Raw genomic sequence first — 230,686 nt, forward strand, 5'->3', positions numbered from 1 at the left:
TGTTTAATGAACACGTTTTTGAACGGACTCGACGCAGAAATCGTACATGGCGATGCGTTAACCGACGACGGACTCAAATTGACCGCGGCTAACCTTGTTCTTGCCAATCCACCTTTCGGCAGCAAAGCTGGCAGCCGCCGCGCGCTGCGCGCTGACATCTCCTATCGCAATACCAACAAGCAGCTGGGGTTCCTTCAGCACATCTTTCTAACGCTGCGCGACGGCGGGCGCGCGGCGGTCGTGCTCCCCGACAATGTGCTGTTCGAAGACGGAGTTGGCCGGTCCGTGCGCCAAGAATTGATGGCGACGTGTCGGCTGCACACCATCCTACGGCTTCCGAAGGGGATTTTCCCCGGTGCTGGCGTCAAGACCAATGTGCTGTTCTTCGCTAAGGATGCGGGTCTCGCGACCGACGATGTTTGGTTCTACGATCTTCGCAGTAACATGCCCACGTTCGGTAAGACCAACGCTTTGCTCGATACGCACTTCGATGACTTCGAACGCGTCTACGGCAACGATCCCACGGGCAAATCTAAGCGCGAAGAGGACGGCGAGGACAGCCGGTGGCGTAAGCTCTCGCGCGCGCAGATTGCCGGGCGAAGCGACAATTTGAATTGGTTGTGGCTGCGCGATGAAAGCGGCGATCGGGACGACGCAATGGAGGATCCAGGTGAAATCCTCGTCGCGATAATCGGCCATCTGCGCGCGGCTTTGGGCGAACTAAATGCGCTCAACGCCGAGGTCGAAGGTGAGGACTTTCAGCTGAAGCTCGCCCAATGAGCGTTGTCCACGCACCGAAACTTGATAGCCCAGCTCGCGGCTGTTCCGGATACGGCGTTACCCACACCGGAGTGGTGCGGAGGCGAAGCGCGTCCGTGCCGGCAGAACGCGCGGCCCTATGAACGCGCTTCCGCCCGGCTGGGTTTATGTGAAGCTCGGCGACATCGGCACTCTTTATGCCGGGCAGTCTCCGAGCGCAGATACCGTCAACGAGGAGGGACGCGGCACTCCGTATGTTACCGGACCCGAACAGTGGGATGGGCGGGCGTTCCATAAACCGAAATGGACGACCGATCCGCGCAAGGTCGTGCCAGGGGGCTGCATCTTTATTACCGTTAAGGGCGGCGGCGTCGGCAAAACCTTTCCAGGCATAGAGGCGGCAATTGGGCGTGACATCCAGGCCTATCGGCCCAGCGCAGCGCTCGACTTCCAGTTCATGCTGCGGACGATCGCTTACCGCGCGAGCGAGATCATCGAGCACGCGCAGGGCGATATTCCGGGCCTCTCGAAACACCATATCGAAGACCATCTCGCAGCGATCCCGCCCGTGGCCGAGCAGCGTCGGATCGTTGCCCGGCTTGAGGATATGAGCGCGCGCATCGATATGTCGCGCGATGAACTGCGGAGCGTTGCCCCGCTGGTTGATCAATACCGCTTAAACCTCATACGCTCCGCATTTCGCGGCGAACTCACAGCCGATTTTCGCGCCGAGCGTACGCTCGAGCCAGTCGCGGACCTGCTGGCACGTGTCATGGCACCTGAACAGGCTCGCGGCGGGCGGCCGCCGACGAACGAGATCATTGCCGGGACGGGCGGAATATCCGTTAACAGCCCCGGCACCCCGCTCACTCCGGGCTGGGACTGGGTGCCGCTGCTGCGGGTGGCGCGCCAGGAAACCGGACATACGCCGAGCCGATCGCACCCGGAATGGTGGAACGGGGACGTGCCGTGGGTGGGGATCCCCGACGCCAATCGCCACCATGGCGCCGTGATCAACAAGACGGTTCAGACCATCAATGAGGCGGGCCTCGCCAATTCGGCCGCGCGTCTGCTTCCGGCGGGAACGGTCGTGTTGTCGCGTACAGCGTCGGTTGGTTATGTCGCGATAATGGGGCGCGAGATGGCGACCAGCCAGGATTTCGTCACTTGGTCGTGCAGCGAGGCGCTAGACCCGCGGTACCTCATGTATGCCCTGCTGTCGGAGGGCGACGATATTCGCGAGTTTGGACGCGGCACGACGCATACGACGATCTATTTTCCCGAGATCAGGGCGTTCAACATTAAGCTCGCGCCGCTGGAGGAGCAGCGGGAGATCGTCCGGCGGATCGAGGAGGCGCTTGCCAAGGTTGATCGCGTTGCCGAAAATGTGGAGCGGTCATTGCGTTTGGTCAACAGGGCGGAGCAGCGCATCCTGGCAAAGGCCTTTTCTGGACAACTGGTTGAACACGATCCCACTGATGAGCCCGCCGGCGAACTACTCGAGCGTATCCGGAAAATGCCGATTGTCCCCCTCGCGGTCGTGCCCAAGCGTCAGAAAGCAAAGACAGTGAAGACAGATCCAAAGCATGCGCTGTTGGCCGACAGCGCTGAATGGCCCGAAAAGGGTTTACCGTTTGAAGCGATCGCCAAACGTGTGGTGCTGCCCTACAACGCCGTGCGCGATGCACTCTTCGAGCTGCTGGGTGGCGCGTCTCCAAGCCTTGAGCAGGTTTTCGACAAGCAGGAAGGCCGCATGTTGCTTAGGAGGGCTGCACCATGAGATTGCGGCTGCTCAAGATCGAGCGATCCGGTACGGGCGGCGGCCTTTATGACGGCACCCAGATCTGGTTCGGCCGCGATAGCGACGGCAGGGCGAGCGAGGCCCTCGCACCCCTGTGCATGATCGGCCCCAATGGGTCGGGCAAGTCCCAATTCCTCCAGCTCATAGCGGAGATTTTTCAGGCGGCATGGCACGCGCATGCGCCTGACGAAGAGCGGCGCAGCGCGAACGACGCTGTCCTCTTCGACCTGGAATATATGGTGCGGCCGGATGGGGCGGACAGCTATGAAACCGTGCGACTGGTCCGCGAGGCCAAGGGCAAGAAGTCCGGACCGATCGAGCTCGTCCGCGCCGACGGTCAAAGCATTAAGCCGGGAGACCCTGTCTTCGGACAGTTTCTGCCGACATTGGTCATTGGTTACACTTCTGGAGACAATGAGACGCTAAGCCTACCGTTTCTCGCTAGCAGGAGCGGTTATGCGCGGGATGTCGCCGAGGCGGCGCGTGAAACAGATGCCAAGACGGTGCCTGATAACCGTTTGATGCTCATTGATTATGGCACCAATCTGGAGGTGCTTTTCTCCAATCTCATGCTTGGTTCTGACTTTGTCCAAGCAGAGCTGTTACGTCACGCGAACCTCGGCGACCTTGCGTCTTGCCGCTGCATTGTGCGACTCGCTCACTCCGTTGTCCGTAACGGTACGAAGAAGAAACGAACCTCATCGCGCAAGGGTATTCAGCTTACTGACGAGCTCGAGACAGTCATCGTCAATCTCAAGGGTGCCGCAACATGCTGGCACGTCGATGAGAAGACCGAGACTTACACCTTCGACTTCTTGATCTCCGAGTCGACACGAGACGCGTTCGGACATTTCTGGACCGACGCCTTTTCGCTCTACCGTTCGCTGCATAAGCTTGCGCTTCTCAATGACCTCGCCATCCCGCGCCCGGCGCGCAAACGGTTCGACAAAGCGGTTAAGGAGCGGCGCTTCGCCTCGCGGCTGCCTGAGCCGCAGCAGGAAGACATGGTCTTCAGCTTTGAGGAGGTCCGCTTCTGGCCCGCAGGCAAGTCATCGGATCCGGTCGACTATGTCTCGCTGTCAGACGGCGAGCATCAGCAGGCGTTGATTCTCGGTATCTACGCAATGATCGCCGATACCAATGCGATCTTCCTTCTCGATGAGCCTGAATCTCATTTCAACCCGAGGTGGCGTGTCGAGTTCGTCCAGCAACTTATGAAAATGGTGGGCGAGCGGGGGAACCAGGAATTCCTGCTGACTACGCACGCCCCGTTCGTGCCATCGGACATGCCGAGAGATCAGGTGATGATCTTCTCGAGGGACGCCGAAACTGGCAAGTTCGCTGTCCACGATCCGAAGATCGAGACGTTCGGCACCACTTTCGACCGCATCCTCGAAAGCTGCTTCGGCATCCGTCCCCCCAACTCGCATATCGCCGAAAAAGAGATCGAAAAGCTGCTCAAGTCGAAGGATTTGGCGGAGGTCGAAGAGGGGTTTAAAGACCTCGGTCCCTCGATCGGGAAAGCGCTTCTGGCCGATCACCTGCGAAAGTTGAAGAATCAGGCCTAGCAATGCTGTTTTCGTACCCGATCGAAGCTCTCGGCCAAAACTGGCTGAACGAGGTTGCAGTCGACATGATGCTCGCTGGCATGGACGCGATAGATGCGGGGCGTCGGCCGTCGGCGTGGCCCGCGTGCCTGCCGCCAGCTCGGCGCGCGCTGCTTGAGCAGCGTACCGGCCTGCGCTCCAAGCTTTCGAGCCTGTTGCGCGAATATCGCAGGCTGTCCGTGGCCGAGCGACCGGACGTGCGTGCGGCCATCCTTCGGCAGACCGAATTGCCGAACGTGTTCAGCGACAATGCCCCGTGCCCGACTCTCGCTTCGCTCCCGCCCTCAGTGCGCGCGCCGGCGAGCGCGCTCGCGACCTATCTCTTCGGGCAGTTGTCGAGCCTAAAGGAGGGCGACGGCTTCTTGCGCGACAATCAATATGGGGTCATCTACGCGAGCAAGATTAGATTTTGTCCGTTCTGCGGGCTTAATTATTTCCGTGCGCCCGGAGCGCCGCGGCATGCGCTCGACCATCTGCTGCCGATTTCCGTTTATCCGTTCGCTGCCGCCGACCTGCGCAATCTACCGCCGGCCTGCGACGAGTGTAATTCAACGTACAAGCGTGGCATCGACATATTGACCGGCCTAGGCGGGCTGCGCCGCCGCTGCTCAGATCCCTATGTCGGACCGACCTATCGCATCAGCTTGGCAGGCAGCGAATTCTTCAAGGGCAACACGGTTGGCGGTTTTGTCCTGCCGCGGTGGGATATTGCAATGATCGGCGACGAACAGGACCGGGCCGAGACATGGAATACAGTCTATCAGATCAAGGTGCGCTATGCGCGTGATATCCTCGATGCCGACTTCCTCAGTTGGATTACGCATTACAGTGGCTGGTTTCTGGTCGAGAAGGGACGCGGCCATGATTCCGATGCGGTCGCAGCTGAGATTCCCCGCTATATTGAGGGCGTAGTTCAGGATGGCTATGCGGATCGCGCATTTCTCAAGGCCGAAGCCTTCGGGCTGCTCAACCGCGCCTGCAGGGACCCAGGGATCGGTGAAGATGTTCGCCACTGGCTATGGTGCTTCGTCGAATACGCGCAGTGATGTTGCGCATAGTCGGCGTGTGCCGATCACGGACGCCACGATCTGTGCGCAAAGCGGATGGAGCCCGTGATTCTGTTCCGTGTCGTTAGGCCGCGACCTTGCTCGCTGTCGCGCAACGTCAGCCCGCAGTTGATCAGGAGCTTGATTGCCGCCTAAGCAACTTTCACCTCGGCCTAGCTAACAATGCGGTCTAGGCAAAGGAGTGGTGAATTTCGGCAAAATACACAGAGCCCGTAAAGCTGATCGCGCGACAGGAGGTTACCGGCTGCGATGGGCAGGGCCTTCGACAAACCCGCCATTAACGATCGTACGGGGAGCGGCAGCTCTCGCGAGGTATGGACATTCAGTGGTTGCGAGCCCCCATCCGCTGCAGGTCGTGCAGTCCGACGGCCCTATTTCACCGGGTTTCTGATTCTGCTTGGCGGGCGGCATCGCCCGCTCGCCGAACAATCGGGGCATGCCGAGATCATATCATCCATTGCCATCACACTTCTCTTGCTGCCTCTCAAGTCGATAGCGCGCTTTGCTATGTCGCCGTCGCTAGTCTCATATTTGCTTTTCCACGCCTTAGTCATGCGAGATCGACCGATCGAGCCACATTTTCTAAATACAATGCTATATTCTACAATGGGAATTTCTATTATATCTTACAAAATCTATATCTATATTAATAAATAATCAGATTTTATTTTATTATAATAACTCGCAGACGATAATCGACTTTCACAATAAATTCTGTCAGTCATCTTCATAAGATGCTATGATAGGCGATAGCGAAGGAGACAGGCGATGGACAGTAAGGTATTGACGACCCCGGCGGCGCTCGATCTCCCCATCGACAGCGCGGCGCTGCGCCGACTGATCGACGAAGTGGCAGGCGGCCAGTGTTCCGCGATGCGGGGATATAACCGTACCCACAACCGACATAATCGGTGACTTTGGCCGATAGCGGCAACGACCTGCGGAAGCTTGACACCGTTCTTCTCAAAGTCGCGAGCCGGTGCAATCTTGATTGCGGCTATTGCTACGTTTACCATATGGGTGACGAGGCTTGGCGCGATCAGCCCAAGCTGATGTCGCAGCGTGTCGTCTACAAGGTCGCCGAGGCGCTCGGCGCCCAATATCGGCACCAGCAAACGCCATTCAGCGTGGTCCTGCATGGCGGCGAACCGCTGATGCTCGGAGCCGCTCGGCTTGATGCACTGTGCAAGGCATTGCGATCGGCGTTGCCGCACCCCTGCGGCCTGCACGTGCAGACCAACGGCCTGCTCCTTACCGACGAGATCATTGACGTCCTTGTTGCGTATGATGTCGGCATTTCCGTCAGCATCGATGGTCCGGCTGACGTCCATGATCGCTTCCGCGTTGATCATCGCGATCGCGGGTCGCACGCACGCGTTGCGCAAGGCATTGCCCGGGTCACCGCCCGCACCGATGCCCGACCGCTCTTCGCCGGCGTGCTCGCGGTCATCGATCCGACCAGCGATCCTGCCGACGTCTATGCGGAGCTCAAGGCGACCGGTTCTCCAAGCATCGACGTACTTGTGCGCGACGGCAACTGGCATCGGCTGCCGTTCGGCAAGGCATCGCCCGGCTCCACGGAATATGGTGACTGGCTGTCGCGCATGCTTGGCGTCTATCTAACCGACCCCACCCCTCCGCGCGTGCGTCTTTTGGACGACATGATGCGGCTGCTGCTCGGCGGCTCAGCCCAGAAGGAGGGTGTCGGCACCACCGATTATGGCATCCTCGTGATCGAGCCCGACGGCCGGATCGACAAGAATGACACGCTTAAGGTCGCCCATGCCGCCGCTGACCAGTTCGACCGCCCTTGGTCGATCCTGCGCGATGCACTCGAGACATTTCTCGATAGTCCGGCCTATAACCGATATTATAGCCAGCAGAACGATTTGAGCCCGACGTGCCTCAGCTGCCCCGACCTGACGGTGTGCGGCGGCGGCATGGTCGCCCATCGCTGGAGCGAAACAAGCGGCTTCGACAATCCGACCATCTTCTGCGCCGACCAGCGCCGCCTCATAGCAAATATGCGTGGCGTGCTCGCGCAAATTTCGGCAAAGGCCGCTTGACTAAGGACATCTTGATGCTTGAACGCCCCCTGGACACGAACCGCACCGAGGCAGATTGCCCGCACCTGGAACTCGACCTGATCGACAGCGTCGCGCTGCAGCGTCTTATCGACGAGGTTCGCAGCGATCCGACCCATATTGTCGACGCGACCGCCTATAACCGGACCTATCATCGCCATAATCGATAGGCCGGTAGAACCGATCGCACACACCATGCAGATCACCGAACGGGCGACGGCGCCCTTTTCCTATTTCCTCGCCCGGAATTGTGTTTCGGCGGACGTTGGCGAAGCACTTCTCGACTGGTTCGAGAGCGATGCGCCGTGGCGGCTCGTCTCGCAGGATTTCTACGATCAATATGAGTTCAGCCTGTTCGACGCTCGGCTGCCCGCCGCCGCCGCCATACTGGTCGCTCCCGACACACTGGCATATCTGCGGCGTCGGATCGAGGCCGAGTTTGGCGAGGCGCTGAGCGAGACCATGGAGATCGTCGCGCACAAGCTCGTCGCTGGCCAACGCATCGGAATCCACAACGACTTTCTGCCGGGACACGAGACGCACCGGTTGACGGTGCAGCTCAACCGCGGCCTTGCCGACGCCGATGGCGGTCACATGATGCTGTTCAACAGCGACGATGCCACCGATGTCCACCGGATCTTGCGGCCAGTTAGCCGCACCGGGCTCGGCTTTGCGATTGGCCCCACGTCGCATCACGCGGTTTCGAAAATGCATGGCGGCGAGCGCTTCACCCTCGTTTATTCCTTCCATGCCAATGGGCGTGGCTGACGCGCCAATCTGGTCGCCCGGACTTGCCGCCCGGCTCGCGCGGGGGTTTCGCCGCGCCCCCACCGCCAGCACCGAGTTACTGGCCCATGAAGGTCGCTATGGGAGCTGGGCATGGCTGACCGAGGGCGCCGCCGAAGGGCGCTACACGTCCCCCGCGAGCCACCTTAAGCGTGCACGTTTTGAACTGCTCCCGCAAGAAGGCCGACGGCGCTATGAGGCGATCGGTCTCGCTATCTCCCCGCACCTGCCCCGCGCCGACGAGATCGCACTCGTTGACGAAGCGATCGAGCAGCTTCTTCCGGCGCCCGGCTTGATCGACGCGGTCGACGCACTAGTTCGCAGCATTCACAAGCTCGATAGCGAGGGACCTGGCTATGATGTAAGCCATTCGGATCCCGAGCTGCCGTTCTCGATCTTCCTGACCCTGCCGGTCGGCGAGACCGATGCGGCACTGCGCGTCGCAGAAGCGCTCCTGCACGAGACGATGCATCTCCAACTGACTCTGATGGAGCGGCTCCGTCCACTGGTCGCCGATCCGGCGGCGACCACCCATTCGCCTTGGCAGGGCAAGGCCCGACCGCTACAGGGCCTGATCCACGGCCTGTTCGTCTTTCGGGCGATCGACGAGTGGCTCGCAACATTGCAGACTGCAGACCCTGCCCTCGACGACCATCCTTACGCCGACCGGCGGCGGCTGGAGATTGCGGACGAGATTGCGAGCATCGAGAACTTCACCGCCTCGTCCGCGCTGACGCCGCGCGGGCAGCGCTTCGCAAGGATGCTGCTCGCCCGCTAACTCATTCGTCTGCCTGATAGGTCAGGCCGCCAGCGCATCCTGCGCCATCGCGCTGAACTTCGCGGTCGGGAGGACCGCAGCGGCAAGATAGGTCTGTGCCTCGAGAATGACCGCTTCGACATCAGGCGACGTTGCTTGTAGCGCCGCAACGTGCCGCAACGTCTCGAGCCGCTTAAAATGTTCGAGCCGGGCTTCGATCAGCGGGAGCCGGTTGAGGCCGCAAAAGTCGACCGTGGCGACGCCTTCATCGGTGTCGCCCACCGCAATTTCGTTGTTGAAAAAAATATGGTCGCGCGGATCGGCGGGCCCGGCAGGGTTGAGGATCAGCGGCGCTTCGCCCGTGAGATCGCCACTGTGATGGCGCACCCTTGTGATCGGATTACGTAGCGGGAAGAAGTTCTTCTTGTGGCTGCGGTTACACACTTGACAGCAATAAAATAGATTGTCCCATGCATAGCCGCGCCAATAATAGCCCGGATAAACCTTGGGCTTCTTACGGCCCTGCTGCGAATATTTCTTCGGGCGATAATGTTCGACGTCGGCGGCGGCATTGGCTTCGAACATGCCCTCGCAGAAACAGCATTTGCTGTGTTGGGCATCGCGCAGCACATCCTTAACGTCGGCATGCCCGTAATTAGCGGAGAGGATGTCGAAGGTTACGTCGCCCTGGTCATAGCGCGCCCGGTCGGCATCGTGCGCGGCGCAATGCCCGGAAGTAAGACCGGCGAATTCGGCGAGCCTGGCGGGAGCGTCCGGCTTGGCGACGAGGATCATGACGCTTTGCCGGACTCCACGAGCGCGGCGGCGCGACGGATGATGTCCATCGCCTTTTCGTCCTCGGCGCGCTCGGCGGTGGGCAGTCCATGGACCTCGGCATTGAGCCGGGCGAGTTCGACACGTTCCGCGTCAGTCGGCTTCTTTTTGCGCGCAAGTTCGGTGCGGCGCAAGAGCATGGTCTCGACCGGTTGCGGGCGAGCCGACGACAGCCCGAACAATTCGCTAGTGAGAATTTGGTCGAGCCGCCAGCTTTTGACGACCGACGGGTCGCTGACGATCCGCGCCTCGCCGTCATCATCGTGGAGTACCGCGAGATTGGTCTCGAGCGCATCCTGCGCCATGAGCGGGCTGTGCGCGGTGGCGATGAATTGCACCGCCGGAAAATGCTGGGTGAGATGCGCGCGCATCGCGCGCTGCCATTGCGGGTGGAGATGGAGGTCAATCTCGTCGACAATCACGATCGCCGGCTCGACCAGCGGATTGGTGCAGTCGGGATAGTGGTTGAGCAGCCGCCAGGCGATATCGGCAGTCCATGCAAGCACGGTCTGGTAGCCGAGGCTGAGGTTTCCCATCGGCACGGTGCCGAACGGGGTCTTGATCCAGATGCCGCCATCCTCATCCGCCGATCCGGGCAGGCGCGGCCCTCTTATGTCGATCGCGTCGGGTCCGTCGATATAGGGCAGAATCTCGGAAAGCATCGCCTTCAAGCTCGCCAGTTGCTCTTTGGCATTGGGCCGCTTCTTGAGCCGAAGATAATCGAGCCGCGACAGGCTTTCCTCAGGATCGAACAGTTCGGCGGCGGCATCGAATAGCGAATCGGTCGCACCGTCCGAGACCCGTTCGAGGTTGCCGGCACCGCGATGCCGCCCCGCGCCATAAGCAAGTACGAGCGGTTCGACGGCCTTGCCTTCGAAACTGGCTTCCGGATTGACGCCGCGGATGCGCCCTTTAGAGCGCGTGATCTCGACTGAGGTGCTGATCGCGCGCCGTTTGCGCCGGCTAGCACCGTCGAAGGTGACGCCTGCAACGAGTTCGGCGCTCAGACGCGCCGTACCGTCGGTGCCCGAGCGGGTCAGGGCTTGGAGGATCGCATTGTCCTCCTCGCGCACTAGTTCGGGTTCGACTGGCTGGGCAAGGCTATCCCCCTCGTCGGGCATCTCGTTGAGAACCGGGCGCATGCGCGCGAGGCACTGAAGCAGGGTGGTCTTGCCGACGCCATTGTCGCCGAGGATCAGGGTCCATTGCGCGGGACGGCCGTGCTCGTCGAGCAGGTCGAGGCACTGGGGCGCGCCGAACGACCGGATATTCTCCAGCACGAGGCGCGTGAAATAGACGGGCTGGCTCGAACGACGCATCTCATGTCTCAGCGATAAAACGGCACGCGGGCGATGCCCGGACGGACCATGAGATTATGGCCAGGCCTTTCCGGGCGCAACCGCTCATGTGGTTCGCCGGCACCCAATCCTCATCAAACTTTGATCCGATCAGCTGGCGCCAGGTCGAAGCGCATGCCCGCGAGCACCCGCAAGGCTTTACCCTCGCCCGCGTCGGCACGATCCTTTCGGGCGGGCTTCGCGCTGGGCGATTGGCGAGTTGTATCACAAACTGCCGTTCTAAGCGCGATCGGCGAATGACGCATCTTGGTCGCCTGCTGCCAGGGGCGGCGCACCGCTGGCCTTATTGAAATCGATCGCCGCTTTTTGGGACAGACCTGCCGTTATTAATGCATCTGATGAACAGCAGGCTTGGGGCAAAGCGTGATCGCTGCCAAGGAGCATCCTCCGACAATCCCTGACACCCGCCAAATGATGCTGCGTCTGTGACTGGAACCCAAAAAACTTTGAGTGATGCACATGGTCAGCTTGGCCGAACAAACTGCTGCGTCCTGCGATCTCGTGCAATCGGCGGCATGGTGGCTGTGCAACTTGGCACAGCCGCGCTAGCGTCGCCGTTTGAGCAATCGGGAACAGGTATGAACGGATATGTGCGTTTGGAAACGGCGGACGGTGATTTCGTGGTCGTCAATGTCGATCGGGTAAGTTTCGTGCGGCGCTTCCGCGGTGAAACGACACCAGTGCGGTCAATTTCGAGAAGGGCAATTATATCGTTGTCAAAGGCAGTCTCGACAGCGTCATGACCATCCTGGCCGAAGGCTGAAGCGAGGCTCATGCTTGCCGTCCTATCCGCAGTCGTTCTGGCATCCGGGCAGGCCTTTGCCTGTACGCCGACCCATGTCTGGGACGGGGACGGCCCTATCTGGTGTGCCGAAGGTCCGAAGATACGGTTGGCCGGTATCGCCGCACGCGAGATGGACAGCACATGCAAACAGGGGCACCCCTGTCCCAAGGCATCGGCTATTGCAGCACGGGACCGGCTGGTGCGCCTGCTGGGCGGCGCGAAAGGCAAGGCGCGGAGCGGCCATATTCTTGTATCGGCGCCCACCTTGCGCTGCGTGTCGAGTGGATCGGCGCGGGGCGGTCGCACAGGGGCATGGTGCAATCTGCCGGGCATGGGCGACATAAGCTGCGCCATGATCAGGTCAGGTACCGTCTTGCGCTGGGACCGTTATGCGCGGGGACATTGCCGCTGATGCCGAGAGGAACGCGCCACGAACTGACCGGCATTCTTCTGGAAGGCGACTTCTATCCGGTGTTGCGTGTTGCTGATGGAGGAGAGTGGCGACTGGACATCACCAAGACATGGCGACCTCTCCTTGGCAAACGCGTCACAATCATCGGCGTGCGTGACGGTTTCGATCTGATTTCGGTCGAACGGCTCACCCTGGCATGACGCGCGATCAGATTTTGTGGGGGGCGGTGTCCATGCTGATGGAGCAGCATGGTGAGTACGCACCGCGCAAGGTGGCCGAACGGATCGGTTCCCTCGCTTTTGAGGGAGACATGGCTGGCGTGGCGCTATGGAAAGACATTGCACGCCGGATGGACATGATGATGCGATCACGCGCTCAATAGCCGGTCCATTACACTCAAGGCACTGGGGGCAATGTTCGCAGCAAGCGTATATAGGTGGCGAGCCGACCTTTTCGCCGGGCATGAAACTGACGGACATGCTTTGCAAATGCTGAGGCAGTCGCAGCCTCGGCCGCCGATTCTAGCTCGGCCAATTCTTCACGCGTGTTTCCAATCACGCGTTCATCCAGCTGGCGCATGGCGTGGAGCCGGTCATTGGCGCTTTCGACAGCGCGTGTGAACTCGCTATTGCCGTGCCTCAAGGCCAGACGGCAAAAGAGACGCGCGGTCCGTTCAGGCACATCCGATGCATCATGATCCAAAACCGCGACACTGCTGATAGATAATCGTGGCTTGCGGATGGCCAGAAGGGCAAGTGCAGCGTTCCAGTCGAGCAGGTCACGCAACATACTCTCGTCGAGCGACGGCACGTAGAAGCCGCCTCCTGCGATGGCTTCGACCAGTCCTTCCCCTGTCAGCCGATTGAGAACGTCCCGGACAGGCGTGATGCTGACATGCATGTCATCGGCAAGCCGGGCAGCCTCCAGACGCTGCCCGGGACGAAATCCGCCATCGATCAGGCGCTGCTTGAGCGTCTGGTAGCTGCGCTCGAGAATCTGCGCGGGACTCACCCGCTCTTGCCCGCACCATTGTCTTCCAGCCAGGGCCTGTCGTTCCCTGGCACCTGTCGGCTAAGGTAATGATCGACCAGATCCATCTGGTCGGGCCGGAGCGCATCGATCGCGGCAATATGCGCCGGTATCTCGTCCCTGAGCAGGATCGAGGGACATTGCCCCTCATAATTGCCCAGATTGGGGCGATGCTGGGCATATCCCACCAATGCGGCCAGCGTTGGCGAGAAGGTTCGCGCAACCGGGGGCGGATAGGCAAGCCAGGGATTCTCATAGGGCTTGAGCCAGCCCAGCGAATAGCCGGTGACGATCGCGCGGCGAACGTCACCCGTTACGTTTCCACCCGCGCCGTGCAGCGTGGAACCCAGGAACAGGATCGCGGACCCAGGCAGACAGGTCGCCGCGATCGGCTCGTCATAATCCTGCCGGGCCATGCCGGCCGCACCATGGCTTGCAGGATAGAGTTGGGTCGCGCCATTGTCCGCCGTGAACGGGGTGATCGGCCACATGACATTGAGCAGATATTCATGCGCGCCCTTGGCACCTTGCCACATGTCGTGATCGCGATGCGGCAGCTGCGTCAGGGCACCAGGATGGATTTCGATGGCCTGGGCGACATTGAGCTGGATCCGGTCGCACGCGCTGCCCAATATCTCCTGCGCGATGGCGACGATGAGCGGATCTTCCACCAGGAGTGCCATATGGCGGCTGCGACGCAGCAGACCGCCAAAACGCTTGGTCCGTTCGCCATAAAAGCCGCCCTGGCAAAACGGCGTCGCCTCGAAGATGGGTGACAGGTCCTGCTCCAGTGCCTCGATCGTCGAAGGCGAATAGAGGTTCGGTATGATGCAGAAGCCGTCGCGCAGGAGGCGACCGGTCCAATATTGCACCGCGGCGAGATGATCGATCGTTTCGAGCGGATTCATGACAGCATGTCTCCCGCGCGCGCCAATGGTTCCAAGTCGCTACCGATCAGGGCGAAGCGGATCGGCTCGTACACGCCGCCCGCGCGCAGCTTGTCGATGGTGGTATGATCGATACGAATATGGAGGCCCACCAACAGGTCACGGCCATGACGCACCGATGGTCCGAGCGCCCGGCAATCCCAGCCGAACCGCGAAATCTGGTCAAACCAGGCCTGCTCGGCGACGCCAGTATAGTCGGTAATGCCATGTCGGATGGCGTGGTCGGCCAGCGTGCTCACCAACTGATTGCGAGCGCTGCGCCGCTCGACCGATCGCTGATGCCGGTCGAGACAGAAGCGCGTAATTTCCCGGACGGTTGGCCCGGTCGGGACAATGCCAGCACAAAGATAGGGATAGAGATGCCCCAATATATGTTCGCCCTGCGTACACAGGAGGCGCGCGGAGGCGCGATGGACATGATCGGGGCCAAGCAGGATCAAATATTGCGCGTCCGGCGTATCGAACTGGTCCACCTCGAAACGGTCGGCAAGAACAGGCAGATCCCAGCCCAGAAGGTCGATGAAGACCTCCTTGCGGGCAGCAAACATCGCACGCATGGCGGCGCTTTCGCGCGCGCCATGACCGGCATCGGTCATTTCCATCATGGCAGGCTCCCTTGAGTAAGGCCCGGCAAGGACAGCAGATGCGCCTTGGCGCTCCCATACCAAGAAATGGGGGTGCGCCCTGGTCGGGCGCTACGCCAGCGCCGCCGACTGCCCGATTTTGCTCGACGATGGCACGCGAAATTGGCAACCGTTTCCGCCCAAGACACTTAGGAAAGGCTGCACCCATGAACTCTTCCGAACTCATCGACGCGGTGGCGAGCGCGACCGGCACTACCAAGGCGGACGCCAAGAAAATCATCGACGCCACCTTCGGCGCGATCGGCGATGCCGTCGGCAAGGGCGAGGAAGTCGCCGTCAACGGTTTCGGCAAGTTCAAGCTCAAGCTCAATGCTGCGCGCGAGGGCAAGAATCCGCGGACCGGCGAACCCCTATCGATCCCGGCCTCCAAGGGGCTTGGCTTCTCCGCTGCCAAAGCGGTCAAGGATAAGCTGAACGGCTGATACAACCGCCGACGGCCCCATCGGCCGTCGGCTTCTACCCTAGGTTCGATCGGGTTCGTCACCGCCTAAGTCCTGCCCGATCTCGTCGATCAGGCGCGGACCTGCCTCCATGCGGTTGGCCAGCGCCTCCACATAGCCTGTCCAACGGATATTGGCGTCCGCGAGCGCGGCGCGCCGCGCTTCCTGCGGCAATGCCGGGTTCTGTAGCATCCACGCATGCACGAACAGGGCGAGCGCTTCGCCATTCAGCGCATTTTGCCATCCCTGCCGCTGCATCTCCCGATTCAGGCGATCGAGACGCCGTCCGATCGCTGCTTCAAGCCGATCGGAGCCGTCGGCCGACAGGAAGGAAGCAAGCGCCGCCTCGACGACAAGCGCCTGGGGCTTGCGCTTTCGCCGCGCATAGTCCGCCATCTGCATCGAAATCTCTGGCGATAGGCGGATCGTGTGCTTGATCTTGAGCCCGCTCATAGTTCCACTCCATCGTCAGGATCGAGCGAGGCCTGCCGCGCGGCACGGTGCATGCGTTTCATCGCCCGCGCGCGGGCCGCATCATTGTCATCGTCGCTTTCGTGGAATTCGAACTCGGCCCTTGCGGACGGACGCGGGGGTATGATCTCCTCTTGCTCGGGAAGATCGGGTTCCCGGCGGATTCCGGCATTGGCAGTGTCCGCCTGCGACGACCCGTCTGCAGGATTTTGGTCCATCGTCCCACCGGCACCGGAGATTTGCATGCCATTTGCCGACGGTGCTAATGACGGGGGGACGGACGAGGGCGGTACTGGCGAGAGAGGCTTGGCAACAGGCGCCTCGATGGGGACGCATTCGCTCCAGTCATCGGACGGCGGCTTGCCTTTGTCGGGTGTCCTGGCCTCGGGTGGCGGCAACAAGCGCACCGTAAAGCGCTTGTCCTCGAAATAGCGGGCCTTGGTAGCGCGCAGCGGCGGCATGCCCGACACCATCACGATTTCTTCGCTGGGCGGCAGCTGCATGACCTCGCCAGGGGTCAGCAGCGGCCGCGGCGTTTCGGTGCGCGAGACCATCAGATGCCCCAACCAGGGCGAGAGGCGATGACCGGCATAGTTTTTCATCGCGCGCATTTCGGTCGCCGTCCCCAGGCTATCGGAAATGCGCTTGGCCGTCCGTTCGTCATTGGTGGCGAAGGCGACGCGGACATGGCAATTGTCGAGGATCGCGTTGTTGGGGCCATAGGCCTTTTCGATCTGGTTGAGGCTCTGGGCGATCAGGAAGGCCTTGAGGCCATAGCCCGCCATGAAGGCGAGCGCGCTTTCGAAGAAATCGAGCCGCCCGAGCGCCGGAAATTCGTCAAGCATCAGCAGGACCCGGTGGCGCTTGGCGTCGGGCTTCAGTTCCTCGGTCAGCCGACGGCCGATCTGGTTGAGGATCAGGCGGATGAGCGGCTTGGTCCGGCTGATGTCCGAAGGCGGCACCACCAGATAGAGGCTCGTTGCGCGCGCGCCTTCGACCAGATCGGCGATACGCCAGTCGCATTGCCGGGTGACATGGGCGACCACGGGGTCGCGATAGAGGCCCAGGAACGACATGGCGGTCGAAAGCACACCGGACCGTTCATTCTCGCTCTTGTTCAGCAGTTCGCGCGCCGCGCTGGCGACGACCGGATGCACGCCAGCTTCGCCCAGATGCCGCGTCGTCATCATCGCGCGCAACGTGTTATCGATCGTGCGTCTGGGGTCGGACAGGAAGGCGGCGACCCCGCCCAGCGTCTTGTCACTCTCGGCGTAGAGGACGTGGAGGATCGCACCAACCAACAGCGCATGGCTCGTCTTCTCCCAATGGTTGCGGCGTTCGAGCGAGCCTTCGGGATCGACCAGCACGTCGGCGACATTCTGGACGTCGCGCACTTCCCACTGCCCGCGCCGCACTTCGAGCAGCGGATTATAGGCGGCCGACGCGCTGCTGGTCGGATCGAACAGCAGCACACGGCCATGGCGTGCGCGAAAGCCCGATGATATTTGCCAGTTCTCGCCCTTGATGTCGTGAATGACGCAGCTGCCCGGCCAGGTCAGCAATGTGGGCACGACAAGGCCAACGCCCTTGCCACTGCGGGTCGGCGCGAAGCACAGAACATGCTCCGGGCCGTCATGGCGCAGATAGTCCGGACCAAACCTGCCGAGCACGACCCCCTCATCCTTGAGCAGGCCGGCTTGCGCGATATCGGCAGGCAGAGCCCAGCGCGCCGATCCATAGGTTTCTGCGGTGCGCGCTTCACGCGCACGCCAGACCGACATGCCAACCGCGACCGCTATCGCCGCGAACCCACCCGAGGCGGCGACATAGGCCCCGCGCTCGAAGATATGGGGCGCATAGGCGTCATAGCTGAACCACCACCAGAAGAAGGCGGGCGGCAGATAGATGGGATGGTCGCCGATACTGAACCAGGGTGGCCCGAGCGCGGGTTGATAGCCAAGGCTGGCCGCGGTCCATTGGGTCGCGCCCCAGATGGCCATCAGCACGACCAGGCCGACGAGCAACAACTGGCCCCAGAGTATGCGTGTGCCCGACATCGTCGTCACTCCTTTTACGTGGTGAATCTCACAGGCCAAGCCCGCGACTGCGACCCGGCGACCAGTCGATCCGCCCGCCGGGGTTCATGGTGCCCAGCACCTGGCTCCCAAGCTGGCGGTCAAGCGCCGGACGCCAGGGCACGAGCTGGAACCCAAGGCCGTCGTCGATCATCGCGAAGCGGCCCGACGCCAGGGTGACGCGCTCGCGATATTGGCCGCTCACGATCTCGCCGGGTGAGGAAGGCTGGTGGGCAAGCCCGGTCGCCTGCGCAATCCGCGTGGCGGCATCCTGCAACTCGGACGCGCGAAGGCTGGCGATCATGCCCAAAGGCAGGATCACCTGTCCGCCGCGGTGGGTCGCCACGCCAAGCGCGACCAGCTTCTCGCGCCGGGCGTCGAGGGCATCGCGGACCTCACGACCAAAGCCATTAGCCATGGACAGGGGTTCGTCGCCCACAAGCTGCCGGTCGATCCAGGTCGCACCCAGCGCATCAACCTGGGCGTGGAGCGGCATGTCGGAGCGGGTGGCGAGCGACATGCGGGCGCGCCCGTCGCGACCCGTCCAGCTGCGCAGCTCGACGATGGCGCCGATCGGCGTATCGCCGGTCATTTCGAGATCCTCGAACCGCAGATGATGGGTGCGCCCGTCTACCCCTTCGACGATCGCAAAGGCCGTGCCGGTCAGTTCGTCGTCAAGGCCGCGTGCGGAGAGTCTGCCGATGACGGGCTCTATAGGCGCGCCATCGTGCAGGGTGAAGGTCGCAAGGTCGGGGCGGCGTCCGCTTGTCTGCATTGCCCGGTGCATCGTCTTTATAATGTCCGTGCGCATGCCGAGTTCGCGCAGGCTCTCCTCAAGATCGGGTCGTAACGTCCACATCGCTGGCGCAACGGGTTCGGCCAGAGCCATCCGTTCGAGCCTGGCCGCGCGTCCCAAAAGGAGCTGGCTGTCGGGGGCACCATATCCCCACGCCCGACCCGGCACCGGAACCAGGCCCGGATGATGGCCCTGGCTCGGTTCGTAACCGGCGTGCCCAGGCCGCAGATCGACGATCCCCATATTGCGGGCAGCCAGCCGCTGTAGATGCTGGTCGAGCGACGTCCAGCGCTCGGCATCGACCTCGCGGGCAAGCGTCCGGGCAATCTCCTGGCTGGTGCGCGGCCCCAGTTCCAGCGTCGCCCGCGCCTCGGCACGAGCGCGCATGCCTTCGCTGATATAGTCGCGATCGATGACGAGGTCGTTGCCGTCATCGGCCCGCCCGCGCAGCAGGATATGGACATGGGGATTGTCGGTGTTCCAGTGATCGACGCCGATCCAGTCGAGCGCGGTGTCGAGATCACGCGCCATGTCGGCCATGAGGTCGCGGGCGAAGCCGCGCAGGTCCTCCATGTCGGCACCATCCCCGGGTGAGACGATGAAGCGGAAATGATGGCGATCGTCCTCGCAGCGTCGCGCGAAATGCGTCGCGTCCACGCCATCGGTACGCTGGTCGAACAGCCGGGCATCCTGACCGTCGCGCGTCACGCCGTCGCGGCTCAGATAGTCGATATGCCGAGCGAGCGGCGCAGCGCGAAAACGTGTGCCCTTGTGGCGCACGATCCGGGCCTTGATGACGACCTTGCGCCCGTCGGCACGGAATCGAGCCGATGCCGCCGCGAGCCTGCCCCGACCGATCGTGCCGGTGCCGCCGGAACGGCGGGCTCTGGACAAACGCATATGCCCGGCCTTGGCAGCCGCGCGCCGCACCTGGGTGGTCAGCGATACGGCGCGTCGCCCCTGGCCGGCGCCGCGATCGCGTGTCCGGCCGGGGCGGACGTCGAAGTCCTGCTCGTCCCGGCTCATGGCGCAGGATTCCCGCCCCAAATGGTGGCTGCCAGCGCCCGATACATTGAAAACAGGGCAGAAATCGCCCCAAGCGCCGTCGCAACAGGCTCAGTGACGTCGGTTAAAACGCTCCAAAACCAACCACATACGCCCAAGCCGACGGCGGGCCTTTTATCTCGCCCTCCTATTTGGGCCAGTGTTTTTCGTAGGTCTCGCCATCGTCGTTCCTCCTTCATCAAAGTAAAATGCAAGGTCTGCCGCACCTGTGTGTGAACTCCTGCAAAGCATTCGAGGTCAGGTACGCCGCGCACTCCTCCGGGCTCATCGACGGTGTGTGGGAACTGCTCGCAAGCAGCGTTCGAACCGTCGCGGCACATGTCGCTATCGGATTTACGGGGCAGCATCACAGGCATTCGAGCGTGGTCCAGCAATGCTGGCCACAGGCGAGATATCGTGCTTCCCGTTTTCCTGGTCTGTACCATTCCTCTGCCGCTTACGCGGACCTCCTTAAGCGCTGTGGGCCGTCACCATGACGATGCCCGTGGGTTCCCCGTCATGATCTGGCAGCGGCGAGGCGCTGCACCTTGGCTGCATTGCGGGCGGCGATCTCCTGTTCGGCCGTATCGGGATCGCCGACGTAGAAAGTGCCGTCGCGCCACATGGCATGCATGGTGACGGCGAGCTTGCGGGCGACCGCGACGCGCGCCTTGGCATGGCATTTGGTCTTCGCCAGATGCAGGCCCCAGCTCTTGATCGTGTCGCGTCCCTTGAACCGGGTGAGCATGGCCGATGCCGCTTCGTAGAGTGTCCGGCGGACATCGGGATCGCCTGCCTTGCTGATCCGCCCTTTCACGTCGATCGACGTGCCCGACTGCCATCGCTTTGATGTGAGGCCGAAGTAGGCGGCAACATCGCGTGAGCGGCGGAAGCGTGACGGATCGTCGATTGCGCTGCTGAAGCTGAGCGCGGTGACAGGTCCGACGCCGGGGATCGCCATGAAGCGTCGGCACAGCTCGTCACGCATCGCCAGCTGGACTGCGAGCTTGTTGAGTACGAGATACTCGGCCCACAGTGCCGCACGGGCACGCAGCATGCAGTCCATCAGTCCGGCGGTCATTGCGTCGCCAGCGACCGCCTCACGCACCGCCTTCTCCATGCCGCCCCGGCTGACCTTGCCCAGCCGTATGCCGAACACTTTGAGGGAATGTCGGATCGCATTTTCCAGATCGAGGAACTTGCGTTTGAGATTGCGGCGCTGAACCAGGAGCAGCCGGATCCGGTAGCAGCTCTCTGTCTTGATAAGTGCCTGGCGGAACCAGCCGGTACGCATGATGTGCGCGATGCCGAGGGCATCGGCGGCGTCGGTCTTGTTGCGCTGGGCGGAGAGGGCCGCGCGGACATGACGGGTTTCGAGGCACACAGCGGGGACGCCGATCTCCAGCAGTCCAGCGTGCAGCCAGGGCGAGAGCGATCCCGCTTCATGGCCAACCCTGCGTAGGCGACCGACATAGCGTTCAAGCGCCTTGCCGATCAGCGCTGGCTCCGTCGCCACCGCCGTTTCCAGCACCACTTTTCCATCGTCGCCAACCACGCAGATCGCGGTCTCCTCGATCGACACATCCAACCCGGCAAAGTACTCCATGGCGCGACTCCTTCGCTTCCGTTTCACCAACGGAAGGGTCGCGCCGATGTCACCTGCATCGCAAGGTTCACGTAGCTCAAGGACATGCATCTGGGTCATCCCGGCACCTGCCAAGTCTCGCCCAAATACAGCGGCAATCCCCAAAAACCCCTCATGGCCTTACTCCGGTTCGCGCAATGAAAAGCGAAGAGGCTGTGGTGGCGTCGCGCCGATGCCCTGCATCGTCGGTCCGATCCTGTGGCCCGGACGGCGCTGGGTGTGCACCCATCTCCGCCGGCACCGACCGTTGGGGAAAGAGCGCGGCTTGCGTCCAGCGAGGGCTCGGCGTTAGAAAAAGGGAGCCCGCTTCCCTCGGCGCACCAATGCCGATGCGCGGCAGCAGTCGCGCGAGATAGGCGCGCGTTTCAGCCGGTAGCGGCCTGCCCGAACGCAGATAGTCTTCGTAACGACCCGGCCCTGCATTATAGGCCGCGAGCATTCCTGCCATGCCGTAGCGATCATGCATCTCGCGCAGATAGGCTGCGCCCGCCATGATATTGTCGCGCGGGTCATAGGGATCAGAGCCCAAGCGATGGCGCGCGGCCAGCATGTCCCATGTCGCGGGCATGATCTGCATGAGGCCCATGGCGCCGGCGCGCGAGAGCGCGCGCGGATTGCCGCCACTCTCCTGGTCCATCACCGCCCGAATCCAGTGCGCCGGGATAGCAAATTGCTGCGCCGCTTCTGCAACGGGCACGGCATAGGGCTGGGCCGTCGAAGCCGCGTCATCTGATGCCGCGGTCTGCGCGATCGCTGCCGATCCGATGCACGTCTGTGGCACGATCATGATCGCGAGGATGACAGCCATACTGCCCTGAAGCCTCCCCTTCATGGCCTCCACCCATGCCAGACAAAGGGCGCGCCGCTGTCCGCGCGCGTCAGCATCGGCCGCACGGTGCCGATCAAGCCTTCCGCCGACAGCGGTCCGAAATAGCGTCCGTCGAAACTGTCCTCGACTGCCGCGTTGAGGAGCATGATCTCGCCCGACCCAAGCCTGCGACATCCCGCCCAGACGGGTAACGGACGGCCTGCCGTATCGTGGGCCCGCGCCCTGGCGACAGGCCTGCCATCGATTAAGATGGTCACACCCGAGCGGCAGACCGTCTGCCCTGCGGTGGCCGCGACATGTTTGATGAGCGGGACGCCGAGCGGAAGGGCGTGACGACGCGCCAGCCAATGGGCCAGACGCGCGTCGGGCATCACCAGCGCCAGATCGCCGACGATGGGCGAGGCACCTGGCGACACCGCATAGAGGCCGATCGGGGCGCTGGCCGTCGCGTTCCAGACCAGACGCGGCGCCGGGTCGATGCAGGCCAGCAATGCCGTCACCTGCGCCGCCACGATAGTGACGAAGACATAGCCCCGCCGGGTCATTGTTCGATATCCCGGCGCAGTTCGAACGCATGATGGCGCGCTGCTGTATAGCTGCGCGGATCCATGCCCGCAGCGACACGGCTATGCACATGACGCCAGTGGTCGGGCGCGGCCCGGGTGGGATCCACCCCTGCCGCTTCGACCATATCGATCGCGCCCAGCACCTTCTCGACCCGCGGCCAGCCTTCGATGCTGAGCAGGATTTCACCGCCGGGGCGGACGAACGGCAACGTCGTATAGGCTTCACCCGGCCATATCGTGCGCACGATGTCGATGCGCGATTTGACAGTACCATGATCGTTGGCGGCCCAGCGGATGAGCGCGAACAGCGCGTCGGGTGGAAAGTGCAGGACGCGCGTGCGGCGACTGACGATGCGTTCGCCGACAGGCAGGCCGAAGCGCAGCCAATGTTCGAGCCGGCCTTCGATCCAGATCAGTTCGATATGGGTGTGGCTGTCGGCGCTATGGCGCCCGTCGCGCTCGTCGCGGCAGGCATGGCGCGTCATGTCGGCTCCTTAACTGTGTCAGGAAAATGCGCGTCGATGAGCGCACGCATGAGGTCGGCGACGGTGGTGCCGCGCGTGACCGCAGCGAGTTTGAGGCGCTGGCGCATCGCAGGCGTCACATCGATCGTGAGCCGGGCGCTGAACGGGACGGCGGCGGCGGGTGCGTTGGGCGCCGGTCGGCGAATCCAGCGCTCGGCGGCACCTGGCCGGGTTGCGAAGCCCGCCTCTGTCGGCATCTTCTTCATCGGGCCAAAGTCCCGATTGCAGAAGTGAGGGCAGCAATCTCGCGCGCAGCGGGGCCGTCGGGGTCGCTTTCGAACACCAGACGCCCTTGCGCCATCACCTCGGCAAAAAGGATGCGCTGGGCAATGCCGGGTCCGAGCAAAGATGGCTGCTGGTCGACAAGCCCGGCTCGCGTGCTGCGAGCAATCCGCGTGCGAGGGTCGCAGCGGTTGAGAACGAAGCGGGCTTCGAGCGTGGGATGGAAGCTGCGGGCCTCGCGCACCAGCGCCACGATCTCGGCCGATGCCCATCCGTCGAGCGCCGATGGTTGCACCGGGATGAGCGCCAGGTCGGCGGCGATCAGCGCCGAGCGCATCAGCCCGGCAACGCGCGGGGGGCCATCGATGACGACATGATCCACGCTGGCAGCCTGCACCCGTGCCTCCAGGTGCAGCGTCTCGCGGGAAAGGCCGATGACGCCGAACAGACGGGGCAGCCCCGACTGGGCGCGCTGCTCCGACCAGTCCAGGGCCGAGCCTTGCGGATCGGCATCGATCAGGCAGACGCGTGCGCCCTCATGCGACCAATGTCCGGCAAGATGGAGGGCAAGCGTCGTTTTGCCGACGCCGCCCTTCTGGTTGAGCAGGGCGACGATCATGGCCTTCGCCTCGCTGCGCCTGTGGCGCGTGGCCTCGTCGCCGTCCTGCGCTGCGTCGCACGTAGCGATTTGCGCGTCGCATCCGCGCTCGCGGGCGCAGCCCAGGTTAGAAAGAATCCGTAGGATTTTCTATTAGCATTGTTAAGGAGCCAAAAAACCGCGCATTTCTGCGGGTTTTCGGGCAGAATGCGTTCCCGATAGGCCGAACTTTGCGTTCCCGATAGGCCGAGTTTCGGTGTTCCCGATAGGCCGAGTTTTTTCATCGCTTTTGCCCCCGGCCATGGCGCACCCGGCGCAGGGCCAGGTTGAAGGGATCGTCCGGCAGTGGACGAAAGTTCAGCATCTCCTTGTCGGCAATCGTCTGGAGCGCGAGCACATAGCCGGGCAGGGATTGCGCATGCACGATGCCGCGCAACTTGAAGAGGAAGCGCCGTCTTGGGATCAGCATGCCGGACTTGAGGTGGAGATGGCCCACCTCGAAACTCCAGCCATTGACCTGTCGGCCGCCATGCTTGCGGACCAGCCGATAGAGCCAGCGTTCCATGCCGCCGGTCAGCGCGAAATAGGCGCGGTCAATGGTGAGGATGAGCCCGGAATCGAGGACGCCCGCATAGAACCAATCGGGCAGGATCATCTCGATGCCGAGCGGGCGGCCGGTTTCGTCGAGCCGCTCCTTCCATTCGTTGATCCAGGAGAAGCGATGGTGGCGGCGCTGATGGGCTTGCCGGATCGAGGTCGCGACCGTGGTCGACTGTAACCGATCGAGCGCGGCCTTCAGCCGGTCATAATGGTCGCCGCCGGTGCCCCGACCGATGAAATGGAGCAGTTCATGCGGCTTGGTCGTCATCAGCCGGGAGGTCGGGCGTCCCCTATCGCGGGCCTCGACGATCTGGCTGGCGGCCCAGATGAGGATATCGGCGTCCCAGATCGTCGCCATGCCATGCTCATGGGTGGCTTCCACCGCGATCGCGACATCGCCCATTTTGAAATGGATGGGCGCGATGCGCTTGGACTTGGCGAGACTGAAAAAGGGCCAGGACATGAGGTCCTGCGCGTCGCGCGGCGCGATGTCGCCGCGGACCGCGCGAAACAGATCGAGTTGCCGGTCCTGAGTCCGGTCGGGCGAAGCGGACATCATGCTAGCGCCGCACCGGCGCGCCGGGGTCGATCCGCTTGGCGGGATGCACGGTGCCGCGTCCCGGATCGGAGGTCGAGCGGCGCGTGCCGATTTCGGCCCAGGCTTCGAGATCGACCAGCGCATAGACGATGCGTCCGCCGAGCTTCCGAAAGACGGGGCCGGTGCCAAAGCAGCGATGCTTTTCCAGCGTGCGGGGCGAAAGGCCCAGATGCAGCGCGGCGTCGGGGGTCCGCAAATAGCGCGGCGTGACGACTGCAAAGTCGCGTTCCATATCGGTCTCCAGCGTCGGGGCTGGCATGGCTGGCCAGCCCTGGGGTGTCGCTGGCGAGAATGGCGAACAGTGGAGGCCCGCGCGGAGTGGCAAAAGCGCGGGCGAAAATTGTCACCCCTTTGCTTGTGGTCCGGGCCTGTTTGTTGGGAACTCTCGCTGGGGCTGTCCGGGGGGCATGTCTTCGCGTGCCAGGTGGCGCAGCAGGCTTTGGGCGCGGGATGGGCAGGTTCAGCCCGCCTGGAGCAGGTCGCGATAGCCGCCATCGCGCAGGCGCAGGGCTTGGGTGAGCAGGCGATGGGTGCCGCGGCGCTCGCTCGAAGCCTTCCATAGCGCGGCCGACAGGTCCGGCATTGCCGGATAGGCCAGATAGGCCAACGCCCGCAGCGTGGCGCCCGCGTCATGCGCATCGAGCAGGCGGAGCATCAGGTCGAAGCGCGCGGCCTGGAAGGGTGACAGATCGCTTTGCGGCGTGCCCGATCCGCCTGTTCCCCCAAGCCAGAGGCGGGCATGCGCTGTGGCGCGCAGCCGACCGTCGAACAGGGGATCGTCCGGCAGATGGAAGGCCGTGCGGGGTTCACGCTGCAGACCGCGCCGGGGGCCGCGCAGCCACAGGCGGATCGTGCGTCCGCCTGCAAACAGGACGGCATGGGTGCCGTCGTCGGCTTGCCCAAGCTGCCGGAGGCCAGGCAGCGCATGCGGAGCCGGGAAATCAGGCCCCGGGTCGATGATCACGACGCAAGCGGCTACCGCCGGATCCCACAGCGCGGGATCATCGCGCGGTGAACGGTCAGGATCGATGGGGAAAGCGAAGGCCCCATGACCGGGCAAAGTCCTCCTTTGCTTGGGAAGGGGTGGTCGCATTGAGGGCGGCATGGCCGAGGCGATAGGCGGGCGCTCGTGACAGGAAGCGTTGCGCATAGTCGTTCCGGTCCTGCCCGCTTCTCGCTTCGACCTTGGCCATCCGCCCGGCTCCCTTCGCCAGGAAAGGCTGGCGGCTGGCGGGCCGGGCGGAAGACCTTGCTTGCGGACAAGCCTGTCCGCCAAGGGGGACAGGCTTGTCCGCAGGTGCCGATCGATCGGCACCCCGCGCGAGCGGGGTGCCGGGTCGTCAGCGCGACCAGATGAGCGTGTAGCTCTCGCCGTCATCGGCGGCGACCAGGCTTGCGTAGATCGGCGCCGGGAAGCTGGGATCGTCGAGCTTGCAGCTCATATAGTCTGTGCCTGCAGCCGAGGTCTTCGCCCAGGCGGCGCCGAATTCGACTGCGCCGGCGAAAAGGCGGAAGTCGGGTGCTTTGTCATTGTCCTTGGCGCTTGGGCGGATGCTGGTCTTGACGTTGAGGGTCAGCGACTTGATCGTGCCGGTGAAGCCGTCCGAGCTCTTGGTGAAGGTGCCGATGATTGCCATGATGTTCACTCCTGTCTTCGAGCCCGCGCCTATCGCGGCCTCGATGGGCATCACGGGACCGGGGCGACCGGCGGCGCACCTGCAAGGCCGCAGCGTAAGCGAAGGACCGGGCGGGCGCGGCTATTTTGCTTCGCGATGCAAAGTCGGCATGGCCGACGGCGGACAATAGCCGTGCCCGCCCGGTTGCGACCCAGCCGGTCGAGGCGCAGCTGTCCCCGGTCATATAGGGCCATCGAACGCAGGCCGTGTGGGTGGGGCGTTGACGGGAAAGGGCAGTGCGTGGCGATCTGCTCGCTGTTGCCGGATTGAAGGCGCTTCATCCGATGCCGTGAAAATCTGCGGTTCATTACCTGAAAATCACGCATGAGGGGGGATCGCCATGGCCAAGGCTAGCCTTGCAATTGAGCCCGGCCTCAACTGTCGTTATAAGAATATAATGGCCCGCCTGGATCAGACCGACGTCCGCATGCGGATCGTCATCGACCGGCCCGTGATCGGCGTGATGCACAGCCTGCAGGCCGGTAACGAGGCTGTCCTTGATCCCCGATATTCGCAAACCGGCGAACCGTTGGCTTTCGATTTTTCCGTTCGCATAGCCCCCGGGCCTAAATTCTTCGGCGAACAGGTCCGTCGCGAAGGCCCGGCCCGCCGCTTCGTTTATATTCGCATCGGGCAGTCGGCGGGTGACGCCGCATCGCCCTGGTCGCGGCGGATGAAGATCGACATCCACGACATAGACCCAGATTTGCTCGACCGGGCCGCGCGCGAGGGGCGCATTCTCGAAACAAGCGTGAACGGCACCGGCGCGGATGGCACACCTGCCTGCGCGACGTTGCGGCCGGTCGCACGGCGGCTGATCTGATCCTTTGGCAGGGCGCAGACCGCGCCAGTGCCGATCGTCGGACGGCTCGGCCAGGTTGATTTTGGGCATTACAGCTTTGGGCGGATGCGACTTTGCGTACATATGTATATCCGCACATGTGCCTTTCCGTATTGGCACAAAGGCAGAGCCGGGACGCCTGGCGCGCGTCCCGGCGAAAATGACCCCTCATCGCATCTGCGCGAAGGCCTGGGATGCCGCCTCGCCGCAAGCGAAGGTCCGGCAGCACAGCATGCCATGGGCATTGCCGTCGCCATCGACGATGAAGGTCCCTACGAACCAGTACCCATCCAGAAAGCCGGTGGCGACGATCTGGTCGAGTTCCAGATCCTCCTGCTGGGCGAGATAGGCGCCGACCCAGCGTTCGCTCGCCCGTGCATCCCAGCGAATATCTGTTTCTTCGGCCTCCAGGAACCTTGCGGCCAAAGCCTCGCCTGCTCCGCGCCCGAATTCCAGTTCGAGGCCGGACTTTAAGGCTGCCATCACGCGATCCGATGCCAGGGCAATGGGCTGAACCATGGTCATGAGAAAGTCTCCTTATGCTGTGCATCCCCAAAATCGAGGACCGGCAGGTGATCTGCCCCCCGCTGAGTGGCCCAGAGACTATGATAGTCTGGACCACGAAAGGGACGACAGATGCCAAGCAAGAAGCACAAGCCGGAAGAGATCATCGGCAAGTTGCGTGAAGTTGAGATTGTGCTGGCGCAGGGGGCCTCGACGGCCGAGGCATGCCGGCGGATCGCGGTCAGCGAGCAGACATATTATCGTTGGCGCAAGGAGTATGGCGGTTTGAAGACCGACCAAGCGCGGCGGCTGAAAGATCTGGAGAAGGAGAACCAGCGGCTTCGCCGTGCGATCTCGGACCTGACGCTGGATAAGCTGATCTTGCAGGAGGCTGCGAAGGGAAACTTCTGAGCCCCGCGCGGCGGCGGCGCTGCATCGATCAGGTACGACGAGATCTGCCCGTCCAGGTGTCCGAGCGACGGATATGCCGGGTGCTGGGGCAGCATCGATCGACACAGCGCAAGGTGCCGCGCGGGGCGGATGACGAACAGGCGTTGACCGAGGACATCATCGCCTTGGCGAAGCAATATGGTCGTTATGGCTACCGCCGGGTGACGGCACTGCTGTGCCATGCGGGATGGAAAGTGAACCATAAACGAGTTGAGCGTATCTGGCGGCTTGAGGGACTGAAGGTTCCGCCGCGCCAGCCCAAGCGGGGACGCCTGTGGCTCAACGATGGATCATGTATCCGCCTGCGGCCCGAGTATCCGGGGCATGTCTGGGCCTACGACTTCGTCGAGGGGCGTACGCATGACGGCCGCAAGTTCCGCATCCTGACCATCATCGACGAGGCCAGCAGGGAATGCCTGGCGCTCATCGTCGCACGGCAGCTCCGCCACGAAGACGTGCTGGCCGCCTTGGCCGACCTGTTCGTCACGCGTGGCCCGCCAGCGAATATCCGATCCGACAATGGCAGCGAATTTATCGCTAGCGCCGTCCAGAAATGGCTGGGGCAAGTCGGCGTGAAGACGCTCTACATCGCACCGGGATCACCATGGGAGAATGGCTATAACGAAAGCTTCAACGGCTCGCTTCGCGATGAACTGCTCAATGGCGAGATCTTCTACAGCCTCGCCGAGGCTAAGGTGCTGATCGAAGCTTGGCGGCGGCATTACAACACCGTCCGCCCTCATAGCAGCCTGGGCTACCGACCACCGGCACCGGAAACGGCGACACCGCCATATCCGGCCTCCGGTTCCGCTACGCTCCACCTCCACCCGGATATGGCGGCAGCGGCTTTAATCCACTAACAAACCAACCGGTCCACTCGGTGGGGGCAGATCACATCCCAGCGTGCCTGAATTGCTCGTCGCCACGGAAGACGGCCGAGCCCTCTATTCGACGCTGGGATGGGAAACGGTCTCGCCGTATTCCACAGCATCCATCGTCACGACGTGACAACGGCTTTGGGCTTGCCGTATTGCCGTTTTGGTGGCGCAAGCATTAAGCCACATCACCGGCAGCAAAGTGAGTCATCTGGTCGTCGTACGCCTTCAGGAAGGCCGGTCGCACCGTCATGCGCGCGAGATAAGCGTGGCAGGCCGGGTACGTCGCAAGGCCATCAAACTTATCCACCTGCCGCAACACGTCCGCCATCAGCAAGTCGGCAACGGTAAATCGATCGGCCACCAGCCACTCGCGGCCGGCCAACACCGCCTCCATCCGCTCGAGCCTGGCCTTCAGGAAGTCCTCTACGAACTTGGCCTCGGGCGATTCGCCAGGATAGCCCATGAAACGGAACAGCGCCCATGGCTGGCTCGGCAAGTCGACTGAGTTGAGTGCTGCGATGACCCACTCGATCACTTCGGCCCGGCCACGTGGATCGGTAGGCATCAGCGCCGGGCTCTTCTCAGCAAGATGCAGCAAGATCGCGCCGCTTTCGAAGATGGTGAGGTCTCCATCGGTCAGCCACGGAACCTGGCCGAAAGGCTGCGCGGCGAAATGCTCGGCGCGTCGGTCGCGAAACGGCGTGCTCTCCACCCGGTAAGGCAGCCCCGCCTCTTCCAGCGCCCAGCGCACGCGCAGGTCACGAACAAGGCCGCGCGGCGGCTCGGGAACCCAGTCATATGTGGTGAGGATCAGCTCGTTCATTGGGCAACTCCAAGGAAGACGGGAAGCTTATCGAGAAGTCCGTTCCAGCCGTGCTCATGGCTGGCGCGGGCCGCCTCGTCAGGCAGGCGCTCATGGGTGAGGGTGAGCTCGGTTCCGCCGTCGAACGGTTCCAGGCGGAAGGTCACCAGCGATTCCGGTTCTGGCGCTCCGGGCACGTCCCATGTGAAGACCAGCTTCTTCTCGGGCGCCACCTCGCGATAGACGCCGGTCGGATTGTGCTCGTCACCGTTCAGCAATCGGAACACCACACTGAACCGGCCGCCCGGACAAACGTCCGCCTCCACGCTGAGGGTTGGCCCTGCGTCGGGACCCCACCATTGCAGCATCAGGTCTGGCTGGGTGATCGCCGCCCAGACCTTGGCGGGCGGGGCCTTGATCCGGCGGACTAAGGTAAGGCTCGGCAAGCGGTCGGTCATGGCTCGCCATCCTGCTCAACGAGCGCAGTCAGCCGATCGAGGCTAACCGACCAGAAGCGTTCGTAGCGGTTGAGCCAAGCCATCGCCTCTTGCATCGGCGCCGGCGAGAGGGTCACCGCCACGGTCCGGCCGGTCTTGATCCGGGTAATCAGCCCTGCGTCTGACAGGACATCGAGGTGCTTGGTCATGCCGGGCAATTTCAGAGAAAACGACTCGGCGAGGGCGCTGACAGACAGGCCGGGTTCGTCGATCAGACGCTGCAGGACGCCGCGCCGAGTCGAGTCGGCCAGGGCCCAGAAGGTGCGATCCATGCTTGCGGAATAATGCTTCGCCATATAGCGAAGTATTATTCCGCGAGCTCACAATGTCAATCAGCGGTTACCTCTCTAGGGGTTGCGTACAGCTTGCCTCTGGCTGAGTTACTGGCGGGATGTGGAAATCACTCAGCTCCGCGGCCGGCACTGCCCAAGGTGTCCAAGTTCGGACTGAGGCGCTGGAGTGGAGGGATGCCTCTGGCGCATCGACTTTCCAGACAATTGAGTCCAATATTAAATGGCCGACACGGATCGGCGGCGCCTTGGAATAGCCGGTCAGGGATGGTGTGAGCAATCAGCAGGGCACCGACCTCTTCGCCAGCCAATATGTGGGAAAACATTTGATCGGCGATGAGCTCAACGAACGGGAGATCTTGGACGCCCTGGCAGCGGCCATTTACGTCACCGACGCCGCCGGCCGTATTACCTACTATAACGATGCTGCTGCTGCCTTATGGGGACATCGGCCGCAACTGGGAGAGGCTCAATGGTGTGGATCCTGGAGGCTCTTCTGGCCCGATGGCAGCCCGCTCCCCCACGATGAATGTCCCATGGCTGTGACCCTTAGAGAGGGCCGCCCTGTTCGAGGCATTGAGGCCATCGCCGAGCGCCCCGACGGAACCCGGGTCCCCTTCATGCCCTACCCGACGCCCCTGCGTGACGCGTCCGGCCGCGTTGTCGGCGCCGTCAACATGCTGGTCGACACAACCGATCGCCGGGATACCGAACGAGCGGCCCAACAGCTGAGTGCGATCGTCGAATCCGCCGAGGACGCCATCGTCGCTAAAGATCTTGATGGCGTCATCACCAGCTGGAACGCTGGCGCCCAACGACTGTTCGGCTATACGGCCGACGAGGCTATCGGCAAGCCCGTCACCCTGCTCATCCCCGCCGATCGGCTCGACGAGGAGCCTGAAATCCTGCGTCGCATCCGCGCCGGCGAGCGCGTTGAGCATTTCGACACTATTCGCCGCCGAAAGGATGGAAGCCTCGTCGAGATCAGCCTCACCATCTCACCGATCCGCAACGTCGTCGGCCAGATCGTGGGCGCATCGAAGGTGGCGCGCGACATTACCGAGCGCCGACAGGCTCAGGAGCAGCAACAATTGCTGCTCAGAGAGATGGATCACCGGGTCAAGAATCTTTTCTCCGTCGCCAGCAGCGTCGTGGCGCTAAGCGCCCGTTCCACTGGCACGGCCCGCGAATTGGCTTCTGCGGTGCAGGAGCGGTTGTCCGCTCTGGCGCGCGCGCACGCTCTGACCCTATCGACGATCTCAGATGCCGACAAGACGGCCGACCGCGCGACCACTCTTCACGCATTGATCGGCGCTATCTCTGCACCTTACGCGGATCCCGCAGGTGAAGGGGCCGCCCGGATTACTATCACCGGTCCTGACCTGCCAATCTCGGGTCGCGCGATGACCGGCCTTGCACTGCTGCTGCATGAGTTTGCGACCAATGCCGCGAAATATGGCGCGCTCTCCACAGCTGCGGGTCAGATCGAAGTGGACTGCTCCGAGGACGAGGACCTGTTCCACATTCGATGGTCAGAAAGCGGCGGTCCTCTCATTCGCCACGAACCGACGAACGAAGGTTTCGGTAGCCAACTCGCGCGGCTGACGGTGACCAGCCAACTGGGCGGCGAACTCTCTAAGGAGTGGTTGCCAGAGGGCTTGGTTATAGAGCTGTCGCTGTGTCGGGAACGGATGAACCGCTAAGTAGGCAACTCGTGGCGATCCGTGGTGGCCAGGCCGCCAACCATCCTCCACGCCGTGGACGCCTTCGGGACGCACCAGGTAATTCGGGCGAGAATATCCTGCGGCGCGCACCCGCTGACGCTGTGCCCACTATATCCGCGCCCATATCCTGACAAGTTTTGGCACAGCCTGCCCCGCAACGCCCCGCTCGACGTGTCACGTTGTGTCGTAAATCCGCGCCCGCGGATTTGCGTTTTCCCTTAACTGCGGAGATCGGGCCAGGGCGTTTGCCGGCCCGATCGCGTCGCTTGTAGCTCTCCCTGTCGTGGGGGTGGGCGACGCTTCCCTTTAGGCCCGCCGCGCCGGGCCGCAACGCGCGCAGGCGCGCTTACCTCCTCTGCGTTCCGGCCCTGCGGGTGCTGCCCGGCTCGGCCGGCGGGCCTGCCGGTCCGCTCCGTCGCCGCCCACCCCATTCCGGGGTGAGTGCGGTTTGAAGGAGAAGTGTGATGAACGCTGTTACCGAAACCGTAGCCGCCGACGCTGTCTCGGGCGTCGAGATTTTCGTGCCGCTCGCCAAGCTCAAGAAGTCCCCGCGCAACGCCCGCAAGGTGTCGCATGGGGAAGCCGCTATCGAGGCGCTGGCCGCTTCGATCCAGCATAAGGGGCTGATCCAGAACCTTGTCGTGGAGCCGGAGGTCAAGGAGGACGGGACGCCGACCGGCTATTACCTCGTCACCGCTGGCGAGGGCCGCAGGCTGGCGATGCTGCTGCGCGCCAAGCGCAAGCAGATCAGAAAGTCCGAGCCCGTGCGCTGCTGGCTGGATACGCAGAACGATCCGGCCGAGATCAGCCTTGACGAGAATGTCACCCGGACCCCGATGCACCCCGCCGACCAGTTCGAGCGGTTCCGCGAGCTTGCGGACGGCAAGGGCTGGGGCGCGGAGGAGATCGGCGCGCGGTTCGGCGTGTCGGCTGGCGTGGTGAAGCAGCGGCTTCGCTTGGGCGCCGTCAGTCCGAAGCTGTTGCAGGTCTATCGCGAGGATGGCCTGACCTTGGACCAGCTTATGGCCTTCGCCATCACCGAGGACCACGCCCGGCAGGAGCAGGTGTTCGAGAACCTGCATCATAATCGCGAGCCGTGGATCATCCGGCGCGACATGACCGCCGCCAACGTGCCTGCCGCCGACCGGCGCGCGGTGTTCGTCGGGGCCGACTCCTATATCGAGGCGGGCGGCACCATCATCCGTGACCTGTTCAGCGAGGACCGGGGCGGGTTCTTCGAGGATGCGGGTTTGCTCGACATGCTCGCCATCGAGAAGCTGCGCGAGATCGCCGGGACCGTGCAGGCCGAGGGTTGGAAATGGGCCGAGGCTCATATCGACTACCCCCACGCCCACGGGATGCGGCGCTTCTATCCGCAGACCATCGCCCTGTCAGACGAGGACGAGACCCGGTTGGAAGCGCTGTCCACCGAGCATGACGAGCTGACCGAGGGCTATTCGTCCTATGACGAGATGCCCGAGGACGTGGCGGTGAAGCTAGAGGTGGTATCCGACGAGATCGACGCCATTTCGGCCAAGCGTTACGCCTACGATGCCAATGTGATCGCGCATGGCGGCGCGTTCGTCGTGCTTCACCATGACGGCACAGTCAGGATAGAGCGCGGTTTCGTCCGGGCCGAGGACGAGGCGCTGGCCGATCCGCAGCCCGAGGATGAGGGCGAAACCATCTACCCGGAGGCCGTGGAGGGCGAGCAGGCCGAGGGCGGCGACGAGGACGTGCAGGAGATCGAGGAAGAGGACGAGGAACCGGGCAAGCCGATTTCCGACAGCCTCACCCGCGACCTGTCCGCTTATCGGACGTTGGCCTTGCGCGTGGCGCTTGGCGAGCGGCCCGATCTGGCGCTGATCACCTTGACCCACACGCTCACGGCGCAGTTGTTCTACAGCTACACCGAGGCCGGTTGCCTTGAGGTTCGTCCGACCGTGACGCAGCTAGGCAGCCATGCGGACGGGATCGAGGACACCCCGCTGACCGCTAAGGCGAACGAGGCATGTGAGGCGTGGGCCGAGCAGATGCCGCGCGACGTGGCGGACCTGTGGGGCTTCATCGTCGGGCTGGACGATGAGCAGCGGCTGGCGCTGCTGGCGCATTGCACGTCCCGCACCGTCAACGCCCTGCGTCTGCCGTGGGACCGCAAGCCCCGCTCGCTGCAAACGGCGGACAGGCTGGCGACTGCGCTGGCGCTGGACGTGGCGAAGGACTGGACGCCCACCGTGGACAGCTACCTTGGCCGCGTCACCAAGGCGCATATCGTCGAGGCCGTGACCGAAGGCGTGTCGGAGGACGCCGCCCGCCGTATCGCGGACATGAAGAAGCCGGATATGGCGCAAGCCGCCGAGCAGCTTCTCGCCGGGACCGGCTGGTTGCCCGCGATCCTGCGGACGCCGGAACCGGAGGCGGATCAGCCCGCCACCGTCGAGGCCGATGATGTTGGGACCGTGGAGCAGCCGTCCGATGCGGAGGCCCCCGATACCCGAGCGGAGGACGGCGAAGCGTCTTACGCCGTCGCAGCCGAATAGCGGCATTGGGCCGGGGCCGCGTGAGCGGTCCCGGCCATTCTTGCAGCCTCAAAATCGCGGCCGCGCCCCAATCGGGCGCGGCCGCTGGCTGTAGTGGACTTGTAACGGTTTTGTGCCGGTCACTTGAGAGTTTAAGGCTCATTCAAGGAGACCGACGATATGATCAAGCATAGTGAAGAGTTCAAACAGGAGGCGGTACGCATTGCGCTGACCAGCGGGTTGCCGCGCGAACGGGTCGCGTCGGATTTGGGGGTCGGCAAGTCGACGCTGAACAAATGGGTGTCGCATTATCGTCCGTCTGACCTGGTGGCAGCGCCGCAGGCAGATCTGGCGCGAGAGAATGAACGGCTTCGCCTTGAGAACCGTGTGCTCCGGGAGGAGAGGGAAATCCTAAAAAAGGCCACGCAGTTCTTCGCGAGCCAAAGGCCGTGAGGTTCGCCTTTGTGCACAGCTGGCGGCATCGCTGGCCGGTGGAGTTGATGTGCCGTGTCCTGCAGGTGAGCGAGCGCGGCTATCGTTCCTGGCGTTCGCGTCCCATCAGCCATCGGGAGCGGACGGACATGAGGGTGCTGGCCCATATCCGGGAACAATATAGCCTGAGCCTTGGCAGCTACGGCCGTCCGAGAATGACGATGGAGTTGAAGGAAGCCGGGCTCGACGTTGGTGAGCGCCGGGTCGGCCGCCTCATGCGGATCAACGGGATCAAGCCGGTCCGCACGCGCAAGCACAAGGTTACGACGGACAGCCACCATCGCCTGGGCGTAGCGGCGAACTGGTTGGATGGAGATTTCGCCGCCGATGCCCCCAACCGCAAGTGGGCGGGCGACATCACCTATGTCTGGACACAGGAGGGCTGGCTCTATCTTGCCGTCATCCTCGATCTGCACAGTCGTCGTGTCGTTGGCTGGGCGGTCAGCGACAGGATGAAAAAGGACCTGGCGATCCGGGCGCTGGATATGGCGGTGCGGTTGCGTCAGCCGCCCGAGGGCTGCATTTTCCACTCCGATCGCGGCAGTCAATATTGCTCCTACGCCTATCAAAAGAAGCTGCAGGCCTATGGCCTGCGTCCATCGATGAGTGGCAAGGGCAATTGTTACGACAACTCTGCGGTCGAGACCTTCTTCAAATCACTGAAGGCGGAACTCATCTGGCGGCAGCGCTGGCCAAACCGGCGGCAAGCTGAAGCTGCCATATTCCAGTACATCAACGGCTTCTACAATTCCCGGCGGCGCCATTCATATCTGGGTGGCATCAGTCCGCTCGCCTTTGAGGCCAAGGTGGCGTAATGAGATAGGTGACCGGCGCAAAACCGTTACAAGTCCAAATCGCTGTTAAGCTCATCAAGAATGTCCGCAATCCGGCAGAGCTGATTTATGCCTTGGGGGACTACATGACCATATTCGTAGAGCGCCGCCCTTAAAGCATTGACCAGTTCCGTGCGTTGATGAACCAGCCGTTCTCTTCCGCGAAACAGAATCGCCCTGCCTTGCTGCTCTTCCGACTTCGGGTCAACAAAACGCATCTCCGGTCGTTGAGCCGCAATCACGATGGCTTCAGCGTCAGCGGCATCATTTTTCTGGCGCTTCACGAACGGCTTAACATAGTGCGGTGCGATAAGTTTGACCTCGTGGCCAAGCCGGATCATTTCCCGGGCCCAATAATGCGCACTGCCACATGCTTCCATCACGATCACCGCCGTCGGTTGCGCTGCCATAAATGCGGCGAAGGCTGAACGCGGAATCTTTTTCCGAAACTTGGGCTGGCCTGTCATTGACGCTGCATGAAGCTGAAACACGGACTTTGCCAAGTCCACGCCGATCATTGTATCCTTTGACACGATTGCCGTCCTTTCCGCTCAGTGGTCCTAATTCCACTATCCTGGCACATCTCAATGCCGTCTGGGGAGGGCGGCAACCACCCCATCTCATTTGACTGCTCGATGTCCATGCTCACGCCTCCTCAAAGGCCGCGAGCTTTCCTATTCCGGTGCCGGCAACAAGGCCGCCTTCCGTCGGCGCTTACGGTCGTTCGGGCGCGGCCGGGGGTTGGGACTTTAAGTCGGCGGTTGGGGACACTGGGGACTGTCCGGAATCGGGGATGAAGTGGGAAAAGCGGGCATCGAACTGGTGAGAGGCTGATCGGCGGCTTCGCGCCGTCGAGACAGATATATGCACCGTACCTCTTAGCTCCCGAAAGCAGAGATTTGACTCAAACTTGTCAAGCTTGGGGTCGGCTGTTCGAATCGCCTGGTCGGCGCCAGTCTTTACTTTTTTGTCAGAGCCTTACGGCCCTGTCGGCATGACTGTTGGCGGGCCTACCATGGGCCTTGGCCAAAGAGTGAAGTTGTGACACGCTGCGGAAAGCCCGTCCGACGATCCAACGTTTGAGATCTTAGCCTTGCTCCTGAGACGGCAGCTTCGCACCGAAGGGGAGGTCGATGCGGATCTCCACGCGATTGTCATTGTCATCTGAAATTGCCTTCACAATGACAGCTTTCGTTTTCGCCGGCACCGGTCCCTTGACCGTCATGCGTCTGGCCGCCGCCACGACCACCAGTTGCGACGAGAGTGCCAGGCCATATCGCCGCCCTTGAGCCCCGGCCCCCTTGCCGACCTTGTCGGGATTTGCCGCCGTGCCATGATACTTGTTTTCGATTAGGACCTGCCGTTCAACGAGCAAATCGAGCTCGCCCCCGGCGACTTCGGTCCCTTCATCGACCTGCAAAGTAACCCGCAGATGTTCTGCGAGCAATTTTTGCAGTTCGGCCTCATTGGCCAATTCCGATGTTGTGCGTGGGCCAGCATACCATCCATCGACAAAACGCCAGAGGGACTCCAGCGTCTTGGTAAGCGCGTCACGGCCGGCGGCCATGAGGCCACCTTTGAGATGGCGGTTCAGTTGGCCAGCCATTCGAGATGCGAAATCCGGGTCTTCAGCCAGCCACGTATCAGGCACGGCGAGATCCTCCGCTCGGACGCGCAGGAGCGAATGTCGATCCGAAGTCAGCAGCGCGGATGTATCGGCGTCGATGAGACCGGCGGCAATCAGCCCGTTCAGCCAGGCAGCATCGATCGTTTGTCCTGCCTTGATATAGGCATCTGCATCCTTGGCCATGACGATGCCAAAGTGCCTCAAAAAGGCGATGCGGCTCGCAAGCGCGACGATTGGGAGCACCGCTCTGGCGCAGAATACATACCCCGTCCGCTTTTGCAGATCGTAGGCGTCGGCCCATTTCTGAGGATTGAAGGAAAATTCCGGCAGCTTGAGCGAACCATCAGGATAGCGCGCGAGGATCCGGATTGCCCCCGCTTTGCGCCCGGGCAGATCCACGATGATCTGCTCCGGTCCGGTCTCTTCCAAAGCCCGCGCCATCACCTCCATCTCGGCACGGTCGATGTCGGCGGATGACAAGACTTCCGTGATATCGCGGGCGAGCGCGTAGATTTCCGCGCCGAGTTCATAGCGTGCGTGCAGGCCGTCGAGCCGCTTTACTACTTCTTTCCACTGCGCGTGCCGGTTGGCGTCGGCATTCTCCGCTCCCAAACCTGGCGGTGCGGCGATAAATCGACCGCGGAATGCGAACGCACGATGCAGCAAGTCGCGCTCGAGGATGCCTTTCGCAAGAGCCGAAGCCGGTGCTGAGGAAAGATTTAGCTTGGGATGGGTGACCTCGCCGGCAACGAGCCGAAGGAATGTATCATCTCCGACCGACAGAAATATCTCGGCGAGATCGAACCGCCGACCGCGGTCGCGTTCCGCGACCAGCAGCATGCGCTGCGCCATCGCTTCGGCGGCCCTGACTTTGTGATGATGATACAGACGATCATAGAGGAATGTTCGCCCGATCAGCATTTGCTCGAACGAACCATAGCCGGATGCCGCGATCCCCACCTGATGGACGACATTGTTTTTCGCCGCCGCAATACGCTTCCGCATGGAATCGTCGGCGCTCTCCAGGTTGCTGTCCCGAATCTGTAGGATCTCGAGCTTCGACAAGAGGCGCTCGGTATCGAAGCCAATTTCTAGGCCCGAATGGTGCGCGTCACGCTGCAGAAAATCGAGCCGGTCGGCGTCCACTTGGCCCGAAATAACAGTCGAGAGATGAGTGACGCCCGGTCCGGCAACACCTCCGATGATGCAGGCGATAATGCGTTCCTGCACCTGGACTGCATCCAGGTTCCCGAGCCGAAAGGCGCCAGAACGCAGTAGCTCCGTAACCGGCTCGGACGTTACGATCATGACCGCGATCACTTCCGACGTCGCCGGGCGACTATTAAGGCTGTAGCGGCCCGACAGGAGAAGGCTTGCACCCTGCAGTTCTCGCCGCCATTCGCCTCCGTCCTGCACGACACCATCGAGAGGGGAGGTCAACTCCAGCACAGGTTCGAGTGCGTGGCTGAACGGGCCGTGGCCAAGGTCGTGGAACATCGCGGCGAGGCGCAGCGTCGCCCGCTCATCCTCATCCACTCCGGGAATCATTTCGCCATTCTGGCTTCGCTTGAACTCGCCATTGCGACGCGCGACCTGGCGTTCCAACGCATCCGCCATCCTGTCGACAGCGCCGACCACACCCATGATGTGCTCCAGCCTGTCATGCGACGCGCCGGGAAAGACAAGCTGTGCCAGTCCGAGCTGGCGCACGCCGCGCATGCGCTGCAGCATACGAGAATCGAGAAGCGCCACCTCGCGCGGATGTAGCTCGATCGTGCCCCAGATCGGATCGTTGAGCTGCTTCGGTCGGAACCGCTGTGGGGCCTCGTCGAGACTCGCGCGCAAGGTTCCCAGCCACTCCTCGCAAAGGCTGTCGATCTGTTCGGCAAGGGAAGGCGATGCGTCACGTAGTGCGCTTCGAATAGGCACATCTGCCAAAAATCAGGCCTCCGCCAGAACCTCCTCGGCCGGCTCGTGCGCCCGAAATACAGCGTCGCGCAATCGACCCCCAATCTCCGCCGCCTCGGCTGTCGACAGGTCGTAGGAAAGCACAGTTTGGCGCGCTTCCTCATTGTCGAGCGTAACGATCGTGGACAGATAGGTCGGGTTCGGCTCGCTCGTCAGCATCGCTTCCTGGGCGGCGAGCAAGATATCCGGCAGCTCCAGACAGCGCAGACCGACGCCGGTAACCGAAAAGGTCAGCCCGTCGGTAAGCGCCGACGGCAGATTGTCCAGTTCGTCGCTGAGCGCCCGGTCGAGAATGCCATGAGAAGTGGGCATGCGCTCATCCTGGGCGCCCAGCTTCCAGATAGCCGCCAGAAGTTCGGCACGTTCGTAACGGTTGGCCATAGCTCCCTCCATCTGGCATATCTCGCAACTTGGGGTTAACACCAAGTTTAAACGGGCTCAACCCCAACTGAGTTCCGTCTACCGCATTTCCATGGGCCGCCAATGAACTTCACCCACGCCCAAATCCTCGAACTGACAGGGATGACGCAGGAACGCCTGCGCCATTGGCGCCGCGAAATTCCTGGCTTGAAAACGCGAGCATCGCGTCGAGGCATCGTGACCTTCGAGGAGGTAGCCCTACTCGCGGTTTTAAGCCGCGCGACCGACGAAATTGGCTTACCCGTCTCACTCATTGCGGCTCATTATGAAGACCTCTTAGATATTTTCCGGGAAAACCAATCTGTCGGTGAGCCTGACTTCGTGCTCTGGCTCAGCATCGACTCGGCAACCGTATCACCGATCACCGCGCCGCCCGAGTTCGAAATCGCCGCCGTGGTTCGGCTCGCGCCCGTCATCGAACAGCTCTACAGCAGTGTCCATCACACGGGCACAAGGCAACTGGCTTTGTCGCTTGGAACCAGCGCTTAGCCGGCGACCACGCTCTAACGCGTTGATTGAGGACGCTGACTGAAAGAGGGTGATGCCCCAGTCGTTGGCGCTCTGAAGTACCTGTGCGTGCTCAGATTGGCGCCAGGCCATGTGCGACCTATCAATCCTCCTCTCTAGCGTTTCCTGGGCGCTGCGTTTAGACTTGAACGATGTTCCTCCGCCATCTCGCCGTCACCAATTTGCGCTCGATTCGCGAACTCGACATGAGTTTTGTCAGTGGTGACCAGAAGGCTCGTAAATGGACCTACCTCCTCGGCGAGAATGGCACCGGGAAAAGCTCGATTCTGCGCTGTCTGGCGCTCGCCCTGGCGGGAAGCGATGCCGCCTCCGAGCTCGTGGGGGAACCCGATAGTTGGATAAAACTTGGCCGGGACGAAGCGCAGATCCGGGTCGAATTTGCCAACATCGAAGGCCAGATGCGCCAATCGGCGTTGATCCTCCGCCGCGGCATGAGCGCGCTCGACTTCGTCGATCACAATCGCTCTCACCTCCAGCAAATCGATGCTGCCGTGGCCAAAGCCGACCGCAACTATTTTGTTGTCGGGTATGGCGTGACCCGCCGCCCACAGGGCTCGCGGCACTCTTTCGGTGAGGCGACCTCGCTCTTTCGATCACCGCGCGCACGATCGGTCGCCACGCTGTTCAGTTCCGAAGTCACCCTGATCTCGCTTGAGCAATGGGCGATGGATCTCGAATATCGGCGCGGGCGTTCAGGCCTTTCCGCCGTACGCAAGGCGCTTGACACCTTGCTGCCTGACGTGAAGTTCGAAGGCATCGACCGCGAGCGACGTCGACTCATGTTCAAAACGCAGGATGGAAGTCTGCCGCTCAACGCGTTGTCAGACGGCTATCAGGCCATGGCCGCGTGGTGCGGTGATTTGCTGTGGCAAATCACCGAGACGTTCGGCGACTACAAGGAACCGCTCAATGCGCGAGGGCTCCTGTTGATCGACGAGGTCGATATTCACCTCCATCCCTTGTGGCAGCGTCGGCTGATGTCTTTCCTTCAGGAAACATTGCCCAACGTCCAGATTGTCGCAACGACGCATTCGCCTCTAACCGTTCACCAAGCCGGGGAAGGAGAGCTCTTCGTCCTCAAGCGCGGTGACGAAGGCGCGACGATTCAGCCCTATGAAGGCGCTCCAAACCGTCTCCTGTTGCCCGAGCTTATTCAAAGTCCGCTATTCGGGTTGAGGTCGCTCGATTCTCCTCAGGTGCAAGACATGCGCGAAGAGCTTCGGCAACTCCAGGCGGGGTCCGCAAGCCGGCGACCCGCGCAGAAGGCCGCGCGAATGCGAGAGATTGAGCGCGAGCTGAAGGTCGCCTCAAACTGGAGTGACGTCCCGCCCTATCTACAGCGGACCAATCGTCTGCTCGAGAAGCTTGCCGACAAGATGATCCCGGAAGTGGAAGGCCGCGAAGCCCTAGAGGCAATCACCCAAGCCTCGAATCCAGAAAACGGTTAGAGTCCTCCCGTGATCCGCCTGAAGCGTCGCCGAACTGCGGCCCATGTGCCGAAAAGCTTCCAGCCGCCGAAGCTCACGGTTACAGCGGGCAAGCTTGCTGAAATCTATTACGCTGGCCTTCTGTCCGGCAAAATGGAGTTTTCGGGCAGTGCCTGGAAGCCAGCAAAGGGCAGGCTCAAGGAAGACGCGGGTGGCAAATGCGCATATTGTGAAGCTTCGACTGCCATCGTCGCCCATGGCGATGTGGAGCATTTTCGACCCAAATCAGTCTATTGGTGGCTCGCCTTCGCTTTCGACAACTATCTGTTTAGCTGCCAGATTTGCAATCAAAGCTACAAGGGAGATCGCTTTCCCATCAGCGGACCACTCGCCGGCGCCCCGGCGATGCCGCCCGCACCTCCTGTCGGCCAGGATCTTGATGATCTCCTCGAAGCGCTCATCCTTGATGCGACGGCGGTGGATGATGATCATCTGAAAGCAATCTGGGACGATGAGCTTGCCGACTTGCCCCATCCCTATCTGGAGGACCCCGAGCCATTGTTCCGATACGAAGCGGATGACGGCAATCAGGAAATCTGGCTGAGATCGGCCGGCGGCGAGCGCGCCGATCGCGCGCTGAGCGCCGTCGAGACAGTGCTTGGGCTCAACCGTGAGGAATTGCGTCGGCAGCGATACAACGACTACCGCACCTTCGCTCTGCTCCGCACGATGACGCTCACGCCCCTTGATCCTGCCACACGTCAGCAGGTCGTCAACGAGTTGCGAATCCAACAGGGACGATCCCAGCCTTTTGCGGGGATGAAGCGGTTTTTTGCAAAGAGCTGGACGCTGCCCGGGCCGTATTCGGCCTGAGGCTAGGCGGCGTCGCTACGACATTTTCTCGCCCAAGACTTGGGTGTCGACCACGCGCAACTTGCCATGTGGCGGCAAATTCATCGGCGTGTAGTCGCCCGCATCGCACCGGACCTGCACCGATCGATGGATGACCGCGTCATCGGGCACCGGACGCGGCTCTCCCGCAGGTAGATAATAGCCCAGCAAGTCGCGGCGTTCAGGCCATTCCTTCATTCGGGCGCGCTTGGGGATCCATTCAGGAATCCACCAGCCACCTGCCGGCTGCTGGTGGATCGGTCCCATGGCGTCGGCCGGGCAGTGAACGAGTTCCCCGTTCGTACGCCTCTGGCCGTGACAAATGCGGTTCAGAGTCGCGGTGTCAAAGCGCAGTGCTGCGGAATGCGCTTCGCCAGCCATCCATAAGAGGGAATGCTTGGCAAGGCCGCTTTCCGGCTCCGGATGACCTCCGCCAACATCCCCATGCCCACCGGCAAACCAGACCTCCAGCGCATCCTGCGCCACAGTCGACGAAGCAAATGGGTCCGGTTCATAAGGGCCAGCCCTCCACCCGCTCAAACGAAACATCCGTCGTCGTTCATCAATTGCCATCGCGTGGCGTACGATTGCGACGGAAGGGTTGGCGCGGGTGTACGGAAGGTGAGTAAGTCCGAGACCGATGCGATCCTTGAGCGGCGCGATCATCGACCCCACCGTATCCCATAGACCGAGAAAATGAATTGGCGCGCGCCGAGTTTCCAGCGATCGGGCAAAACGCCAACCTACCGCTAGGTCGTCTTCATCTGCCGACTGCTTGTAGGCCTTTAGCGCGAACTCCGCGATGTTGGTTTGCTCGGCGCGCAGCAAACCAACGAGATGGATCAGCCCGGCTACCACGCGCGCTGTATATGCGCCTCGGCTGAACCCGAAGATGCTGATGCGGTCGCCAGGTAGATAGCGCTCGCAGAGGAAGCGATAAGCGTCGGTCACATGGGCGTCGAGGCCATGCCCTGTCGCTTGAGCCAAAAGCGCTTTGGCCCTGTCGGAGCGCCGCTTCCATAAATTGAGGATACCAGTGGTGCCGATTCCTGGGTCATAATAAACGAGTTGCGTGTCGTCTTTGTCGAGGGCACGGAACAACCGCACGACATTGGTGGCGGCAGGCCCGGGCTCGTTGCTGGTGCCGTCGCAGCAAAGCACGAGATTACGTGGCCCGCGAAAAGCTGCTGGCCGTGGACTTTTCGTCATTCTCCACTCCTCATGCGATCTTTGTCAAAGCCAGCCTGCTGGCACGCAATAAGCGCGCAAGATCAGATTCAATCAATGCGTATCCAGCGAAGATCGCCACCGGCGCTCCGTTCAGCTCATGTGTTCGTAGCCAGTCGATTGTTCAGTTCGGCAAAGAGATAGTGGTGATCGCGCGTACTTCGGCGAGCAAGAGAGGGGAAAGCCCCAGCGCCTCCAGCGGTCGGGTACGCAGCCACTGAAGTGCACCGGCGGTGTCGAGGTCCTTACGCGCGGACATTTCGTTCAGCTTCATGGCGGTGACTCGCGACAAACCGAGCGAGATAAAGCTGATCATCGTTTTGTCGGACGCGCCAATCTCCAGGTAGAGCGGCAACGACGGAATGCTTGAGACCATGTCGACCAGTCCGGCGCTGTCGAGGGCGTAAACAAGAAGAGCGCTATAGCAACCAAACAAGCGGACGGCTTGGAATCGGATATCGCCCTCGATCAAATCCAGGGTGTTTCTGATCGTTGTCCGAACAGGCTTCGTCGTATTTCGCGAAATTTGTTCGTCGATGATCTGAGGAAGCGGCAGGCCGAGCATCCAGCGTCGCGCGATCAGCGCGTGGAACCGATGCAGATTCTTAGAGGTGTCGATGCCGAGAATGATCTCATGGCAAAGCTCCAGGACATCCGCATAGGACTGAAAAGCTTCACTTTCCCGAGGGTGCAGAGGGATGAGGGTGCGAGCGACGTCGGGCCCCTGAGCCACTTTGGCTCTTATCCGGTCGTAGAGCCGCTGTTGTTTGTGCGCTGATATGTTGGGAGTCCGGCGGATAACCGCTGCCGGGAGGGTGAGTTTTTCACTAGCGGCGGCGAGGGCGGCCTCCAGCAGACCCGACTGAGCGTCACCTGCAGCGACACCTGCTCGTTCGAACGTTTGGCTGAGGTCACCGCCTTTGAAATCGGTGTACAGGCGGACGAAGGTCGTCTCGAGATCGGTTTCATCACTGCGACCAGCGCTCGGCGTGCCGGCAATGACAGTCATGAGCTGATCGTGATGTTCATTCAGGCTCGTTTCGATCGCCGGGATGATGATCGCATTGTTGATTGCTGCTGAGAAGTGACCCGGGGTTTTCATCGAGAAGTGGCTCTGACTCACATTTGCTGATGGGCCGGCTCATGGCGCGCCCACCAGTCGGGCCTGAAGAAGATCGAGTTTTGCGCGGCCATACATCTGTCGCTTGATGAGTTTGAGGCGTGTAATCTGCCCTTCGGTCTGACCGTTCGACCATGGCGAGACGATTGCGTTTCGTACGGCCGGAAGGTCCTTTTCGACGCCATTGACGAATGACCCGATAAGGCTGCCCTTTGCCGTCTCGATCCACTCATCGAGCTTTGCCGCCGACTTTGATCGGATCATGGATTGAAAGTCGCCGATCGCCTTGCGCGCTACTACCAATTCAGGGACGTTTTCCTCGATTACCGCCACCAGGATCGCTTCGGATTTGGCAAGCCCATCCCACGCCGAAGTCATTAGGCGCGCAAGAACGCGCGCCGAGGGTGTGCGGGCGAGGCCACTTTGATTGGCCTTTTCGGCGAGACGCCGGCGTTGAGCCCATTGTGAGACGACACCGCTTTGACCCACAAAACCTTCCGCGCGCATCTCGCGCCAGAGCGCCAGGGCATTGCGGGTGCCGTTATCCCATCGGTCATTCAGCCATGGCAGCCAACTGTCCAGGAAGCTGGGGCGGGAGCGGAATACGTCCATTCGCTGCCCGCGCAGAACATCGCGAACGAGCTTTCGGCTATGGCCGGTCTGCCGAACAATCTGCCGGATGGACGTACCATTTTTTGCCAGTTCCCGGACCGCGTCGTTGGTCTCCTGCCGGCGTAGATAGCCTTCATATTGCAGCTTTTCGGCATAAGTGAGCAGCTTGGGATCGACGACAGTGCTTCCGACCGCCTGCCTTATCTGCCGCATGGACTTGTTGACGGCATCCAGAAACGCTCGGCTCGAGTTCTCCATGAGATGCCAACGATCGGCAACTTGCTCGGCATCAGGCAGCCCTCTGGCGATCGCTTCACCATAGCCACCGCCCCGGTCGCGGGCGACAATCGATATCGATGGGCGCTTGGCAAGCCAGGCACGGGACGTCTCCAGAGCGCGGTCCGGCAATAGTGTGACCGGCGTCCGGCGCTCCAGATCGCAGACGATCGTCCCGTAGGTTTGGCCCCGCCGGAAGGCAAAATCATCAATGCCGATGACATGCAGTTCATCATTCTGTTCACTGACGCGCCGACGGACCACTCGCAACAAGGTGTCCTTGCTTACCGGCATCATGAGGCGGTGGGCAAAAGCGGCCCCAGGCCTGCCACCGAGCGCCAGCCCAAGGTGGTGGACTATTGTTTCAAGCCGCTGAGTGCGCCGAGCATAGCGAGCCAAAACGCCGTCATCAAACTGTTCACAAAAAATGCGTCGCCCGCAAACGACAGTGTCGCACCAAAAGCGACGCGTCAGGATCTTCAGAACGACGCGGCGGCCACCAAGGGGAAGATCCGACGGTCGACGCACATATCGGCTTTGAACCCTTCGACCTGGTCGCCCACAGTCAGGGCAAACCCCAAAAATACATCGTGAGCGTAGCAGGATTTGGACATCTTCCCCGACACTCTGCACTGAGACAACTACAAAGCCTTCGGGTGCAAGGCTCGCGCGCTGAAATCGACCGTGCATGGCAGATACTCCCGATAGAAGCAGCGGGAGCATACTCTCAACAGCAGCAAAAGTGAGTCAGAGCCACTTCTCAGTGGAAATTACTGGCTTCCCCGGGTCACTTCTCAGCGGCAATCAACAGCGAACAGTTCGGACGACCGATTGGCAGCTTCCAGGCGGTAAAACATCATTGCGCCAACATGGCGGTGGCGGCTCGGAATGCTATCGACCTCGTCACTTACGCCGCAGTTGCAGCGGATCAAGCCCGCCCGGATGCGGCATTCTTGGCCAACAGCGCGTTCATCATTGCTGCACAAGGCGCAATCGACAATGCTGGCCGAAACATTCAGATACATGGAGGCATTGGCTTTAGTGATGAAGCCGATGCGCATCTTTTCCTGAAGCGGGGGCAACTTCTGGCAACGATCGGCGGCGGTGTCGAGGCTGCGCTGGAACGGATTGCGATCGTGGCGGCAGCCTGATGGAAGGAGTGGATATGACCACGCGCGTTGCGATCATAACGGGGGCGGGTAGCGGCATCGGACTTGGCACTGCGCGAAAGCTTTCCGGGATGGGCTATGCCATCGTCGGCACGGGCCGCGATATGGGCAAACTGGCCGAACTCGAAGCTGCCGTCGGCCATCCCGAGCGGGTCGCGACCATCGCTGCCGACCTGACCGACAACGAAGCTCCGCAACGAATAGTCGCGACGGCGCTCGACCGTTTTGGGCGGATTGATTTCCTGATAAACAATGCCGGAATCGGTAGTCCCAAGCCGGTGCACGAGGCGGACGACGAAACGCTCGACCATGTACTCGGGCTGATGCTGCGCGCGCCGTTTCGAATGATCCGAGAGACCCTGCCGCATCTCGCTTCCGGCTCGGGGATCGTCAACGTGACTTCCACTTATGCCGCGATTGGTGGCTGGCGGGGCGGAGCCTATTCGGCGGCAAAGGCCGGGATGACCGGGCTGACCCTACACTTGGCCTGCCAATATGGGGCGCAAGGCATCCGCTCGAACGCGGTGGCACCGGGCGTAATCCCGACCCCGATGACCGAAGGTCGGTTCGACAACGAGGCGTTCTGCCGGATGAACAACGACCTTACACCCTATCCTCGCTTAGGTACGGTCGAGGACATCGCCAGCACGATCGCCTTCCTATGTTCGCCGGGAGCCGAATTCATCAACGGGCAGACGATCGTTGTCGATGGTGGCTGGAGCTCTACCAAATTTATGTCGGAATATGCGTTGACGTCGGAATGGTCGCCGAAGCGAGCCTGATAGTTCATTCGGCCCCCGGCCCGTTGCGCTCTTGTATAGATAGGGGTCAAATAGCCGTCCTAGATTAGAGACGACCAAGTCCGAATTTGTGAGCCGGATGGCGCAATAGCTTCGTTCTACCGTGCTCGTCCAGCGCGGTAAGGGCAAGCGCCATGTCTGAAATGGACAAGGGTACGGCGCCATAAGGCAAGTCCTTTGGCTAGACTGTGCGAAGACAGAGCTCCCCGGGAAAGCACGAGAATCCTATGTCCGACATCAGCGACCCCATCGTTAGTGATGCACTGACCGTCATCAGCCCTGAAGCCGAACGCATCCTGGGCGACGCACTTGTCTGGGACGGTCATGGCGGCTTCACGAGCAAGCCCGACCAGGACCTGAACGAGCTGGACCGCTGGGAACGCTCCAAAGTCGACTTTTTGTCGATCAACGTCGGCTTCGATATCCACCCTTGGGAATTCGCAGTGCGGACCATTGCAACGTATCGCCGGTGGATCGCAGATCGGCCGGAGCGCTTCGTGTTAGTGGAAACGGCGGCGTGCGTTCGCCGGGCCAAGGCTGAGGGCAAGATGGCGATCGCGTTCGATCTCGAGGGCGCGGTGCCGCTTGGCGACCAGCTGTCGATGCTAACACTGTATCGCCGGCTAGGCGTTCGGCAGATGCATTTCGTCTACAATGTGAACAACAGCGCCGGGGGCGGTTGCCAGGACGACGATACAGGACTGACCCCCTATGGTCATGACCTCGTCCGCGAATGCAATCGGCTCGGCGTGATCGTCGATCTCTCACACACTGGCTATCGAACGACGATGGACATGATCGCCGCCTCGAGCCAACCGGTCATCTTCTCACATTCGAACCCCAAGGCGCATACAGATCACCCCCGAAACATCACCCTGGACCAGATGCGCGCCTGTGCGGCGGCCGGTGGGCTGGTAGGCGTGACTGGCGTTGGAAGGTTTCTCGGGGATCCGCTCGCTACTTCCGAGAGCTTCGTCCGCGCCATAGATATCGCGGTAGAGAGTATCGGCATCGCGGCCGTCGGCATGGGCATCGATTACACGTGGGCCCCGGGCAGTTATGCGAGATCCCCCGCCTCGTGGCCGGCAGAACATTACACTGGGAAGTTCGCCTACATGTCCCCGGAGCAGCTTCCCGAAATCACCGAGCTGCTCCTTCGCCGTGGTTACACCGAGTCAGACATTCAGGCGGTTTATGGCGAGAACTATCTCCGTGTAGCCACTCAGGTCTGGGGTGCCGAACAGGCGGCTTCGTGACGCGGCGTCCTGCGACCGTCAGCATCCTCCAGTCGGTTAGGGTTTGCGTTGAACGATAAATTGCAACAGGCGGCGCTCGATTACCACCGTCATCCGCGACCTGGAAAGCTCAGCGTCGAGCCATCGAAGCCAATGCGCAACGAAGCCGACCTCACGCTCGCTTATTCTCCGGGTGTTGCGGTAGCGTGTGAGGCGATCGTTGCGGACCCCGCGCTAGCCGGTCAACTGACGGGGCGCGCCAATCTCGTAGCAGTGATCACGAATGGCGTGGCAGTGCTGGGGCTCGGGCCCATCGGGGCGCTGGCGAGCAAGCCGGTGATGGAAGGCAAGGCCGCGCTTTTCAAGTTGTTCGCGGATGTCGACGTGTTCGACCTCGAGCTCGATACGATCGACGTCGATCGCTTTGGCGACGCCGTGTCGTTGATGGAGCTGACCTTCGCCGGCATTAATCTTGAAGACATTCGGGCTCCCGAATGCTTCGAAATCGAGCGTCGTCTGCGGGAGCGCATGAGCATTCCCGTCTTTCACGACGATCAGCATGGAACGGCTACGGTGGTTGCCGCCGCCGTCGTGGCGGATTTGGCTTGCCAGGGGAAGACGCTCGAACAGATCCTGCTCGTCACTTCGGGGGCCGGGGCGGCCGCCATGGCTTGCGTGAATTTGTCGGTCGCGATGGGACTTCCGGCAGTCAGGTGACGCTCACGGACATTTTTGGCGTGGTCCGGCATGATCGTCAGGATTTTCCGATGTTCTCATCCCCTATGCGCATGTCACGGAATATCGGTCGCTAGCTGAGGCACTCGCTGGCGCCGATGTGTTCCTCGGCCTCTCCGCGCCGCGCGTGCGTGAGCCAGAATGGCTGGATTCACTCGCCGACAAGCCACTGATCTTCGCGCTCGCCAACCCCGAGCCAGAAATCTTACCCGAACTGGTTTTGCAGAGCCGCCCGGATGCCATCGTTGCGACCGGCTGGTCGGACTATCCGAATCAGATCAATAATGTGCTATGCTTCCCTTATATCTTCCGGGGTGCACTCGACGTCGGCGCAACGACAATCAACGAGGCCATGAAGATGGCGACCGTTGAAGCGATTGTTTCGATCGTCAAAAGCGACGAGCGGTCCACCCTGATCGCCGCCGAGCAAACCATCATCCCGTCACCTTTCGACAAGCGTCTCCTCGTCGAGATTGCTCCAACTGTCGCGCGAGCAGCAATGCTGAGCCGTGTCGCCAAGTATCCAATCGAGGATTTTGCTGTCTATCGGCGGAGCTTGGCCGAACGCGTCTGCCGAAGCGATAACATGTCCGATTCACCGGCTAGCAATACACGATTGCTCGCCGCCCGATAGATGGCACAATCTGGCTTCATAGTGTCCGCCAACGACAAGCGTGATGTCTGAAACCAGCTAGTTCGCGTTCCAACGATAAAATCGAAGGACGCAGGTAATGACACTCTATCGCACCGATCATGATGGCCTTGGCGACATCAACGTACCCGCCGACGCGCTTTATGGGCCGAACGCGCGTCGCGCCGTCGACAATTTCGCCATCTCTTCGCGAACGCTTGGCGATTTCCCGCAGTTCGTGGAAGGATTCGGTCAGGTCAAGGCTGCCGCGGCGCTCGCGAACACGCAGCTGGGACTTATTTCCGAAAACGCCGGCGGGGCGATAGTCGCCGCTGCGGACGAACTCATCGACCAGAGGCACAATGCACATCTGGTGGTCGACATGCTCGAGGGTTCCGGCGGTACGTCGCTGAACATGAACGTGAACGAGGTCCTCGCAAATCGTGCCGCCCAGCTTCTTGGCGGGATGGTGGGCGCCTATGATCTCGTCCATCCCAACGATCACGTAAACAGGTGCCAGTCGACCAACGACGTCGTCCCGAGCGCTATCAAGGTGGGCTGCCGGATCGCGCTCGGCGGTCTGATCCGCGAAGTCGACCTCCTTGTCGGGGCCTTCGAAGAGCGTGCTGAACGCTTCAGCAATGTGTACCGCCTCGGTCGCACCTGTTTGCAGGATGCTCAACCCATGACGCTCGGACAGGCCTTCGGAGCATATTGCGCGCTCGCTCGCCGCCTGGCCGCAATGCTGCGCGAGCGCGAGGAGGAATTGCTCGTCCTGCCGATCGGCGCCACGGCTATCGGGACAGGCTTTGGCGCGGCGCCAGGTTATCGCGAAGCGTTCTTCCAACATCTCCAGGGTCGGACCGGCACAGGCTATGATGCTGCAGAGGACATGTTCGACGCGCTATCGAACGCAGACGTATTTACTCGTTTGTCGGGTGAATTGCGGGCCGTTGCCACGTCGATCGCTAAGATCGCCAACGACTTCCAGCTGCTTTCGTCCGGTCCGACGGCAGGCTTCGGCGAGCTGCTACTGCCCACGCTCCAGGCGGGATCCTCGATCATGCCGGGCAAGATCAATCCGGTGGTACCGATGGCGATCTGCCAGCTGGGTTTCACGCTGACTGGCTACGACGTGATCGTCGCGACCGCCGCTCAGCAGGGTCAGCTCGAGATCAACCCGTACGAACCGGTGATCGCATTCCACCTCTTCGAAGGCATGCGCCTCCTGACCAACGGCTTGCGGATTTTCCGAGAGAAATGCGTTGCTGGGGTCGAGGCCAATATCGAGCGGATGGAGTATAATCTGTTGCACTCCAGCGCGATTGCAACGGCGATGCTTCCCACCATCGGCTACGAGCGCGCATCGACGCTCGTGCGTCGGTCGCTGAAGGAAGCGATCCCGTTTGCGGAACTGGTCGTGTCCGAGGGGCTGATGCAACCGCAGGAGCTTCATGATCTCATCGGCGCAGCCACCGGAGCTGCGGTCGCGCGATAGAGGAGAGGGCGCCTCGCATCGAGCGGGGCGCCATCGGCTCACGATTGCAAGAACATGTCTGCTATGGGCAAGTCGGCGGTCTAGCTTGGCGTACCTTCGACATGAAGGTTCGAATAAATCGGCCAGAGGGAGGCAGGCATGAACAGACGGGAACTCATCCTCGGCGGGACGGCGGCGGTGGCCGTCCTGTCCCAGTCGGCTTCGGGCCAGAAGGCTGCGGCGCGGGCCGCCAAATCTGGCGGTGCTCTGATCGTCGACGGTCTCGATACGTCGGAAATCACACGTGACTACATCCTGACCGCTAGGTCGGTCGGCATCAACTGCATTCACAAAAGCATGGGCAGCCTGCGTACGTTCTCGCTGATGTACGAGTTCGTCGACAAGAATTCCGACATCCTGGCGATTTGCCGTTCTGTGGAAGAAATCCGCAGTACCAGCGCCGAAGGCAAGGTCGCGCTCATCTTCGGATGGCAAGGTGCCGACGTCGTCGCCAACAACCGCAGCGGCACGAACGATTGGTGGGGGACGCCGCCAAAGACCGAGCTGCGCGCCTATTACGAGCTGGGTCTGCGCTTCGTTGGCATCGCTTACCAGATCGCCAATATTTTTGGTGGCGGCGGCACCGACACCCAAATGGGCCTCAGTCGCGCCGGTCGCGCCTTGGTGGAGCAGGTTCACAGCCTCAAGATGGTGCTCGATGTCGCCGGACACACGGGCGACCAAGCGAGCCTCGATGCGATCGAGATGTCGAAGGGTATTCCCGTAGTCTGTACGCACGGCAATGCCCGTCACTTGGCGAATTCGTCGCGCAACCTTCCTGATATCCTGATCGACAAGATCGCGCAGTCGGGTGGCGTGATCGGCATGAATGCGATCAACGACTTCGTGATGCGCGGGAAGGAGATGGCGACCGTGGAACCGACGCCGCAGGGCACCGTCCGTGACCTCGTCAGACATGCGACCTATATCCGGAACCGGGTTGGTGCCGAGCATGTCGGCCTGGGCCCCGACTTTACGTCGGGTGCGTCGGAGAACCCCAATCGGGCACCTGGCATTCGAGACTATCCGATGTTCGGCCCAGAGGTGATCGACAAGAGCCCGCGACGCTTCGTTTCCGGCTTCGAGGATATTTCGAAATTTCGGAATATTGAAGCGGCGCTGCGCGACGACGGCTGGTCGGCCCCGGAAATTTGTGGCTTCATGGGTGAGAACTGGCTGCGTGTCTATAAGCAGATCTGGGGCAAATAACCGGCTCAAGCTGGCCTGTTGACGATCTTGCGGATGGAAAGAGCACGTGGCGACGCCCTTTGAAGATGTACCTCTCAGCCGTTTTCATGCCCGGGTGGTGCTGAGCGGAACCGGTGGCCAGTTTGCCGATGGGTTCTCCTTGGGCATTATCGGTATCGCGCTCAGCCTAGCGGCGACACCGCTGGGTTTGTCGAGCGGGTGGATGGGGGCGCTGGGTGCCGCCTCTCTGGCGGGCCTGTTCCTGGGCAGTCTCGTTGCCGGACCGATCAGCGATCGGATTGGTCGCCGGCCGATCTTTGCGTGGGACATGCTCGTCTTCACTGGCATCGCCGTCGCCCAATTCTATGTCTCGTCGCCCGAGCAGCTGCTGTTTCTTCGATTGTTGCTCGGTGTCGCGCTCGGCGCAGATTATGTCGTCAGCAAATCCCTGGTCACCGAATTCGCACCGATCAGAACGCGCGGTCGACTGCTCAGCGTCCTCGCCGTTGCCTGGGCGGCCGGCTATGTCTGTTCTTACTGCGCCGGATATCTGATCCGTGATATGGGGCCATCGGCTTGGCGCTGGGCGCTGCTGTCCAGTGGCGTTCCATCGCTGGTGATCTTTGCGCTCCGCGTGCAGATCCCTGAATCTCCCCACTATCTTGTCGCCAAAGGTAAGGTTGCAGAAGCGAGGGCGATCATCGACCGCGCCCTGGGCCGGGACGTCGAGCTCCCGCATATTTGGAAGCCAGTCGCCACCGACGAGCCAGTGACGGGCCTTTTCTCGCGTAAGCTGTGGAAGAACCTCGTAACAGGGTGCGTCTTCTACACCTGCCAGGTGATCCCATTCTTCGCGATCGGCACCTATCTACCGACGATTCTCGGAAAACTGGGGGTGACCGACAGCTATTCCGCCGGGCTGATCTTCAATCTGTTGCTGATGTTGGGCGCCGTACTGGGATTGATCGTGGTGGATCGGATTCCCCGTCGCACATTCCTGACAGGTTCATTCGCTCTTATGGCCGGTCTGCTCGCGATCCTTCTCAATGTGCCAGTCGGCATGACTGCGGTGACGATCGGATTATTTGCGGCATTCGCCTTCATCCTCGCGGCAAGCGTCAATCTCGAGTTCGTCTACCCACCCGAGCTGTTTCCGACGGCGGTTCGCGCCACGGGTATCGGGGTCGTCGTCGCCTGCAGCCGGTTGGGTAGCGCCTTCAGCACTTTCGTCCTGCCGGTCGTCGTCGAGGACCACGGGATCGCCTATGCGCTCACCGCCTGCGTCGGTGTGCTGATCTTTGGCGCCGTGGTGTGCCAGCTCTGGGCGCCAGAGACCCGAAACGCGGAGCTCTGATCACGGATTTCCGGTAATCGCCGCATCATTGTTGCTCAAAGCCACATCGCCGCGCGGCCACGGTGCGCGCGCATGGTGTCGAGATCCGCGAAGGCAAATACGGAATGTCCCGAAATAGACAATAAACTGTCTCTCCCGGGCAACTCGACTCCGCCGCTCCATCTAGCCTTGAAATTGAAACATTTGGCTTCGACCGTCACAGCGGCGAAGCCCCTTAGGAGAAAAAGGGGCAGTCATGACTATTGGTAGATATCGTTTCCAACTCGCGGTCTCCGCGACGGCGCTGATCATGAGCGCTTCGGCGATGGCACAGACTGCCGGGCCGCAGGCGCCGGCCGGAGCCGAAGCGGATGGATCGGAAATCGTTGTCACCGGTTCGCGCATCAAGCGGCCCAATGAGACCCAGGCTACGCCGATCACCACGGTCTCGACCGCCGCGATTGAAGGTCGTGGTGTCGTCAACGTGGTCGAAGTTCTGGCAACTGTGCCTGCTGCCGGGGCAAGCCGCCAGTCGCCGTCGGGCAACCCGCGCGATCAGGGATCGACCGGCACGTACACCGCCGATCTGCGCGCACTGGGCAACACCCGCACGCTGGTTCTCGTCGATGGTCAGCGTTATGTCGGCACCCAGCAGGGCACCAATGCCGTTGATATCAGCACCATCCCGACTGACCTGATCGAGCGCGTCGACGTCACCACTGGCGGCGCATCGGCCGTTTATGGCTCCGACGCCATCTCGGGCGTCGTGAACTTCATTCTCAAGAAGAATTACCAGGGCATCAAGCTGAACGCGCAAAGCGGCATCAGCACGCGTGGCGACGGCCGCCAGTCGAAGCTGAGCGGCTTGTTCGGCACCAATTTCGCTGACGACCGGGGTAATGTGACCTTCGCCGCGAGCTGGGACCAGACCAAGGGCGTCCTCGCCGTGGATCGTGAAATCTCGGCCGACGGCGTGACGATTGCTGATCCGACCCGCCCTGATCTGGCCGTGTTCGGCCCGGCGGGCTACACTGTCGCCCAGACGCGCCAGGGCGTGTTCGGTCTGAACGGCTCGACGATTGCCGGATCGACGATCCGTCGCACGATCCTCGCCGATGGCACGGTCACGACCCCACTCGCCTCGCGTGACGGCATCAATCCGAACCAGTTCGTCATCATGTCGGTGCCGATGGAGCGCGTCGTCACCAACTTGCGCGGCCGCTATGCCTTCACCGATGACATCACCGGCTATATCGACGGTACGTTCGCGCGCACCGACGTGACCGCACAACTCGACCAAACTTATGTAACCAGCGGCCGAATGAACATTGGTGGTCCGACCGGCCTGCCAATCACCATCCCCACCACGAGCCCGTTCATCCCGGCCGCCCTGCGCGCACTCATTCCGGCTGGACGCACTGAGATCAGCGTGGGCCGTGACCTTCCTGAGTTCGGAGGGCGTCTGATCAAGTATCGTCGCGAACTGTACCGCGCGGTGGCTGGCGTCGACGTGAAGCTGCCATTCTTGGGCGATAGCTGGAACGCGAACGCCTATTACGAATATGGCCGCTCGACCCTCGATCAGACCATGTTCAACGGCTATAATTCGCAGCGCATGTACGAGGCGCTGCGAGTGGAGTCGAACGGTGCCGGCGGTTTCCAGTGCGCCAGCGCATCGGCTCGCGCGCAGGGATGTATCCCGGTCAATCTCTTCACTGGCCGCGCGCTCACGTCGGCCGAGATGAACTATCTCCGTCAGAACGCCGACATCAACTCGTTTAACGAACAGCAGGTCGTTGCGGGTTCGATCTCCGGTACGCTCATCGAGCTGCCCGCCGGCCCGCTCGGTTTCGCCGCCGGTGCTGAGTATCGCAACGAGCGTTCTAACTATCTTCCGGATGACAATCTGCAGAACGGCCTGACCTCGCTGCAATATTACAAGCAGACCAAGGGGCAGTTCAACGTCAAGGAAGCCTATGCCGAGTTGAGCGTGCCGCTTCTCAAGGACGTGCCGCTTGTCCACAGCCTCGAAGTCGAAGGCGCTTATCGCTACGCCGATTACTCGAGCTCTGGTGGAATCAGCGCGTGGAAGGTCGGCGGCAACTATTCGCCGATTTCCGACATTCGCTTCCGCGGCATCTATTCGCGAGATATCCGCGCGCCCAACATCAACGATCTGTTCCGTGGCCAGACCAGCAACCGCGTCAACCTGATCGATCCTTGCACCGCAGGCGGCAACGCTGCACGTCGGGCCTATTGTTTGGCGCAGCCGGGCATCACCACTGCTTTCAATCCGCCGGCGCCCTCGCCGATCAACCAGTTCCAGGTTGGCAACCGTGCCCTGAAGCCGGAAATCGCGAACACGCTGACGGCAGGCGCGGTCCTTACGCCGACCTTCATTCGCGGCCTTTCACTCAGCGTCGACTATTTTGACATCAAGATCAAAAATGCGATCACGACGCTGGATCCTCAGGTCGGCGTCAATCTCTGCGCCGACACGAGCGATCCCCGGTTCTGCTCGACGGTTACCCGCGATCCGACCACGGGTATTCTGATTTTCAACAACACGATCCCGATCAACGCCGCCAATGAGCGGATGAAGGGCGTCGATGTGGAGCTCGCCTATCGGACTGGTCTTGGCAACTATGGTGGCCTCGATATGGTGCTGAACTATACCAATCTCATCAAATATAAGACGGCGCCTTTTGCTGGTGCCACGATCATCAATTTGAAGGGCCAGCCCTTCTATCCCGAGCACAAGGCGAACCTGAACCTCACCTATTCCCTGGGTGGTTTCAGCGTAAACCTCAACGAGCGCTACATCGGGAAGATCTATCGCGTCGTCGGCGGCACCTTTGCCGGTAACGCCGTGCCGGCCTTCTGGTACACCGATCTCCAGGTCCGGTACTCGATCGACAAGAAGTATGACTTGTACATCGGTGGCAAGAACATCTTCGACAAGAAGCCGCCGCTGTTCCCGACGCCCTATGTTGGCACGACCACCGGCACGAATACTGCCGGCGCGGTGTACGACGTCATCGGCGCGTACGTCTATGCGGGCGTCAGCCTGAAGTTCTGATGAAATCGGCCGCCGCCTGCGGGCGGTGGCCACCAAATTCTGACGTGCGGCAATTTTTGCCGCACGTCTCCCATTGACGCGCGAATGTCGCTACAGAACAAGTTCGGCTTCGAGCGACTGTCATGGTTTTGACCAGATACCATCGAGAGGGGCTTTGAAGCTTGATATGACGCGCTATTCGATTGCCTCGCTCGTGAGGAACGCGTTCAGCGGCCACCGCAATTGGCAGCCAACATGGCGAAGCCCAGAGCCCCGCGAGGCCTATGACATCATCGTCGTTGGCGGAGGCGGCCACGGGCTGGCCACGGCGCACTATCTTGCGAAGGTCCACGGAATCACGAATGTCGCCGTGATCGAGAAGGGCTGGATCGGTGGCGGCAATGTCGGCCGAAACACGACGATCATCCGGTCCAACTACATGCTGGATGGCAATGAGCCATTCTACGAATGGTCGCTCAAGCTTTGGGAAGGTCTTGAGCAGGACGTCAATTATAACGCGATGGTCAGCCAGCGCGGTGTTCTCAATCTCTTCCATTCCGACGCCCAGCGCGACGCGGCGGCACGCCGGGGCAATACGATGCGCCTGTATGGCGCTGATGCTGAACTGCTCGACCGGGATGCGGTCCGTAAACTCTGCCCCTTTCTCGATTTCGACAATGGCCGCTTTCCAATCCAGGGCGGCCTGCTCCAAGCACGCGGAGGCTCGGCCCGACACGATGCCGTCGCCTGGGGTTACGCGCACGCCGCCTCGGCTCGCGGCGTCGACATCATTCAGAACTGCGAGGTCAAAGGCTTCCTGCGTGACGCGAGCGGGTCTGTGGTCGGCGTCGAGACGACACGCGGCGCAATCCGCGCCGGCAAAGTCGGAATCGCGGTTGCGGGGCATTCCGGCCATGTCGCGGCGATGGCGGACGTCCGGTTGCCGATCGAAAGCCATGTCCTCCAAGCATTCGTGTCGGAAGCCGTGAAGCCAATCATTCCTGGCGTGGTCACGTTCGGAGCGGCGCACTTCTACATCAGCCAGTCCGATAAAGGCGGATTGGTGTTTGGCGGCGATGTCGACGGCTACAACAGCTACGCGCAGCGTGGCAATCTGCCGATCGTCGAGGACACCTGCGAAAGCGCCATGGCGATGGTGCCGATGGTCGGCCGCTCGCGGCTGCTGCGCAGCTGGGGCGGCGTGATGGATATGTCGATGGACGGCTCGCCGATCATCGATCACTCGCCGGTCGAGGGCCTCTACCTCAACGCCGGTTGGTGTTACGGCGGCTTCAAGGCGACTCCCGCATCGGGCTGGTGCTTCGCCCATCTGCTCGCGACCGACCGCTCCCATGACGTTGCCAAGGCCTATCGCCTGGATCGCTTCATCACGGGCGAGATCATCGACGAGAAGGGCCAAGGCCCGCAGCCCAATCTGCATTGAGGACGGTCACGATGCGTATTCCCTGCCCTTATTGCGGCGAGCGAGATTCTCTCGAATTCTCTTACAAAAGCGACGCGGCACCTAAACGGCCGATTGATAGCGCGTCGGTCGAGACCTTCGTCGACTACGTCTATTTTCGAAATAATCCTGCCGGAGTGATCAGGGAGCACTGGTATCACGCCAACGGGTGCCGGAACTGGATCATTCTCGAGCGCGACACCATTTCGCATCAGATTTTCGGCGCATCGATCGCAAAAGGGGCATCGCAATGAGCAGATTGGCTCAGGGGGGGCTGATCGACCGCACGCGGCCACTCAACTTCACGTTCGACGGCAAGGGTTACACGGGCTTCGAGGGTGACACGCTTGCCTCCGCGCTGTTGGCCAATGACGTGCGCCTCGTCGGCCGATCCTTCAAATATCATCGGCCGAGAGGCATCCTTACCGCTGGCGGAGAAGAACCGAATGCACTGGTGACGGTGCGCGAAGGTGCGCACGCGGATCCGAACACCAAGGCGACAACCATCAGCCTCTACGATGGTCTCGTCGCGACCAGCCAGAACCGCTGGCCGAGCCTCGCTTTCGACTTTCTGTCGATCAACCAGCTGTTCTCGCCGATCTTCGTCGCCGGCTTTTACTATAAAACATTCATGTGGCCGGCGGCCTTCTGGGAGAAGCTCTACGAGCCGCTCATTCGGCGGGCTGCGGGCTTGGGCAAGCTCAGCGGAGCCGAGGATCCCGACGTCTACGACAGGATGCACGGCTTCTGTGATCTCCTGGTGATCGGAGCCGGGCCGAGCGGTCTCACGGCAGCGTTGACCGCGGCAAGAGCCGGACTACGCGTGATCGTCGCAAACGATGATGCGCTCGCCGGTGGTCGCCTGCTTGGTGAGCGCTACGACATCGGCAGGCAGTCCGGTAGCGATTGGGCTATTGGGGTGATCGCCGAACTCCGCTCCCTGCCAAATGTGGTGGTGCTCGACCGGACGATCGTATTCGGTATGTATGACGGCCAGGAGTTCGGAGCCGTCGAGCGGCTTACCGATCATGTCGCGAAACCGGTGCCGGGCGCGCCGCGGCAGCGTTTCTGGAAAATCGTCGCCAAGAATGCGGTTCTCGCCTCCGGTGCCATCGAACGGCCGCTTGTGTTTGGCGGTAATGATCGTCCCGGCGTGATGATGGCCTCGGCGCTGTCGACCTATGTGAACCGCTTCGGCGTTTCGCCGGGCCGGCGCGTGGCGATCTTCACCACTACCGACAGCGGCTGGCAGACTGCAGCAGACCTCGTGAAAGCCGGCATTCGGGTAGTTGCTGTCGTCGACCCACGTGCCAAGACGGCAGACCTCGCGGGCCGCCTGCGCGGGCAAGGCGTCGACTGTCTTACAGGTGCGGTGGTGGAGGACGTTATCGGCTCGTCCGTACGCGGTATCCGCGTCAGGCTGTCGGACGGGCGAACGAAGAAATATGCCGTCGATACGCTTGGTATGTCGGGGGGCTGGAACCCCTCCATTGGTATCGCGAGTAATCTCGGCCATCGTCCAGATTGGTCCGATGACATCAACAGCTTTCTCATGCGGTCAGCTCCGAAGGGGCTGATTCCGGTTGGCGCGGCGGCCGGGCGGTTCAGCCTGACGGATGCGCTGGAGGACGGGTTCGCCGCCGCCAGCCAGGCGATTGAGGCCGTCGGTAGGAACGTCACGAAGGTCGGATGGCAGGCCACCGCAGAGGCGACGGGTGCCGAGCCACTGTGGCACGTGCCGACGCGGCGTACGAAGGCTTTCGTCGATTTCCAGCATGACGTGACGGACAGTGACATCGGTCTCGCCGCTCGCGAGGGCTTTGTGTCGATTGAGCATCTCAAGCGCTACACCACGCTCGGCATGGCGACTGATCAAGGAAAAACGAGCCAGCTAAACGGCCACGCCCTGCTCGCTGCTGCTACCGGCAAGTCGATAGCCGAGGCAGGAACTGTTCGGTCGCGTCCTCCTTATATGCCAGTCGCGATCGGAGCCTTGGCTGGCCATCACCGCGGCATGGAATATCGGCCGCAGCGCCGCACCGCGACGCACGATTGGGCCGTCGCCCGCGACGCCGAATTCGTCGAGGCCGGGCTTTGGCTGCGTGCGCGCTGGTTCAATAAATCGTCGAGCCGGGATTGGCGGGCCATCGTTAATGACGAGGTCCGGGCGGTGCGCGGTGGCGTGGGCGTTTGCGACGTCTCGACGCTCGGAAAGATCGACATTCAGGGCAGCGATGCAGGACTGCTTCTCGATCGGCTCTATATCAACATGATGTCCACGATCCCAATCGGCAAGGCGCGTTATGGAGTGATGCTGCGCGAGGACGGGGTTGTTCTCGACGATGGTACCGTAACTCGCCTCGCCGAAAACCGCTTCTATATGACGACCACCACCGCGAACGCCGCGAAGGTGATGCAGCACATCGATTTTGCCAGGCAGGTGATCTGGCCCGACCTCGATATCCAGGCGAGTTCGGTGAGCGAGCAGTGGTCGACGTACGCGGTCGCTGGTCCGAAGGCTCGCGATCTTCTGCAGGCGCTTTTACCCGACACGGATCTGTCGGACGCAGGTCTCCCCTATATGGGCGTTCGCGACCTCACTTGGCGCAGGCACATCATTCGCCTGTTCCGGGTCTCTTTCTCGGGCGAGCTGGCCTATGAAGTTGCAGTGCCGGTCACCATGGGCCGGGAGCTGATCGAAGCGCTGTTCGAGGCAGGGGCGCCATTCGGCGTTGTTCCCTACGGAACGGAGGCGCAAACGGTCATGCGCATCGAGAAGGGGCACGCTGCTGGTCCCGAGCTCGATGGCCGGACGACTGCCGCTGATCTGGGTCTCAAGCGGATGATGTCGACGAAAAAGGACTTTATCGGTCGCGTTATGTCCACGCGGCCGGCTCTGGCGTCGGTGGACCGCCCGACCCTGGTGGGCATCAAACCGGTGGGCGGAGATCGACCGATTGGAGGCGGTGCGCATCTCATGACCGCCGGTATGGCGCCGGCACCAGAGCATGATCAGGGCTGGGTAAGCTCACCCACTTTCTCCCCGAGCCTTGGGCACTGGATTGCCGTAGCCTTCGTACGCAACGGTCCCAATCGGATCGGCGAGACCCTGACCCTCTATGATCCGGTGCGGGGCGATCAATTCGCGGTCGAAATCTGCAATCCCGTCTTTGTCGATCCCGAAGGAGTGCGCGTTCGTGGTTGAAGCAGTGCACTATGAGGAGCGCGGTAATATCGCGTTGGCGATGCTGCAGTCGCGCAGGGGCGTGAAGCCGGCCGAACTGTGCGACGCGCTTGGCGTGCCGGTCGTAGAGGGGGCATATCTGTCCCGCAATGGGCAGCTCAAGCTGATCGGCACTGGCCCCGATGCCTGGTTTCTTGTGCTGGAAAAGCCCGCAGAGGGGTGGCTCGAAGCCATTGAGGCCTGTGTCGCGGGCTTGGCTGCCGTCGTCGATCAGTCTGCAGGCTACGCCGTGCAGCGTATCAGCGGTCCCAAAGCGCGCACGCTTCTGCAGGCCGGCATCCCTCTGGACCTGCATCCTAGCGCATTCGAGACCGATCGGGCGTTCTCGACCGTCCTGGCGCACATCGGCGTCCTTCTCTGGCAGGAAGGCGACGGCGTTTTCGACCTCGCTTATTATCGTAGCTACTCCGCCAGTCTCGAGCACTGGCTTGGGGTCACGGTCAGGACGGTCTGATCGCCCTCGGGCGATAGCTGTCTCGGGTAGGCCGTTTTTGATCGCGGAACCCGGCGGACGGAGATTCTTCGGTAATGCGAGATCTGCAGCCTCGTTGCCTCTGGGCGACGAGGCTGTCGCGTTTCCGGGGGCGTGAGAAGCAAGCGTACCATGCGCAGCTTGGCGCATTCAGGAAAGTTCGTGGCCGACTGGGAAAAGTGGATTCCGGTCGCTGACGGTATCTTTCTCCCATACCGCACCGATGGCGGACGTCCAGATGAGCGTTTGCGAACATGCCGAGCGCAACGCTGTCGATGTCGATGTTCATCGCTGCGCAAGTCGCGTCCGGCCGCCTTGGCGGGAGGAATGCGGGAAACCGGTTTCAAAGGAGAAGATTCGTGACGGCCCCTATCAACACCACCACTGATCGCTGGCGCATTGGTTTTGATATCGGAGGCACGTTCACAGACTTTGTCCTGCTTGATAATGAGCGCGGCAGCGTGCGCCTGCACAAGCGGTTGACCACGCCGAAGGATCCGTCGATCGCCGCACTCGCAGGCCTGCAGGAGTTGGTCGAGCAGGCCGGCATCACTCTCAGCGATATCAGCGAAATCGTCCATGGCACGACGCTGGTGACGAACGCTGTGATCGAGCGCAAGGGCGCGAAACTCGGGCTTCTGACGACAAAAGGATTCCGCGACGCGCTCGAGATCGGCCGCGAGCAACGCTACGATATCTACGATCTTTTCCTTGAATTTCCGGACCCCATGGTCTCGCGCGATTTGCGGCGCGAGATCGATGAGCGGATCAACCGCGATGGTTATGTCGTGCAAGGCCTCGATACCGAGGCGGTGCGCAAGCAGTTGCGCGAGCTCATCAACGAGGGCGTCGAGGCTGTCGCGGTCTGTTTCCTCAACTCCTACCGCAACCCTGCGCATGAACAGGCTGTCGGTCAGATTGTTCAGGCGGAGTTCCCGGAACTGGCTGTTTCGCTTTCATCGGAAGTGGTGGCCGAAATCTCCGAATATGAGCGCAGCGTAACCACCTGCGCGAACGCCTATGTTCAGCCGCTCATGGACCGCTATCTGCAAAAGCTCGAACGCGAGCTTTCCGCTCGGAACTTCCGCGGTATCCTCTATCTGATGCACTCTGCAGGTGGTCTGGTGTCATTGACCACCGCCCGCGCCTTTCCGATCCGTTTGCTCGAATCCGGTCCCGCCGGCGGGGCGCTTGCAACGGCGCTATTCGGCCGCCTTGCAGGCAAGACCGAGGTCATCGCGTTCGATATGGGCGGTACGACCGCCAAGGCCTGCCTTATCGAGAATGGCGAAGTCGAAATCGCTCCTATGCTGGAAGCCGGGCGCGCGCATCGCTTCGCCAAGGGCTCCGGCCTGCCGATCAAGACCCCGACCGTGGACCTGATTGAAATCGGTGCCGGCGGCGGCTCCATCGCGGCGATCGACGACGTCGGCTTGCTGAAGGTGGGGCCGCACTCGGCGGCATCGGATCCGGGCCCGGCCTGTTATGGTCTTGGCGGAACGAAGCCGACGGTTACCGACGCTAACCTCGTGTTGGGCTATTATGATCCGGGCTTTTTCCTCGGCGGCCGCATGGCCCTCGACAAGGACGCCGCCGCTCGGGCGGTTGGGACCTTGGCCAAGCCGCTCAGTCTCTCGGTCGAGGAAGCGGCCTGGGGCATTCACAAGGTTGTGGTCGAGAGCATGGCGGCGGCCGCGCGCGTCCATCTGATCGAGAAGGGCCTTGATCCGCGCCATTATGCCATGGTCGGTTTCGGCGGGGCGGGCCCGGCGCATGCATGCGACGTCGCGCGTGTCCTCGGCATCAAGCAGGTGATCATTCCTCCGGGGTCCGGTGCCGCTTCAGCCCTCGGTTTCCTGACTGCGCCGCTGTCCTATCAAATGGTCCGCTCGCGCCCGATCGAGTTCTCGGAAGGCTTCGATGCTGCAGCGGTCAACCCCGTTCTGCGCGAGATGGCCGAAGAAGGTCGTCAGCGCCTGGTCGAGGCGGGTGTCGTCGCGAGCGATATCAGCGTTGCCGCCAGTGCGGACATGCGCCTTGTCGGTCAGCTGCATGATATTTCGGTGCCACTGCCAGCAGGTGATCTCGAGGGGCGTCATCTCGACGAGATCCGCGAGAACTTCGCCCGAATTTACTCACAGCGCTACACGTCGGTACCGGACGGCGCGCGCGTCGAGGCGATCAACTTCCGTGTTCGCGTCGCGGGCCGCGCACCGACTGTATCGCTCAAGGGGGCAGCCGACGGCGGCGATCAGGCGGCAAAGAGCAAAGGCACCCGCAAGGCATGGTTCGACCGCGACTATCACGACACGAATGTCTATGACCGCTATGCGCTGACCCCTGGAGACAGCTTTGCCGGGCCTGCGATCATTGAGGAGCGTGAGGCGACGACGGTTATCGCGCCTGGCGACTCTTTCGTGGTCGATGAAGCCTTGAACCTACGCATTTCGATCGCGGCAACGGTGGCGCTCCCCGAGATTGTGACAGCTCAGACCCGGCTCGAAGATGCTATCGATCGTATCCATGCCGATCCTATCGCGCTCGAGATCATGTGGAGCCGCCTTGTCACCGTAACTGAAGAGATGTGGTCGACAGTTTGCCGGACGGCCTTCTCGCTGGTTATCTCGGATGCTCAGGATTTCGCATGCGAGCTCCTCGATCCGCAGGGTGAACCGATCGTTCATTCGCCGCGTGCTATGCCAATTTTCAACCTCTCGCTGCCGAATGGCGTGAAGAAGATGCTGGAGATCTACCCGTCCGAAACCCTTCGTCCGGGTGACGTGCTGATCTGCAATGACCCTTGGTTGCTGGCAGGTCATCTTTTCGACATCGCGGTCGTGACCCCGATTTTCCGCGATGACACGCTGGTCGGGCTCACTGCGACCGTCGCGCATGTCTCGGATATCGGCGGGACGCGTAATCCGAGCACGACACGCGAGATCTTCGAGGAAGGGGTGCAAATCCCGCCGATGAAGCTGTTTGAGGCCGGCAAGCCCAATGAAACCCTATTCCGCATTCTCGCGGAGAACGTACGCGGCAGTGACCAAGTCATCGGCGACATCCAGGCGATGGTCGCTGCCAATGAGATCGGTGGTAAGCGTCTGCTGGCATTCATGCGCGATTACGGGATGGGCGATCTTCGTGCGCTGACCGCCGTTGTGCAGGGTCTGTCGGAAAAGGCCATGCGTGACGCCATCCGTGCGATCCCTGATGGCGAATATACGTCGGATTGCTGGTGTAACCCGGTCGACGAGCGTCTTCGGATTCCGCTGAAGATGACGGTCAAGGGCGACGAGATCGAACTGGATTTCGAGGGCGCACCGCCGCAGCTGAAGGTGGGGGCGTTCAACGCCACACTCAGCTATTCAACCGCTGCGGCGACCTATCCCCTCAAGTGCATCCTTACCCCGCATGTTCGAGGCAACGCCGGTTGCTATCGTCCGTTCACGGTGAAGATTCCGGAGGGGACGTTGTTCAACTGCAGCCGTACCGCACCGGTCAGCCAGCGGACCCGATCGGGCTGGTATCTCAATCCGACGGTCTTCCGGGCTCTTGCAACGGCACTGCCCGACAGGGTGCAGGCGTTCACCGGCATTCCGGTCAATCCCAAGATTTCGGGCGTCGATGCCAGGGGGACGCCGTATTCCGAACTCTTCTTCAATGGCGGCGGGCAGGGTGCGTCGTCGAGCCGAGACGGCCGATCGAGCCTGCTGTTCCCTACCTCGGCGGGCAACACTTCGATCGAAATGTTTGAATCGCGGGTCCCCGTCATGGTGATCGAGAAGAGCTTCATTCAAGATTCAGGCGGGGCGGGCCGGTTCCGCGGCGGCCTCGGTCAGCGCGTTCGCTTCCAAAAGCTGGCCAATGATGGCGTCGATACGATGATAGGCTTCTTCCCGGATTCGCTCGATCAGCCCGGCCTGTTCGGCGGCGGCGCCGGCGGCGTTGGTGGTGGCGCCCTTCTCGACGCCGAAGGCATGCGGATCACCGTACTCGACAAGGGCGGTGTCCGCCCCGTGTCCGATCGGGGCGAGATCGTCGAAATCCTGCTCGCGGGAGGTGGAGGGTTCGGCAATCCCCTGGAACGCGATCGTGCGGCGGTCGAACGTGACGTCCGGCTCGGACTGGTAAGTGCCGAGGCTGCGGCTGATGTCTATGGTTATGGTCCGGCGGCGGCCAGCCAGGCCGCAGATAGCGCGGAATTGGTCGGCTAGGATTAATGATGACGGGAGCAGGTTCGTTGGCACCGACCTGCTCCTTACCGGCGGCGACCTCGACGCCACGGGATGCGGGTCGTCGCAGCATATTCGGTATAGATGTCCGGCCGGGGTACCGGCGCGAAAATTGCAGAGGATATAGGTTCGAAGGACAGGGCTGTGCGCGACCGTGAGTTAGATGAGCCACCGGGACCACGACAGCGTGTGGTGTCAGCGTCGACCAAACTTGCGGCGCCGCGGCCCTATGTCGTCGGATTCCTTCTTCCCCCCGAGTTCATCCTGCTTTCTTATGCCGCAGCGGTCGAACCAATGCGCGCCGCCAATACACGTTCAGGACGCAAGCTGTTCGACTGGAAGGTGATCACGGCGGACGGTCAGCCGGTCAGTTCCTTGTGTGGCGGCTCCTTCAAGGCGGATTTCAGCATTAACGACGATATCGTCGTCGACATGCTGCTCGTCTCTTCACCAAGCAATTCCGCGAAGTATCGTGACGAGACCGTGTTCAAGTGGCTGCGACACATGGCCCGCAAGGATATCATCGTCGGCGGATTTTCCGGGGGGGTTTGGCTGCTTGCTCGCGCCGGTCTGCTGGAAAATCATAAATGCGCTGTCCACTGGGAGAAGCAGTCGGCTTTCCTTGAAGAATTCCCCACCTACCAGGTAACGCGGTCGATCTATGAAATCGATCGGAACCGCATCACCTGTGGCGGAGGGCTGTCTACGATCGACATGATGCACGAGGTGATCAAGGCGCGATATGGAAATGAGATCGCCGCCGACGTGAGCGAGTGGCTAGTTCATACCGAATATGGCCAGCGGCCTCAGCGTCCCTCGCTACAGACGCGCATGGGGGTCAGCCATCCTGGACTGATTCGAGCCCTCGAGGCGATGGAAGGCAATCTCGAGGAGCCACTGTCCCGCGCCGAGCTCGCCAAGATTGCGGGTGTCTCGGAACGGCAACTCAACAGGCTGTTCGATGCCCAGGTTGGCAAGCCTTTGAGTCCCTATTATCTGCAGCTTCGACTGCGCCGTGCCTATGAGCTGATCATCCAGAGCAACATGACGCTACTGGAAATTGCGATGGCCTGCGGCTTCAACCGAGCAAGCACCTTCTCGAAATGCTACCGCCGGGTGTTTGGCGTCTCGCCGCGCGAGGAGCGGGCTGACGAGATGCGTCGCCGTCGTCCCAAGGACTGACATTCAGCCCGAATTTCCTGTCGTCCTGATCGCGCCGTTCGGCGCAGACAATGGCAAGATAGCCACACATGAAGCTCAGCTCAAAATGCCGCTGCAAAATGCGTTTGATGAGCAAATATGCGTCCCTCTCGGGAAACTCACCGTCGCCAATAGCCCATATAAATACTCCTGTAACAATAAAGGGAAGGGGGCTGTTATGAGCCATTATCTAAAATTTTGTTTAGGGTCTTCGGTCGTGATCGGCGTTGTACTCGCCGGCACGCCGGCGCTTGCGCAGGAACAAATGACCGCTCCGCAACAAGCAGAACAGAATAGCGGTATTGGCGACATCGTGGTCACGGCGCGTCAGCGCTCCGAAAGCCTGCAGCGCGTTCCTGACGCGATCTCTGCATTCAGCCAGTCGACGCTTGTTAACGCCAACATCAAGAATGTCACCGACCTTTCGCGGCTCACCCCCAACCTGAACTTCCGCGACGGCCGCGCCTTCTCGGCCAATTTCTTCGATATACGCATGCGCGGTATCGGCTCCGCCCAGGGCGGCTGGCCTTCGGTATCGCTGATCGTCGATGGCGTCCCCACGAGCTCAAGCGACGCTCTGACGGCCGGTTCGTTGGCTGGCGTGGAGCGGATCGAGGTTCTGCGCGGTCCGCAGTCGGCACTTTACGGCTTCAACGCGATCGCCGGCGCCATCAACATCGTGACCAAGCGTCCGACCAACGATTTCACGGGAGAAGCCCGGGTCTATTACGGCAATGGTGACGATCTTCAGGCATCCGCCGCCGTCTCCGGCGCGCTCATCGCCGACAAGGTCTTGCTGCGCATCTCGGGTCAGTATCGGGACGATGACGGTCGAATCAACAGCCAGACCAACGGCGTCCATCTCGACTTCCACAACCGCAAATCATTCGAGAGCCGTCTCATCCTGGTACCGACCGAGCGGTTCGAGGCCGATATCCGCACGACCTATGACCGCGAGCATGGCGGCTACAGCTTCCAGGGCCGCGGTTCGGTGGCGGGAAATATCTCGGACGTGATCAACACCAAAAACCCGGTGTTCGCCCGTCGCGAGCCCGGCACCCAGACCCGCACCTTCGGACGGGTTGCGGCGCGTCTCAAATATGATGCCGATATCGTGGAGCTCAGCTCGGTCACTAGCTACGACAAGGGGCGCCAGCACGGTGTCGGCAGCGCTTGCTATGACGACGTGAACGCGCCCAGCTTCCCGGCCCCCGATGGCCTCGGCGGAACGCTGTGTCTCGCCAATACCCGCGCATTCGGCAACCGCGCCGCCGCCGGTCAGGTCATCGAGCGCTTCCAGGCAGGTTCGGACGACATCGATGCGTTCTTCCAGGATGTCCGCATCGCTTCGAAGGACAGCGAAACCATCGAGTGGCTCGTCGGCGGCTCCGGTCTGTGGCGTCGTGTTGACTCCGTCACCCGCAACTTCAACGAAGTGGCTGGCACGCTCAACCGGCCGCAGGTTTCGTTCACCCACAATCGCAAATATGACAAGTGGTGGGGTGTCTACGGTCAGATCAGCGCGCATCTGGGCAATTTCGAGCTGACCGCGAACGGTCGATACGATCGGCAGAAGTATAAGAACACCAGCTACGCCGATTTCGGCTACACCAACATCATCCGCGTCCCTGACCAAACGGGTGTGCTTCAGAACAGCCAGCACGAGCGCGCTCACTCCTTCCAGCCCAAGGGCCAGATCAGCTACAAGATCGACGAAACCAAAATGGTCTATGTCACGGCGTCGAGGGGCTTTCGGGCTGGCTATTTCAACGTCGGATCCTTCGCCATCCCGGAGAAGACGACGAACTACGAAGCAGGCTTCAAGACGTCCTGGTTCGATCGTAAGCTGGTGGCGAACGCATCGGTGTTCCACATCGACTATTCCAACCAGCAGCTGTTCGCGACCACCAACGTGGCACCTTTCCGCATCCCGGTGACCGTGCCCAAGACCAGGATCAAGGGCGCCGAGCTAGAGACATCTGTTCGCATTGCCGAGCCGATCACGCTGAGTGCGACGCTGGCATATCTGGATGCCGACGTGACGAACGGCACGACGTCGCCGCGTGCTCCGAAGTGGAGCGGCTCATTCTCGGGCCAGGTCGATCAGCCCCTCAATGACGTCTGGACGTTGAACGCCCGTGCCGACATGTCGTGGCACAGCGCGCAGTTCCTGGCGGTAGGCAACACGCAGCGCGTCCCAAAGAAGCAGTATCTCAACGCTCGTATCGGCGTCGAGCGTGAAGGTTATGGCGTCTACTTCGTCGGTCAGAACCTGACGAATACACAGGAGCCGCAGATCCAGGCATCAGCCACGACGCCTTACCGGATCATCTATCCGGTCGATCCGCGGAGCTACGGCGTCGAGCTGCGCGTCCAATTCTAATCGCAACTCTCCGCGATTCCACTGCGCTTCCGGGTTCGTCCCGGAAGCGCTTTTTTGCGAAACACGGACGGGACATAGAAGTTGGCCGTTGATCGAGAGTGGTTAATCACCCTCTCTCGGCAAAGCGTTATCGACCCGGAGGTGCGGCTACATGGAACGCAGACCGCGTAAAAACTCGACGAGCGTCTGCTATGGAGCGTGGGAAGGGCGCGATGTCACGCCACAGCGTCGCCCGATATTTTTTCATGTCGACGCAAGCGCAGCGCTTCCTGTCGCTCGGCGCTGGGCGGCAGCCCGAACATGGCGCGATAGGCCTTGGAAAAGCGCGAGGCGCTCTTGAAACCGGACGCGACCGCAATCTCCATCTGCGAAAGGCCGGTTTGCCGCACGAGCTGCCGGGATCGATCCAATCTCAAGCGCAGATAATAGGCGGTCAGCGCGGAGTTGAGCTGGGCGACGAACAGACGATCGAGTTGTCGCTCCGACAGACCGGCGATGCCGGCCAGCTCGGCACGGCTGAGTGGATCTTCGATTCGATTTTCCATCGCCTCGAGCGCACGGATCAATCCAGGGTGGCTGACTCCAAGACGCGCTTCCAGCGATCGCCGCTGAGAGTCCCAGCTCTCGCGGATGTCGGTGTGCAGGAACCAATCGCTGACGCCATCCGCCAATTCCATACCGTGACGGCGGACGAACAGCGCGTGCATCATATCGAGCGGTGACATGCCGCCGCCGCAGGTCAGCCTCTTGCCATCGATCTCATATAGCGACTTACGCAAGTCGGCATTGGGAAACTCTTCGGCGAAAGCGGGCGCATAAGCCCAGTGCAGCGTCATGCGATGGTTTGTGAGCACCCCGGCGCGGGCCAGGATGAACGCTCCGCCGCCGATGCCGCCGATCATCGCGCCACGTGCTGCCTGCGACCGGAGCCAGGCCAAAGCGTGACCCTGGTCGAAGCTCACCGCTTCGTCACTCGCGCAAACGAAAATGAGATCGAACTGCTCAGTGCCCCCGGCAAGACAATCGCACGCGACGGCGACATCATTGGATGCCACGGCCGGATCGTCGTCGGGACGGAGATGGTGCCAGGTGTAAAGCGTCTGCTTCGCGATCTGATTGGCCGCGCGCAATGACTCGATTGCGGCGACATAGGCGAGCATCGCAAAGCCCGAGATCAGGAGGAAGCCGACGCGTGCGGGCCGATCGCTTGTCGCCACGATGGTTTCGGTCGCTGTCGTCATGGCATGCTATCCGCTCGCGTCATCCCGCCAGCCCTTTGCCGTTGATCGCCGCGTACCGGACCAGAAAGCCGGTGTCGCTCAATGTCATCCTAAAGTCATGTCGTTAACCAGCGTGTCCGTTCCAGACATTCTGATAACCAAAATGTCCGCTGGCGACAATCCGGAACGGGATGATCGTGCGACCTTCATCGCATGATGGATCACCGAATCCATTGGAATCGAGGCGCGATTGGTGGGTGCCAGCGGCGTCGGGGCGGGGAGATTGACGTTGCTGACTCAAGCGGGATCAGCCGGTTCGGACGAGGTTTCCGTCGCGCGCCGGTATATCGCCATCGTTCTTGTCGGCATTGCGGGCATGGCGATCGCGTCGACCAAGGCGATCTACATCGGGACGTTCATCAAGGACTTCGGTCTTTCGCAGTCGATGGCCGGATATCTCCTCAGCGTCGAGATGGTCGCCGCTACGGTGGGTACGATCGTCTCCACGATGTTGCGCCAACGCCCGATTTTGATCTTTGCCTTGATCGCGATCCTTATTGGCAACGTCGGCACCGCGCTGGTCGACGATAATAGCCTGTTTTTCTGGCAAACCGTTGCAGGCTTGGGCCATGGCTATGCGGTCGGCCTGATGGCAGCGGCGATCGCAACAGTGGCGCACCCGCAGCGCCTGTCGGGTTTCTACACGACAAGCTATCTGATCCTGTCGTCGCTCTGCGCGATGTCGTTGCCGGCGATGAAGACAATCATCGGGCCTCACGCGCTGTTCTTCATACTGGCGGTCACTGGCCCACTCGCCATGCTGGCCGTCCGATGGTTTCCGGACCTGCGAACAGCCGTCAAGAAGAAGACCGCAGATCTTCCGCCGATCCCTCGACCGCTCTATCTCTACGTCTTTCTCACCCTGTTCATCTGGTATGTCAGCATCGGCGGCTTCTGGCCGTATATGGGCCAGTTCGGAATAGAACATGGGGTTTCCTTCGACGATCGAGCCCGCATCCTGGGAAGCGCCAACCTGTTCGGATTGGCCGGAGCGATGCTGTCGATCGTGGTCGGTGATCGCTTCGGATCTGTGAAGCCGCTGGTCTTCTTCATCGGCCTGCAGACGCTCGCGGTCATCATCTTGCTTTTGGCGCCGGCCGGCCGGCCCTGCTTCATGGTCGCGACCTGGCTTTACGTGTTCGCCTGGCTCGGTGGTTTCCCCAATCTGCTCGGTCTGCTCTCGAAAATCGACGGGACGGGTCGTCTGAACGCGACACTGTATGTCGCTGGCAACACAGCCTACGCAGTGGGCCCGGCTTCGGCTGCGCTTCTCATCAAGAGCGGACCCACCGAGACGATCGGACTCCATTATGTCCAATATGCAGGTTTCGCCACGCTCGTTCTGAGCGGCGGCATGATTCTGATCCTCGCTTTCCGGAACGCCCGAGCGAAAGCCGGGCTTCAGCCAAGCTAGAAAGCTAGCTCCGCCCGTTCGACGACGAAGGTTCCCTCGGGCGGAGGCGCGAGCAGTTCCTCGTTCGACTGCGTAGCGTCCAGCCACTGCATGAACTGGCGCCGAAAGATGATTGCACCGCTGCGATCCTGAAAGGGTGCAACATCGAGGTTCGTTGGTAGCATCACGACCCGGTAGCTGAGCCAGCAATCCGCCATAGACGGCTTCCATATACCAGCAACGTAGAAGAAGTTGCCGTCTGCCTGGCGGACATGCTGGCGCTGCTGGCCATAGCCCATCACGAATTCCGAGGCCGCTATGAGACACCGATTCCGGGAGAAAAGCTGGCCCTCGCAGCGTATGAAAGGGATCGAGCTTCCGCTTGAGAAGCTGAGAAGCGGGGATCGGAACCCCAGATCGCTTCCACCATTTCGATCTCTTGCCTATCGTCCGGGTTTCGCCGGATGATCGCGCGGCGGCTGCCGAGTGGTGCGTGCATATCGAAACGGGTTGCTTCGGCCTGCATGGCGTGAACATATATAGAACATGCGCAATCGGCAAGGGCATCGGAATGAGGAGCCGCGATGTGCAATGATTATCGTCTTGAGGTCGATATCGCGTCGATTGCGGAGGATTTCGATAATCTCACGATCAAGCTCGGCATGCCCGAGGGTCTGCCCAATGTGCCCTCGCGCGAAGACATCAAGATCACCGATGTCGCGCCGATCGTGCGCAGCGGCGAGCGGCGTGGCACCGGGGAGTTCGTCAATCGGCGCTGGAGTTGGCCTAGCCAGAACGACCGTCCCGTCTATAATTTTCGCTCCGAAGGCCGCGAGTTCGGGTCGCACCACTGCCTGATCCTCATGGATGGCTTCTACGAGTTCACCAAGGCCAAGCAGAAGCGGCAGGACAAATGGCTGTTTACACTATCCGCCGGAAGACGATGCTCGATCGAGCGGATGCCTGCTTTTCTCGTCTGCGCGATCTTGTGCCCGACATAGACTTGGCTCGCCGGATCATTGCTAACGAGCACCACGGCAAGGCCCGGGGTGTCTCCGAAATGAGCGAGTAGATCCGCCGATCTGGCCGACACCTCCAGTTCGATCTGGGCCGCAATCGACTTGCCGTTGATGATCTGCGCCATAACGATCAGTCCGTGAAGACGACAGTCTTGGACCCGTTCATCAGTACGCGATCGTCAAGATGATAGCGGACCGCGCGTGCGAGAACACGGCGTTCGATGTCGCGGCCCTTCCGCACCAGCGTAGTGGGAGAGTCCGCGTGTGAAATCTGCTCGACATCCTGGGCGATGATCGGGCCCTCGTCGAGGTCGGCGGTTACATAGTGCGCCGTCGCACCGATCATCTTCACGCCGCGGGCATGCGCCTGATGATACGGCTTTGCGCCCTTGAAGCCTGGCAGGAAGCTGTGATGGATATTAATGCAGCGGCCCGACAGAAAGCTGGCGAGGTCGCCGGAGAGAATCTGCATATATCGCGCGAGCACGACGAGCTCTGCCTCGCTGTCGTCGACGATCGCTTTGATCTCCGCCTCCTGCTGAGGCTTGGTATCCGTGGTGATTGGCAGATGGTGAAACGGGATTTCATCAATGTCCGTCGAACCGTAGGTTTCTTGCGGATGATTCGACACGATGCCGACGACGTCCATATTCAGCTCACCGATCCGCCACCGATACAGGAGATCGTTGAGGCAATGATCGAACTTCGATGCCAGAAGCAGGACCTTGCGACGGCGTGACTGCTGCCGGATTGACCAGGCCATGCTGTGGCGCAGTGCGATCGGCCCGAACTGCTCGATCAAATCCGCAGCCAGAGTTTCGTTAGGGACGTCGAACAGAACGCGCATGAAGAAGCGACCGGTCTCGACATCGTCGAACTGGTTGGCCTCCCGAATATTGCCCTGATGCTTGAATATTTCAGCGGTAACGCGGGCGACGATCCCGGGCTGGTCCGGACAGGACAGAGTGAGGACATAGGACGAGAGAGTCATTCCGAAACCTCGTTTGCGCAGATCGCGCGAAGCGCCCAGCAGCGCAGCAGCTCAGATATCGTGTTGATCACCCCGTGGCCCTCTCCGACTGCCGCTGGCAGCCTTTCTCGAAGAATGGTGGAAACGATAGGCGAGGCTCTGGTGCAAACTTGTCCCTGCGCGACCTTTCCTTTCGCCAGCCAGACAAATGCCGCGCTTGTCCAAGGCAGACATCCAGGCCTGATGTCGAATGCGCCAAGCATTTGTCGCTCCTCAACAAGTCGAGCGAAGGGGCGCCCCTTGAATTCCCAGATAGTCGCGATGGCTGCGGTTTACCCGATGCCGGGTGTCGCCGTGGTGCGCTGATTGGTTCGGAAAGGGACAAAACAGAAATGATGGTCGAAACGCAGGACAACGCGCTCTTGATCGATCGCATCCTGACAGCGCCCGTAGCAGGCGGACTGCCGGGCGAGACCAACGGTCTGGACCAGGAGGAGGGACGAGCGGCAGCTACCTTCGTCGCAGAGGTTTTGAAAAGCGGCCGAGTCCTCAACCGATCGTCTTCATCGAGGCCATGCTTGTCCGGCAACGCACGCAAACTATCAACGCGATTCGGGGGCACATGGCCGAGTATGGCTGGGTTGCGCCTAAAGGCCCCAGTTGGGTAACACAGCTTGGCGAACTGATCGATGATGAGGCCACTACGTCGCTACCACAGGCTGCGCGCGAGATGTTGCGCGTCATGCTAGGGATACTTGAAGAATTTGATCGCCGGGTAGCGGAACTCGACAAGGAAATTGCGCGGCGAGCCCGTGAAGATAAAGTGGCTTGCCGTCTGATGACCATTCCCGGCATTGGGCCGATAGCGGCGACAGCGATCGCCGCACTGGCCCCTGCCGCAGCAACATTCAAACGCGGGCGTGACTTTGCCGCCTGGCTTGGCCTTACGCCCCTGCAAAAATCTACAGGCGGCAAGACAAAGTTGGGCCGGACATCCAAGATGGGTGAACGCACGCTGCGCCGATTGCTGATTATAGGCAGCAGTGCTGTTGTGCGTCACGCCAGCAAGCGCGGTGCGGCCGAAGGTTCGTGGCTTGCCGCAATGCTCGCCCGCAAGCCGCGCATGCTGGTAACAGTGGCCCAGGCAAACAAGACAGCGCGGATCGTCTGGGCACTGCTTACGAAGCAAGAGGATTACAGAGCTCCGGTGGCAATGGTGGCATAGGCGGCCAAAGTCATCAGAGGTCGTCGGAAGACGCAGTCGGTCGAAGGAGGTATGGCACAACAGTCGGCGAGACGGGGTCAAAAAACCAGACCGTTACAAGGTGCACAAAGCACGCGGACTTGATTTGGATTTGACCCGCGAACTCCCATACAGGCCCGCAGCACATCCTGCAAAATGAGGCCGGACAGATGGCAGCATCCGACTACGCGCCAAACCCAAATTTGTACTTGCGTCTGACGGGGCGTCTGGACTTGTAACGGTTTTGTGCCGGTCACTTGAGAGTTTAAGGCTCATTCAAGGAGACCGACGATATGATCAAGCATAGTGAAGAGTTCAAACAGGAGGCGGTACGCATTGCGCTGACCAGCGGGTTGCCGCGCGAACGGGTCGCGTCGGATTTGGGGGTCGGCAAGTCGACGCTGAACAAATGGGTGTCGCATTATCGTCCGTCTGACCTGGTGGCAGCGCCGCAGGCAGATCTGGCGCGAGAGAATGAACGGCTTCGCCTTGAGAACCGTGTGCTCCGGGAGGAGAGGGAAATCCTAAAAAAGGCCACGCAGTTCTTCGCGAGCCAAAGGCCGTGAGGTTCGCCTTTGTGCACAGCTGGCGGCATCGCTGGCCGGTGGAGTTGATGTGCCGTGTCCTGCAGGTGAGCGAGCGCGGCTATCGTTCCTGGCGTTCGCGTCCCATCAGCCATCGGGAGCGGACGGACATGAGGGTGCTGGCCCATATCCGGGAACAATATAGCCTGAGCCTTGGCAGCTACGGCCGTCCGAGAATGACGATGGAGTTGAAGGAAGCCGGGCTCGACGTTGGTGAGCGCCGGGTCGGCCGCCTCATGCGGATCAACGGGATCAAGCCGGTCCGCACGCGCAAGCACAAGGTTACGACGGACAGCCACCATCGCCTGGGCGTAGCGGCGAACTGGTTGGATGGAGATTTCGCCGCCGATGCCCCCAACCGCAAGTGGGCGGGCGACATCACCTATGTCTGGACACAGGAGGGCTGGCTCTATCTTGCCGTCATCCTCGATCTGCACAGTCGTCGTGTCGTTGGCTGGGCGGTCAGCGACAGGATGAAAAAGGACCTGGCGATCCGGGCGCTGGATATGGCGGTGCGGTTGCGTCAGCCGCCCGAGGGCTGCATTTTCCACTCCGATCGCGGCAGTCAATATTGCTCCTACGCCTATCAAAAGAAGCTGCAGGCCTATGGCCTGCGTCCATCGATGAGTGGCAAGGGCAATTGTTACGACAACTCTGCGGTCGAGACCTTCTTCAAATCACTGAAGGCGGAACTCATCTGGCGGCAGCGCTGGCCAAACCGGCGGCAAGCTGAAGCTGCCATATTCCAGTACATCAACGGCTTCTACAATTCCCGGCGGCGCCATTCATATCTGGGTGGCATCAGTCCGCTCGCCTTTGAGGCCAAGGTGGCGTAATGAGATAGGTGACCGGCGCAAAACCGTTACAAGTCCAGTCGCCGATGAGGCGCTGCGGCGGATCGCCGGGCTCTACAAGATCGAGGCTCGTATCCGAGGCTCCAGCCCCGAACACAGACTGGCGGTACGCCAGGCTGAATCCGCTCCGATCATCGCGGACATGCTGCCATGGCTCAAGGAAATGCTGCCCAAACTACCCCGCGGCTCCCATACAGCCGAGGCCATCGGTTACACCCTCAACCACTGGAAGGGCCTCGTCCGCTTCCTTGAGGATGGACGGATCGAGCTGGATAACAACACCGTTGAGCGCTCAATCAGGCCAATTACCCTCCAGCGGAAAAATGCCCTGTTCACAGGCCATGACCTGGGGGCTGAAAACTGGGCAACCTTCGCCAGCCTTATCGAAACGTGCAAACTGGGCGGTATCAACCCGCAGGCCTACCTCGCCGATGTCCTCGCACGCATCGTCCTGCGCGGCGACACAGATCCCATCGATGACCTGCTCCCCTACAACTGGGTAGATAGTCGCGCCACCGCCAGCCCCGTCATCGATCAAGCCGCCTAAGCGCTCCCCTGTGGGGGTATTTTAGCGCTTACGATTGCGCTGACCAGCGGGTTGTCACGCGAACGGGTCGCGTCGGATTTGTGGGTGGGCAAGTCGACGCTAGGCAAGTGGCGTCGCAGTATCGGCCCAGTGATCTGGTTTCAGCGTCGCAGGCAGATCTGGCACGTGAGAATGAACGGCTTCGCCTTGAGAACCGCGTGCTCCGGGGGGAGAGGGAAATCTTGACCTTCTTCAAATCCCTGAAGGCGGAAATGATCTGGCGGCACAGTTGGCCAACCCGGCGGCAAGCAGAGACAGCCATCTTCCAGTACATCAATGGCTTCTACAATTCCGGTCGCCGCCATTCATAGCTGGGCGGCATCAGCCCGCTCGCCTTCGAAGCCAAGATGGCATAATGAGATAGGTGACCGGCGCAAAATCGTTAAAAGTCCAGTTGGTCGAGAATCTCATTCGGTATCGAAGGTTCTTTGCGTCGTGACATATTGGGTCTCCTTGTTGCCCGTTATGCCTCGCCGCACAGAAATTCCTGACAGTCCCCGCGCCGATGTCATCGAATTGATGATGCTGAAGTCCAGGATATCGCCAACGCCGGTCCAGCGAATGCCAAGCGGTCCAAACCTCAGGCGCAACGAAATGCTCTTCTAGGCCAACGATCATCATGTCTCACCTCGATCCCATCAATCAGCAATCGAAGACGCCGACGAGCCTCACCAAGGAACGGTTTTACCGTTGCGATCGAGATAGCGCAGGCCAGGCGTCCCCATCTGGGCAAGCAGCACATCGACTACCTTGGGAATGCTCTCCTCGACGCTAAGCGGCGCGTCGGGGCCACCAAGGTCGGTGCGCACCCAGCCCGGCGCGATCAGCACCAGCGCGCGCGGATCATCGGCATGGCGAGCCGCGAAGCTGCGCATATACTGATTGAGCGCGGACTTGGTGCCCCGATAGACCTCGTGTCCGCCTCTGTTGTTGTCGCTAACGCTCCCCTGACCCGATGACATGATGCCGATCAGCCCTGTCGGAGGGACAAGCTGCTGCAGCGTTTCGATTACGCGCATTGGGCTGAGTGCATTGGTGACCATCACATGGATGAATTCCTCCGTCGATACATCGGCGATGGTCTCGTCCTGATTCTTGTTGGCTGTGCCGGCATTGTTGAAAAGGATGTCGAAGCTACGTCCCGCAAGACGATCACGCAGGGCAGCGATATCGACTGGCTCGGTAATATCGAGTTGTAGGATCTCGACGCGGTCGGGGTGCTGCTCGGCAAGATAGTGCAGGTCTGTGCGATCGGTACCCTGTACAGTGCCGACCACGTTCCACCCCTTCTTCACGAACTCGCGGGCCATGGCAAGGCCCAGACCACGCGATGCGCCGACGAGGAGGATGGCGCCTTGTACGCCGTCTGACATATCCTTGATCATATCGAAAACTTTCGATCGTTCATTGAAGCATTGCATATGGTTCACGCCTAATATGCGCGCCAGACGCACCATATGCACTATATAGTTGCGCCCGGCGCTATCTATTGAGCCGCTCATTGGGTAATCTGTCTGCATGAAAGATGTTGATCTGAACCTCCTCAGCGCACTCGACGCGCTGCTCGCCGATGGGAGCGTTGTAGGAGCAGCGCGAAGGCTTGGCTTGAGCTCTTCCGCAATGAGCCGGACGCTCGCTAGGCTTAGGGAAGCTACCGGCGACCCGCTGCTGGTGCGCGCTGGACGACGGCTCGTCCCGACGCCCCATGCCATCAATCTGCGCGAGCAGGTTCATGCGCTCGCGCGCGACGTAAGGACGGTACTCAGCCCGCGCGTCGGCGAACTGGACGTCGCGACACTTGAGCGTACCTTTACCATCCGCTCGAATGAGGGGTTCGTTGAACTCTATTCCGCGCCCTTGGTCGCGCGCGTCGCCGAAGTCGCGCCGCACGTCAGGCTGCGCTTTGCGCCTAAGCCCGATAAAGACGCGGGCCTGCTGCGCGAAGCGCAAATCGATCTCGAAATCGGGGTTCTCGGGTTGTCGGCACCGGAGATACGCACGCAACTACTGTTCCGAGCCGAATTTGTCGGTGCAGTTCGCGCCGGGCATCAACTCCTCACAGCGCCTGTAACGCCCGAGCGATATGCGGCCTGCAAGCATGTAGTGGCGTCCCGAAGAGGCTCCTTCATGGGACCGGTCGACGCTGCGTTAAAAAGGCTCGGATTGAACCGGAATGTGGTAGTGGTCGTGCCCGCCTTTGCCGATGCGATGCGCATCGCTGGCCAGTCTGACTTGGTCGCGCTCGTGCCGCGTTCGTGTCTTACGGTTAGCGATACGGGTTCGGCACAGATGTTTGTGAATCTTACTAGCTTTGAACTTCCCGTGCCTACCCCTGAAATCGCGATATCGGCGATGTGGCATCCCCGACTGGACGCAGATGAAGGCCATCGCTGGTTACGCGGGGTCGTTGTTGAAATTTGTGGAAACAGCGGTCGAGACAAGGCGGCTGCGTGACCGAATCGCTGCAACGAGCCGTTGCCAACGGCCGATAGCTTCCCTCACCCCGCCCTCACGGACCAATCTTACCGCTTCGAGCTTGAACTCGCGGCTGAACTTCCTCTGTTGGATTGATGCTCTCGGGTTGATGAAAGCACCTTATCTCGGTGTCCATCAGACCGGCAGCAGGCCACATGCAGATCGTAGGCCGGAGGGCATCTCGAAGCGCGCTACCACCGCAAATTGGCTGCAGGCTCGCAATAGTTATTTTACGTATCACAAGCGCAAATCGCAGTTCAAACACGACTGGAATGCACTCCAATCGCAGGATACGACAGTTTTGCCTAACATCGCGCAACGATCTGTGCAAAATGGTCAAACTTGTGGCTTCGAACCAAAGGGTGAATATGAGTACAGCCGACAAACTTCTCAATGCGCTCGCGCTCTTCAGTTTCGAAGCCCCCGAATGGACCGTTGACGACGCGGCCGATGCTCTCGACGTGTCGGGGAGCACAGCGTACAGATATTTCAGCAGCCTGACCAAGGCCGGATTGCTGGATCCGACGTCTGGTGGCCGCTATGTCTTGGGTCCTGCAATTATAGCCTATGACCGGCAACTCAGGCACCGCGATCCCCTTATCAATGTGGCGAGCCCCGTCTTGAAACGACTGGTGAGCCGGAATGGAGGCGACGGAATTGGCCTTCTGTGCCGGAGGTTTCGCCAGCAGGTCATGTGCGTTTATCAACATCATGAGCATCAGCCCGACCAAGCGGTTAGCTATGAACGGGGGCGGCCCATGGGCCTGTACAGGGGCGCAGCCTCATTAGTGATCCTGGCGCATCTTCCGGGCCGGACCCTGCGATCGCTCTATGCGGCGGACCAGGAGACGATAGAGGCTGCAGGGCTGGGCAAATCATGGGACGAGTTCAAAAACAAGCTACGCAAGATCAAGACCGATCGTGTGTGCGTCACGCATGGGCAACTTGATCCGGGAATGATCGGGATCTCAGCGCCGATCTTCCACGACGAGCGCCAGATCGCGGGCAGCGTCAGCATCGTCCTCGGGGAGGAGGACACGAAGGAAGCTCAAATCGCAGGCGCAGCCGCCCTCGTGCAGGCTGCCGCCAACGAGATCGACGTCGGACTCTCGCAATATGAGCATGTCCCGTTGCCAACGGGCTGACTGCGCGAAACGGAGGGGGAGAGCGCTGTTGTCCATCCCGGCTGCCATGTTACCAATGGATCATCGGAAGACCCGGTACGGGCGAACGGAAGGTGGGAATGCGCGATGCGCGCAGGCCGCCCAGCATCACTGTCTGTAGGTCAGCGCCACCGAAGGTGATGCTCGCCAGCCACGGGCAAATCGTTCCTCCCGTGGCGTACAGGGTTTCGAAGGACACGGCTTTTCCGGAAGCGAACTCAGCCTCAAATGCGTCCGTTGCCGCCGCATCACCGTCGTTGAGCAATTCGATCGCATCGCCGTCGGGGGTTATGGCCACCAACCTATCGGCGAATACCATTGCCGCCCAGAGATTCCCTGCGGCATCGAAAGCGATTCCATCGATCAGGCCGCGTCCTAGGTCGGATGGGCCATACGTCTCTCGAGGACCCAAACCATCGGCCGTCACTTTGAACCGCGATACTCGCTTGGCTGTCGTCTCGGCGACGTAGAGCCATTCTTCCCCTGCGTCGAGCCGCAGCTCGTTCGTGAAATACAGGCCCTCTGCGACGACCCTCGGCCCCTTTTCGTCCATAAGGACGATGGCGCCATCGCATACCGATTTGCAGATCGCATCGCTCCAAGGATTGATCTTGGTCGATATGGTGATCCAAAGGCGGTTCTTGCTGTCACGCAGCACGAAATTGACTTTCCCCAGCCACTTTCCGTCGATGTCCTCAAACAGCACCGAGGTCTGTCCGCTCCGATCCATTAGCTCGAGCCGATCGGTACCGAAATTCGCGATCAGAAAATCACCATTTGGCGCGAAAGCCAGACCGTTCGGAAGGGTGCCGGTTAAGAGACTTGCTGCAGGATCGGCATTTAGATCGAACGCCCCAGCCTGCTTCTGGCTGATGAGCTGTTGCTGACCGTCAGCGGCGATGCGCATCACACCGCCGCGTGCGTCGGCGGACCAGATCGTTCCGTCGCGCTCGGCCAAGATACACTCGGGCCGTTGGAGATCCTCGCCGACCATGACGATTTGGGCGGGATCGACCGACCATCCCTTGAGTGGGTTTGTGCTCATAATATGCTGTCCTCTCGAACATCGTGCTGAACTCTTGCGACGACGGTCGCCCGTCAATTTGAAAAATTGCATTTTAAGACGATTATGTCTATATATATTGACAATATAATCGCAATACGGGAATATTGTCGCAATTTACGAACGTGTTGTCGTCATGGTTGGCATGCGCCCTTGTTTGCGCCACGTTCGTTTGCGGTGGGTCAAGGAGGAAACGGAGCATGAGTAATGGGCATTCGCAGGGAGACGGCAAGACGCCCCCGGGACTTCTCCTCACAGCCGGCGGCGACGCTCCGCGGCCGGGTATTGTACTTCTGCAAGAGATCTTCGGGCTAAATTCCAGCATGCGGATCATCGCGGAGAACTTCACCTCCCTAGGCTACGACGTTTTCGCTATTGATCTCTTCTGGCGCCAGCAAGCGGATGTGCAGCTCGATCCGACGGATGCGGGGGACCGGGAGCGCGCACAGGCCCTTATGGCCGGTCTGAGCGAAAAGGAGGCCCTTGCCGACATATCTGGCGCCGCCCGAAGCCTGAGGCGCCGCAGTACGGCGACTGGCAAGGTTGCTGCCGTCGGCTATTGCCTCGGAGGCCGTTTGGCCTATCTCGCGGCAGCGGACGATTTGATCGATGCGACCGTTTCCTATTACGGCGTCGCCATCCACCGTTCGCTCGATCTCGCCGACAAAATCTCGGTCCCCGTCCTTCTCCATATTGCAGGCGAGGATCATCTCTGCGACGAACAAGCACAGAAGGATCTATACGCCGCGTTCGAGCACAGGCATAACTTCTTGCTCCACACCTATCAATCTGCGGGGCATGGGTTCGCTCGACCGAACAGCCCACTATGGAAAGAAGGCGCTGCCAACCTGGCAAATGGAGTGACCTCCCAATTCCTTGCTGACGTTTTGAAAGATGGCGATGACCGTTGAGCGCGCCAAGGAGGATCTATCCCTATCCAGTCGGATTCTCGCGCATCTCGGAATTCTCGACGCGTTCGGTCATGTGAGTTGCCGCACTCCGGGCGATGCCGCCAGCTTCCTCATGTCGCGCTCATTGGCCCCCAAACGGGTCCGCCCGCCGGACGTCGTCCAGCTTGGCCTTGACGGCGAACTCAAGCAAAGCGGCAGCGAAAGACTGTTTATCGAGCGGTTCATCCACTCGGAGATTTACCGGGCGCGGCCTGACGTCTCGGCGATCGTTCACAGCCATGCGCCATCGATCCTTCCGTTCACCGCAGTAAAATCGGCAAAGGTTCAGCCGCTATGCCACCTCTGCGGTTTCCTGAGCAGCCTGCCGGACACCTACGACCTAGCCGATCATTTTGGATCCGCAACGGATCTGCTGATCCGTGATCGTGACAAAGGAATATCGCTCGCTGGTCATCTCGGCGACGCGAACGTGGTGCTGATGCGCGGCCACGGATTTACCGTGACAGGCCAAGACATTCCCCAGGCAACCTTTCGAGCCTTCTATACTGCCAAGAATTGCGAGCTTCAGCTCTCAGCGCTCCAGCTGGGCGAACCAAAGGCGCTGTCGGACGAGGAGGCCAGAGCGTGCGAAGAGGTTGTCAACGGGCAGATCGGTCGCGCCTGGGATCTCTGGGTCGAAGACATCACTGGCAGCAAATAGCGCGTGGAGTCTCGGCCCGATTGCGGACCACAGGTCTGAGCGACGAGCAGAAGCCGCTAAATCCGTAAGCGGGTCGTCAGCCGACGGACACGAAAAACAGGAAATATCGTTCATGGCAAAAGTCATCATCAGCTGCGCTATAACTGGCGCCGTCCACACGCCCACGATGTCGGATGCACTTCCGATCACGCCAGAGCAAATCGTGGAACAGTCGATTGAAGCGGCCGAGGCGGGTGCCTCGATCCTTCATCTCCACGCGCGCGTCCCGGAGACCGGTGAGCCGACGGGCGACCCGGACATTTTCGCACGCTTCCTTCCTGTCATCCGCCAGCGCAGCGATGCCGTCATCAACATCACCACTGGCGGAAGCCCTGCGATGACGGTTGAGGAACGGCTCCGCGCGGGAACACGCTTCTCGCCCGAAATGTGCTCGCTCAACATGGGCAGCATGAATTTTGCATTCTTCCCCGCCGCGACGCGGTATCCGACTTGGAAGCACAGCTGGGAAAGAGACTATATCAGCGGGTCAGAGGACTTGATTTTTAAAAATACGTTCAAAGATATCGCCTATATTCTTCAGACGTTGGGCGACCAAGGTGTCAAGTTCGAGCATGAATGCTACGATGTTAGTCATTTGTACAATCTGGCGCACTTCCTAGATCGTGGATTGGTGAAGCCGCCATTTTTCATCCAGATGATTTTTGGTGTCCTTGGCGGGATAGGACCGGATCTCGACAATTTGATATTCATGAAACAGACGGCCGATCGGCTCTTCGGCAAAACCTTCCAATGGTCGGTGTTGGCGGCAGGTCGCCATCAGATGACGTTCGCTACCCAAGCGGCGCTGCTTGGCGGCAATGTCAGGGTCGGCCTTGAGGACAGCTTGTTTATCGAGCGCGGGAAGCTGGCGGCGTCGAACGCCGAGCAGGTCACCAAACTTGTCCGCATAATCGGCGAAATGGGCCATGAGCCGGCAACACCAACCGAGGCGCGCGAAATGCTAGGTCTCAAGGGTGACGATCGAGTCGCCTTCTAGGCTAATTACCAAATCATCGTCGCATAATTTGGTTGCAGCAGGGCGATAGTCGAACACTACGAATAAAGCTTCGGTTGCTGAGATACTAGACAGGATCAGAAATATTGGTAGTAATTGAAAGACTCTGCCGTTTAAACCATCAGATCTCGAACATCGGTCAGCCGTCCCGTGACAGCTGCAGCGGCTGCCATGGCTGGCGAAAGAAGGTGGGTGCGCGACCCTGGACCTTGCCTGCCTATGAAATTTCGGTTCGAAGTGGATGCGCAGCGCTCCCTTGGGGGCACTTTGTCAGGGTTCATCGCCAAACACATGGAACAGCCCGGTTCTCGCCAATCGAAGCCGGCTTCGATGAAGATGCAGTCGAGCCCTTCAGCTTCCGCTTGGCGCTTGACGAGACCCGAGCCGGGCACAATTAACGCCTGCCGGATGTTATCAGCGACCTTCCGGCCTCTCAGGACAGCCGCTGCCGCCCGCAGATCTTCGATCCGGCTGTTTGTACAGCTGCCGATAAAAACATGGTCGATGCTGATGTTCTGCATGGGCGTTCCTGGCACCAGACCCATATAAGCAAGACTCTTGCGTGCCGCCTCTTGTCGCGACGGATCGACAAAGGAGGCCGGATCAGGCACCCGCCCGGTAATAGGTATGACATCATCGGGGCTCGTTCCCCATGTCACGCTGGGAGCAATCGCTGAACCATCGATTTCCACGACCCGGTCAAACCGAGCATCAGGATCGGTCCGCAATGTGCGCCACCACGATATCGCTTTCTGCCAGTTTGCATTGGTGGGGGCGAGCGGTCGACCCTTGAGATATTCGAATGTCTTTTCGTCTGGCGCAATCAGTCCAGAACGGGCACCGTGTTCGATCGCCATATTGGCCACGGTGAGGCGCCCCTCCACGGACATTTCGCGGATAACCTCGCCAGTATATTCGACGACGAAGCCTGCTGCCCCGGCGACGCCGATCCGGCCGATGATCGACAGTATGAGATCCTTGGGTGTCACTCCAAATCCCAAGCGCCCGTCGATGCGAATCTCCATCGATCTTGATTGCTTTAAGATCAATGTCTGCGTCGCTAGCACATGTTCGACCTCGCTGGTGCCTATGCCAAAGGCAAGCGCTCCCAGGCCGCCATGTGCTGCTGTATGACTGTCGCCGCACACGATGGTGGTACCGGGCAAAGAGAAGCCCTGCTCCGGGCCCACGACATGCACAATGCCTTGTTCAGGGGCGGTTTCGGTGAAGAGCAGAATGCCGAACTCGGAGGTGTTCCGCCGCAGCGCCGCGAGCTGGTTTGCACTTTCAGCGTCGGCAATCGGTACAGGATTGCCGGTCGCGTCCGTTCGCGGCGTCGTGGGAACATTATGGTCGGCCACGGCTAGCGTGAGTTCCGGGCGTCGTACGCTGCGCCCGGCAGTGCGGAGGCCTTCAAAGGCCTGCGGACTTGTCACTTCATGGACTAGATGCCGGTCGATGTAGATCAGGCAACTACCATCGTGGCGGCGATCTACGACATGCGCGTTCCAAATCTTCTCATAGAGCGTGGCTGGCATGTCCGACCTATTGCGAATTCATCTCATGGTAGGATGGATTTGGTAGGTTCTTCAAAGCAAACGGGGGCTGAGCGGTCTCCCAGATCGGCCTGGCATGCTGTTAAGCCGTGGTTCAGACAGCTTTCGCTGTCTGACCGACCCACTCCGAGACATCCTCCCCGTTAGTCGGCACGGGACCGGCGCCGATCTGCCCTGGATCGAAATCGTAGAGCCAAGCAAGACTCTCGACTCCGGCTTCGGGGCCGCGACTGCCGAGGAACTGCGCGGCAAGTTCCTGTGTCACGCCTTCGGCGTGATAAAATGCGCCATAAACCCGGGCCATAATCTGGCATTTTCCGGTGCGAAGGTAGCGCTGCGTTTGATAGGTCTGAAATGCGGCGCTGATGTTGTCGCCAGCGGTGAGGACATTTTGCGCGAGAACGACAGCATCCTCCAATGCCATGCACGCGCCCTGGGCCAGGTATTGGAGCATGGGATGTGCAGCGTCGCCCAGAAGGGTGACCCGAGCGGTGCTCCAGTTCCTAACCGGCTCACGATCGCAGAGTACCCACATCCGCCAGGTTTCGACCTTGGACAGCAAGGTGCGCACGACCTCGCAATTTCCGGCAAAGCGGCGGTAGAGCTCTTCAGGATCGCCCTCTCGATTCCAACCCTCGACATATTGGTCGGAGTGAAACACCGCGACGAGGTTGAATAATTTACCGCCGCGTAAAGGATATTGGACCAAATGGTTGCGCGGACCGGCCCACAAGATCATCGCGTTCTGGCGGAAGCGCTCCTCGATATCCTCGATTGGGAGGACCGCGCGATAGGCGATGTGACCCGATACGCGGGGCGGCCCGTCCCCCACGATCTTCGCGCGGATCGGGGACCAGAGCCCATCGGCTCCAACAAGCGCGCAACCGCGTAGGCTGGCGCTGTCCTTGATCGAAATCGTGACGCCGGCACCGTCTTCAACAAAATCCTCGACGATCTTCCCCGCGAGGAGCTCGATCGATGGGGAGCTGAGACAGGCGTCGAGTAGAGCACGGTGTAAATCGGCCCGATGAACCAGCGCATAGGGATAGCCAAACCGCTCTCGAACACCGCGGGCGACCGGGATCCGCGTGATCTCCTTCGCCGTCACACCGTTCATTCCGATCAGGTCGTCCGGATAGACCGCCGCCTCATCGATAGCGTTGCGCAACCCTAGAGCCTCCAGCATCCTGAAGCCATTTGGGCCCATCTGAATGCCTGCGCCAATTTCCGCGAATTCCTCGGCCTGCTCCACTACGATGACGCGGCGTCCGGCGATCGAGAGGGCGAGGGCGGCGGCGAGGCCACCGATGCCGCCGCCTGCGACGAGAAAGGGAAGTTGCCCGGTCATGCTGCGATCACCCCCACTTGAATCGAGCCAATGCCTGAAATCGACGCGTCGATGGTCTGGCCGGGCGCGATCGGTCCAACGCCCTCCGGTGTCCCGGTGTAGAGAATGTCGCCCGGATGAAGCGTATAGTAGTCTGAAGCGAACTCGATGAGCGCCGGCACATCCATGATAAGATCGCGCGTGTTTGCGATCTGTCTTGGCTCGTTGTCGACCGACAGCCGCAGGTCACGCCCGCTCGGATTGCCAAACTCGTCGGCGGTGACTAGCCAGGGACCCAGCACTGAATAGGTATCGAGTGACTTGCGCAGCGAGCGCTCTTCCGGACCACGAATGGTGATATCGAGACCGACCGAATAGCCGGCCACGTAGGATAGCGCATTCTCGCGCGAGACTCCCCGGCAGGTGCGCCCGATGATCACGGCGAGTTCGATCTCGTGATCGGTCCGCCGTTCGCCGTGCCGGATCTGGATCGGATCGCTAACGCCAATCAGCGAACTCGTAGCCTTCAGGAACAAGCCTGCTTCCTGGATCTTGCGCACATGCGCCCGGCTGAAAGTGGCCTCGTCAGCGATAGCCTCCTCGAGATGCGCCTGATAGTTGACCGGCGCGGCTACGAGCTTGCCAGGGTTCGCAACCGGGCTGAGCAGTTGAACATCATCGATCGGAATCCCCCCCTCTGTTGATCCGGGAAGTGACTTGAAGAGGTCAAGATTGGCTATCAGCACATCATAGGTCGGGAACGGGTAGCGGCTGGAAGCGAAAACATCCAATATATGCGTCACGTCCTGGACAAGGTTGTTGCGGACGACGCCGATACGGTCGTCATTGAAGCGACAGATGCGCATGTTACTTAAGCCTTTGGATGGGGACGGCGCTCGTCGCGCCAGAAGCCGAGGTGTCGCTGAAGCACCTCATCGGAAAAACTGAAGATGACCAGGTCATCGCTCGCCTGGAAACGGTGCCATTTCCAGCTCGGAAGAATGAAAACGTCCTTGGGCCCGACCCGCCATGTACGGTCATCGACGGTCACCTCACCCGTCCCCTCCACTACCGAGCATACGTGTCCCGAGATTGACCGGTAGAAGTCGCCCTCGAAACCGGAGGGGAAAAGACTCATCGATGCGGTCATGGTCTTGATCGGAGACTGCCCCGTAGTGGGATCGATGAAGTTCATTCTGAAGCCAAGCACTGGGTCCGCGCCGCCCGCGGCCCGCACTGCATCGAGTGACGATTTGGTTCGCTCATAGGGCCACCAGAACATGGGAGACCGCGCTCCGCTACGCGCATAAGCATGAGGCAGGAGCCCGCTCCCATATCTGGAAAGTGAGTCGCCAGTCGGACGCGCTATGGCTTGCCGATCTGTTGGATAATCCTCTCCGAAAGGCGCGTTCAGAAGATTGACCACGAAAACGTCCAGGCCGTCCAGCCACAGGACCGGCTCTTCGCTGGGATTTCCATGGTCGTGGAACGTCCCCGTCGGCGTGACGATGAAATCGCCCGGGGACATGATTACCTGCTCTCCATCGACAGCCGTGTATCCGCCTTCTCCCTCCAGGATCAGGCGAAGGGCAGATGCCGTATGACGGTGGCTGGCCGCGACCTCTCCGGGGAGAAGCAACTGAATGCCGGCATACAGCGAATTGGTAGCACGCCCTTCGCCTGCAAAGGCCGGATTGTCGAGGACAAGCACCCGGCGTTCTGCCTCCGCCGCAGTGATCAACTCGCCGGCGTCCATGGAATAGCGGCGCAGGTTAGCCCAAGACCAAAAGATTGGATCTCCGCCGTTGCGAGGCTCGCTGGCCGCCAAGCGGCGCATGATCTCCCAGAGTGGCAAGAGGCTGTCTGCCTGTAAATTCTCATGGAAGGTCGCGAGATCAGGCGGGGTCCGCTGAGCCTCCGCCGGTGTGGGTGCGTCCGGCGAAGTCCCGCCTGTCTTTTCGCGGGTTTCTAACGAGATCTGATCGGCCATTACTTGCCTTTCCATCGAAGAAATCATGCGTTATCCGGTAGCGTGTTATGAAGCACATGGCGTAAAATGGCAATAATGTATAACCAATGCAAGCAAAATTCTCGATTTATGACATTTAGGACTGTATGTTGCGAATTGTCGCTTTTGCAACGATCGATCGCCGGGTTGGGGAAGCGACCTTGTTTCGGCGCCGCTAGACCGCAACGCCTTATTTAAGAATGCTGTCATCCAGCGATACGGTTAAGCACCCAAATATGGGCTCCTTGCTACGCTGAATGGATGAGACCGCCGGAGGTTCGGAGCACGTGGAGACCGGCGTGAACAAGACATAAAAATGAACATTTTTCGCATAATATGAAATATATGATTGACTAAATGCGGCGGCATTGACATAAAGTGGGAAAGAAGACGACAAGGGTGCGCGGTCGGCAGACGTGCCTGAAAGCGCCACGCAACGGGTGTAAGGCTGCCCTCGGCTGCATCGCTAATCTCTCGGTCGCGGCGTAGCTATATGGCTTGCCGGCGCGCCCTGGCCGGAATTTCGCACAGGAAATTTAAGGTAACCAGCTTATGGAGCATGTTAAGTCCGATCTTTCCGAATATCGTCGCGAAAAGGAGCTGACGCTCGGCGAGCGTGATGCGCGATGGGCGCGGGTGAGGCTTGCCATGGCGCAGGCTGGAATCGACGTCCTCGTCACCCCTCCCAATCCCGGATTTTGGGATCAGCTCCAGGCCAACGCGACCTTTCTCTCGACCGTTGGCGGCAACAACGCCCCCGTTTCCGTCGTCTTCCCCAAGGTAGGTAAAATCACCGCTGTCGTAGGACCCGTGCCTTCGGCCGAGTTTTGGCTCGCTTGGCAGAGCTGGGTCACCGACGTCCGGGAGACGCCATGGTCGGTCGGAGAAGGGGTGATAGGGCGCCTCCGCGAACTGGGGTTTGCCGGCGCGCGTATCGGCATTCCCGGCTTAAAGGGTACGGTGCGCTTTCCCGAGGGCCTTGCAACAACCGGGTTCATCGATCGAATCTCCCAGGCGTTTCCTGACGCCGCGATCGTCGATGCAACGGACCTTCTCGATCAACTCCGGGCTGATAAGACCGCCGAGGAGCGCGCGGCCGTCGCGGACGCCGTGGCGCTGACCGAAGAAGCGTTTGAACTCCTCCTGCGCGAGGCCAAGGCGGGCGTGCCCGAGCGGGTGCTTTACGGCAAGATGGTCGGCCATCTGATCGCAAGGGGTGCGCTGCCTACCAATTTCCTGATGTGGTCGGCGGGGGGGGGCTTCCGTTTCAGCCTGGCACCGTTTCCGACGGCACGGCCGCTGCGTCAGGGTGATATCATCCACTGCGAAATCGAGGCGCGGGGAACGTCGGGCTATCTTGGCCAGATTTCCAGAACCGTGAGCCTTGGCGCTCCCGGCGACGCCATGAAAGCCATGTTCGATCTGGCTGTTGAAACTTTCGCAAGCGTGATGGCATCGATGAAACCCGGGGCGACGATAGGGGACATCCTCGCAGTCTATAAAGAGCGCAACGCGCAGACCAGCTTCCGCGTCGTACCTGTCATTCATACCCGGGCACTCGGCGAAGACCGCCCCATGATCGTCTTTGGCACGCAGGATCCAGCGATCCTGCAGTTCGAGATCCAGCAGCATCATATCTATGCACTCAAGGTGCAGGTTCGCGATGAGAGCACCGGTGAGATGGGCTTCTGGGGCGAATCCGTGGCGATCGGATCCGAGGGCGCGGCGCGATTGGGTGCCGGTCCACTCGAACTATCAATTATCAAGTGAGGACTGATATGGACTTCTTTGTCGAAATGGAGATTGGCTTTCCGCCGGACTACGATCCCGAAAAGCTTGCGGAGATTACCCGCAAAGAGCGTGAGCGCGCCTCTGAAATCACTGCGGCCGGTACCTTTTTCAAGGAGGTCTGGATAGTGCCATGCCAGCGGTCGCGCATCCTGATCTGTACAGCGGACGATGCGACGCAGTTGCATGAGACCTTCGCTAGTCTGCCGGCGTGGCGCTGGAGCAAGCTTCAGGCGACGCCACTGGTGGAGTGCGCCGTGGGCGCCTCAATTTGTATTCCGGATTGAAGGATAAAAAAATGCAGTTTTTGGTGAGAATGACGAATCAATTGCCGCCCGATTTTCCGGAAGAATGTCGGAAACAGCTTGTTGCCGCCGAGCAGAAGCGTTCGCGTGAACTGTCCGAAGGTGGCAAGCTGGTTGCGCATTGGAAGGTGCCTCTGAAGCACGAGACGATCACGCTTTGGGAAGTCTCGGGCCAGGCCGAACTTCACGAACTGGTGATGTCGCTCCCGGCTGCCGCTTGGGCGAGTGCCAGCGTCACTCCGCTTGTACCGAGGAATCTGCATCAGCACGCCAGCAATCCGCCCGGAAAGATTGCCTGAGCCTCGGCAGCAGAACGATCGGGATCATGCGAAGATTGCGTTCTGACTCCTGCGCCCAAAGAAGGGTAAGGGACGGCTCGTACGCGTTGAATTGCGAAGAAGCAAAGGGTGGGGCCTCTGAGGCAGGTGCCAGCCGGCGCGTAGACCGAGCTTATCCGCGGTTCGCAGTGTCTAAAAAACGGGTTGAGTTTCAAAAGAAAGAAACCATGACATGACGTTGGGCGACAGTGAGAACATGGAAGTCGACGTGATTGTTGCCGGCTCCGGAAGCGCCGGCATGACCACAGCGATCGTTGCCGCCAAACGCGGTCTCAAAGTCCTGCTCGTCGAGAAGACGCAGTATTTTGGAGGCATCACGGCTTGGTCGGGCGGTGGCTGCTGGATTCCGAACAATCATCAGATGGGTGCTATCGGCGCCAGCGATTCCCTTGAAGCCGCGAAAGACTATCTTAAGGCGGTTGTTGGCAACAGACTGCGTCCTGATCTCGCCGAGGCGTTCCTCGCCAATGGTCCGGAAATGATCGACTTCATGTTGGCCAACACGGACGTTCAGATGATGGTGCGCCCGGGTCCGGATTATTTCCCGGAACTGCCCGGTGGATCGAAGGCCGGGCGAGCGTTCACGCCGGTAGGTTTCGACGGCCGAGAGCTCAGCCGCGATACTCTTCAGAAACTTCGCCCGCCGCTCGAGCAGTTCAACGCTCCGTGGGGCATGATGGTGAGTATGCCGGACATCCAGCACGGCATGGCTGCGAACCGGAGCATGAAGTCCGCACTACATATGCTCAAGCTGTTTGCGCGGCATGCTTCCGACAAAATCCTGTACGGACGCGGCACGCGGCTATTCATGGGAAACGCGCTGGTTGCCCGCTTTCTCAAATCCGCAATCGATGCGGGCGTCACACTATGGACGGAAAGCCCGGTCGTCGATTTGATCCACCAAGATGCCGCCGTCACGGGTGCAATTGTTCGACATGGCGGGAGAAATATTCGCGTTTCCGCCCGGCGTGGCGTTGTTCTCGCAACCGGCGGGTTCGCCGCGAATGAAATGATGCGCAAGCAATATTATCCCCGAGTCGAACAGACAATGCCACTGGTGCCAGACGGCAATACCGGTGATGGAATTAACATCGGCTCGCGGGCGGGCGCTACGCTGCAGTCTGACAATGCAGACAACGCGGTCTGGACAGTTTTGTCACGCTATCGGCAGAAGGACGGCACTATCGAACCTGTGCCCCATATCATCGATCTCGGACGTCCTGGCGTCATCGTCATCAATCGCAATGGCGAGCGATTCACGAACGAGGCAACGCTGTTCGTCGGCCAGAAGATGCGGGAGACGGGGTCGCTCCCCGCGTGGATAATTTGCGATGCGAAATTCATCCACAAATGGGGCCTTGGGCTGATCTATCCTCATGGCATCCGTCTCAAGCGGCTGGTGCGGCAAGGATATGTGCAACGTGCGCCCACGCTTGTTGCCTTAGCGAGCACGATTGGGATCAATGAGACTAATCTCCTCAAAACAGTGGAGGCCGCTAATGCGGCCGCCCGTGCCGGGCAAGGCGATCCCATGGGCAAAGGCGACGGCGGCTTTGATCGCTATCTTGGCGATCATTCCAACAAACCTCATCCCAACCTCGCACCGATCGAAAACGGCCCATTCTACGCGTTGGAAATCATCGCAGGTGAGATCAGCTCGACATTGGGCATGCGGACCAGCGTGACTGGAGAAGTGCTCGACCAGCAGAATGAGCCAATTCCCGGTCTGTACGCCTGCGGACTAGATTCGAACTCCATGTGGGCAGGGTTGCCACCGGCAAACGGCGCCAACAACGGCGCCAACATGACATTCGGATATATTATTGCCCGCACCCTGGCCGGCGTTCCGCCGCGATCGCCAGTGAGGGCCGCAACGGCCTGACGCAGTGGGCCCGTTTGGTCATCGCGTTGGGAACGAACTGCGCTCCCATACACGTCACGGCTAGGGCGCCGCAAGAGGTTCAGATCAGACCCATTGAATTTAAGGAGCGCAATCATGGACATTGAAAATTCTATCGCCTTCGTCACCGGGGCCAACCGAGGTCTGGGCAAGTCATTTATCGAGGCGCTGCTGGCTGCTGGGGCCTCCAAGGTTTATGCTGGCGCACGCGATCCCCAAAAAGTTACTGTTACTGATCCGCGCGTCGTGCCGGTAAAACTCGACATCACCGATGAGAATGACGTGAAGGCTGCGGCGGAAACTTGCCCTGACGTCAATCTGTTGATCAACAACGCCGGCATCATGAAGGAAAGCCCGGTGTTGGCCGAAGGTTCGGAAAACGCGCTGCGCGCCGAGATGGAAGTCAATGTCTTCGGTACGCTGCGGGTCGCTCGGGCCTTTGCGCCGGTTCTTGCCCGAAACGACAACAGCGCCATCGTCAACATCCTGTCTGTGACGAGCCTCATCACATATCCCTTCAACGCCACCTATGCGGCCACGAAGCATGCCGGTCTGGCGCTGACGGATGGAATGCGGCCCCAGCTAAAGGCTCAGGGAACGCAGGTGATCGCGGTCTTCGCTGGTTATATCGACACTGACATGGCGGCATCCGTGGATCGCCCAAAAACGCCGCCCTCGCAGGTGGTCGAACGGGCATTGACCGCCATTCGCGAGGGTCACAATCAGGTCTATGCGGACGACCGCGCGCTCGACGCCTGGACTTCTACGCGATCCGATCCAACCCCAGTGCAGACCTTGGTTCAACAATATTGGGATATGAGCCAAGCAGCCCCGGCCCCGCAATAGGACCTCTGATCATGATCGATCTTTATGCAACCGGAAGCCCCAACGCCGTCAAGATCTTCATTGCACTCGAAGAAATGGGCCTGGAATATGAGCTCCATCTCATCGACCTGATCAAGGGCGCCAATTTCGAGCCCGAGTTCGTGACGCTCAGTCCTACTGCCAAGATCCCCGTCATTGTCGATCATGATGCGATCGGGGGATCAAAGCATACAGTATTTGAATCAGGTGCGATACTACTTTACCTCGCTGAGAAAACCGGAAAATTTCAGCCCGAAGACTCCCTGCAGCGAAGCGATATGCTGCAGTGGCTGATGATGCAGATGTCCAATGTCGGGCCTTATTTTGGTCAATTAGTGCATTTCGGGCGTTATGCCCCCGATGTGACCTATGGCTGTTCCCGCTATCGAACGATCGTTCGCAACATACTCGATGTCGTGGAACGACGCCTTGAGCAGACACCTTTCATCGCCGGGCAGAAATATACTATTGCCGACATGGCCTTTCTTCCATGGCTTCAACCCGTCGACTTCTTCCTCGGCGAGGGCGCGAGTGCAGACTACCCGAGCATGAAAGCTTGGATCGAAAGACTTTCTGCGCGACCGGCCGTCGCCAAGGGACTTCAGATGGCCGCAGATATACGAGCGGAGATGCCGGCTCCATCAGCATCGGCGCCACCCGAAAAGCTCGACCGCCTTCTCGGCCGGGGCGCGTTCAGCCGACGGTAAACGTTCAAAGCGCGATTACCGCTGGCTAAGCATGAAGTTGCGACCTGGTGTGCCGCAAGGGCGGCTAACCGGTGGTCCGCGTCCTTTTTCGACCCAACCGCCTGCGTACGTACGCAGGCAGGATTATTGCGTCGCCTGAAGCGAGGCACTCATCCGCCTGAAATCACGCGGCGGCGCGCGCCAGAGTAGTTGAAAACTGCCCACAGGTTAGTGCGTTGGTCCTGACAACGGCAGGCATCTTGACATAAATAACTAACTTGACCGAACTTAAAAGTCGTAATATGAGAAATGAAGTTAAATCAAACTGACCGTATTAGCGCATTGCGCATAAGAAGCCGGAATATGTCTCAAAAAGATTCGCTGATAGCGTATTGGATTTTGAGCTTGGAACTGCGTGGACCACTAGTGACACGCATTCTGTCATGGTGTCCTAGGTCCGGCTTCGTCGACGCCTGTGCGGCACCTTTTAATAAAGCCTAGAAATCAGGAGATTTCAGGTCATTAGGGGAGGACGTAATGAGAAGCGCACTGTTTTTGTCGACCGCTGCCTGTTCCGTGATGATTTCCGTGTCAGCATACGCGCAAACCCCGGCGGCGCCTTCCGATGCGCCCCAGAGCACCGCGGCTTCTAACGACGCCGTCGATGCCAGCGCGACGGCAGATATCGTCGTCACCGCCACCAAAAGGTCGGAGCGACTGGTCGATGTGCCTCTCGCGGTGGCCGCGTTCGGAGAGAACGCCATCTCCCAACAAGGCATAACCTCGCTCAATGCCCTTGGCCGGCAGACGCCGGGATTAACGATGGTCGTTCGTCAAAACAACACGCCGAACGTGGCGATGCGCGGCGTGGGGGCTTATGGGGCCGTTTCGGGCGTGGGTTTCTTCATCGATGATGTCATCACATTCACCGATCAAGTCGCTCGCATCGAGGATGTCGAGCGAATCGAGATTCTCAAAGGTCCGCAAGGCACCCTTTTCGGCGGCAGCGCGCTTGGCGGCGCCATACGTTATGTGATGAAGACGCCTTCTTTGGACGAGACATCGGGCGAACTCTCGGCTCGCGCCGGCACGAAGAACTATGTGAACGTCTATGGGGCATTCAACGCGCCTCTCATCGGCGACAAGGTCGCGCTACGAGTATCAGGCTATCACACGCGTGATGATGGCTTCGTCTATGACGTCGCGAATGATCAGCCCTCTAGCCCGATCCGGGAAACCGGCGTCCGTGGGCAATTCCTCCTGAAGCCTTCGGATGCCTTAACCGCCCTGCTGACGCTCAAATTCAAGGATCTGCGGACCAACAACGCCTACGCGCCGCAGAGCGATGTCTTCTCGCCGCGTTATGTGACCAACTTCAACTTCGTCGGCAAGAACACGTTCAAGAGCTATAGCGGCGTTCTCGACCTGACCTATGATTTCGGATCGGTGTCGCTTAAATCGATCACCTCGGCGACGGTGCAGGTTCCCTATATCAGGGTCGATCTCGACTTCAGCCCCAATCCGACGATCAACGCCTACACCACGGACGCCTACAAGCCTCATGTCTACACTCAGGAATTGAGGCTCACGTCCGAGCAGAACGATCGTTTTGACTGGATCGCGGGTCTTTACGGTCAGTATGTCAAGGATCCGATCGTTTCGAGCATCGTACCGGTCTATATCGTGCCATTTGCTAATCCCTTCTTCGACTACAACACGAAGCGCACCGATTTTGCGGCATTCGGCACGGGGAACTACCATTTCGGCCAATTCACTTTGACAGGGGGCGTGCGCGTCGGCCGCTACAAGTCGGAAACGCACCAGAATTTCTTGAGAACCGTTGCGATCGGTAATGAATACACCCAAAAGAAGACGTTTGTGCTTCCGCGGGTGGCCCTCTCGTTCAAGCCGGATAACGACTCCTCGATATATGCCTCCTTCTCGCAGGGCCTGAACCCCGGTGGAACCGACGCGACGTCGAATCCCACGAGGCCCTACAGGGCGGAAACGAATACTGACTTTGAGATCGGTGCCAAGGGCTACGCATTCGATCGCCGGCTGTTCTATGACGTCAATCTCTTCTACCTGATCGAGAAGAACCGCCAGTTGCAGACTTCGACAAATGTCGGCGGCGTAACGGTGAAGACGACCAGTAATATCGGTGACTCCATCAACAAGGGTGCCGAGGTGAATTTGAACTTCCGCGCGACCGATGCTTTGACGGTGAACGCTGGTGCCAGCTATTTGTCGGCGAAATGGCGCAAAGGTGCTCGGTTCAATAGTGTCGACATTTCCGGTCGAGAGGTTCCGAACTCGCCCAAGTGGACCGCTGTCATGGGCGCTACGTATGTCCAGCCGCTCAACAGCTCTCTCAACCTTAATCTTCATGCCGACGCGTCTTATTCGGACAAGTTCCAGTGGGATCCAAACTACCGTCCGGTGGTCGGAACAAATCCGTCCTATTGGATCGCGAGCGCTCGCATCGCGCTTGAATCCGCTGATGGCAGATGGGAGATTTCCGGGCGGGTGGATAACCTGTTCGACGAGAAGTATTTCACGGAATTCTTCCCGGCCTATTATGCTGCGCCTAACGCCAATGGTGTCTGTCCGGCCGCTACGCCGCTCTGCAACGTTGGCGCTATGGGTGAGCGCCGGCGCTTCGTCGTGGCTGTTTCGACGAAATTCTAATCAATCGGAATCGCCTCGGCGGCCATCCTGTCGCCGAGTCGGATTTCATTATAATTTCCCCGGGCGCCGGTGACGGTGTCACCCTACCGCTCACGACGTCGACCGATGGCTGAGGGTGCAATTGTCCCAGAATCACATGGCTTCCAGCAAAGGAATGCCCTCCTCCTGGGCGCCTTCTGAAACTATCTAAAGGTGGTGGTGTGAAGCATGGAATCAAGGACGGCCTCCCTCGGAGAGCAAACGATCGTCTCCGGTTCTCGAATTGCGAAGGTCTGGCTGCTCTGTTTTCTGGTGGCGTTGACCGACGGCTTTGATAATCAGCTTGTCTCCTTCGCCGCCCCCGGGATATCGCGCGAATGGGATGTCTCAAAAGCCGCACTCGGCACGGTCCTCTCGGCAAGCATCGTGGGCATGGTGTTTGGCCTACTTGTTCAAGGGGCGCTTTCTGACCGCTTCGGGCGCAAGCCGGTAATCCTGTATTCGCTCGTTGCCTTCGGCGCATGCAGCTTCCTGTCGGTACTGGCGCAGTCGGCGGTCCAGATGACGGCGCTGCGTTTTGTCGGCGGCGTAGGGATGGGCGCAGTTTTGCCGAACGCCATCGCTCTTACCGCCGAATTCGCTCCTGAACGCTTGCGCTCGCGCATGGTCATGGCGATGAGCGTCGGCGTGCCGACGGGCGGGCTCACAGCAGGCGCGATCAGCACTTGGCTTCTCGCAAGCCATGGCTGGCGAACCATCTTCCTTGTCGGGGGCGCCTTGCCCCTACTCCTTGCCATTGCCGTTCTTCTATTCCTTCCGGAGTCGCCGGTGTTCCAGATCTTGCGCGAGGAACGCCAGAAGGGCGAACGTTCTGCGGCAGCCTTTCGGAACTCGGCGAGTCAGAATACGGCCTCGTTCGGCCGTTCAGACGGCAGCGCCCAACCCAGGAGCGGCTTCGCCGCACTGATCGGGAGCGAATTGCGCAGCCGTACCCTTATCTTGTGGCTGGTCTGTGCGATCAATCTTCTGCTTCTCTACTCGCTGCTGAGCTGGATGCCTCTGATACTGGTGGCATCCGGCACGCCCGTACATCTGGCGAGTCTCTCGGGTGTGCTGCTGAATCTCGGAATCATTGTGGCAAGCTTTCCGTTGGGCTGGGCCGCGGACCGCTTTGGGACGGCGCGAATTCTGATGCTCTGCTTCTGGGCGGCAGCGGGCGCCTTCGTCGTGACCGGTTACGCATTGAGCGCCCCGCTGCCTGTCCTTCTCGCGGGTTGCGCATTGCTTGGTCTCACATCCGGCGGAGGGCAGCTTCTCATCATCGCTCTGCTGACAAGCGCCTATCCGGCAACCGTCAGGACCACCGGCATCGGCTTCGCGTCCATTGCCGGCCGTACTGGTGCAATGGCGGGCCCGGCGCTATGCGGCGTACTGCTCGGGGCGGGAATGACCGAAAAGTGGTTGCTCGTTCTGCTCGCCGGCCCAGCGATTGTCGGAGCTCTGGCGAGTAGAGCGGCGCACCGTTTTGAAGCCAGCGATGGCTGCCCGCAGACCGCCTTGCGGTAACAGCTTTTGGATAGCGCATGATTGCGGGTACCCTGAGACAGGGGGCCCTAGGTGTTTGATCCCACGGTTTGATGGTGCGATCCTTTCGTTGGAATGGAAGGAAGCCGTATGGGACAGGATTGTCATGGGTGCGCCACGACCACGCACGCCGTCCGAGCGGCAATACAGCGATAGCAAGCTTCGCTAGCGACGCTGAGCCGTGAACTGGGGATCAACCCGAAGACGGTGGCAAAGTGGCGCAAGCGGACAACCGTCGAGGATCTGAAAACCGGGCCGAAGGCCCCTCATTCAACAACCATGACCGAAGCGGAGGAGGCGATGATTGTCGCGTTCCGGCGTCACACACTGCCGCCGCTCGACGACTGCCCCTATGCGTTGCGACCGTCTATCCCGCACCTGGCACGATCAGCGCTGCACCGATGCCTCCAACGGCACGGCATCTCACGGCTGCCGGATGTTGAAGGCGACAAGCCGAAGCGGCAACGCTTCAAGCGCTACCCGATCGGCTTCTTCCACATCGATATCGCCGAGGTGCAGACTGCGGAAGGCAAACTATACCTGTTCGTCGGCGTCGATCGCACCAGCAAGTTTGCGGTTACCCAGTTGGTCGACAAGGCCGATCGACGAACTGCGTGGGAGTTCCTGGAACACCTGCTGAAAGCCGTACCTTACCGCGTCCATACAATCCTGACAGGTAATGGCATCCAGTTCGCCGAGCAGCCGCGCAACCGCAACACCGCCTGGTCGCGCCAGATGCGCTTCGACATGATATGCGAGGCTTACGGCAGCCGCCTTCGCCGCTGCAGTGGATGAAGCAGGACGCTTCCGACAATCACGCAATGCCGGCGCCTATTTTGGTCTCGTACCTCGAGGTCATCAGTCGGGCGAGTTCGATTGGACGGGCCGGATCACCAAGCAAGGGAATGGGACCGTCCGCAAGCTGCTCGACGAAGCCGTCAACTCGATCCTGACCAGCAGCAAAGAGACGTTCGCACTGAAGACGTGGGCCATGACAGTTGCGAAGCGCCGCAGCCTGAAGAAGGTCCGTGTCGCCCTCGCTCGTCGCCTCGCGGTCATCATGCATGCCATGCTGCGCGACGGGACTTTGTTCCAGGCGTGAAATAGGATAGAAACTGTTTGCCAGCGGTGAAGCGTCAAAGCTGATCCGAGGGCGATGTCCCGCGAGGGAACGCAGGGGCGAACGATCTGCGAAGGCGCTCAGATGGATCTAAAAGTCCGCGTAGAATCAATGCAACTTTCGCCTCTGGGAGACCCGATACAGCACGACCAGGCTCCGGCTTGGCCAGTGCGGACAGGCCCATGAAACCCTCAAGGGATCGGCACCGCCTAGCAACTGCAATTACAGATCTTGACCCTAGTCGGCCCCGCGCTCCAGGACGGCGCATCCAATCGCGAATGCGATCTGGGCTTGCTGCAATTCCTGGCCTGAATGATGAAAGTCGATTGCGTGACCAGCGCCGACCACCAGTGCGGCATCGACCCTTGGCGATAGTACGAATGCCTTTGCGACACGTTCGACCTCGCCTTCCGCCTTCGACCAGAGAACATCATGTTCGCCATGGCGATAGTGCACCGGCGCGCGAACCAATGCATAGACATCGGAGGCCCGGCTCGGGAATGCGTTGATATCGATGATTTCACGAAAGATGACCGCATGATTTGCAGCCGCGGAATGTTTCGGTGCATCTGCCGCATAGGTTCCTTCTGGGCCAAACATATGTCCGATTTTCACCTCATCGGGAACTTCGAGATACACTTCCTCCGGCGGCTCCCCTTCAAATGCAGGCACGCCCTCCGGATGAGCGAGTGCGATGCCGGACACCGCCAACCCCAGCAACGGCCAACTGGGTTCGCTCGCTGCGATCAGGGTACTAATCGCGCCTCCCATGGAATGGCCTACAAGAAACACCCCGCTCGACTGCCCGTTATCGCGGCGCCAAAGTTCAGCGATTCCTGCCTCTAGCCGGTGAGCGTTTGCCTGCAGAATTGCATCCTCGCATTCGAGCAACGTGCTCCCGCCGTAGCCTGGTCGATCAAATGCGACGGCTGAGCAACCCGCCGCCGCCGCCCGATCGAGCAGTGAGTACCCCGCTATGTCGAAATATTTGGAGGTGTAGCTGCCGCCATGGATGGCCACGATCAGCGGGCCGCCTCTGATGCGCGCTTTGTCGCTCGGATCTGCGCGGCGGCCTGCCAACACGCCGCCATCGACTTCGATCTGGAATTCCACGCTCATTTGACCTTCCTTCTAACCTGGGCATTCGAAACTGAGTCGGCCTGCAGGATTCGAGCGGACGTGCCTTCCTGCACCCGGTCATGGCCTTCCCCAGCCCATACTGCATGCTGAAAAAGCCATCGTCTCGTCTCGTTGATAGCCATTTAACCCAAAGATGTGATGCTATAAGCTCATTATCTGGCAAAAATGTTTTTATATGGCAATCAATATTCTCTCTTATTGACATTTTTGCTCCGATTTTGCAGGGGAAGCTGCCCATGCGTGCGCTGCTTGGGCCGCGCCGCCTCGTATCCAAAGGAGAATGAAATTGTCTGGTCTTTATCTCCTTAACTGCTGGTATCTTGCTGCCTGGGCGGGCGAATTGGCTCCCGGAGCTCATTTGCGGCGCACCTTGCTTGACCAGCCTGTGCTTTTGATGCGTAGCGATGCCGGCAAGGTGGCCGCGATCGGGGATGTCTGTCCGCATCGCTTCGCGTCGCTCAGCGAAGGCAAATTCGAGAGCGGAATTGTCGAATGTCCTTATCATGGATTGCGTTTCGACATGGACGGACGGTGCGTTCATAACCCTCATGGCGACGGCAAAATACCCGAGCGAGCGCGGGTGCGGAGCTATACCGTTGCTGAGCGCCATGGCGCGATTTGGTTTTGGCCCGGCGACCCCGACATCGCTAATCCCAGCGATATTCCGAACTTCTCGTTCCTGGACGGGCCGTCGGTTGGGACTGGAGGCTATCTCCTGACCAAGGCCAACTATCAGCTGATGTGCGACAACATCATGGATCTCAGTCATGCCGATTTTCTGCATCGCACCACGCTCGGAACCGAGGGCGACATCGCTAGAGCCAGCGCAAAGGCGCAGATGGAGGGCGATGTGGTCACGATCAAATGGGCGTTCGATGGCAAGGGCATGGTCATGAACCGTCTGCCTGATGATCCTATCGACGTTCACACCGAATTCGAGGTCACCTGGCACGCACCCGGGGCAATGATATTGCGCAGTTCGTCGTATCCCATCGGCGTTGAAGGCGAACAAGGTCACATTGTTGGCGGTCATAAGCGCGTATCCGCGCATATCATGACGCCTGAGTCCGAGTATCGTACCCATTATTTCTTCAACACGACTGACGCTGGGCGCGTCGAACGGATCGGAAAAGTGTTCGAGCTTGAAGATGGCGCGATGCTCGAAGAGGTACAGTGCAATATGAGGACCGAGAAGTTCTGGGATCTCGCTCCACTCATTCTCTCTAGCGATCGGGGCGCCGTCATGGCGCGCCGCGCTCTTGAACGCAGAATTCGTCGCGAGCAGGAAACAATTGCGCCTTCCAACTCCATTGCCGCAGCAGACCACGCCGAATAACAGGAGCAAGCTGCCAACCTTGCCGATTGAGGCGCTAGGCCGGTCGGATTGTGATCGCATTGCCGCCCGCGACGTTCTCGCGCGCTGCACAGATTGAACAGGAATTGCCATGGGTGAGCTGGCGGACCCCCGCAAGCGGCGGATCGTGCTCGTCTCGATCCTGCTCGCGAATTTCATGGTGGCGATGGAAGCCACCATCGTCGCGACGGCAATGCCCCACATCGTCGGGGAAATCGGCGGCTTTGCATGTTATACGTGGGTATTCTCTGGTTATCTACTCGCGCAATGTACGATGACTCTGATATTCGGTGGGCTTGCGGACATCTTCGGACGCAATCCGATCATGATCCTTGGCATTGCGGTGTTCCTGGCGGGATCGCTGCTCGCTGGTTTCTCGACCTCGATGCTGTGGCTCATCGCCTTCCGGCTCCTGCAGGGAATCGGTGCGGGTGCTATCCAACCGATGGTGATCACCATGATCGGAGACCTCTACACAGTTTCGGAACGAGGAAGAATTCAGGCAATCGTCGCAACGGTCTGGGCGGGGGCCGCTGTGATCGGGCCGCTCACGGGGGCGTTCATTGTCGCCCACCTGTCATGGGGCTGGATATTCTGGATTAATCTGCCGATCGGACTGGTGACGATCGCTGGCTTGGCCGGATATCTGAAAGTAGAGGTTTCGCCCAAAAGCGCGAGAATTGATTATGGCGGGGCTGTTACCTTCGCGATAGCGAATGTCAGCCTTCTTGTTCTTCTGACCGGGACAGGGATCGGCACCGCGACTTGGATCGCCTTGGCCGCTATCTGCATAACTTCGGCAATCCTGTTCATTGCTTTCGAAATGCGCGCGGCCGATCCGATGATCTCGATCGCCTTATGGGGTAGGCCGCTGATCGCCGCCAGCAATGCGGCATCCTTTCTCGCAGGGATAGCTTTTATTGGCGTGACCACGGTCATGCCGCTATATGTCCAGGGGGTCATGGGCCACACGGCTGTTGTTGCGGGCTTTACGCTGACCACCTTGCTGGTCGGCTGGACGTTATCCATGTCTTTTTGCAATTGGCTTTATGCGGCCTTGGGAGTGCGTGGCGCACTTCGGCTTGGCGGAATGGCGTTGCCGCTCGGAGCGGCACTTCTGCTCCTGTTGACGCCGCATAGCAGTCCCGTCTTCGCCAGCTTGGGCTCGCTTGGGATGGGCATGGGGATGGGGCTGATCAGCATCACCAGTATCGTCCAGGTGCAAGAGAGCGTTGAATGGTCGATGCGCGGTAGCGCCACTTCGTCGATCATTTTTTCTCGCAGTCTCGGAAATGCGCTGGGAGCAACCGTTATGGGAGCCGTTCTAAATGTCGGCATTGCCCATTTTGGTCGTGGCGGGCAGGCCGAGGCCCTGAAGCATTTGCTCAACACGCCCGAAGGTTTGGCTCACCTCTACGACAAGCCTGTATTGGTGCCGGTGTTTGATGCCGCCCTCCATTGGAGCTTCGGAGGAATGCTAGTGATCGCGTTTCTAACCCTCGCTGCCGCTTGGCTGATGCCTATCGCGTCTGGCGAACAGACCTCCCGAACGGCGGATTGAGAGAATGTCGTCGCGCGATCGCACCGAGGCGTTAGACACGCAACCATGAGAGACATAAAAATCCTAAATATGAACTTATGGATTAGCAATTCTATACAAAGTCGCATATTTTGACTTTTTGGCGCGAAACCTGTAGGGAAAACTAGTATCGCGGCAAACGACACCAGAGCCTCAAAGGAGCAAGAATTTGTCTGGGATTTATCTCCTCAATTGCTGGTATGTCGCTGCTTGGGCGAGCGAGTTGGCACCCGGACGCCATCTGCGCCGCGTCTTGCTTGGGGAGCCTGTGCTGCTGCTGCGCGGCCAAAGCGGCGAAACAGCGGCCATTGGCAATGTGTGTCCGCACCGCTTCGCTTCGCTGAGCGACGGAAAATTCGAGAATGACGTTGTCGAATGCCCCTATCATGGCCTGCGCTTTGCTATGTCCGGACAATGTGTGCATAACCCGCACGGCGATGGGAAAATTCCGGAGCGAGCCAAGGTCCGCAGCTATCCCGTAGCCGAAAAATATGGCGCGATCTGGATATGGCCCGGCGATCCGGAAGCGGCCGACCGCGGCATCATACCTGACTTCTCGTTCCTTGATGTTCCTATTGAGACGGAGAGAGCTGGCGGCCATTTGCGTACGGACGCCAACTACCAGTTGCTGACCGATAACATATTGGACTTGAGCCACGCTGACTTCGTTCACACAACCACTCTCAGCACAGGTGGCGATATCGCGCGCTGTCAGGCTAAGGCGCAGGTGGACGGAGAAGTCGTAAGCGTCAAATGGGTGTTTGACGGCAAGGGTATGGTTATGAACCGGTCTGCCGAAAATCCGGTGGATGTTCACACCGAGTTCGAAGTTATCTGGCATGCCCCCGGAGCGATGATTTTGAAAAGCGCTTCGCGTCCGGTTGAGGCGGAGACTGGCGTTGGCCACACAAGGGTCGCGGCGCATATCATGACGCCCGAGACCGACAAGAGCACGCATTATTTCTTCGATGTCGCCGATCGTCGTTATCTCGATCGGGTCACGCAAATCTTCGAAGAGGAAGACGGCGTGATGCTCGAGCAAATTCAGCGAAACATGCGCGGCGAGGATCTGTGGGATCTGCACCCGGCCATCCTGTCCAGCGACCGGGGTGCCGTTCTTGCTAGACGAACGCTGCAACGAAAAATCCGCCATGAGCAGGAAAGTCAGGTCGACCGTGCCTCCAGCCCGGCTGAAAGCGTCGAGGCTGAGGCAGACGCACACGTTCGGTAAGCCCTGTAAGAGCCCATCCTACCCGATCGCGCTGCGTTTCCTCCGCGAAACATGCAGGGAGCGAGAGTAAAACGATGAAAACCCGTGCCGCCGTAGCCTTCGAAGCGAAAAGGCCGCTGGAGATCGTTGAGGTCGACCTTGAGGGCCCGAAGTTAGGCGAAGTGCTGCTTGGTCATGGCGACCGGCATCTGTCACACCGACGCCTATACGGTGGAGGTGTCAACGGCGGTTGGACTTCAGGCCAGCGGGGCGGCAGCGGTGGGCGGACTCCATGAGGCGGTAGCTGTCGCCGTTCACGCCGATTCACAGACAATGTAGAGCCCGACCGTGCTAGGTCCGCACGGGGTATGCCAAATAATGTGCCGAACCGGCCGTTTTCGCCCCACGCTTGTCACGGCTGACATGGTCATCCAAGTCAAATAGAGGTCGGACACTTGGTTTTGCTCCGAGGCTGCAGCAGATTGCGCAGGCCCGCAGTGAAGTAGAGGCGTGGCACGTTGAAGGGTTGGATTTGGATAGACACATGGGTCGGCTTCCGTGCCGGCAGCAGTCAGCCAAGCTCTACTGCATGTGCTACGATTGCAACGCCAAGGCGCTCGCGCACCGCTCCGAAAATGGCTGCCAGATTGTCCATGCTGGGGTTTCCCTTCTCGGACAACATCCGGTGCAGGCTTTTGCTCGGCCGGTTCGTTTGGGCCGCCAAGGCTTCAAACCCAACCGACGCATTCACCAGGTCACGAAGGATCAGGCGTGCAATATCGGGCTCACCGTTAAGGAATGCCGTCGCGGCCTCGTCGAGCATGGCTTTGGCAAAGGCAGGATCGCGCGCTGCGCGCTCTTTCACCGTCTCCTTGAAATCGCGCGTCAGTACCATTTTTCTATCCCTTGGCTTTCTTCGCAGCCGCCTTACGGCTCTTATACTCCCTCAGCAGTAGGCTGGCACGATCGATATCGGCCTGTTGTCGCTTCTTCGTCCCCCCTACAAGCAGGATGATCAGTTCATCTCCATCCTGTCCAAGATAAAGCCGATAGCCTGGTCCCCAATCGATCCGATATTCTCCGAGACCGCCGCCGATCCATTTGACGTTCGACAGATTGCCGAGCTCCAGCCTGACAATCGCCGTTGCCACCTTAGCCCCGGCCTGGGTGTCGAGATCGCCAAACCATGAACGGAACGGGCTGGAGCCGTCCTCACGGATATACTCCTGTACGATCAATTCATGGCCTTTCCGGTAACGTATATGTTACCATTTGTCTAGTCGTTTTTGTGGCTCAAGCAACCAGACGGAGGCGGTCCAGCTTCGCAGCCCCTTGCGCGAGGAGCTTGGCAATCTCGTCGGATGTCCGTCGTACGGCCAGCTTGAGGGCTTCATCGACGTGGATGTAATCCTGCGTCACATTTTGCGAAGCGTGCCCCAGCATCGCGCGGATCGTAAGTTCGGAGAAGCCCAGTTCAGCTGCGATGCTGGCGAAGGTATGCCTCAGAACATGGGGGGTAACGTCGGAAATTCCGGCAAACCCGCAAACCCGCTGCAGGCAGGCGCTGACGGCCGTAAAGGGGCCATCCCCGGTGGTTGCGGTAAACACATAAGGACTGCCTGCGATCTGCGGCTGCGACACGATCACCTTGATCGCTTCCGGCCCGATCGCTCGGATTTGTCCATCGGTCTTGGTATCAGGGAAAGCGACGAAGCCTCCCATCGGATTTACCCATGCCCGCTGCATGGCTTGTCCCTCTTCGCGACGATAACCTGTCAGCAGCAATAGTCTGATGACGGCAATGCCGGTCGGGCTGACGCCCTGCTGCTCGGCATAGACCATTGCCTTGCCCAGCGCTTTGATCTCGGCGACGCTGAGACGTCTCGTTTTTTTATTGCCAGCGAGCTTCTTGGCACCCTTTGTAGGATGCTCGGCGAGTAAGCCTTTATGCTTTGCATGGCCCAAGATGGCCTGAAGGGTCGCCAGGCAGCGTGCTGCAACACCGGGGCCCCCGGTCACCTTGCCGCCCCGGCCGTCAGGTCGGGGCTTTTTCGTCTTTCCGGTCGCCACATCGTTTTGCATCGCCTCGACATCAGCAATGGTCAGATGACGGGCGATCCGTTTGCCGAGCAGCGGCTTTATGTGAGTTCGGATTCGGCTTTCATCCATCGCGAGTGAGGACTCCTTGATCGGCCGGTTTCGTCGTCCAAGAATTCTGCCTGCATGGGCTTCCGTCAGATACCAGTCGCACAGTTCAGCCACGTTCATCTCGTTCCTGGCGCGGCGAGCGTCATCCGCCGGGTCTTCCCCGGCGGCAACCGCGCCGAGCTTGATCTTGGCTAGATCGCGCGCTTGCTCAGCAGTGATCACGCCAAAGCGACCGATATTGACGCGGCGCTTGATGCCCTCGGCATTCCGGTACTGGATGATGAATGTCTTGAGGCCTGATGGAAGCACGCGAATGCCGAAACCTCGAATCTCACTGTCCCAAAGGACAAACTGCTTTTCCCCTGGGGGCTTAAGCGCATCGATCGAACGCTTGTTTAGCTTGGCAGTTGGCATCGCCACCTCCATTTGGAGACAAAGCTCCAAACGGTAGCCATTGTCTCCATATTGTCTCCAAAATATGCCGTTTCGTGGCGTATTGCAGGATATGACGTGGTAGACTAAAATCAATATCTAATTGAAATATAGTACAAAATAGCAATACCGGAAACTGTGGCGTAGCGTTGGAATCAAATTGCCAAGGTTGGGGTCGAGGGTTCGAATCCCTTCGCCCGCTCCAAAAAGCCAGCAATTACAACGTCTTAGCCCTCAGGGGCAGAACCGGACTTTTAGCGGGGTAACGCTGGGGTAACATTGCCTTTTTGCTAGGCTGGGCGGGACTGGCTCTGTCGGGCACGGGCGATTCCTCTCAACATCGCCGCCCTCCGCACTTCCGCCGCACAAGCTGACTCGCAATCGTGGCTGCGCTGACCGGTATGCCCCCGTACCCTTCGCGCCGCAGTTCCTTCTATTTCCGCCCTCGACGCGTCTCGAGGGGCATCGGCGTGCGTCACAGCGCAACACCCTTGCCAGGCTCGTCACCTTCCTCTCGACCCGCAGAATGGCGCTGTGCCGCAACAACGGCCGAACCATCACCTTCACCCAATCCGATAAGGCCCAGCCCGCTCCGCCAGCGCCTTGCCCTTCCAGCTCAACCGAACCAAGCCCTCGCCCATCAATTCGTCCACGGCGGCATGCACCGTCGGCATCTCGTCCCGCCAGCCATCCGGCCCAGCAATGGCCCGCGCCACCTCGCTCGGGCACACGGTCGCGCCCGGCGCCCTGCCGGCCAGCAGCGCCAGCGCCATTTCCCGCGCGCTCGCCGTCACGGCCTCCAGCGCCCCTTGCGGGACGATCGGCCGGCGGTCATCGGGTCGGGCTTGGCGGGCGGCCTCCAACCCTCCGGCGCGGCCACGCGCTGTCGGCTGGTGCCAAGACCCATAGCGCCCGGCCGCTGACGCTCGACGCCCGACAGGTCCGCCCGCTCGGCCTCCGCCGCCGTGGCGCCGCCGCGCATCAGGCTGATCATGTCGCGCAGGCGGCTCGCCTCCTCAAAATCCAGGGCGCGGACTGCGGCGTCCATCTTGGCTTGGAGGGTGGCAATAGTGTCGGTCATTGTGGGTGAAACACCTGCCCGAGCCGAACGATGCATTCGCGTGATTCCACAAGCTGCAACTGAACGCCCCTAGTTCAGTCATGTTGTTGACTTATTCGAGGTCGGCCTCTAGGCTGATTCAGCATGAGGATCGAATTCGCCGATGCCGACTTGCAGCGCATATGCACCGATGAAGCTCACAAACTTGGGCTTCCTTTTGCGGTGATTCACGCGGCCCGTCGCCGCTTGGTGCAGCTGGAAGCGGCCGTGGACGAGAGGGATCTAAGGAATTTGAAGAGTTTGCACTACAAGAAACTTCAGGGTTGCCAGGATGGAAGGCGAAGCGTCCGTATCAACGATCAGTACCGAATTATCTTTCGTTTGCTCGAAAATGAGCGGCCGCCGACCATTAAAATTGTCGCTATCGGCGACACGCATTGAGGGAGATCGGAAATGACGATTGCGTCTTGTCTGATTGACGTTCCTCATCCCGGCGAGTTCATCCGGGAGGAGCTGGACGCGCGCGGCTGGTCCCAGCGCGACCTCGCATATATTCTTGGCGTGCCCGAGCAGGCCGTGAACCTGATCACTTCTGGCAAGAGAGGCATCAGCCCCGAAATGGCGAAGGCGCTTGGCAAGGCGTTCGATGTCTCTGCCGACTATTTTGCCAATCTCCAGCAAGTTTATGAGATGGCCAACGCTCGCGCGCCTGACCCGGCAGTAGAGCGTCGGGCTAACCTGCAAAATGCTTTCCCGATCCGGGAGATGATAAAACGCGGGTGGTTGGCAGATACCGACATTGGGCTACTTGAAGCCCAGGTCATGCGTTTTTTCTGCAAGAACGATTTGGCTGATGTCCCTCACATGGCCCACGCGGCGAAGAAGGCGGACTACTCGGAAACCAGCCCATTCCAGTTGGCATGGCTGTTCAGGGTTCGCCAGATCGCCGCCGAAATGGTGGCCCCTGCATATTCGGCCTCCAAGCTGAAGGCTCTTGTGGCGGACCTTCCGCGTTACATGAAGCATGCCGAAGAAATTCGGCATATGCCGCGCCTGCTGGCGGAGTGCGGGGTTCGTTTCTTGATCGTGGAGACATTACCGAAAGCGAGCATCGATGGCGTGTGTTTCTGGCTGGACGACAATGCGCCGGTAGTGGGGCTGACTACCCGGCATGATCGCATCGACAATTTTTGGTTCGTGCTGCGCCACGAGCTAGAACATGTGCTCAATGGCGATGGTCGTGGCGAACTGAACGGCGAGCAGATCGATGTTGATCTTGAAGCTGCTGGTGGTCGGGATGACCTTCCCCCGGCCGAACGCAAGGCAAACGCAGCAGCGCAGGATTGCTGCGTTCCGGCGACTGAGCTGGAGTCCTTCTTCACTCGGAAATACCCCTACATCGCAGAGAAAGATGTCATCGGCTTCGCCGGCAGGCTTGGGCGACACCCAGGGATCGTCGTTGGTCAGCTGCAGAGACGCATGGACCGCTATGATTGGCTGACCCGCCACAAGGTCAAAGTGCGTCAGTTTCTGATGGGTAACAGCGTCGTTGACGGATGGGGCGATGTTGCTCCGGTTTCGCTTTGAGGAGCGGGAATATGCCGACTTACAGAGAGCAACTGCAGCGTGTCTGGCACGAGTTCGAAAAGGAGAACGGTCAAGTTCCTGCCACCGCCCGCGAGGCTGTTCAGTGGGGCGTACAAAAGCGTATGATCGAAGTGCCCGAGGTCGACCCCTTGGCAAAGCTTGCGGAAGACATGTCCGCAGCGCTTCGGGAAGAATATGCGACTGATCGCGAAGGGCGCCGTTATCGCGTGAACCATGCAGTCCGCGTAACGCGCGGCGGGGTCCAACACACGTTCTGGGCCATGATGGCCGATGCGCCTCGGGAGCACATGCAAAAGGCATTCATCCAACGGCGCGAGCAGATCGTAGGTGATTGCGTCCAGCTTTCTACCGACGTGGAAGCATATAACGCCATGAAATCGGAACAGGAACCCATCCAGATGCTTCTCGATTTCCGCGATGACGTGGAGGAGCGCCGTTATTGGGATGGCCGCAAGGCCGCTTAGGGAAGGACTGGATGAATGAGGGCCGACCTCGATCGCGCAATCTCTGAGCTAACCGTGCTTCGAGGAATCGCAAACCAATGCCCGGACTCGGCCGTTCGCATTCAGTTGCAGGGCAAAATTAACACGATCGAACGGCATTTGAAGCTGGCCGCGTCGAAGTGAAGCAGAGAGTTGCGTGGATGGAGCCGCCAACCGAGTCATCCTTCGCTGACCCAGTCAAAACCTCCTGTGCGCGCCACATCCAGTTTCAGCGATAGCTATGGATGCCGTGATTATGGGCGGCTAGAGCGTTTCCTTTCCATCACTGGTCCCCGCCGCCTCATCCCGCTATCGACACTCCAGCACCATCCAGCCGACCCGGAGCCGGCCGCCCCACGCCAGCCCCTCCGGCCCGCTGCCCCAAAGCAGGAGCCCGAGAATGTCCCTCCCCACCGGTCTGTACAAGATAGCCTTCACCTCCACTTACGGCACCGACTTTGGCGTCCTGGTCCTGCAGGAGGGTGGCAAGCTGCGCGGCGGCGACAGCGGCAACGCCTATGTCGGCACCTACGAGGAGGACGGCGAGGTGCTGACCATGCAGGTCAGCGTGACACAGCATCGACCCATTCCGGGGGTGGTAAGCGTGATAGGGTTCAACAACGTGGTCGTTGAGATGGCGGGCAGGGCCGACGACGGCGCGCTGAGGATGCGCGGCACCTCCAAGCAGGTGCCGGGCGTGAGATTCGAGGCGCGGCTGACGCATATAGCGGACTGAGCGTTGCCCTATGCTAGGTCTATATAGCCACACTCAAACATTGATCGTATCTGCGTGCGACAATAGACCGCGTCTACGGCGGCTCGTGGCCGGAGATCATGGAGATCACGGATGACAGCCAGCATCTGGCCCCGATCAAATGTATCTATCTCAATCATAGCGTCGTAAATTAGCCTGTGTTGCCGATCATCACCAATCTCGGGGGGGCGGGTGCCAAGTCGAAAGCGCGTATTGGCCGTGAAGTACCCACCGCTACGGATTTTCCCCTTATTTATCGGCAAAGTGACCTCCTCCAATAACATCGGCACGGACAAGCTGCCTTTTCCATGCGTTCATCAACATATGCTCTCGCACGGCACCCCGTCGCCGTCCCGGTCCAGCCGCCCCAGGCCACAATCGTTCAGATAATGATACGCCTCAGTGCAACTATTCATCTGGCCGCACGTCCGTTTCGTTCCGCAGCTACTGCCGCCACTGCTACCGCTCCGGCCGGACGACAGCGCGCCCAAGCTGTCGGACGACGGAGAGTAGAGTCGGGTTGGTCGCGTTGCTGGCGTGGGCTCCGGCTCTGGCTGGCTTTCGGACAGAAAGCGCTGGGCGACCCAGCAGTCCTGCCCTGCGCGGTCAAGGCTGACCCACGCCTCCCTTGTCTCTCCGGCGGACACCGCGTCGCCGCGCGCCAACTTCTCTATCACTGACGCGCCAGGCTGTGGACCGGCCCGACAGTTAAGCGTCGCCGTGATTACGTACATGGTGGTGGTGGCAACAGCCGCCGTGTCTGAGCCGATGATCGACAGGGGCGACTGCGCGTCCGGCAGACTGTCCGCCGACCCGCCGCACTTTCCCACGGCGAAGATGATCACCAGACATAGGGCAATCAGCCCACACCCTCCATTGCCGTCGGCCTTTCGCGCCATCGCGATTTCCCCTTGAGCGCCACAGTATCGGCGCGGGGGATATGTTCAAGTGGGACACGTCTGGCCGCATTATCAACCAACCCTTGCGATCCTCCTGCCACCCCTGCGATATCGTCTGACACACCAGCTATGGAAGAAAGCCGCGCGACTATGGCAGACGTACATGTGGCCTCACGTCAGCGTGGCCCGACGTAAGGCTCGCAGGCTATACCGTCGCCGTCGCCGTCCATATGCGGCCCGTAGCCCGGCTGCCCGGCGTATAGCGGCGCAGCGCCAGCGGCCCTCGCTTCTCGACAGTTGCGGTATGACCATCCACCGCTTGCGGCCACGGGCGCTATTGCGCGGGGCGAAACGGAGGCGCGCGCGTTAGCGGCGCTGGGCTGCTGCGCGTCCAGTTCTGCGGCTGACATGAGCGGCTGCGGCACATACGGGACTGTCTCTGCCACCGCCGACATGTCGGTCGCCTGCTGCCCCGCGCTATCGTCGCGGTCGCTGGGGAGCAGCTGTGAGCCAAGGCCAACGGCCGCCGCCAGCACAGCGCCAATCAACAGCTGGAGGGCGTTGCGCTCCCGCCGACGCTTGCGTCGCTGGGCGGCGTAGTGGGCACCCTCCCTGAGAGGGACGGCGCGGAAGGATTTCCTGAACGACATGGGGCGGCACTATGCCGCCCCATGGTAAAGACAAGGTTTCCGGTCGCCCGCCGATTAGGCGAGCTCAGGCTCGGCCATCTTGGGCTTGCGACCCCGCTTGGCGGGTGCCTTGGCGGCAGGCTCAGCCGCTGGCTCAGCAGTGACGGAATCGGCACGTTTGCGGCCCAAGCCGATCTTGAGCGCCAACTCCTTGCGCTGGGCAGCGTAGTTGGGGGCTACCATGGGATAGTCAGACGGCAGGTCCCACTTGGCTCGATAGTCGGCCGGGGTCATGCCGTACGCCGTCAGCAGGTGCCGCTTGAGCATCTTCATCTTCTTCCCGTCCTCCAGGCACACCAGATGGTCCGGCTTGATCGACGCGCGAATGGAGACGGCAGGCTCCTGCTTGGGGGCCTCCTGCACCTTGGAGGCGGTCAGGCCGGACAGGGCAGAGTGGACGCTGGCAATCAGTCCGGCAACATCGCTCAAGCTGACGGAGTTGTTGGACACGTGCGCCGACACAATGTCTGCGGTCAGGTTGATAAGAGCGTCTTGCGCTAGAGCTTCTGTGGACATGCGACCTGTCTCTCTATTTGGGGAAAGGGATTTTTGATTGGCTTTAATTGCGTGATGCAGAGCGTAGATAGCATGGACGACGTGGAAAGGCGACCGCCGTACTTTAGGACAGGCGGTCAGGCGGCGAAAGCTTGGCCAAGCAGCTCGCGATCTTCTTCCACATCGCGGCACCGTCTGCGTCGCCTGCCCGCTCCATCTCCGCGACACGCGCGGCGGCAACAGAGGCAGCGCGCTCGCCGTGTTGACGCAAGAGCATGGAAGCAGCGCCCCACGGCACGTGATCCTGGGTCAGCGTCACGCGAGAGCGATCCTGTCCGCCGCCACCACGTCGTGGCCCTGCCGGGCACCCTCGACGCGCACCCTGCGGCCCAGCAGACGGTCATGGCGGCCTAGGGCCAGCAATCGCCATTGCCCGCCGTCGGGCGTCTGTAGAATCAGCTGGCGGCCGTCGAGAAGCAGCAAGCCTTCCAGGGTGATGGGGCGTTCACGGGGCATGGGTTGGTGGGCCTGTTACGTTGTTACGTTATGTCAGGAGATCGAGACGCGTCTGTAAACATATGCGCCCCCTCTTAACCTGATCCCCTCACTAAAATCGAATGTCGAGAGCGGGTATTAACGTAACAACTAACAGACGGTCGGGGTGGGCGTTTTTGGGATGGCTGGTTTGCGCCACTTGTCGCCGTCCGGCGGCTTATCTCCATCTCCCGAAAGCGGCCGTTCGTTCATATCACTCTGGCCGGGCTTAAGCCGCTAGCGTTCGGGAGCAATCAGGCTTCGCCTGCTTCGTCGGAAAAGGTAAGCCGCGGCGCCAGTTCATTCATTGCGTAATGGACAAATTGCTTCCCAAGCTCTGTCAGTTCGTAACTCTCGACGTCGTCGAACGCAGATGTCATCGTGCGGCTGCCCCCGCCCTTCATGACTTTTTCTGGAGTCTTTTTTACGAAGTTTCCCTGCCAGTCCGTTTGGCGGTGCTGTCGCATAACGCCGCCCATGCTGAGGTCACGAACAAGCATCCTGTAGAGATCGGCATCGGCAGAGTTTTCCTGAACCTGCGGACGATTCAAGGCTCTCCATATACCGCCGCGCGTAATCCCCTCCTGCTGGTACACCTTGCCTATCACCTCGAAGTGGAAGTCTGAATATGCGTCGATCCAGTCTATAAAAAGACTGACAACGTCATCAGATACCAAGCGGGTGGCCGCAGCATTCGAAAGTATATTCCGAATTTTTTCCCGCTTACTTTCGCTGTCGATCGAACTCCATTTACGAAAGCTCTTTTTTAGTAATGCTTGATACTCGTCCGATTCAACACGTTTGACTGTTTCCTCGTCTTTCATGTCAAGGCGGGCCATGATCTCCGCGATTGTCTTCCCTTTTTCGCGAAGTTCGTCTTCAAGCATCTGTATCCATTGATGTAGAATCTTATTTGCCTGTTCCTGCTCGGCTTCGCCCCACATGCCAGCGATCGCCGCTAGAACACCTCCGACGAATGGAATTGCACCGGATGCTATATTGAGGCCGGCTCGACTGTACTTGCCAACACTATTATCTTTAGGAAGCTCTGTCATGCACATCGATTAGCATATCGACGCTGCATGCTTCAAATTCCTTTGTACAGCCAACTTATCGCGAGCGAAATTCCGCAATCGGCCGGGCCAAGTCGCGCCACTCTTTGCCGTGCGGTCAGAATCTTTTTTTGCTTGGCAGCGGACATTCGCGGACAACTCGTCGTCCAATCGCCGAACTGATTGGCTTGGAACTATACCTTCATTCCCGGATGTCGTTTCCAACGGCAGGTTCAGCGCCTACACCCGCCACCCCACTATAGCCAGACTGGAATGGTCACCAGACTGCAACTGGGACGACGAAGAAAAGCAAGTTTAAGCTGCGAGGCACCGGGTCCTCAAATCGGGAGAAGCGTCGTTATCCACCACCCCATCCAAACCCCGAAGTCCCGAACAATGGGGACAGTAAACGACAATGCCGCGAAACAGGCCGACCATACGGCGGACCATGCAGCGGAACGGTTGAGGCGTGCGCCTTCGGACATGGCGGTCAATGCCTCGCGTGTCGTCGTCGCCACCAGAACGCGGCGTCGAGCCTCGTCCATCATCGAGATCGGCAGAGGCCTGCCTGCGGCGTCGCTCACAGGCTCCAGAACCTCCGCCGGCACGGCAGGCACCGGCAACTCTGCGGACAACTTCCAGCTGCGTGCAGAAAGTAGAGCGAAAACGATCATGACGACGCTGGTTAGATACGGAACGAAACTCAGGAATTTGTACATCGATTACCTTCACTTGTGAGCAGGTTCGTTGGCATGGATGACGCTATCGTACGCGATGAATAGCATCTTATAATTGGATCTCCATTCTTCGTTACCGCCACCTGTTGTTGGCCGTCGCTGCCCGCGCTTGTTTCTAGCGCAAAGGGCAATCTGTCCTGCTGGCTTCTCGCGCATGGCAATGCGATCGACAAAACACGTTGGGGCAATGGCTGGCGTCTCATGGAGAAGTTAAATTGGCAGGTCTGCGAGATTTGGAAAACGTCTCGTATGTTTTCTTGAATTGCTTCACCGCACGGTTCACGCGAAAAAGGCGCCACCGCCCGGGAGGCTTACCTTCAACATATGCAATTCGAACAGCTAGGTCGATTTGCTCGCCCATAACCTTAGCTTGGGTGAACAAAATCTGCGCGGTTTCTGGCGATGGCTTTGCGTGTCCGATCCAGTCCGGCAGGCGTGCTAGAGTACGAAGGGCGTCATCAATTCCCCACAAGGTGTAGCGAACGTCTAATCGTTTCTGTTTTAGGCGCTTTGCTGCGTCAGCAGCAGCTCGATATCGGTCAGGATGCTGCGTGCCTGCTATCGTTTTCAGCTGTATGTAGGACAAGGCCAGGACTTCATGCACGCACTTGCCAATCGCCTTAAGATCTTCAGCGATCACGTCGCGATGGGCAGTCCTGAATTCCTCGCCACGTTTGTTCATCAACGTGAACAAAAGGGTGATGACCGTAGCAGACGCCGCAATTACGGCGGCAATCAAAGTGGCTTCTGGCGGAGTCATAGAGGCTCACTTAGTAATCGCTTAGGTCGCAGCACTTCAGTTTTCTCCTTGGACATTGCAATCTGGCCGAGCAAGATCGCCTGAAGGCGTAAGTTGGCATTGGCCTTCCCGGCCAGCATCCGCAATAGGGACGGCAGAAGCAAATAAGATCGGCGCGTCTCGATGCAGGCCCAGCCGGAAGGGCGGCTATCGCGAACCTGCTCCTCGGAAGCAGACTGACCGGCCAAAAACGAAAAGCTGTCAGCGCGGCAGGCGGTAGCGCACTGTTAAGCTTGCACCCTTCCCGCTCGGCGGCCCCGAGATGATTTCGTCTAACGCCCTCCGCTCTTGCTCCATAACCTGACAGCAACTCGGCATTTGATGATTGCTGCCCGGATAGCCCCCGAGTTTCCGATGGAGTTCGCCTGAATTGATTTCCACATGTTGAAGGCCCTCGAGCTCTGCCACCCGCAGTTGCGACCGGAGTGCGCTACGAAAGTCGTCTGACGTCGGCATGCTTCAGCTCCCTGATTTTACCACTCTGCAATGTCTGAAGATCACGCTCGGTGCAATCGAAGCAGCCGGTTAGCAATCGGCCATTATGCTATTGTCGCTCCCTCAGGCTGCTCAATTATACAACCCGTACGGCCTCGGGGTTGGCTGAAATGAGCAGCGAGTTGCAAAGTTCTGAGGAGGGGCAGGGTAGAGGGTATGGCAGCCTTGTCCGGACGGCTCTTTCGTAAAACGCTAAGCATGTCGGCAACAAAGTCTGGCACCCAGATCAGCCGCCCGCCGCCTAGTGTTTCGCGCGTACCGCCACCAAATTGCAGTAATGCGACTTGATCAACCTTGGCTGGTAGGTCGAGCCCGGCAAACAGAGAGGGCACATATGTTCTCCCCCTTTCAAACTTCGCCGTGAATCTGGCCTCCCGCTTGCTCCAGGGGTCGGTGTCCAACGAACACTCGATATGCACAAGGTGACGGGTGGTCGGATTGAGCGCGACTATGTCTAGCTCTCCCGCAAAACCTCCCGTATCTCGCTTTCCCACCAGCACCGACTGTCGCACGAAATAGCCGCGATATTCGAGCCATTCCGCCGTCAGCTGTTCAAGATGATTGGACATTGTGTGTCTATATTGCGCGCGACGGTTTTGCGCAAAGTCTTGGTTGTCTAAATTCTCGCTTCCGTCGCTGCCCCCCGCCAACCTATCCCGCTATCGACTCTCCAGCATTACCCCGGCCGGACCGGACCCGGCCGCCCACGCCCAACTCACCCGGTCCAGCTGTCCAACAGCAGGAGCTCGAGAATGTCCCTACCCATCGGCCTCTACAAGATAGCCTTTACCTCCTTTTACTGCACTGACTTTGGCGTCCCGGTCCTGCATGGGCGTAGAGGTGCCGTGCAAGGTGGACATTGAGGACGGGCGGCTGCGCGTCACGCTGGAGCTGCCTGGCATGCTCAGCCTGATGGCCGGGCCAATAGCCGCGATCGTAAAGTCGCAGGGCGAGAGGCTGATGCTGGGCGACGGGACGGCGAAGGCCTGAGCCGGGGGCAGAGTTAAGGCGAGGCGCAGATCCCCGCCCCAAAGTCAGGCTCGCCTGTGCCGCGCGTATACTAGCGCAGCCACGATCGCCGCCGATCCGATACCTACAGCCGCGCCCAGCACGCTGACGCCGCCGACCGATCTGTCGTCCCCTGCGTTGCTTTCGGCGTCCGCCGGTAGCGGGTCTGCTTGCAGGCTCTCTGCGTGCGGCGCTGGATGGGCGGGGTATGGCGCTGTGCTGCCGGGCGGAACTGCAGGCTTGTGGGTCATGATGCCTCTCTCGTTATGGAGTGGATAAACGATCGTGCGGGGCGGCGGTTGCCGGAAATAAGCGGGCAGCCCGACGGCTGTCCGGCTTTTACCCCCTCCTTTCCCTTATCGCCCTCCAAAGGGTCGCTATGCTTGTCACCACGGCGGCCACGCCGAGAAGAAACGATCCGTCGATTATCACCATTGCCGACTCCTTTCCTGTTCGGCATGTTCGCTATATGTTCTCATGTAGGAAAGAGTGATTCTGCTATGTGCGTCTCAATTTATCCCATCCCGGATAGCGTCAGGCTGCGGGTCAGCGGCGACGTGGAGACCGTGCTGATGGTGCCATATGACGCCGACGACCGGTTTCTGATCTGCCTCAGTGACGGCACATTGCTGCTGGGCTGGTACGACCGCGATATGCGTTGCCACTGGGAAGTGGCCCAGGACGGCGCTGGCATCGTGCGCTTTGACGGCGATCTGGCGCGCGTGGAGTGGAGAGTGGATTGGGTAACGGTGGCTGCCTTTGATCCGCGCGTGGTAGAGCCCAGCGTTCCGCCAGCGTTGCCGCTGTTTCCCGACTTGGATCGGTGGGCGGCTTAGGGCTGCTACGTTGTTACGATATGTCAGGAGATCGAGAGGCGTCCTGCGAAAGATGGAGAAATTAGGCTTCTAGGTCCCCTAATTAAAATCGAATGTCGATCAGGGGTAACAACGTAGCAACGTAACAAATTGGGTCGCCCGTCGCCGCGACCGGACGAACGATGTTGCTCCGGCCACCATACAAGCTACTCTGTCCGACTGTGCAGGCGAGAGGGGCCATGTCCGAGAGAAAACTCAAAGCCTGGCATCAGGCAGGGCTTATAGACCAGCACACCGCAGAGCGCATCTGCGCCTGGGAAGCCAAAAATAGCCGACCGCTTGGCCTGTTGGCGATAATCGGCCTGGGCGTTCTAACCATCGGGCTTGGCGTCATTTCGGTGGTAGCGGCGAACTGGGAAGCCATACCTGGGCAGTTGCGCCTGGGCGTCCATCTTGGAGTGGTGGCGGGCATGGCATCGTGGCTGTGGTGGTATATTCCGCGCGGAGGAGCGAGGGAGCATGCCATTGACGGTGCACTGTTTCTGACCGCGATCCTGGGTCTCACCTTCTTTGGCCATGTCGGCCAAGTATACCAGACAAGCTCTCCCCTGTGGCAGCCCCTTCTGGTTTGGCTGCTGCTGTTCTCCCCGCTGCTCTTGCTCTACGGACAGGGGTGGCCGGTCGCCGGTCTGTGGATGGCGGGAGTCCTGGGGACCGCTTGGGCGCATGCCGACGAGTATGGCGGCCTGGCGCTGTGGCCGGGGTACGCAGTGCGACCATCCTACCCAGCGCTCTACTGGGGGCTTATCGCCTGCCCGCCTATGGCAGTGGCGGCCCTTGCGGTTTATGCGCGCTTCCGCAGCACGCGCCCTGCCTTCTGGCGTTTGCTGGAAAAGCTCGCGCTCATCACGATACTGGCAGGCTTCAGCTTTGTCGTTGTCGCCAGGGGGCTGGACGGCCGATCAGGCACGATGTTGGGCAGCGTCGCGATCCAGAGCATGGCCCTGCTCGGCGCAAGCGCGGCGGTGCATCTAGCCCGTCCCGGCAAATCCGGTCAGGCAACAGCAGCTATTTTGGCTGTTGTGGCGCTGCTGCACATGGTTCAGGCAATGCTGCTGTACCTACATCCCCCGATAAGAGGGCCTTGGGTCAGCGCCCTATTCTTTCTGCTGTTGTGGAGTGCGACGGCAATGGGCGCGCTGCACGCGCAGTGGCGACGCATGTTCCAGACAGCAATCGCCCTGATCGCCTTGCGGATCGTGATTCTCAGTTTCGAGCTGAGCGACGATCTGCTCGGGAGCGGCTTTGGCCTCATCCTGTCGGGCGTACTCGCTCTGCTGGCTGCGTGGATTACAATACGCATTTCCCAGCGCTTCGCCCCGGTAGCGGAAGGCCAGCTGTGATGGACGCAAAATACGCTCGCATCGTCCTTGCCGCAGCGCTCGCCCTGCCGGTAGTGGCATTGGCCTACAGCTGGGCCGCCACCCACCACATGGCGCAGCAAGGGCAGGAGTGGCATGTCCCGGTCAGGGGCTATGATCCGCGCGATCTGCTGCGGGGCCATTATGTCCAGTATCGGTATGACTGGCCTTGGGACAGCGCCGAGCGGAGCGCGGACGGGCGGGTGCCCTTCGCCGTTGGCCAACTCTGCATAGAGGGCCGAGCGCCCCAGGTCGTCAGGGTACGGCAGCTGCCGTTCGGCACGCTCAGTCCGCAACAGACCCGCAGCTGCGCTATCGTCGCGCGGGCGACCCTGGGCACGCGCAGGGAAGTGCAGGGCTTGGACAGCGGCATATTATACACATCACAACCGCGCGCGCTGGCCCTCTCCCGACAACTGACTGACCCGCATTTGCAGGGACTAATCAGGGTCAGGATCAGGGCTGACGGCGTCATGCGTCCTGTAGGCCTGGAGTTTCGGCCCCGAACTGGCCGCTCCTCGCAATAGGCGGGTGATCTGCGCCGGGTATTAAACCCTGCTGCCTTCCGGCTATGGTTTGTTACGTTGTTACACTTGATCAGGAGAACGAGACACGCTCGGCTATATATACGGGCTCTTGCTACACCCTTCCCCTCATTCAAATCGAATGTCGAGGAGGGGTAATAACGTAACAACGTAACAGACGACCGACATATGCCTGTATTCGTCGGGCAGACCCATGGCAAATTTGTCGTGCCGCCACGGCTGCCGTCACTTGCCAAGACAACGGCGCAGCGGCAGAAGGTCGGCACCGCTGGAGACAGCGGTGGGGCGTGGAAACCTCTGAAGAAACCAGCCGGTCACAGTTTTTCTGGGGCCGGGTGGCATGCGCGCATGTCCAGCCGGTTCTGCCGGTAAAGGCGCATGCGCCTGTGGGTTTCTCCAGGTTTCCAACATCCGGCTTTCGGCCGTCGCCCCAACATCAACATGGGGCGACGCCGGGGTGGATGTAGCGCGTGGTCCCGCGACAGGGGGCGAGCATGCTGTTTAATCGAAAACTCTGCGTTCTGGTGCTGGCGACCATCGCCGCGCCGACGGCATTTCCTGCTTCCAGCCAAACCATTGGCCAGCCGGTGCGCAAAGTTGGCCAAAAGCCAGAGCCGGGCGTGGAGTCCGTCGTCACGGTCGGCTCAGTCCTGCTGGAGCGCTACGACTTGACCGAGCGGGCCATGCCCCGCCTGGAGACGGAACTGAGTCTGTCGCTCGGCATCCAGGGCAAGATCGTCGCGCCTGCCGGATCGTTGCTGACAGTGGAGCGCGCAAACCCGTTAAAGGCATGCACAACGTCCGGCGGCTACGTGGACCACCTTGTAGGTCCGCGCGGCGCAGCCTGCCTTATGGACAACGACATGGACGGCGCGTTCGACAAGGCGTCCGCCGCCGACGTGCTGTTCACCACCAAGAAGATCAACCCGCCTGCACGATACACACTGGTCAACGTCACCACGCCGGAGGCTGGCAACAGCTTCCGCCAGGCTCTTATATATCTCGGCACTTCGGCTGGCACGCTGCGGCTCAGCTACCGCGAGTTCAGTAACGACATGGCCCGGCCCGCCTTCACGGAGGAGTTGTCATTTCCCATGGAGGCGACCTTCCCTCAGACGGTGGCATGGCGCGACACGCGGATAACGCTGCTGGGTGCCAGCAATGCCGGTCTGCAGTACCGGGTGGAGGCTAAGCAGTGAGCGGCAGCGCGTTGGCGGCAAAGCTGGCAGGGGGCGCGGCTGCGTTGGTGCTGGTCGTGGGCGTAGGAGGTACGGTCATGCTTGGGCCGGACCAATTTATCGCAAAGCTGACCAGCATGTTCGAGCCAACGGTGATTGACGATGGGACACCCGACTGGGCCGATAAGGCGCGCAACCCCAAGTGGCGTCAGACTGCAGTCACGATTTGCCGAGATGTTGATGACGCAGCACACGAGGAGGTCATGGACACCTACGCCAGGCGTGGCGATCCTGCTGGCGGCCTAACAGACCAAGCTGGATATAGCGCCCTCTTCGACATATTTGCTGGCACCCGAACTCTTAAGGCGTACGATAAGGCCGGTTTCAGTGAGAATGAGCGCAGGCTGGCAGACCGTATGTGCGTCTTCTATCGCCTTGCCGCTCACGAGATGAGCGTCGTAATGCTCAACGCGCTGGGCGACAATCCCGGGGAGTATCGACCTGCTTACGCAGATCCCGCCATGGTGAGGGACGGTTCGCAGGATCAGCGGTTGGCCAAGCGCTTCTACGATGACTACGGGTTTGATCGCGCGGTGCGCGATGGAAAGCTAGACTATGGCAGTTGGGCAATTCTACCCGACGAGGCGGGCGTGACGGCGGCTATGAATGAGCGCCTGCCAGCAGACTTGATACGCGATGGCTGGAACAGAAAGTCGCACCAGATCACGCAGGCAACTCTGCGATACGCCTATGATGTTGGCGTTGCCGAGCAGGCCAAGAATAATGTCAAGCCCCTGGACATTGAGGCGCTCAAGAAAGTAGGCGCTGCGGCAAAGGCAAGGGGAGACCTGCCCTACTAACCAAACACCGCCCGGCAGCGGCCAATCATGTCGCAAGCGGAATCCCTGGCACTTCCGGCAACGCCAGCAGTTGGCGGCTTGGAGGAGAGCGCAGCCATGACAGACAGGATCGTGTCGATAGGGCTACTGACGGAGCGGGACTTGGCAAAGCTGGGCGACGGCTTCCGGCGGCACCTCCCCATAACCAGCGACGACATGTTCGCCGACCTGATGGCGAAGTTGGACCGGATACCCTTCGACCCAAGCCATAAATCGCGATTCCATAAGGCAAAGCGATAAAAGCTGTTTGAATGCTACCTGAAAAACACGATCGAAATATTCGAAATTTTTCTGACAGAAGGTGACTGAACCAATAGGTCACCCACAGCCCAATACCCTGACAAGGTACCATGCGGACTTTCCCGCTAGAAATACGCCGAACCGCTCTTGTGCCTGATCGTCGTCACTTTACTTATGTGAAATTTACAATGCATCGAGTTGTTCGTCAACGATGCGTATTTCGCAAAAGTCGGACAGCTGCTTCGCTAAATCCCGGACAAGCGCTTCAGTAAATCCGGGACAGCTGGTGTAGGCAGTGGATGCCTGGTTGCTGTCAGGGTTGAGTGATTTCGATATTTGCTTCCTGGGTCAAGCCATGCGGAGCTTTTTGTCGCCGCATGCTGTCTCCTTTCAGCGTGATGCGATGGGCATTGTGGACGATGCGGTCGAGGATAGCATCGGCGATCGTGGGCTCGCCGATCATTTCGTGCCAGGCCGCCACGGGGAGCTGGGCGGTGATGAGCGTGGATCTGCGGCGATACCGTTCCTCGAAGATTTCGAGCAGATCAAGGCGTTGCTGATCGTTGAGACTATGGGTACCCCAGTCGTCCAGAATGAGCAGCTGAACGCGGGCAAGCTTGTCGACGACGCGTGGGAAGCGACCGTCGAGGCGCGCGAGTGCAAGATCCTCGAACAGGCGCGGCATGCGCAGATATAAGACGGAGTGATCCTGGCGCGCCGCCTGTCGCCCGAACGCACATCCCAGCCACGTTTTTCCCGTGCCGGTTTGGCCGGTGATAATGAGATTCTCATTTGCCTTGAGCCAGGCACCCTGTGCGAGCGAGAGGATATTGCGGCGATCCAGTCCGCGATGCGCCCCGAAGTCGATATTTTCGACACAGGCGTCGACAAAGCGCAGTTTCGCGCTGGCAAGACGATTAGTCAGCCGTCGATCGGCGCGAGTGGCGATCTCGCGGTCCAGCATGAGCCCGAGCCATTCGTCTCGGGTCAGATCGCCAGCGGTGTCTTGCTCGGCAATGTCGCGCCACGCGGCCGCCATGCCCGCTAGCCCCAGGCTATGCATTTGATCAAGGGTAGGATGCGTCAGCACAAGATCGTCCTTTCATTATTGATAATAGGACCCGCCACGGATGTTGTCGTGCGCCGGTGTTGGTTTGAGCGGCCCCGCTGTCGGCTGGATCTTGTCGAGCCCGGCCTTGAGGATGGCGTTGAGGGATGAGTAGGTAACGGCGCCGATCACCAGCGCTCGATCGCAGGCGGCTTCAAGCCGATCGCGCTCGTAGCGCCGGGCCAGCGAGAGGACGCCCATGGCGGAGCGATAGCCCTGCTCGGGATGTGGCTTGTCGATCATCAGCCTTTCCACGAACGTCGCTGTGTTAGGACCGGTTTTCCTGGCGCGCTCGATCAGGCTCGCTGGCGATATATTCGCATAGCGCTGATGCGCCTTGGGCATGTGCTCATTCACGGTAACGTGCCCACGGCGCTGCGATGTCCGCATATGGCTGGCGACCCGCGCATGATCGTAGAAGATCTCGACCACTCGATGCGTCAGGCGGATATCGACCTGCCGGCCGATCAGTCCGTGCGGCACGGAGTAAAAGGTCTTGTCGACCTCGACATGATAATCAGGATGGACCTTGGCGCGTTTCCACTCGGCATATTCGAACACCGACGTAGGTAACGCCGCCAATGCCGTCCGTTCGATCTCGTCAAAGATTGCGCGACGGGATTTGCCGACATGGCGCATGGGCCGATCATTGAGATCAACCAGCAAGTCCGCGATCGCGGCATTGAGATCCGCCAGACTGAAGAAGCGCCGATTGCGCAGCCGCGCCAGGATCCAGCGCTCCACGATCAACACTGCGCCCTCGACCTTTCCTTTGTCGCGCGGCCGCCGGCTCCGGGTAGGCAGGATCGTCGTATCGTAATGCTCGGCCATCGCCGCAAAGGTCGCGCTGAGCGTGGGCTCGAACCATAGCGCTTTGGCAACGCCCGCTTTCAGATTGTCGCACACGATCGCGCGCGGAACGCCGCCAACAAAGGCCAATGCCCGGCACTGCGCGTCGATCCAGTCCGGCAACTGCTGGCTCAAGCTGGCCATTGCGAAGGTGAAGGATGAAGCACCCAGCACCGCTACGAAGATCTGTGCCTGGGTGATGACGCCCGTCACAGGATCGATCAGCGGCACAGTCTGCCCGGCATAATCGGTTTGCAGGACGGCGCCCGCCTCATACCGATTGCGAAAGCTGACATGGGTCCGCCGCTGGAAGGACAGGAACCGATCGCAAAACCAGGTATAGCCATAGCCATTGGGATGGGCAGCCCGATATTCTTGCCACAGCAAAACCAGCGTCACGCCCTTGCGCTTGATCTCCCGCGCAACCACTGGCCAGTCCGGCTCGCCCAGATCCTGAGGAGGGCGGCCGACACGGCGGAACACCAGCCGTTCGATCGCTGCGTCGTCGTCGTAGCCGGCCGGCAACGGCCAGCCTGTCAGCCCAGCCTCGCGCGCCCGCAGTAAATAGGTCGACACCGTCGTCTTGCTAAGCTTCAGCCGCTCTGACACGGCCCGTACCGACAAACCCTGATCGTAGGTCAGCCGGAGGATCGATCGCATGTCCTTCACGTCGGTTCGTCTCGTCTGCTTCCGCCTTGGCATCACCCCTCCCATCGCAACGATGAGGAGCAACAATGCCAGAGCGGCGCATCACAAAACCTAACCTTGATCCTGTCCCAAACCCTGTCCGGGATTTAGCGGAATCACTGTCCCGTATTTACTGAAATGCCTGTCCGCGATTTAGTGAAATAACTGTCCGGAATTTTCCGAAACACGCATCAACGATACTTTGACGAAGCATAGACTTGGAGCAGACTTATGACACAGACCGCTAACGCCTCCGCCCGTAAGACCCTCTCAACTCGCCTGGGCACCAGCCCGAAGACCCTGCACCGCAAGGCAATGGACAAGGCCGCCGCCGCGCCCGCGCCCGCGCCCGAAGGTGAGGCGCTAGAGGAGCTGTTTCCCGCGCCGCCAGTCGGTGACGACGTTGCTCCCGCTCCCAACCATGTCGCGCCGCAATCCACCAACGACAGCGCCTCCACCGCCGACGGGGCGGCCGCCAGCGCCGAACAAGCAGCAGCCGCGCCCGTCGTCGATATAATAGAGTCGACCGCCCCCGCTGCGCTGGCCGCCGAGCCTGCCGCAACTCCCCCCTCGATCGTTATCGAGGATCAGTCGGCACCCGCTGCGCCCGCGCTGCCCGCAGTCGCGCCGTCCTGGTCTGAGGCTGACGAGAGGGCGTACCAAGCCCTGGCAGCCCGTCGCAAGGCGGCTGGTTTCCAGCGCCGGGGTCGCGACGTGTCGGCGCAACGAGTCGTTCTTGGTGCCGTCACGCCCAATCCTGGCACGGTATATGCAACAATTGCTGCCATAGTGGGCGCTGCTGGCAACGTCAGCAGGGGCGAACTGATTGACCTGATGGCGGCCACGACCTTTTCCAACGCCAAGGCCAAGCCGACCGATCGCAACTGGTGTACCGCGTATATCGCGGGCGCTAGGCGGGACGGAGTGCTGGCCTGGGCTGATAGCGGGCAGGTCCTCGGCGAGCATTCGCCCGAAGCAAGCAATGGTGCAGGCCTGTGAATCTTGTGGTCTATCTCCGGGTAAGCACCCAAGCCCAAGGTCGGAGCGGACTCTCGATTGAAGCGCAGCGTGCCGCTGTTGAGGGTTATGCCCTCGGCGGCGGTCATCGGGTCGTCGCGGAATATGTGGAAGTCGAATCGGGGAAGCGTGACGAGCGACCGGTCTTGATCGAAGCGCTGGCCGCATGCCGATTGCATCGGGCTACCCTCTGCATCGCGAAATTAGACCGTCTTTCCAGGTCAGTTAGCTTCATTTCTCGACTGCACGATGGGGACGTGGACTTTGTCGCCTGCGACGCTCCTTACGCCAACAGGTTCATGATCAACCTCTTTGCGGCCATCGCCGAGCATGAGCGGGAGATGATCAGCCAACGAACCAAGGCGGCGCTTGCTGCTGCCAAGGCGCGGGGCGTGCGGCTGGGCAATCCCAATGGCGCGGCGGCGCTGCTGCCTGGCTGCAAAGTGGCAGCGGCAAAAGCCGGAGCCATGCTTGCCCAAAAGGCGGATCAGCGCGCCATCCAGGTCTTGCCACTGATCCGGCAACTTGAGGCGGATGGTTGCACAAGTGCCAGGGCGATGGCGCACGCGCTGAACCTGCGGGGCGTGCCCGCGCCCAGCGGTCGCCCGCTGTGGTATCCAGAGCAGGTACGGCGGGTGATGCGACGGGGCGCAAGTCTGGAGCGCACGGAGTGAGGCAGATGCTGCTGGGCATTGTCGCACTCTACGCTATTGTTTGAATCGCGATCGGCTGAAGCGAATATGGACAAGTGCAACGGCCGATCCGCGTCCCAAATCAGCCTACCTCCACACCCTTCCAAAAGGCGACACGACCGCGGATATTCTCCGCCGCGGATTTCGGATCAGGGTAATACCAGGCGGCGTCGCGATTCTCTGCTTCCTCAACCTGGAGGCTGTAATAGTGCGCCGTCCCCTTCCACGGGCAGACGGTTGTCGTCTCGCTCGGCTGCAGGAACGCGGAATTAACGGCGTCGGCGGGTAAATAGTGGTTGCCCTCGACGACGATCGTGTCGTCGCTGGTAGCGATCACCGAGCCGTTCCATCTTGCTTCGACCATTGTCATTCTCCTGCAAACTGCCCAGGTCGGGCGCGCCGCAGCGGGTTTCAAGGAGTGCCGCTCCAGGCCAGTACCCAGACGAAAAAGCGGACGGTCGAGAACCGACCATTTTTTGCCCCCATCGGTCGAACTGCGGTGCCTAGTTGCGGACACTCCATCGTATGGGATAATCATCATCCATGACGTGGCTGACAAAACTAGAACGGGCAGCCATAGAGGCAATCTTGGCCGAAAAGCCGGATCATTTCGGTCCATTGAGCGAGCAGCTTCAATCCGTGACGGTTGAGAAGCGAGAGAATACCGGTGGTGGCTTCTTCACGACGATCTCGGTGTCGCCGTCGACACCTGCCGTGATCATATCCAGCCCATTAGGGTTGAACGTATATACAAGCGTAAATGGCATGGAATTTGGCCTTGGTGTGCTCCTCTTCTTTGAGCATGGGCGAATGAGCCTTTTGGAGGGTTATTCCATCGGTGGTGAGGACACTTCTGCGATAGAGTTTGAGCAGGTCGCTTTTGCAATCAAGGACGCGCCAGCCACATTGCACGGGAATGTTAGATAATCATAACACGCTGCCCGAAACCTGACTTTCTCCCCCCCACCCAACATAGCCTTGCCAGCGACCGGGGATCGAACCCGGCACCCCGTCCGTCGACGAAGACCATTACAATGGTGCGTCTGCCAATTCCGCCACGCTGGCTTGGTGGGAATAGCACATGTTCACCTTTTGGGGAGCGGGACCGTCTCCAGACCACCGGTCATCAATTGTTTCGCATACGGAATATTTTCCCGTTTCGGACGTTAGTGCTATTGGTTTATGCTTTTCGCCAGTTGTGGACCGGGCGGCGAGCGGCAGTGCATAGCAGGCGAACGCACGCCTATTCGTTGCGTCGCAGATATTGCCGTTTACCTGTGTTGGTCCGAACGCCCGGAACTGACGGCAGCCGCCAATTTAGCCACACTAACTGCAGACAGTACGCGCCGCAGGCATTGCCGTTCAATCGACACCCCGGCTTTCCGAAGCCGGCCGCTTGGGGGAAGCGCGACTGTCCCGTCTCTCCATTTCCGATGCGCCCTTTCAGGAAAACACAAGCGTGAACAGGTTTCGAGAAAGCCAAGCCTTCCACCCGGGGGCCTGCGCATGCAGTCACCGGCTACCCCGCATCGGTTTCGTTTGTGGCCCCCTCTCTATCGGCTCTCCTACTACAGGTAGAAAGGACGTCTGCTTGCAGGTAAAGCGGTGTCGTTAAGAGCAGCCGGGGGCAAGGGGGAAAACACATGTGCAAATCTGCGCTTCTACTCGGTGATGGCCTTTGACTTGGCAAGACCTTCTGCTGATCGGCCTCGCTATGGCATTGGCCGCCCTAGCAGCGTTCACCTTCCGGCGTATACGGCACGAAGGACGTAGGCGACTGCTAATCCTCGCACTTGCAGGCGGGCTGCTTCTGACAATTGGGGCAGGAACGTACGCCTACATCGCAGCGCAGCACCGGGAGTCCTCACTGCGCGCCCAAGCCAAAGATGATCTATCCGCCATCTCATCGGCAGAAAGCCAACAGGAGGTGGATCGTCGCAAGCGGAAGCTCCAGCAGGCATTCTCGGACCTTGATGATGCGCTCGGCCGGTTCAGCAGAGGCGCACCGCCTCCACTAGATATCCGCCCCAGTGAGGATTACAGCGATAGCCCATCAGTTATCAGCGCACGGTCTCGCCTTGATGCCACTACGCGCGAACTAGCTGCCGTTGACGCACCTTGGCCTGCTGCGCGGATTGTGCTGCTCATCGGCACGGGAATCCTAACCCTAGTGCTTATGGCATACTGGCCGGTTCAATGGTCGCGAGCGGGCTTTGATATGGAAGCTGGCCGGTCGCCGTCACGAGCCCGTGAGCCATTCGCCCACGATTCTATAGAGATAGAGGCCGGTAATGGCGTCGAAGGCGGTGATGATCTTGGTAGCCGCTCGTTCGGCTGGTTGAAGATCGGCGTATCCATCGGGCTGGTAATTGCTGCCGCGACGATAGGATACTTTCTCGTTCGCGATCGATCGCCCGCACCGTCGCCAGCTCTGCCGCAGAACGTCGTGCCTCAACCCGCCGCGACGCTCCCTACAGCCACGCCAACGACTGTGGTGCCTGACACCCCAATGCCGACGTCCGCCAGAGCGGAGTTTGGCTGCATAGGCGCTTACTCGAGCGTCTCTTTTTCAGAGGAGAGCGGCGACGGGTCTGGCCTGTTCGTCAGGATCGGAAAGTCAGGGCAGATCACGTGGAAATACTATGAGGGAGGTATATCACGCGGAGACGTAAAGATAAACAAGCGTTCGGCCGACAACATCTCGGCGACCGTAAGCTATGTAGACTATCCGAACGCCCCCGCCTCCAGCGTCGTTCTCGAGTGCCGAGGCAAGCAGCTATATGTCAGCAGCGCAGACATCGGCAATCTTTCTCTGCGAAGATTGACCGCCAAGCAGGCGGCCGAACTAGACCTGTAGTGGTCCATCCAAGTCGCCGGCGGGGAGGGCAGCGCGTCGAATCCGCACGGTTGTAATACCGGGCAAGAAGGGTTCGTACTTGTCCCACTTCGTCCCATTAAAAAGCCGGCAATGGACGACCCAAAATATGTCATTCCGGTGCTGCGCCGGAAATGTCAGTTCATTCCGACACCGGCCATTCCGCCCGTCATATCCGGTTGATCGGAGGCGTCCGGCAAGCTGATGCTGGGAGAGAAATTCGGCTCCTTGAATCCGGTCGTTCACTCAGCATTGGTTGGTCGCACATCACCCCGATTGCGATGCACAGTTCCGAGCCCCAACGAGAGATCGACAAGGTCGCAATATCGGCCTCTCGCGCTACAGCGGCAGCAGAAGCACTGGGCGCCTTCGCCGCCTCGAGCAGGGCCAGCTTCTGCTTTTCATTTGGAACAGCATGGTTTGACCATCTGCAGTAAACCAGATTTTGTCACCGAAGCGAACACCGGTGCTTGCGCGAAGGAACGGCTACTGGCAGCTGGGCCGAGAGACCAAGCGTGCTACAAGGATTTTCCGTTGAGTTCCTTTTCCCTCGAACCGGTTATGGTCCTCCTCAGGAAATGGGCCGAAGCGCTGGACACGATGATTGGATCCGGCGGTATCTATCTTTTCGGCAGCTCGATATTCCGGGATGGGCAGCGATTTGAGCCCGGCCATAGCGATATCGACCTAGTCGTCGTCATACCGGACGATCTCAGGTCCGCGCCCGATCGCGCCGAATATGCCGAAAATCTTCGCTGCCAAGTCGCGGAGCTCGAAAAGTCCCTTCTGGAGCCTCTTGGCAGAAAGAACGCCGACAAACCGATCTGCAGCGTGATCGCCGCGACAAGGCTCGAGATCGAGGCGGATATCCATAAGAGCAACGTGACATCGTTCTTTTCCCGCAACGTCTTCCGACCGCTGCACGTCGTTGGTGCCGACGGGCCAGCGCCCGGTGCCGGAACCCTCGACGGTCTGAGTTTGGCGACCCGGAATGCTTTGGCGGCGGTGCAGCAACTCCGTAACGTCTATCTGTCGGTTTCCCCCAACGGCACCCGCAAGCTGCAGAACTGGACAGGCGAGCTCACCATTCCGAAGGAAATGGCGCGATCTGCCGCAGGCCTGGCCCCCCTGCTCGCGCCATCTGCGCCAGGAGACGAGTTCGACACCCGACTAGGCATCTCGGAGCTCAGCCTCTGGCTCTATAGTCACCGAAGCGATTCCCAAGCCTTCTATCGCCTCTATGACTGGATTGCCGCAAGACAGAACGGCGGCAAGGCCACCGATGACACTGCACACCTCCGGCCGGACCAGTATCTGCTGTTGGCCGAGGCCATTTATGATCTTGCGCGCGAACGCCTGAACCCCCAATCGAGTAGAGCATCGGCGCCCCCCCCGACGGACTCGGCACCGGAGCCGCAGCCAAACGATATGCCTGCTCGCATCGCAACAACTGAGGAACGCGCCTTAGAATGTTCGTTTTTGATCTCTGATGCGAACACACTCGTAGGCGAGGACGATGAACTCAAAGCTAAGATCGCGGAGGCGACATACAATCTGGATCACCGGCTCGAGCCGGCGTTTACGGTTGTGTACACCGAGGCACTTCAACTCGCAGAGGCAGTAGCGACGAACGAAGCGAAGAGGGAACCCGAATCCCGCCTTGCACATGTCGCCGCCCGCCAGCGGCGCCGACAACTGGTGCACCGGGCGTCGATCTACGAAAGCGGCTTTCGCTTCATCCTTTTCTACCAGCGCCTTCTGTTCGACGCTGCCACCCGTGATCAAGACTTACGGATCGCCCTGAGGGCTTTTGCTCAGCGGGTTCTGATCGACCATGCTCGAATCGGAGGGGTGCTCGAGGCCTGGGCAAACCTCGAGGACCTCAATGTTCGCGTGGGCTTTTCGCTAGGAGCGAAACAAGAAAAGAAATATCTGAAATCTCTGGGCTTCTCCGACATCATGGAGCTCGCAGCCGAGAACCAGCCTCTCAAGACCATGCCTTCGGACCTGGTTGCACGGTACTTCGTGCCTGAACTCGTATACGATTATGTCACCAGCGGGCGGGAGCGACCGGATCGCAGCCAAACGGAGCGGGATTTGTTCACCGTCGGTATGTGGTCCCTCGGCGTGCATTGAGGCAGCGAACAGGTTCGGCCATCCAATTCCGATTAACTCCTGCATCGTCGCGTTACTTCGCCCACGGCCCGTCTGCCTGTTCGATCTGTATGAGTGTCAGCTAAACACCTTGCACTGATCTGGAGAAGAAATTGTGGCTCGTCCAATGAACTGGACAAAGGGGGATGGCTTACGCGCCTCAAGGAATGAGCGGTTTCGGCATCGCCCGACACTCTCAACAGTGGCGGCGACCGGCTGAAATGTCCCAGACCAAGTCAGATCTGGATGTCGGCTTTGGGGCTCGAGAAAATTGCTCTCGAACGACGAGGATTGGCGCAACCCAGCCACACGGAACGTCTGCACCTATTCCGCGTCATAGCGGCATGACCATTGAAACTCATAACCTCCAGCGTTTCCTCGACGCCCAACAAGCAACCTATGCCGCTGCCCTGGCCGAGTTGCGTCGGGGTAGAAAGGCCAGCCATTGGATGTGGTTCGTATTCCCGCAGCTCGCGGGCCTGGGCCGCAGCCCGATGGCGCAGCGCTATGCGATCGCGTCTTTGGACGAAGCCCGTGCCTATCTGGAGCACCCCACGCTGGGCCAACGCTTGCAAGAGTCCGTGCGCGCGCTGCAGGACTTGCCACCCGGCAACAGCGCTGCTGGCGTGATGGGCGACGTAGACGCCATGAAGCTGCGGTCATCACTAACCCTGTTCGAGGCATCTGGAGGCGGCGTCCTGTTTAGCGCCGCGTTGGACCGATGGTTCGGCGGCTTGCGTGACGCCGCCACTCTTAGGCTCAGGACCCATTGATTGGCTGAGAGCGATGTGATTCAGTCTCCGCGAGGAGACTGAGCATGAGCGACCTGTATTGGCTGACGGACGAGCAGATGGCGCGCCTTTTGCCATATTTTCCCAAGAGCCACGGCAAGCCCCGGGTCGACGACAAACGGGTACTGAGCGGGATCATCTTCGTCAACCGGAACGGGCTGCGCTGGCGGGATGCGCCCAGGGAATATGGGCCACACAAGACATTGTATAACCGCTGGAAACGGTGGGGCGAAATGGGCGTGTTCACGCGGATGATGGAAGGCCTGTCCGCCCAGAGAGCCGAGCCGCAGACCGTCATGATCGACGCAACCTATCTCAAGGCCCACCGCACGGCTTCCAGCCTTGGGGTAAAAAAGGGGATCTCGGGCGTCTGATCGGACGGACCAAAGGCGGCATGAATACGAAATTGCACGCCGTCACCGATTCCAACGGCCGACCTTTGAGCTTCTTAATCACGGCCGGCCAAGTCAGCGATTACACCGGTGCAGCGGCCTTGCTCGACGATTTGCCCAAGGCCAAGTGGATGCTGGCCGACCGCGGCTATGACGCTGACTGGTTCAGGGATGCGCTGGAGCAAAAGGGCATCAAACCGTGCATTCCGGGCCGCAAATCTCGCTCTTTGCCCGTCAAATACGACAAGCGGCGGTACAAACGGCGGAACCGCATCGAGATCATGTTCGGCCGTCTGAAGGACTGGCGCCGCGTGGCAACGCGATATGACCGTTGCCCAACCGTCTACTTCTCCGCACTCGCACTGGCCGCCACCGTGCTCTTCTGGCTGTGATCAGTGAGTCCTGAGCCTAAGCTGCTGGCCCGCCAATAGCGCGGGCGCAGCTCCTAAGAGGCGCGCAATGTTGGTCAACGCCGCTGGCGAGCTGTAAAGTGTGCGACATGACAAACGACACAACCCGCACCCTCACCTTCGACGGCATAACCCTCCAGGCCGAGCGCGTCTGCGACGATCCGGACGGTTACGACCGCATCAACGCCTGGGACCCCGACACACAGCAGCGGCTGGTGGAGATCAGCTGGCACCGCGACACGCGGCAGCTGGGAGTGACCCTGCATGGCGACCGGCGATGGTCGTTCGAGGCGGTGGAGGCGATGCGGGCGTTAGGAACGTACGCCCTGGCCTGACGACCCCAAGGCGGCAGGGCGCGCTAAAAAATCTGTTGCGGTCACTGTGCGCAAGTAAACTCATCCGGCTGGCGTTGTGGGTATCCAAATCGCGGCCTTTTCGTCGCCAAATGGCCTCGCTTTACCACTGAGGATAGTGGTGCCAACCCATGCGCATACTATGGCGTCTAGAACGTCCTCGCAGGACTTTAATTGTGTGCCAGTGGAGTTTTCGTCGGCCCGCAACGTGGCGTCTATGGATCCGGCCAGCACGGTGTTTAGCGCGGCGGAAATGGCTGCCCACTGAGCCAATAGCTGAACTTTGCGCTCTGCAGGCGTCAGATTGCGCCAATAGCTTCTGACCTTCCCTGCCTTGTACGGCAGCCGCTCCGCCGCCCCCATCAGTTCGACCAAGGCGGGATGAGGATAGACCTCAACCAACCCCCTTAAGACCGGAGCCTGAACCTGGAGCACGTAGCCAGCCCGGCCAAAGTTTGCATATAGATCATCGCTTATCTTGCCAGGTCGGGCAGGGCTTGGGGTATGGGTACTGCACTTACGGGCGCCATAGGCCCGCGAAACCGCGTTGTCTGCTTCTCGTCGGCCGGTGATCGGCAGCATCGACAAAGGCATATCGATGGCCACCAGATCAATGGGCGTTCCAGCTATCCGCTCCGCTGCGTTTAATAGCAGGGGCACGTTAGGTGTTTGCCCTGTTGGCCGGTCGTCTGGAAGCTGGCCTGTCTCGGCCAAAGCGCAGAAGTGAAGGTACGAGGGTGCTGCCGCAACAAGTCTCCAACCGTTGCCCCGATCTACGGTAAGTGCGACGCCGCTGGGCTGTTGTCCAAGCGGCGTCGATGCCTAACACGGCGCGGGGTTTGGGAGATTGCATTGTCGTAATGTTGCGCGGGCCGATAGCATTGGCAACGGGGGATTAGTCCCGAAATAATTCGGCCTCGCCGATCGAAAATCTATTTCCGGTCAGCCGCGACGGGGTAAAACGAGGCCGGCTGTCCCCTGGCGGGTATGTGGCGGGTACTGCCCCACGGTCAATGCCCGCCCAAAACCCACGGATTTCCGCCGTCGGCGGGTATGGCGGGCACTGCGGGCACTTAGAGAGAGTTTTACGTAGGGGCTCGCGCGGGGCGGCGAGGGTTGGGCAACGGCGGCGGGCACGGCGTGCCCCGCCCCTATTCTCTTACTGAATATCGAAAAGGGTACCCGCAGTGCCCGCCATACCCGCCGCCCCAGCATTTGCGTGGGTTTCGACGGCGGGTACTCATCTTGAGGAGTACCCGCCAGTACCCGCCATTGCGGCGGGGGGGGGGGGGGGAGACACTGCGCCATATCTGCCAAGCTCGCCCCAACGCGGGTCAGAAGGGCAGAGGATCGTCGTCGTTGGTAGGCTGGATCTTGCCGGCTGGACTACCGCTATCAGCCCCACGTTCAAAGGCGTCGTTGGTAACGATGGTGAACGTCGTCACCTTGCGCTTGCCGTCGCGCCCTTCCGTCACCTCGAACCCAGACGCGCGTAAGCCCTCCGCCAACCTGCGGAACATCGGCGAGAACTGGTTGACCGCCGGCAGGCTGTTCGTGCGGTCGTATGGCGACAGCATGTCGCGCAAATCACGCGCGGTGCGCCCTTCGATCGCCGCCTCCGGGTTCTGAAAGTAAGCGCACAGGGCGTCGATCAGCGGGTGCCCGTCCACCGCCTTGCGCTGCATGCTCTCCTGCTCTTCGTTGAGCAGCGCGGCAAACTCGCCTGGCGCAAGGCCCATGGGTTCGCCCGCCGCTTCCACCCACGCGGCAAAGTCGGCCAAGCGCGGAAGCGCCAGCCCGCCGCTCTCGACATGCCCTGCGACGGCCGCCCGATTGCGCAGACCGGCAGACACGCAGTCCAGCAGGAAGCCGACCATCTGGCCAGCGTCAGCGTCGAACGCGCGCCAGACGGCCGCCTCGGTCAGCCGCTTCTCTAAAGGCGTGGCGGTGATCCGCAGCGATCGGCTCAACAGGTCACCCCGATTGCTGGGCGTGGCGATGCAGCTGACGATGCACGGCCGGCGAACGAAGAAGAGTTGTTCGGCGTCGTTGCTATGGAGGACGCGATGCGAAGATGCCGCGCCGCTACACAGGCGGCAGAGCTGGTCGGCTACTTCTGCGCTGAAGACCGAGATGTTGTCCAGATACAGCATGGAGCAGCGCGAAGCCTGGATGTGCAGGTTGCGCTCCTCCTCCGCCATGCTGAACCGGGCGGCCTGCCGATCGCCTACTGGCGGGTCCACTAGCGCCAGCGTCTTGTCGCCTAAGTTGCTCTTGGCCGAGCCTGCGACGCCCTCGATCAGAAGGATGGGATAAGCCCCCTCGTCATTGAACATGGAAAGCATGAACCCGATCACCCGTTTGAGATCGTCCGGACCGACGTTGAAGTGCTTGGCAAAGGTCTCCATGGAGCCGCCTTGTCGCGGCATGGGCAACGGGCCGCGACTGCCGGCGACAAAATGCACCGGCGGCTCCTTGTCCATGACCCGCCAGCCGGCCGCGTCGATCTCCACCACCACGCCCTTGTCGGGGTCGAAGTTGACGTAAACCCGGCCGTCATGGTGGGCCACGCGCAGATACACAGGGTGGCGCACATCAGCTTGGCGCGCGCGGGCGTGCAGGATGCCTACGGCGGCGCTAACCTGATCCTTGGGCGCGGTCTTGACGATCTGCTGCTCGTGATAGCGCAGAACGAGGATGCCGCGATAATCGTCACCGCCAAGGGCCAGCGTCACGTGCCGGGGCTTGCCCGCCTGTACCAGCTCGACCCTGACATATGCCTTGCCGTCCGGCGCCAGGAACACCTCGTCGCCGGCCGCTGCGGCCTGGTCGAGGATGATGGAGGCCGCGTCGGGCTTGGCCTTGCCCCCGCCGCCCTTGCCGCCGCCTTCCGCCCTCTCGGAGGCATCGACCCAGCCTGCGTCCTTGGCCTTGGCGAAGTAGGTGGCAATGGTGAGCTTCTGGTCTTTGGGCCGATCGGTCTTAAGGCTATCCCACTGCTTGCGGCAATCTTCTTCACCCTTGAACTTCTTGCCCACCGCCGAAAGCGCAACGAACAGGGCGAACCCGTCTTCGCCAAAGCTGTTCTTGAAAGCGGTGAGCAGCCCGAACCAGTCATGGCGATCGTCAATGTCGAAGGCGCCCTTTTCCATTATGTGCCGCACCATCGCCTCCGCGCGGACCAACTCGGCCTTAGCTGGCTTGGGCTGCGCCAGGGCGGCGACCTTCTCCGCAGTGGTCTTCCGTTCGGACGTAACGACACAATGCGCCTTCTCCGCCGCTTCCAGGGCGGCCAGGAACTGGTCGATGGGATAAGGTGCCAGCCCCTCTGTTACGGTGCAGGTGACCAAGGTCGGTGCGTCGGGGTTCTTCTGGTGAAGAAACCCGGGCAGCCGCATGATGCGCGGTAGGTCGTGGATGCTTTTGTCCGACTCAAAGAGGGCAATCAGCCGCTTCTGCACGGCCGTGAACTGTTCCAGCGTGATGCCGATCACCCGCCAATAATAGTGGCGCTTGCCGGGCGACGTTTCCACGATGACGTGCGGCGCGATGCCCAGCCGATCCACATTCTCAAGCGGGGTGCCGTCAAAGTCGGCAAAGAAGCAGGTGGCGGCCGTGATGTTGGCGGCGGTCACACCCTGCCCGTCCGATGCGTTTACCTGGACGAAGATGCCATAGCCCGCTTCGTTCCAGCAGCGCAGCTTCTGCATGGCTTGGTCGAACGGAGCGGTCTTCTGTTCCACACACATGCCCTTGCGGGCCTTGTCGTCCATGATGGCGCGAAAGGAGAGAGGGCCGTCACGGCCGATGGCGGATAGGAAGGATGTGGTGTGGGCGCTGACCTGGCGCGGCGTATCATTCATTTCAGGATTGGAAGTCGGCATCGGGCATAGCTCTGTCTACGCGCGAAGCGGGGTCGCGCTGCGGATCATGGGCTTCTGTTGTGCGAAGCTGGCTTGAGTCTTGGGAGAGGGGTGGCCGGGTCAACGCCCGGCCGGTCAGGGCCGATCAGAAATCGACCTTGTAGTTCCACGCCAGCGGGTCGGCGCACCACTCGGCGATTTCCGAAGCGCGCCAGGCCACCCGGCCGGTGGACACGCGAACGGCCTGCGGGAAGGTGCCGGCTTTGATGCCGCGATAGATGCTGCTGCGGGAGAGCGAGCTCTCCCGGACGACCTCATCAATGTCGATCAGGCCGTCGCGGGGCGAGGGGGAAGTGGTGGGCTGCATTACGTTGGGCCTCCATGCTATTGCTTGGTATACCTTCTGAATACAGCGCCCCCGCGCTTGAGCGCAGTGACAACATTATAGGTTGTTTTTGTTTGCACCTCCGGAAACTCTTCAGCGTCTAATCGGCGCACATCGAACCGTGTCGAGGGCTCACCATTCAAAGATTTTCGATATTTTGTCAGCAGATTTTTGATGCTCACAACGTCGAGCTTGGACTCCATTGCCCCGAAGACGGCGACCGCTGCTTTTGCCAAGATCGATCGTGGTTCCATCATTTCAGGCGGGGTACGCTTGCCCGGCACTTTGCCTGCGAAGCGGTGCGTATGAAATTGTATCGCACCCTGATGGCGGCCATCCATGACCCAGCAAACGGTTTGCGCGATAGCCCAGTCCGCATCGTCGGCATGATGCGGTCGGCCTCCCTTTTTCTCCTTGATTTCGCAAGCTGCCAGCGCTTCCAGCGAGACGCGATGTTTGTCGCACAGAATGGCGATGTCTTTCCCTAGGGCGCGGGCTGCATCGGCGATGTCCACGCGCTCGCGCCCGCCCGGAATAGTGATTCGCTCGCCGTGATCAGTATCAAAGAGGGCGATGATCAGCGGATCAACCTCACGATAGGTGGCTGGCGGTTCATTCCACCCGCATTGTGCAAATGATATGATCTTTTTAAGATAAGCCCCCCCTTCCAAGGCCACAGAACTGTTCGTGCGGCCGGGCACATCACCGATGACGTTGCCGACCAATTCAGCGGACACGCCATTTTCCAGCGCCCTTAGGGTCGCATTTACTTCATCCGACAGGTGGCAGGCTAGATCGAAATCATCCACCTTCAGCTTTTTAAGTTCTTGAAAAATCTTAAGATGATCGACCATCTGACATCCCTAGACGAAGAATTGGTGCGCCATCCTTTCGGATGACGCACCATTATACCGGACTCATGCTGCTCGAAGAACGCCCTACGCCGGTTCAGAACCTATCGCCGCTTGGCTTTTCCAAGGTGCGAGTACATCTTTGCCGACCATCCCCTCCATGAGCGGGAGTGCGGCGCGATATTCGTCCGCGCTGATCTTATGGGTACGCCCGACGGCATCCATGATGAACGCCATCGCCGATCCCGGCTTCGGAACGAGGCCGTCTGCGGTCTCCACAAAGGAGAAATCTGCAGGGACTTCGGTATAGTCGAGCCACAGGTTCAACGCGCCCGCCATCATCGTCGCGATCAGCTGATGGCGAGGATTGATGGGGGAACGGCGCGCGACGAAGTGATCGAATTCGCCCATGTGCTGATAGGGACCGAAATGGCCGAAGATATAGCGCGAAGGCTGAACGTCGACCGTGGCGGCGAACGCGGCCAGCGATAAGTCCGCTTCGGCAAGCTCTTCGGCCGCATTCAGGAAGGCACGAACAGCGCGCAGGCCGGCTTCCGCTTCCTTCACGATCGTTGCCACCTCTTCATCCTCAGGCAGTTTGATGCCGCAGAGATACTCGATGAGGACAGCAACATCGGTGACGGGAATACCACTGCTGTAAGCCAACGGCACAGCCTCGTTGAGGTCATCATTGACATAATCTGGAAGCATATGCAGTTCCAAATCCATAAAACTTCTCCGTGTTTTGGCAAAGCTTTCCCCTTCACGCCGAAGCGTGTTCGGAAAAGCTTTGCGTGTTGAGGGGGTTAGGCGGCGAAGACCATGCGAACGACGAACCGGCTTTCGCTGTCGTCTTCGCGCACTTCGTGATAGATCACGGCCTGGCCGTCATGGACGGCCATGGTTTCGGTGATCGGCATGACGATCTCCGGCGGGATCGGAAAATCCGACCCTTTCCAGAGGCCGTGCTCGCAGTCGAAGGCGGCTCGCCGTTTCCAGGGCGCCTTGTGACGCGAGGGGGTGACCTTGGCGCAGACGCGCTTGGTCGAAGCGACAACCCGCGACAGCGGGTTGGAGACGTACCTTATCATGGTGGTTCCTTTGTGCGATTGTTGCTGGTGCGATCTCGCCCGGGCGATTATCGTCGTTGACGCGACCGCATGCGGTCGCGTCCGTTCGGCATTGCGTAGACATCGACGCCGTGTGCACCCGTCGTCGAGCAAGCCGATCGACTGTGAGATTAATCCCACCGCCCCTCGGTCCGGCACTGCCTTCGCGTTGAAGAACACGGCCTATGTGCAGAGGATCGGCATAGCTTTCCAGTGCGTGCTTTATTGGGGATTTAAGCACGCAGATGAGCGGTCGTTCGACGCTTGATAAACGATGGCGTCGATATGCGCAGCCAGATGCGCGAGCGCCGCGCGCTTGGCCGGTTCGTGCGTGGCCCTGTCATAGGTCTCGTCCAGGGTATCGCCCGCGTGCCCGATGATCCGCCGAGCTGTTTCACGGTCGATCCCTATTTCAGAAAGCTTGGTGCGAGCCGTTCGCCGGAGGTCATGCAGGGTCCATCCCGACGTGCCGCTGGCCTCGTCCAGCGCGCGCTTGTTTTTCGCGAAGTTGCTTGCCGCCTTCTCGCCTCTCGTCGTGCTGAACATATAGCTGGTTGCGCCATGGTCAGGCAGGCTTGTCAAAATGGCTATAGCAGTCGGCGGCAGGGGCAGCGCGTTGGCGCGCCCACTCTTCGACCGTTCAGCCGGAAGGGTCCATATGTCACCCAACACTTCGGATCGCCGCATGTTGGCTATCTCGTTGCGGCGCGCGCCAGTCAGCATCAGCATTCGCACCATCACGCCGAACGGCTGAGCCACCTTGTCGCAGGCGTTCCACACCGCTGCGATCTCGGCGTCCGTCAGCACGCGGTCACGTTGGGTGGTCTTGGCAGGCGGCTTTATGCCCAGGCACGGGTTGGCAACAAGCATGTCGCGTCCCACAGCCCAGTTGAACATTGCGCGTAGCTTGCCCAGTAGGTTGACGGCCGCGTGCGGCGTGCCGCGCGCCACCAACTGGTCCAACACGGCCACCACGTCCTTCTTCGTGATGCTGGAAGCCCGGCGCTTACCGAAGTGCGCCAGTGCGTCTTGCTGAAGGATGGCCTTGGTGTTGGCCCAGGATCGAATGTTCCGCTTAAGGTATAGGTCCGCATAAGTGTGAACCATGTCGGAAAAGGTTAGCAAGGTTGCCTTGCCCGTCTTCTCCGTTTCCGCCACCTCGCGCATAAGGCGCATCGCCTGACGCCGGGCCTCGGCAAGCCCCAAGCGCGGATAGCGGCCCAACGTATGGCGCTGCATATGACCGTGGCGAAAGATCAGGGAGAAGGTCTTCACTCCTCTTGAAGTGACCCGCAGTTGCAGCCCGGGGCAGATTGCGTCGGAATAGTCGATGCGACCTCGAGCGGGCGCGGGTCGAGAGCTGATCCAGAGATCAGTGAATTTTTGGCGTGGCATGGTGGCTCCGTGGCTGGGTAGCCAGCGGGGTAGCAAACGACTGCGCTCCCCTGGCAATGCATGGGTTTTATAGCAACAGCGTGCCAAATGCCAGTGACGCTATTGACACAGTATGATTCGGTATGTCATACTGTGGCTAGCGTTGCCAAGGTTGGGGTCGAGGGTTCGAATCCCTTCGCCCGCTCCAGAAATCATCGAAAAATCAATGATTTCTGGGGCGACTGCGCTGAGTGTTCCTTTACTTCTACTTGTTAACCTGTCTGAATAGCCAGGCGCGGCATGTTGCCCGTCTGTTTTTCGGCGACGGGGATTGACGCAGCTCCGGCATCGGTATCTGGCGCGCAAAGACGCTTATCGGTCAATTTGACGCTCGGGCGCTTTCGAAGAGCGCAGGGCGATTATGGGTAAGAACGCGCGACAGCGTTTCTCGGCTGGCCGCGCATTCCCTATACCCGATGGGGCAAAACCCGCCGTCGCGGCACACCTGCCACAACGACGGGGGATGCTTCAGGGAGACCGCCGCTACGAGCGTTACGGGAACCTTCCCACCGCAAAGGCTTCATGGCGAAACCGACGCCATGCGCAGTTCTTCCCTCGGCGGGCTGAAAGCGTCCGGTCCGCGCCGGTTATGCGACTTGCTTGAGGTGGTTCGGCGCAGAACCCTTCAGGCGCGGTTCGATGAAGCTGGCATACCAGTCGACAAACTGTACCACGCCGCCTTCATGCAGGGCCGAATAGGGGCCAGGCTCATAGGCGGGCGAACGGATACCGAAGGCATTTTCCTCTACGATGCGGCGGTCCTGATCGTTGGTTTGCTTCCAGACGTGGGTCAGTTCGTCCAGATCATAGTCCACGCCTTCCACCGCGTCCTTGTGCACCAGCCATTTGGTCGTGACCGCGGTTTCATTGGGCCCGATCGGAATGACGCGGAACGTGACCGCATGGTCGATCAACACATGATTCCAGGTCGACGGATAGTTGAACAGCATCAGCGCGCCGATTTTTTCTGCCGTCACGGCATCGGACAGGGGGCGCCGTACCGCCCGCTTGCCCGACATGGTGTAGCTTTCCGCATCGCGCAGCAGCGGAGCGCGGATCGCGCGAAACTGGCCACTGTCATGGATCTGGAACTGCGCGGGCAGGCCTGCGGCTTCGCACCGCGCCCAATGCCCCGCCATTTCAGGATCTTCGCCCCCCCCGCTGACGCCAGTCACATTGGGCGATTCCGAATAGGTCTTGCACAATTCTGGATGGCTGCCAGCGCAATGATAGCATTCGCGATTATTTTCCCAGACCAGCTTCCAATTGCCTTTCTCGATGATCGTCGATTCATGGGCAACCTTTGCTTCCGACAAATTGTGCGGGGTGAAATAGGGTGACATGAGATCGCGGAAGGGCTTGAAGTCGGCCGGCTCTGCCGCCAGGCAGATAAAGATATAACCGGCGACGCTTTCGCAGGCGACGGGCTTCAACGCATGGTCTGAAGGGTCGAAATCATCGCCCATCTGGCGGGCGAAGGCCAGTTTGCCGTCCAGATTGTAGGTCCACTGATGATAGGGGCAAACCAGCTTTGGCGCCGTGCCCTTGGGCTGGTTACAGACCCGGCTGCCGCGATGGCGGCAACTGTTATGGAACGCGCGAATCCCGCCATCCTTGTCGCGCAGGACGACGATCGGAAAGGCGCCGACCTGGAGTGTGAAATAGCTGCCCGTTTTGGGGAGTTCACAATCATGCCCCGCAAACAACCAGTCGCGATACCAGATGAGTTCCATGTCCAGGTCGAAAAACTGCTGATCGACATAGAAGGGCTGGGGAAGCGAGTATTGGGGCTTGCGGCCCTGGATAAGGCTGAGCATCTCGTCACGCGCGGTCATATCGCTTCCTTCCCCACTATTTCAGATCCTGCCGATTGGTGATGACATTTTCTCACACAGTACGGCAATGTTGCTTACATTCTCTGGGTTGATGGTGCTCAACCCCGATCGGAACGGCCGTTTATCCCGGCCTGTACTGATCCCCCTGACAGATTCAGGCTATCGCGCCACATCGTCCATTCCATAGGACGGATGCGACATTTTTCTACCGATCCGCGACATGGCCAGCGGCCGGTATCGAAGCGCAAATAGCCCATCCTGTCATGCGAACGGCCAACGCACTTCGACCTCCACATAATCGAGGACGCCACGGATGGGCGCATTGGGTTTCCTGATCGTCACCTGCGCCGCCTCGACCTGCGTGAAGCGGTGGCACAGCGCCTTGGCCATGTCGAGCGCCAGCGCCTCGATCAGGAAGCGGCGCTGGCCTGAGATGATCTGTTCGATAGCGGCGAACACGGCCCCATAATCTATCGTACCTCGAATGTCGTCATTTTCCAGACTCTGGAGCGCATTGACGTGCAACTCCACATCGACATGGAATCTTTGTCCCAGCGCCTTTTCCTCGTCGAACACGCCATGATTGGCGTAAAAGGCGCAGTTCTTCAGACGTATGACGTACAGGGTTTCAGATGCTCGAAGCCGGGGCGGATCATTCGCCTTCAGACATTGGGTCAATTCTAGCATCATGTCGTCCTTCGAAACCCTGCGCCGATGGCGCGGAGAAATGGCTGGCGCGGCCTTTGACACCGTCGTGCCGCGCCATGCAGTGTCGAACCGACCGCGTCAGCTTTTCGGCTTCTTATTCTCCGGATCGTAGAGCGGCTTGTACCCGATGGAAGCGACCTCCACCGGATAGATTTCGCCGAAATATTCGACCTGAAGCTGGCGACCTTCCTGACAGTAAGACCATGGCAGATAGGCCAATGCGATATTCTTGCCGATCGTCGGTCCGTAGGCGATCGAGGTCGTGTAGGAACGGCGGCCCAGTTCGTCGATCAGGGTCTCGCCCGTTTGCGGATCAAGTACCGGCAATATCCCGACCGGATAGCGTGCCACGCCCTTGTCATCGATATTGTCGGTCATGATGAGCGTGCAAAGCTTGGCAGGCTGATGTGCGCGTGCGCGATGTTCCAGATGCTTCGCTTTGCCCCGGAAGTCGGCTTCCTTGCACTTGGGGCGATTCAGGTCTGCCTCCAGCAGATTGTAATGGGTCAGCAGGTCCGCATTCTGGAGGCGCAGGCTCTTTTCCAGGCGGCGCGAATTGGCATAGGTTTCGACACCCACGGCAATGACTCCGGTCGACCGCAGTGCATCCCACACCGCCAGGCCATCCTCATAGGCCATGTGCAGTTCCCAGCCTTGTTCCCCGACATAGGAAATGCGGAAGGCGGCGACATCCTTGCCCGCGATGCTGATCGGCTTGATGGAGGCGAACGGGAAATTTTCCGGCAACAGGCCATCGGGATCAGCGACCACCTTCTGCAGATTTTCGCGGGCATTGGGGCCCCAGATGCCGATGGTGATATATTTTTCTGTCACATCGGTGATCGTGACGTCAAAACCCTTATCCTGCGCGACACGGCGCATATAATTGATGTCGCGCGGCCCTGCGTCCGCGCCGTTGATCAGGCGGCCGCGGTCCGCCATCCGGATCACGGTAAAGTCGGCGCGCACATTGCCTTCGTCGTCCAGGAAGTGGGTGTAGATGCCCTTGCCAATATTATTGTCGCCGCCGACCTTCGCCGCGCAAAGCCATTCCAGCAGCGCGACATGGTCTGGCCCTTCAATGTCGGTGATATGGAAGTGCGACAGGTTGATGATGCCGCAATTTTCGCTGAGTTCCAGATGCTCGGCATTGGAAACCCGCCAGAAATGGCGATTGTCCCATTCATTTTCTCGTTCGGGAATGCGATCGCCATATTTGTCGAGCAGATGTTCGTTGGCGGCATAGCCGTGCGCGCGTTCCCAGCCGCCCAGTTCCATGAAATAGCCGCCCAGTTCCTTCTCGCGTTCGTAGAAGGGCGAACGGCGGATGTTGCGGCCACCTTCGAACGGCTCGCGCGGGTGGACGGGCGGGTTGTAGATCTTGGCCGCCGTTTCCAGGCAGCGCGCCCGGATGAAGGATTCTTCCAGTTGATAGGGGTTGAAGCGGGAGTAATCGATGCTGGCATGGTCGATGGCGGTGCGACCGTCGGTGATCCAGTCGGCCACCAGCTTGCCCATGCCCGGACCATCCTTGACCCAGATACCGACCGCATACCAAAGGCCGCGGATTTTCTGGCTTTCGCCGATCGATGGGCCGCCGTCCGTGGTGGTCTGGAGCAGGCCGTTGAAGCTGTGGCTCTCATTATAGCCCAACTCGGCAAGGATAGGCGTCAGTTCGATCGCCCGTTCCAGCGGTTCAAGCACTTCCTCCATCTCCAGATCGCGCTGTGAAGGCGACAGGCGGGCGAACTCCTTTTCGAGCAGGTCGCGCGGATGGACGAGGCGCGGCGCCTTCTCCTCATAATAGCCCCATTCGATCTGGCCGCCCTCGGCCGTCCTGGGATCGCCGGTGTCGCGCATATAGGCTGAATTGCCCTGATCGCGCAGCAGGGGCCAGCCGATGTCCTTGCCGGTGCCTTCGAATTCCTTGTACGGGCCGAAAAAAGTCAAAGGATGGTCGACCGGATAGACCGGCAGATCCTCGCCCGCCATTTCCGCGACCAGGCGACCCCAAAGGCCGGTGCAGACGACGACATGATCGGCGCGGATTTCGCCTCGCGTGGTCTTGACGCCCCTGATGCGTCCATCCTCGACGATCAGCGAGAGAGCCGATGTATTGGCAAAGATGTTGAGCTTGCCTGCGTCCACCGCCTGATCGACCAGCTTGCCCGCGACCGTCTGCGAACGGGGGATGACGAGGCCCGCATCAGGGTCCCACAGGCCGCCCTGGATCAGATCCTCCTCGATAAGGGGGAATTTTTCCTTGATCTCGGCTGGGCTGATCAGCCGCGCGCGGGTGCCAAAGGCCTTGCCTGAAGCCACCTTGCGCTTGATTTCGTCCATGCGCTGCTGGTCGCCGACGCGCGCGACCTCGATCCCGCCGATGCGGGCGTAATGACCCATTTTTTCAAAGAAATCGACCGAATAGAGGGTGGTCCAGGTCGTCAGATAATCATGGCTGGTGGCGTAGCAGAAGTCCGAAGCGTGCGCCGTCGAACCGATGTCGGTGGGGATGCCGGACTTGTCGATGCCGACAATGTCATCCCAGCCGCGTTCGACCAGATGATGGGCCACCGATGCGCCCACGATACCGCCGATACCGACGATGAGGATACGGGCCTTCTCAGGAAATGCAGACATTTTCATTCCTCTTCGTCAGGGATGGGGGGCAATGATGGATGGACGCGAATAATCGGAGCCGGTCATAGCGCCGGGTCCGCCAGGCTGTTGCGCCGATAGGCGGCCAGAAGCGTATTGTGCATCAGGGTCATGATGGTCATCGGGCCGACCCCGCCAGGCACTGGTGTAATGGCGCCGGCCGTCTTTGCGGCACTGGCGAATTCGACATCGCCGACCAGTTTCTGCTGCCCGTCGCGAATGACGCGACTGGTGCCGACGTCGATGACTGTCGCGCCCGGCTTGATCCAGTCGCCCTTGATCATGTCCGCCTGTCCCACGGCGGCGACGAGGATGTCGGCCTGCGCGACCTTGGCTGCCAGGTTGGCGGTGCGGGAATGGGCAATCGTCACGGTGCAATTGCGTGCGAGCAGCAACTGCGCCATCGGCTTCCCCACCAGAATGGAACGGCCTACGACGATGGCGTCGAGGCCGGAAAGCGAACCGAGCACGGATTCCAGCAGCATCAGGCATCCCAGCGGGGTGCAGGATACAAGGCCGGGCAGGCCGGAAGCGAGCAGGCCCGCGCTGACCGGATGCAGGCCGTCGACATCCTTGGCGGGGTCGATCGCCGACACCAGTTCAAGCGAATCGAGATGGCCGGGCAGGGGAAGCTGGATCAGAATGCCGTCGACGCTGTCATCGGCGTTGAGTCGTCCAACCAGCGCCAGCAATTCTTCCTGCGACACGCCTTCATCGAGTATATGCTCAAAGCTTTCCATGCCCAGTTTGCGAGCCATCCGGCCCTTGCTGCGGACATAGATTTCGCTGGCGGGGTCGGTGCCAACCAGAACGACGGCCAGACCCGGACGCCGACCCGTCTGTTCTGCAAAATGCGGGATGGATTGGGAAATCTTCGCGCCCAATCCTTCCGCGAATGCCTTTCCGTCAATGATCTTCGTCATCGATTATGTTCCCTGCTGATCAACGCTCTTGCTCGGCCCGGCGAGCATCTTCAGGGGGTGAAGACCACCGTGCGGTGGCTGTTGAGCATCACGCGCCCTTCGAGATGATATTTGACCGCCCGCGCCAGCACCCGCGATTCGATGTCGCGACCCGTGGCGACGAAATCCTCGCTGGTCAGGCTGTGGCTGACGCGCTGGGTTTCCTGTTCGATGATCGGGCCTTCATCCAGGTCAGGCGTCACATAATGCGCCGTCGCACCGATCAGCTTGACGCCGCGCTCATGCGCCTGATGATAGGGCTTGGCGCCCTTGAAGCTGGGCAGGAAGCTGTGGTGGATGTTGATAATCTTGCCGAACAGCTTGCTGGACAGTTCGTTGGACAGAACCTGCATGTAGCGGGCCAGCACCACCAGTTCAGCGCCGGTTTCGGACACCAGGTTAAGCAGCTTCTCTTCCTGCTCCGCCTTGTTCTCCTTGGTCACCGGCCAGTGATAATAGGCTATGCCTTCGATTTCCGCTGCCGCCCGCGATGCTTCGTGATTGGACACGATCGCAACGACTTCAGCATTGAGCCAGTTTACCTTTATCTGATAAAGCAGGTGATGCATCGCATGGTCGAATTTGGATACCATGATGATGATCTTGGGACGCTGATCGACATCCGTTACCTTGAGGTCGAGCTTGAAACGGTCGATCGAAGGCTCCAGCGCGCGCGCAACGGCTTCGCGTGTCACTTCCGCCGGCACGGTAATGGCGATGCGCAGAAAGAAATGATCTGCCTGTCGGTCCCAGAACTGATTGGATTCCAGGATGTTCGCGCCCAGCGAAGCGATAATGGTGGTGACATTGGCAACGATGCCAGGCTGGTCGTCGCAGCTCAGCTGAATGATATAGGCTTTTTCACGCATGATTATTCCTTTTCGGAAAGGGTGTGGGGCCGCATCACAGCTGGCGCTCGAACTGGGGAACGAGGTCGAAAATGTCGCCGACGATGCCATAGTCGGCGACCTGAAAAATTGGCGCTTCTTCATCCTTGTTGATCGCGACGATCACCTTGGCGTCTTTCATGCCGGCCAGATGCTGGATCGCGCCGGAAATGCCGCAGGCGATATAGAGGTCGGGCGCGACGATCTTGCCGGTCTGCCCCACCTGCCAGTCATTGGATGCGTAGCCTGCGTCGACGGCGGCACGCGATGCGCCGACCGCGGCACCCAGCCTGTCGGCCAGGGGCAGGATGATTTCACCAAATTTCTCCTCGGACCCCAGCGCACGCCCGCCGGAAACGACGATCCGCGCCGACCCCAGTTCGGGCCGTTCGCTGCGCGCGAAGCGGTTTTCGACGAAACGTGAAAGGCCCGCGTTCCCGACGCTCTCCACAATCTGGATCGGCGCGGAGGCGTCCTGCGTTCCTGTCGGCGGGAAACTGGCGGTGCGGACGGTGATGACCGTCCTGGCATCGCTCGTCTGCACGGTCTGGATCGCGTTGCCGGCGTAGATCGGGCGCTTGAATGTGTCGGCTGCAACGACTTCCACGATTTCGGAGACTTGCATCACGTCCAGAAGCGCCGCGACGCGCGGCAGGACATTCTTGCCCGTCGTGGTCGCCGGAGCGATCACGACGTCATATTCCGCGCCAGCGATACGAGCAGCGCGGCGGTGGGTTCTGCCAGCCGATGTTCCAGAGCGTCGCATTCCGCGAGCAGCACCCGGCGCACGCCGTCAAGGCGGGCCGCCTCTTGCGCGACCGCCTGGGCTCCCTTCCCGGCAACTACTATGTCGATGTCCCCGCCGATCCGGGCCGCCGCCGTCAGCGCGCGTGCCGTCTGTTCGGACAGGCTGATATTGTCATGTTCGGCGAAAAGAAGAATGGTCATGGAGGTTGCTCCAATCCGGATTAAAGGACGCAGGCTTCGTTCTTGAGCTTTTCGATAAGCTCAGGGATGCTGCCGACTTTGATGCCGGGCGCGCGCGCGGCAGGTTCGTCGGTCCTGAGGATTTTCAGTCTTGCATCGACATTGACGCCGTAATCGGCGGGGGCCTTTTCCTCGATCGGCTTCTTCTTCGCCTTCATGATGTTGGGAAGGGAGGCATAGCGTGGATCGTTGAGGCGCAGATCGACGGTGACGATGGTCGGCAGGCTGACGTCAATCACCTGAAGGCCGCCATCGACTTCACGGGTCACCTGCGCATGGTCGCCGTTCAACGCCACCTGCGAGGCGAAGGTTGCCTGGGACCAGCCAAGCAGCGCCGAGAGCATCTGTCCTGTTTGATTGGCATCATCGTCGATCGCCTGTTTGCCGAGCAATACCAGGCGGGGCGCTTCGGCCAGGACCACCCCTTTCAGCAATTTTGCGACATCGAGTGGCTCTACCGGCCCTTCACTCTTGATGAGGATGGCGCGATCGGCCCCCATGGCGAGCGCCGTGCGCAATACGTCCTGCGCCTGAGCGGAGCCGACGGTCACCGCAATGATTTCATCTACCGCGCCCGCCTCTTTCAGGCGCACGGCTTCCTCGACAGCGATCTCGTCGAAGGGGTTCATGGACATTTTCACATTGGACAGGTCGACGCCGGAGCCGTCGGTTCTGACGCGAATCTTGACGTTGTGATCAACCACACGCTTGACGGGTACCACCACTTTCATTCGGCAATCCTCTCCAACATCCATATGGATCAAGGCGTTGCGACCTCCCATTCGGTTGATCCGGGACCGGGAAGCCGCTCCCGTGACAGAGCGGCCGGACAGTCTGCGGATCGCTCAGGAATGCCGTCAGTAAGGAGTAGGTTTGCGACGCAAGTCTGGTGGGGAAAAGAACATTTGCGTCAGTTTCTTGCTATCTCTACGACATGTCAGATAAAGTTCATAAAAAGGGAGGCGGGCGATGATTCTGTCGTCGAGAGAAGCGGAAACCCGTTCTCCGGCAGCGCTGAACGCCGCGATGCGGCGTCAGGCGAACGGCACGCGCCTGTCTGTGGGCTTCATCCTGACACGGCGCTTCACCCTGTGCGCATTTGCGAATTTTATCGATGTCCTGCGACTGGCTGCTGACGAAGGGGACCGCAGCAGGCAGATATTGTGCGACTGGAAGATATTGTCGAACACGATGGAGGCGGTGTCCTCCAGTTCCGGTGTCACCGTTCAACCCAATGAGCGATTGGGCGATCCCGCCAAGTTCGACTATATCGTGGTCGTCGGCGGCCTGGTGGATGAGATAGGCAATGTCGGCAGCGACTATCTGGAATATCTCAGGAAGGCTGCGGCCGCGGGGATACCATTGGTGGGTATTTGCACCGGCGCCTTCATCCTGCACGAAGCAGGCGTCCTCAAGGGCTATAAATGCTGCGTCAGCTGGTTCCATCACCGCGATTTTCTGGAACAGTTCGATGGTCTTGAACCGGTCGCCGATCAGATATTCATCGTCGACAGGGACAGGCTGACCTGTTCGGGCGGGGCCAGTTCCGCTCATCTCGCGGCCTATCTTGTCGAAAAGCATATCGGCCGTGCGCAGGCCAGCAAAAGCCTGCACATCATGATCATCGACGATGCGCTGAATGCTGAAAAGCCCCAGCCGGGCATTCCTCTCCAGTTCAAGACGCAGGATCCCATCGTTCGCCGTGCCCTGCTGATTACGCAGCAGAATATCGATGCGCCGCTGTCTGTGGCGGAAATCGCCCGCAGGATGGGCAAGAGCAAAAGACAGCTGGAACGCCGGTTTCAGACAAGTCTGGGCATGTCTCCCCAAGTCGCCTTCATGGACGTGCGGCTGTCGATCGCCCGCCATTTCCTTGAAAAAACGGATAAATCCATCACCATGATTGCGGTGGAATGCGGCTTTTGCGACTCGTCGCATATGAGCCGGATGTTCCGTCGCAGGTTCGGCCACTCTCCGTTCGAGAGCCGGGTGTCATCGCCGGGCCGGGCTGGCACGATGCCGCTGGAATTGGACTGTGCTGCGGTAGAGGATATGGGCGAAGCGTTTATTCCGGACACCGACTGGATCACGATCGGCAAAGATCACTCCGCCATGATCTGACTGTGCATGGCGGCGGCCAAGCGCTGCGATCTGGCTTCCCTAACCTGGTTTAGCTGTGTCGGAGGCAGGGAGCGAACCCCTGCCTCCGATCGATCAGGCGGTGGCGATGCCGCCATGTGCGGGCGCCTTGGCCAGCAGACTGGCATCGGGCGAGCAGGACACCGCCAGATAGCGTTCGAACTGGGCCAATATGTCCGCAATGACCTGTTCCTGCGACATGCCCATAATGTCATATCCCCGGCTTCCGTCCGAAAAGAAGGTCCGCGCCTCATGCCGTTCGCTGATGTTCGCCGCCTCAATGGGTGAGAATATCGGCAGCTTGTGAGACCCCGGCCGGACCCCATACAGGAAACCGCGGCAGTCGGGCGTGGCCGAATTCAGGCATATTGCGCCATCCTCACTGGAAACGAACGCGGTGCGACCGCTACGGGTGAGCTCCGCTGCCACCGCTTCCAGCGCAGGAAGCACGGTTTTGCCGATAAAGTCGGCCACATCCGCCTGTTTGGGCGTATGGAGCGCCAGCGCGAGCCGGGCCTGCCAAGTGGGTTCGGGCGCGAAAGAGGGAGCGCCGCGCGACCGGCCGTGGCCGACTTCATATTGCGCGACATCCGCCTTCATGCCCTTGAACAGGCCAAAGATCAGGACAAGCATCACGAGCGCAAAGGGCAGGGCGGCAATGATGGTCGCCGCCTTCAGCGCGGCCAGGCCGCCCGCGATCAGCAGAATGATCGTGACCAATGCTTCCAGCACGCACCAGAACAGCCGCTGCAAGGTCGTGGTCTGCGTCTTGCCGCCCGATCCGATGATGTCCATCACCAGCGAGCCGGAGCTTTGGGACGAGATGAAGAAGATGCCCACCATGAACACGGCCAGCGCCGACGTCGCAGTGGCCCAGGGCAAATATTCGAAGAATTTGAACAGGGCGATCGAAACATTGCCCGATACGGCCTTCGATATCGCGCCTGCGGCCACGCCTTGATCCAGAATTAGGGCCGTGTTGCCGAACACGGTCATCCAGATGAAGGTGAAGACGGTGGGCAAGAGCAGGACGGCCAGAATGAATTCGCGCACTGTCCGGCCGCGCGAAATGCGCGCTATGAACATGCCGACGAAGGGCGCCCAGCTGATCCACCATGCCCAATAGAACAGCGTCCATGCGTTGATCCAGGGCTTGGGCTCATAGGCGTAGATGTTGAAGGTGCGGGGCACGAAGGAGGTAAGATAGAGCCCCATATTCTGGACCAGATCACGCATCAGCTGGATGGTCGGCCCCGCAATCAGGACGAACAGCATCAGGCCCAGTGCGAGAATGATATTGATCTCGCTCAGCAATTTGATGCCCTTGGAAAGGCCCGACAGCACCGACAGCGTGGCAATGGTCGAGATGATGACGATCAGCACCACCTGAATCGGAATGGTCATCGGCAGGCCGAACAGATAATTGAGGCCACCATTGACTTGCTGCACGCCCAGACCAAGCGATGTCGCAAGTCCAAATACGGTGCAGCAGATAGCGAAAATGTCTACCGCGTCGCCGATCCGACCACGAATTCTCTCTTTAAGGAGAGGGTACAGGCCAGACCTAATCGTCAGCGGCAGATTGTAGCGATAGCCGAAATAGGCGAGCGAAAGGCCGACCACGGAATAGATCGACCATGCATGAATGCCCCAATGGAAGAAGGTGATGCTCATCGCATCCTTCTGCGCGGCGATCGTCATAGGATCGGCGTCAGGCGGCGCTGCATAATGCATCATGGGTTCGGCCACGGCATAGTACATCAGGCCGATGCCCTTGCCCGCTGCGAACAGCATCGCGACCCAGGACCCGAAACGGAAGTCAGGCTCACAATCGTCCGGGCCAAGTTTCAGATTGCCGTAACGGCTGATGCACAGGATCGTGACCGAGAACAGGAAAATCCCGACGGCCAGCAGATAGAACCAGCCTACTTCGGCCAGAACCCGCGCTTCGACGTCCGACAGCAGGGCCTCCGCCTGATGGGGGAAAAAGGCGCCGACCCCCAGCAGGAGCAGAATGATGCTCACCGATCCGAAAAACACCGGTGGATTTATGATAAACCGGAACATCACCACGCCCCCAATTCGTTATGCTGCCGAATGAATTCACTATGCCGGTTTCGGCCCCCGACATGTTTCGGAGGCCGACCGGATTTGTCACTTTTTCAACCCTCGCGCCGCAATCGGAACAGGCCGATCAGGAGCGCAGGATAGATCATGCGGCGTTGAGCAGTCCGTGCGGATCAAGAACAAATTTGGTTGCCGCGCCGTGATCGAATGATTCATATCCTTGGGGCGCATCCTCCAGTGAGATGACGCGCGCGTTGACGATGTCGGCGATCGGCAGACGATCGTGCAGAATCGCCTGCATCAGTTGCCGGTTATATTTGAGCACGGGCGTCTGGCCGGTGTGGAAAGACTGCGCCTTTGCCCAGCCCAGCCCGAACCGCAATGACAGGCTACCCTGCTTTGCCGCATTGTCGACAGCGCCGGGATCTTCCGTCACATAGAGGCCCGGAATGCCGATCGATCCGGCCGCGCGGGTGATTTCCATCATCTGGTTAAGGACGATGGCGGGTTGTTCTCCGCCCGTATGGCCGCGTGCCTCGAAACCAACGGCGTCGATTGCGCTGTCCACTTCGTCGGTGCCGATGACCTCCGCCACCAGATCGCCAAGCCGGTCGCTCTGCGACAAGTCGATGGGCGTGAAGCCGACCTTGGCGGCGTGGTCCAGGCGATCCTTGTTGAAATCGCCGATCATCACGACCGCCGCGCCCAAGATCTGCGCCGATGCAGCGGCGGCAAGACCCACCGGACCCGCGCCCGCGATATAGACGGTCGAGCCGACCCCGACGCCCGCACGCAACGCGCCGTGGAAGCCGGTCGGCAAAATGTCGGACAGCATCGTCAGGTCGCGAATCTTTGCCATCGCCCGATCGCGATCGGGGAATTTCAGCAGGTTGAAGTCGGCATAGGGCACCATGACGTAGCGCGCCTGTCCGCCGATCCATCCGCCCATATCGACATAGCCATAGGCACCACCCGCCCGCGCAGGATTGACGGTCAGGCAGACGCCCGTGTCCTGCGATTTGCACGTGCGGCAACGACCGCACGCCACGTTGAACGGCACGGATACGATGTCGCCGATTTCCAGCATTTCGACATCGCTGCCCTTTTCGATCACTTCGCCGGTAATCTCATGACCCAGCACCAGCCCTTGCTGGGCCGTCGTGCGGCCTCTCACCATATGCTGGTCGGAACCGCAGATATTCGTCGACAAGACCTTCAGAATGACGCCATGGTCGATACGGCGGCCATCCGGCGCCTCGAGTTTCGGATCAGCAATGTCCTGTACCGCGACCTTGCCCGGTTCCAGATACACCACACCTCGGTTCTTGCTCATATCCTTATCCTCTCTGCTTCGTACTTTTGGTCGCGACGAGATGTTCGAATTTCCGGCTGGTTCCTTCCGTCGTGGATCGACTCGTCGGCTTGCTGCAAAGAGGAGCATTCTGGTTCGCCGGGGGCCATCATGACTGCGACGCAGGCAATTACAAATGCGCCATGTCGCGGGGCTAACCGGCTTTAGTCAGCATTCGGGCAGATTGACGGCAAGGCCGCCCAGGCTCGTTTCCTTGAATTTCGTGCTCATTTCCTCGCCGGTCTGCCGCATGGCCTCGATGCAATTGTCGAGCGGCATGAAATGCGAACCATCGCCGCGCAGCGCCAGGGAAGCCGCCGCGACAGCTTTTGTCGCGCCGATGCCGTTGCGTTCGATGCAGGGCACCTGAACCAGTCCGCCAACCGGATCGCAGGTCATGCCCAGATGATGTTCCAGCGCGATCTCCGCGGCATTTTCAACCTGTTGCGGCGTACCGCCCAATACGGCGCACAGCCCCGCCGCCGCCATGGCCGCCGCTGATCCAACCTCTCCCTGACAGCCTGCTTCCGCGCCGGAAATGGAGGCGTTATGCTTGATCAGCCCGCCAATCGCCGCGGCGGTCAGCAGGAAGTCGGAGACTTTCGACGGGTCCGTTCCCAGGCAATGATCCAGATAATAGCGCAGCACCGATGGCACCACGCCCGCCGCGCCGTTGGTCGGCGACGTCACGACCTTGCCGCCCGCCGCATTTTCCTCGTTCACGGCCATGGCATAGACGCTGAGCCAGTCGGACGAGGCATGAGGCTGGATGGAGTTGGACTTGCGCTCTTCCATCAATTGGCGGTGAATATGGGCGGCGCGACGCTTGACGCGCAGGCCGCCAGGCAGCTCACCGTCCTGCCTCAACCCGCGCTCGATGCATCCGTTCATGACCGACCAGATGCGCGCCACGCCCGCCTCGACATCGGCCTCGTCGCGTGAGACCGCTTCGTTACGGCGCTTCATTTCGGCGATGGACAGGCCGCTGGCATCCGCCATCCGCAACATCGCCGCGGCATTTTCGAACGGAAACGGCCAGTCCGCGACTTCTTCGGCGGCCGTCTGCCGCGGCGCGTTGCGTTCCGCCGCGCTGACGACGAAACCGCCACCGATGGAATAATAAGTCTCGCTCAATACCGGATCGCCGGTTTCGTCCATGGCGGACAGGATCATGCCGTTGGCATGGCCGGGCAGGGGAGGGCCATAGTCGAAGATGACGTCCTTTGCTGGATCGAAGGCCAGACTGGGCAGGCCGGGCAGGCGCAACGTGGTGGTTTCCCTGAGGTCCGCCAGTTCCGCTTCGGCCCGTTCCATGTCGAGATCCGCTGGCAGCCATCCCAGCAGGCCGAGCGTGACGGCCCGGTCCGTGGCATGGCCCTTGCCCGTGAAGGCGAGCGAACCATAAAGCGTTGCCCGAATCCGAACCGCCCTCTGCGATGCCGCGGATTGCCGCAGCAGGTCCAGAAAGGCGACCGCCGCCGTCATCGGCCCCATCGTATGAGAGGATGAGGGACCGATGCCGATCTTGAACACATCGAAGACGCTTAGAAACATGGCAGGCCTCGTCGATGTCAGGTCAGGTGTAGCTTGCCTGCTTCCCGGTCATTGGTAAATGGGGAAGCGGCGGCATAGATCCTGCACATCGGCCAGAACCTCCGCCTCCACCACCGGGTCGCCTTCCGCACCGTTGCGGGCCAGCGCGTCGATCACGCGCAGCGCAAGCGCGCCGACCTGACGGAATTCCGCCTCCCCAAATCCGCGCGTCGTGCCCGCTGACGTGCCCAGACGGACACCGGAGGTGACTGCGGGCTTTTCAGGATCGAAGGGGATCGCATTCTTGTTGCAGGTGAGGCCAGCCCGTTCCAGCGCATGTTCCGCATCGCGGCCCTTGACGCCCTTGGGGCGCAGGTCGACCAGCACGACGTGACTGTCGGTGCCGCCCGAAACGATGTTCAGGCCGCCTTCGATCAACGTGTCGCTGAGCGCGCGGGCATTGTTCAGGACATTGCGGGCATAAAGCTTGAATTCGGGCTGCAAGGCTTCACCGAACGCCACCGCTTTCGCCGCGATGACATGCATCAGTGGGCCGCCCTGATTGCCGGGAAACACCGCTGAATTGATCTTCTTGCCTAGCGCTTCGTCATTGGTGAGGATGATGCCGCCGCGTGGCCCCCGCAGCGTCTTGTGCGTGGTTGAGGTGACGATATGCGCATGGGGGATCGGGTCGGGGTAGACGCCGCCTGCCACCAGACCAGCCACATGGGCCATGTCGACCATCAGATAGGCGCCAATTTCGTCTGCGACGCTGCGGAAGGCCGCGAAGTCGATCTCGCGCGGATAGGCGGAGCCGCCCGCGACGATCAGCTTGGGCCGGGTTTCCAGCGCCTTGGCGCGCAGATCGTCATAGTCGATCCGCTGGTCGGACTCGCGTACTTCATAACTGACGACGTCGAACCATTTGCCCGACATGGTCACCGGCGAACCATGGGTAAGATGGCCGCCATGGGCAAGCGAGAGGCCCATGATGCGATCGCCGGGCTGAAGCAGGGCGAAGAACACGGCCTGGTTGGCCTGAGCGCCCGAATGCGGTTGAACATTCGCATAGGCTGCGCCGAAAAGCTGTTTTACCCGCTCAATGGCGAGCGTTTCGATTTCATCGACATATTCGCAGCCGCCATAATAGCGTTTGCCAGGATAACCTTCGGCATATTTATTCGTCAGGACCGATCCCTGCGCCCGCATGACGTCCTCGGAAACGATATTTTCCGATGCAATCAGTTCGATCTGGTCCTTCTGGCGACCCAGTTCGCGTTCGATGGCTTCCGCAACGGCACGATCTTTCATGCCTGCATGGGACGTGCTCTGCGTCATATCGACATCTCCGAAAATAGCATGGTCAGGAGCGATTTCAGCCAATGGAGTACCGGCTCGGAAATCGCGCGAATGAAAAAGTGCAGTCTGTCCTACTGGTCCGATCGACAGGGCCAGGGGCTAGATCCAGGGCCTAGATGTCGAGTTCGATTTCGCGGGCCACGACCTGCAGGAAATGCCACACATGCTCCGAAAAGGAATGCCAGACGTCGATCTGGAACCGATCCTTCGCATCGCGGAGCAAAATGATCTGCGCCTTGCCGTCGAATATCGTTCGGCAACCGCTGCCAGGCGCCATCGCGTCCACATCAAAGGCGATCGCTGATTGCAGCGCGAGCGCGGCATCGCGGCCTTCGATCCCGATGCTCACTTCCCGATGGCTGACATCGACCAGACTGTGGGGCTGCTGCGCATAAAGCGCGGCGAAGCCGCCCTCGATTTCCGCCTGGTCCGCAACCGGAACGGTCACATACCATTCGTCGGGACCAAGGCACACGGCCGTCTTTTCGCCGGCATATGCTACGTCGCCGATATTGCCGGGCAGATTGAGGCCCAGAACGGTAGAGGCTGCGATCCGCTGATCCGGGTCGATGCGCAGGCTGAAGCGCGCTTTGTCCGCAAGCGGCCGGATGGTGAACGGAAAGGGCTTGTGGAGCGTAATGCCTTCGCCGCTCAAGGGGTGATGAGGATGCATCGTCATGGCGCTTCCTTATGCGTTGAGGCGGGAGTTTTCGGGGTCGACAAAGACCATCCCGGTGATTTTCGCGGACAATGTTCGGTCGGGCATGGGGATGTAAATGGTTTCGCCCATGCGCGAATGTCCGCCCTCCACGACCCCGAAGGCGATCGAGCGATTGAGGCTGGCGCTCCAATAGGCGGACGTTACGTGGCCAACCATCTTCATCGGAATGGGCTGGTTCGGATCAAACACGATCTGCGCGCCTTCTTCCAGCACCATCATGGGATCGTCAGTCAGCAGCCCGACCAGCTGTTTACGGTCCTTCTTCAGCATATCGGGGCGGGTGAGGGATCGCTTGCCGACGAAGTCAGGCTTGGCTTTGCCGATCGCCCAACCGAGCGCGGCGTCGTCGGGGGTCAGCGTGCCGTCCGTATCCTGGCCGACAATGATATAGCCCTTCTCCGCGCGCAGGACGTGCATGGTCTCTGTGCCATAGGGTGTGATTCCATAGGCCTGACCGTCGGCAAACAGCTTTTCCCAAATGGCGCGGCCATAGCGGGCGGGGACGTTCACCTCATAGCCCCGCTCGCCGGTGAAGCTCACCCGGAACAGGCGGGTCGGCACGCCGCAGATGTGCCCTTCGGCCACCGCCATATGCGGGAAGGCATCGTCCGACAGGTCGATGCCCTCGACCAGTGGTTCCAGCAGGCGGCGGGCGTTCGGACCCTGAAGCGCGATGACGGCCCATTGTTCGGTCGTGGAGGTGAGCCAGACCTTGAGATCGGGCCATTCGGTCTGGAGATAATCCTCCATCATGTTGAGCACGCGCGCTGCGCCGCCAGTCGTCGTGGTGACGTGGAATCGGTCCGGCGCCATACGGCCAATCACGCCGTCGTCGCGGATGAACCCGTCCTCGCCCAGCAGCAGGCCGTAACGGCAGCGGCCGGGGGCGAGCTTGGTCCAGGGGTTGGTGTACATGCGGTTCATGAATTCCGCAGCATCCGGCCCGACAATTTCGATCTTGCCCAGGGTCGATGCGTCGAAAATCCCCACCGACGCACGCACCGCTGCGCATTCCCGCGCTACCGCGGCATGCATATCCTCGCCAGCCTGGGGGAAATACCATGCGCGGCGCCACAGCGACACAGGTTCAAAGGCAGCCCCCTTCGCCTCGGCCCAGCCGTCGATCGGCGTCTTGCGGGTCACTTCGAACAGGCGGCCCCGGTTATAGCCGGCAAAGGCGCCGAAGGTCGTCGGCGTATATGGCGGACGGAATGTCGTCAGGCCGACCGCCGGAACCGGCGCACCCACAGCGTCCGCGGCGATGGCCAGGCCGTTGATGTTCGACGTCTTGCCCTGGTCGGTTGCCATACCGTTGGTGGTGTAGCGCTTGACATGCTCGATCGACTTGAAGCCCTCGCGCACCGCCAGCCGGATGTCCTTGGCGGTCACGTCGTTCTGGAAGTCGACAAACGCTTTCGCCTTGCCCGGATTCTGGTCGGTCGGCATCTCGCGGACGCGAATGCCGGTCAGCTCGGTTTCGTCCGCCACCATATATTGGGCGGAACGGCCATTATAGCCGGCGTCGGAGGCTGCGTCGGCTCCGGCCTCGGCCCCTTCTGCCAGCGCCTTGGCCAGGCCGAAGCTGCCATTGCCTGCGCCGACGGTGCGGCTGGCTTCGGCATGTTCGCCCGGCAGGAAAGCCTGCTCTTCCTCATGCCAGTTGAGCTTGCCCTTGGTGTGCGAGAAAAGATGGACGCTGGGCGTCCAGCCACCGCTCATCATCAGCACGTCGCATGCGATGGTACGCGCGCCGCCGGCTGTCGGGTCGGCAGGGCGCACCCGTGCCGACTTGATCCGCAGCCGGCCGCTGGTGCCGGTAACGGTCCAGCCCGCCAGCACCTCGATCCCCAGCGAATCCGCCTTTGCGCGCAGATGGGAGGAGATGTTGGGGCGCAGGTCCACGATGGCGACAACCTTGCCCCCCGCCTTCGCCAGATCGAAAGCGGCCAGCCAGGCGCTGTCATGCGTGGTCACGACCAGGGCGCTTTGCCCCACCTTAACCCCGTAGCGATTGAGATATGTGCGGGCTGCACCCGCCAGCATCACGCCTGGCCGGTCGTTGCCGTGGAAAACCAGCGGACGCTCGATCGCGCCCTGCGCCAGTACCACCTGCGCTGCACGAACCTTCCACATGCGTTCGCGCGGCGTACCCTGCGGAACATCGGCCAGATGGTCGGTCAGGCGCTGGCACAGGCCGACGAAATTCTGGTGATAATAGCCAATGGCGGTCGTGCGTGGGAGCAGGGTTACATTGTCCAGTGCGGCAAGCTCGGTCATCGCCATGGTCAGCCAGTCCCAGCCCGAACGCCCGTCAATGCTCGCGTCGGTTTCAGACAGCAGCGAACCACCAAATTCCGCCTGTTCGTCGAGCAGGATGACCTTTGCGCCGCTGCGACCGGCGGAAAGGGCGGCGGCGATCCCCGCTGGCCCTGCACCGACCACAAGCACGTCGCAATGGATATGGCGGCTGGCATAGGTGTCGGGATCCGGCTGCGTCGGCGACACGCCAAGGCCCGCCGCACCCCGGATGAACGGCTCGTAAACCTTGTTCCAGAAGGACTTAGGCCACATGAAGGTCTTGTAGTAGAAGCCCGCCGAGAACAGCATATAGGCCGCGTCGTTGACTGCGCCTATGTCGCGCTTGAGCGAAGGCCAGTGATTCTGGCTATTGGTCGACAGCCCCTGCGAGATTTCCAGCACCGTGGCGCGGGTGTTGGGTTCGAATCGGCCGGGGCCGTGCGTCACGCCGACCAGCGCGTTCGGCTCCTCCGACCCTGCCGCCAATATGCCGCGTGGACGGTGATATTTGAACGACCGACCCACCAGATGAACGCCGTTGGCCAGCAGGGCGGAAGCGAGCGTATCGCCCTGAAACCCTTCATAGCGGGTGCCGTTGAAGGTGAAATGGACCGGCCGACCATGGTCTACCCGGCCCTTGCCTGCGATGCGATGGTTGGTCACGGGGTATCCTCGCTTTGCACGATCTGCGGACGGGGCAAACCGGCCTTGTATGTCGTTACGAACTTGTCGCTGAGGGTGTCGCGGGCCGCATTGAAGAAGCGCCCGCAGCCATGGATATGGCGCCAGCGTTCATAATGCAGGCCGCGCGGGTTTGAGCGTATGTAAAGATGGTCGCGCCATTGATCGTCGTCGAGCTGCGAAGGGTCGGTCGGGCGCGCGATATGCGCCTCGCCCGCATAGGCAAACTCCACTTCGGGACGTTCGGCATTGCAATAGGGGCAATGGATGAGAAGCATCTGCTGCGCTCCGTCTTTAGTGCGCGACCGCGGCGGCCGCCGCTTCGTCGATCAGTCGGCCGGTCTTGAAGCGCTCCAGCGTGAAAGGCGCGTTGATCGGGTGCGGCTCGTCGCGAGCGATAGTGTGGGCAAAGACATTGGCCGAACCCGGTGTCGCCTTGAACCCGCCGGTGCCCCAACCGCAATTGACGTAGAGGCCCGGCACCGGGGTTTTGCCGATAATCGGCGAGCGATCCGGCGTCACATCGACGATGCCGCCCCATTTGCGCAGCATCCTCATGCGATTGAAGATCGGAAACACTTCGCAGATTGCCGCGACCGTATGCTCGATCAGCGGCAAGCCGCCGCGCTGGCTGTAGGACACATATTGATCGGTGCCCGATCCGATCACCAGTTCGCCCTTGTCGGATTGCGAGATATAGGCGTGGACTGTGTTGGACATGACGACGCACGGGAAAATCGGCTTGACCGGCTCCGATACCAGCGCCTGGAGCGGATAGCTTTCAAGCGGCAGGCGGACATTGGCCGAATCCATCACGACTGACGTATTGCCAGCCGCCGACACCGCCACCTTCTTCGCCCGTATGAAACCGCGCGCGGTTTCCACGCCGATGACCTTGCCGGTCGCGTCGCGGCGGATCGCCGTGACCGGGCAGTTCTGGATGATGTCGACGCCGCGCGCAGCTGCACCGCGTGCATAGCCCCAGGCGACCGCGTCATGGCGGGCGACGCCGCCGCGCCGCTGAAGCGCGGCGCCCACCACCGGATAACGCGCATCGGGCGAAATGTTGAGCGGAGGGCAGAATGCCTTTGCCTGCTCAGCCGTCAGCCATTCATTGTCGATGCCGTTCAGTCGGTTCGAATGAATGTGCCGCTTGAAGCTTTGCACGTCATGGACGTTGTGCGCCAGCATCATCACGCCCCGCTGCGAGAACATGACGTTGTAATTCAGTTCCTGGGACAGCCCTTCCCACAGCTTCATGGCATGTTCGTAGAGCGCGGCGCTTTCGTCATAGAGATAATTGGACCGGATGATGGTCGTATTGCGGCCGGTATTGCCGCCGCCAAGCCAACCCTTGTCGATCACCGCGACGTTGGTGACGCCATGTTCCTTGGCAAGATAATAGGCGGCGCCCAGCCCATGCCCGCCCGCACCCACGATAACGACGTCATATTCAGCCTTCGGTTCTGAGTCCGGCCATTGCTGGTCCCAGTTCTTGTGGCCGGTCAGCGCGTTGGTGAGCAGCGATGTCCAAGAAAAGCGCGTCACGCCATCCCTCCAATGTTGATTGCGCATCATCATGCGGTGGTGACGAATGAGACAGTATGTTTGCGTCATCCGCGTCGCAGCTAAACGACATGGCTAAACCGGATCGCCGTCCGCTATGGGGTGTAAGGTGCCGTTTGAAGAATCGACATAGTGAAGAGCCAGGCTGTGGCCGGCCGGATGTCAAGAATGACGCAAATCTTCAAGAGCGATGGCGCATCCATTCACGCAGTTACCCTGTCAGGGGATCATGCTCCGAGACACTCCAAATATCCGATGATCTTCCTGGGATAGGCAGATCAAATGCGAAATGATTTGAATCTTTAATTTGTTCCAAAATTTATAAGATTTATTCGTGCATATCGTTAAATTTGCACAGTTAAGCGACAGTAAAATGACAGATTTGTCCGGACTTTATTCCGGGCAAATACTGGTCGTCGAATATTCTGTGATAATTAGCGAATTTAAGGTCGAAAAAATTCATAAAATAATATTCTATCCTTAGATGGGGGATTGTATGAAGACGCTATTCGGGGCTACCTCTTTCATCGCGATCATCGCTTCACATATGGTTGCGATACCCGCCTTTGCTCAGGACGAAGGGGGTGACGACGCATCCCCCAGATCCGGCGTTGCGGAAATCGTCGTTACCGCCACCAAGCGCAGCGAAAGCATGCAGAAGGTCGCCGTCGCCGTCCAGGCAATGGGCAACGAAACGTTGGCCCAACTGGGGGTCGCCAACACGGCCGACATCATCGCGCAGATGCCCAACGTAACGGCGGGCGGTGGCGGTCCGGGCCAGAATACGATTTACATTCGCGGTCTCGCCTCGACAACGCCGAACCTGACGACCGCTGGTGTATCGGGCCTTGCACCCAACGTCGCCACCTATCTGGACGAACAACCCTTGTCCCAACCGGGGCGCAACCTTGACGTCTATGCGGCCGATCTTGCCCGCGTCGAAGTGCTTGCGGGTCCGCAGGGCACCCTGTTCGGCGCGAGTAGCCAGGCCGGCGTCGTTCGCTTCATCACCAACGAGCCCAAAATCGGGGAATTTGAAGGCCGCGCCCAGGCTGGTGTATCCTTCACCAAGGGCGGTGACATGAGCAACAATGCCCAGGTCGTCGTCAATATTCCCGTTGCGGATAATTTCGCGGTACGTGCGGTCGCCTATCTCGATCATCAGGGCGGCTATATCGACAACGTCCGGGGCACGCGCAGCGTTGCCCAGAGCGGACGGTTCCGCAGGGCTACCGATCTCCGTCAGAACGGCACGTTGGTCGGCAATCAGGCGACCGGCCAGGGCGGCGCCAACCTGTCTGGCGTCACCTTCCTTCAGGCGGACAATAGCGGTCTGGTGGAGGATAATTTCAACGACGCCGACTATCGCGGTTTCCGCGTGACGGCCTTGTGGAAATTCGCGCCCGACTGGTCGCTCAAGGTCGCGCATAGCCGCCAGGGTCTTGATACGGATGGCGTATTTTCCGAGGATCCGACCCTTGGCGAATACAAGATCGAGCGCTTTGAGCAGGACAAGACCAAGGATAATTTCAGCAACACGGCGTGGACTGTCGAAGGCCGTCTCGGCGCGCTCGAAATGGTATATTCCGGCGCCTATACGGAACGTGAAACCAACCAGCGGGTCGACTATACCGACTATTTGTTCGTTGGTCCCTACATTCCCTATTATGTCTGCGACACCACGGTCTATTATGGTGGCATGAACCCGACCGGCACCTGCCAGCCGCCAAATCTTTTCGTGACGTCCAAGTCGAAATTGAAGAGCTTCACGCAGGAATTGCGGTTCAATACCCCGGCTGAAAATCGCTTCCGGGTCACGGCGGGCGGCTTCTTCAGCAACCAGATTCTCAAGGAACGCAACGACTTCAACTATCAGGGATCGATCCGCGCCCTGGGCGCCGATGGGGTCACGCCGGGCTTCCTGCCAAACTACCCGCTGACCAATACATCGGTCACGGGTCTGATCGGCAATGCCGGACCGGGTTATTTCAGCGATCCGGGGCCGTTCCCGGCAGGCGTCATTTTCCGTAACGATGTGAAGCGCAGTGACAGGCAGTTTGGCATTTTCGGCGAAGCCAGCTTCGATGTCGTGCCGGACCTTCTGACCGCGACCTTCGGCGCGCGTTATTATAATGTGACCAACGATCTGGAAGGCAGCGCAAACTCCTCCTTCAACAACAGGATTTCGCCCACTTTCGGTTCGGGTTCGGTCGATCGCCAGCTTTACGGCACCAATCTGAGCGTCAAATATTCGGGCGATATTGCCGGTATTCCGGACCAGGCCAAGGCCACCGGCGTCATCTTCAAGGGGACGGTGAAGCTGACCCCGGTCGAAAATGTCATGTTCTACGCCACCTATTCCGAAGGCTTCCGTCCGGGGCTCCTAAACCGGCCCGGCGGCACGACCCGCAACGGTTACACCGTGCCTTATGCGGTCGGTACGGACGACGTCCGGAACTATGAAATCGGCTGGAAAACCAAGCTGTTCGATAATCAGTTGCTGTTCAACGGCAGCGCTTTCTTCGTCGATATCAAGGGGCTGCAGACCAGCATTCTCGATCCCAGCATTTCCAACCTGTTCTTTTCGGACAATGCGGCCAATGCCTGGACCAAGGGCGTGGAGGGCGAGGTCACATTCGCACCGGCTGCGGTTGACGGTCTGACGGTGTCGGGCGGCTTCTCGATCATCGATACGAAGATCACGAAAGTCCTGCTCCAGACCAGCTATGTGCAGGTCGGTCAGAAACTGGCCTATGCCCCGTCCTTCCAGGGCAATCTGCGCGCCCGTTATGAATGGCAGTTGGGTGACACAGGGTTGCGGGCCCATATCATGCCGCAGATGGTGCATTCGTCATCGAAATATACCGACGTCATCCTTCCCAACCGGACGAAGCTGAACAGCTATACGACCTTCGGCCTGTCGGCGGGTGTGGAGAAGGACAACTGGTCGGTCGAACTGTTCGGCGACAATCTGACCGACAAGGCGGCGCAGACCAGTGGCGATGCGGTCTACAGCGTATCCCGGATAGTCGTGGCCCGTCCGCTGACGGTCGGCATGCGCCTCTCGTTCAACTATTGAACCGACGCCTTGTTGCTACGATAGAGGGAAGCGGCCTTTCCGGGCCGCTTCCCACCTTGGGGCGATGGAACTGATATGAACGGTGCGGCGACCGACGAAAGCAAGGACGACGTGCTGACTGAGGCAAGGCAGGCGCTGCAGCAGCAGGCGCATGATCGCGCCATCCACCTGTGCGAAGCGCTGCTTCGCGACGACCCGGCCAACGGCGACGCGCTCTATATCGCCGCCGTGGCCGCGCGCTATGCGCGAAAATTCGATTGCGCGCGTGATTTTGTAAGGCGTCTGCGCCAGTCCCATCCTGAACATGGCCGTGGTTGGCAGGAGGCGGGACATCTGGCGCGCGATACCGGCGATCTGGAGGGCGCCATCGTCGCCTATCGCCGGGCTTGCGAATTCAATCCATCACTGGAGGCGAGCTGGACGCACCAGGCCAATTTGCTCGCTCAACGCGGCAGGGAAGGCGAGGCGCGCAATTGCATGGCGCAGGCGGAGCGGCTTGCCGGATTGCCGCGCATGTTGCTTGCCGTCCTCAACCATATCCATGAAGGACGCATCCTCAAGGCGGAGGAATTGTGCCGCCACTTCCTTCGCGAAAATCCGCATAATGTCGAAGCGATGCGCCTGCTTGCCGATATCGGCGTACGGCTGGGCATATTCGACGATCCGGAATTTCTGCTGGAAAGCGCGGTCGCTTTCGAACCGGACAATATCCAGCTTCGGCTCGACTATATGCAGGTTCTGCGCAAACGGCAGAAATTCTCTGCGGCGGAAGCGCAGGCGCAGCATCTGGTCGACCTCCAGCCCGACAATCCGCTGTTTCAATCGCATCTCGCGATCGAAAATATGCAGACGGGCAAATATGACAAGGCGCTTGGCCTGTTCGAGTCCGTGTTGGCCCGCATGCCGGATGATCCGGCCACGCTGACGTCGCGGGGGCATGCGCTCAAAACCTGTGGGCAGCAGCAGGAAGCCATTGCTTCCTATCGTGCCGCCATCGCGGCGCGCCCTGACCTCGGCGATCCCTGGTACGCGCTGGCCAATCTTAAAACTTTCCGGTTCGAGGACGGCGAGGTGGCGGCGATGCATGCCCAGCTTGCCCGCGACGACCTGCGACTGATGGACCGTGTCCACCTGAGTTTCGCACTTGGCAAAGCGCATGAGGACCGGGGGGAATATGCGGATTCCTTCCGCTTCTACGACGCTGGCAACAGGCTGAAACGCGAACAATTACGCTACAGCGCCGACCAGATGACAGCGGAACTGCGGGCGCAGTCCGAAGCGTGCACAGCCGATCTGTTCGACAAAAATGCGGGCAATGGCTGCTCTGCGCCGGACCCGATCTTCATCCTGGGCCTTCCGCGCGCTGGTTCGACGCTGCTGGAGCAGATATTGGCCTCACACAGCCAAATCGACGGCACGCTGGAATTGCCCGATATTTTGGCGCTGGCGCAGCAGTTAAGGGGGCGGGGACGCGATGCCTATCCGGCGATCCTGCATGATCTGCCCGCCGATCAACTGCGGCAGATGGGTGAAGCCTATATTGAAAATACCCGCATCCATCGCAAGGGCGCGCCCTTTTTCATCGACAAGATGCCCAATAATTTCCGGCATATCGGCCTTATCCACCTGATCCTGCCCAACGCAAAGATCATCGACGCCCGGCGCGCGCCGATGGATTGCTGCTTTTCGGGCTTCAAACAACTCTTCGCCGATGGCCAGCAATTCACCTATGGGCTGACCGAGATCGGGCAATATTATAGCGATTATGTCGATCTGATGGCTCATTGGGAAAGGGCGCTTCCACCCGGCCGTATCCTGCGCGTCCAGCATGAAGATGTGCTGGCGGATCTAGAAGCGGAGGTGCGACGAATAGTTGATTATGTGGGGGTTCCGTTCGAACAGTCCTGCCTTGATTTTCACAAGACAGACCGGGCGGTTCGCACCGCCAGTTCCGAGCAGGTTCGCCGTCCCATCAACCGGGAAGGCGTGGACAATTGGAAGCCTTTCGAACCCTGGCTGGGCGATCTGAGGAAGGCGCTTGGCGATCTGGCATAGGGGTCCGCTGGCTCATGCCCACGCTGCGGCTGGGAGGGGATGTGTCGCAAATGTCCGGAAAGCGTGACGCCATTGTCCGCGCGGCTGCCATTCGGGCTCGTCATCCTGCCGCCGATGACCGAAGATGACATTTACGCCGATTTCGCCGCGCGCGGCGTCCCTGTGCAGAAGCACGAACATGCGGCTGTCTATACGGTCGACGAAAGCGCTGCCATCCATGAGGCGCTGCCGGCCGCACATACCAAAAATCTGTTTCTGAAGGACAAAAAGGGGCAGTTCTGGCTCATCACACTGCCGCATGATCGCCGTGCCGATCTGAAAGCCTTTGCCGAACTGCTGGGCGCGGGAAAATTTTCGTTCGGAAAGCCGGACGATATGGAGCGCCTGCTCCACATCACACCCGGCGCGGTTTCACCCCTCGCTGCGCCCAATGCGTCAGCCGAAGAATTAAGCGTGGTGTTCGATGCAAGCTTCGACGATCAGCCGCTGATCGCCGTCCATCCCCTGCGCAATACGGCGACGATCGCGATGCCGTTCGACGCCCTGACGGGCTGGCTGGGTGACAAGGGGCATGAGCCCCGTATCGTCAATCTGCCCTGACGATGTCGCCTTTGCGGCCAAGCCTATGCACTTGGCGCGCGCCGGTCATCAATCCATAGTGTCGGGGAACAGGGCGACACACCCTCGGTCAGCGAGCTTGGTTCGCGTCGCGCGTCATGCTCTCGACTCTCTTGGCACGCACTATTTGGGCTGGATGCCCATTATCAGAACATCCCGCCCAGGAAGATTGGCTCAACCGCGCCAAGCGAAGCGGTCTATCATTCTTCGTTGGCGTAATAGGCCTTGTAAGCCCCGTAGAAGGCCAGCGGATCACTGTCCGCGTAGAGCGACTGCTTCTTGAGGTCGACGGCATTGAGGACCACGCCCGACAAGGGCGCTTCGCTGGCCTTGAGCGCTTCCACTGCCGCCTTTGCAGCAAAGCGCGATGTCCGGCGCCACCTGGTGATGAACACCACATGGTCGGCCTCCCGACCGATGACCGTCGCATCGCTAACGGCCAGGACAGGCGGCGTGTCGATCACGATGACATCATATTTCTTGCGGGCCTTTTCGATCAGGTCCGAAAACTGGCCTCTTGAGAAAATGTCGATGCCCTTCGCGGTCACGGCGACCAGCAGCAGATCAAGCGGGGTGCCAGTGGACACCAGGGCCGACGCCAGATCGATCTTGCCAGTGGCCACTTCGGCTATGCCATGTTCGGGCGTCGCGATCCCCAATGATGCGGCGACCTGCGGCCGGCGCACGTCGGCGTCGATCAGCAATACGCGGCTGCCTGCCTTGGCTATGGACAGGGCCAGCGACGTCGCGATGGTCGTCTTGCCTTCATGCGGCAGGGCCGATGTGATGACGATCACCTGTCCAGTCGGCAGGGCCTGCTTGGCATGTCCGCCGCGCAGCGTCATGTTGAGCGCCCGGACTGCTTCAGAAAAGCTCGACTGGGGCTTTTCATAGACAAGACGCGCCAGATGCTCGTTATAGTTTTTTGGGCTCACCCCAGGGATGGATGCGATGCGATTGAGCCCCAGATGGCGTTTCACATCCTCACCGGAGCTAATCTTCACATCGAGCAGTTCTGCGATGATGATCGCCAGCAATCCGAAGGTGAGAGCGGCCGCCAGCGTCAGCAGGATCAGCAGGGGCCGGTTGGGCGAGCTGGGCGAATTGGGCGGCGAAGCGACAGAGACGATGCTGGCGTCGGGCGTGGCGAGTTCGTCCGTGGCGACGGTTTCCTTGCGACGCTTGGCCAAATCTTCATAGACTGCGCGCGATGCGTCGGCGTCCGTGTCATATTTCCGGGCAGTCACCGATGCGTCGGAATTGCGTATTGCGGCCGATCGCTGCTGGGCGATCGCGGCGCCAAGGCTGGCGACTTCCTGCTGCGCGGTGCTGACTTCGGCCGCCAGGCCGGAAACGATCCGGCGCGTTTCAGCCGCGATTTCAGCATCGATTTCGGCCAGCTGGTTGCGGGTCCGCGCCACTTCGGGGTGGTTTTCACCATAGCGGGTAGTGGCCTGCGACGCATCGACCGCGATTTTCGCACGCTGCGAACGCAGGTCGCGGATGACTTGCGATGCGAGCACGTCGGGCAATGACGACGGATTGTTCTGCGAACGGCTGGCGGCATTGTAACGCGCGCGCTTGGCGGCCAGGCTGGCGGACGCTTCGGAATGTTGCCGCCGCAGGTCCGCGATGGTCTGCTCGTCATAGGAAGAGGGGTTTGAGCCGCTGGTAATGCCGGTGCGCGCCCGAATGGAGGACGCACTGGACGCATTGCTTTGCACATCCGTGCTCAGCGCGCGCATACGCTCTGTGTAGAAATTTTGCGCCTTCTCGGCGACCGATCGCTTATATTCGGCCTGCTGCGCCAGATATTCGCGCGCTGTTGCGTTGGCTATGTCGGCCGCGGTCTGGGGCGAGCGCGACGACACGCTGATGTTGATGACATAGGTCAGACCCTGTCGGCCGACCGACATATGATTGAGCAGCGAGTTGGTGACGACATCCAGCCCCGGCCGCACAGGCGGGGGGGATTTGCCGAACAGCCCGCTCAGCCATTCGCCAAATCCGGGATCGCGCAGTCTGGGGTTGAATTCCGGATCACGGTCCAGATGGAGTTTCTCGGCGACGCGACGGGCAAGGTCGGGCGAACGCAAAACCTGCACTTCGGTATCGACCGCCGCCGAATCAGCAGGCAAACTCGATACGATCGACTGCCCCTCTGCAACATTGGTCGATCGACGTTCGATCAACACGCTGGTTGAGCTGACATATGTGCTGGGGATGATCAGCGCGACGGCCAAGCCGATTGCCAGCACGACCGTCGCCACGATGAGAAAGGGTATCCGCCTGCGCAGCATGATCAGCCACAAAGTGCGCAGATCAATTGGGCTGTCTTCTGTAGGCGTTACATATTGGCCTTCAGCCGTTGTCATCGTTGCTTCCTTTGCGCCGACTTTGCGCCGACCTGATATTTGTCCATCGTCATCGTGGTGAAAGATTTACTTTCTGACACGAGGAGATGCCCTGAAATCAGGGTTCTTGCATCGCGGCAGAAGTGAGTCAACAACGGTAACCTTACTGTTGCCGGTCACCACCCTATCGCCCGCAAATCACGGCCAAGTCTCTGTTCCCAAACCGCGACTTCGCTGTCGGTCAGACGCGTCAGCTTGCCATCGACATCGGATGGCGCGCGGGACGGCGCCTGCCCTTCCGCTTTGCGCACGAAAACGAAATTGCCCCGTTTGATACGGCGCAATTGCTCGTCGATCCTGCCCCATAATGTGCCGGTGTCCGGCATGCGGGTCTGGTTCTCGCGCGGCAGAGTTTGGGGCAAACCCTGTTCTGGAATGTCGAGAAATGCAGCGATCCGCGCCCGTTCGGACATGAAATCGGTCACCATATCCTCGAACAACAGGATCAGGATATTGTCCTGACCGAACAGACGTTCAAACGGTTCGATCTGGTCGGCAAACAGGCTGTTGGTCAGATAGCGGAAATTCCACAGCACATCATCATATTGGCGCACATAGGGCCCGGCGACGACTTGGCGGGCAGCCGCGGCAACCTCGACATTGGCCCGTTCGGCCCGAACCGCGGCTACGGGATCGTCGGGCAGGGAGAGGAAGGCCTCCTGTGCGGTGCGGCGTTCATGACCCCGCTTGAGCATGTGGAGAAAGCCGGAATAGGCGCGCTTGCGCGGGCTTCGCAGGGCGAAGATGAATTTTGTGTCGGGGCCCAGCATGCGGTAAATCCGCTCGGCTATGGCCGGGTCCGCCATATAGGTGGTCGTCCCGTCCACAACGACCTGCGCATGGCCGGGAACGCCGCGGAAACAGCGACTGAAGCTTGCAAGCCGCTGTTCGTTGACGGCGCGCGAGAAGAAGTTGGGTTCCTTGGGATTGGAAAGATAGCAGTCGGGATGCTGCTCCAGCGCTGCGCACAAGGACGTCGTGCCTGATTTCTGCGAGCCAGCCACGATAAGATTGGGAACGGTCATGAGAGCAGCCATATTCAACTTTGCACCTGGCGCGGGCGCGTCCGATAGGACGCAATGCCCAGCGTCAGGAAGCAATAGGTCACAAAGAACCAGCTAAGGTCGGAATGTGTCAGAATGTTGGAATCGGTGATGCTATATATGGAATAATATGCCCATACGCCGATGTGGAACAGGTTGGCGGGATCACGGGTCTGCCGGATGTTGCGCAGACTGCGCGCCAGAAGGATGAACCAGGCGAACAGGAAACAAACCAGCCCCACCATTCCCAGTTCCAGCCACATGTCGAGATAGCCGTTATGGCCGTTCGCCGTCATCGCCATGGTCGCTGAACCTTCCGACCAATGCGCATGGAAGTCACGCAGATTGGCCGTCAGCTTGTCGACCCAGAAGGTCTTGTATCCGGCCCCCATCATTGGGCGATTGATGCCGATGGCATAAGCATAATCCCATAGACGCGTACGGCCCGACAGAGTCAGGTCGCGCCCCAGCAGCGTCAGTAATCCGATCATCAGCGATGGCAGAACGACGATGGTGCCGAACAGGGCAAAGGCCGACAGTCCCGCGCGCAACTGCAGGGTAAGGCGCCGCTGCCATCCTTCCGGCATCACGACAAAGCGCGTAAGCCACATGGCGCCGAGCCCGCCGACAAAGCCGATCAGCGGCGTACGGGAGTTGGAGAAAAAGAGCATCACCAGACTGACCAGCACGACCGCCGCCCATCGACGGCGGGTGGAACCCTTTGTTGCGAAGGCCTGTGTCGCGAAAACCAGCATGGAAAAGGCCAGTACCGGGCCGAAATAATTCTTGCCTGGGTAAATCCCGCGGATCGACCCGCTTTCAGCATATTTGCCGACGAAATTGAACCCTACGCCGGGAATCGCGAGCGAAATCACGTTGATGACCAGCACGGCAAAGCAGATCTTCGCCATGATCGGCAGCCATTGTTCGTGCCGTTGCTGCATTGCGACGAACAACACGGCCTGACTGAAGAGGATAAGGGCGAAAAAGCGGCGGACGGCTGCATCGGGCTGAACGGACCACAGGATCGAAGCGCCCGCCCACACGAGCAACAGCAATAGCGGCCAGGCCGGACGAAGATAGCGCAGCACTTCGCCGAAGCGTGCGATCATGATGAACAGGGCGGGGCCATAGACCGCGATGCTGAGCAGCTGGATGATCGCTGACCCTTCCTCGCGCTGTTCGATCGCGCCTGCCCAATTGCCCGCGAGCGCGGACAGCAGCGCTGGATAGATCAGGATATAGACGACTATCCCGATGGCATAGCGCAGTTCCAGATTGCTATGCGCACGCGTGCCGCCGGCCATGGCGGGCCGTCGTACGGAGTTTGCCGAAAGCATTTGCGTCATCAGCGTCGGTCGCCTTGTTGCAGGACAGCATTGTCTGTCCAAGAAGCGTCCGGCTTTGTCCAGTGCATAAACCATTTGCCAGTTTCACAGTTTGCATTTGCCTGCCGCATGATCTCGACGGCTTATCGCTTCGATCGATGTGCCAAGGAGTCATTTCGAGACGGGCCGTTGAGCGTCAGGCGTCTTTCGCCCGACGTCCGCCTCTGCTTGCGAGAGGCCTCGCGGTGGGGTACAGAGTCTCGCCTGCCGACTAGGGTGGCGTTTTCATGTCAGGATATGCGCCATATGACGTTGCCGCCGGCCAGCATCGATCTGCTTTGCACGTTTTTCAATGCTGCCGCCACGCTGGAGCCCACTCTGGCATCCCTGTCGTCCCAGACACTGGCTGATGCCCGCTTCATTCTGGTGGATGACGGGAGCACGGACGACAGCGCGGCCATCGCGCGAGCATTTTGCGACAAGGATGGCCGGTTTGCCTTATTCACTAATGCTGATCGGGGGCGTGGCAAGGCGCTCAACTTCGCATTGTCGCAAGGGAGCGCGCCGCTCGTGGCAATTCTCGACGCGGATGATCTGGCGCATCCGACCTGGCTGGAAACGGCGTGCGCTGTCATGGATGACCGGCCGGACGTCGCCGCGATCAGTTTCGAACGGTTGATGATCGGCCCTGGCGAGGCTGCCGACTGGACACGCATTCAGCCCCAGGCAACGGCGCTGACCGACGTGACCCACCGGTTGGGCCGCAAGAACCAGCTTTCCCATTCAGGTTCATGCATCCGGCGCGACGCCATGCAGGCGGTGGGCAATTATGCCCTCGATCGTCGGAGCCATTTCGACTATGATCTTTGGGTGCGTCTCGGCGCGGCGGGTTTTCGGCTTGCCCGGTGCGCGCCGGTGCGGATTGCCAAGCGCTATCATTTCGGACAGAAATTCGCCTGGTCGCCGGGCTATTTCCTCTCCACCTTCGAGGTGCAGAGGCGAGCGATCCGTTCCCTGAGCGATCGTCCAGCCACGGACTGGCTGTTTGCGCTGCGCGATCTGGCCCGAAACTTTGCCAAATATCCGCTACAGCAATGGGCCGTGCGGCGAAGGGGCAACTGAGTATTGCAGTTGCGATAGCGCGCGTCTTGATTTCTATGCAGCGAACCGGGCAGTCCCGATCCTGCGATAGCGGTCAATAGGCGTTTTTGTGCACGACCACGCCAAAGGTTGCGAGCAGGATGCTGATATCCCGAAAAATCGACCAGTTGCGCAGATATTCAAGATCGTACCGCAGGCGTTCGGTCAGGTCGCGATGGGTTTCGGTCGCGCCTCGGAACCCCCGGATCTGAGCCAGTCCGGTAATGCCGGGTTTGGTCGAATGACGCAGCCAATAGCGCGTATCGACTTTCCAGAACAGGTCATTGCCGGCCTTCGAACCAAGAGCATGCGGCCTTGGCCCCACCAGCGACATGTCGCCACGCAACACGTTAAAAAGCTGAGGCAATTCGTCGATGGACGTAGCCCGAATGATCCGTCCGACGCGCGTGATCCGCTTGTCGTCGCGCGATGCCGATTTGCTGCCGGTAGCGTCGGCCAGATCGTCCCGCATGCTGCGGAACTTGTAGACATAGAATAGCCGGTTGCCTCTGCCCATGCGCAGCTGCTTGAACAGTACCGGCCCCTTGCTGTCCAGCTTGATGCAGATGGCGGTGATGGCCAGCAAGGGAGCGAGGAACAGGCACACGGAGCAGGTCACCGCCAGATCGAAAACCCGCTTCAATGCACGGCTTCGCAAATCGAGCGGGCCTGTGGAAACACGGATAGACGCCGATTCCAGCCTCAATTTGGCATGATCGGAAATGACGGGTTGCAGTTCGGGGATCAGCAGGCTGCCGATGCAGCCTACCCCTTGCAGGAAAAGAGACCAGTTTTCACGTTCATGGACCGGACAATCGACGAGGACACGGTCATATTCGCGGATCTTGCTGCTCAGCGCATGCAGGACGGCGGGATCGTGCAGATCGATCTTCAAACCGAGATCAGCGCAAAGGACGATATCATAACCTTCCATTTCGCGCGGTTCCACGCCGTCCACGATGAATAATTTGCGCAAAAGCCGATTGCCGACGATGCGGTGGATGAGGAGGAAGAAAGGAAGGCGAACTAAAAGCAGCAGCGTGAACGCCGTGATCGTGCCCGTGAACAGTACCAGCCGAGATATGGTATCGACATGTTTCGACGCAAAAAAACCCATCACCGCAATCGACAGGGCCCACATCATGGCCATGGCCGCGCGCCTGACCGATGTGGTGAGCGATTGCATGGAATCGAGCGTGTAAAGTCGACCGTAAAAGGCGATGACCATGAATACCGAGACCAGGACGATAATCCAGTTCCGGCTCTCCCCCACGGGCAGGTGGCCAAAACGCATCAGGCTGGCAAAAGAAAAACTGCCGATCAGGATCAGCACGTCGAGCGCCCATTGCAGCCCATAGATGCCGACACGAATTAGACTGCCATCCCTACGGGACTTCTCAGCCGAAGTACTAGTTCCCGCGGCTATATACACGGCTACCCCTTAATACCTGCTCGACGCGGGCATCTTAATACCCCAACATTACCGGATGCCTTATGCCAGGCAATGAGTTTATGCCGTCCAATGTTTCATTTTGAAACCGTGAAGCAATAATAGGACAGGTACGCAATACGCGCGCGCCAGTCGGGTGCGTTCACGCCTTGGACCGTTGTTGCACATTATAGTCACGATTAGGCGCTGGGGCAAAGACCCCGTGCACATTTGCACACAGGGTCTGCCAATATCTCCTGTCGAGGCGTCTGGTCGGGACTGCAAAGCCCAAAGCGACCATAGGCCTGGCGATCAGAAGAAGCGTTCGGGAATACGGATTGTGTCGCCAGGCAGCACGGGCGTATCCGCAGCAAGCGGTACGGATTCCTCGCTCGACTTGTCGCCATGCCGCACGAACACCCGCTTCTGGTCCGCGCGATAGGTATAGCCCTGCGCGATAGCGACGGCGCTGAGCACGGTCAGGCCCGTGGCGAAGGGATATTGGCCCGGCTGCTTGACCTCTCCCAATATATAGAAGGGCCGATACTGGCTGATATCGATATTTACGCGCGGATTATTGATGAAACCGGCAGCATAGCGCTTCGTGATTTCCGCTTCTGCTTCACGGGGAGTCATGCCGTCGACCTTGACCAGCCCGATCAGCGGCAGCGATGCTTCCCCTTCGGTATTCACCGAATATTCCTGACCGGACAAAGCGGGTTCGTTAAATACGTTCAGACGGAACTTGTCGCCAGCCCCGATCCGGTATGTCGTCGTCGCGGCCACTGATCCGGGCGCCGCCGCGGGCAGCGGGCCACTGGTGGTGCATCCGGTCGTCAGTACCGAACTCATCATGATTGTCGCCACAATCCAGGCTTTAGAGCGCATAGCAAACCCCCAATTTCACAATTTTCCCTCGAATCGCCGAGGCAAATAAGCGGAATAACGGTCTTTATTGACCTTGCCATGGCGGTGTGACAAGCAACATCGACATATGCTGATGGGCACGGGAAGCGATGAAGTCACTACATTTATCCGACTCGCCTGAACCTGTCGCGCCCGTCATCATTGCCGACATTCCAGTTTCGCCCTTGTCCACTCGGCAATGGGTGCAACTGATGCTCGATGACTGCCGTGAGGCGCGCGAGGGACGTGCGACAACCCGTTACCACGCCGCGATCAATGGCAATGTCATTTCCGCATATGCGCGTAACCGCGTATTTCGGGACGCCTATCGCCACGCTGACGCGGTGGCGGCTGACGGCGTTCCTGTATTGTGGGCGGCCAGGCTGATCGCCGGCCGGGAAATTCCCGATCGCGCGGCGACGACCGACTTGTTCCATGATCTTGCCGCAGCGGCACAGGATCATGGCTACAGCATGTATTTCCTTGGCGCGACGGACGAAGAAAATGGCCGGGCCGTTGCGCGGGTTCGCCAGCTTTACCCGCGCCTTGTAATCGCTGGCGCGCGCAACGGTTATTTTTCCGCCGAAGAAGAAGATGCCGTGGTCCAGCAAATCCTCGATGCTCGACCGGATATTTTGTGGGTCGCTCTCGGAATGCCCAGGGAAGATGTTTTCGTCGCGCGCAACCTGCATCGCTTCGGCGGTATCGCCTGGGTCAAGACATGCGGTGGGCTGTTCAACTTCCTGTCCGCCAGTCGTCCGCGCGCGCCGATGTGGATGCAGCGGGCGGGCCTTGAATGGCTGTATCGCATGGCGTTGGAGCCGCGCCGGTTGTTCTGGCGCTATTTGACCACCAACCTGGACGCCATCTGGCAGATCCTGCGCAAGACGCCACGCCGCCAGGGATAGGCGGTAGCGGCCGTGCTCCCATTATCGGCAGCAGGCCGCTCAGCGCGCGCCCTGCCGATGTTGATCGCAAGCTTCAACCGGTTACGATAGCCCTGAAAAAGCTGGACCATGATCATGCGAGCGGTTTCGGCGGCACTGGGCAGGCGCGCTGAACGACCAAAGGAAAGTTGATAGCCAAGATAGGTGATCAGCGGGCCGACATGCGCCTCGAATATCTCGACCTGCCGCTGGCTCAATTCCTGCTGCCAGGCATCGATCCGTTGGGGGGCAAGCGCCTGGCCGACCAGGTGATGTTGTTTGCGGGTTGATGGCGGCACATGATAGCCGCGCGCCGCAATCATCGCTTCGTCAAAGGGCAATTCCAGCGTTGCGCAAATGCGGCGCAATTCCTCATCCGGCTGGGCGAGCAGATCCTCATATCGCACGCGCGCCCAACGGTTGGGCGGCAGGCAGTCGCGAAGCGCCATGCCCATGGCCACCCGTTGAGACCAGAAATGGGCCGCGCTGGAAATGCTGTTTGGTCCCCAGTCAACCTTGAGCAGCGAATTGGCTACGGCTCGTCCATCGCGGACGATATGGACGAATCGCGCGTCCGGACACGCCTCCGCCAAAGCCCGCATATGCCGCACATTGCCCGGCTGATGCTCCACCCAATAATCTATATCCATGCGCCCCGATCGGGCGCCATAGGTCCGCACCAGCCAATTCACCGCGTCCATGAACGTGCCGTATCCGGCGGGGCGCAGATCGCCGATGGAAAAATTCCACAGCTTGAAGCGCGGATGGGCCGTGATCGCGTCGATCGCCCGTCCCAACTCCATGATCTGGCGAGGATCATGAGGCATCAGGTCGGCGACAAATTGCGACTCGGGCGTTGCGATCATGCGATTTCCGCTGCCCAGCATGGCCCCCAGCAGGGTTGATCCGCTTCGCTGGCAGCCAACGACGAATATCGGGGTTATTTCTTTCCCGATCGCTGAGGGGATAGCCGTCGCGCCATATTCGCGATGCGTGGAGCAGGGGCTTGCATCGCCTGGCGGGATGTCGTGCGCAGGCCAGGCCGGTTGGGTGCCGGCAGGCGCGGGGGGCGGGGTCTGGATTATCCGCGCCATGTGGGCCACCCGAAATCGGCGCCAAGCATGGCGCGGGTCCGCTCTCGCGATCGGTGCAGGCGCTGGTCTAGCCAGGCGGCCATGGCAGGGGCAGGGGCGGGGTAGCGTCCCTCGTTCAGCCTGCCTTGGTCCTGCGCATGCGCGAAAGGTCCGATCGCCAGAAACGCCGCTATGCGATCGCGCTCTGCTGCCGGATTCTCTTGATATTGCTCCGTGGCGATGAACAGGAGTTGATCGGATCGGAACAGCGCCTGCCACCGGCTGATCTGCACGTCATATTCGCTACGCGCGCAATAGCTGTGATGTTGGTGCGCGAAACGCGCCTGCCTGTCGGGGCCGACATGGTCGTGCGGCTTGATGATCCGTTCAGCTTCGGCGGCAAAGGCTGCCTCCGGTTCCAATGTTTCGAAACCGCGCGCGACTTCATGCCAATAATGCGACCATGCACGCGCGCATGGATCACGCAGCATTACGATGATCTTCGCGTCCGGGCAAAAGGCGCTGATGCGTTCGGCGGCTTGGGGATGCATGAAATAATAAGGGGTACAATCCATCGTCATCACCGGCGCATCCACTCGGCGCATGCGCTCCTCTGCATCCTGCAACGACGGGAAGTGGGCGAGATAATTGTCGAGCGGGCGCATCTTGTGCCTGTCGAACTGATGGATCTCCTTGGCGACCGGCGCGATGATCTGCGGGTGGTTCGCCAGATCCCGGAACAATGATGTCGTGCCTGCCTTTTGTGCGCCGACGATGAAGATATGGGGCGACATGCGGTCCCCGCGCCGAACGGCCAGTAGCGCCTGGAGTCGCGCAGTGGCAATGAACGAACGGGGACGATAAAGAATCCGCCGGCGCAGGGTCTGTTCGGTAGGCATGTCCATCAGACTATTTCGCCCCTCCCGTTCCATTCAGGTTTTGACTCGCATGGAATATTCTTCTTCTACAACCAATCGCATTTTCTTCCCACATCATTAACCATTTGATGTTAGGGGGCTGCTTCAAAATTGGATTCGCCAGATGACTGCATCTCCTCCATCCGCCGATCAAAGCGCAGACATTGATCCGGCCGTGGTCGAATATGCGGTGCCCCGTCGTTGGGGCAAGCCGTCGGCGCGCCAGACCGTCGCGCTCCTATTATGCGGGCTGATCCTAGCCGCGGGCCTGTCATTGGCGGTTCATTTTGTCGACGCGCTCACAGCGGTTCCGTCGCAGCCCGATTATGGCGTGCCCCCCAATTATGATCCGCGATCGCACATGGCGACCGGCCGATCGGCGACCGGCGTGGAACCGCCGCCCCTGATCTTCAAGCCATTGGCCGCGCCCGATGCGCGTGCGATCAACGCTGCGCAGCCCTTTTCCACGGCGCCCCGGCCTCCCGCGCCTCCGTTCATCTATTCGGGGTCGGCGGACAATTGGCGGCGGGCGCAGGAATGTCTGGCGAGCGCCGCTTATTATGAAGCCGGTGACGATCCGGTTGGCCAGCGCGCGGTGGCACAGGTCGTGGTGAACCGCGTGCGCCACCCGGCCTTTCCCAAAAGCGTGTGCGGCGTCGTGTTTCAGGGTAGCGAGCGCGCCATTGGTTGCCAGTTCACCTTTACCTGCGACGGCTCGATCGCGCGGCGCCGCCCCAGCGCATCAGCCTGGTCGCGGGCGCTGATCGCCGCGAAGGCCGCTTTGAACGGCTATGTGTTCGGGGCTGTCAGCACCGCAACCCATTATCACACCGACTATGTCGTGCCATACTGGTCCGCGCAGATGGACAAGTTGGTGATGGTACGCGGGCATATATTTTTCCGCTGGTCCCACGCAGGTATGCTGCGCAGGGTCAGCATGTCGGATGAACCCGTCATAGCGTCGATCGCCAGCTTGTCGGGCGATCCGAAAAAGGAAGATGGCCCGTCCTCCATCCTGTCCTACGACCTTGCCAAAATGGGCGACTGGCGCGATCATTCGTCGGTGGCAAACGGCGCCGATGGCAAGGATGCCGGGGCGGACGTTCCTGCATGGATATTGAAGGGCAGCCGACTGCATGACGCCGCGCCCGCTGCCGGCGCGTATATGTTGTCGCTGGAACCCGGCGCATTTGCGGGTTCCTATGCCGTCACCGCCTATCGCATGTGTCGCGACAAGCCGGAATGTACCGTGATCGGCTGGCTCAACCCTGGCGACCTGCCATCCGGTTCGGTCATATCCGCCGCTGCGGCACGGACCATGTCGTTCTTCTATCGGGTGGATGGTGATCGGCGCAAGGAAACCGTCCTTTTCGACTGCGCCGTGATCGACCGGCCTGATCCGCGGCAGTGTCTGCCTGACAACCGCATGGGGCTTTTGCCCAAATAGGCCGGTCGCGTCTGGCGGCATGCGGACGCAATCATGCTTTGCGAACCATTAACCTTATTCTGGCAGGGCTGTGCGCAAGCAGCATGCCTGCTGCGGGGTGGAATGTGGGGCAAGGCAATGATGGGACGGCGAAGCAATTTTTTCCCGCTGGCAGCGATAATCGCTGTTGCCATGGTGGGGACGCCAGCGTCGGCCGAAACGCTGATGGAAGCATTGGCGCTGGCTTACAAGAACAACCCTTCCATCACCGCAGCCCGGGCCGACCAGCGCGCCGTTGACGAGAGTGTCGCCATCCAGCGGTCCAGCGGCCTTCCCTTCGCGGACAGCAGCATCAGCTATTCCAATAATATCTATCGCCAGTTTCCCCAGATTTCTGCAGGTGAAGCGTTGAGCATGAACGCGCAGGTGGTTTTGCCGCTCTATAATGGTGGCTCCGTCCGCAATGCCGTGAACGCCGCTAAATTGCGGGTCGAATCCGGCCAGTTTTCGCTGCGCAGCGTCGAGGCGAATCTGTTCCAGTCCATTGTCGCGACCTACATGAACGTGTTGCGCGACAGTGCAATCGTCGAATTGAACCGCCAGAATGTCCGCGCCCTGGACATCAACCTCAGCGCTGGTCAGGAACGGTTCGAGGTGGGCGATCTGACCCGGACCGACGTGGCCCAGTCCCGCTCCCGCCTGGCGTTGGCGCGCTCCAGCCTGCAAAGCGCCCAAGCGCAGCTCATCGCGTCGAAGGAAAATTACATCGCCCTTGTCGGCAAGCCGCCGCAAAATCTTGAAGTGCCGCCCGCGCTGCCCGGCTTGCCTGAAAGTGCAGAGGCGGCCGTGGCGCTGGCGCTGGCAAACAATCCTGCCTTGCTTGCGGCCAACAAGGCCCGCGACGCGACGCGATATGACGTGAAATCCGCCAATGGCCAGATCATGCCGCGGGTCAGCGCCTTCATCAACGGATCGCAGACGGACTATCTGGGGTCCACGGTCGTTAATCAGGGTGGCATAGTGAATGTCCGCAATGACAAGGCGGCATCGGCAGGGGCGACTATTTCCATTCCCCTGTATCAGGGTGGGCGTCCCGGCGCGCAGCAGCGCCAGGCCGTCGCACGCGAATCGAGCGCGATCGAGCAGGCGACCGCGACCGAACGCGCCGTGATCGCACAAACCCGCGCCTCTTATGCGCTTTGGCGCGCTGCACTCGAAACGATCACCTCCGCGGAAGAAGCGGTCAAGTCGGCCGAACTGGCGCTTGATGGCGTGAAGGTTGAAAACTCCGCAGGGTCGCGAACCATACTCGACATCCTCAATGCGGAGCAGGAATTGCTCAACACGCAAGTCCAATTGGTCAGTGCGCGCCGCGATGCCTATGTGTCGGCCTTCACGCTTCTGGCCAATATGGGCCGGGCCGAAGCGCGCGATCTGGGCATCGATCGGCCCTATTATGATCCCAAGGATAATTATGCGCGCAGCACGGGCAAATTTCTGGATTTTGACTTTGCGCCCCAACCCAAGCCGATCAGTTCCAGCACGGCTGACACACCGCCACAGCAGCCAGCCACCATACTGATCCCCGGATTTTCCGGCTTTTAATGATTGGTGCGCGCTGCACGGCGCGCCATGGTTACGAGCGGTTAACCCTCTTTGGCTATCATTCTCGTTCGCAGATGATGCTGTATCGACAGGAGGCAGGGATGGAAGCAACATCAGCCGGACAGATCGCCGCCATCGTTCGGGCAGAAGCAGGCAAGATGCGCGCGGCGATTGACGGAGCCAGCGACGGTGCCCAGGTGAGCCTGCGCGTGAGCGACTTTGCAAAGCTGGCGCAGATGATGGAACGGCTCGCCGACAGCGTCACCGTCCGCGCGGACGGTTCGCTGGGCGGATCGCGTCATTGGATCCCACTGGACAAGTTCGAACGCCTGCGTGCGGAGGCAACGCATTGGCAAGCCGAGTGCGAGAAATTGCGCCGCGAGGCTCAGATCGACAGCCTGCTTCGTCTGTAGCCAGTCAGGGCAGCAGGAGCATCAGCCCCGCGACAAAAGCTGCCCAGAACGCCAGGATCATCCCCACGATAGCGGTGAAAATCGCATAGTTGCGGAACACTTTCCATGGCTTGAGCCGCTTGGCGCGCGGACGCGACGTACCGCGCCAAGGGACAAAAGTGGCTTCCACCTCGACGATTGACTCCATGTACATGGCTCATCTCCTTAAATCTCTACTTAAACAATAGAGATTGGAAATGCGAGATAGATTCTGCCAAGGCCCGGTAAAGCCGCGATTTCACCTGTGTGGCCGCAAGCGTGGCGAAATGGCGAGCGCCGCGCGCCGTCATTTCGCCATCGCGGTGCGCGTCAATAAGCGGCCAGGGGTGCGGGCAGCGCATCCGCCCACGCCTTGATCACCGCCGCTTCCTTGACCTGCCCCGTCTGGCGGGAATGCAGCCCATCTGAACTGTCATTGGCAAAGTCGGCCCAACGATCGGTCTGTGTGGGGTCTTCGACTGCCGCTGAAATATCGACAAGCCCCGACAGCCCATAGGCGGCAAAGTTGGTCCTGACCTCGTTGTTGAACGCCTGACGCCCGTCATTCGCGCTGTTGGCGTACAGCCCGACCGGAATATTGGACCCGCTGGTGGAGGGGGCCATCGTCGTCCACCATATCCGCACCTGCGGATTGATCGCCTTCGCCTTTGCGACAAAGGCCGCGATGTCCGCCAATATCTGGCTGGCCGTGCGTCCGTTGCTCATGTCGTTGACGGACCAGTTGCATAATATGTCGCTGACATAGGCAATGATCCCGATCCGCAAGACCGGCTTGGCGAAGTCGCCCGCGACGAAATCCTGGATCTTGGACCCCGACCGTGCCTGCATCGCGTGCGGAATGCCCGCCTGTTCCAGCGCCATGCGTGGCGGCCCGCCGGCCGTCCCGGTGCCGGGCCCGGCATTACCCGATACGCCATAGAAACGACTGTCGCCGCCGACCAGCACAGTGGGACCATGATCGCTGGCCAGGCCGATCAGTACCCCCGGTGCACCATCGATCTGGGCCCTTGCTCCGCCATCTGCGGGAAGTGCGCCAGTTTGCATCAATCGATCTACGCCGATCGTGGTGCCCCTCTGATCTTCTCCCTCGGGCGTACCAGGCCCGGTCATGGGAAAGTTGGCGCGGGTGTCACCGACCAGATTGTCCTTCATCGATCGATGCCAGACCATGGCACCGGGTGGGAATTCGGACAGGCCGAGCGCGCCGGGCAGGAGATCGTCGGACCATAGCAGCGCTCCGCCGGGGATCGTCCCGATAGCGCTGCCGGACCAGGTTACCCGCCCGACTGCCGGGCCGATTTCCAGCGCCCTTTGTATCGATTGCGGGCTGACTGCCGTTTCGGCCTGGTCGGACCCGATGATGAATGCCGCATCGGCGTAGCGCAACGCGGTCATGTGCGCGTTGGACAGCGTGTCCCTTATGCGCCCGCTGGTCCGCGCCGAATTGGACGTTGATACATTGCCGATGCCGTAGGCGCTTTCGCCGGCGCGGACGGTGGCAAGGCGCCATAGCGCCTCCGGGCGCGGGTTTGCCGGACCGCGCGCGCCACGGCCAAAGCCATATCCGAGCCGCGTCATCAGGCAAGCGCCACGATATTGGCGGCTGTCGTGCCCGTCGCACGGACGTAACGGGCGCGAACATCCAGCACCTGTCCGTCGGCGACATTGAGGAAGTTGACGTCAGCGGTGCCATCGACGCCCCGCAATATGACCGTGCCGCCAGTGCCGATGTACAGCGCTTTGGGCACGACGGGCAGAGAGTCACTGTCATGGGGAACGACGGCGTAGGGCGCCCGCGCCGATGCAATCGGATTGTCGATGAAGCTGGTATAGGGATCGGTCATTTTCCGCCTCCTGCGTGAAGAGGCGACTCACATATGCCGAGCCATGGCCTGTAGGACAGCAAATAGGATCGGCAACCGAAAAATTTTATCCTATTTGGTTCATAGGGTTGGCATTTTCTGGTCGTACGGTCGGGCTGGCTCGCCTGGCGTCCCCGCGTCGGCGCGCCCGTTTTTCCTCGATGGCGATGACTTCGAACAATTCGTTGGGGTAGCGGCGTGCGCGCTGGCGCAAAATATCTATGCCCGACGACAGATATATCGCGACGATCAGGATCATCATCGCGGACATGTCTCCCAATCCGGCAATGTCCCCGATGGCGATCCGTGCGCCACCCGCCACGATGACCAGGATCAGCGTCGCGGCCAGCAGATCGGACCGACGCGAACGGGGAAACGCCACGAGCAGCGCCGGGAACAGGACCGCAACCGCCGTGAGCGACAACCAGGATATAGCGGAAGGCGACAAATGAACCCTGTCCGTCGCAAGCATGACCCCAGCGGCCACAAGGGCCAGCGCCATCAGTCCAAGCGCATAGCGCGTGGTCTGGATGAGGGATTTTGGATTGGGGAACATGCCGTTACCTTGTCGCCGTGTCTTGGTACCAAAAACGGCATAGGCCCGCCTCCCTTAAACCCGAATCACTCGTTAGGGTTAACTGGCGGAAAACCACGAATTTGCCTCGCAGGACGCCTGTGCCCCGCTTCATGGTCACATGTTGAATGGATAATGGCCGAATTGATCGGCCCACGAAGGGAGCAGAGAGCCATTTACAAGCGCGTCAAGGCCAAGTTGCGCCTTCCCAAGCACAAGCCAATCGTGCATGTCCGACCAGTCGTCCGTCACTGAGCGGGCAAGGGGGACGCGTATTGATGATCGATTGGGTGCACAGCCTGGCTGGCCTGCTCGTGGGCTTGCTCGTTGGAATAACCGGCGTGGGCGGTGGGTCGCTGATGGCACCCATCCTCATCCTGCTGGTTGGAATCGTGCCAGTCACTGCCGTCGGGACCGACCTTTGGTTCGCGGCGATCACCAAGACCGTCGGGGGCGTCGTCCATCATCATTTCGGGAAGCCCGACTGGACCGTGGTGCGTCGCCTGTTGATGGGCAGCCTTCCGGCATCCGTCCTGACGATCGCATTATTGTCCAAACTGCCCCGCAGTTCCTTCCAGAGTGATCTTATCCTTTCGGCGCTCGGCGTCTTGCTGATCATGACGGCGATCGCCACGCTTTCGCGTCGGCAAATCCATGATTATGCCCGCGATATGCAGGAGGACACGGCGCAACGCTTCCGGCGTATGCAATTGCCGCTGACGGTGCTGGCCGGATTCATCCTGGGCGTGCTCGTCACGCTGACGTCGGTGGGGGCGGGCGCACTGGGGGCGACCATGCTGATCGCGCTCTATCCCATGCGGATGAAGGCGGCGCGCCTGGTGGGCACTGATATTATCCACGCCGTGCCGCTGACGGCTGTGGCGGGGCTTGGCCACCTGTGGATCGGCAATGTCGACTTTGCGTTGCTGGGGTCGCTGCTGGTCGGATCGATACCGGGCATCATCGTCGGATCGCTGCTGTCGTCCAAACTGCCCGACCGTCTGGTCCGGTCGGTGCTGGCGCTGGTGCTGATGCTGGTCGGCATAAAGCTGCTGGTGGGCTAGTCACTTATGCACGTCGCGACATTTCTTCAGGACCTTGCCGGCGGCGGGGCGGAGCGTGTGGCCGTCCTGCTGATGAACGGACTGGTGGCGCGCGGCGAACGGGTTACGCTGATCCTGGCGCGGCGGGAAGGCCCTTATCTCGACGATCTCGATCCGGCGATCGAACTGGTCGATCTTGGCAATCGCCGTTCCATTTCCAGCATTCGCCCGCTTGCCCGCTGGCTGCGTTCGACGCGGCCGGATATTCTCGTCAGCCATCTCACCCATGTTAATGTCGCCGCTGCGCTGGCCAACCGGATCGCACGGGCGGGCATCCCGCATGTGGCGGTCGAACATAATCAGATGGGGCAGAATTACGCGCTGCTGACCAACCGCTCGGTCAAGGCGGCCTATCGTCTGGCGCGATTCGTCTATCCGGGTATTTCGCGGGTCGTCAGCGTCTCTCAGGGCGTCGAATCGGCTGTCCTGGCCTTTACGCGCGGTCACCCGCACAATCATCAGGTCATCCACAATCCTGTCGTCACTGACGGGCTGGTGGCGCTTTCGGGCGAAGCGCCGGAACATCGCTGGTTGACCGACGGGGCGGGCATACCCGTTCTGTTGGGTTGCGGGCGACTGCATCACCAGAAGGGCTTCGATGTCCTGATCAGCGCTGTGCGCAAAGTGCTGGATGAACGCCCCGTCCGGTTGGTCATTCTGGGCGAAGGTCCGCTGCGTCCGCAATTGGAGGCGCAGCTCAAATCCTTGAACCTGGACGATCATGTCGATCTGGCAGGATTCAGCCGCAACCCATTCGCAATGATGCGCGCTGCCGATGCCTTCATATTGTCGTCGCGTTGGGAAGGTTTGCCGACCGTATTGATCGAAGCACTTGCCTGCGGTGCCAATATCGTTGCGACCGATTGCCCCAGCGGCCCGCTCGAAGTGCTGGAAGGGGGCAGGTTCGGACGGCTCGTTCCTGTCGATGACAGCGACGCCTTGGCAAAGGCCATAGGCGCTTCGCTGGATATGCCGCTCGACAGGGTATCGGCCAAAGCGCGCGCAGCCGATTTCACGCTGGATCGCGCGGTCGACAATTATATGGCGTTGTTTGCCCATTTGCGGTCGCGGGGCTGAACGTCAGCGCGCTGATGGGTGAACACCGGCGGGGCTGCGCGTCGCTGCCCAGGTTGATCCATGCTTGCCCACCCAAAGCCGGCCTGCTTTCCGCCGCTTCTCGTTCAATCCTCAACGGTATCTTTACGATTTCTTAGGCGAATGGGTCCAAATTGCCGTCCCCGGCTATGGAGCCCGCCAATGTCAGTTCGAGCGACCCTGTACAGCGATAATCGTGGCGCGCAGCGAATGCAGCTGGACCGCGCTTCGACCTTGCGCGATGGTGAGGATACGCCGTTCGACGTGCAGATCGAGGATATCTCGCTCACCGGCTTTCGCATGCAATTGCCTTTCGAGATTTTGCCCGATCAGGCGACGACCATCGGCGTGCCGGGCGTCGGCATCAGGGCGGTGCGGATCGTCCGTGTCGAAGGAACGATCGCTGGCTGCGCCTTTGTGCAGCCACTCAATCGCGCGGAGCTCGACACGATTCTCCGCTTCGACAGTTCCGTCGTCCAGGAAAACTTCAAATATCAGGCTGCTCCCGCGAATATCGCGGAAAAGGATGGTTCTGAACTGTCCGCAGACACAGCGGGTCTCAGCCTACCTCAAAAACTGGCGATAGTCGCTGGTGCAGCCTTGACCATCTGGCTGCTGATTCTGGCAGCCATGTTTCTCATTTAGGGTAGCGTCCGCTCCCCGATACGATCATCGCTGCTGAACATGGACTCCCGCGCGATAGCGCCTGGGAGATTTTCGTGCGCCCTTCCGCCGAACGGCCGCACTTTTTCAAAATTTTGGTCGGGACGAGAGGATTCGAACCTCCGACCCCCACACCCCCAGTGTGATGCGCTACCAGGCTGCGCTACGTCCCGACCGGAGGGCGGCTCTTAGAAGCACATTCGCCAAGTTGCAAGGGATTCGATGCTGCTCTTTTGCGGCTGCTGCGTATCGGCCTAATCATATTGCCTCCCCGCCTGCATCTGTGGTAGCCGCCGCGGCTTGATCCGTGGGCGCTATGTGCGTCCTGCGGCCGACAGAAACCAAGGCGCGACCTGCTTCAGGAAAGTCCCACCCATGTTCATATCGACAGCCTTTGCCCAGACTGCGGGCGGGCCAGCATCCGGCAGCGGCATATTGGTGCAGATGGCGCCGCTGGTCCTGATCTTCGTGGTATTCTATTTCCTGCTGATCCGCCCGCAGCAAAAGCGGATGAAGGCGCACAAGGCGAAGATCGACGCAGTGAAAAAAGGCGATCAGGTGATCACCGGTGGCGGCCTGCTGGGCAAGGTCACGCGCGTGGACGAGATTTACGCCGAAGTCGAAATCGCGCCGGGCATGAAGGTGAAGGCGGTCAAGTCCACCCTGACAGACGTGCTCGACCCGACCACTGCCAAGCCAGCGAACGACTGATCCCACGATGCTGAACTTTTCGCGCTGGGCGGTCTTTGCGATCATCCTGCCGCTGGCTATCGGCGTGCTGTGCGCCGTACCCAGCTTCCTGCCGGATTCGGTCGTCACCCGGCTGCCCGGTTTCATGCAGACGCGGGTCAATCTGGGTCTCGACCTGTCGGGCGGCAGCCATTTGCTGCTCGAAGCCAGCACGCAGGATGTCGCCAAGCAGCGGCTCACCAATATGGAGGAGCAGGTTCGCACCGAATTGCGCCGGGGCGACCCCCGGATCGCGATCGGCGACATCTCCAGCCGCGACGGGAAGCTCAGCTTCATGGTGCGCGATCCGTCGCAGGTGGATGCCGCGGTCGAGCGTATCCGTCCGCTGACGCAGGGCGCGGGCCTTACCGGACAGCGCGATTTCAATGTCGAGGTGGTCAACAGCTCCACCATCGTCATCACCCCGACCGAAGCGGGGATCAACAATGCGGTCAAGAGCGCGATGGAAGTCGCGACCGAAGTGATCCGCAAGCGCATCGATGAGATGGGCACGCGCGAACCCACGATCCAGCAGCAAGGCGACAATCGCATCGTCGTACAGGTGCCCGGCCTTCAAGATCCCAAGGCGCTGAAGGATCTGCTGGGCCAGACCGCGAAGCTGGAATTCAAGCTGGTCGATTTCACCGCCAACCCCGCCGAAGTGGCGCAAGGTCGCGCGCCGGTGGGCAGCGAAGTGCTGCCCTATCCCGACAATCCATCGGGCGTGCCGCTGATCGCGGTCAAGCGGCAGGTGATGGTGTCGGGCGAGGATCTGACCGACGCGACGCAGGGCTATGACCAGAATAACCAGGCGATCGTCAACATCCGCTTCAATGGCTCTGGCGGGCGCAAATTCGGGCAGGTGACGTCGCAGAATGTCAACCGCCCCTTTGCCATCATCCTGGACGGCAAGGTGCTGTCCGCCCCCAATATCAACGAACCGATCCTGGGCGGCAGCGCGCAGATCAGCGGCAATTTCACCGTCGAAAGCGCCAACCAGCTGGCGATCGCGCTGCGGTCGGGCAAGCTGCCGGTGGCGTTGACGGTGGTGGAGGAACGCACCGTCGGGCCGGGGCTGGGCGCCGATTCGATCCGCGCGGGGCTGATCGCGTCGGTCATCGCGGTGGTCGCGGTCGCGCTCTTCATGTTCGTGAGCTATGGCCGCTTTGGCATGTATGCCAATCTGGCGGTCGCCATCAACGTGGCGGTCATATTGGGCGTGATGGGCATGTTGGGCGCGACGCTGACGCTGCCGGGCATTGCGGGCTTCGTGCTGACCATCGGCACGGCGGTGGATGCCAACGTGCTGATTTACGAACGTATCCGCGAAGAAAGGCGACGCGGGCGCAATGTCGTCCAGTCGATCGAACATGGCTACAAGGAAGCGAGCCGCACGATTTTCGAAGCGAATGTGACTCACGCCATCGCCGGCGGCATCATGCTCGCGCTCGGCTCCGGCCCGGTCAAGGGCTTCGCCATCGTGCTGCTGATCGGCATCGCGACCAGCGTGTTCACGGCCGTCACCTTCACCCGCATGATCGTCGCCAACTGGGTGCGCCGCACCCGGCCGACGGACATCACCATTTAAGAGGGGCGGGAGGACACACCTATGAAACTTCTGAAACTCGTCCCTGACAATACCAATATCGGTTTCGTTGCGATGCGGAAATGGGCGTTCGCGCTCACCGCCTTGCTGACCGTGCTGGCCCTTGGCGCAACGGCCTATAAAGGCCTCAACATGGGTGTCGACTTTGTCGGCGGGCTGATGATCGAGGCGAAATTTCCTCAGAATGTGGAAACCGACAAGGTCCGCGCGACGATAGGATCGCTGGGTGTGGGCGAAAGCTCGCTCCAGCAGTTTGGCGATCCCAAGACGGTGCAGATCCGCCTGCCGCTGCCTGAACAGGGCGGCGCTGGCGCGGCCAACGCTGTGGTCGAAAAGACGCGCAAGGCGATGGCCGCGCAATTCCCCGGCGTCACTTTCTCCCGTTATGACACGGTATCGGGCAAGGTATCGGGCGAACTGATCCAGAATGGCGTACTGGCCGTGGTGCTGGCGATACTGGGCATCGCGGTGTTCAGCTGGTTCCGCTACGAATGGCAGTTCGGCGTCTCCACCTTCGTCGCGATCGTCCATGACGTGTTGATGACGCTGGGCTTTTTCGCGGTGACGCAGCTGGAATTCGACCTCAACATCGTCGCGGCCGTGCTGACGATCGTCGGCTATTCGATCAACGACAAGATGGTGATCGACGACCGTATCCGCGAAAATATGCGCAAATATCGCAAGATGGACATGAAGGCGCTGATCGACCTGTCCGTCAACGAAACCCTGCCGCGCACGGTGATGACGTCGGTAACGATCATGCTGGCGCTGGGCGCGCTGCTGCTGTTTGGCGGTCATGTGCTGCGTGGCTTTACCGCGGCCATGATGCTGGGCATTGTCGTTGGCACCTATTCGTCCGTCTATGTCTCCTCTTCGTTGCTGATCTCGCTGGGGCTGACCCCGATGTCGTCGGAAAAGAAAGCGAGCAAGGCCAACATCGCCGCGCAGGCCGAACGGGTCGGCCCACGGGACGGAGCGCAGCCCTGAGCGGCGAGAAGCGCATCGGCATCGAACTGCGCCGCGACGATAGCGGCCAGGGGCCTATCGTCACTGGATTCCAGGGGCGCGGATTTCGGGTGCGGGATGATGTGTTTCCAACCGGGCTGTTGCTCAGCCCGGTGCGGGCGATGGCGTGGGACGATGCCCCGCCGATCGACGCGCTGACACTTGCCGCGCTGGGCGACCTGTTTGACGGCGATCCGCGCCCGGAATTTCTGTTGCTCGGCACCGGCGCGGGATTGCGCCAGCCGCCCCGGCCCTTTGTCCGCGCGGTCGAGGCGCTGGGGATCGGCGTAGAGGCAATGGACAGCCGCGCAGCCGCCCGCGCCTGGGGCGTGCTGCGTGCCGAAGAACGTTGGATCGTCGCAGCGCTGCTGCCGCTCTGACCTGTTCGTTCAGGCCGGATGCTTGTCCGCCATATAGGACCAGCTCTGCCGGATCAGCGCCTCCAGAACATCCATGTCGATGCCCGACAGGCGCTTGATGTAGAGACATCCCTTGCCGCGCCGATGCTTGCCCAGCGGCCCACAATCCTCGTCCGATATGCCCGAAAGATAGAGGACCAGTTCGGCCTTGCACGGGGAAAAGGCGATACGCGACGCATCCCCCTCGCGCCCGCTGTCATAGCGATAATGATAGCGGCCAAAACCGATGATCGACGATCCCCACAGGCGAGGCGGCTCGCCGGACAAGGCCTGCATCAGCGTGGCGAGCCTTTCCCCATCTTCCCGCCGTTCGGGTGGTTCGACCGCGGCGAGAAACGCTGCCGCGTCGCTATCGGTCTCGATCGTCTTGTTGCTGTCCCTACCCATGACTTGTCATCCCCGGCTTCGACGCGTAGAGGCTAGCCTGTCATCTGGGGAGTAGCCAGCCGTTCCAGCGCAAATGGAGCGGGCCTTATGTCAACATATTTGGCCGAGAGGTCATGGCATGGGGGACGCGGAACATTCTGCGTAAGGCGAGACCAATGGCATCGGCGCTTTTCTGTCCGGCCGGGCGGGAGGCGACGGTGGCATTGCGTCTATCACTTCCGCCCGGCCCCGGATATTGTCTGATGGAAGCTCTGTTTACCTCCACCGCACTCGTCGCCCTTGCCGAAATGGGCGACAAGACGCAATTGCTCGCGATGTTGCTGGCGACGCGCTTTCGCAAGCCCGTGCCGATCATCTTGGGCATTTTGATCGCGACGATCGCCAATCATTTCCTCGCCGCCCTTCTGGGCCACTCCATTGCGGGCGTGCTGACGCAGGATTGGTTCCGCTATGCCGTGGCATTGAGCTTCATCGCCATGGCCGCATGGACGCTGGTGCCCGACAAGATTGACGAAGATGCGCCGCTCAAGGCGCCGTCGAAGGCGGGCGTGTTCCTGACCACACTGGTCGCCTTCTTTCTGGTGGAAATGGGCGACAAGACGCAGGTGGCGACCATCGCGCTGGGCGCGCGATTCGATAATCTGATCGCGGTGACGACGGGGACGACGCTCGGCATGATGATCGCCAATGTCCCCGCCGTGCTGTTTGGCGAGGCGCTGGCCAGGAAAGTGCCAATGCGCGCGTTGCAGGTTGGCGCCGCGTTGCTGTTCCTGCTGCTGGGCCTGTGGATGATCGCCGATTTGGTCGGCTGGATCGGGTAAAGCGGTTGTCAGCGCGGCGCGGCTGGGGCAAGGGAATGGGCAGCATATTCCCTCTCGGACGAACGTGGGTCAGGTGATGAAAGACTATCTGGTTACGATATTCGGCGGCGGCGGCTTTGTCGGTCGTCAGGTGGCGCAGGTGCTGCTGGCGCGCGGCGCGCGGGTGCGGATTGCCCAGCGTGATCCCGCCACTGCGCTGCGGGTCAAGCCCTTGGGCGGGCTGGGCCAGGTGCAGTTCATCGCCGCCGACATCCGCAACCCCGCCAGCGTGGCGCGGGCCGTGGCCGGCAGCGACATCGTCATCAACCTGGTGGGCATATTGAAGGGCGATTTCGACGCCTTTCACCATCGCGGCGCGGCCAATGTCGCCAAGGCGGCGGCAGACGCCGGTGTCAGCGCGCTGGTCCATATGTCGGCGATCGGTGCCGACGCCGATAGCCCGTCTGCCTATGGCCGGTCGAAGGCGGCAGGCGAAGCGGCGGTAAAGGCTGCTTTCCCCAACGCCACCATCATCCGTCCGTCGATCATCTTCGGCGCGGAGGACCAGTTCCTCAACCGCTTCGCGCAGATCGTCGCCATGCTGCCAGTGGTCCCCGTGATCGGCGGCGCGACCAGGTTCCAGCCCGTCTATGTCGCCGATGTCGCGCAGGCTATCGCCAATGCGGCGGAGCAGCCCGGTGTCCATGGCGGTCAGACCTACGAACTGGGCGGGCCGCAGGTGCTGAGCATGAAGGACATCAACCAGTGGATCGCCAGGGCGGCTGGCCGGGACAAGGCGCTGGTCGATGTGCCACATGCGGCCGCGAAGCTGCTGGCGATGCTGCCGGGCGGGCCGATCACCAGCGATCAACTGGCGATGCTGGGGCGCGACAATGTTGTGGCGCCGGGGGCCAAGGGGCTGGACGCACTGGGCGTCGCCGCCACGCCGATGGCGGGGGTCGCGGACAAATGGATGGTCCGTTACCGCAAGCATGGTCGCTTCGCCGGTCGGGTGAGCGCCTAAGGGCATTGCTCCGTTGTGACGCGGGGCTATCAGCTGCAAGACAATCTTCTCCCTCATCGTCATGCTGAAGCATGTTCAGCATGACGTTCGGGGTGACGGGATGATTATCGGAGGACGATCCCAATCATGGACCTGCACTATCTGACCGTCATCCTGCTGGGTATTGTCGAAGGGCTGACCGAATTTCTGCCGGTATCCTCGACCGGGCACCTCATATTGGCCAGCGAATTGCTGGGCTATGATGCGTCGACCTGGGCAATGTTCAACGTCGTCATCCAGCTTGGCGCCATTCTGGCGGTCGTCGTGCTCTACTGGCGCACTTTCTGGGCGGTCGGCATGGGGCTTTTGCGGCGTGAGCCGGTAAGCTGGCGGTTCCTGCGCAATCTGCTGATCGCCTTCATGCCTTCGGCCGTTATCGGCCTTGCCCTGCACGATTATATCGAAATTCTGCTTGGCGCGCCGCAGGTGGTTGCCTGGGCCTTGATTGCCGGTGGCATCGCGATCCTGCTGATTGAACGGGCGGTCAAGGATCAGCGATTTCATGGCATCGCCGATATTCCGATGGTGCGAGTATTGGCGATCGGCTTCATCCAATGTCTGGCCATGGTGCCGGGGGTCAGCCGGTCCGGCGCGACGATCATGGGCGCGCTGATGCTAGGGGTCGAACGGCGCACGGCGGCGGAGTTCAGCTTCTTTCTCGCCATCCCGACCATGTTGGGCGCAACCGCGCTGGAATTGATCAAGAAGGGCGATCAGATCACCAGCGCAGCGGTAGGCTGGGGCAGCATAGCCTTGGGCTTTGTCGTATCCTTCATTGTCGCGTTGCTGGTCATCCGCTGGTTCGTCGGGCTTGTGTCCAAACATGGCTTCGCGCCCTTCGCCTGGTACCGAATCGTCGCTGGCGTGGCCGCTCTGATATGGCTGGGGATGAGATAGGGCCGAAACGGTCTATTTATGCGATAAGTTCCTGCGATCATTTCGCAACTAGAGTGGATACAGGGTGTAATTTAGACAGCATTATTGACCTAAAATGCAGAATCCGCGTGACTCCGCGGGTTTTTATGCTATGCGCGCCCTTGTAACTTGAGTCAGGGGCGTATCATGGCCGACAATCCAATGCTGAAATTCGTAGGCAAGGGACAAGCCTACCCCGACAAGCGCGATGCCGATGCCCGCGCCGACGACTTTCTGGAAATCAGCCGCAGCTTCATCCTCGACAAGGCGGAAGAACAGGCGTCGCGCTGCTCGCAATGTGGTGTGCCATATTGTTCAACTCACTGTCCGTTGCACAATCACATCCCCGACTGGCTGCGCCTGACCGCCGAAGGCCGCCTGCGTGAAGCCTATGAATTGTCCAACCTGACCAGCACCATGCCCGAAATCTGCGGCCGCATCTGCCCGCAGGACCGGCTGTGCGAGGGCAATTGCGTCATCGAATTTTCCGGCCATGGTGCCGTGACGATCGGCAGTGTCGAAAAATTCATCACCGACACCGCCTGGAAGGAAGGCTGGGTCGAACCGCTGGTCCCCGGCAAGCCCACCGGCCAGTCGATCGGCGTGATCGGCGCGGGGCCGGCTGGTCTCACCACGGCGGAATATCTGCGCGCAGCGGGGCATGAGGTGCATGTCTATGACCGGCATGATCGCGCTGGCGGACTGCTGACCTACGGCATTCCCGGCTTCAAGCTGGAAAAGGACGTGGTCATGCGCCGGGTCCAGCGGTTGCGCGATGGCGGCATCGTCTTTCACGAAAATTTCGAGGTTGGCCGCGACGCGACATTGGAAGCGCTGCGTGAGAAGCATGACGCGATCCTGATCGCCACCGGCGTCTACAAGCCCCGCGACATTCGCGCGCCGGGCGTTGGCGCACCGGGCGTGGTCAAGGCGCTCGATTATCTTACCGCCTCCAATAAGGCCGGTTTTGGCGACGACGTCCCCGAACATGCGGACGGCAGCCTGCTCGCGACCGGCAAGAATGTCGTCGTTATCGGCGGAGGCGACACGGCGATGGACTGCGTCCGCACCGCGATCCGCCAGGGCGCGAAATCGGTCAAATGCCTCTACCGCCGCGACCGGGAAAATATGCCCGGATCGCAGCGCGAAGTCGCCAATGCCGAGGAAGAAGGCGTCGAATTCGTCTGGCTGACCGCGCCGATCGCCTTTGAAGGCACCGAGCATGTCACCGGCGTCAAAGTCACCAGGATGCGGCTGGGTGCGCCCGATGCATCGGGTCGCCGCGCGCCCGAACCCGATCCGGGCAGCGAACATACGCTGGAGGCCGATCTGGTCGTCAAGGCGTTGGGCTATGACCCTGAAGAATTGCCGAAAATGTTCGGTGCGGACGACCTGTCCGTCACCCGCTGGGGCACGCTGCGCGTCGATCACAAGACGATGATGACCAGCATGGACGGCGTGTTCGCCGCCGGCGACATCGTTCGCGGCGCAAGCCTGGTCGTCTGGGCGATCCGCGACGGTCGCGACGTGACCGAGCATATGCACCGCTATTTGAAGGCGAAAGCCAAGGCAGCGGGCGAGAGGGTTGCGGCGTGATGCGCGCTGCTTTTCTCTCCCTTTCGTGCCTGCTCCTATCGGCTCCGGCCGGTGCCCAGGTTCAGGCTGAGGCTTCGACGGCAACAGTTCAATCTGTCGATCCGGTACGTTTGGCCAAGGCCAAGCCGATCGCTTCTGTCATTCTGCCCGACGGCACCATCGAAAAGATGATGGGGCCGATGATGCAGAAGATGATGGGGCCGATGATGGATGGCATGACCAAGATGCCGATCCGCGAATTTCTGAGGATGGGCGGCCTTGACCCAAAACAGGTGGATAATCTGGGCGAGGGTACCGTCGAGGAAATGATGGCGATCATCGACCCGAATTTCCGCAAGCGGATGGACGTCGTCGTCAACACGATGATGCCGGCGATGGGCCGTTTCATGGGGCGATATGAGCCGGATATGCGGGAAGGCATGGCTGAGGCCTTCGCCTACCGATACACTGCTGCCGAACTGGACCAGATTGCTGCTTTCCTCAAAACCCCCATTGGCGCCAAGTTCGGTGCGGGTTTCATGGAGCTTGCCGCCGATCCGCATTATATTGGCCGAATGCAGAAGGTCATGCCTGAGATGATGCAGGCCATGCCGGAGATCATGAAATCGTCCGCAGCCGAACTCGAAAAGCTGCCAAAGCCGCGAACATATAATGAGCTGACAAAAGCTGAACGCGACCGTCTTACCGCCTTACTCGGCAAGGACGCGAAGAAGGCAAACTGACAATCGACGCCGATCAGGTCGGTAATCAACGGAAATGACAGCGGCCGTGCCCAAAAATGGACGGCTACAGGCAAGGGTAAGTCATCATGACCGACACCAACTTCACCGCAAGCCCCGAAGAACGCGCGCGGATCGCCGCCGAGGGCATGTATCATCCTGACCTGGAAGGCGATGCCTGCGGCGTGGGCCTCGTCGCCGCGACGGATGGCCGCCCCTCACGCCGTGTTGTCGCCTCCGCGATCGATGCGCTGAAAGCTGTGTGGCATCGGGGCGCGGTCGATGCCGATGGCAAGACCGGCGATGGCGCGGGTATCCATGTCGACCTGCCGGTGCGCTTCTTTGACGATGCGATCGCCGACTCCGGTCACAAGCCGCTGCCCAATCGCCTGGCCGTCGGCATGATCTTCCTGCCGCGCACGGACCTCAGTGCGCAGGAAACCTGCCGCACCATCGTTGAGAGCGAGATCATCGACGCAGGCTATACCATCTATGGCTGGCGCCAGGTGCCGGTGGACGTGTCCGTCATCGGTGAAAAGGCGCAGCGCACGCGCCCTGAAATCGAGCAGATCATGATTGCCGGGCCGATGCCCGAAGTGCGCGATCAGGCCGAGTTCGAGAAGGACCTCTATCTGATCCGTCGCCGGATCGAAAAGCAGGTGATCGCCGCGCAGATCAATGATTTCTATGTCTGTAGCCTGTCGTGCCGGTCCATCATCTACAAGGGGCTGTTCCTCGCCGAATCGCTGTCGGTATTCTATCCCGATTTGCAGGACGAGCGGTTCGAGAGCCGGGTGGCGATCTTCCACCAGCGCTATTCGACCAACACTTTCCCGCAATGGTGGCTGGCCCAGCCGTTCCGCACGCTTGCCCATAATGGTGAGATCAACACCATCCGCGGCAACAAGAACTGGATGAAGAGCCACGAGATCAAGATGGCTAGCCTCGCGTTCGGCGAGCAGTCGGAGGATATCAAGCCGGTCATTCCGGCGGGCGCGTCCGATACCGCTGCGCTGGACGCCGTGTTCGAGGCGATCTGCCGGTCGGGCCGCGATGCGCCCACCGCCAAGCTGATGCTCGTGCCCGAAGCCTGGCAGGCCGACAATGGCGAACTGCCCAAGGCGCATCGCGACATGTATGATTATCTCGCCTCCGTCATGGAGCCGTGGGATGGCCCTGCCGCGCTGGCGATGACGGACGGGCGCTGGGTCGTGGCCGGGGTGGATCGCAACGCGCTGCGTCCGCTGCGCTACACGCTGACGGGCGACAATCTGCTGATCGTCGGGTCGGAAACCGGCATGGTCGTGGTTCCCGAAACCACCATCGTGCGCAAGGGGCGCATGGGTCCGGGCCAGATGATCGCCATCGATCTGGCCGAAGGCGAAATCTACGACGATGCCGCGATCAAGGATCGGATCGCGGGTGAGCGCCCCTATGGCGACCTGATCAAGGACTTTATGGCGATCGGCGACCTGACCGATGCGCCGACCGCGCTGCCCGACTGGGACAAGGCGGAACTGACGCGGCGGCAGGTGGCGGCCAACCTGACGCTGGAGGATCTGGAACTGATCCTGGCGCCGATGGTGGAGGATGCCAAGGAAGCCATCGGCTCCATGGGCGACGACACGCCGCTGGCCGTCATTTCCGACAAGCCGCGAACGATCAGCCATTTCTTCCGTCAGAATTTCAGCCAGGTCACCAACCCGCCGATCGATCCGTTGCGCGAACGGCATGTGATGAGCCTGAAAACGCGCTTTTCCAATCTGCACAACATCCTGGAGCAGGATGCGCAGAACAGCCATGTGCTCGTGCTGGAATCGCCGGTTCTGACCAGCGCGGAATGGGCGCGGTTGAAGGCGCATTTCGGTCCGGCGGTCGCGGAAATCGACTGCACCTTCCCGGCAAATGGCGGGCAGGAGCAGCTCCGCGCGGCAATCGCACGCATCCGGGAGGAAGCCGAGCAGGCGGTACGTGAAGGGCGGACGGAAATCTTCCTGACCGACGAGGGCGTCAGCGAGACGCGCATCGCCATTGCGGGCGTGCTGGCGGCGGCCGCGGTGCACACGCATCTGGTGCGTAAGGGGCTGCGTTCCTATGCGTCCATCAACGTGCGCTGCGCCGAGGCGCTCGATACCCACTATTTCGCGGTGCTGATCGGCGTGGGCGCGACCACGGTGAACGCCTATCTGGCCGAAGCCAGCATCGCCGACCGCCATGCGCGCGGGCTGTTCGGGTCTCTCGACCTAGACGCCTGTTTCGAGCGCTATCGCGTCGCGGTCAACGAAGGCCTGCTCAAGATCATGTCCAAAATGGGCATTGCGGTCATCAGCAGCTATCGCGGCGGCTATAATTTCGAAGCGGTCGGCCTGTCGCGCGCTCTGGTCAATGATCTGTTCCCCGGCATGCCGGCGAAGATTTCGGGCGAAGGCTATGCCTCGCTCCACTATAGCGCGATCCTGCGCCATCAGCAGGCATATGACGCATCGGTCGTGCGGCTGCCGATCGGTGGCTTCTATCGCCAGCGCAACGGTGGGGAGGCTCACGCCTATTCCGCGCAATTGATGCATCTGTTGCAGACGGCGGTCGCGACCGACAGCTATTCGACCTATCTGCAATTCTCGCGCGGGGTGCGCGATCTGCCGCCGGTCTATTTGCGTGACCTGATGGAGTTTAATTTCGCGCGCGAAGCCGTGCCGATCGACGAGGTGGAGGCCACCACGGAAATCCGCAAGCGTTTCGTGACGCCGGGCATGTCGCTTGGGGCGCTCTCGCCTGAGGCGCATGAGACGCTGGCGATCGCGATGAACCGGATCGGTGCGAAGGCGGTGTCGGGCGAGGGCGGCGAGGACGCCGCGCGCTTCAAACCCTATGAAAATGGCGACAATGCCAATAGCGTGATCAAGCAGATCGCGTCGGGCCGCTTTGGCGTTCATGCCGAATATCTGGCGTCGGCCGAAGAGATAGAGATCAAGGTCGCACAGGGGGCCAAGCCGGGCGAGGGCGGGCAGCTGCCCGGCTTCAAGGTCACCGAATTCATCGCCAGGCTGCGCCATTCGACGCCCGGCGTGACGTTGATTTCGCCGCCGCCCCATCATGACATCTATTCGATCGAAGATCTGGCGCAGCTCATCTACGACTGCAAGCAGATCAACCCGCGCGCACGCGTCTGCGTCAAGCTGGTGAGCCAGGCGGGCATCGGCACGGTCGCAGCGGGCGTGGCGAAGGCGCATGCCGACGTCATCCTGATCGCGGGCCATGTCGGCGGAACCGGGGCATCGCCGCAAACATCGATCAAATATGCCGGGACGCCATGGGAAATGGGTCTGTCCGAAGCCAATCAGGTGCTGACCCTCAACGGGTTGCGGCATCGGGTGAAGCTGCGCACCGACGGTGGCCTCAAAACCGGGCGCGATATCGTGATCGCCGCGATATTGGGCGCCGAAGAATATGGCATCGGCACTTTGTCGCTGGTCGCCATGGGCTGCATCATGGTGCGTCAGTGCCACAGCAACACCTGCCCCGTGGGCGTGTGCGTGCAGGATGAAAAGCTGCGCGCCAAATTCACCGGCACCCCGGAAAAGGTCATCAACCTCATGACCTTCATCGCCGAGGAAGTCCGCGAAGTGCTGGCCCGGCTCGGCTTCCGCAGCCTGGACGAGGTGATCGGGCGGACCGAACTGTTGAAGCAGGTCAATCGTGGTGCCGAGCATCTGGACGACCTGGATCTCAACCCGATCCTGGCCAAGGTGGACGCTCCCGACGACCAGCGCCGTTTCAGCCTGAAGCAATGGCGCAACGACGTGCCCGACAGCCTGGACGCCCAGATGATGCGCGACGCCAAGGCAGTGTTCGAGCGGGGCGAGAAGATGCAGCTGACCTATACGGTGCGCAACACGCACCGCGCGGTCGGCACGCGCCTGTCGTCGGCGGTAACTGACAAGTTCGGCATGTCGGCGCTGGCCGATGGACATCTGACCGTGCGCCTGCGCGGGTCGGCGGGCCAGTCGCTGGGCGCATTCCTGTGCAAGGGGATCACGCTGGAAATTTTCGGCGACGCCAATGACTATGTCGGCAAGGGCCTGTCAGGCGGCATCATCACGGTGCGCACGACCGTCTCCAGCCCGCTCTCGTCGAAGGACAATACGATCATCGGCAACACCGTCCTTTATGGCGCGACCAGTGGCAAGCTGTTCGCGGCGGGGCAGGCTGGCGAACGCTTCGCGGTCCGCAACTCGGGCGCGCAGGTCGTGGTCGAGGGCTGCGGCGCCAATGGGTGCGAATATATGACCGGCGGCATCGCCGTGATCCTGGGCAAGACCGGCGCCAATTTCGGCGCGGGCATGACCGGCGGAATGGCCTTCATCCTGGACGAGGATGGCAGCTTCCCGTCGCGGGCCAACCCCGAAGGGATCGTCTGGCAGCGGCTGGAAAGCGCGCATTGGGAGGCGCAGGTCAAGGATCTGATCGCCCAGCACGCCAAGGCGACCGACAGCAAATGGTCCAGCACCATATTGGAGGATTGGGACCGTTGGCGGCGCTATATCTGGCAAGTGTGCCCCAAGGAGATGATCAACCGCCTCGCTCATCCGCTGAGCGATGCGCCGGCGGAGGTCGTTGCTGCCGAATAGGCGTTCTAAGGGAAGGAACTGCCTGCTGCCGTCGCCATGACGGCGGGAGTGGCTGTCCCTTGGACAGGTTGCAGAGTCGGTGGAGGCGTGGCCGTCTCCCCGGCGGCGAAGCGCGCAATTGGCGGTGGCAGCTGATGAATCGGTGATGGTGGTGGGACGGGATAGACCGCTTCCGCCGCCTCCCCTTGCGTCAGATAGTCATGCACGACCGGATCGCTGGTGCCGTCAATCATGCCGTCTGCGTCCAGCCCCGAAATGTCCGAAGCCATTTGCCGTTCCGCCAGCGTTGGTCCGCAACCGGTACAGCGGATTATGTCGGGACCGCGACCGGCCGGGTCGGCGACCTGATCGGACAGGCTGCTATCGCTGGGCTCGGCATAGGCGACATCTTTCTGTGTCCTTGGAGCAGAGGATTGCGGACTCGTGACATAGGCGCCCAAACCCAGTCCCATGACCGTCGCGGCGGCCACTGTCACGCCTGACAGTATCCAATGCTGCATGGTCCTGCTTTCCATCCTTTTGCTTGCGGGCACTGGCCTTTCGGCGTGCCGCATCGTGCACGACAATCAATCATAACGCAGATGCAGATCGGTTGTTGCATGGCGCAAAAGCCTTTGCTAATGGCCAGCGCCTACCAGATGCCGGTCCTGCCGGTTTCCCTTTGAATGTGCGGCCATGGCGGAATTGGTAGACGCGCAACGTTGAGGTCGTTGTGGGCGAAAGCCCGTGGAAGTTCGAGTCTTCTTGGCCGCACCATTCACTTGCCTGATGCTCAGGATCAGCCGGAATTGACAGTCCCCGCCCCGCAAGGGCAGGGGCAATTGCGCTTGATCGCACGGACGTTGCAGGGGGGTGGTTCGACCGCCTATCTGACGCGGGCGCGCGAGACAGACCCGGATGACGAGATGAAAGGAAGCTGCCATGTCCGCCATAGACTGGGATCAGCCAGCCACCATGATTGATCTGGATGGCAAGGCGCCCTTGATCGGCACGATCCGCCAATGCGCGCAGCATTTCGCGATCTTCAAGGCAGAGGCCAAGGCGCAGGCGCGCGTGTTGCTGACCCAACCGGTTCATCGGGAGGGCCGCCGGACGCGCACCTGGCTGCTGGAGCCGGATGAAATCGCCCAACTGGCGGAAAAACTGCGCGCAGAAAGCTGACAGGTTCGGTTTTCGAGCTTCGGCCGGAATTTCCCCTGTCCTACAACAAACCATATGGGATAAATGATCCGCCTCGTTCGAAACAGAGAGGCGCAGCATGGACATCCTTACGCTCATTGACGATGTTATCGCCCGCGAAGGCGGTTATTCCAACCATCCGGCTGATCGGGGCGGGCCGACCAATTGGGGAATTACCCAGGCGGTGGCGCGGGACAATGGCTTTGTCGGCGACATGCGAGCGTTGCCGCGCGCGACGGCGGTGGCGATCTACCGGCGGATTTACTGGGATCAGCCCGGTTACGCCTTTGTCGCGGAAACTGCGCCCTCCGTTGCGGCCGAATTGTTCGATACTGCGGTCAATATGGGCGTGGGAACCGCGACCGGCTTTCTCCAGCGCGCCCTTAATGCGCTCAACCGCAACCAGCGCGATTATCCGGATCTGATGCTGGACCGGGCGATCGGCGCAAGGACGCTGGGGGCATTGCGCGCCTTTCGTGCGTTGCGGGGCAAGGCGGGTGAGGCGGTACTGCTGAAGGCGATCGAAGCGATGCAGGGTGAACGCTATATCGCGCTCGCGGAAAACCGCCCCGCCAATGAAGCCTTTCTTTACGGCTGGCTGGCCAACCGAATCGGTTAGCTCTCATGAGCACTAGTGCGTTTTGCGCCAAGCTATAGCGCGAACGTCGCCCGGAGCTGTCTTTTCAATCAGGATATGAAGCCATGGTTTCCGAGTCCATTGATCCCGATCCCTGGGCCGCACGTGCGCGGCCTACCTTCCTCTATGTCATGTATGCGCTGCTGCTCTGGTCGCTGCCGATGGGCGTCATCGCGGGGTGGCGACCCGCTATGGCGGCGGCGATCACGGCGGGGATGCGCGACTATCTCAACGCCCTGCCTGAACCGCTCTACGCGCTGTTTGGCACTGGCTATCTGGGCTACACCGCCGCGCGCGCATGGGGCAAGGCGAAGGGGGCAGAGCGGTAGCGCCTAGGCGGCCGCGCTCCCTTCATACCAGCCGCGCGAACGCTTCACGAGAGCGACGATAGAGAGCATTACCGGCACTTCCACCAATACGCCGACGACAGTGGCCAGAGCCGCGCCAGAGTGGAGGCCGAACAGGCTGATCGCTGCGGCGACCGCCAGTTCGAAGAAATTGGACGCACCGATCAATGCAGCCGGTCCCGCAACGCACCAGTCGACGCGCATGCTGCGGCTGAGCCAATAGGCAAGGCCAGCGTTCAGATAGACCTGAAGCAGGATCGGCACTGCGATCAGCGCGATGACCAGCGGCTGGGCGACGATCTGCTCCCCCTGAAAGGCGAAGAGCAGCACGAGCGTAGCGAGCAGGCTTAGCAGGCTAAATGGCCCGAGCCTTGTCAGCAGCCGTTCCAGAGCTGCCTGTCCGCCTGCCCGCAACTGCGCCCGGCGCAGCCATTGGGCGACGACCACGGGCACGACGATATCGAGGCCGACCGACAGCAGCAGCGTATCCCATGGCACGCTGATCGAGGCGACGCCTAGCAGCAGTCCGACGATCGGCGCAAAGGCGAACAGCATGATCAGATCGTTGAGCGCCACCTGACCGAGCGTATAGCCAGGATCGCCATCCAGCAGGTTGGACCAGACGAACACCATCGCGGTGCAGGGGGCGGCGGCCAGCAGGATCAGGCCCGCAATATAGGACGGCCCCTGTCCGTCAGGCAGGTAGGACGCGAACAGATGGCCGATGAACAATGTGCCCAGCAGCGCCATGGAGAAAGGCTTGACCGCCCAATTGATGAACAGCGTCACCCCGACACCGCGCCAGTGCCGCCTTACGCTGCCCAGCGCGGCAAAGTCGATCCGCAGCAGCATGGGTATGATCATCAGCCAGATCAGCGCCGCTACCGGGAGGTTGATGTTGGCGATCTCGGCTCCAGCGATCAGCGCGAAGGCCGACGGGAACAGATGCCCCAGTCCAATCCCCAGGACGATGCACAGCGAGACCCAGAGGCTGAGATAGCGTTCGAACAATGACATCAGGCGGCTCCCACCACGTCGCCATCTTCCTTGACGAAGGGTGTGGGCAGCGGATGGGGCAACAACTCCAGCACCGCCTCGGACGGGCGGCATAATCGCACCCCTTTGGGCGATACGACGAGCGGGCGGTTGATCAATATGGGGTGCGCCATCATCGCGTCGATCAGCGCCGCGTCCGGCAGCGTCTGATCGTCCAGCCCCAGATCGGCAAAAGGCGTCCCCTTCTGCCGCAACAGGGCGCGCGGTGCGATGCCGGCACGGGCGATCAATTGTTCCAGCAAAGCCCGTGACGGCGGCGTCTTGAGAAATTCGATGACATGCGGCTCGATCCCGGCATGGCGGATCATCGCCAGCGTGTTGCGCGACGTGCCGCAGGCGGGGTTGTGATAGATGATGATGTCGGTCGCCAAGGGAATGTCCTCTGGATCAGCAGCAAGGGGTCAGTTCAGCAATGATCGGGGCGCACAAAGCCGCGTTCCCGCCGCAACAATCCTTGAGCAGGAACAATGTCAGTGCGCCCAACGCCTCCAGATCGGCGCGATAATGAATGGATCGACTCTGCCGCTCCGCCCGGACCAGTCCAGCGCGGGACAGGATCGCCAGATGGGACGACATGGTATTTTGCGGGACCCCGACCAGCCGGGCGATTTCCCCGGCGGGCAGGCCATCGGGCTCGTGGCGGACGAGCAACCTGAAACTGTCGAGCCGCGTGGACTGTGCGAGGGCGGCTAAAGCCGCGATGGCGGATTCGTTTTCCATATATCCAGATTAATGGATACATGGAGCATGGCAAGTCGGTTGTGAGGAAAGAAAGGAATCGCGGCGGCGAGAAACGCAAATGAGAGGGGCCGCCGGGTCAAAGCCCGACGGCCCATCATGTGCATGGTCAGCGGCCGGAAGTGCCGCCCAGGGGAAACGAAGGTCGCGCTATCTTCTCCAACGGGAGACGGCCTGTATATCGGCGCGCTTTATCTCGCGATGTGGAGGGAGATCGACGGCATGGCGTCGCTCAGCGGCGCGTTCCCCGAATGGACTTGACCGACCCCATTGCTGAACCATGAGACATCGGATCACCTCCTTTCGCTATGTTGAAGCCCGTTATGGCCGACTTCGACTGCGCTTCGTGCGGCCACGGGATGGAATGTGAATCAGACGGAAGGCATGATCAAGACTTGTATTATTCTTTTTTCGAATCATACTTTCGCGTCCGCAATCCCGGCGTCGCGTCGCTATCCCCTGCAATCCTCGATCACACGTGACACTTCCGGCCATGCCGGTACGATAAGCGGCTCCAGTCCCATCACCTCGATCGCGAATTTGCCCCGGCTGTAGGCGATCTGGTCCAGCGCAGTATCGGCAGCGGCCCGCACCGCTATCGTCTGCGGCACGGAGGCTGTGGTGGCCGTCGCAGGCCAGCTGGTCGCACCATAGCTGGTTCGCAGCGTCATCGTCCCTTGCCCCGCGCCTGCGCGAATAATGCTGATTCGCCGCGCCGCCCGATCGCAGCGGATAGTAAGGCGGGGGTCGGCCGCGGTTGGACCGAAACGGGCGATCGACATGGCTGCGTCGGATTGCCAGCGCCAATCCCCCGGCGCAGTGGGGCGATATTGCCAGTCGCTGGCCAATGGCGCGGCGGGGGCGGCGGGCCGGATCGGCGCGGAAGCCTGGGCCGGACGCGGGGCAGGCGCGGGGGCAGGACTGGCCTGGCGCGTTGCAGGGCCGACACAGGAGCCGAGCAGGATGAGGAAGGGTGCGGCGAGGGCAAGGTGGGTGGTAAAGCGCATTGCCCACCCATGCCTGCCCGGCGCAGGCGGCTCAACTGGAAAAGGATGAGCGGAAGAGCCGCGGGGGCAGGCCGGGCCGACGCGTTTGCTTGCCGCGCCGATATTGACACCGTCCGGCCGAATCGCTAGGGCGCGCACATCCCGACACGCTGGTGAGCGGCAGTGCTTCGCGCACTGGCCGTCTTTTTTGCGTCCGGGGCTATACATTGGTTGCGGTCCCACGCCATGGGGTCGCGGCCCTGACGCTTTGAGATGGGGTGACGCCAATCGCCCCGTGGAGCAGGAGATTAATTGACCATGGCACGTATTGCGGGTGTTAACATCCCGACCAACAAGCGCGTAATCATCGCGCTCACCTACATTCACGGCATCGGCCGTAAGACCGCCGTAGACATCGCCGACAAGCTGGGCATCGACCACAGCCGTCGCGTGCAGGACCTGTCGGACGCCGAAGTGCTCCAGATCCGTGAAACGATCGACGCTGACCTGACCGTCGAGGGTGATCTTCGCCGCAACACCGCGATGAACATCAAGCGCCTGATGGACCTGGCCTGCTATCGCGGCCTGCGTCATCGTAAGGGGCTGCCGGTTCGCGGCCAGCGCACGCACACCAATGCCCGCACCCGCAAGGGCAAGGCCAAGGCGATCGCCGGTAAGAAGAAGTAAGCGCCAGAGGGCGGGCCTTGCGGCCTTGCCCTCCCGACTTCTTTTGTCAGTATTTCGAGTAGGATAGAGCAAAATGGCACGCGAACCCCAGCGCATTAAGCGCCGTGAGCGCAAGAACATCTCGGCCGGCGTGGCACATGTCAACGCCAGCTTCAACAACACTATGGTGACCATCACCGACGCCCAGGGCAACGCGATTTCGTGGTCCTCGGCTGGCATGATGGGCTTCAAGGGCAGCCGCAAATCGACCCCCTACGCCGCTCAGGTGTGCGCGGAAGATGCCGGTCGCAAGGCCGCCGAACATGGCGTCCGCACGCTGGAAGTCGAAGTCAAGGGTCCCGGTTCAGGTCGTGAGTCGGCCCTGCGCGCCCTTCAGGCCGTCGGTTTCCATATCACCTCGATCCGCGACGTAACGCCGATCCCGCACAACGGTGTGCGTCCGTCCAAGCGCCGCCGCGTCTAAATTCGGCTGAGCGATATGGCGGGCGGCGGACGCGCCGCCCGTTACCCGTCTGCATCGGCCGCAACGTCCTGTCGGGTCCAGGATCATAAGCGTTTCGGCCACATCCCCAGGGGAAGTACATGACTGTCAACATGAAGAACTGGCAGGAATTGAAGAAGCCCAACGCGCTGGAAATCAAGCCAACCAGCGACGGTAAGCGCAAGGCGACCTTCGTTGCCGAGCCGCTGGAGCGCGGTTTCGGCTTGACGCTTGGCAACGCGCTACGCCGGGTTCTTCTTTCCTCGCTTCAGGGCGCGGCGGTCACCTCGATCAAGATCGAGAACGTCCTGCATGAATTCTCGTCGCTCGCTGGCGTGCGTGAAGATGTCACCGACATCGTCCTCAACATCAAGCAGGTCGCCCTGCGGATGGAAGGCGATGGTCCCAAGCGGCTTCAGCTGTCGGCTACCGGTCCTGCCGTGGTCAAGGCTGGCGACATCAGCGTCGTCGGCGACATCGAAGTGATGAACCCGGACCTGGTGATCTGTCACCTCGACCAGGGCGCGACGCTGAACATGGAACTGACCGCTGATGTCGGCAAGGGCTATGTCCCCGCCGTCGCCAACCGTCCCGCAGACGCGCCGATCGGCCTCATTCCGATCGACGCGCTCTACTCGCCGGTCCGTCAGGTCGCCTACAAGGTGGACAATACCCGCGTCGGCCAGGAACTGGACTATGACAAGCTGTCGCTGACCGTCGAAACCGACGGCACCGTCACGCCGGAGGATGCGGTCGCCTTTGCCGCGCGCATCCTGCAGGACCAGCTCCAGCTGTTCGTCCATTTCGAGGACGCGCTGCCCACCGCCGCGCCTTCGCAGGGTGGCCATGCGGTCGCATCGGCGTCGGAAGGCGAAAGCGACACCAACCAGATCAACCGCTACCTTCTCAAGAAGGTGGACGAACTGGAACTGTCGGTCCGCAGCGCCAACTGCCTCAAGAACGACAACATCATCTATATCGGCGATCTGGTCCAGAAGACCGAAGCCGAGATGCTGCGTACGCCTAATTTCGGTCGCAAGTCGCTGAACGAAATCAAGGAAGTGCTGTCGTCCATGGGTCTGCGCCTCGGCATGGACATCCCCGGATGGCCGCCTGAAAATATCGAGGAAATGGCCAAGAAGCTCGAACAAGAGCTGCTGGGCTAAAAAGCTCCGTCATCCCCGCGAAGGCGGGTACCCATCTCCCGGCCTTGCGCCTGGGGATGGGGTCGGAGACGGGTTCCCGCCTTCGCGGGAATGACGAACAAAATGGCGGCCACGTCACCGCCTGGTCTGGGCTACCTGAAACGGGCCCTTAACGAACGAAGGAATGAACTATGCGTCACAGAATGGGTCAACGTCGTCTTCAGCGCGCCACCGGTCACCGCGTCGCGCTGCTCCGCAACCTTGCCGCTTCGCTGATCAAGCATGAGCAGATTCTGACCACCACGCCCAAGGCGAAGGAACTGCGCCCCTATGTGGAAAAGCTGATTACGCTGGCGAAAAAGGGTGGCCTGTCCAACCGTCGCCTGGCCGATGCTCGCCTGAAGGACGATGCGCAGCTGGCCAAGCTGTTCGAGGTTCTGGCCGAACGCTATAAGGATCGTAACGGCGGTTACACCCGCGTGATCAAGGCTGGCATCCGCGCGTCGGACGCCGCGCCGATCGCGATCATCGAACTGGTCGACCGCGACGTCAGCGCCAAGGGGCAGGATAGCGGCCCGGTGCAGACCGCCGACGAAGATGAATATGAAGCTGCCTGATTGAGTGCGGTCCTCCCGGGGAGGACTGGATGCTTTACCGACAGGCCGTGGCTCTTTAGGAGCCACGGCCTGTTCTGGTTAAAAAGAGACGAAAAAGAGGATGCGCGCAACGGCCCGCCTGTTCCTGCTGCCGCTGCTGCTGGTGGCCAGCCCGGTCGTTGCGGGGCCGGAGACGGTCGCCATCGACGCGGCCGGGCAGGGCTTGCGCTACCCCATCGCCAGGCGTCTTGATCTGGTGGAGGATCATTTCGGGGTAAAGGTCGCCGATCCCTATCGCTGGCTGGAAAATGATTTGCGTGCGGACCCGGCCGTGCGCGACTGGGTGGCGCAGGAAAATGCGCTGACCCGCCGCTATATCGACGGCCTGCCAGGCCGGGCGGCGCTGAAGGCGCGGATGCAGGCGTTGCTGTCGCATGGCCGCTACACCGTCCCGCGCAAGGCCGGCGGGCGCTATTTCTACGGTTATAACAAGGGGCTGCAAAACCAGACCCCGCTCTACGTGCGTGAAGGGCTGGACGGCCCGCAGCGGTTGCTGATCGATCCCAATGATTGGGCCAAGGATGGTGCGAGCGCATTGGCCGAATGGGCTCCCTCGCCGGACGGCCGGACCCTGGCCTTTGCCGTGCAGGAAGCGGGCAGCGATTGGCGGACCCTGCGTTTGCTGGATGTCGATACGGGGAAGGTGCTCGACGACCGGATCGACTGGGTCAAATTTTCGACCCTGGCCTGGGACGGACGTGGCGAGGGCTTCTTCTATTCCCGCTACCCTGCGCCGCAGGGAGATACGGCTTTCAGGGCCGCCAATGAAGATCAGCAGCTTTTCTATCATCGCGTCGGCACCGCGCAGGCGCAGGATCAACTGATCTACGCCACGCCAGACCGGCCGAAACTGAGCCATACCGCGCAGGTCACCAACGACGGGCGCTGGCTGGTGATCAGTTCGTTTCAGGGGATCGACCCGCGCCGTGAAATCCATGTCGCCGCGCTGGACGGCGGGCCGGTTAAGCCTCGGCGTCTGGTGAAGGGGCCGGTACAGGATTGGCGGCTGATTGGGAGTCGGGGGTCGACCCTTTATTTCATCACCGATGATCATGCGCCCCATCTGAGAGTTGTGACGCTCGATGCGGCGCAGCCCCGGCGCAGGCCGCAACAGGTCGTGGCCGAACGCGCCGATACGCTGGCGGGCGGCTCGCTGGTCGGCAGCCGACTGATCCTGGCCTATATGACGCAGGCCGAAACGATTGCGGAACTGGTCGAACTGGATGGGCGCAAGGTGGGCGACGTGCCCTTGCCCGGCATGGGGACTGCGGCGGGTTTTGGTGGGCGCGATGGCGACCCGGAGACGTTTTTCAGCTTTTCGGGCTTCACCACCCCGTCCAGCATCTATCGCTTCGACACATCCACCCTGCAAAGCCAGTTGTTCGCCCAGCCCGACCTGCCCTTCAATCCGAATGAATTCGGGGTGGAACAGATCAGCTATCTGTCAAAGGACGGCACCCGCGTGCCCATGACCGTGATCCGCAAAAAGGTGCTGGCGGACCGGGCGATCGCGGCGCCGACGATCCTGTATGGCTATGGCGGCTTCAACATCAGCCTGACGCCGGGCTATTCGGCGACGCGGCTGGCCTGGCTGGAACAGGGCGGGGTCTATGCCATCGCCAATCTGCGCGGCGGCGGTGAATTCGGCAAGGCATGGCATGAGGCTGGCCGTGGCCCCAACAAGCAGAATGTGTTCGACGATTTCATCGCCGCGGCCGAGTATCTTAAGGCCAATGGCTATACCACGCCGGATGGCCTGGCGATCGAGGGGCGATCCAATGGCGGCCTGCTGGTCGGTGCGGTAGTCAACCAGCGTCCCGATCTGTTCGCTGCCGCCCTGCCAGCCGTGGGCGTGATGGACATGCTGCGCTTTGACCGCTTCACCGCCGGGCGTTACTGGGTGGACGATTATGGATCGCCGGCACGGGCGGAGGATTTTCCGCTGCTCTACGGCTATTCGCCCTATCATAACATCCTGTCGGGTAAGGATTATCCCGCGATCCTCGTCACCACGGCCGATACTGACGACCGGGTCGTGCCCGCCCACAGTTTCAAATATGCTGCCGCCTTGCAGGCTGCCGATGTGGGCAGCAAGCCCCACCTGCTGCGGGTAGAAAGCCGCGCCGGCCATGGCGCTGGCAAGCCGATCGACAAGCTGATCGACGAATATGCCGACAGCTATGCCTTTCTGGCCTCATTCACGGGTTTGCAGATCAAGGATGATCCGCAATAATCGTTCAGCCGCGCGACAGCCGGACGCGGATAGATACCGTTTGACCGCAGGAGACACAGGCATGGGCAAGACGCGCTGGATGACAGGATCGCTGGTTGGACTGGCGCTGCTGGTTGGCAGCATAGGTCCGGCGCAGGCGCGTCCGCGCTATGACCGCAATTGGGGCCATCATCACCATCGCGATCGCGGCAATGGCTTCGGCTTTGGCGATGCCGTCGGGGTGGCAGCGCTGATCGGTGCGGTGGCGATCGTCGCCTCTTCCATGTCGAAGGACAAGAAGGCAGCGCGCAATAGTGACGCCGCGGCTCCCCCGCCGGTCGATGGCACGGATTATGGCGCGGATGTCCGGCGCGACGATGATTTCTCCGATGTCGCCGCCGCCTATGGCGATCAGGATCAGATGACGGACGCCTGCGCCGTCGCCGCGCGCGATGAAGCGCAGGGCCAGAATGGCGGCTATGCCGAGGTGCGGCGCATCGACGAGCCGCGCGCCGCCCAAGGCGGGTATAATATCGACGGAGAGGTCGAATCGCGCGCCAACTATCGCGCCCCGACCGGCAAGACCCGCCGCTTCACCTGCACGATCAAGGATGGCCGCGTCGCGGAGGTCTATCTGAGCCGCGATGTCGTGATGCGATAAGGCGCCGCCGTGCGTCGTCACCCTCCGTCGCGCCATGTCCTGGCCTTTGGCCTGGCGGCGCTTGCGGGGATGGTCGATGCGTTGGGTCTGCTCAAACTGGGCGGGCTCTTCGTGTCGTTCATGAGCGGCAATTCGACCCGAATGGCAGTGGGCATCGCGACAGAGCCGACGCTGGCATGGGCGGCCGCCGGGCTGATCGGCGCTTTTGTTGGCGGGGTATTTGTCGGCGCGCTCCTGGCGCGGATGGCCGGACGGTGGCGCAAGCAAGCCGTGCTGGCACTGGTGCTGGCGTTGTTGACCATCGCGGCATCGCTGGCCGGATCGGCCGGGGATGGTCTGACCTTGCTGATGGCGGCGGCTATGGGCGCTGTGAACAATATGTTCCAGCGCGATGGCGAGGTGAGCATTGGCGTCACCTATATGACCGGCGCACTGGTGAAGCTCGGACAGGCGTTGGCCGGTGCCGTGACCGGTGGTCCGGCGTTTGGCTGGCTGCCCCATCTGTTGCTCTGGCTGGGTCTTGTCGCAGGCGCAGTGGCCGGGGCTGTGCTGTTTGGGCGGATGGACCTTGGCGCGTTGTGGGTGGCTTGCGGCTGGTGCCTGCTGTTGCTGGCGTGGAGCCTCTGGCTGGGGCCGTTGCCGCGCACCGACCGCTTGGCATGACTGTCCATCCGCTCTAGGCGGTTGCCCATGCCCGCTCCTTTCCTTCCCCGCCGCAATGCGGCCATCGCCTTCATCCTGGTGACGGCGCTGCTTGATGTCATGTCGATGGGAATCGTCATCCCGGTGCTGCCGCAACTGATCGAATCCCTGTCCGGCTCCAGCAGCGCGGCCGGCCTGTGGAATGGCCTGTTTGTAGCGCTATGGGCGGGGATGCAGTTCATCTGCTCGCCGATTATCGGGTCCTTGTCCGACCGTTTCGGGCGGCGGCCCGTCATTCTGCTGTCGGTGTGCGGTCTGGCGCTCGATTATGTGCTGATGGCCGTCGCGCCCAATCTATGGTGGCTGGCTTTGGGGCGGATATTGGCGGGGGTCACCTCGTCCAGCTTCACCTCCGTGTTTGCCTATATGGCCGACATCACCCGACCTGAAGATCGCGCGCGCGGCTATGGGCTGATCGGGGCGGCATTCAGCGGCGGCTTTGTCGCCGGGCCACTGCTTGGCGGCATATTGGGCGAGATTTCGCTGCGCGCGCCCTTTTGGGCGGCGGCTGGCCTGTCGGGACTGGCATTCCTTTATGGTCTGGTCGTCCTGCCCGAATCGCTCCCGCAGGAAAAGCGGATGGGCTTTTCATGGGCCCGCGCCAACCCATTCGGCGCGCTCACCCTTTTGCGGTCCCACCCCGAACTATCGAGCCTGGCGATCGTCAATTTCCTGCTCTATTTCGCCCACCATCTCTTCTCCGCCGTGTTCGTCCTCTATGCCGGGGATCGTTATGGCTGGGGCGCGTGGCAGGTCGGCAGCCTGCTCGCCTTGGTCGGCTTGCTCGACATGGGCGTGCAGGGCTTGCTGGTCGGGCCCGTGGTCAAGCGGCTGGGCGACCGGGCGACGATGGTGACGGGCCTGGCCTTCGGTGCGGTCGGCATCGCCTGCATGGGTCTCGCGCCGACCGGCTGGCTGTTTGTCGCCGCGATGCTGCCCAATGCGCTGTGGGGGCTGGCAATGCCGACGATCCAGTCGCTGATGACGCAGCGCGTGTCCGAATCCGAACAGGGCCAGTTGCAGGGCGCGAACAACAGTGTGGGCAGTATTGCAGGTATCGTATCGCCCCTCTTCTTTGGCGGCATTTACGCGCTGTCGGTTGGCGGCAATCCGACCCTGCCCTTCATCGGCAGCGCCTTCCTGATTGCGGCGGCGGTGCTGGGCAGCGCGGCATTGCTGGGCTGGGCGGCGGGCCGTGGGCTGGATGCCGATGCCGTATAGGTCGCGAAAACTGGACATATCGGGGCGGGGCGACTAACCGGGCGCGAATCCCTTCCACCGCTCGATATAAAGGCGATTCGATGACGCTGCCCCTTCAGGATTCCATCCTTATCGTGGACTTCGGCAGCCAGGTGACCCAGCTCATCGCCCGGCGCGTACGCGAAGCCGGGGTCTATTCCGAAATCGCCCCCTTCAACAGCGCCGAGCAAGCCTTCGCCCGGATGCAGCCCAAGGGCGTCATCCTGTCGGGCGGCCCTTCTTCGGTCATGTGGGATGACAGTCCCCGCGCACCGCAGGCGATATTCGACGCGGGCGTCCCGGTGCTGGGCATCTGCTATGGTCAGCAGACGATGATGCAGCAGCTGGGCGGCAATGTCGAAGGCGGGGAGAGCGGCGAGTTTGGCCGCGCCTTCATCGAGGTGAAAAAGCCCTGCGCTTTGTTCGACGGTCTTTGGGCGCCGGGCGAAAAGCATCAGGTGTGGATGAGCCATGGTGACAAGGTGACGCAATTGGCCGACGGCTTTGAGGTCGTCGCCACCAGCGAGGGTGCGCCCTTCGCCGTCACCGCCAACGAAGCCCGGCGCTTTTATGCGACCCAATTCCATCCCGAAGTCGTCCATACCCCCGATGGCGGCAAGCTGCTCGCCAATTTCGTTCGTCATGTCTGCGGCTTGGCGGGCGACTGGACCATGGCGGAGTTTCGCGCGACCAAGATCGCCGATATTCGCGCGCAGGTTGGCTCTGGCCGGGTGATTTGCGGCCTGTCCGGCGGTGTCGACAGCGCCGTCGCGGCAGTGTTGATCCACGAAGCGATCGGCGACCAGCTGACATGCGTGTTCGTCGACCATGGCCTGATGCGGCTGGGCGAGGCCGAACAGGTCGTTACCCTGTTCCGCGAACATTATGGCATCAAACTGGTCCATGTGAATGCGGAGGATCGCTTTCTGGGCGGCCTGGCTGGCCTCACCGACCCTGAAAAGAAGCGCAAGTTCATCGGCGGCGAATTCATCGCCGTGTTCGAGGAAGAGGCCGCAAGGATCGGCGGGGCCGATTTCCTGGCGCAGGGCACGCTCTATCCCGACGTGATCGAAAGCGTCAGCTTCACCGGCGGCCCCAGCGTCACGATCAAGTCGCACCATAATGTCGGCGGCCTGCCCGAACGCATGAACATGAAGCTGGTCGAGCCGTTGCGCGAACTGTTCAAGGATGAAGTGCGCGTGCTGGGCCGGGAACTGGGCCTGCCCGAGATTTTCGTGGGTCGCCATCCGTTCCCCGGCCCTGGCCTTGCCATCCGCATCCCCGGCGAAGTGACCAAGGAACGCTGCGACATATTGCGCAAGGCGGACGCGGTCTATCTGGAGGAGATCCGCAACGCGGGGCTCTATGACGCGATCTGGCAGGCCTTCGCCGTGCTGCTGCCCGTCCGCACCGTTGGCGTGATGGGCGACCTGCGCACCTATGACAGCGTCTGCGCCCTGCGCGCCGTCACCTCGACCGATGGCATGACGGCGGACATCTATCCGTTCGATGCAGCTTTCCTCAGCCGCGTGGCGACCCGGATCATCAATGAGGTCAAGGGCATCAACCGCGTGGTCTATGACTATACGTCGAAGCCGCCTGGCACGATCGAGTGGGAATGATTCAGACCCATCCGAACGCCGCCGAATCTACGCTGCGATACGACCTAACACACTTAAAACAAAAATAAATTCCTCCTATACCTATCGACATCTATCGGTGGGCATAGATCGCGTTCGGCGGCCTCGCTGACGGAACTCACCCCCATTGATCAACTGGAAAAACGAAAGTACCGTCAGGAGCAATGAGGCTCATGACGGTACTTTTTTCGAACTAATACGCTGAAATATAAGCGTTTTCGACGACATCGGCCTCCAAAAACCGCGTGACGGTACTTTTCCGCAAGGAGGCCCGAAATGTTGACCGATGCAGCACTCAAGTGTTTGAAACCAAAAGCCAAAATGTACAAGGTATCCGATCGTGACGGCATGTATGTGCGCGTCGCGCCGTCGGGCGCCATCTCGTTCAGGCTCGACTATCGGCTGAACGGCAGGCGGGAGACCGTCTATCTCGGTAGGTATGCCCGCGACGGGATATCGCTCGCCAGGGCTCGAGAGCTATGCATTGACGCGCGCCGGGCGATTGCCGAGGGGCGGTCCCCCGCCATCGAGAAGCAGCGGGAGAAGCGCCGGATCAAGGAAGCAAAGAGCTTCGGCCAGTTCGGCGAGAAATGGCTGACCAACGCAACGATGGCCGACAGCACGCGCGCGATGCGTCGCTCCATCTTCGAACGCGAACTCATGCCCGTCTGGCGGAACCGACTTCTGACAGAGATCACACCTGATGACCTGCGCGCCCATTGCGGCAAGATCGTCGAGCGGGGTGCGCCTGCGACCGCCATCCACGTTAGGGATATCCTCAAGCAGATCTACGGTTATGCCATTCTGCACGGCGAGAAGGTCGCCAATCCGGCCGATGACGTTGGTCCGGCCTCGATCGCCACCTTTACGCCGAAGGACCGCGCGCTTTCACCCGCCGAGATCCGCATCATGTTCAAACAGCTCGAGCACGTCGCGACGCTACCGACAATCCGCCTCGGCATGAAACTCTTCCTCCTCACCATGGTCCGGAAAAGTGAGTTGCAGGATGCGGTGTGGGACGAGATCGATTTCGACAACGCCGTCTGGACCATCCCGAAGGAGCGCATGAAGAGGTCGAAGCCGCACAACGTCTACCTGTGCCGACAGACGTTGGACATCATGATCGCCCTCAAGACCTGCTCCGGCAACTCCCGATATCTGTTGCCGTCCCGGTACGACGCGGACGCGCCGATGTCGCGCGCGACCTTCAATCGGGTCACCTATGCCGTCGTCGAACAGGCCAAGAAGGAGGGGCTGCCGCTGGAGCCTTTCACGGTCCATGATCTGCGGCGGACGGGCTCGACGCTGCTAAATGAGCTGGGCTTTAACAGCGACTGGATCGAAAAGTGCCTGGCGCACGAGGACGGGCGTTCATCGCGCGGCGTTTACAACAAGGCCGAGTATGAGGTGCAGCGCCGGCATATGATGCAGCAGTGGGCGGATACCGTGGACGCCTGGATCGACGGTCGGAAGCACGCCCCAACGCTTCTGCCGCCAGCTATGCCCGTGATGGAGCTTGATCCCGCCCTTTGACCGGTCGGGTTTTGCGCTTGGTGACGTCAGGGTGCTGTGCTCGACAGATCGGGGCAGCCCGCCTTGCCATCAGCCAGGCCTCGACCTCGGCCAGGTCCCAAACGATACACCGTGGCGAGAGCGCGAACCGACGGGGGAACTCGCCACGTTGTTCCATTTCATAAATCGTGCTGTCAGCCATCGGCACCATCTCGCGTAACTGGTGGCGCCGGATTGTTCGCCTGATTTGGGTAGTTTCGGTCTTTCGCATTCTCAATCTCCTTCTCTAAGGCGATTGAAAGCGATAGATATCGGTACTGGAAGCCTCCTCGAAATGCCGTGCGGTATTTTCGGGCTGTAGCGTACACATCGGCGGGTTTCTGTCGGCTGCTACAAGTTTTCACCTGTCTGAGACTGGGCGTGCTGCGTTGGAAGGCTACCTAAAGGCGATTGGCGATCTTCTCGGTCCTTCAAAAGCTTGTTGGCTGCCAGCGTTCGGCCGATGATCGCGACGCTTGGCTTTTCATGCGGTATCCCCGTTGTCGTGCTGTGATTTCCGCAATCCTTGCGTCAACACTTTCAGGTCGGGAACGAACACGACCTGACCGCGGTGGTTGGATTCATAGACGAAGTCGCGTAGCGCCGAACTCGCACTGAGTTCGGAGGAAATGTCGCCGACAATGGCAACGCGTGTGCCGAAGTTCGAGAACTTCTGGAGGATCGCTCCGGCTTTCCTTGTGCTGAGGGGGAAGAAGTCCGTCGACAGACGCTCCACAGGCAGTGCGATGATGGTCGCTCCGCCCGACCATGCCGCATTGATAAGATCGACGGCATCACGATCGTCCCGCAGCTTCGGTCCACGAAGCGAGATCTCAAAGACCCGCTCATTGCCGATGGCGGTCAGTTTCGAAGGGCGCTCGTCAGACCAATCGTTGCCGAAGGTCCATTCGAACTCCGCAGCTTCGGCAACACGCGCGTCGTGCGCGGCGTCCTCTCCGATGCGGAAACAGACGAAACCCTCGATGTGAGCATCGGACCCGGCCTCGGCAGCCAGAAACTCGGCAACGGTCATCGAGGGGTCGAGCAGGTAGCGTTGTCGAGGAAGGACGGTCTGATCGTAGAACCGCTCCAGCCGGGCTTCGATGGCGGAACTGACGTCGCGTTCGTCTGGGCTATGCTCACGGTCGTCGTCGATTCTCAACCGCTTCTGATCGCGAATCGACGGCGGAACATGATTGACGCTCGACCACAGTGGCGAGGCGCCGACGACGTGCATGGCCAGCTTCTTGGCAACTAAATTGCCAGACGAACCGAGGGCATGTCCGCTGATTGCCACTAGCGCTACCATTCTCGCAAGGCCCGGCACCTGCGGATTGTGCGCGTATGCGCCGATCAACCCATTCTCGGTCCTGAGGATGCTTGCCCTCCGGACATGAATGTTCTCGCCGAACGTTGCAGCCAGTCGTCGCACATAGCCTGCGATGTCTCCCTGACCATCGGGCGACGGCGCTGCGAGCGTATCGGCCAATTCGCCTCCCACCGTGAACGTGGTACGCGCGATAGCTTGCGCTGCTTGTTGAAACAGCGGATTGCGGGCAGTGAAGTCTGTCTCTGCAGCGAGCTCAACGATGACGCCGCAACGGCCATCGACGAGGAAGGCGATCAGCCCCTCGGCCGTAGGTCGGCGCTCAATGGCGGCGGGCAAGAGATGCCGTTCATGCAGGAGTTTCACTGCCGAATCGAGGTCGCCACCGGTGTCGATCAGCGCGTCTCTGCAACTCACCACTCCGGCTGCGGTGCGCTTGCGAAGGGCTTTGACGAGTTTGATATCGATCTTCTCCTTCAAAGCGACGCTCCTATGCTGACGCTGTCGGTTTGGCCGCCAGGAATGCTTCGATCTTCGAAGTCTGACCGGGTACGAAGTGATGGGCGTCTGGAAGGAACGACATCGTCAGGTCATGAACATGCGCCTCGAGACGCGCGCGGGTACCGGGCGCGTCGATAAAGACGTCCCTACCTCCGATGATCGCCAGGACAGGCATAGATAGCCGATCCAATGCGGCATCGTCGAACCGGGGGAGCGCCGCTGTGCGCGGCCGGAAGTGGCTGAAGATCAGTTCTAGGAAGGTAGCCACTGCCGCTTGATCCGGGGACGGCGCACCGCTCGGAGCGCCGGCGATCCGCTCAATCATCTTGCGGCGGCCCCACCGGCCAAGCATCAAGAGCGGCAGCGCCCAGATGAGCACGTTCCGAGGCTCGCCGACGCCGGCGGGGTTGATGACGGCGAGCTTCTGCACGCGCTCAGGACGGCGCGTCGCGTAGTCGAGCGAGAGCCAGCCGCCCATGGAGATGCCGACAAGCGACGTGCGCTGGATCGAAAGAGCTGAGAGGACCTCGTCTAGCCATCGCGCATGCGCGTCGGTATCGAGCGCGGGGCGGTTGAAGGCGCTGAGACCAGCATCGCCGATGATGTCGACAGCAAACACGTGGAATCGCTGGGTCCACGCGGCAACGTCGCTCAGCCACATGGCGGAATTCGCAGCAGTGCCATGCAACAGGACGACGGCTGGTGCATCGAGCGGGCCGCTTTCAATCACAAACGTCTCACCCGCTGAGGTCGGCACAAGATGGCGACGGCTTGGCGACGGCCAATGCTCCAGAAGCTGCTCATAGCTCTCGCGGACCGCCTTCGCGCCTTCTGGTGTTCGGAAGGCGGAACTCATGTACGGCCTTCCAGCAGGACTTCGGAGAGTTGCAGGAGTTCGGCAGCATCCGATGGCCGGGCGACGATGATGATCTTGACCTGCTTGTTCGCCGGATCGTGTGTGACGTCCACGCTCATGGGCTCGGCAGACCGGCCGTTTGCCTTGCGGGCGCCGGTCAGAAGTGCCGCCATCCTCCGTGCGAACTCGGCATCCGCGTTGGAGATGTCGACGATCGTGGTCGACCTAACCTCGCGCAACGCGCCCCGAGCCGCACGATGATCACCAACCAAGGCGGCAAGGTCTGAGCGCAAGATGCGATACTGGCGACCAACCTTGGTGGCGCGCAATTGACCCTGACGAATGAATTTGAGGACGGTCTTTGGATGCAGCTTCAACTGCTCCGCGGCGAACTCGACCGTATAGAACTCTTCCGACATTTTTGTTACCTCTGGCAGGCTTTAAGTTCCTCTAAATTCCCTATATAAGGGACTCAGTCGCACATAATGGCTTATAAAGGTTATAATGCGGAGTTTAGAGGAATGGAAGAGAGCTTCCGAAGGAGGTTTGGGGATAGATGGATCTCACCGGCAGGTTGGTTTTGGATGGCCACCTGCGGCCCAGGCTGGCGATCGCGTCGGATGAACTGCAAGCTCACGCCGACCATGCGGAGGTCGGAGCGGAGGGCCGAGAGTGCCCGATCTCTCGCTTGACCTGCGATACCTTCGTTATGCTCATCTTGCCGCGGAGCACGGATCGTTCCGTCGCGCGGCACTATCCATCGGGGTCAACCAGTCTACGCTCACACGCCGAGTACAGCTTCTCGAGCGGCGGCTCGGCGTCGCTCTGTTCGAGCGCCGCCGTACTGGGGTGGTCCTGACTCCCATTGGTAGCCATTTCCTTCAGGAAGCGCGTGTTGGAGCGGAACATCTCCACAGGGCGGTCAAGGAACTGGCGTCGTCCCACACCGGGCAACACGGGCACTTGCGGATCGGCCTGATGGGAACGCTTACTCAAGGCCCCTTGCCGGAACTCCTGAGAACCTATCGACGAAAATATCCGAAGGTGAAGATCCGAGTGGAGGAAGCTTCGTTCGATGACACCCTCGCGGGCGTATCGCGAGGGCGGCTCGATGTCGCCTTTGTCATCGGAGAGCCGCAGATCGAGGGGTTTGACGCGTTGCCTGTTTGGAAGGAGCCGCTCGTCGTCGTTACGTCGGTCGAACATCCTCTTGCGCGGCTTGCGACTGTCGGATGGAGCGACCTAACCGAAGAGACAATCCTTGTCAGTTCGGACGCCTTTGGGCTCAAGGTCGCGGAGATTCTGGGGTGGCATCTGCGACGCCTCGGCAGCAGACCGCAACTATCTTTGCAGCAAGTCGGTAGAGACAATCTCATATACCTCGTGCGAGAGGGTTTCGGACTGACGCTCGCAGTGAAGTCCATGATCAGCCCGAACACCCCCGACTTGAGCATCTTGCCTGTTCAGTCCGCAGATCACCTGCAATGGACCGCGGTTTGGACCGCTCAATGCGCGAATCCGGCGCTGAGACAATTGACGGAGCGCCTAAGACTTCGCGGTGAGCATCAACCGGCGGTTTGAGCCCGGCGGAGCTTTGTGAAGCCGCGATCCGTCGCGATAAAGCGCTCCAACATCGGAACAACGAGCTTGTAAGGCTCGATCGCCCCTTGTCCGTGCTCGCGGCCCATGGCGCCTCCGTATGCCACCAAATCTCGATGCAACGAAGCGGGTAGTTCCACCGTGATCTTGACTGGCTTTTCGTCAATCAAAGGGCCAAGTTTGAGCTTGGGCATCATGAGCCTCCATAAGGTTCTAGAACCAGGTCTCGGGTGACAATGACGCGCACCGGGAAGCCTGGGCGGATCGTCAGCGTGGGTGCGACGTTGAGCTGGCGCCGGACGATCTGTTGGCCCGCATCATTGATAGTGTCCTGACCGCCGTTGCGGATCGCCTGAATCAGGCGATCGTCATTGTCCACGGCGAGTTCGGCGCCGACGCTGAGCAGGGTCGAGAGGCCCGCAGCTTTGGCGAGGTCCCACCAGTGATAATCGACGCCATCCTGTAGGCCGGCGTAGCCCTCGGCGTCGGCGCCCGGCTGGCGCTCGAGAACGATCGACCGTCCGTTCGGGAAGATCAGCCGATTCCACACCAAGAGGACGCGGCTCTGCCCGAACTGGACGTTATTATCGTACTGGCCGATGACGCGTGTGCCTTGGGGCACAAGGAGGATGCGACCCGTCGGGCTGTCGTAGATATTTTCCGTCACCTGGGCGGTGATCTGGCCGGGGAGATCCGAACGGATGCCGGTGATCAGTGCGGCGGAGATCACGGCGCCCGCTTGCAGCACGTTTGGTGAGGCTGGCGCGGCGACGCGATCAGCCGCGACGGTGCGCCGATCGGCTGCAGCATTGAGGAAGGCGTTTTGCCGATCCTGGGCGGTTGGCGTCGTCGGCGGCGGGGCGAGGCCGAGGCTGGTGAGATCGGGCGTCGGCTGTGCGCCGGGCGTAGTTTGCGACGGTGCTACCGCGGCCGTCCGAGTTTCGGTGGCGGCGAACAGCCGCGCCGTGCGCGCCGATTCGAGTTCCTGAATGCGCCGCTGCTCTTCCGGACTGAGGCCGGGGTTGGGTGGGGTCACGCCGGGCGTCGGTACGTGCTGGCCGCGATTCTGTGCGCCAAGGATGGGGCGGCCAAGGTCGCCCGGAAGCGGTGGGCCCAGCTGAGGCACGCCGCTATAATCGCGGGGCAAGCCGGCGATGCCATCGGCTGTCGAGCGGTTCTCCGTCGAGTAGAGCTCCTCGTTTGGCCGACCGCCATCGCGTGTCTGAAGGGCATAGATGAGCGCACCGCCGATCCCGACGCTCGCGACCAGGCCGAGACCGGCCAGCACCTTTCGCGACAGTCGGGTGACGCGCGGCGGTTCGGCGCGTAGCCGCATCGGCGCGGGACCGACGGGCTCGCCGGTCAACGGCCGAGCCTCCTCGTCCGGCCCTTCCTCTTTCCGGGGCTCTGTCTCGCTCACGACGCCGGCCTCCCATCGGTACGCACGATGCGGACGCGCTTCTGGCGGTCGCCGGAGCCGTACCGCAACTCGGCGGCGGCGAAGAGCCGATCGACGATCATGTAGTTGCCGCGAACGCGGTAGTTGACGAGCTCCGACGTGTTACCTTCGGGCCCGACCACGAACAGCGGCGGCATCTCGCCTTGCGCGATCCCGCGCGGAAATTCGATGAACACCTGACGGCCGTCATCATAGGCGCGCAGTGGACGCCAGGGCGCGCGGTCGCCGGTCACCTCGTAGCGGAATTTGATGTTGGCGAGATCAATCCCTGTGGCGACGGGTTGTGCGGCCTGTGCCTCCTGGTTTTGCCTACGCAGCGCGATGAGCTGGTCTTGCGGATATTGCCAGGAGACCGAAGCCATGTAGGTGCGCTCGGTCGAGCGTAGCTCCATGTGATAGGTGCGAAGATTGGTGTTGATGACGAGATTGGTCATCAGGTCCGGCCGGGTCGGCTTCACCAGGATATGGACCTGAAGCGTTGGCCCGGAGCCGCTCTGCGTATCGCCGATGATCCAGCGCACTGTGTCGCCGGCGGCGACCGGGCCGGAGCCCACGAGCTGCTCTCCGGGCTGCAACGCAATGTCGGTGATCTGCCCGACGGCGGTATAGACCTGATAGAGCGCGCCTTGGGTGAACGGATAGACCTGCATCGAATTGATGAAGCCGTCGCGCACCGGCTGAATGCGTATTTCGCAAAAGTCGGACAGCTGCTTCGCTAAATCCCGGACAAGCGCTTCAGTAAATCCGGGACAGCTGGTGTAGGCAGTGGATGCCTGGTTGCTGTCAGGGTTGAGTGATTTCGATATTTGCTTCCTGGGTCAAGCCATGCGGAGCTTTTTGTCGCCGCATGCTGTCTCCTTTCAGCGTGATGCGATGGGCATTGTGGACGATGCGGTCGAGGATAGCATCGGCGATCGTGGGCTCGCCGATCATTTCGTGCCAGGCCGCCACGGGGAGCTGGGCGGTGATGAGCGTGGATCTGCGGCGATACCGTTCCTCGAAGATTTCGAGCAGATCAAGGCGTTGCTGATCGTTGAGACTATGGGTACCCCAGTCGTCCAGAATGAGCAGCTGAACGCGGGCAAGCTTGTCGACGACGCGTGGGAAGCGACCGTCGAGGCGCGCGAGTGCAAGATCCTCGAACAGGCGCGGCATGCGCAGATATAAGACGGAGTGATCCTGGCGCGCCGCCTGTCGCCCGAACGCACATCCCAGCCACGTTTTTCCCGTGCCGGTTTGGCCGGTGATAATGAGATTCTCATTTGCCTTGAGCCAGGCACCCTGTGCGAGCGAGAGGATATTGCGGCGATCCAGTCCGCGATGCGCCCCGAAGTCGATATTTTCGACACAGGCGTCGACAAAGCGCAGTTTCGCGCTGGCAAGACGATTAGTCAGCCGTCGATCGGCGCGAGTGGCGATCTCGCGGTCCAGCATGAGCCCGAGCCATTCGTCTCGGGTCAGATCGCCAGCGGTGTCTTGCTCGGCAATGTCGCGCCACGCGGCCGCCATGCCCGCTAGCCCCAGGCTATGCATTTGATCAAGGGTAGGATGCGTCAGCACAAGATCGTCCTTTCATTATTGATAATAGGACCCGCCACGGATGTTGTCGTGCGCCGGTGTTGGTTTGAGCGGCCCCGCTGTCGGCTGGATCTTGTCGAGCCCGGCCTTGAGGATGGCGTTGAGGGATGAGTAGGTAACGGCGCCGATCACCAGCGCTCGATCGCAGGCGGCTTCAAGCCGATCGCGCTCGTAGCGCCGGGCCAGCGAGAGGACGCCCATGGCGGAGCGATAGCCCTGCTCGGGATGTGGCTTGTCGATCATCAGCCTTTCCACGAACGTCGCTGTGTTAGGACCGGTTTTCCTGGCGCGCTCGATCAGGCTCGCTGGCGATATATTCGCATAGCGCTGATGCGCCTTGGGCATGTGCTCATTCACGGTAACGTGCCCACGGCGCTGCGATGTCCGCATATGGCTGGCGACCCGCGCATGATCGTAGAAGATCTCGACCACTCGATGCGTCAGGCGGATATCGACCTGCCGGCCGATCAGTCCGTGCGGCACGGAGTAAAAGGTCTTGTCGACCTCGACATGATAATCAGGATGGACCTTGGCGCGTTTCCACTCGGCATATTCGAACACCGACGTAGGTAACGCCGCCAAT

Annotated in this window: 215 protein-coding genes, 3 tRNA genes, 8 pseudogenes and 1 riboswitch (2 of these 227 running past the window's edge); of the genes and pseudogenes, 118 read left to right on the forward strand and 108 right to left on the reverse strand. The window is 60.8% G+C overall.

The window, feature by feature from the left end; all coding sequences use genetic code 11:
* From IWY39_RS10975 to IWY39_RS11015, 9 genes are all read left to right on the forward strand, one after another.
* Positions 1–780, forward strand: the 3' portion of a protein-coding gene (locus IWY39_RS10975; protein ID WP_196871463.1) for a class I SAM-dependent DNA methyltransferase. Its footprint begins 639 nt before the window's first position; only the last 780 of its 1,419 coding nucleotides appear in the window; the start codon falls outside the window, past its left edge; its stop codon occupies positions 778–780.
* 118 nt (positions 781–898) lie between these two features.
* A complete protein-coding gene (locus tag IWY39_RS10980; RefSeq protein ID WP_196871464.1) occupies positions 899–2,539 on the forward strand; it encodes a restriction endonuclease subunit S in 1,641 nt (546 codons plus the stop codon).
* Positions 2,536–4,128 carry a restriction system-associated AAA family ATPase gene (locus tag IWY39_RS10985; RefSeq protein ID WP_196871465.1) on the forward strand — a complete coding sequence of 531 codons (1,593 nt, stop codon included), beginning with the start codon at positions 2,536–2,538 and terminating at the stop codon, positions 4,126–4,128. Before IWY39_RS10980 ends, IWY39_RS10985 begins: the two co-directional genes overlap by 4 nt.
* 65 nt (positions 4,129–4,193) lie before the next feature.
* Positions 4,194–5,213, forward strand: coding sequence for a hypothetical protein (locus IWY39_RS10990; RefSeq protein WP_196871466.1), 1,020 nt, complete (start codon positions 4,194–4,196; stop codon positions 5,211–5,213).
* Between the two features lie 789 nt (positions 5,214–6,002).
* Complete coding sequence (gene yhhA, locus IWY39_RS10995) at positions 6,003–6,149, forward strand: YhhA family cyclophane-containing RiPP (protein WP_196871467.1); 147 nt, start codon at positions 6,003–6,005, stop codon at positions 6,147–6,149.
* The gene (gene yhhB / locus IWY39_RS11000; protein WP_331274473.1) at positions 6,146–7,300 is read left to right on the forward strand and encodes a cyclophane-forming radical SAM/SPASM peptide maturase YhhB; all 1,155 of its coding nucleotides are present in this window, start codon (positions 6,146–6,148) and stop codon (positions 7,298–7,300) included. The genes yhhA (IWY39_RS10995) and yhhB overlap by 4 nt, the downstream gene beginning before the upstream one ends.
* A 14-nt stretch (positions 7,301–7,314) precedes the next feature.
* Positions 7,315–7,488, forward strand: a complete 174-nt coding sequence (gene yhhA / locus IWY39_RS11005) for a YhhA family cyclophane-containing RiPP (protein WP_196871468.1) — start codon at positions 7,315–7,317, stop codon at positions 7,486–7,488.
* Positions 7,489–7,513: 25 nt separating this feature from the next.
* On the forward strand, positions 7,514–8,086 hold the full coding sequence (gene yhhC / locus IWY39_RS11010) for a cyclophane-containing peptide 2OG-Fe(II) oxygenase YhhC (RefSeq protein WP_231377513.1): 573 nt from the start codon (positions 7,514–7,516) through the stop codon (positions 8,084–8,086).
* Positions 8,079–8,882 (forward strand): aKG-HExxH-type peptide beta-hydroxylase, encoded by an 804-nt coding sequence (locus IWY39_RS11015; RefSeq protein WP_196871469.1) that lies wholly within the window; start codon positions 8,079–8,081, stop codon positions 8,880–8,882. The genes yhhC and IWY39_RS11015 overlap by 8 nt, the downstream gene beginning before the upstream one ends.
* 21 nt (positions 8,883–8,903) lie before the next feature.
* Here the strand turns inward: IWY39_RS11015 and IWY39_RS11020 are convergent, their stop codons facing one another.
* Together IWY39_RS11020 and IWY39_RS11025 are read right to left on the reverse strand one after the other, a co-directional pair.
* A complete protein-coding gene (locus IWY39_RS11020) occupies positions 8,904–9,656 on the reverse strand; it encodes a hypothetical protein (RefSeq protein ID WP_196871470.1) in 753 nt (250 codons plus the stop codon).
* Positions 9,653–11,014 carry an AAA family ATPase gene (locus IWY39_RS11025; protein WP_196871471.1) on the reverse strand — a complete coding sequence of 454 codons (1,362 nt, stop codon included), beginning with the start codon at positions 11,012–11,014 and terminating at the stop codon, positions 9,653–9,655. Before IWY39_RS11025 ends, IWY39_RS11020 begins: the two co-directional genes overlap by 4 nt.
* Before the next feature lie 812 nt (positions 11,015–11,826).
* On the opposite strand from IWY39_RS11025, the gene IWY39_RS11030 reads away from it, so the two are divergent.
* The 3 genes from IWY39_RS11030 to IWY39_RS11040 are packed head-to-tail and all read left to right on the forward strand — an operon-like array spanning position 11,827 to position 12,631.
* The gene (locus tag IWY39_RS11030) at positions 11,827–12,249 is read left to right on the forward strand and encodes a thermonuclease family protein (RefSeq protein WP_196871472.1); all 423 of its coding nucleotides are present in this window, start codon (positions 11,827–11,829) and stop codon (positions 12,247–12,249) included.
* Positions 12,249–12,449, forward strand: coding sequence for a DUF5818 domain-containing protein (locus IWY39_RS11035; protein ID WP_196871473.1), 201 nt, complete (start codon positions 12,249–12,251; stop codon positions 12,447–12,449). Before IWY39_RS11030 ends, IWY39_RS11035 begins: the two co-directional genes overlap by 1 nt.
* A complete protein-coding gene (locus IWY39_RS11040) occupies positions 12,446–12,631 on the forward strand; it encodes a DUF6961 family protein (RefSeq protein ID WP_196871474.1) in 186 nt (61 codons plus the stop codon). The genes IWY39_RS11035 and IWY39_RS11040 overlap by 4 nt, the downstream gene beginning before the upstream one ends.
* A 14-nt stretch (positions 12,632–12,645) precedes the next feature.
* Here the strand turns inward: IWY39_RS11040 and IWY39_RS11045 are convergent, their stop codons facing one another.
* From IWY39_RS11045 to IWY39_RS11055, 3 genes are read right to left on the reverse strand one after another with little or no spacing between them, the layout of a single operon-like run.
* On the reverse strand, positions 12,646–13,260 hold the full coding sequence (locus IWY39_RS11045; RefSeq protein WP_196871475.1) for a GntR family transcriptional regulator: 615 nt from the start codon (positions 13,258–13,260) through the stop codon (positions 12,646–12,648).
* Positions 13,257–14,186, reverse strand: a complete 930-nt coding sequence (locus IWY39_RS11050) for a phytanoyl-CoA dioxygenase family protein (RefSeq protein WP_196871476.1) — start codon at positions 14,184–14,186, stop codon at positions 13,257–13,259. The genes IWY39_RS11045 and IWY39_RS11050 overlap by 4 nt, the downstream gene beginning before the upstream one ends.
* Positions 14,183–14,830, reverse strand: a complete 648-nt coding sequence (locus tag IWY39_RS11055; RefSeq protein WP_331274474.1) for an acyl-homoserine-lactone synthase — start codon at positions 14,828–14,830, stop codon at positions 14,183–14,185. The genes IWY39_RS11050 and IWY39_RS11055 overlap by 4 nt, the downstream gene beginning before the upstream one ends.
* Positions 14,831–15,015: 185 nt before the next feature.
* Between IWY39_RS11055 and IWY39_RS11060 the strand changes: the two genes are divergently transcribed.
* Complete coding sequence (locus tag IWY39_RS11060; RefSeq protein ID WP_196871477.1) at positions 15,016–15,291, forward strand: HU family DNA-binding protein; 276 nt, start codon at positions 15,016–15,018, stop codon at positions 15,289–15,291.
* Positions 15,292–15,330: 39 nt separating this feature from the next.
* Here the strand turns inward: IWY39_RS11060 and IWY39_RS11065 are convergent, their stop codons facing one another.
* The 14 genes from IWY39_RS11065 to IWY39_RS11125 all read right to left on the reverse strand — a co-directional run bounded on the left by IWY39_RS11065 (position 15,331) and on the right by IWY39_RS11125 (position 26,914).
* A complete protein-coding gene (locus IWY39_RS11065; protein WP_196871478.1) occupies positions 15,331–15,762 on the reverse strand; it encodes a CopG family transcriptional regulator in 432 nt (143 codons plus the stop codon).
* Complete coding sequence (locus IWY39_RS11070) at positions 15,759–17,837, reverse strand: conjugal transfer protein TraG (RefSeq protein ID WP_196871479.1); 2,079 nt, start codon at positions 17,835–17,837, stop codon at positions 15,759–15,761. Before IWY39_RS11070 ends, IWY39_RS11065 begins: the two co-directional genes overlap by 4 nt.
* 28 nt (positions 17,838–17,865) lie before the next feature.
* Positions 17,866–19,677, reverse strand: a complete 1,812-nt coding sequence (locus IWY39_RS11075) for a relaxase/mobilization nuclease domain-containing protein (RefSeq protein ID WP_196871480.1) — start codon at positions 19,675–19,677, stop codon at positions 17,866–17,868.
* 535 nt (positions 19,678–20,212) lie between these two features.
* Complete coding sequence (locus IWY39_RS11080) at positions 20,213–21,301, reverse strand: IS110 family transposase (RefSeq protein ID WP_231377514.1); 1,089 nt, start codon at positions 21,299–21,301, stop codon at positions 20,213–20,215.
* Between the two features lie 151 nt (positions 21,302–21,452).
* Complete coding sequence (locus IWY39_RS11085) at positions 21,453–22,148, reverse strand: lytic transglycosylase domain-containing protein (RefSeq protein WP_196871481.1); 696 nt, start codon at positions 22,146–22,148, stop codon at positions 21,453–21,455.
* Between the two features lie 20 nt (positions 22,149–22,168).
* The gene (locus IWY39_RS11090) at positions 22,169–22,714 is read right to left on the reverse strand and encodes a S26 family signal peptidase (protein WP_196871482.1); all 546 of its coding nucleotides are present in this window, start codon (positions 22,712–22,714) and stop codon (positions 22,169–22,171) included.
* Positions 22,711–23,220, reverse strand: a complete 510-nt coding sequence (locus tag IWY39_RS11095; protein WP_196871483.1) for a DUF2840 domain-containing protein — start codon at positions 23,218–23,220, stop codon at positions 22,711–22,713. Before IWY39_RS11095 ends, IWY39_RS11090 begins: the two co-directional genes overlap by 4 nt.
* Entirely contained in the window at positions 23,217–23,465 is a 249-nt protein-coding gene (locus IWY39_RS11100; RefSeq protein ID WP_196871484.1) for a ribbon-helix-helix protein, read from the reverse strand. Before IWY39_RS11100 ends, IWY39_RS11095 begins: the two co-directional genes overlap by 4 nt.
* On the reverse strand, positions 23,462–24,100 hold the full coding sequence (gene parA / locus IWY39_RS11105) for a ParA family partition ATPase (protein ID WP_196871485.1): 639 nt from the start codon (positions 24,098–24,100) through the stop codon (positions 23,462–23,464). Before parA ends, IWY39_RS11100 begins: the two co-directional genes overlap by 4 nt.
* A gap of 259 nt (positions 24,101–24,359) precedes the next feature.
* On the reverse strand, positions 24,360–25,238 hold the full coding sequence (locus IWY39_RS11110; RefSeq protein WP_196871486.1) for a replication initiator protein A: 879 nt from the start codon (positions 25,236–25,238) through the stop codon (positions 24,360–24,362).
* Position 25,239: 1 nt separating this feature from the next.
* A complete protein-coding gene (locus IWY39_RS11115; protein ID WP_037480698.1) occupies positions 25,240–25,509 on the reverse strand; it encodes a helix-turn-helix transcriptional regulator in 270 nt (89 codons plus the stop codon).
* 228 nt (positions 25,510–25,737) lie between these two features.
* Entirely contained in the window at positions 25,738–26,337 is a 600-nt protein-coding gene (locus IWY39_RS11120; RefSeq protein WP_196871487.1) for a DUF2285 domain-containing protein, read from the reverse strand.
* Positions 26,297–26,470, reverse strand: a complete 174-nt coding sequence (locus IWY39_RS24595; RefSeq protein WP_443019982.1) for a transcriptional regulator domain-containing protein — start codon at positions 26,468–26,470, stop codon at positions 26,297–26,299. The genes IWY39_RS11120 and IWY39_RS24595 overlap by 41 nt, the downstream gene beginning before the upstream one ends.
* A gap of 147 nt (positions 26,471–26,617) precedes the next feature.
* Positions 26,618–26,914, reverse strand: a complete 297-nt coding sequence (locus tag IWY39_RS11125; protein WP_196871488.1) for a DUF736 domain-containing protein — start codon at positions 26,912–26,914, stop codon at positions 26,618–26,620.
* A 436-nt stretch (positions 26,915–27,350) separates the two neighbouring features.
* Here IWY39_RS11125 and IWY39_RS11130 point away from each other — a divergent pair, with 436 nt between their 5' ends.
* Positions 27,351–27,776 carry a DUF5990 family protein gene (locus IWY39_RS11130; RefSeq protein ID WP_196871489.1) on the forward strand — a complete coding sequence of 142 codons (426 nt, stop codon included), beginning with the start codon at positions 27,351–27,353 and terminating at the stop codon, positions 27,774–27,776.
* Positions 27,777–27,962: 186 nt separating this feature from the next.
* On the opposite strand, the gene IWY39_RS11135 is transcribed toward IWY39_RS11130, so the two are convergent.
* On the reverse strand, positions 27,963–28,319 hold the full coding sequence (locus IWY39_RS11135; protein ID WP_196871490.1) for a hypothetical protein: 357 nt from the start codon (positions 28,317–28,319) through the stop codon (positions 27,963–27,965).
* Between the two features lie 111 nt (positions 28,320–28,430).
* Here IWY39_RS11135 and IWY39_RS11140 point away from each other — a divergent pair.
* Positions 28,431–29,608 (forward strand): IS3 family transposase gene (locus tag IWY39_RS11140; protein WP_196871491.1). Its coding sequence is split into 2 segments (ribosomal slippage): positions 28,431–28,695 and positions 28,695–29,608, totalling 1,179 coding nucleotides; the frame shifts between segments, so codons are not numbered across the junction.
* Between the two features lie 193 nt (positions 29,609–29,801).
* Here IWY39_RS11140 and IWY39_RS11145 read toward each other — a convergent pair.
* The 3 genes from IWY39_RS11145 to IWY39_RS11155 are packed head-to-tail and all read right to left on the reverse strand — an operon-like array spanning position 29,802 to position 31,221.
* Complete coding sequence (locus tag IWY39_RS11145) at positions 29,802–30,449, reverse strand: glutathione S-transferase family protein (RefSeq protein ID WP_196871492.1); 648 nt, start codon at positions 30,447–30,449, stop codon at positions 29,802–29,804.
* Complete coding sequence (locus tag IWY39_RS11150) at positions 30,446–30,886, reverse strand: SRPBCC family protein (RefSeq protein ID WP_196871493.1); 441 nt, start codon at positions 30,884–30,886, stop codon at positions 30,446–30,448. The genes IWY39_RS11145 and IWY39_RS11150 overlap by 4 nt, the downstream gene beginning before the upstream one ends.
* Positions 30,883–31,221, reverse strand: coding sequence for an ArsR/SmtB family transcription factor (locus IWY39_RS11155; RefSeq protein WP_196871494.1), 339 nt, complete (start codon positions 31,219–31,221; stop codon positions 30,883–30,885). The genes IWY39_RS11150 and IWY39_RS11155 overlap by 4 nt, the downstream gene beginning before the upstream one ends.
* Positions 31,222–31,487: 266 nt before the next feature.
* Between IWY39_RS11155 and IWY39_RS11160 the strand changes: the two genes are divergently transcribed.
* The 3 genes from IWY39_RS11160 to IWY39_RS11170 all read left to right on the forward strand — a co-directional run bounded on the left by IWY39_RS11160 (position 31,488) and on the right by IWY39_RS11170 (position 36,765).
* A complete protein-coding gene (locus tag IWY39_RS11160; RefSeq protein WP_331274475.1) occupies positions 31,488–32,918 on the forward strand; it encodes a PAS domain S-box protein in 1,431 nt (476 codons plus the stop codon).
* Between the two features lie 485 nt (positions 32,919–33,403).
* A complete protein-coding gene (locus IWY39_RS11165; RefSeq protein WP_196871495.1) occupies positions 33,404–35,479 on the forward strand; it encodes a ParB/RepB/Spo0J family partition protein in 2,076 nt (691 codons plus the stop codon).
* A 159-nt stretch (positions 35,480–35,638) separates the two neighbouring features.
* Positions 35,639–36,765 (forward strand): IS3 family transposase gene (locus IWY39_RS11170; protein ID WP_196871496.1). Its coding sequence is split into 2 segments (ribosomal slippage): positions 35,639–35,870 and positions 35,870–36,765, totalling 1,128 coding nucleotides; the frame shifts between segments, so codons are not numbered across the junction.
* A gap of 26 nt (positions 36,766–36,791) precedes the next feature.
* On the opposite strand, the gene IWY39_RS11175 is transcribed toward IWY39_RS11170, so the two are convergent.
* From IWY39_RS11175 to IWY39_RS11185, 3 genes are all read right to left on the reverse strand, one after another.
* A complete protein-coding gene (locus tag IWY39_RS11175; protein WP_196871497.1) occupies positions 36,792–37,301 on the reverse strand; it encodes an IS110 family transposase in 510 nt (169 codons plus the stop codon).
* Positions 37,302–37,870: 569 nt separating this feature from the next.
* The gene (locus tag IWY39_RS11180) at positions 37,871–40,339 is read right to left on the reverse strand and encodes an HD domain-containing protein (protein ID WP_331274483.1); all 2,469 of its coding nucleotides are present in this window, start codon (positions 40,337–40,339) and stop codon (positions 37,871–37,873) included.
* 12 nt (positions 40,340–40,351) lie between these two features.
* Positions 40,352–40,759 (reverse strand): hypothetical protein, encoded by a 408-nt coding sequence (locus IWY39_RS11185; RefSeq protein WP_196871499.1) that lies wholly within the window; start codon positions 40,757–40,759, stop codon positions 40,352–40,354.
* Positions 40,760–40,861: 102 nt separating this feature from the next.
* On the opposite strand from IWY39_RS11185, the gene IWY39_RS11190 reads away from it, so the two are divergent.
* The 3 genes from IWY39_RS11190 to IWY39_RS11200 all read left to right on the forward strand — a co-directional run bounded on the left by IWY39_RS11190 (position 40,862) and on the right by IWY39_RS11200 (position 43,626).
* A complete protein-coding gene (locus tag IWY39_RS11190) occupies positions 40,862–41,287 on the forward strand; it encodes a hypothetical protein (protein ID WP_196871500.1) in 426 nt (141 codons plus the stop codon).
* Positions 41,288–41,457: 170 nt separating this feature from the next.
* A complete protein-coding gene (locus IWY39_RS11195; RefSeq protein ID WP_196871501.1) occupies positions 41,458–42,774 on the forward strand; it encodes an AAA family ATPase in 1,317 nt (438 codons plus the stop codon).
* Positions 42,775–42,783: 9 nt separating this feature from the next.
* The gene (locus IWY39_RS11200; protein WP_196871502.1) at positions 42,784–43,626 is read left to right on the forward strand and encodes a hypothetical protein; all 843 of its coding nucleotides are present in this window, start codon (positions 42,784–42,786) and stop codon (positions 43,624–43,626) included.
* Positions 43,627–43,641: 15 nt separating this feature from the next.
* On the opposite strand, the gene IWY39_RS11205 is transcribed toward IWY39_RS11200, so the two are convergent.
* The 3 genes from IWY39_RS11205 to IWY39_RS11215 form a co-directional block, all read right to left on the reverse strand.
* Positions 43,642–44,853, reverse strand: coding sequence for a DUF2235 domain-containing protein (locus IWY39_RS11205; RefSeq protein ID WP_196871503.1), 1,212 nt, complete (start codon positions 44,851–44,853; stop codon positions 43,642–43,644).
* Between the two features lie 142 nt (positions 44,854–44,995).
* Positions 44,996–45,973, reverse strand: coding sequence for a hypothetical protein (locus IWY39_RS11210; RefSeq protein ID WP_196871504.1), 978 nt, complete (start codon positions 45,971–45,973; stop codon positions 44,996–44,998).
* Positions 45,974–46,012: 39 nt separating this feature from the next.
* Positions 46,013–47,569, reverse strand: a complete 1,557-nt coding sequence (locus IWY39_RS11215) for an ISL3 family transposase (protein WP_107124878.1) — start codon at positions 47,567–47,569, stop codon at positions 46,013–46,015.
* 113 nt (positions 47,570–47,682) lie between these two features.
* Between IWY39_RS11215 and IWY39_RS11220 the strand changes: the two genes are divergently transcribed.
* The 15 genes and pseudogenes from IWY39_RS11220 (at position 47,683) to IWY39_RS11290 (ending at position 71,558) form a co-directional block, all read left to right on the forward strand.
* Entirely contained in the window at positions 47,683–48,030 is a 348-nt protein-coding gene (locus IWY39_RS11220) for an acyl-CoA dehydrogenase family protein (RefSeq protein ID WP_331274484.1), read from the forward strand.
* A 14-nt stretch (positions 48,031–48,044) separates the two neighbouring features.
* Entirely contained in the window at positions 48,045–48,830 is a 786-nt protein-coding gene (locus tag IWY39_RS11225) for an SDR family NAD(P)-dependent oxidoreductase (protein WP_145205737.1), read from the forward strand.
* Between the two features lie 245 nt (positions 48,831–49,075).
* Positions 49,076–50,104 carry a dipeptidase gene (locus IWY39_RS11230; RefSeq protein ID WP_196871505.1) on the forward strand — a complete coding sequence of 343 codons (1,029 nt, stop codon included), beginning with the start codon at positions 49,076–49,078 and terminating at the stop codon, positions 50,102–50,104.
* A gap of 48 nt (positions 50,105–50,152) precedes the next feature.
* A pseudogene (locus IWY39_RS11235) lies at positions 50,153–51,407 on the forward strand (malic enzyme-like NAD(P)-binding protein); the annotation flags it as partial.
* A gap of 142 nt (positions 51,408–51,549) precedes the next feature.
* Positions 51,550–52,947: an aspartate ammonia-lyase gene (locus tag IWY39_RS11240; RefSeq protein ID WP_196871506.1), complete on the forward strand. Its 1,398-nt coding sequence runs from the start codon at positions 51,550–51,552 to the stop codon at positions 52,945–52,947.
* Between the two features lie 138 nt (positions 52,948–53,085).
* Entirely contained in the window at positions 53,086–54,195 is a 1,110-nt protein-coding gene (locus IWY39_RS11245) for a dipeptidase (protein WP_196871507.1), read from the forward strand.
* Positions 54,196–54,241: 46 nt separating this feature from the next.
* Positions 54,242–55,528 (forward strand): MFS transporter, encoded by a 1,287-nt coding sequence (locus tag IWY39_RS11250; RefSeq protein WP_196871508.1) that lies wholly within the window; start codon positions 54,242–54,244, stop codon positions 55,526–55,528.
* A 235-nt stretch (positions 55,529–55,763) separates the two neighbouring features.
* Positions 55,764–58,586, forward strand: a complete 2,823-nt coding sequence (locus IWY39_RS11255) for a TonB-dependent receptor plug domain-containing protein (RefSeq protein ID WP_196871509.1) — start codon at positions 55,764–55,766, stop codon at positions 58,584–58,586.
* 166 nt (positions 58,587–58,752) lie between these two features.
* Positions 58,753–60,009, forward strand: coding sequence for a sarcosine oxidase subunit beta family protein (locus tag IWY39_RS11260; RefSeq protein WP_196871510.1), 1,257 nt, complete (start codon positions 58,753–58,755; stop codon positions 60,007–60,009).
* Positions 60,010–60,020: 11 nt separating this feature from the next.
* Positions 60,021–60,281: a sarcosine oxidase subunit delta gene (locus IWY39_RS11265; RefSeq protein ID WP_196871511.1), complete on the forward strand. Its 261-nt coding sequence runs from the start codon at positions 60,021–60,023 to the stop codon at positions 60,279–60,281.
* Entirely contained in the window at positions 60,278–63,232 is a 2,955-nt protein-coding gene (locus IWY39_RS11270) for a sarcosine oxidase subunit alpha family protein (protein WP_196871512.1), read from the forward strand. The genes IWY39_RS11265 and IWY39_RS11270 overlap by 4 nt, the downstream gene beginning before the upstream one ends.
* On the forward strand, positions 63,225–63,725 hold the full coding sequence (locus IWY39_RS11275; protein ID WP_196871513.1) for a sarcosine oxidase subunit gamma: 501 nt from the start codon (positions 63,225–63,227) through the stop codon (positions 63,723–63,725). Before IWY39_RS11270 ends, IWY39_RS11275 begins: the two co-directional genes overlap by 8 nt.
* Positions 63,726–64,102: 377 nt before the next feature.
* Positions 64,103–67,957 carry a hydantoinase B/oxoprolinase family protein gene (locus IWY39_RS11280; RefSeq protein WP_196871514.1) on the forward strand — a complete coding sequence of 1,285 codons (3,855 nt, stop codon included), beginning with the start codon at positions 64,103–64,105 and terminating at the stop codon, positions 67,955–67,957.
* A gap of 162 nt (positions 67,958–68,119) precedes the next feature.
* Complete coding sequence (locus IWY39_RS11285) at positions 68,120–69,157, forward strand: GlxA family transcriptional regulator (protein WP_196871515.1); 1,038 nt, start codon at positions 68,120–68,122, stop codon at positions 69,155–69,157.
* A gap of 196 nt (positions 69,158–69,353) precedes the next feature.
* Positions 69,354–71,558 carry a TonB-dependent receptor gene (locus IWY39_RS11290; RefSeq protein WP_196871516.1) on the forward strand — a complete coding sequence of 735 codons (2,205 nt, stop codon included), beginning with the start codon at positions 69,354–69,356 and terminating at the stop codon, positions 71,556–71,558.
* A gap of 215 nt (positions 71,559–71,773) precedes the next feature.
* Here the strand turns inward: IWY39_RS11290 and IWY39_RS11295 are convergent, their stop codons facing one another.
* Positions 71,774–72,799 (reverse strand): GlxA family transcriptional regulator, encoded by a 1,026-nt coding sequence (locus tag IWY39_RS11295; RefSeq protein WP_196871517.1) that lies wholly within the window; start codon positions 72,797–72,799, stop codon positions 71,774–71,776.
* 232 nt (positions 72,800–73,031) lie between these two features.
* Between IWY39_RS11295 and IWY39_RS11300 the strand changes: the two genes are divergently transcribed.
* A complete protein-coding gene (locus IWY39_RS11300; protein ID WP_331274476.1) occupies positions 73,032–74,252 on the forward strand; it encodes an MFS transporter in 1,221 nt (406 codons plus the stop codon).
* Here IWY39_RS11300 and IWY39_RS24020 read toward each other — a convergent pair.
* The 3 genes from IWY39_RS24020 to purU (IWY39_RS11320) all read right to left on the reverse strand — a co-directional run bounded on the left by IWY39_RS24020 (position 74,249) and on the right by purU (IWY39_RS11320) (position 76,241).
* A complete protein-coding gene (locus IWY39_RS24020; RefSeq protein WP_231377515.1) occupies positions 74,249–74,530 on the reverse strand; it encodes an SOS response-associated peptidase family protein in 282 nt (93 codons plus the stop codon). The genes IWY39_RS11300 and IWY39_RS24020 overlap by 4 nt on opposite strands.
* Positions 74,531–75,105: 575 nt before the next feature.
* Entirely contained in the window at positions 75,106–75,375 is a 270-nt protein-coding gene (locus IWY39_RS11315; protein ID WP_196871519.1) for a tetrahydrofolate dehydrogenase/cyclohydrolase catalytic domain-containing protein, read from the reverse strand.
* A 5-nt stretch (positions 75,376–75,380) separates the two neighbouring features.
* Positions 75,381–76,241 (reverse strand): formyltetrahydrofolate deformylase, encoded by an 861-nt coding sequence (gene purU, locus IWY39_RS11320; RefSeq protein ID WP_196871520.1) that lies wholly within the window; start codon positions 76,239–76,241, stop codon positions 75,381–75,383.
* 553 nt (positions 76,242–76,794) lie between these two features.
* On the opposite strand from purU (IWY39_RS11320), the pseudogene IWY39_RS11325 reads away from it, so the two are divergent.
* From IWY39_RS11325 to IWY39_RS24025, 5 genes and pseudogenes are all read left to right on the forward strand, one after another.
* Positions 76,795–77,445 (forward strand): annotated as a pseudogene (locus IWY39_RS11325) (IS110 family transposase); the annotation flags it as partial.
* 311 nt (positions 77,446–77,756) lie between these two features.
* A protein-coding gene (locus tag IWY39_RS11330; RefSeq protein ID WP_196871496.1) for an IS3 family transposase occupies positions 77,757–78,883 on the forward strand; the annotation gives its coding sequence in 2 pieces (ribosomal slippage) (positions 77,757–77,988 and positions 77,988–78,883; 1,128 coding nt in all).
* A gap of 31 nt (positions 78,884–78,914) precedes the next feature.
* Positions 78,915–79,448: pseudogene (locus IWY39_RS11335) on the forward strand (IS66 family transposase); the annotation flags it as partial.
* Between the two features lie 18 nt (positions 79,449–79,466).
* A pseudogene (locus tag IWY39_RS24600) lies at positions 79,467–79,696 on the forward strand (IS3-like element IS1133 family transposase); the annotation flags it as partial.
* Positions 79,673–79,798: pseudogene (locus IWY39_RS24025) on the forward strand (IS3 family transposase); the annotation flags it as partial. The pseudogenes IWY39_RS24600 and IWY39_RS24025, both read left to right, overlap by 24 nt.
* A 357-nt stretch (positions 79,799–80,155) precedes the next feature.
* On the opposite strand, the gene IWY39_RS11345 reads toward IWY39_RS24025, so the two are convergent.
* Positions 80,156–80,872: an SDR family oxidoreductase gene (locus IWY39_RS11345; RefSeq protein WP_231377517.1), complete on the reverse strand. Its 717-nt coding sequence runs from the start codon at positions 80,870–80,872 to the stop codon at positions 80,156–80,158.
* A 133-nt stretch (positions 80,873–81,005) separates the two neighbouring features.
* Here IWY39_RS11345 and IWY39_RS11350 point away from each other — a divergent pair, with 133 nt between their 5' ends.
* Together IWY39_RS11350 and IWY39_RS11355 are read left to right on the forward strand one after the other, a co-directional pair.
* Complete coding sequence (locus IWY39_RS11350; protein ID WP_196871521.1) at positions 81,006–81,941, forward strand: LysR family transcriptional regulator; 936 nt, start codon at positions 81,006–81,008, stop codon at positions 81,939–81,941.
* Between the two features lie 389 nt (positions 81,942–82,330).
* Positions 82,331–83,107, forward strand: coding sequence for an IclR family transcriptional regulator (locus IWY39_RS11355; protein WP_196871522.1), 777 nt, complete (start codon positions 82,331–82,333; stop codon positions 83,105–83,107).
* A 49-nt stretch (positions 83,108–83,156) separates the two neighbouring features.
* On the opposite strand, the gene IWY39_RS11360 is transcribed toward IWY39_RS11355, so the two are convergent.
* Positions 83,157–84,170: an SMP-30/gluconolactonase/LRE family protein gene (locus IWY39_RS11360; protein WP_196871523.1), complete on the reverse strand. Its 1,014-nt coding sequence runs from the start codon at positions 84,168–84,170 to the stop codon at positions 83,157–83,159.
* Between the two features lie 218 nt (positions 84,171–84,388).
* On the opposite strand from IWY39_RS11360, the gene IWY39_RS11365 reads away from it, so the two are divergent.
* The 3 genes from IWY39_RS11365 to IWY39_RS11375 all read left to right on the forward strand — a co-directional run bounded on the left by IWY39_RS11365 (position 84,389) and on the right by IWY39_RS11375 (position 86,835).
* Positions 84,389–85,099: a dienelactone hydrolase family protein gene (locus tag IWY39_RS11365; RefSeq protein ID WP_196871524.1), complete on the forward strand. Its 711-nt coding sequence runs from the start codon at positions 84,389–84,391 to the stop codon at positions 85,097–85,099.
* Positions 85,089–85,799 carry a class II aldolase/adducin family protein gene (locus IWY39_RS11370; RefSeq protein ID WP_196871525.1) on the forward strand — a complete coding sequence of 237 codons (711 nt, stop codon included), beginning with the start codon at positions 85,089–85,091 and terminating at the stop codon, positions 85,797–85,799. Before IWY39_RS11365 ends, IWY39_RS11370 begins: the two co-directional genes overlap by 11 nt.
* A 112-nt stretch (positions 85,800–85,911) precedes the next feature.
* Positions 85,912–86,835, forward strand: coding sequence for a 3-keto-5-aminohexanoate cleavage protein (locus IWY39_RS11375; RefSeq protein ID WP_196871526.1), 924 nt, complete (start codon positions 85,912–85,914; stop codon positions 86,833–86,835).
* 131 nt (positions 86,836–86,966) lie between these two features.
* On the opposite strand, the gene leuC is transcribed toward IWY39_RS11375, so the two are convergent.
* From leuC to IWY39_RS11395, 4 genes are all read right to left on the reverse strand, one after another.
* Entirely contained in the window at positions 86,967–88,391 is a 1,425-nt protein-coding gene (gene leuC / locus IWY39_RS11380) for a 3-isopropylmalate dehydratase large subunit (protein WP_196871527.1), read from the reverse strand.
* Between the two features lie 112 nt (positions 88,392–88,503).
* On the reverse strand, positions 88,504–89,757 hold the full coding sequence (locus tag IWY39_RS11385) for a 3-hydroxybenzoate 6-monooxygenase (RefSeq protein ID WP_196871528.1): 1,254 nt from the start codon (positions 89,755–89,757) through the stop codon (positions 88,504–88,506).
* A complete protein-coding gene (locus IWY39_RS11390; protein ID WP_196871529.1) occupies positions 89,754–90,602 on the reverse strand; it encodes a fumarylacetoacetate hydrolase family protein in 849 nt (282 codons plus the stop codon). The genes IWY39_RS11385 and IWY39_RS11390 overlap by 4 nt, the downstream gene beginning before the upstream one ends.
* A 5-nt stretch (positions 90,603–90,607) precedes the next feature.
* Positions 90,608–91,726: a cupin domain-containing protein gene (locus IWY39_RS11395; RefSeq protein WP_196871530.1), complete on the reverse strand. Its 1,119-nt coding sequence runs from the start codon at positions 91,724–91,726 to the stop codon at positions 90,608–90,610.
* A 570-nt stretch (positions 91,727–92,296) separates the two neighbouring features.
* Between IWY39_RS11395 and IWY39_RS11400 the strand changes: the two genes are divergently transcribed.
* The 10 genes and pseudogenes from IWY39_RS11400 (at position 92,297) to IWY39_RS11445 (ending at position 102,978) form a co-directional block, all read left to right on the forward strand.
* On the forward strand, positions 92,297–93,514 hold the full coding sequence (locus IWY39_RS11400; protein WP_196871531.1) for a M24 family metallopeptidase: 1,218 nt from the start codon (positions 92,297–92,299) through the stop codon (positions 93,512–93,514).
* A gap of 8 nt (positions 93,515–93,522) precedes the next feature.
* Positions 93,523–93,819 (forward strand): muconolactone Delta-isomerase family protein, encoded by a 297-nt coding sequence (locus tag IWY39_RS11405; RefSeq protein WP_196871532.1) that lies wholly within the window; start codon positions 93,523–93,525, stop codon positions 93,817–93,819.
* 11 nt (positions 93,820–93,830) lie between these two features.
* Positions 93,831–94,136, forward strand: a complete 306-nt coding sequence (locus IWY39_RS11410) for a muconolactone Delta-isomerase (RefSeq protein WP_196871533.1) — start codon at positions 93,831–93,833, stop codon at positions 94,134–94,136.
* A gap of 211 nt (positions 94,137–94,347) precedes the next feature.
* The gene (locus IWY39_RS11415; RefSeq protein WP_196871534.1) at positions 94,348–96,057 is read left to right on the forward strand and encodes an FAD-dependent oxidoreductase; all 1,710 of its coding nucleotides are present in this window, start codon (positions 94,348–94,350) and stop codon (positions 96,055–96,057) included.
* Positions 96,058–96,171: 114 nt separating this feature from the next.
* The gene (locus tag IWY39_RS11420; protein ID WP_196871535.1) at positions 96,172–96,921 is read left to right on the forward strand and encodes an SDR family oxidoreductase; all 750 of its coding nucleotides are present in this window, start codon (positions 96,172–96,174) and stop codon (positions 96,919–96,921) included.
* Between the two features lie 11 nt (positions 96,922–96,932).
* Positions 96,933–97,646, forward strand: a complete 714-nt coding sequence (locus tag IWY39_RS11425) for a glutathione S-transferase family protein (RefSeq protein WP_196871536.1) — start codon at positions 96,933–96,935, stop codon at positions 97,644–97,646.
* Positions 97,647–98,162: 516 nt separating this feature from the next.
* Positions 98,163–100,313 carry a TonB-dependent receptor gene (locus tag IWY39_RS11430; RefSeq protein WP_196871537.1) on the forward strand — a complete coding sequence of 717 codons (2,151 nt, stop codon included), beginning with the start codon at positions 98,163–98,165 and terminating at the stop codon, positions 100,311–100,313.
* Positions 100,314–100,520: 207 nt separating this feature from the next.
* The gene (locus tag IWY39_RS11435) at positions 100,521–101,858 is read left to right on the forward strand and encodes an MFS transporter (RefSeq protein WP_196871538.1); all 1,338 of its coding nucleotides are present in this window, start codon (positions 100,521–100,523) and stop codon (positions 101,856–101,858) included.
* A 108-nt stretch (positions 101,859–101,966) separates the two neighbouring features.
* A pseudogene (locus IWY39_RS11440) lies at positions 101,967–102,635 on the forward strand (IS481 family transposase); the annotation flags it as partial.
* 28 nt (positions 102,636–102,663) lie between these two features.
* Positions 102,664–102,978, forward strand: coding sequence for a transposase (locus IWY39_RS11445; protein WP_331274478.1), 315 nt, complete (start codon positions 102,664–102,666; stop codon positions 102,976–102,978).
* Positions 102,979–103,233: 255 nt separating this feature from the next.
* On the opposite strand, the gene IWY39_RS11450 is transcribed toward IWY39_RS11445, so the two are convergent.
* Positions 103,234–104,115, reverse strand: a complete 882-nt coding sequence (locus IWY39_RS11450; RefSeq protein WP_196871539.1) for an alpha/beta hydrolase — start codon at positions 104,113–104,115, stop codon at positions 103,234–103,236.
* 307 nt (positions 104,116–104,422) lie between these two features.
* Here IWY39_RS11450 and IWY39_RS11455 point away from each other — a divergent pair, with 307 nt between their 5' ends.
* The 4 genes and pseudogenes from IWY39_RS11455 to IWY39_RS11470 all read left to right on the forward strand — a co-directional run.
* Positions 104,423–105,472 carry an aromatic ring-hydroxylating dioxygenase subunit alpha gene (locus IWY39_RS11455; RefSeq protein WP_196871540.1) on the forward strand — a complete coding sequence of 350 codons (1,050 nt, stop codon included), beginning with the start codon at positions 104,423–104,425 and terminating at the stop codon, positions 105,470–105,472.
* Positions 105,473–105,581: 109 nt separating this feature from the next.
* Complete coding sequence (locus IWY39_RS11460; protein ID WP_196871541.1) at positions 105,582–107,051, forward strand: MFS transporter; 1,470 nt, start codon at positions 105,582–105,584, stop codon at positions 107,049–107,051.
* A 187-nt stretch (positions 107,052–107,238) separates the two neighbouring features.
* Positions 107,239–108,300: an aromatic ring-hydroxylating dioxygenase subunit alpha gene (locus IWY39_RS11465; RefSeq protein WP_196871542.1), complete on the forward strand. Its 1,062-nt coding sequence runs from the start codon at positions 107,239–107,241 to the stop codon at positions 108,298–108,300.
* 74 nt (positions 108,301–108,374) lie between these two features.
* Positions 108,375–108,537: pseudogene (locus IWY39_RS11470) on the forward strand (S-(hydroxymethyl)glutathione dehydrogenase); the annotation flags it as partial.
* Between the two features lie 313 nt (positions 108,538–108,850).
* Here IWY39_RS11470 and IWY39_RS11475 read toward each other — a convergent pair.
* The 5 genes from IWY39_RS11475 to IWY39_RS11495 form a co-directional block, all read right to left on the reverse strand.
* Entirely contained in the window at positions 108,851–109,174 is a 324-nt protein-coding gene (locus tag IWY39_RS11475) for a helix-turn-helix domain-containing transcriptional regulator (protein ID WP_196871543.1), read from the reverse strand.
* A 4-nt stretch (positions 109,175–109,178) separates the two neighbouring features.
* Positions 109,179–109,517, reverse strand: a complete 339-nt coding sequence (locus IWY39_RS11480; protein ID WP_196871544.1) for a type II toxin-antitoxin system RelE/ParE family toxin — start codon at positions 109,515–109,517, stop codon at positions 109,179–109,181.
* A 55-nt stretch (positions 109,518–109,572) separates the two neighbouring features.
* A complete protein-coding gene (locus IWY39_RS11485) occupies positions 109,573–110,841 on the reverse strand; it encodes a tyrosine-type recombinase/integrase (protein ID WP_196871545.1) in 1,269 nt (422 codons plus the stop codon).
* Positions 110,842–111,422: 581 nt separating this feature from the next.
* Positions 111,423–111,653, reverse strand: coding sequence for a DUF3253 domain-containing protein (locus IWY39_RS11490; protein ID WP_409994440.1), 231 nt, complete (start codon positions 111,651–111,653; stop codon positions 111,423–111,425).
* Positions 111,650–111,940 carry a UvrB/UvrC motif-containing protein gene (locus IWY39_RS11495; RefSeq protein ID WP_107125003.1) on the reverse strand — a complete coding sequence of 97 codons (291 nt, stop codon included), beginning with the start codon at positions 111,938–111,940 and terminating at the stop codon, positions 111,650–111,652. The genes IWY39_RS11490 and IWY39_RS11495 overlap by 4 nt, the downstream gene beginning before the upstream one ends.
* Before the next feature lie 123 nt (positions 111,941–112,063).
* Between IWY39_RS11495 and IWY39_RS11500 the strand changes: the two genes are divergently transcribed.
* From IWY39_RS11500 to IWY39_RS11520, 5 genes are all read left to right on the forward strand, one after another.
* On the forward strand, positions 112,064–112,360 hold the full coding sequence (locus IWY39_RS11500; protein WP_107125004.1) for a type II toxin-antitoxin system RelE/ParE family toxin: 297 nt from the start codon (positions 112,064–112,066) through the stop codon (positions 112,358–112,360).
* A 12-nt stretch (positions 112,361–112,372) separates the two neighbouring features.
* Positions 112,373–113,506: a HigA family addiction module antitoxin gene (locus tag IWY39_RS11505; protein WP_107125005.1), complete on the forward strand. Its 1,134-nt coding sequence runs from the start codon at positions 112,373–112,375 to the stop codon at positions 113,504–113,506.
* Between the two features lie 11 nt (positions 113,507–113,517).
* Positions 113,518–113,991 (forward strand): hypothetical protein, encoded by a 474-nt coding sequence (locus tag IWY39_RS11510; protein ID WP_145169751.1) that lies wholly within the window; start codon positions 113,518–113,520, stop codon positions 113,989–113,991.
* Between the two features lie 15 nt (positions 113,992–114,006).
* Complete coding sequence (locus IWY39_RS11515; protein WP_186443239.1) at positions 114,007–114,153, forward strand: hypothetical protein; 147 nt, start codon at positions 114,007–114,009, stop codon at positions 114,151–114,153.
* 256 nt (positions 114,154–114,409) lie between these two features.
* Complete coding sequence (locus tag IWY39_RS11520; protein WP_107125007.1) at positions 114,410–114,745, forward strand: GrlR family regulatory protein; 336 nt, start codon at positions 114,410–114,412, stop codon at positions 114,743–114,745.
* 335 nt (positions 114,746–115,080) lie between these two features.
* Here the strand turns inward: IWY39_RS11520 and IWY39_RS11525 are convergent, their stop codons facing one another.
* From IWY39_RS11525 to IWY39_RS11565, 9 genes are all read right to left on the reverse strand, one after another.
* Positions 115,081–115,662, reverse strand: coding sequence for an excalibur calcium-binding domain-containing protein (locus IWY39_RS11525; protein ID WP_107125009.1), 582 nt, complete (start codon positions 115,660–115,662; stop codon positions 115,081–115,083).
* A gap of 176 nt (positions 115,663–115,838) precedes the next feature.
* Positions 115,839–116,312 carry an excalibur calcium-binding domain-containing protein gene (locus IWY39_RS24030; RefSeq protein ID WP_229380649.1) on the reverse strand — a complete coding sequence of 158 codons (474 nt, stop codon included), beginning with the start codon at positions 116,310–116,312 and terminating at the stop codon, positions 115,839–115,841.
* 54 nt (positions 116,313–116,366) lie between these two features.
* Positions 116,367–116,867 carry a MucR family transcriptional regulator gene (locus tag IWY39_RS11535; RefSeq protein WP_107125010.1) on the reverse strand — a complete coding sequence of 167 codons (501 nt, stop codon included), beginning with the start codon at positions 116,865–116,867 and terminating at the stop codon, positions 116,367–116,369.
* 103 nt (positions 116,868–116,970) lie between these two features.
* Complete coding sequence (locus tag IWY39_RS11540; RefSeq protein ID WP_107125011.1) at positions 116,971–117,165, reverse strand: DUF6961 family protein; 195 nt, start codon at positions 117,163–117,165, stop codon at positions 116,971–116,973.
* Complete coding sequence (locus IWY39_RS11545) at positions 117,162–117,362, reverse strand: DUF5818 domain-containing protein (RefSeq protein WP_107125012.1); 201 nt, start codon at positions 117,360–117,362, stop codon at positions 117,162–117,164. The genes IWY39_RS11540 and IWY39_RS11545 overlap by 4 nt, the downstream gene beginning before the upstream one ends.
* Before the next feature lie 272 nt (positions 117,363–117,634).
* Complete coding sequence (locus IWY39_RS11550) at positions 117,635–118,435, reverse strand: hypothetical protein (protein WP_196871546.1); 801 nt, start codon at positions 118,433–118,435, stop codon at positions 117,635–117,637.
* Between the two features lie 335 nt (positions 118,436–118,770).
* A complete protein-coding gene (locus IWY39_RS11555; RefSeq protein ID WP_107125014.1) occupies positions 118,771–119,151 on the reverse strand; it encodes a hypothetical protein in 381 nt (126 codons plus the stop codon).
* A 217-nt stretch (positions 119,152–119,368) separates the two neighbouring features.
* Complete coding sequence (locus IWY39_RS11560; RefSeq protein ID WP_107125015.1) at positions 119,369–119,929, reverse strand: hypothetical protein; 561 nt, start codon at positions 119,927–119,929, stop codon at positions 119,369–119,371.
* A gap of 578 nt (positions 119,930–120,507) precedes the next feature.
* Positions 120,508–121,032, reverse strand: coding sequence for a hypothetical protein (locus IWY39_RS11565; protein WP_107125017.1), 525 nt, complete (start codon positions 121,030–121,032; stop codon positions 120,508–120,510).
* A 259-nt stretch (positions 121,033–121,291) separates the two neighbouring features.
* On the opposite strand from IWY39_RS11565, the gene IWY39_RS11570 reads away from it, so the two are divergent.
* Positions 121,292–121,453: a polyhydroxyalkanoic acid system family protein gene (locus IWY39_RS11570; RefSeq protein WP_181316768.1), complete on the forward strand. Its 162-nt coding sequence runs from the start codon at positions 121,292–121,294 to the stop codon at positions 121,451–121,453.
* A 44-nt stretch (positions 121,454–121,497) separates the two neighbouring features.
* Here IWY39_RS11570 and IWY39_RS11575 read toward each other — a convergent pair whose 3' ends face one another.
* Positions 121,498–121,722 carry a hypothetical protein gene (locus IWY39_RS11575; RefSeq protein WP_107125018.1) on the reverse strand — a complete coding sequence of 75 codons (225 nt, stop codon included), beginning with the start codon at positions 121,720–121,722 and terminating at the stop codon, positions 121,498–121,500.
* Between the two features lie 249 nt (positions 121,723–121,971).
* On the opposite strand from IWY39_RS11575, the gene IWY39_RS11580 reads away from it, so the two are divergent.
* The 6 genes from IWY39_RS11580 (at position 121,972) to IWY39_RS11605 (ending at position 126,569) form a co-directional block, all read left to right on the forward strand.
* On the forward strand, positions 121,972–122,307 hold the full coding sequence (locus IWY39_RS11580) for a hypothetical protein (protein ID WP_107125019.1): 336 nt from the start codon (positions 121,972–121,974) through the stop codon (positions 122,305–122,307).
* Between the two features lie 218 nt (positions 122,308–122,525).
* Positions 122,526–123,689 (forward strand): DUF2157 domain-containing protein, encoded by a 1,164-nt coding sequence (locus IWY39_RS11585; protein WP_196871547.1) that lies wholly within the window; start codon positions 122,526–122,528, stop codon positions 123,687–123,689.
* Entirely contained in the window at positions 123,689–124,234 is a 546-nt protein-coding gene (locus tag IWY39_RS11590) for a GDYXXLXY domain-containing protein (RefSeq protein ID WP_196871548.1), read from the forward strand. The genes IWY39_RS11585 and IWY39_RS11590 overlap by 1 nt, the downstream gene beginning before the upstream one ends.
* 512 nt (positions 124,235–124,746) lie before the next feature.
* Positions 124,747–125,451, forward strand: a complete 705-nt coding sequence (locus tag IWY39_RS11595; RefSeq protein WP_145169854.1) for a hypothetical protein — start codon at positions 124,747–124,749, stop codon at positions 125,449–125,451.
* A gap of 77 nt (positions 125,452–125,528) precedes the next feature.
* Positions 125,529–126,290 carry a hypothetical protein gene (locus tag IWY39_RS11600; RefSeq protein ID WP_145169856.1) on the forward strand — a complete coding sequence of 254 codons (762 nt, stop codon included), beginning with the start codon at positions 125,529–125,531 and terminating at the stop codon, positions 126,288–126,290.
* A gap of 96 nt (positions 126,291–126,386) precedes the next feature.
* Entirely contained in the window at positions 126,387–126,569 is a 183-nt protein-coding gene (locus IWY39_RS11605; protein ID WP_229380765.1) for a hypothetical protein, read from the forward strand.
* Between the two features lie 313 nt (positions 126,570–126,882).
* On the opposite strand, the gene istB (IWY39_RS11610) is transcribed toward IWY39_RS11605, so the two are convergent.
* Complete coding sequence (gene istB / locus IWY39_RS11610) at positions 126,883–127,632, reverse strand: IS21-like element helper ATPase IstB (RefSeq protein WP_231377638.1); 750 nt, start codon at positions 127,630–127,632, stop codon at positions 126,883–126,885.
* A 42-nt stretch (positions 127,633–127,674) separates the two neighbouring features.
* A complete protein-coding gene (gene istA, locus IWY39_RS11615) occupies positions 127,675–129,228 on the reverse strand; it encodes an IS21 family transposase (RefSeq protein WP_107126060.1) in 1,554 nt (517 codons plus the stop codon).
* 216 nt (positions 129,229–129,444) lie between these two features.
* Here istA (IWY39_RS11615) and IWY39_RS11620 point away from each other — a divergent pair, with 216 nt between their 5' ends.
* Both IWY39_RS11620 and IWY39_RS11625 read left to right on the forward strand, forming a co-directional pair.
* Positions 129,445–130,212, forward strand: a complete 768-nt coding sequence (locus IWY39_RS11620; protein ID WP_107126065.1) for a hypothetical protein — start codon at positions 129,445–129,447, stop codon at positions 130,210–130,212.
* Positions 130,209–130,904 (forward strand): recombinase family protein, encoded by a 696-nt coding sequence (locus IWY39_RS11625; RefSeq protein ID WP_107126066.1) that lies wholly within the window; start codon positions 130,209–130,211, stop codon positions 130,902–130,904. The genes IWY39_RS11620 and IWY39_RS11625 overlap by 4 nt, the downstream gene beginning before the upstream one ends.
* Before the next feature lie 100 nt (positions 130,905–131,004).
* Here IWY39_RS11625 and IWY39_RS11630 read toward each other — a convergent pair whose 3' ends face one another.
* The gene (locus tag IWY39_RS11630; protein ID WP_107126091.1) at positions 131,005–131,286 is read right to left on the reverse strand and encodes a DUF427 domain-containing protein; all 282 of its coding nucleotides are present in this window, start codon (positions 131,284–131,286) and stop codon (positions 131,005–131,007) included.
* 179 nt (positions 131,287–131,465) lie between these two features.
* Here IWY39_RS11630 and IWY39_RS11635 point away from each other — a divergent pair, with 179 nt between their 5' ends.
* On the forward strand, positions 131,466–131,849 hold the full coding sequence (locus tag IWY39_RS11635) for a hypothetical protein (protein ID WP_107126067.1): 384 nt from the start codon (positions 131,466–131,468) through the stop codon (positions 131,847–131,849).
* A gap of 52 nt (positions 131,850–131,901) precedes the next feature.
* Here the strand turns inward: IWY39_RS11635 and IWY39_RS11640 are convergent.
* Positions 131,902–131,987 (reverse strand) — tRNA-OTHER (locus IWY39_RS11640).
* 649 nt (positions 131,988–132,636) lie between these two features.
* Here IWY39_RS11640 and IWY39_RS11645 point away from each other — a divergent pair.
* The 5 genes from IWY39_RS11645 to IWY39_RS11665 all read left to right on the forward strand — a co-directional run bounded on the left by IWY39_RS11645 (position 132,637) and on the right by IWY39_RS11665 (position 137,879).
* Positions 132,637–133,779 (forward strand): hypothetical protein, encoded by a 1,143-nt coding sequence (locus tag IWY39_RS11645; protein WP_145169858.1) that lies wholly within the window; start codon positions 132,637–132,639, stop codon positions 133,777–133,779.
* Between the two features lie 552 nt (positions 133,780–134,331).
* Entirely contained in the window at positions 134,332–135,933 is a 1,602-nt protein-coding gene (locus IWY39_RS11650) for a nucleotidyltransferase domain-containing protein (RefSeq protein ID WP_145169860.1), read from the forward strand.
* Between the two features lie 362 nt (positions 135,934–136,295).
* A complete protein-coding gene (locus IWY39_RS11655; protein WP_107126070.1) occupies positions 136,296–136,724 on the forward strand; it encodes a DUF1810 domain-containing protein in 429 nt (142 codons plus the stop codon).
* A 44-nt stretch (positions 136,725–136,768) separates the two neighbouring features.
* A protein-coding gene (locus tag IWY39_RS11660) for an IS5 family transposase (RefSeq protein ID WP_145169862.1) occupies positions 136,769–137,526 on the forward strand; the annotation gives its coding sequence in 2 pieces (ribosomal slippage) (positions 136,769–137,102 and positions 137,102–137,526; 759 coding nt in all).
* Between the two features lie 107 nt (positions 137,527–137,633).
* Positions 137,634–137,879 carry a hypothetical protein gene (locus IWY39_RS11665; protein WP_107126072.1) on the forward strand — a complete coding sequence of 82 codons (246 nt, stop codon included), beginning with the start codon at positions 137,634–137,636 and terminating at the stop codon, positions 137,877–137,879.
* A 60-nt stretch (positions 137,880–137,939) separates the two neighbouring features.
* On the opposite strand, the gene IWY39_RS11670 is transcribed toward IWY39_RS11665, so the two are convergent.
* From IWY39_RS11670 to IWY39_RS11735, 14 genes and pseudogenes are all read right to left on the reverse strand, one after another.
* Positions 137,940–138,557, reverse strand: coding sequence for a DUF429 domain-containing protein (locus tag IWY39_RS11670; RefSeq protein ID WP_331274485.1), 618 nt, complete (start codon positions 138,555–138,557; stop codon positions 137,940–137,942).
* Positions 138,558–139,231: 674 nt separating this feature from the next.
* The gene (locus tag IWY39_RS11675; protein WP_107126074.1) at positions 139,232–141,781 is read right to left on the reverse strand and encodes a PriCT-2 domain-containing protein; all 2,550 of its coding nucleotides are present in this window, start codon (positions 141,779–141,781) and stop codon (positions 139,232–139,234) included.
* Positions 141,782–141,905: 124 nt separating this feature from the next.
* On the reverse strand, positions 141,906–142,127 hold the full coding sequence (locus IWY39_RS11680) for a helix-turn-helix transcriptional regulator (RefSeq protein ID WP_107126075.1): 222 nt from the start codon (positions 142,125–142,127) through the stop codon (positions 141,906–141,908).
* A 17-nt stretch (positions 142,128–142,144) separates the two neighbouring features.
* Positions 142,145–142,999 carry a hypothetical protein gene (locus IWY39_RS11685; protein ID WP_107126076.1) on the reverse strand — a complete coding sequence of 285 codons (855 nt, stop codon included), beginning with the start codon at positions 142,997–142,999 and terminating at the stop codon, positions 142,145–142,147.
* An 84-nt stretch (positions 143,000–143,083) separates the two neighbouring features.
* Entirely contained in the window at positions 143,084–143,725 is a 642-nt protein-coding gene (locus IWY39_RS11690; RefSeq protein ID WP_107126077.1) for a hypothetical protein, read from the reverse strand.
* Between the two features lie 77 nt (positions 143,726–143,802).
* Positions 143,803–144,087 carry a hypothetical protein gene (locus IWY39_RS11695; RefSeq protein WP_107126078.1) on the reverse strand — a complete coding sequence of 95 codons (285 nt, stop codon included), beginning with the start codon at positions 144,085–144,087 and terminating at the stop codon, positions 143,803–143,805.
* A gap of 240 nt (positions 144,088–144,327) precedes the next feature.
* On the reverse strand, positions 144,328–145,500 hold the full coding sequence (locus IWY39_RS11700) for a tyrosine-type recombinase/integrase (protein ID WP_107126079.1): 1,173 nt from the start codon (positions 145,498–145,500) through the stop codon (positions 144,328–144,330).
* A 626-nt stretch (positions 145,501–146,126) separates the two neighbouring features.
* Entirely contained in the window at positions 146,127–147,374 is a 1,248-nt protein-coding gene (locus IWY39_RS11705) for an aromatic ring-hydroxylating oxygenase subunit alpha (protein ID WP_107126080.1), read from the reverse strand.
* 261 nt (positions 147,375–147,635) lie between these two features.
* On the reverse strand, positions 147,636–148,064 hold the full coding sequence (folB, locus tag IWY39_RS11710) for a dihydroneopterin aldolase (RefSeq protein WP_107126081.1): 429 nt from the start codon (positions 148,062–148,064) through the stop codon (positions 147,636–147,638).
* Positions 148,065–148,160: 96 nt separating this feature from the next.
* Positions 148,161–150,722 carry a GcvT family protein gene (locus tag IWY39_RS11715; protein ID WP_107126092.1) on the reverse strand — a complete coding sequence of 854 codons (2,562 nt, stop codon included), beginning with the start codon at positions 150,720–150,722 and terminating at the stop codon, positions 148,161–148,163.
* Positions 150,723–150,784: 62 nt separating this feature from the next.
* Positions 150,785–151,663 (reverse strand): bifunctional methylenetetrahydrofolate dehydrogenase/methenyltetrahydrofolate cyclohydrolase FolD, encoded by an 879-nt coding sequence (folD, locus tag IWY39_RS11720; RefSeq protein WP_107126082.1) that lies wholly within the window; start codon positions 151,661–151,663, stop codon positions 150,785–150,787.
* A gap of 50 nt (positions 151,664–151,713) precedes the next feature.
* The gene (purU, locus tag IWY39_RS11725) at positions 151,714–152,571 is read right to left on the reverse strand and encodes a formyltetrahydrofolate deformylase (RefSeq protein ID WP_107126083.1); all 858 of its coding nucleotides are present in this window, start codon (positions 152,569–152,571) and stop codon (positions 151,714–151,716) included.
* 34 nt (positions 152,572–152,605) lie between these two features.
* Positions 152,606–153,537, reverse strand: a pseudogene (locus IWY39_RS11730) (electron transfer flavoprotein subunit alpha/FixB family protein).
* A gap of 20 nt (positions 153,538–153,557) precedes the next feature.
* A complete protein-coding gene (locus tag IWY39_RS11735; RefSeq protein WP_107126084.1) occupies positions 153,558–154,307 on the reverse strand; it encodes an electron transfer flavoprotein subunit beta/FixA family protein in 750 nt (249 codons plus the stop codon).
* A 238-nt stretch (positions 154,308–154,545) separates the two neighbouring features.
* Between IWY39_RS11735 and IWY39_RS11740 the strand changes: the two genes are divergently transcribed.
* Positions 154,546–155,697 (forward strand): GlxA family transcriptional regulator, encoded by a 1,152-nt coding sequence (locus tag IWY39_RS11740; protein ID WP_107126085.1) that lies wholly within the window; start codon positions 154,546–154,548, stop codon positions 155,695–155,697.
* 93 nt (positions 155,698–155,790) lie between these two features.
* Here the strand turns inward: IWY39_RS11740 and IWY39_RS11745 are convergent, their stop codons facing one another.
* The 8 genes from IWY39_RS11745 to IWY39_RS11780 form a co-directional block, all read right to left on the reverse strand.
* Positions 155,791–157,782: a BCCT family transporter gene (locus tag IWY39_RS11745; protein ID WP_107126086.1), complete on the reverse strand. Its 1,992-nt coding sequence runs from the start codon at positions 157,780–157,782 to the stop codon at positions 155,791–155,793.
* Between the two features lie 145 nt (positions 157,783–157,927).
* Positions 157,928–159,115 carry a formaldehyde dehydrogenase, glutathione-independent gene (gene fdhA, locus IWY39_RS11750; protein WP_026149432.1) on the reverse strand — a complete coding sequence of 396 codons (1,188 nt, stop codon included), beginning with the start codon at positions 159,113–159,115 and terminating at the stop codon, positions 157,928–157,930.
* Between the two features lie 186 nt (positions 159,116–159,301).
* On the reverse strand, positions 159,302–160,687 hold the full coding sequence (locus IWY39_RS11755) for an L-serine ammonia-lyase (RefSeq protein ID WP_107126087.1): 1,386 nt from the start codon (positions 160,685–160,687) through the stop codon (positions 159,302–159,304).
* A gap of 48 nt (positions 160,688–160,735) precedes the next feature.
* The gene (gene glyA, locus IWY39_RS11760; protein WP_026149433.1) at positions 160,736–162,004 is read right to left on the reverse strand and encodes a serine hydroxymethyltransferase; all 1,269 of its coding nucleotides are present in this window, start codon (positions 162,002–162,004) and stop codon (positions 160,736–160,738) included.
* Between the two features lie 133 nt (positions 162,005–162,137).
* A complete protein-coding gene (locus IWY39_RS11765; RefSeq protein ID WP_229380768.1) occupies positions 162,138–162,704 on the reverse strand; it encodes a sarcosine oxidase subunit gamma in 567 nt (188 codons plus the stop codon).
* 9 nt (positions 162,705–162,713) lie between these two features.
* Positions 162,714–165,707 carry a sarcosine oxidase subunit alpha gene (locus IWY39_RS11770; protein ID WP_107126089.1) on the reverse strand — a complete coding sequence of 998 codons (2,994 nt, stop codon included), beginning with the start codon at positions 165,705–165,707 and terminating at the stop codon, positions 162,714–162,716.
* Positions 165,704–166,003, reverse strand: a complete 300-nt coding sequence (locus IWY39_RS11775; RefSeq protein WP_107126090.1) for a sarcosine oxidase subunit delta — start codon at positions 166,001–166,003, stop codon at positions 165,704–165,706. The genes IWY39_RS11770 and IWY39_RS11775 overlap by 4 nt, the downstream gene beginning before the upstream one ends.
* A 16-nt stretch (positions 166,004–166,019) precedes the next feature.
* Entirely contained in the window at positions 166,020–167,273 is a 1,254-nt protein-coding gene (locus IWY39_RS11780) for a sarcosine oxidase subunit beta family protein (RefSeq protein ID WP_026149435.1), read from the reverse strand.
* Between the two features lie 514 nt (positions 167,274–167,787).
* On the opposite strand from IWY39_RS11780, the gene IWY39_RS11785 reads away from it, so the two are divergent.
* The 3 genes from IWY39_RS11785 (at position 167,788) to IWY39_RS11795 (ending at position 173,025) form a co-directional block, all read left to right on the forward strand.
* Positions 167,788–170,370, forward strand: a complete 2,583-nt coding sequence (locus IWY39_RS11785; RefSeq protein ID WP_107125140.1) for a TonB-dependent receptor — start codon at positions 167,788–167,790, stop codon at positions 170,368–170,370.
* Positions 170,371–170,445: 75 nt separating this feature from the next.
* Positions 170,446–172,425, forward strand: coding sequence for a tetratricopeptide repeat-containing sulfotransferase family protein (locus IWY39_RS11790; RefSeq protein WP_107125141.1), 1,980 nt, complete (start codon positions 170,446–170,448; stop codon positions 172,423–172,425).
* Between the two features lie 63 nt (positions 172,426–172,488).
* Positions 172,489–173,025 (forward strand): prolyl-tRNA synthetase associated domain-containing protein, encoded by a 537-nt coding sequence (locus tag IWY39_RS11795; RefSeq protein WP_229380657.1) that lies wholly within the window; start codon positions 172,489–172,491, stop codon positions 173,023–173,025.
* A 218-nt stretch (positions 173,026–173,243) separates the two neighbouring features.
* Here the strand turns inward: IWY39_RS11795 and IWY39_RS11800 are convergent, their stop codons facing one another.
* The 3 genes from IWY39_RS11800 to IWY39_RS11810 all read right to left on the reverse strand — a co-directional run bounded on the left by IWY39_RS11800 (position 173,244) and on the right by IWY39_RS11810 (position 177,849).
* A complete protein-coding gene (locus tag IWY39_RS11800) occupies positions 173,244–175,418 on the reverse strand; it encodes a GumC family protein (protein ID WP_219905864.1) in 2,175 nt (724 codons plus the stop codon).
* A gap of 155 nt (positions 175,419–175,573) precedes the next feature.
* A complete protein-coding gene (locus IWY39_RS11805) occupies positions 175,574–176,482 on the reverse strand; it encodes a sulfotransferase family protein (protein ID WP_229380565.1) in 909 nt (302 codons plus the stop codon).
* Positions 176,483–176,496: 14 nt separating this feature from the next.
* Positions 176,497–177,849, reverse strand: a complete 1,353-nt coding sequence (locus IWY39_RS11810) for an O-antigen ligase family protein (RefSeq protein WP_229380564.1) — start codon at positions 177,847–177,849, stop codon at positions 176,497–176,499.
* 285 nt (positions 177,850–178,134) lie between these two features.
* Here IWY39_RS11810 and IWY39_RS11815 point away from each other — a divergent pair, with 285 nt between their 5' ends.
* Positions 178,135–178,950, forward strand: a complete 816-nt coding sequence (locus IWY39_RS11815; protein WP_107123553.1) for a glycosyltransferase family 2 protein — start codon at positions 178,135–178,137, stop codon at positions 178,948–178,950.
* A gap of 73 nt (positions 178,951–179,023) precedes the next feature.
* Here IWY39_RS11815 and IWY39_RS11820 read toward each other — a convergent pair whose 3' ends face one another.
* On the reverse strand, positions 179,024–180,400 hold the full coding sequence (locus IWY39_RS11820) for a sugar transferase (RefSeq protein ID WP_229380563.1): 1,377 nt from the start codon (positions 180,398–180,400) through the stop codon (positions 179,024–179,026).
* 309 nt (positions 180,401–180,709) lie between these two features.
* Positions 180,710–181,252, reverse strand: a complete 543-nt coding sequence (locus tag IWY39_RS11825; RefSeq protein ID WP_229380562.1) for a polysaccharide biosynthesis/export family protein — start codon at positions 181,250–181,252, stop codon at positions 180,710–180,712.
* A gap of 161 nt (positions 181,253–181,413) precedes the next feature.
* Here IWY39_RS11825 and IWY39_RS11830 point away from each other — a divergent pair, with 161 nt between their 5' ends.
* Positions 181,414–182,211 carry a WecB/TagA/CpsF family glycosyltransferase gene (locus IWY39_RS11830; protein ID WP_017181763.1) on the forward strand — a complete coding sequence of 266 codons (798 nt, stop codon included), beginning with the start codon at positions 181,414–181,416 and terminating at the stop codon, positions 182,209–182,211.
* Here IWY39_RS11830 and IWY39_RS11835 read toward each other — a convergent pair.
* Positions 182,145–183,323 (reverse strand): sulfotransferase family protein, encoded by a 1,179-nt coding sequence (locus IWY39_RS11835; protein WP_231377519.1) that lies wholly within the window; start codon positions 183,321–183,323, stop codon positions 182,145–182,147. The two genes, IWY39_RS11830 and IWY39_RS11835, sit on opposite strands and share 67 nt — an antisense overlap.
* Positions 183,311–184,207 carry a sulfotransferase family protein gene (locus IWY39_RS11840; protein WP_107123552.1) on the reverse strand — a complete coding sequence of 299 codons (897 nt, stop codon included), beginning with the start codon at positions 184,205–184,207 and terminating at the stop codon, positions 183,311–183,313. The genes IWY39_RS11835 and IWY39_RS11840 overlap by 13 nt, the downstream gene beginning before the upstream one ends.
* A 136-nt stretch (positions 184,208–184,343) precedes the next feature.
* On the opposite strand from IWY39_RS11840, the gene IWY39_RS11845 reads away from it, so the two are divergent.
* From IWY39_RS11845 to IWY39_RS11855, 3 genes are all read left to right on the forward strand, one after another.
* Positions 184,344–185,666: a cell wall hydrolase gene (locus tag IWY39_RS11845; protein ID WP_107123523.1), complete on the forward strand. Its 1,323-nt coding sequence runs from the start codon at positions 184,344–184,346 to the stop codon at positions 185,664–185,666.
* Positions 185,667–185,768: 102 nt separating this feature from the next.
* Complete coding sequence (locus tag IWY39_RS11850; protein WP_107123522.1) at positions 185,769–187,250, forward strand: TolC family outer membrane protein; 1,482 nt, start codon at positions 185,769–185,771, stop codon at positions 187,248–187,250.
* Positions 187,251–187,351: 101 nt separating this feature from the next.
* Positions 187,352–187,663, forward strand: coding sequence for a hypothetical protein (locus IWY39_RS11855; protein WP_229380560.1), 312 nt, complete (start codon positions 187,352–187,354; stop codon positions 187,661–187,663).
* A gap of 4 nt (positions 187,664–187,667) precedes the next feature.
* Here IWY39_RS11855 and IWY39_RS11860 read toward each other — a convergent pair whose 3' ends face one another.
* The 4 genes from IWY39_RS11860 to IWY39_RS11875 form a co-directional block, all read right to left on the reverse strand.
* Positions 187,668–187,856, reverse strand: a complete 189-nt coding sequence (locus IWY39_RS11860) for a hypothetical protein (protein ID WP_107123521.1) — start codon at positions 187,854–187,856, stop codon at positions 187,668–187,670.
* Between the two features lie 155 nt (positions 187,857–188,011).
* Entirely contained in the window at positions 188,012–189,280 is a 1,269-nt protein-coding gene (locus IWY39_RS11865) for a hypothetical protein (protein ID WP_107123520.1), read from the reverse strand.
* Positions 189,280–189,546: a spike base protein, RCAP_Rcc01079 family gene (locus IWY39_RS11870; RefSeq protein WP_107123519.1), complete on the reverse strand. Its 267-nt coding sequence runs from the start codon at positions 189,544–189,546 to the stop codon at positions 189,280–189,282. Before IWY39_RS11870 ends, IWY39_RS11865 begins: the two co-directional genes overlap by 1 nt.
* Before the next feature lie 85 nt (positions 189,547–189,631).
* A complete protein-coding gene (locus IWY39_RS11875) occupies positions 189,632–190,120 on the reverse strand; it encodes a hypothetical protein (RefSeq protein WP_107123518.1) in 489 nt (162 codons plus the stop codon).
* Between the two features lie 296 nt (positions 190,121–190,416).
* Here IWY39_RS11875 and IWY39_RS11880 point away from each other — a divergent pair, with 296 nt between their 5' ends.
* The 3 genes from IWY39_RS11880 to IWY39_RS11890 all read left to right on the forward strand — a co-directional run bounded on the left by IWY39_RS11880 (position 190,417) and on the right by IWY39_RS11890 (position 192,981).
* Positions 190,417–191,202, forward strand: a complete 786-nt coding sequence (locus IWY39_RS11880; protein ID WP_017181753.1) for a sulfite exporter TauE/SafE family protein — start codon at positions 190,417–190,419, stop codon at positions 191,200–191,202.
* A gap of 6 nt (positions 191,203–191,208) precedes the next feature.
* Positions 191,209–192,318: a glycosyltransferase gene (locus IWY39_RS11885; protein WP_107123517.1), complete on the forward strand. Its 1,110-nt coding sequence runs from the start codon at positions 191,209–191,211 to the stop codon at positions 192,316–192,318.
* A 180-nt stretch (positions 192,319–192,498) separates the two neighbouring features.
* The gene (locus tag IWY39_RS11890) at positions 192,499–192,981 is read left to right on the forward strand and encodes a PilZ domain-containing protein (protein WP_229380559.1); all 483 of its coding nucleotides are present in this window, start codon (positions 192,499–192,501) and stop codon (positions 192,979–192,981) included.
* 114 nt (positions 192,982–193,095) lie between these two features.
* Here IWY39_RS11890 and IWY39_RS11895 read toward each other — a convergent pair.
* Positions 193,096–193,172: transfer RNA gene (locus IWY39_RS11895), tRNA-Pro, on the reverse strand.
* Between the two features lie 202 nt (positions 193,173–193,374).
* Here IWY39_RS11895 and yajC point away from each other — a divergent pair.
* The 4 genes from yajC to IWY39_RS11915 are packed head-to-tail and all read left to right on the forward strand — an operon-like array spanning position 193,375 to position 196,719.
* Positions 193,375–193,710 (forward strand): preprotein translocase subunit YajC, encoded by a 336-nt coding sequence (gene yajC / locus IWY39_RS11900; RefSeq protein ID WP_017181750.1) that lies wholly within the window; start codon positions 193,375–193,377, stop codon positions 193,708–193,710.
* 7 nt (positions 193,711–193,717) lie between these two features.
* Positions 193,718–195,316 (forward strand): protein translocase subunit SecD, encoded by a 1,599-nt coding sequence (gene secD, locus IWY39_RS11905; protein ID WP_017181749.1) that lies wholly within the window; start codon positions 193,718–193,720, stop codon positions 195,314–195,316.
* Positions 195,317–195,337: 21 nt separating this feature from the next.
* Positions 195,338–196,321, forward strand: coding sequence for a protein translocase subunit SecF (secF, locus tag IWY39_RS11910; RefSeq protein WP_107123515.1), 984 nt, complete (start codon positions 195,338–195,340; stop codon positions 196,319–196,321).
* A 56-nt stretch (positions 196,322–196,377) separates the two neighbouring features.
* Positions 196,378–196,719, forward strand: coding sequence for an Mth938-like domain-containing protein (locus IWY39_RS11915; protein WP_081490874.1), 342 nt, complete (start codon positions 196,378–196,380; stop codon positions 196,717–196,719).
* 9 nt (positions 196,720–196,728) lie between these two features.
* Here IWY39_RS11915 and IWY39_RS11920 read toward each other — a convergent pair whose 3' ends face one another.
* Positions 196,729–197,145: a DUF1801 domain-containing protein gene (locus tag IWY39_RS11920; protein WP_107123514.1), complete on the reverse strand. Its 417-nt coding sequence runs from the start codon at positions 197,143–197,145 to the stop codon at positions 196,729–196,731.
* Between the two features lie 33 nt (positions 197,146–197,178).
* Positions 197,179–197,369, forward strand: a riboswitch (yybP-ykoY riboswitch).
* Between the two features lie 18 nt (positions 197,370–197,387).
* Here IWY39_RS11920 and IWY39_RS11925 point away from each other — a divergent pair.
* The 6 genes from IWY39_RS11925 to gltB all read left to right on the forward strand — a co-directional run bounded on the left by IWY39_RS11925 (position 197,388) and on the right by gltB (position 206,866).
* The gene (locus tag IWY39_RS11925) at positions 197,388–197,966 is read left to right on the forward strand and encodes a TMEM165/GDT1 family protein (protein ID WP_107123513.1); all 579 of its coding nucleotides are present in this window, start codon (positions 197,388–197,390) and stop codon (positions 197,964–197,966) included.
* 76 nt (positions 197,967–198,042) lie between these two features.
* Positions 198,043–198,969: a complex I NDUFA9 subunit family protein gene (locus IWY39_RS11930; RefSeq protein ID WP_107123512.1), complete on the forward strand. Its 927-nt coding sequence runs from the start codon at positions 198,043–198,045 to the stop codon at positions 198,967–198,969.
* 126 nt (positions 198,970–199,095) lie between these two features.
* Positions 199,096–199,905: an undecaprenyl-diphosphate phosphatase gene (locus IWY39_RS11935; protein WP_107123511.1), complete on the forward strand. Its 810-nt coding sequence runs from the start codon at positions 199,096–199,098 to the stop codon at positions 199,903–199,905.
* Positions 199,906–200,070: 165 nt separating this feature from the next.
* Positions 200,071–201,519 carry an NAD(P)-dependent oxidoreductase gene (locus tag IWY39_RS11940; RefSeq protein WP_107123510.1) on the forward strand — a complete coding sequence of 483 codons (1,449 nt, stop codon included), beginning with the start codon at positions 200,071–200,073 and terminating at the stop codon, positions 201,517–201,519.
* Positions 201,519–202,241: a DUF2059 domain-containing protein gene (locus tag IWY39_RS11945; RefSeq protein WP_107123509.1), complete on the forward strand. Its 723-nt coding sequence runs from the start codon at positions 201,519–201,521 to the stop codon at positions 202,239–202,241. The genes IWY39_RS11940 and IWY39_RS11945 overlap by 1 nt, the downstream gene beginning before the upstream one ends.
* An 86-nt stretch (positions 202,242–202,327) precedes the next feature.
* Positions 202,328–206,866 carry a glutamate synthase large subunit gene (gene gltB / locus IWY39_RS11950; protein WP_107123508.1) on the forward strand — a complete coding sequence of 1,513 codons (4,539 nt, stop codon included), beginning with the start codon at positions 202,328–202,330 and terminating at the stop codon, positions 206,864–206,866.
* A gap of 5 nt (positions 206,867–206,871) precedes the next feature.
* Here gltB and IWY39_RS11955 read toward each other — a convergent pair whose 3' ends face one another.
* Positions 206,872–207,366, reverse strand: a complete 495-nt coding sequence (locus IWY39_RS11955; protein WP_229380558.1) for a hypothetical protein — start codon at positions 207,364–207,366, stop codon at positions 206,872–206,874.
* A gap of 169 nt (positions 207,367–207,535) precedes the next feature.
* On the opposite strand from IWY39_RS11955, the gene IWY39_RS11960 reads away from it, so the two are divergent.
* The 4 genes from IWY39_RS11960 to IWY39_RS11975 all read left to right on the forward strand — a co-directional run bounded on the left by IWY39_RS11960 (position 207,536) and on the right by IWY39_RS11975 (position 209,011).
* Positions 207,536–207,622: transfer RNA gene (locus tag IWY39_RS11960), tRNA-Leu, on the forward strand.
* Between the two features lie 165 nt (positions 207,623–207,787).
* Entirely contained in the window at positions 207,788–208,027 is a 240-nt protein-coding gene (locus tag IWY39_RS11965; RefSeq protein WP_019051836.1) for a hypothetical protein, read from the forward strand.
* A 97-nt stretch (positions 208,028–208,124) separates the two neighbouring features.
* Positions 208,125–208,664 (forward strand): glycoside hydrolase family 108 protein, encoded by a 540-nt coding sequence (locus IWY39_RS11970; RefSeq protein ID WP_107123506.1) that lies wholly within the window; start codon positions 208,125–208,127, stop codon positions 208,662–208,664.
* Positions 208,665–208,720: 56 nt separating this feature from the next.
* The gene (locus IWY39_RS11975) at positions 208,721–209,011 is read left to right on the forward strand and encodes a holin family protein (protein WP_261375975.1); all 291 of its coding nucleotides are present in this window, start codon (positions 208,721–208,723) and stop codon (positions 209,009–209,011) included.
* 3 nt (positions 209,012–209,014) lie between these two features.
* Here the strand turns inward: IWY39_RS11975 and arsB are convergent, their stop codons facing one another.
* From arsB to IWY39_RS11995, 4 genes are all read right to left on the reverse strand, one after another.
* Complete coding sequence (gene arsB, locus IWY39_RS11980; protein ID WP_107123504.1) at positions 209,015–210,046, reverse strand: ACR3 family arsenite efflux transporter; 1,032 nt, start codon at positions 210,044–210,046, stop codon at positions 209,015–209,017.
* Positions 210,046–210,456 carry an arsenate reductase (glutaredoxin) gene (gene arsC / locus IWY39_RS11985; protein WP_107123503.1) on the reverse strand — a complete coding sequence of 137 codons (411 nt, stop codon included), beginning with the start codon at positions 210,454–210,456 and terminating at the stop codon, positions 210,046–210,048. The genes arsB and arsC overlap by 1 nt, the downstream gene beginning before the upstream one ends.
* A 16-nt stretch (positions 210,457–210,472) precedes the next feature.
* Positions 210,473–210,805 (reverse strand): ArsR/SmtB family transcription factor, encoded by a 333-nt coding sequence (locus IWY39_RS11990; RefSeq protein ID WP_017181733.1) that lies wholly within the window; start codon positions 210,803–210,805, stop codon positions 210,473–210,475.
* Positions 210,806–211,275: 470 nt separating this feature from the next.
* Entirely contained in the window at positions 211,276–211,830 is a 555-nt protein-coding gene (locus IWY39_RS11995; RefSeq protein ID WP_107123502.1) for a hypothetical protein, read from the reverse strand.
* A gap of 297 nt (positions 211,831–212,127) precedes the next feature.
* Between IWY39_RS11995 and rpsM the strand changes: the two genes are divergently transcribed.
* The 10 genes from rpsM to IWY39_RS12045 all read left to right on the forward strand — a co-directional run bounded on the left by rpsM (position 212,128) and on the right by IWY39_RS12045 (position 222,765).
* The gene (gene rpsM / locus IWY39_RS12000) at positions 212,128–212,496 is read left to right on the forward strand and encodes a 30S ribosomal protein S13 (protein ID WP_019051841.1); all 369 of its coding nucleotides are present in this window, start codon (positions 212,128–212,130) and stop codon (positions 212,494–212,496) included.
* A gap of 73 nt (positions 212,497–212,569) precedes the next feature.
* A complete protein-coding gene (gene rpsK / locus IWY39_RS12005) occupies positions 212,570–212,959 on the forward strand; it encodes a 30S ribosomal protein S11 (RefSeq protein ID WP_004208752.1) in 390 nt (129 codons plus the stop codon).
* A gap of 119 nt (positions 212,960–213,078) precedes the next feature.
* The gene (locus IWY39_RS12010; RefSeq protein WP_006967377.1) at positions 213,079–214,143 is read left to right on the forward strand and encodes a DNA-directed RNA polymerase subunit alpha; all 1,065 of its coding nucleotides are present in this window, start codon (positions 213,079–213,081) and stop codon (positions 214,141–214,143) included.
* A gap of 170 nt (positions 214,144–214,313) precedes the next feature.
* Positions 214,314–214,739 carry a 50S ribosomal protein L17 gene (gene rplQ, locus IWY39_RS12015; protein ID WP_026002152.1) on the forward strand — a complete coding sequence of 142 codons (426 nt, stop codon included), beginning with the start codon at positions 214,314–214,316 and terminating at the stop codon, positions 214,737–214,739.
* A gap of 100 nt (positions 214,740–214,839) precedes the next feature.
* Positions 214,840–217,011, forward strand: coding sequence for a prolyl oligopeptidase family serine peptidase (locus IWY39_RS12020; RefSeq protein ID WP_107123501.1), 2,172 nt, complete (start codon positions 214,840–214,842; stop codon positions 217,009–217,011).
* 61 nt (positions 217,012–217,072) lie between these two features.
* Positions 217,073–217,651 carry a hypothetical protein gene (locus IWY39_RS12025; RefSeq protein ID WP_107123500.1) on the forward strand — a complete coding sequence of 193 codons (579 nt, stop codon included), beginning with the start codon at positions 217,073–217,075 and terminating at the stop codon, positions 217,649–217,651.
* A gap of 9 nt (positions 217,652–217,660) precedes the next feature.
* Entirely contained in the window at positions 217,661–218,314 is a 654-nt protein-coding gene (locus IWY39_RS12030) for a YoaK family protein (RefSeq protein ID WP_107123499.1), read from the forward strand.
* Between the two features lie 27 nt (positions 218,315–218,341).
* Positions 218,342–219,574, forward strand: coding sequence for a TCR/Tet family MFS transporter (locus IWY39_RS12035; protein WP_107123498.1), 1,233 nt, complete (start codon positions 218,342–218,344; stop codon positions 219,572–219,574).
* A gap of 80 nt (positions 219,575–219,654) precedes the next feature.
* A complete protein-coding gene (gene guaA, locus IWY39_RS12040) occupies positions 219,655–221,214 on the forward strand; it encodes a glutamine-hydrolyzing GMP synthase (RefSeq protein WP_107123497.1) in 1,560 nt (519 codons plus the stop codon).
* Between the two features lie 294 nt (positions 221,215–221,508).
* On the forward strand, positions 221,509–222,765 hold the full coding sequence (locus tag IWY39_RS12045) for a tyrosine-type recombinase/integrase (RefSeq protein WP_107123496.1): 1,257 nt from the start codon (positions 221,509–221,511) through the stop codon (positions 222,763–222,765).
* Here IWY39_RS12045 and IWY39_RS12050 read toward each other — a convergent pair.
* The 4 genes from IWY39_RS12050 to IWY39_RS12065 form a co-directional block, all read right to left on the reverse strand.
* Positions 222,731–223,015 (reverse strand): helix-turn-helix transcriptional regulator, encoded by a 285-nt coding sequence (locus IWY39_RS12050; RefSeq protein ID WP_107123495.1) that lies wholly within the window; start codon positions 223,013–223,015, stop codon positions 222,731–222,733. The two genes, IWY39_RS12045 and IWY39_RS12050, sit on opposite strands and share 35 nt — an antisense overlap.
* Before the next feature lie 252 nt (positions 223,016–223,267).
* Positions 223,268–224,590, reverse strand: a complete 1,323-nt coding sequence (gene tsf, locus IWY39_RS12055) for a translation elongation factor Ts (protein WP_107123494.1) — start codon at positions 224,588–224,590, stop codon at positions 223,268–223,270.
* 10 nt (positions 224,591–224,600) lie between these two features.
* Positions 224,601–225,467 (reverse strand): alpha/beta fold hydrolase, encoded by an 867-nt coding sequence (locus IWY39_RS12060; protein ID WP_107123493.1) that lies wholly within the window; start codon positions 225,465–225,467, stop codon positions 224,601–224,603.
* Positions 225,464–225,886: a helix-turn-helix domain-containing protein gene (locus IWY39_RS12065; protein ID WP_048649004.1), complete on the reverse strand. Its 423-nt coding sequence runs from the start codon at positions 225,884–225,886 to the stop codon at positions 225,464–225,466. The genes IWY39_RS12060 and IWY39_RS12065 overlap by 4 nt, the downstream gene beginning before the upstream one ends.
* 253 nt (positions 225,887–226,139) lie before the next feature.
* On the opposite strand from IWY39_RS12065, the gene IWY39_RS12070 reads away from it, so the two are divergent.
* Positions 226,140–227,048, forward strand: coding sequence for a LysR family transcriptional regulator (locus tag IWY39_RS12070; protein ID WP_107123492.1), 909 nt, complete (start codon positions 226,140–226,142; stop codon positions 227,046–227,048).
* Here IWY39_RS12070 and IWY39_RS12075 read toward each other — a convergent pair.
* The 5 genes from IWY39_RS12075 to istA (IWY39_RS12095) all read right to left on the reverse strand — a co-directional run.
* Entirely contained in the window at positions 227,033–227,260 is a 228-nt protein-coding gene (locus tag IWY39_RS12075; RefSeq protein ID WP_107123549.1) for a DUF2274 domain-containing protein, read from the reverse strand. The two genes, IWY39_RS12070 and IWY39_RS12075, sit on opposite strands and share 16 nt — an antisense overlap.
* A complete protein-coding gene (locus IWY39_RS12080; RefSeq protein ID WP_231377669.1) occupies positions 227,260–228,402 on the reverse strand; it encodes a TrbI/VirB10 family protein in 1,143 nt (380 codons plus the stop codon). The genes IWY39_RS12075 and IWY39_RS12080 overlap by 1 nt, the downstream gene beginning before the upstream one ends.
* Positions 228,403–228,482: 80 nt before the next feature.
* Positions 228,483–229,331 carry a P-type conjugative transfer protein TrbG gene (trbG, locus tag IWY39_RS12085; RefSeq protein WP_443019995.1) on the reverse strand — a complete coding sequence of 283 codons (849 nt, stop codon included), beginning with the start codon at positions 229,329–229,331 and terminating at the stop codon, positions 228,483–228,485.
* Positions 229,309–230,058 carry an IS21-like element helper ATPase IstB gene (gene istB, locus IWY39_RS12090; protein WP_231377638.1) on the reverse strand — a complete coding sequence of 250 codons (750 nt, stop codon included), beginning with the start codon at positions 230,056–230,058 and terminating at the stop codon, positions 229,309–229,311. Before istB (IWY39_RS12090) ends, trbG begins: the two co-directional genes overlap by 23 nt.
* Before the next feature lie 42 nt (positions 230,059–230,100).
* A protein-coding gene (istA, locus tag IWY39_RS12095; RefSeq protein WP_107126060.1) for an IS21 family transposase crosses the window boundary here: on the reverse strand, positions 230,101–230,686 show its 3' end. Its footprint extends 968 nt past the window's final position; 586 of the gene's 1,554 nt are visible here — the last part of the coding sequence; the start codon falls outside the window, past its right edge; it ends in the stop codon at positions 230,101–230,103.

Origin of the sequence: Sphingobium sp. JAI105 (assembly GCF_015752145.1) — a bacterium.
Classification (GTDB): domain Bacteria; phylum Pseudomonadota; class Alphaproteobacteria; order Sphingomonadales; family Sphingomonadaceae; genus Sphingobium; species Sphingobium xenophagum.

Coding starts and splice junctions, on each gene's coding strand:
- IWY39_RS11645 (WP_145169858.1), top strand. CDS start 132,637: ATGGCATTGGCCGCCCTAGCAGCGTTCACCTTCCGGCGTATACGGCAC.
- IWY39_RS11350 (WP_196871521.1), top strand. CDS start 81,006: ATGAAAGATGTTGATCTGAACCTCCTCAGCGCACTCGACGCGCTGCTC.
- IWY39_RS11265 (WP_196871511.1), top strand. CDS start 60,021: ATGCGTATTCCCTGCCCTTATTGCGGCGAGCGAGATTCTCTCGAATTC.
- IWY39_RS11925 (WP_107123513.1), top strand. CDS start 197,388: ATGGAAGCTCTGTTTACCTCCACCGCACTCGTCGCCCTTGCCGAAATG.
- IWY39_RS12045 (WP_107123496.1), top strand. CDS start 221,509: ATGTTGACCGATGCAGCACTCAAGTGTTTGAAACCAAAAGCCAAAATG.
- IWY39_RS11860 (WP_107123521.1), bottom strand. CDS start 187,856: ATGTACATGGAGTCAATCGTCGAGGTGGAAGCCACTTTTGTCCCTTGG.
- rplQ (WP_026002152.1), top strand. CDS start 214,314: ATGCGTCACAGAATGGGTCAACGTCGTCTTCAGCGCGCCACCGGTCAC.
- IWY39_RS11920 (WP_107123514.1), bottom strand. CDS start 197,145: ATGGGTAGGGACAGCAACAAGACGATCGAGACCGATAGCGACGCGGCA.
- yhhA (WP_196871468.1), top strand. CDS start 7,315: ATGCTTGAACGCCCCCTGGACACGAACCGCACCGAGGCAGATTGCCCG.
- IWY39_RS12050 (WP_107123495.1), bottom strand. CDS start 223,015: ATGCGAAAGACCGAAACTACCCAAATCAGGCGAACAATCCGGCGCCAC.
- IWY39_RS11555 (WP_107125014.1), bottom strand. CDS start 119,151: ATGTACAAATTCCTGAGTTTCGTTCCGTATCTAACCAGCGTCGTCATG.
- IWY39_RS10990 (WP_196871466.1), top strand. CDS start 4,194: ATGATGCTCGCTGGCATGGACGCGATAGATGCGGGGCGTCGGCCGTCG.
- IWY39_RS11240 (WP_196871506.1), top strand. CDS start 51,550: ATGACACTCTATCGCACCGATCATGATGGCCTTGGCGACATCAACGTA.
- IWY39_RS11155 (WP_196871494.1), bottom strand. CDS start 31,221: ATGGCGAAGCATTATTCCGCAAGCATGGATCGCACCTTCTGGGCCCTG.
- IWY39_RS10980 (WP_196871464.1), top strand. CDS start 899: ATGAACGCGCTTCCGCCCGGCTGGGTTTATGTGAAGCTCGGCGACATC.
- IWY39_RS11435 (WP_196871538.1), top strand. CDS start 100,521: ATGGAATCAAGGACGGCCTCCCTCGGAGAGCAAACGATCGTCTCCGGT.
- IWY39_RS12080 (WP_231377669.1), bottom strand. CDS start 228,402: ATGCGGCTACGCGCCGAACCGCCGCGCGTCACCCGACTGTCGCGAAAG.
- IWY39_RS12010 (WP_006967377.1), top strand. CDS start 213,079: ATGACTGTCAACATGAAGAACTGGCAGGAATTGAAGAAGCCCAACGCG.
- folD (WP_107126082.1), bottom strand. CDS start 151,663: ATGACGAAGATCATTGACGGAAAGGCATTCGCGGAAGGATTGGGCGCG.
- IWY39_RS11865 (WP_107123520.1), bottom strand. CDS start 189,280: ATGACGCGGCTCGGATATGGCTTTGGCCGTGGCGCGCGCGGTCCGGCA.
- IWY39_RS11715 (WP_107126092.1), bottom strand. CDS start 150,722: ATGTCTGCATTTCCTGAGAAGGCCCGTATCCTCATCGTCGGTATCGGC.
- IWY39_RS11070 (WP_196871479.1), bottom strand. CDS start 17,837: ATGTCGGGCACACGCATACTCTGGGGCCAGTTGTTGCTCGTCGGCCTG.
- IWY39_RS11890 (WP_229380559.1), top strand. CDS start 192,499: ATGTCAGTTCGAGCGACCCTGTACAGCGATAATCGTGGCGCGCAGCGA.
- guaA (WP_107123497.1), top strand. CDS start 219,655: ATGACGCTGCCCCTTCAGGATTCCATCCTTATCGTGGACTTCGGCAGC.
- IWY39_RS11420 (WP_196871535.1), top strand. CDS start 96,172: ATGGACATTGAAAATTCTATCGCCTTCGTCACCGGGGCCAACCGAGGT.
- IWY39_RS11600 (WP_145169856.1), top strand. CDS start 125,529: ATGCTTGGGCCGGACCAATTTATCGCAAAGCTGACCAGCATGTTCGAG.
- IWY39_RS11195 (WP_196871501.1), top strand. CDS start 41,458: ATGTTCCTCCGCCATCTCGCCGTCACCAATTTGCGCTCGATTCGCGAA.
- IWY39_RS11370 (WP_196871525.1), top strand. CDS start 85,089: ATGACCGTTGAGCGCGCCAAGGAGGATCTATCCCTATCCAGTCGGATT.
- istB (WP_231377638.1), bottom strand. CDS start 127,632: ATGCATAGCCTGGGGCTAGCGGGCATGGCGGCCGCGTGGCGCGACATT.
- IWY39_RS11245 (WP_196871507.1), top strand. CDS start 53,086: ATGAACAGACGGGAACTCATCCTCGGCGGGACGGCGGCGGTGGCCGTC.
- IWY39_RS11410 (WP_196871533.1), top strand. CDS start 93,831: ATGCAGTTTTTGGTGAGAATGACGAATCAATTGCCGCCCGATTTTCCG.
- IWY39_RS11965 (WP_019051836.1), top strand. CDS start 207,788: ATGTCCGCCATAGACTGGGATCAGCCAGCCACCATGATTGATCTGGAT.
- IWY39_RS11065 (WP_196871478.1), bottom strand. CDS start 15,762: ATGAGCGGGCTCAAGATCAAGCACACGATCCGCCTATCGCCAGAGATT.
- IWY39_RS11260 (WP_196871510.1), top strand. CDS start 58,753: ATGACGCGCTATTCGATTGCCTCGCTCGTGAGGAACGCGTTCAGCGGC.
- IWY39_RS11295 (WP_196871517.1), bottom strand. CDS start 72,799: ATGACGACAGCGACCGAAACCATCGTGGCGACAAGCGATCGGCCCGCA.
- IWY39_RS11405 (WP_196871532.1), top strand. CDS start 93,523: ATGGACTTCTTTGTCGAAATGGAGATTGGCTTTCCGCCGGACTACGAT.
- IWY39_RS11080 (WP_231377514.1), bottom strand. CDS start 21,301: ATGGAGTACTTTGCCGGGTTGGATGTGTCGATCGAGGAGACCGCGATC.
- IWY39_RS10985 (WP_196871465.1), top strand. CDS start 2,536: ATGAGATTGCGGCTGCTCAAGATCGAGCGATCCGGTACGGGCGGCGGC.
- IWY39_RS11955 (WP_229380558.1), bottom strand. CDS start 207,366: ATGCAGCATTGGATACTGTCAGGCGTGACAGTGGCCGCCGCGACGGTC.
- IWY39_RS11135 (WP_196871490.1), bottom strand. CDS start 28,319: ATGACCATGGTTCAGCCCATTGCCCTGGCATCGGATCGCGTGATGGCA.
- IWY39_RS11110 (WP_196871486.1), bottom strand. CDS start 25,238: ATGATGTCCGCTTCGCCCGACCGGACTCAGGACCGGCAACTCGATCTG.
- IWY39_RS11680 (WP_107126075.1), bottom strand. CDS start 142,127: ATGCAGCCCACCACTTCCCCCTCGCCCCGCGACGGCCTGATCGACATT.
- IWY39_RS11025 (WP_196871471.1), bottom strand. CDS start 11,014: ATGCGTCGTTCGAGCCAGCCCGTCTATTTCACGCGCCTCGTGCTGGAG.
- IWY39_RS11165 (WP_196871495.1), top strand. CDS start 33,404: ATGAACGCTGTTACCGAAACCGTAGCCGCCGACGCTGTCTCGGGCGTC.
- IWY39_RS11520 (WP_107125007.1), top strand. CDS start 114,410: ATGTCCCTCCCCACCGGTCTGTACAAGATAGCCTTCACCTCCACTTAC.
- IWY39_RS11995 (WP_107123502.1), bottom strand. CDS start 211,830: ATGCGCTTTACCACCCACCTTGCCCTCGCCGCACCCTTCCTCATCCTG.
- IWY39_RS11525 (WP_107125009.1), bottom strand. CDS start 115,662: ATGGCGCGAAAGGCCGACGGCAATGGAGGGTGTGGGCTGATTGCCCTA.
- IWY39_RS11500 (WP_107125004.1), top strand. CDS start 112,064: ATGAGGATCGAATTCGCCGATGCCGACTTGCAGCGCATATGCACCGAT.
- IWY39_RS11570 (WP_181316768.1), top strand. CDS start 121,292: ATGGGCGTAGAGGTGCCGTGCAAGGTGGACATTGAGGACGGGCGGCTG.
- IWY39_RS11290 (WP_196871516.1), top strand. CDS start 69,354: ATGAGCCATTATCTAAAATTTTGTTTAGGGTCTTCGGTCGTGATCGGC.
- IWY39_RS11385 (WP_196871528.1), bottom strand. CDS start 89,757: ATGACCGGGCAACTTCCCTTTCTCGTCGCAGGCGGCGGCATCGGTGGC.
- parA (WP_196871485.1), bottom strand. CDS start 24,100: ATGATCGTCGCCCTGCTCAACCAGAAGGGCGGCGTCGGCAAAACGACG.
- IWY39_RS11050 (WP_196871476.1), bottom strand. CDS start 14,186: ATGAATCCGCTCGAAACGATCGATCATCTCGCCGCGGTGCAATATTGG.
- IWY39_RS11790 (WP_107125141.1), top strand. CDS start 170,446: ATGAACGGTGCGGCGACCGACGAAAGCAAGGACGACGTGCTGACTGAG.
- folB (WP_107126081.1), bottom strand. CDS start 148,064: ATGATGCTAGAATTGACCCAATGTCTGAAGGCGAATGATCCGCCCCGG.
- rpsK (WP_004208752.1), top strand. CDS start 212,570: ATGGCACGCGAACCCCAGCGCATTAAGCGCCGTGAGCGCAAGAACATC.
- rpsM (WP_019051841.1), top strand. CDS start 212,128: ATGGCACGTATTGCGGGTGTTAACATCCCGACCAACAAGCGCGTAATC.
- IWY39_RS11945 (WP_107123509.1), top strand. CDS start 201,519: ATGCGCGCTGCTTTTCTCTCCCTTTCGTGCCTGCTCCTATCGGCTCCG.
- IWY39_RS11635 (WP_107126067.1), top strand. CDS start 131,466: ATGACGTGGCTGACAAAACTAGAACGGGCAGCCATAGAGGCAATCTTG.
- IWY39_RS11690 (WP_107126077.1), bottom strand. CDS start 143,725: ATGGATTTGGAACTGCATATGCTTCCAGATTATGTCAATGATGACCTC.
- IWY39_RS11270 (WP_196871512.1), top strand. CDS start 60,278: ATGAGCAGATTGGCTCAGGGGGGGCTGATCGACCGCACGCGGCCACTC.
- IWY39_RS11585 (WP_196871547.1), top strand. CDS start 122,526: ATGTCCGAGAGAAAACTCAAAGCCTGGCATCAGGCAGGGCTTATAGAC.
- IWY39_RS11535 (WP_107125010.1), bottom strand. CDS start 116,867: ATGTCCACAGAAGCTCTAGCGCAAGACGCTCTTATCAACCTGACCGCA.
- fdhA (WP_026149432.1), bottom strand. CDS start 159,115: ATGAGCAAGAACCGAGGTGTGGTGTATCTGGAACCGGGCAAGGTCGCG.
- IWY39_RS11620 (WP_107126065.1), top strand. CDS start 129,445: ATGACACAGACCGCTAACGCCTCCGCCCGTAAGACCCTCTCAACTCGC.
- yajC (WP_017181750.1), top strand. CDS start 193,375: ATGTTCATATCGACAGCCTTTGCCCAGACTGCGGGCGGGCCAGCATCC.
- IWY39_RS11020 (WP_196871470.1), bottom strand. CDS start 9,656: ATGATCCTCGTCGCCAAGCCGGACGCTCCCGCCAGGCTCGCCGAATTC.
- IWY39_RS11230 (WP_196871505.1), top strand. CDS start 49,076: ATGTCCGACATCAGCGACCCCATCGTTAGTGATGCACTGACCGTCATC.
- IWY39_RS11450 (WP_196871539.1), bottom strand. CDS start 104,115: ATGAGCGTGGAATTCCAGATCGAAGTCGATGGCGGCGTGTTGGCAGGC.
- IWY39_RS11475 (WP_196871543.1), bottom strand. CDS start 109,174: ATGGTACTGACGCGCGATTTCAAGGAGACGGTGAAAGAGCGCGCAGCG.
- IWY39_RS11495 (WP_107125003.1), bottom strand. CDS start 111,940: ATGACCGACACTATTGCCACCCTCCAAGCCAAGATGGACGCCGCAGTC.
- IWY39_RS11675 (WP_107126074.1), bottom strand. CDS start 141,781: ATGCCGACTTCCAATCCTGAAATGAATGATACGCCGCGCCAGGTCAGC.
- IWY39_RS11150 (WP_196871493.1), bottom strand. CDS start 30,886: ATGACCGACCGCTTGCCGAGCCTTACCTTAGTCCGCCGGATCAAGGCC.
- IWY39_RS11825 (WP_229380562.1), bottom strand. CDS start 181,252: ATGATGAGTTCGGTACTGACGACCGGATGCACCACCAGTGGCCCGCTG.
- IWY39_RS11550 (WP_196871546.1), bottom strand. CDS start 118,435: ATGACAGAGCTTCCTAAAGATAATAGTGTTGGCAAGTACAGTCGAGCC.
- IWY39_RS11880 (WP_017181753.1), top strand. CDS start 190,417: ATGATCGATTGGGTGCACAGCCTGGCTGGCCTGCTCGTGGGCTTGCTC.
- IWY39_RS11835 (WP_231377519.1), bottom strand. CDS start 183,323: ATGGCGCGGATAATCCAGACCCCGCCCCCCGCGCCTGCCGGCACCCAA.
- gltB (WP_107123508.1), top strand. CDS start 202,328: ATGACCGACACCAACTTCACCGCAAGCCCCGAAGAACGCGCGCGGATC.
- IWY39_RS11040 (WP_196871474.1), top strand. CDS start 12,446: ATGACGCGCGATCAGATTTTGTGGGGGGCGGTGTCCATGCTGATGGAG.
- IWY39_RS11735 (WP_107126084.1), bottom strand. CDS start 154,307: ATGAAAGTGGTGGTACCCGTCAAGCGTGTGGTTGATCACAACGTCAAG.
- IWY39_RS11090 (WP_196871482.1), bottom strand. CDS start 22,714: ATGACCCGGCGGGGCTATGTCTTCGTCACTATCGTGGCGGCGCAGGTG.
- IWY39_RS11785 (WP_107125140.1), top strand. CDS start 167,788: ATGAAGACGCTATTCGGGGCTACCTCTTTCATCGCGATCATCGCTTCA.
- IWY39_RS11400 (WP_196871531.1), top strand. CDS start 92,297: ATGGAGCATGTTAAGTCCGATCTTTCCGAATATCGTCGCGAAAAGGAG.
- IWY39_RS11875 (WP_107123518.1), bottom strand. CDS start 190,120: ATGTTCCCCAATCCAAAATCCCTCATCCAGACCACGCGCTATGCGCTT.
- IWY39_RS11940 (WP_107123510.1), top strand. CDS start 200,071: ATGGCCGACAATCCAATGCTGAAATTCGTAGGCAAGGGACAAGCCTAC.
- IWY39_RS11030 (WP_196871472.1), top strand. CDS start 11,827: ATGCTTGCCGTCCTATCCGCAGTCGTTCTGGCATCCGGGCAGGCCTTT.
- IWY39_RS11970 (WP_107123506.1), top strand. CDS start 208,125: ATGGACATCCTTACGCTCATTGACGATGTTATCGCCCGCGAAGGCGGT.
- IWY39_RS11115 (WP_037480698.1), bottom strand. CDS start 25,509: ATGGAACGCGACTTTGCAGTCGTCACGCCGCGCTATTTGCGGACCCCC.
- IWY39_RS12065 (WP_048649004.1), bottom strand. CDS start 225,886: ATGTCGGAAGAGTTCTATACGGTCGAGTTCGCCGCGGAGCAGTTGAAG.
- IWY39_RS11355 (WP_196871522.1), top strand. CDS start 82,331: ATGAGTACAGCCGACAAACTTCTCAATGCGCTCGCGCTCTTCAGTTTC.
- IWY39_RS11460 (WP_196871541.1), top strand. CDS start 105,582: ATGGGTGAGCTGGCGGACCCCCGCAAGCGGCGGATCGTGCTCGTCTCG.
- IWY39_RS11225 (WP_145205737.1), top strand. CDS start 48,045: ATGACCACGCGCGTTGCGATCATAACGGGGGCGGGTAGCGGCATCGGA.
- IWY39_RS11655 (WP_107126070.1), top strand. CDS start 136,296: ATGACCATTGAAACTCATAACCTCCAGCGTTTCCTCGACGCCCAACAA.
- IWY39_RS11100 (WP_196871484.1), bottom strand. CDS start 23,465: ATGAAGAAGATGCCGACAGAGGCGGGCTTCGCAACCCGGCCAGGTGCC.
- IWY39_RS11085 (WP_196871481.1), bottom strand. CDS start 22,148: ATGGCTGTCATCCTCGCGATCATGATCGTGCCACAGACGTGCATCGGA.
- IWY39_RS12025 (WP_107123500.1), top strand. CDS start 217,073: ATGGGCAAGACGCGCTGGATGACAGGATCGCTGGTTGGACTGGCGCTG.
- IWY39_RS12060 (WP_107123493.1), bottom strand. CDS start 225,467: ATGAGTTCCGCCTTCCGAACACCAGAAGGCGCGAAGGCGGTCCGCGAG.
- IWY39_RS11315 (WP_196871519.1), bottom strand. CDS start 75,375: ATGGCGCAGATCATCAACGGCAAGTCGATTGCGGCCCAGATCGAACTG.
- purU (WP_196871520.1), bottom strand. CDS start 76,241: ATGACTCTCTCGTCCTATGTCCTCACTCTGTCCTGTCCGGACCAGCCC.
- IWY39_RS11800 (WP_219905864.1), bottom strand. CDS start 175,418: ATGACAACGGCTGAAGGCCAATATGTAACGCCTACAGAAGACAGCCCA.
- IWY39_RS11815 (WP_107123553.1), top strand. CDS start 178,135: ATGACGTTGCCGCCGGCCAGCATCGATCTGCTTTGCACGTTTTTCAAT.
- IWY39_RS11580 (WP_107125019.1), top strand. CDS start 121,972: ATGTGCGTCTCAATTTATCCCATCCCGGATAGCGTCAGGCTGCGGGTC.
- arsB (WP_107123504.1), bottom strand. CDS start 210,046: ATGTCATTGTTCGAACGCTATCTCAGCCTCTGGGTCTCGCTGTGCATC.
- yhhC (WP_231377513.1), top strand. CDS start 7,514: ATGCAGATCACCGAACGGGCGACGGCGCCCTTTTCCTATTTCCTCGCC.
- IWY39_RS11605 (WP_229380765.1), top strand. CDS start 126,387: ATGACAGACAGGATCGTGTCGATAGGGCTACTGACGGAGCGGGACTTG.
- IWY39_RS11510 (WP_145169751.1), top strand. CDS start 113,518: ATGCCGACTTACAGAGAGCAACTGCAGCGTGTCTGGCACGAGTTCGAA.
- IWY39_RS11840 (WP_107123552.1), bottom strand. CDS start 184,207: ATGGACATGCCTACCGAACAGACCCTGCGCCGGCGGATTCTTTATCGT.
- IWY39_RS11855 (WP_229380560.1), top strand. CDS start 187,352: ATGGAAGCAACATCAGCCGGACAGATCGCCGCCATCGTTCGGGCAGAA.
- IWY39_RS11035 (WP_196871473.1), top strand. CDS start 12,249: ATGCCGAGAGGAACGCGCCACGAACTGACCGGCATTCTTCTGGAAGGC.
- IWY39_RS11425 (WP_196871536.1), top strand. CDS start 96,933: ATGATCGATCTTTATGCAACCGGAAGCCCCAACGCCGTCAAGATCTTC.
- IWY39_RS11930 (WP_107123512.1), top strand. CDS start 198,043: ATGAAAGACTATCTGGTTACGATATTCGGCGGCGGCGGCTTTGTCGGT.
- IWY39_RS11215 (WP_107124878.1), bottom strand. CDS start 47,569: ATGCACGGTCGATTTCAGCGCGCGAGCCTTGCACCCGAAGGCTTTGTA.
- IWY39_RS11685 (WP_107126076.1), bottom strand. CDS start 142,999: ATGGTCGATCATCTTAAGATTTTTCAAGAACTTAAAAAGCTGAAGGTG.
- IWY39_RS11205 (WP_196871503.1), bottom strand. CDS start 44,853: ATGACGAAAAGTCCACGGCCAGCAGCTTTTCGCGGGCCACGTAATCTC.
- IWY39_RS11590 (WP_196871548.1), top strand. CDS start 123,689: ATGGACGCAAAATACGCTCGCATCGTCCTTGCCGCAGCGCTCGCCCTG.
- IWY39_RS24595 (WP_443019982.1), bottom strand. CDS start 26,470: ATGGCCAAGGTCGAAGCGAGAAGCGGGCAGGACCGGAACGACTATGCG.
- IWY39_RS11345 (WP_231377517.1), bottom strand. CDS start 80,872: ATGATCAAGGATATGTCAGACGGCGTACAAGGCGCCATCCTCCTCGTC.
- IWY39_RS11095 (WP_196871483.1), bottom strand. CDS start 23,220: ATGACGCGCCATGCCTGCCGCGACGAGCGCGACGGGCGCCATAGCGCC.
- IWY39_RS11055 (WP_331274474.1), bottom strand. CDS start 14,830: ATGATGGAAATGACCGATGCCGGTCATGGCGCGCGCGAAAGCGCCGCC.
- IWY39_RS11185 (WP_196871499.1), bottom strand. CDS start 40,759: ATGGCCAACCGTTACGAACGTGCCGAACTTCTGGCGGCTATCTGGAAG.
- IWY39_RS12075 (WP_107123549.1), bottom strand. CDS start 227,260: ATGCCCAAGCTCAAACTTGGCCCTTTGATTGACGAAAAGCCAGTCAAG.
- IWY39_RS11765 (WP_229380768.1), bottom strand. CDS start 162,704: ATGACGATGCATCCTCATCACCCCTTGAGCGGCGAAGGCATTACGCTC.
- IWY39_RS11830 (WP_017181763.1), top strand. CDS start 181,414: ATGAAGTCACTACATTTATCCGACTCGCCTGAACCTGTCGCGCCCGTC.
- IWY39_RS11885 (WP_107123517.1), top strand. CDS start 191,209: ATGCACGTCGCGACATTTCTTCAGGACCTTGCCGGCGGCGGGGCGGAG.
- IWY39_RS11740 (WP_107126085.1), top strand. CDS start 154,546: ATGATTCTGTCGTCGAGAGAAGCGGAAACCCGTTCTCCGGCAGCGCTG.
- IWY39_RS24030 (WP_229380649.1), bottom strand. CDS start 116,312: ATGTCGTTCAGGAAATCCTTCCGCGCCGTCCCTCTCAGGGAGGGTGCC.
- IWY39_RS11630 (WP_107126091.1), bottom strand. CDS start 131,286: ATGGTCGAAGCAAGATGGAACGGCTCGGTGATCGCTACCAGCGACGAC.
- istA (WP_107126060.1), bottom strand. CDS start 129,228: ATGCCAAGGCGGAAGCAGACGAGACGAACCGACGTGAAGGACATGCGA.
- purU (WP_107126083.1), bottom strand. CDS start 152,571: ATGCGTGAAAAAGCCTATATCATTCAGCTGAGCTGCGACGACCAGCCT.
- IWY39_RS11695 (WP_107126078.1), bottom strand. CDS start 144,087: ATGATAAGGTACGTCTCCAACCCGCTGTCGCGGGTTGTCGCTTCGACC.
- IWY39_RS11565 (WP_107125017.1), bottom strand. CDS start 121,032: ATGTCCAATCATCTTGAACAGCTGACGGCGGAATGGCTCGAATATCGC.
- IWY39_RS11505 (WP_107125005.1), top strand. CDS start 112,373: ATGACGATTGCGTCTTGTCTGATTGACGTTCCTCATCCCGGCGAGTTC.
- IWY39_RS11810 (WP_229380564.1), bottom strand. CDS start 177,849: ATGACGCAAATGCTTTCGGCAAACTCCGTACGACGGCCCGCCATGGCC.
- IWY39_RS24020 (WP_231377515.1), bottom strand. CDS start 74,530: ATGGGCTATGGCCAGCAGCGCCAGCATGTCCGCCAGGCAGACGGCAAC.
- glyA (WP_026149433.1), bottom strand. CDS start 162,004: ATGACGCAGAGCACGTCCCATGCAGGCATGAAAGATCGTGCCGTTGCG.
- yhhA (WP_196871467.1), top strand. CDS start 6,003: ATGGACAGTAAGGTATTGACGACCCCGGCGGCGCTCGATCTCCCCATC.
- IWY39_RS11255 (WP_196871509.1), top strand. CDS start 55,764: ATGACTATTGGTAGATATCGTTTCCAACTCGCGGTCTCCGCGACGGCG.
- istB (WP_231377638.1), bottom strand. CDS start 230,058: ATGCATAGCCTGGGGCTAGCGGGCATGGCGGCCGCGTGGCGCGACATT.
- IWY39_RS11705 (WP_107126080.1), bottom strand. CDS start 147,374: ATGACCGCGCGTGACGAGATGCTCAGCCTTATCCAGGGCCGCAAGCCC.
- IWY39_RS11700 (WP_107126079.1), bottom strand. CDS start 145,500: ATGCCACGCCAAAAATTCACTGATCTCTGGATCAGCTCTCGACCCGCG.
- IWY39_RS11430 (WP_196871537.1), top strand. CDS start 98,163: ATGAGAAGCGCACTGTTTTTGTCGACCGCTGCCTGTTCCGTGATGATT.
- IWY39_RS11845 (WP_107123523.1), top strand. CDS start 184,344: ATGACTGCATCTCCTCCATCCGCCGATCAAAGCGCAGACATTGATCCG.
- IWY39_RS11175 (WP_196871497.1), bottom strand. CDS start 37,301: ATGATCGGCGTGGACTTGGCAAAGTCCGTGTTTCAGCTTCATGCAGCG.
- IWY39_RS11130 (WP_196871489.1), top strand. CDS start 27,351: ATGGCCCGCCTGGATCAGACCGACGTCCGCATGCGGATCGTCATCGAC.
- IWY39_RS11575 (WP_107125018.1), bottom strand. CDS start 121,722: ATGACCCACAAGCCTGCAGTTCCGCCCGGCAGCACAGCGCCATACCCC.
- IWY39_RS11665 (WP_107126072.1), top strand. CDS start 137,634: ATGACAAACGACACAACCCGCACCCTCACCTTCGACGGCATAACCCTC.
- IWY39_RS11545 (WP_107125012.1), bottom strand. CDS start 117,362: ATGCCCCGTGAACGCCCCATCACCCTGGAAGGCTTGCTGCTTCTCGAC.
- IWY39_RS11190 (WP_196871500.1), top strand. CDS start 40,862: ATGAACTTCACCCACGCCCAAATCCTCGAACTGACAGGGATGACGCAG.
- IWY39_RS11375 (WP_196871526.1), top strand. CDS start 85,912: ATGGCAAAAGTCATCATCAGCTGCGCTATAACTGGCGCCGTCCACACG.
- IWY39_RS11365 (WP_196871524.1), top strand. CDS start 84,389: ATGAGTAATGGGCATTCGCAGGGAGACGGCAAGACGCCCCCGGGACTT.
- secF (WP_107123515.1), top strand. CDS start 195,338: ATGAAACTTCTGAAACTCGTCCCTGACAATACCAATATCGGTTTCGTT.
- IWY39_RS11775 (WP_107126090.1), bottom strand. CDS start 166,003: ATGCTTCTCATCCATTGCCCCTATTGCAATGCCGAACGTCCCGAAGTG.
- IWY39_RS11805 (WP_229380565.1), bottom strand. CDS start 176,482: ATGACCGTTCCCAATCTTATCGTGGCTGGCTCGCAGAAATCAGGCACG.
- IWY39_RS11595 (WP_145169854.1), top strand. CDS start 124,747: ATGCTGTTTAATCGAAAACTCTGCGTTCTGGTGCTGGCGACCATCGCC.
- IWY39_RS11075 (WP_196871480.1), bottom strand. CDS start 19,677: ATGAGCCGGGACGAGCAGGACTTCGACGTCCGCCCCGGCCGGACACGC.
- IWY39_RS11360 (WP_196871523.1), bottom strand. CDS start 84,170: ATGAGCACAAACCCACTCAAGGGATGGTCGGTCGATCCCGCCCAAATC.
- IWY39_RS11390 (WP_196871529.1), bottom strand. CDS start 90,602: ATGCGCATCTGTCGCTTCAATGACGACCGTATCGGCGTCGTCCGCAAC.
- IWY39_RS11060 (WP_196871477.1), top strand. CDS start 15,016: ATGAACTCTTCCGAACTCATCGACGCGGTGGCGAGCGCGACCGGCACT.
- leuC (WP_196871527.1), bottom strand. CDS start 88,391: ATGCCAGCCACGCTCTATGAGAAGATTTGGAACGCGCATGTCGTAGAT.
- IWY39_RS12020 (WP_107123501.1), top strand. CDS start 214,840: ATGCGCGCAACGGCCCGCCTGTTCCTGCTGCCGCTGCTGCTGGTGGCC.
- IWY39_RS12035 (WP_107123498.1), top strand. CDS start 218,342: ATGCCCGCTCCTTTCCTTCCCCGCCGCAATGCGGCCATCGCCTTCATC.
- IWY39_RS11415 (WP_196871534.1), top strand. CDS start 94,348: ATGACGTTGGGCGACAGTGAGAACATGGAAGTCGACGTGATTGTTGCC.
- IWY39_RS11145 (WP_196871492.1), bottom strand. CDS start 30,449: ATGAACGAGCTGATCCTCACCACATATGACTGGGTTCCCGAGCCGCCG.
- IWY39_RS11745 (WP_107126086.1), bottom strand. CDS start 157,782: ATGTTCCGGTTTATCATAAATCCACCGGTGTTTTTCGGATCGGTGAGC.
- IWY39_RS11870 (WP_107123519.1), bottom strand. CDS start 189,546: ATGACCGATCCCTATACCAGCTTCATCGACAATCCGATTGCATCGGCG.
- IWY39_RS11515 (WP_186443239.1), top strand. CDS start 114,007: ATGAGGGCCGACCTCGATCGCGCAATCTCTGAGCTAACCGTGCTTCGA.
- IWY39_RS11395 (WP_196871530.1), bottom strand. CDS start 91,726: ATGGCCGATCAGATCTCGTTAGAAACCCGCGAAAAGACAGGCGGGACT.
- secD (WP_017181749.1), top strand. CDS start 193,718: ATGCTGAACTTTTCGCGCTGGGCGGTCTTTGCGATCATCCTGCCGCTG.
- IWY39_RS11935 (WP_107123511.1), top strand. CDS start 199,096: ATGGACCTGCACTATCTGACCGTCATCCTGCTGGGTATTGTCGAAGGG.
- IWY39_RS11560 (WP_107125015.1), bottom strand. CDS start 119,929: ATGACTCCGCCAGAAGCCACTTTGATTGCCGCCGTAATTGCGGCGTCT.
- IWY39_RS11990 (WP_017181733.1), bottom strand. CDS start 210,805: ATGGAAAACGAATCCGCCATCGCGGCTTTAGCCGCCCTCGCACAGTCC.
- IWY39_RS11485 (WP_196871545.1), bottom strand. CDS start 110,841: ATGCCAACTGCCAAGCTAAACAAGCGTTCGATCGATGCGCTTAAGCCC.
- IWY39_RS11125 (WP_196871488.1), bottom strand. CDS start 26,914: ATGGCAATCATCGGCACCTTCACCAAGAGCTCGGACGGCTTCACCGGC.
- IWY39_RS11850 (WP_107123522.1), top strand. CDS start 185,769: ATGTGGGGCAAGGCAATGATGGGACGGCGAAGCAATTTTTTCCCGCTG.
- IWY39_RS11210 (WP_196871504.1), bottom strand. CDS start 45,973: ATGAAAACCCCGGGTCACTTCTCAGCAGCAATCAACAATGCGATCATC.
- IWY39_RS11755 (WP_107126087.1), bottom strand. CDS start 160,687: ATGTTTCTAAGCGTCTTCGATGTGTTCAAGATCGGCATCGGTCCCTCA.